Consider the following 230686-nt stretch of genomic DNA (forward strand, 5'->3'; position numbering starts at 1 on the left):
TGCTGCTGGACGAATTCCAGGACACCTCGCACGCCCAGCTCGTGCTGTTCTCCCGCCTTTTCGGCGACGGCCACGCCGTCACCGCTGTGGGCGACCCCAACCAGTCCATCTACGGCTTCCGCGGCGCATCCGCGGGCCAGCTCTTCCACTTTGTCCGCGAGTTCCCGGTCCGGGTGGACCCGGTCGACGGCGGCGACGCCGGCGGGGGCCCGCCGAAGTTCGCCGTCGCGCCGACGTCGTACCTGACCACGGCCTGGCGCAACGGCCGGAACATCCTCGACGCCGCCAACGTGATTTCCGCCCCGCTCAGCAAGGCGGCAGCCCACGCGGGCGCCGCCGGCGCCCGGGACAGCGCGGAGTCCGTGGCGGTCCCGCCGCTGCAGCCCAGCCCCGCCGCGGTCCAAGGCCGCGTAGTGATGGGCCGCTTCGGCACGGACGAGGACGAGGCGGCGGCCGTCGCCGCGGACGTGCTGAAGTTCCGCCGGACCGACTTCGACGCCGGAAAGGCGGAGGACCCCGAACCGCCGGCGATGGCTGTGCTGTGCCGCCGCCGTGCCCAGATGGAGTGCATCCGCCGCGAATTCGAAGTCCGCGGCATTTCCTACGAGATCGTGGGCCTCGGGGGCCTGCTGGACACCCCCGAAATCGTCGACCTCGTGGCCACCCTCCGGGTGCTGGCGGACCCGGGCCGCTCGGACTCCCTGATGCGGCTGCTCGCCGGCGCCCGCTGGCGGATCGGCCCTGCCGACCTGATGGCCTTCCGTGACTGGTCGAGCTTCCTGGCGCGGCGCCGCGGCCGCCCCGGAGGCGGCGACGCCGACACCGGCGCCGGCGCTGACATCGACGTCGAGAGTGACACCGCCGAAACCGTCATCGAGGGCGACCTCACGGACGCAGCGAGCCTCGTCGAGGCGCTGGACTGGCTGCCTCGGCCCGACTGGACCTCGGCGCACGGCCGCCGGCTGAGCCCCGAAGCCCATCACCGGCTGCAACAGCTCTCGGCCGAGCTCCGGCATCTGCGCACCTTTATGGGTGATGACCTCAGCACCCTCCTCGGCGAGGTGGAACGCGCCATGCTGCTGGACATCGAGGTCGCCGCCCGGCCCGGCATCAGCATCCACCAGGCCCGGCGCAACCTCGATGCCTTCCAGGACGCCGCCGCGGGGTTCCTGCACACCTCCCAGCGGGTGGACGTGCTGGCGTTCCTGGCCTGGCTGGAGGCCGCCGCCGCGGAGGAAAACGGACTCGACGCCGCCGCCCCGGAGGTTAACCACGAAGCCGTCCAGCTGCTGACCGTGCACGCCTCCAAGGGGCTGGAATGGGACGTGGTGTTCGTCCCGGGCCTCAACGCCGGGGCCTTCCCCAGCAGCCGGGATTCCCGCTGGAGCAGCGGCTCGGCAGCGCTGCCCTGGCCGCTGCGCGGGGACCGCGCCGACCTTCCGCAGTGGGACCTGGAGCACCCGGACCAGAAAGGCTGGCTCGACGCCGAGAAGGATTTCAAGTCCGCAGTCCAGGCCCACGGCGAGGCCGAGGAACGGCGCCTGGCCTATGTGGCGTACACCCGCGCAAAGCATGTGCTCTGGGTCTCCAGTGCGGCCTGGGTCGGTTCCCGGGCCGGGCTGGCGGAGATGTCGCCGTTCCTGGCTGAACTCGAGGCCCTGACCGCGGCCGGCGCGGCGGAGATCCACCCGCTTTCCGTCGCCGAGGATGCGCTCCCGGAGGAGAGCCCGCTGACGTCCGAGCTCGAGCTGGCACTGTGGCCCTACGATCCGCTGGAAGGCCCGGTCCACCCGCGGACCGGGGCGCGGCTCCGGCTGGTTCCGGGCCGCAGGGCCGCCATGGAGGCCGCCGCCGCACGGGTGCTGGAGCGGCTGGACCGGCCCGACGCCGGCGAGCTGCCTGCACCGGCGGCTGCCGGGGCGCGGCAGCTCCGCGGGCCGTCCGGCGGCTGGGCGCAGGAGGCGGCCACCCTGCTGGACCGGCGCTCCCGGCGGACCGCCGGCCAGGACGTGCACCTGCCCGGCCACATTTCCGCCTCCACCCTGGTGGACCTCGACGACGACGCGGCTTCCGTGGTGGCGAGGCTACGGCGGCCCGTGCCGCGCGAACCCGGGATGTCGGCCCGCAAGGGTACGGCCTTCCATGCCTGGGTCGAGGAGTACTTCGGCACCTCAGGGATGCTGGACTTGGGGGAGGCCGCCGGCTCGGATGACCACATTGACGAGGCGTACGGTCTGGACGCCATGGTGGAAACCTTCCGCCGGTCCGAGTGGGCCCATCGGGCGCCCGCGCACGTCGAGGTGCCGGTGGAGACCCGGATCGGCGAGGTGGTGGTCCGCGGGCGCATCGACGCGGTCTTCCGGGACGCCGACGGCGGCTGGGACCTTGTGGACTGGAAGACCGGACGCCGGCCCTCAGCCGGTGAGCTGAAAACCAAAGCCGTGCAGCTGGCCGTCTACCGGCTGGCCTGGTCCCGTCTCAAAGGCGTCCCGCTCGACGACGTCCGCGCAGCGTTCTACTACGTGGCCGATAACCAGGTGGTCCGCCCGCACGATCTGGGGTCGGCGGAACGGCTGGAAGAAATCGTCGCCGCGGCCCTCGGGCGGACCGCAACACCCTGACGGCGTGCCTTAGTCCTGCTTCGCCGGAACCACCGTGAGGGCCGTCGTCGAGGTGTCACCCGCCGCGGCCGGCGTGGCGGGGAGCGGGCTGGCGGCCGGGACGTCCCCGGCGTCGGGCGCCGCGGTACCGGGCGTCGCGGCACCGGCTTCTGTGCCGTCGTCGGCTTGGCTGATGCCGGCTGTGCCGGAGTCCTCGTCACGGGGGATCGGCGTGACGTGGACGGCTGCTACTGCACCGCCGGCACGCAACGAGTCCGGGCCGAACGCCGAGTCCTCGGCGTCCGGGCCGATCGGCTGAACGGTCACGGCCGGCTGGGGCAGCGGTTCGACGCTGATGGGCTGCCCGCCGTGCTCGGCGACGTCCTCGGCCAGCACCGCAAGCATGGATTCCGCTTCGTCCGTCATGTCCTGGTTTCCGGCCGCGAGCCCCTTGACCAGGTACTGCGCGAGGGCGAACTCCGCGGACAGCGCGGCGCGGCGCAGCAGGTGGGCGTCGGGCGCCTCCCGGCGGCTGGAGGAGTAGTGCGAGATCACCGTGTCCACAAAGTCCTGGTCATTGGACGCGACCAGCCAGGCCATGTCGTCGGCCGGGTCCCCGATGCGCAGGTCCGTCCAGCCGGTCACAGCGGTGACCCGTTCGCCGTCGACCAGGAGGTTGTCCTCGTGGAGGTCGCCGTGCACCACGCTGGGGTTGAAGCGCCACAGCGATACGTCCTCCAGCGCGTGTTCCCAGCGGCGCAGCAGCAGAGGCGGGATCTTGCCCGTCGTGGCGGCCTGGTCGAGTTCGTTGAGCCGGCGCTGGCGGAACTCGTTGGGCGTGTAGCTGGGCAGGTCGGCGTTGCTGACCAGCGAGTGCGGCAGGTCGTGGATGGCCGCGAGGGCGGCACCGACTTCCTTGGCCAGCGCCGCGGAGCCGTCGCTGAGGTCTTCCACGGAGCGGGTGGCCCCGGAAAGGTGGGAGTAGACGAAAGTGCTGAGTGTTCCCTGCCGGACGGTGCCGGCCACGGTGGGCATCAGGAACGGGAGTTCGGCACGGATGCCGGGAGTGAAGGCACGCAGCACCAGGAACTCGGTTTCCAGGCGTGCACTCGCCTCGGCATGCCGGGGTGAACGCACCCGCCAGCGTTTGCCTTCGGTGTCCTGGAGAAGGGCGGAATCGAAGTCTGCCGGATCGTCGGGCGCGGAGCTCACGGCAGTCGGAGTCAGGCCGGGGACTGCCGCCGTTGCTACCGCTGCCAGTTCGATTGGTTTTCTTCTCACGCTTCCACGGTAGAGTGAGCCGCGCCCAAGACCGCGATGCATCACGGCGAGTCTGAAAGATCGGCCCGAATTAGCGCCGGGCGGTCAGTGCCGACGGCGGTCAACGGCCTAGTCTGACGAGCGGTGAAGGACAAAGATGCCGCCGTAGGCAGGCTGCTCCGATCGCTGCCGGTCGCTGGCGGTGTATTCGTTCAGCACGGCGTGGATGCGCGTGAGGAGGTCTTCGGCGTCGGCCTCGGAGAGGTGCAGCGCGAAGCGGGAAAGGCTGGCCAGTGCGTCCGGCCCTGCCTCCGCCAGCTCTTCCCGGAACGCCTCCACCGGGGCCAGCGGACCGTCCGGTCCAGCCTCACCCAGGGCGGTGTCCAGATGCCAGGACCGCCCGGTGGAACGGTACGGCTTCTCCAGCGCACCGCTTTCTCCCGTGCGGACCGCTGCGGCTTCAAGGAATCCGGTGGCGAGCAACTGCCGCACGTGATAGAGCATGGTTCCCGGATCCTGGCCCAGCCGGTCGGCGAGCTGCTTGTTGGTCAGCTCGTGCAGCCCGCACAGGCGCAGGATCCGCAAGCGCAGCGGATGGGCCAGCGCCTTAACTTCCCGGGCGCTCGCGGCAGGCCTCACTTCGTCCGCGCTCGTCTGCTCTTCCATGCACTCATCCTACAAACTGATGTACTGGACTCAAATCCCCTTGAATTTTCTCAATCAATGCGGAATGGTTCAGCTATGACCGATCAAACCGCGCGGGTGTTGGAACGGAACCGTGCGCCCCTGGGCACGTCCTACTGGAAACTCTGGACCTCCTCCGGTCTGTCGAACCTCGCGGACGGCGTTTTCAAGATCGTCCTGCCGCTGCTGGCCATTCAGCTCACCCAGTCACCCACGCTGATTGCCGGGCTGAGCGTGGCCGCCACCCTTCCCTGGCTTCTCTTCGCGCTCACGGCCGGGGCGCTGGCCGACCGGTTGGACCGGCGCAAGCTTATGCTCTGGGCCAACATCGGCCGGGGACTGCTGCCGGCTGTCCTGGTGGCCGTCATCCTGCTGGATTTCGGCTCCATCTGGGCTCTGTATGTCGTCGCCTTAATGGTGGGCGTGGCCGAAACGCTGTACGACACCTCCGCGCAGTCGATCCTGCCGCAGGTGGTGCACCGGGATCAGCTTACGCGTGCCAACGGCCGGCTCTACGCGGTCGAACTCACCGCCAACCAGTTCGTTGGCCCTCCGCTGGGCGGACTGCTGGTGGCCGTTGGCGTCGTTGCGGGACTTGCCGTGCCGGCGGCCCTGTGGCTTGCCGCCGTCGGTTGCCTGTTCCTGGTCCAGGGGGCTTTCCGCATGGAGCGGGAGCAAAAGACAACACTGCGCTTTGACATCGGTGAGGGTTTGCGGTTCCTGTGGCACCAGAAGATCCTCCGCACGCTTGCGGTCATGACGGGAGTGTTCAACTTCGCGTCCAGCGCGGCATTTGCGGTCCTGGTGCTGTTTGCCGTGGGGCCGGCCTCAGAGATGAAACTGTCAGAGGTGGGGTTCGGCGTTCTCTTGACGGCTTCCGCCCTCGGTGCCTTCGTTGGCTCTTTCACCTCCGAGTGGGCCGAAGCCAGGCTGGGCCGGTCCAAGTCCCTGATGCTCACGATCTTCGGGAGTGCGCTGATCGTGGGTGCGCCCGCCCTGACCAGCAACCCGTACGTCCTTGGCCCCATTCTTTTTGTGGGCGGGATGCTGGTCATGCTGTGGAATATCATCACCGTTTCCCTGCGCCAGCGCATTGTTCCAAACCACCTGCTGGGCCGACTCAACAGCGCGTACCGCCTGCTCGCCTGGGGCACCATGCCGCTCGGTGCGGCAGCGGGCGGCCTGCTGGCCCAGTGGCTGGGGCTTCAGGTCATGTTCGGCATCATGGGGGTGCTTACCCTCGCGCTGCTCGCGATGATGCCCGTCCTCACAGACAAGGCCATAGCCGACGCCGACGTCGAATCCTGAGTTGGTACAGTGGCGGGTCTTACGGCCGGTGGATCCTCGCTTCTTACCGGGCTTGGAAGACTCCGGTCTCCCGGTACCGCTGGTAGAGCTTGATCACTTCAAGCGTCGGCTGATGAATTGGCAGGGGTGGTTGAGACAAAGGGAAGAACGCGATCTCGCTGACCTCGGAAGGCTCCGGCACCACATTCCCCTTCCAGCTTTCCAGGACAAAGCACAGCGCAAAAGCATGGACCTTGTCGCCATTCGGGTACTCCAGCTGATGCAATTCCGGCTCGGAAAGGCTGGCGAACGCGACCAGGTCTGCTGGATCAGCTTCGATTCCGGTTTCCTCAAACAGTTCGGCGACGGCGGTACGCGTAAAACTCTGCCCGGGCTCGCAGGCGCCGGCGGGAAGTTCCCAGACCCCGTTGTCGACTCGGCGCTGGAAAAGTGCTGTGCCGTCGGAGCGCATCACCAGGACCTGCGCTCCCGGCAGAAGCAGCTGGCGGGAGCCAACCTTCTGGCGCAGTTCCCAGACATATGATCCAACGTGTCCCATTGACCCTCCAATTGGCCTACGCCAAGCAATGTCGGCCGGTTAGTGGCCAGTATGATCCTTGCATGCGGCGCTGGCCCGTCAATGTGGTCGTCGGGAGACCAGATTTCCTGTGTTCCTCTGAAGGAGGACGTGCAGGCGGCCCCGCCGGCCACGGCAAATGTCAATTGTCGGCGGGGGTCGGTACGGTGGGTACATGAGTCTTGCGGAGTCACCAGAGTCCGGTACCGGGCCAAATACTGGAGCGACTGATCCTGCTGCGGCGCACGCGCCGGCGCCGGCCGACAGCCCGCCCGCCAACCGGCTGCGGGACACCGTCCTTCCGGTACGCCCCGCGCTGATCGACCGCGGTTCCGCGGCCAGGCTGCAACCGGACATGCTGGCGGACCTGCTGCGCTGCGGCGGGGTGCAGGCCATGCTCCTCTCGCGGCGCCAGGCGCTGGTCAGCGGTGAAGGCCTCGTCTTCCTGGACGCGGCCGGCCTCGCCGCGCGGCTGAAGGGAACCGCGTACGCCCCGGAACAGGTGATCTACCTGGGCTCGGCCCTTCCCGGGGCTTCCGCGGCCGCGGGAACCCAGTACGTGCTGTTCATCCTGCCCGAGCAGTTCGAGGTCCGCGCCGAGCCCTTCGAGCAGCACGTCGAGGGCATCCCGGCCGGGGCCCAGTGGGCCGGATTCCGCGAGGTAGCGGCCCAGCTGGACGCTACCGACACCGCCCTGTTCATCGAGGCCAGCGCCATCGCCAACTGGCACGCCACCCACACCCACTGCCCGCGCTGTGGCGCCGCAACCGTGCCGGAGGCCGGGGGCTGGGTCCGGCGCTGCCCCGCGGACAACTCCGAGCACTACCCCCGCACGGACCCAGCCATCATCGTCACCGTCGTCGGCCCGGACGACCGGCTGCTGCTGGGCGGCGGAGGCCCGCTGGATTCCCGGACCTACTCCACCCTGGCCGGCTTCGTCGAACCCGGCGAATCGCTCGAGCAGGCCGTCATCCGCGAAATCGGCGAAGAAGTGGGGGTGCGGGTCACCGCGTCACAGTACCTTGGCTCCCAGTCCTGGCCGTTTCCGGCGTCGCTGATGCTCGGTTTCACCGCGACGACGGCGGACACCGAGGCCACGCCCGACGGCGTCGAGGTCACCCGGGCCCGCTGGTTCAGCCGCGCCGAGCTGCAGGAAGCGGTGCTCAGCGGCGAAATCGTGATCTCCAGCAGGCTCTCGATCGCCCGCGCCCTGATCGAGCACTGGTACGGGGGCGTCATCCAGGACCGCGCGGACCAGGCATGAGGTCCCCGTGACACCCCGCCGCGGCACCGTCGCGCCCGCCCGTTCCACCCTGCGGCCCTTCCGCCGCGCACCCTTCAACGACTAAGCAGCAGACGTGAACACAGATATCTTCCAGTCCCGCGCCTTCCCGGCCGGACATTCCGACGCCGGGGTACCGGCCCCTGAGCCGGCGGCGCAGGACAACCGCTCCCTTGAGGAGCGGATCCTGGGCGGCCTTGACGCCGAACAGCGCGAGGTCGCCAGCACCCTGAACGGGCCCATGTGCGTGCTCGCGGGCGCCGGCACCGGCAAGACCCGTGCCATCACGCACCGCATCGCCTACGGGGTGCACTCCGGCGTGTACAGCCCGCAGCGGCTGCTTGCCGTCACCTTCACGGCACGGGCCGCCGCGGAGATGCGCAGCCGGCTCCGCGACCTGGGCGTCGGCAGCGTGCAGGCCCGCACCTTCCACGCCGCGGCGCTGCGCCAGCTGCAGTTCTTCTGGCCCCAGGCCGTCGGCGGCGCACTGCCGAACCTGCTCGACCACAAGGCCCAGATGATCGCCGAGGCCGCCCGCCGGCTGCGGCTCAGCACCGACCGCGCCTCCATCCGGGACCTCGCCTCCGAAATCGAGTGGGCCAAGGTCTCCATGCTCACCCCGGCCAACTACCTGGAAAAGGCCCAGGGCCGCGGCACCCCGGGCGGCTTCGACCTGACCGCCGTCGCCCGGGTGTTCCAGTCGTACGAGGACGTCAAAACGGACCGGAACGTCATTGATTTCGAGGACGTGCTGCTGATCACCGTCGGCATCCTGCAGGAGGACCCCAAGGTCGCAGCCACGGTCCGGGAGCAGTACCGGCACTTCGTGGTGGACGAATACCAGGACGTGTCGCCGCTGCAGCAGCGACTCTTGGAACTGTGGCTGGGCGGCCGGGACGATCTCTGCGTGGTCGGTGACGCCAGCCAGACCATTTACTCCTTCACCGGTGCCTCTCCCAAGCACCTGCTCGGCTTCAAGGGCCAGTACCCGGACGCCACGGTGGTCAAGCTGATCCGCGACTATCGGTCCACGCCGCAGGTGGTGAAGCTGGCCAACGAGCTGCTGGCCGGCCGGCGCAGCGGTGGTCCCGTGGCGGACGCCGCCTGGGCCGCGCCCCTGCAGCTTGTGGCGCAGCGGGCCGCCGGGCCGGTGCCGCAGTTCACCGAATGTTCCGACGACGAGGCCGAGGCCGCCACCGTGGCCGTGAAGATCCGGGCGCTGCTCGACGCGGGCACGCCCGCGAGCCAGATCGCCGTGCTGTTCCGCACCAACGGCCAGTCGGAGGCCTATGAGCAGGCGCTCGCCTCGGCCGGCATCGGCTATCAGCTCCGCGGCGGCGAGCGGTTCTTCGCCCGGAAGGAGGTCCGCGACGCGATCCTGCAGCTCAGGGCCGCCACCCGCGCGGTCGCCGAAACTGCGGCGCCGGAGCCCCTCCGCCAGCTGGTCCGCGACATCGTGTCCTCCCTCGGCTACACGGACGCGGCCCCGCACAGCGGCGGCGCCCTCCGGGAACGCTGGGAATCCCTGGCCGCCCTGGTGGCCCTCGCCGACGAACTGGTGGTCAGCAGGGGAGCGGAGTTCAGCCTTGCGGACTTCGTGAACGAACTGCAGGAGCGCTCGCTCGCGCAGCACGCCCCGACCGTGCAGGGCGTGACCCTGGCGTCGCTGCACGCAGCCAAGGGCCTCGAATGGGAGGCTGTGTTCCTCGTCGGCCTGAGCGAGGGCCTGATGCCGATCTCCTTCGCTGACACCCCCGAGGCGGTGGATGAGGAACGCCGCCTGCTCTATGTCGGCGTCACCCGCGCCAAGGAGCACCTCTATCTGTCCTGGTCCACCGCCAGGACCCCCGGCGGCCGGGCGAACCGCAAACCCTCGCGCTTCCTGGACGGGCTGCGGCCCGACTCGGTGGCCAGCTCCTCCGTCCGCGGCAAAGGCGCGGCGCCGCGCCGCAAGGCGGCCGTTCCGGCGTCGTGCCGGGTCTGCGGCAGCATGCTCTCCTCCGGCGCCGAACGCAAGGTGGGCCGGTGCAGCCAGTGCCCGCCGAGCTACGAGGAACAGACCTTCGACGCGCTGCGGCAGTGGCGGAAGGAAACCGCTCTTGAAGCCGACGTCCCCGCCTTCGTGGTCTTCACCGACGCGACCCTGACCGCGATCGCCGAGGCGAGGCCCGAGTCCCTGGAACAGCTCGCCACGCTGCCCGGGGTGGGCGCCTCGAAGCTGGAAAAATACGGCGAAACCGTGCTGGCGGTCCTGGCTGAAAGCTCAGCGCACTGATGGCCGGCGCCGGGAATCGCAGCGGCACGCCGCTGACCACCGCCGACGGCGCGCCGGTGGAGGTGCGCCGCTCGGCGCGCCGGCGCCGCACCGTGGCCGCGTTCTGGGAGAACGGCACGGCCGTCGTCGCCATCCCCGCCCACTTCAGCGGCGCCCAGGAGCGCGAATGGGTGCAGCGGATGCTGGAGAAGCTCCGGGCGCAGGGAACCCGGGGACGCAAGGCCGCCGGCAAGCGCCGTGCCGGCAGCGACGCTGAGCTGGCGGCGCACGCGTCAGTCCTCTCGGCCAAGTACCTCGGCGGCCGGGCCGTCCCGACCTCGGTCCGTTGGGTGACAAACCAGAACTCGCGCTGGGGCTCGGCGACGCCGTCGGAGGGCACCATCAGGCTCTCCCACAAGCTGCAACCGATGCCGCAGTGGGTCATTGACTATGTGCTGTTGCACGAACTGGCGCACCTGCTGGTGGCAGCCCACAATGCGGCGTTCTGGCGGCTGTTGGCGGCCTACCCGGAAACCGAACGAGCCAAGGCCTTCCTGGAAGGTGTTTCGTTCGCCACCGCACGCGGCCTTCCGGCCGGGGCCGACGACGCCGGGACCACCGCTGACGACGTCGACGACGCCAGCGAGCTCGAGGGCGCCGTCCGCTAAGGGGTCAGGCCTTCGGGCTGCCGCCCTCGTCGTCGGCGCCGGGCTTGCCGTCGGAGCCGCCGCCCTCGGCGCCGGGTTCATCGCCATCCTCGTCCGCAGCCGGCGGGGCAGTGTCGAACCCGCCGCTTAGCAGCTTCTGCAGGGCGTCGTCAACCTCGGTGTCACTGGCCTCGGCCAGCTTGCGGCGTTCGCTGAAGCCCTTCGGGTCGTCCAGGTCCTCCGCGGTGGGCAGCAGATCGGGGTGCTGCCAGATGGCGTCCCGGCCTTCCACGCCGCGTTCTTCCTTGAGCTGGGCCCACAGCGTGGCGGCCTCGCGCAGCCGGCGGGGCCGGAGTTCGAGGCCGACGAGGGACGAAAACGCATGCTCGGCCGGGCCGCCGGTGGCGCGCCGGCGCCGGACGGTCTCGCGCAGCGCCGCGGCAGAGGGCAGCAGCTTCTCGGTGGCGGCGGCCGTGAGTTCGTCGACCCAGCCCTCCACGAGGGCGAGGGCGGTCTCCAGCTTTTCCAGCGCCTGGTCCTGGGCGGGGGTCCGCTGGGGCATAAACACGCCCTGTGACAGGGCTTCCTGGATGCCCTCGGGGTTGCTGGGATCCAGCTCGCGGGCCAGCTCTTCGATCTTCGAGGTGTCGATGTGGATGCCGCGGGCGTAGGCCTCGATCGCGCCGAGCAGGTGCCCGCGCAGCCACGGCACCTGGACGAAGAGCCGGGCGTGGGCGGCTTCGCGGACCGCGAGGAAGAGGCGGATGTCGTTTTCCGGCAGGCTGAGGCCCTCGCCAAACTTCGCCACGTTGGCCGGCAGTAGCGCCATTTCCAGGTCGGCCAGGGGCACACCGATGTCGGTGGAGCTGACCACCTCGGCGGAGAGGGCGCCGATCGCCTGTCCCAGCTGCATGCCGAAGATCGCCCCGCCCATGTTCTGCAGCATCGAGGAGGCGCCGCCCATCATGGACTTCATTTCCTCGGGCATCTGCTCGGTCATCGCCGAAGACAGGGCGTTGGCGATGCTGTTGGCGACCGGTTCCGTCAGCCGCTTCCAGGTGCCCAGGGTTTCTTCCACCCATTCGGCTCGGGACCAGGCCCGGCCGATCAGCCCGGTGGCGGGCAGCTCGGTCACCTGGTCCAGCCACAGCTCGGCGAGCCGGAGGGCTTCGTCGACCTCACGGGACTGTGCGGCGGTGACGGACGGGTCGGAGCCGCTGGCGGCGACCCGGCGGGCGTTCTCGTGGGCCAGTTGCCAGTTCACGGGCCCGTCCGAGGAGGCGCTCATCATGGCCTGGACCTGGGAGAACATCTGGGCCAGCAGGTTCGGGTCGTCCGGCAGCCCGGCGGCCTTGGCGAGCTCCGCCGGATCGATGTCCCCCATGCCCTTGCCGCCCATCAGGTTCTGCAGCATTTCTGCCAGCGGATCCTTGGGTTCGTCGTCCCCGTTGGACGGATTGAGTGGGTTAGAGGTCATGATCCCGCCGATCGTCGGTGTGACTGGTGCTCAAGTTCACGCTACCCCTCAGCGTGAGCGGCTGTCTCCCGAAACCCGGCCCCGTTCGCTGTCGGCAAAGAGTCCCGGCGGCCCCCGAGCGCGTAGTGTTAGAGGCTGGAATATTTGCAGGCTGTCGAGCCGGTTTCGGCCGCAGCCGCAGCGCCAGATTCCGGTCCCGGCAGGGGCCCAGGCGCCGGCACGGAGAGGTCCTTCATTGACGTTTACCCAGGGCGGACGGCCCCCCGGCGAACCCGCGCCCCTCGACGGCGAAGCTGCGCCCCTCGGCGGCGGCATTAAGGCCCGGCAAGCCGGCAAATCCCGGGGAGGGGACCACCGCTCCTCCACCATGCTCGTCTCCGGCCTGCTGGCGCTGGGACTCGGCCTGGCGGCGATGACGCTTCCCGTCCCGTACGTGGTCGAATCGCCCGGCCCGACGTTCAACACACTCGCCACGGACAACGGCAAACCGGTAATCACCGTGTCCGGCCACGAGACGTTTCCGGCCAAGGGCAGCCTGGACCTCACCACCGTGTACGTCGACGGCGGCCCCAACGGGCCGGTGACCGTGTTCGAGGCCCTCAACGCCTGGCTCAGTCCCTCCAAGGCGGTCTACCCGGAGGAACTTATCTTCCCCAGCGGCGTCACCAAGGAACAGTCCCAGCAGGAAAGCGCCGTCGCCATGACGACATCGCAGGAGAACGCCGTCGCCGCGGCCCTGAAGGACCTCGACATCCCGTTCGAGCAGAAGCTGCAGGTGGCCGGCGTTCCGGACGGCTCGGCGTCCAAGGGCAAAATCCTGGAGGGCGACGTCCTGGTCTCGATCAACAGCAAACCGATCACGGCCCTGAGCATTGTCCAGGGCGAGCTCGCTGCTGGAAACGGCAAGCCGGTCACGGTCGTCGTCGACCGCAACGGCAGCCAGCAGCCGCTGACGGTCACCCCGAGCAAGTCCCAGTCGGGGCGGTACCTGCTCGGCGTTGCGCTGCAGTACAAGTTCAAGTTCCCGTTCGACGTCAAAATTTCCCTCGACAAGGTCGGCGGCCCCAGCGCCGGCATGATGTTCGCGCTCGGCATCGTGGACACCGTGACGCCCGGTGACCTGACCGGCGGCAAACACATCGCCGGCACCGGAACCATCACGCCCGACGGCGCCGTTGGGGCCATCGGCGGAATCGGTCAGAAGATGGTCGGGGCCAGGGCGGGCGGGGCCACTATGTTCCTTGCCCCGGCGGCGAACTGCGACGACGTCGTGGGCCACATTCCGGCGGGCCTGCAGGTCGTCAAGGTGGAGAACCTGGCCGAGGCGCGGCGCGCAGTTGAACTGTCCGCGGCCGACGGCGACACATCGGGACTCCCCACCTGCACCAGCAACTAGACTGACCCCGGAACTAAGCTCCACTGCCACTCGTGGCACTAATAACTCAATCCAGCACTGACGACCAGCTATGAGGTACCGAGTTTGTCCCGTCCCAGCACCGTCCCGCCCGGCAGACCGCAGCAACGGCGGGGCGCCCTGACGCCCACCCTGATCGTTGTCGCCCTCATCGTGGTCGGGTTCATCTTCTTCGCCAATGTCTGGACGGACGTCCTCTGGTACCAGCAGCTGGGCTTCTTCGAAGTCTTTATGACAGAGAACCTCGCGCGTATCGCCATCTTCCTGGCCGGCTTCGCCGTTATGTTCGCCGCGATGTACTTCGCGATCCGGATCGCCTACACGTCCCGTCCGGTCTACGCGCCCGACTCGGACGTCCGGGACAACCTCAACCGCTACCAGGCCCAGCTTGAGCCGATCCGCCGGGTGGTCATGATCGGCCTGCCGGTACTGTTCGGCCTCTTCGCCGGCAGCGCGGCCGCCAGCCAGTGGCAGAAAGTGTTGCTGTTCCTGAACCAGCAGCCCTTCGGCCAGAACGATCCGCAGTTCAACCTGGACATCAGCTTCTACCTCATGACGCTGCCGTTCCTTGGCTTCGTTACCGGCTTCCTGATCAGCGTCGCCGTCGTGGCCGGCATCGCCGGGATCCTCACGCACTACCTTTACGGCAGCATCCGGCTGATGGAGCGCGGCGTCTTCACCAGCCGCGCCGCCCAGATCCACCTGGCGGTCACGGGCGCGGCCTTCTTGCTGCTGCTCGGCACTAACTTCTGGCTGGACCGCTACTCCGCTGTGCTCAACAGCGGCGGCCGCTGGGCCGGAGCGCTCTACACCGACGTCAACGCGGTCATTCCCACCAAGGCCATACTCGCCGTCGCCGCCGCCCTCGTGGCCGTGCTGTTCATCGTCGCTGCCGTCATCGGCAAGTGGCGGCTGCCGGTCATCGGCACCGCCATGCTGGTCATCACCTCGATCCTGGCCGGCGGCGTCTACCCCTGGGTGATCCAGCAGTTCCAGGTCCGCCCCTCGGAGCAGACCCTGGAGAACGAATACATCAAGCGGAACATCGCCATGACCCGTGCCGCCTACGGCCTGGACAAGATTCAGGAGAAGCGCTACGAGGCCACTACCAACGCCACCACCGGCGCCTTGGCCCCGGACGCGCAGACCACCGCCAATATCCGGCTGCTGGACCCGAACCTGATCTCGGACGCCTTCTCGCAGCTTGAGCAGTACCGGCCGTACTACCAGTTCCCAAGCACCCTGAACGTGGACCGCTACGAGGTCAACGGCAAAATTCAGGACACCGTGATCGCGGTGCGCGAGCTGAACCCGGGCGGACTCGCCACCAACCAGCAGTCCTGGCTGAACCGGCATGTGGTCTACACCCACGGCTACGGTGTGGTCGCGGCGAAGGGCAACAAGTTCACCGCGGACGGCAAGCCCGAATTCCTGCAGTCCGGCATCCCGTCCACCGGCGTGCTGGGCACCGACACCAGCTACCAGCCGCGGATCTACTTCGGCGAAAACTCGCCGGACTACTCGATTGTCGGCGCCCCGGACGGCGCCGCGCACCGCGAGCAGGACCGCCCGGCGGCCAAGGAAGGCGACGCCGGAACGCAGTACACCTTCACCGGCAACGGCGGCCCGAACGTCGGCAGCTTCCTCAACAAGATCCTCTATGCGATCAAGTTCCAGTCCTCGGACCTGCTGCTCTCCGACGGCGTCAACGCCGAATCGCAGATCCTCTACGACCGGAACCCGAAGGACCGCGTCGAAAAGGTTGCGCCGTACCTGACCGTGGATGGCAACGCCTACCCCGCCGTCGTCGACGGCAGGGTGAAGTGGATTGTCGACGGCTACACCACGAGCCCGTACTTCCCGTACTCGCAGCAGGAACAGCTTTCCGACGCCACGAGGGATTCGCAGACCTCGGCGGGCCGAACCGCCGCGTTGCCGAGCAACTCCGTCAACTACATCCGCAACTCGGTCAAGGCCACGGTCGACGCCTACGACGGCTCGGTCACGCTCTACGCCTGGGATGACCAGGATCCGGTCCTGAAAGCCTGGCAGAAGGTGTTCCCGACGTCGCTGAAGCCCTTCTCGGAGATGTCCGGCGCCCTGATGAGCCATGTCCGCTACCCGGAGGACCTGTTCAAGGTCCAGCGTGAACTCCTGGGCCGCTACCACGTGACCAACGCGGACAACTTCTTCACCAACAACGACGCCTGGAGCGTGCCGAACGACCCGACCGTCAAGGAAGAAGGGGTCAAGCAGCCGCCGTTCTACATGTCGCTGCAGATGCCCGACCAGGACAAGCCTGCCTTCCAGCTGACCTCATCGTTCATCCCGCAGGTGGTCAATGGCAATGCGCGCAACGTCCTCTACGGATTCCTGGCCGCGGACTCGGACGCAGGCAACCAGAAGGGCGTGAAAGCGGACAGCTACGGCCAGTTGCGGCTGCTGCAGATCCCGCCGGAGGCCAACGTACCCGGGCCCGGCCAGGCGCAGAACAAGTTCAACTCCGATCCCACCGTGTCCCAGGCGCTGAACCTGCTGCGGCAGGGCGCATCGGCGGTGCTCAACGGCAACCTGCTGACGCTGCCGGTCGGCGGCGGCCTGCTCTACGTCCAGCCGGTCTACCTGAAATCGACGGGGGAGACCTCCTACCCGACACTGCAGCGGGTCCTGGTGGCGTTCGGTGACAAGATCGGATTTAAACCGACCCTGGATGAGGCGTTGAACGAGCTGTTCGGCGGCAAATCCGGGGCGACCGCCGGCGACGCCGCCAACAACGGCCAGACGCCGGCCAGCCCGTCACCGGGCACCACGCCGCCGGCCACCGGCGGCAGCACGGACGCCAAGGCCGAGCTGAAGGCGGCCCTGGACGAGGCCAACGGCGCGATCAAGGCCGGGCAGGAGGCCCTGGCCAAGGGTGACTTCGCCGCCTATGGCGATCAGCAGAAGAAGCTCTCCGCGGCCCTGCAGCGGGCCATCGACGCGGAAGCCAAGATCGCCACGACGACGCCGGCGCCCGCGCCGTCGGCCACACCGTCACCGAGCGGCAGCGCTTCGCCGTCGGCCACGCCGTCGCCGTCGCCGAGCAAGTAGGCGCGGACGGCGGCAGGCACAGCAGGCCGGATTCCCCGTTCCGTTGGAGCGGGGAATCCGGCCTTCGCCTTTCCCGGCGTCGCCCGGGCCGGCGGGCTTCAAAGCCGATGGGATGCACATCACGCCGCCCCGATTTGGCCTCCCGTTCACCGGCAGGTAAAGTTGTTCTTGCGACGCGGGGTGGAGCAGTTCGGTAGCTCGCTGGGCTCATAACCCAGAGGTCACAGGTTCAAATCCTGTCCCCGCAACTGAGAAGAAGTCCGGAACACGGCAATGTGTTCCGGACTTCTTGTTTTAACCGCCGGCCCCTCGCCGGAACCAGGGGAGTGGTCGGGGCGGCTGCCAAAGTAGGGTAGTGTTGATCAGGCGACGCGGGGTGGAGCAGTTCGGTAGCTCGCTGGGCTCATAACCCAGAGGTCACAGGTTCAAATCCTGTCCCCGCAACGAATAGCAGTAAAGCGAAGGCCCGGATCATGCGATCCGGGCCTTCATTGTTTCCTAGCCGTCCTTGAGCCGCTGGTAGGTCTCCAGCGCCCGGGCCCGGGACTCCGGGAGGCCAACGATCGGCTCCGGGTAGCCGCCGGCCGCCCCGTCGGCCTTCCATGGCTCGTGCACGGCCTTGTCGTCCAGCTCCGCCAGTTCCGGGAGGAACGCCCGCAGGTAACGGCCGGCGGCGTCGAACTTCTTGCTCTGGGTGACCGGATTGAAGATCCGGAAATAAGGCGAGGCGTCCGCCCCCGAGCCGGCCACCCACTGCCAGTTGGCCGGGTTGCTCGCGGCGTCCGCATCCACGAGGGTGTCCCAGAACCACGCCTCGCCGACCCGCCAGTCGGCCAGCAGGTTCTTGACCAGGAACGACGCCGCCGCCATCCGCACGCGGTTGTGCATCCAGCCGGTCTGCCACAGCTGGCGCATCCCGGCGTCCACCAGCGGATAGCCGGTGCGGCCCTGCTGCCAGGCCTCCAGTTCGGCGTCCGACGGCGTCTGCCAGGCGAAGTCGTCAAATTCCGGGCGGTAGTTGCGGGTGGCCAGCTGCGGGTTCTCGTAGAGCAGCTGCCAGCAGAATTCCCGCCAGCCGAGTTCGGAACGGAAGACCCCGACGTCGGCGGGGGCGCCGTGCGGGAAGCGTTCCCGGAGCCCGTGCCAGACCCGGAACGGGCTGATTTCGCCGAAACGCAGGTGCGGGGAGAGCCGGGACGTGCCCTCGACGCCGGGCACGTCCCTGCCGGTGCCATACTCGGACGCAGGCCCGTCCAGGAAGTCCTCCAGCCGGCGGCGGGCGCCTGCCTCGCCTGGCGTCCATTCCGCGGCAAGCCCGCCGCTCCAGTCCGGGCGGTGGGGGAGCAGAGCCCAGTCCTCCAGCGCCTCGCCGGCCGGCAGTTCACCTGAGCTGTTCCGTGCCGGCGCCGAAAGCTGGTCCGGAGCATCCAAAGGCTGCCGGGGCTCCGGCGCCTCGAGGCAGGCCTTCCAGAACGGGGTGAAGACCTTGTACGGCCCACCCGCGCCGGTGCGGACCGTCCAGGGCTCGAACATGAGGCTGGCCTGGAAGCTTGAGGCGGTGATGTCCTGCCCGGCGGCCCATTCCTTGAGGCCGGCGTCCACGGCGCGTTCCGGGCCGCCGTAGCGGCGGTTCCAGAACACGCGGCTGGCCCCCGTTTCCTCGGCCAGTGCCCGGACCACGCGGTCCGCCGGGCCGCGGCGCAGGAGCAGGCGCGAACCGGCTGCTTCGAGGTCGGCGGCGAGTGCCTCGAGTGAATGGTGCAGCCACCACTTCACCGCCCCGCCCAGGGGCCGTACACCGGGAGATTCTTCGTCCAGGACATAGACCACGGTGAGGGGGTCGCCCGCCGTGGCGGCTTCCACCAGCGCGGGATTGTCGTCAAGGCGGAGGTCGTCGCGAAGCCAAACGAGAGTCGAGGACATGGCTCCACGCTACTGGATCGGCGTCGGCCCCGGACGCGGCCCGGGCACAGCAAGGGCCGGGCACCCCGCGGCGCCCGGCCCTGCCCTACGGGTTAGAGCTTGTCGAAGTCGGCTTCGTCCACCGTGCTGCCCGCGGTCGAGCCGTTGCCGGCGCCGAGGGCCTGGGTGCGGCCACCGGACTTGAGCGCGGCGAGGCGCGCCTCGATTTCGGTCTGTTCGCCGAGGTCCTCCAGGGAGTTGAACTGGGCGTCCAGGCTGGAGGCGGCGAGTTCCTGCTGGCCGCGGACCTTGGCCTCTTCGCGGCGGATCTTCTCTTCGAAGCGGCCCACCTCGGAGGTCGGATCCATGATGTCGATGCTCTTGAGGGCGTCGTGCACCTGGGTCTGCGCGGCGGCGGTCTTGGACCGGGCGACGAGTTCGTTGCGCTTGCTGGTGAGCTCGTTGAGCTTGCCCTTCATCTGGTCCAGGCCGTGCTTTAGCTTGTCGACGACCTCGGACTGGGAGGCGATGCTCGGCTCGGCCGACTTCGCCTCGTTTTCCGCCGTCATCTGGCGCTGCAGGGCCACCTTGGCGAGGTTGTCGAACTTCTCGGCGTCCACCGTGTCGCCGTTGGCACGGTACTCGTCAGCCTTGCGCGAGGCGGCCAGGGCCTTGTTGCCCCAGTCCTGGGCGTTCTTGACGTCCTCGTTGTAGTCGTCCTGGAGCATACGCAGGTTGCCGATGGTCTGCGCGACGGCGGATTCGGCTTCGGCAATGTTGTTCGTGTAGTCGCGGACCATCTGGTCCAGCATCTTTTGCGGATCTTCTGCCTGGTCCAGCAGGGAATTGATGTTCGCCTTTGCCAGCTGCGCCATACGGCCGAAAATGGACTGCTTAACCATGGTGTTGCCTTTCGTCCTATCCAGTGGTGGCCACTGGATTCGGTGAACAGTGAATGTACCGCTTCTACCCGCCGGCCGGAACGAGTCCGCCGGCGCCTAGTCTGTAACCGGCCGGCTAGAAACTCCCCGAGTCCCCGCCGCCGAAATCGCCGCCGCCGCCAAAGTCGCCGCCGCCTCCGCCGCCCCAGCCGCCACCGGAATCGCCGCCACCCCAGCCGCCTCCGCCGCCCCAGCCGCCGCCTCCGCCGCCGTGGAGGATGGAGTTGATCAGGATGCCGCCAAGGATGGCGCCGCCAAGGCCGCCGCCTCCGCCGCCGCCGAACATCCCGCCGCGGCCGTAGCCCTGGTTGGCGAAGCCGCCGAACTGGTCCACGTCGGCCTGCGCCTGCTGGGCTGCCTGGGCCGCGAGGGAGTGCGCCTGCTGGGCGTACTGCAGGGCCGTCACCGGGTCGGTGCGGGAGATGGACAGCGCGTAGTCGAGGTTGCGCTGCGCCTCGGCGAGCCGGGTGCGTGCCTCGGTGCCCACGCCGCCGCGGCGGGCAGTGATGTAGTCCGAGGTGGCGCTGATCTGCGCCTGGGCGGACATGAGGCTCTGCTGCAGCGAGGCCTCCGCCCGGCGGGTTTGTTCCTGCTGGTCGCGGATGCCCGTGAGGGCGGCATCCAGGGACTGGTGGGCGTTCTCCACGCGCGCCAGGGTGGCGATGGGGTCGATCTTGCCGCCCTGGATCTCGGCCTTGACCTGGGCCAGTGCGGCCTCCACGCCGGCCACCGGTCCGGCCAGCTCCGGGTGCGCACCGGACTGGATCATGGCCCGGGCCTGGGCCAGGTCCTGGGAGGTGTCGACGACGGCTGACTCGAGCCCGCTGCGGGCCTCGTCCAGGTTGGCCGCCACCTTGGTGATGGCGCCGAGCAGCACGTTGGTCTGGTGCAGGCTCTCCTCCGCGGCCCGGACGGCGACGGCGGCGAGGCTCCCCTCACCGGCGCTGAGCTTCTCCTGGGCCGTGGCCGAGGCGTTCTGCACAAAGGCCAGCCGTTCCTTGGCCTGGCTGATGTTGTCCGCCACCTGCGTGAGCGCGCTGTCCGCGTATTTCGCCCGGAGGCCGGTCAGCGACTCCTCGGCCGCAACGATTTTGGTCTCGGCTTCGGCGGCGCCGGCCCCGACGTCGGCGAGTGCCCGCGGGGCGTTCTTCTCCAGCTCCCGCAGGGAGTCGAAGTCCGCCTTTTGCTCCTGGAGGGAGGCCAGCGCCGCCTCGGACCGGCGGATAATCTCGCCCAGCCAGGTCCGCTGCTGCTCCTCGGTGTCCGGGATGTGGTCGTCGAGCTGCTGCTGCAGCTTGAACGACTCGGTCATGTGGGCCTTGGCGTCCTGGAGCGCCTTCGTGAAGTTCCCGACGGCGGCTTCGCCGTACTGCGCCTGGGCGAAGCCAAGCTCCTGCTCGCTGGACTTGATGGCGTCGTCCGCCTCGATTAGCAGCGAGCTGCTCTTGCGGCGCAGTTCCTCGACGCTCAGTCCGGCCAGCGGGTCCAGATCGGCACCCTGCGGTCCGTAGGCGGTGCCGCCACCCACGGCGGCTTTCTTCCGGCGGTTGCGGAGGTAAAGGTAGGTCCCCACGCCGCCGGCGGCCACCACGCCGACCCCAACGAGGACCCCGTTGCCGGCGTCGGCGCCAGAGGAGACAGATCCGCTGCCGCCCCCGGCAGCGTCGCCGACAGCTTTCGCGGTGTCGATGGCGGCCTGGGCGAAGTCACGCTTCCCGCCGGCCAGGTTGGCGACGATCGCGTTCTGGCTGATCGTGCTGGTCTTGGAGTAGATGGCGCTGGCTGAATTCGGCGAGAAGTAGTACTTGCCGTCGTCGGACATGGCGAGGATGACGTCGGCCCGGCCCATGCCCTTCTTCGTGGCGACGGCCTGGGCCCAGGACTTCGGGTCAGCAGGATTCTCGAAAGTCTTCACGGTGACCACGTACAGGTTGTATTTGTGGTCCTTCAGGAGCTTCTGGATCGCGTCCTGGACCTCGGCCTTGCGGCCGCCCAGAACGTTGCCGCTGTCCACGATGTTTTGTCCGGAAGGGATGGTCACCGGGTCTTCGGCGAGCGCGGGAGCGGCGGGGAGGGCCAGCAGTCCGGCGACGCCGAGGACGGCGAGGAATCGTTTCATCATTGACCGCATCGGTAACCCTTCAGCACTTCTGTGACCGGATCAAGCCGAACCGGTCGTCTCAGAACGCAGCAGCGCCCCCACGCAGGTGTAAAGCCGCAGGTCGCTGTGGCAATTCCATTTGATTCTATGGTGCACCCCGGAGGCCGTCCACCGCCGGGAATATGCCACCAGCGAAACGCGCTGCACCCACCGGGACGGCATTTCACAAGGCCTCCCACATAGGGGTCGGCGTTCAGGAACCTCCCAGCAAATGTTCGCTTTTGCACCAGTCTGGGCGAGCATACTTATCTGCAGACGAGGATGAAAGGAAGTCCCATGACTGAGAACCCAATGCAGGGCGCGTCACCGGATCCATCGACCAAGAACCGGGACCCGCTTGGGCCGGGCGAGAGTGCTCCCGCGGCTCCGCACGCCGCCCCCGCTGAGGACTCAGCCCAGGAGAACCCTACGATGAGGCTGGACCGGCCGGCGGACGACGCCCCGCATCCCGTATATCCGCAGCGCCCGCCCGCTTACGGCCAGCACCCGGACACCGACACGCAGCAGTTCGGCGCACCGGCTGCCCAGACCCAGTACGCCCACACCCCCGGCCCCTACGGCGGCTACGGCAATCAGCCGCCGGCTGGGCCTCCGGCACACAACTCGTTCAGCCAGCCCGGCAACGCACCGAAGCGCAAGGCGGCCTTCGGCGTTCCCACGCTCGTCGCCAGCATCCTCGCCGCCGGGCTCGTGGGCGGCGGCGTCGTGGCCGGCAGCAGCGCACTGATGGGGAACCGCCCGGTGGCTTCCACCGGCAGCGCCGGCCAGCCCGGCACCGTGATCGTCAACAACAAGGACGACGTCAATGCCATCACCGCCGCCGCCCAGAAGGCCTCGCCCAGCGTTGTGACCATCAAGGCCACGAGCGGCAGCGACGGCGGGACCGGCTCCGGCATCATCCTCGACGGCGACGGGCACGTGCTCACCAATACCCACGTCGTCACCCTGGACGGTAAGACCGCCAAGGCCGCTGTTGAAGTCCGCACCAGCGACGGCAAGGTCTTCGGCGCAAAGATCGTCGGCACCGACCCGCTCTCCGACCTCGCGGTGATCAAGATCGACAACCCGAGCGGGCTGGTCCCGGCCACCCTCGGCGACTCGGGCAAGCTCAACGTGGGCGACACCGCCGTCGCGATCGGTTCCCCACTGGGGCTGACCGGCACCGTCACCGACGGCATCGTCTCGACCCTCAACCGCACCATCAGCGTGGCGTCCTCGGCGGCACCCAAGGACGGCGCAGACAACTCCCAGGGCGGCGACCAGGGCTTCCAGTTCGCCCCTCCCGGCGGCGGGCAGGCGCCGAGCACCGCCAACCAGGGCAGCATCTCCATCAACGTCATCCAGACGGACGCGGCGATCAACCCGGGCAACTCCGGCGGCGCGCTGGTCAACAGCAAGGGTGAAATCATCGGCGTCAACGTCGCGATCGCGTCCGCCGGCGGGGATGCCAGCGGCAGCAGCAGCGGCAACATCGGGGTCGGCTTCAGCATCCCGATCAACCACGCCAAGCGGGTGGCCCAGGAGATCATCAGCAACGGCAAGGCCAGCCACGGCCAGCTCGGGGTCAGCGTCAAGTCCAAGGCGGCCGGCAGCTCATCCTCCGGCTTCTCGGTCGGCGCCGATGTGGCCACAGTCGAGCCGGGCTCGGCGGCGGACAAAGCCGGGATCAAGGTCGGCGACGTCGTCACGAAGTTCCAGGACCGCTCCGTCAGCGATCCCAACCAGCTCACGGCGGCCGTGCGGGAGCAGGCCGCGGGCGCCACGGTGAAGGTGACCGTCCTGCGCGGCGGCCAGGCGAAGGAACTCGACGTGACCCTCGGGGCCGCAGCCGAACAGTAACCGTCGGGTGCAGCGGCACCACCGAATGCGAGGCCGGCCGGCACCTTGGGGGTGCTGGCCGGCACTGTTTTTTACGGCCCCTTAGCCCGCGGCCCGCAGGGACGGGCGCCCCCGCCGCCGCGTCTCGCCGGCCGGCCCTGACACAGGCGTTAACCCGGGCCGCACCAGGCCCGCGCTATATGGTTAGCTAGGAGAAACCGCGGCGCCCCCGGGCGCCCCCTGGCCACGGCCCACCCGGCCGGCCGCCCCCCCGCATGGAAGGCTGCTGTAGAGACAGTGGAAGAGACCCTGAAGATCATCGTGCTGGTCAAGCACGTACCGGACGCGCAGTTCGACCGCCACCTCACCGGCGGAGACAACACCACGGACCGCTCCGAAAGCATCCTGTCGGAGCTGGACGAATACGCCCTCGAAGCCGCGCTGCAGCTGATCGAGGCCCGCGGCGGCGAGGCCGCCGGCAACAAGGTCATCGCCCTGAGCATGGGCCCGGCCGGTGCCGTCAACGCCGTCAAGAAGTCGCTCCAGATCGGCGCCACCGAAGGCGTCCACCTCAGCGACGACGCGCTCGCCGGCTCGGACGCGGCGGCCACCTCCCTGGCCCTGGCGGCCGCGATCCGGCACCTCGGCGCCGACCTCCCCGCAGACCTGGTCCTGACCGGCATGGCGTCCACCGACGGCGAGACCTCCCTGGTTCCGGCCCAGCTGGCCGAGCGCCTTGGCCTGCCGCAGGTCACCTTCGCGTCCTCGCTCGAACTCGACGGCGGCACGCTCACCGCCCGCCGCGACGGGGACTCGCACGCGGACACGGTGGAGGCCACCCTCCCGGCGCTCGTGTCCGTGACGGACCAGATCAACGACCCCCGCTACCCGAATTTCAAGGGCATCATGGCGGCCAAGAAGAAGACCATCACCACCCTGACGCTGGCCGACATCGGCGTCGACCCCGCCTCGGTGGGGCTGGCCGGCTCCTGGACCGCCGTCGAGACCGCCGAGGTCCGCCCGCCGCGGACGGCCGGCACCATCATCACCGACGAGGGCGACGCCGGCATCAAGCTGGTCGAGTTCCTGGCCGCGCAGAAGCTGCTCTAAGGGGAAAACCGGACATGGCAAAAGTACTTGTATTCATTGACACCCCCGGGCCCGCGCTGAAGAAGTCCAGCCTGGAGCTCCTTACCATCGCCCGCTCCCTGGGCGAGCCGGCGGTGGCCTTCAACGGCGAGCTGCACGACGCAGTCGCCGTGGACCTCGCCGCGTACGGCGCCGCGGATCTCTACGTCCCCGCCGCGGCGGACCTCAACGACTACCTCGTCGGGCCGAAGGCGGCGTTCCTGGCCGCCGCCGCGCAGACCTCCGGGGCGACCGTCGTGCTGGCCGAGAACTCGGCCGAGGGCAAGGAGATTGCGGCGCGGCTGGGCATCAAGCTCGGCGCCGGCGTGATCACCGACGTCGTCGCCGTGGACCCGGACGGCACGGCGCACAAGTCGGTGCTCGCCGGCTCGTACACCACCACGGCGAAGGCCACCACCCCCGTGGCCGTCCTGACCGTCAAGTCCAACAGCGTTGAGCCGGAGCCGGCCGCCGCGGCGACCGCCCCGCAGCCGGTCACCGTGGAACTGCCGGCCGATGCCACGGCCGGGGCCGCACGCGTCACCGCCCGGAACGACAAGGCCGCGAGCGGCCGCCCCGACCTGTCCGAGGCCCGGATCGTAGTGGCCGGCGGCCGCGGCGTGGACGGCAACTTCGGGCCCGTCGAGGAACTGGCAGACGCCCTGGGCGCGGCCATCGGCGCCTCGCGCGCGGCCACGGACGCCGGCTGGATCGGCCACGACGCCCAGATCGGCCAGACCGGCAAGACGGTCTCGCCGCAGCTTTACATCTCGGCCGGCATCTCCGGCGCCATCCAGCAGAAGGCCGGCATGCAGACCGCCAAGGTGATTGTGGCCGTCAACAAGGACGCCGAATCGCCGGTCTTCGAGATCGCCGACTTCGGCATCGTCGGCGACCTCTTCCAGGTGCTCCCGCAGGCGACCGAGGAAATCAAGAAGCGCAAGGCCGGCCAGTGAGCACCAACGCCCCCGCGGCACAAAGCCCGTTCGATCCGGAGCACCACCGGATCGAGCGGGTGCTTTGTTTCACCGCCCACCCGGACGACGTCGATTTCGGCGCCGCGGGCACCATCGCCGCGTGGACCGCCGCCGGGGTCCAGGTCAGCTACTGCATCATGACCGACGGCGACGCCGGCGGTTTCGACCCGGCGCAACGTGACGAAATCGTGCGGTTGCGGACCGAAGAGCAGCAGCGCGCCGCCGCCCTCGTGGGCGTCACCGACATCCATTACCTCCACCAGCGCGACGGCTATCTCGAGGCCTCGCACGAGGTCATGCGCGAGGTGGTGCGCCTGATTCGCCAACTCCGCCCCGACGTCGTGCTGGCCATGCATCCCGAGCGCAACTGGAACCGCATCCAGAAGAGCCACCCGGACCACCTGGCGGTGGGGGAGGCGGTGACGCGGGCGGTCTACCCGGCGCTGGAGAACCCCTTCGCGTACCCGGAGCTGGCCGAGGCCGGCCTGGCGGCCTACAAGCTGCCTTGGCTCTGGCTGTTCGCCGGGCCGGAGGAACGCGAAAACCACTTCGTCGATGTCAGCGGGCACGTCGAGGCCAAACTGGCCGCCATCCACATCCACGTCAGCCAGCACCCGGATGTCGAGGCCATGGAACGCACCGTCCGCGCCCTGATGCTGGCCACCGCGCAACGCGGCGGGCTGGCCGAGGGCCGCAGCGCCGAGGCGTTCCACGTCGTAGCCGTCAACGGCCCCGGCACCATCGCCGGTTTCTAGTGTTGCCCGCGGGGGACCGCTGCCATATGCTTGCCATTGTTTAAATCATATTTATTGATGGAAGGCAGACTTTAATGGCGAAGACTGCGCAGCACCCCGTACTGGTCATCATGGGCGTCTCCGGCTCGGGCAAATCCACCGTGGCCGGCCTGCTGGCCGGCCGGCTCGGCTGGGACCTGGCCGAAGGCGACGACCTGCATCCGGCCTCCAACGTGGCCAAAATGCACGCGGGCCAGCCGCTGACGGACGAAGACCGCTGGCCGTGGCTGGACAGCATCGCCGACTGGATCCGGGCGCACACGGCGGCCGGGACACCCGGCGTCGTGACCTGCTCCGCCCTGAAGAAGCGGTACCGAGACGTGCTGCGCGGGGAGGGTGTTGTCTTCGTTTTCCTCGAAGGCAGCAAGGACAGGATCTCGGACCGGCTCGCCTCCCGGCACGGCCACTTTATGCCGCCGGCCCTGCTGGAATCCCAGTTCGAAGCCCTTGAAGCCCCCACCGAGGACGAAAACTCCATCACCCTGTGCGTCGGCGCCACCCCGGCCGAAGAGGCCCAGGAAATCATCGACCGGCTCCAACTCGACGCCGCCGGCGCCGGCACGCACTGACCGCGCGCCCGACACACCCTTCATTCCCAGCTAGGAACACGTTTTGAATTCTCTTGCAGCACTGCAGCTTCCGGCTGCCGTCGAGGCCTGGACCGGCCACGACACCCGACTCCTGGTAGTCGCCGCCGTCGGCATCGCACTGATCGTGGTGCTGATCGCCAAGTTCAAGCTCCACCCCTTCCTCGCCCTGGTGCTCGGCTCGGCCTTCGTCGGCCTGGCCTCCGGGGTGGAACTGGCGAAGATCATCACCAACTTCGAGGACGGGGTCGGCGGCGTCCTGAAGGAAGTCGGCCTGCTGATCGCCCTCGGCGCCATGCTGGGCAAGCTCCTGGCGGACTCCGGCGGCGCCAACCGGGTGGTGGACACACTCCTCGCCAAGGCCAGCGGCAACCGCGTGGTCTGGTCCATCACGCTTGTCGCGGTGATCATCGGCCTGCCGATGTTCTTCGAAATCGGCCTGGTGCTGCTGCTGCCGGTGATCGTCCTGGTCACCCAGCGCTCCCGGATGCCGCTGATGCGCATCGCCATCCCCGCCCTGGCCGGGCTGTCGGTGCTGCACGGCCTGGTGCCGCCGCACCCGGGACCGCTGATCGCGATCAGCGCGGTCAAGGCCGAACTCGGCACCACGCTCGCGCTCGGACTCCTGGTCGCCATCCCCACGGTCATCATCTGCGGGCCGCTGTTTTCCCGGCTCGCCGCCCGATGGGTTCCGGTGGGCGCCCCCGCCGTCGCGGGCGGAATCGACACCGAGCACGGGGCCGACCTGGAGGGCATCAAGCGGCAGCCCAGCTTCCTGGTGACGCTGCTGACCATCATCTTTCCGGTGGTGCTGATGCTGCTCAAGGCCGTCGTGGACATGATCTGGCCGGACGCCAAGACGGCACCGTGGATCCGGGTCTTCTTCGACTTCGTCGGCCAGCCGCTGGTGGCCATGACGCTCGCCGTGCTCCTGGCAATCGGTACCTTCGGCTACGCCGTCGGCTTCACCGGCAACAAGATCACCGCCAAGATCGGCGCGAGCCTCGGCCCGATTGCCGCGATCCTGCTGATTGTCGGGGCCGGCGGCGGCTTCAAACAGACCCTGATCGGCGCCGGCGTCGGCGACGCGGTCAAGAAGTGGGCCGAGGGCGCCAACATGTCCGTGCTGGTGCTCGGCTTCCTCGTGGCGGTCGCGCTGCGCCTGGCCACCGGCTCCGCCACCGTGGCCACCGTAACGGCGGCCGGCATCGTCGCCCCGCTGGCCAGCTCGCTCTCACCGACCCATGCCGCCCTGCTGGCCCTCGCGATCGGCGCCGGGTCGCTCTTCCTCTCGCACGTCAACGACGCCGGCTTCTGGCTGGTGAAGGAACTGTTCGGCCTCAGCGTCGGCCAGACCTTCAAGACCTGGTCCGTGATGGAAACGCTGATCTCCGTGGTGGGCTTCGGCTTCGTGATGCTGCTCTCGCTGGTCATCTGAGCGTCCGGACAACACCCAACCGGCACAACTAAGCCGCGCCGGCCCCAAGAAACCAAGCGGGGCGCTGCGCGGCTTTGTTGTTTGGTCCTAGGCGCCCAGCGGGGCCGAGGCTACGGTCGGCAAGGTGGGCGACTTCGAGCCGCCCGCGGGCTCCACCGTGATGCCCAGAGCGGCGGCGGAACCGATGCCCGTGACGACGGCCGGCTTGGACAGTGCTTCCGCGTCCATCAGGCCCTTGGAAACCGGGGCCGAGCCGTCCTTGGGGATCAGCCACATCTGGTAGACCTTCCCCGCCGGCGGGGCCGGAACGCCGTTCATCTTCACCACGGCGGCATCCTTCGAGGAGGACAGGGTCAGCGAGGCCGTACCGCCGCCGATCACCTCGACCGTCGCCTTGCGCACATCGCCGGCCTGCATCACCTGGTTGAGCGGATCGTTCTGGTTGGCGACATACGCCCCCACCCCGACGCCGCCGATGGCGATGGCGGCCGCAGCGGCGACACCGATCAGCCAGGCGCGGGTGCCCTGCGGCCGACGCCGCTCGTCCCGGCGCTTGCGGGCGGCACCGAGTTCATCGGTGACCGGAAGCTCGGCGTTCTCCCGGACCGGCCGGGCCACCACCGGGGATGAGGCGTCGGGGGACGGCACAGCGGCGGCCGGTCCGGCATTTTGTGCCGGAAGGGCGGCGACGATGCGGTCGAAGAGTCCGGCAGGCGGTTCCTCCTCGGCGCTGAAGCTCCGGGCCAGGGTCTCGCGGGCCTGCCGGACGCGCTGTTCGAATTCGGAGCGCTCGGCTGGCGGTGCGTCGGCAAGGTGGCGGTCGACGGCGTCGCGTTCGGCGTCGTCGAGGGCGTGGAGCGCGTACACCTCGGCGAGGTCCACGGCGCGGCCGGAGCTGAGGTCGCCGGCGATGTCGGGGGAGAAGCTGCCGGGCGTGCGGTCGCTGTCCTCTGGATTCATGTCGTTCATCTCAACTCACCCCCAAACAGGTCTTCAGGCGGATTAGTCCATCGCGGATGCGGGACTTGATGGTGGGAACGGCCGCGTTGAGCTTCTCGGCGACTTCCCGGTAGGTCAGCCCGCCGTAGTAGGCGAGCCGGACGGATTCCTGCTGCGTGTCGGTCAGCGTGTCCAGGCAGCGGACCACGGCCTCGGCCTCAAGCCGGCTGCCGACCTCATCGGAGACGGAGTCGTGGTCGATCTCCTGGCTGCTGGCGCCGTACCTGGACTCCCGGTCGGTGGACGACTGCGAGGACCGGACCTTGTCCACGGCCCGGCGGTGCGAAATTGTCATCAGCCACGCGAGCGGGCTGCCGGCGTCGGCGTTGAACTTCGCGGCGTTCTGCCAGACCTGCAGGAAGACCTCCTGGGTGGTGTCCTCGCTGAGCTCCGGGTCGATCAGTACGCGGCGCGCCATGCCAAAAACACGGCGCGAGGTGAGCCGGTAGAACTCGGCGAAAGCAGCCTGATCCCCGTCGGCGATCTGTCCGAGCAGTGCTGCCAGCCGGCGGTTTACGTCGGCTGGGGCGCTGGGGGGAGCAGCGGCCTCGGGATTCGGGGCATTCGGAGTGTCCATCACCTTCAAGCATAAGGTGCCGGCCGCCGATCGGGGGCCAGGACGGGCTTGGACGGCGCCGTGGTTGCCCGCAGCCCGAAAGGCCGGGCGTCTATCCACCTGCATTGTGCTCACCTGCCGCTCCTCGCTCCCTTCGACGTCCAGCGTGGATGGTCTCTCAGAAGGCATTCGGAGCGGCGGCAGGCCCGGATGGGACGGACTTCGGGAATCCGTGGCGGAATCCGTGGCGGGATGCTGCTAGAGCGTGGCGCCCGCGAAGCCGTGCTGGCGCCACGCCTCGTAGACGGCGATCGAGGCCGCGTTGGCCAGGTTCAGCGAGCGCAGCGCCGGCAGCATCGGCAGCCGGACGCGGGACGTCACATGCGGGTCGTTTTTCAGTTCCTCGGACAGGCCCACGGATTCCCGGCCGAACATCAGGACGTCGCCGGGAAGGTAGCCGATATCCGTGTAGGAGGTTTCGCCGTCGGACGTGAACGCAAACACCCGCTCCGGCGCCAGCGCCTCCCATGCGGCGTTGATGTCCCGGTGCACGGTGACGACGGCGAGGTCATGGTAGTCCAGCCCGGCGCGGCGGAGTTTGGCGTCGGAAAAATCAAAGCCCAGCGGCTCCACGAGGTGAAGCTCGGCCCCCGTGATGGCGGCGAGCCGGATGGCGTTGCCGGTATTGCCGGGAATTTCGGGGCTGTGGAAGAGGATGCGGAACATGCTTCCATCCTAGCGATCGGTCCGGGCGGTCCGGGACGCTAGTGCATTCCGCGCAGCAGCCGGGCGAGCACCGGAACGTTGACCGTGTTCGGGGCCGGCCCGGAACTGAGGAACTGCTTGAGGCCCCGGGCCAGGCCGGCGGCGTTGACCACCTGCACGGTCTCGAGGCTGTCCTCCCGGCCCCGGGAGCGTCCGTGCCGGTCGATCACGGGTTCGTGCAGGTTGCCGTCGGTACTGTGGACCACCGTCCAGCCGGTGACGTTCAGTTCCGGGAAGATGTCCTGCATCCGGCGCACCACGTGGGCCAGCTGCGGCGGGGCGATGGAGCGGCCGCCGTGGTTCAGGGTGCTGCCGTTCCAGGCGTAGGCGCCCGGCGGCAGGAGCATGGAACCGATGATGGCCAGCCGGTAGCCGGTGAGCAGCGCATGGTCGATGTGGCTGTTGTCCGCCGGGGACTGCAGGCCGTTGACCAGGCGGGCAGCGGGAATCTCGGGCAGGACCTGCCGGGTGATCAGCTGCACTGTGCGCATCTCGCGCTGGATGCGGGCCTCCGCGCCGAAGAGCCCGCGCTTGCGGGGCATGCCGTGGACCTGCTGTCGGGCCACGGACTCCGGGATCAGCGGCACCTCGCCGGCCGCGGCCACCTCCTCGAAGGACGGCACGTACACCGGGTCGTCCGCGGCGGTGTTCCGCGGTGTGTTGGGCCTGCGGACATGCGCTGAGGCCCGGCTGCCGGCGGCGGGCGCGTCGAAGTGCGCCCCTTCCTCGGCCGGGGCCGTCCGGCTGGAGAATGCGGTGCCGCTGCCGTACGAGCGGTCGTAGTCGGCGCGGCGCTTGGCGTCGATGAGCGTCTCGTAGGCGAGGGTGACGCGGCGGAAGGTGGCGGCGTCGCCGCCGTGGTCGGGGTGCGCCGTGCGGGCAGCCTTCCGGTAGGCCACCTTGATGTCCTTGTCCGTTGCCGTGACAGGGATGCGGAGGACCTGGTAGTGCGAGCTGCTGCCCTGCGTCAAGCAAAATTCCTTTGCGTCGGTGGATCGGGTCCGGCCGGGACCTCCGGCGTGGCCAGTTTAACCGGCTGGGGGAATAACGAGCGCGTGGCCGCGGATGGTTCCCGGCGGCTGGCATAATTCAGCCCATGAAGATTGCCCTCGCCGTCAACCCGCGCGCCTCCTTCGGCCGCGGACGGCATGCCGGCCAGCAAGCGGCGGACTGCTTCCGCGCGGCCGGGGTGCAGGTGCACTTGCTCTGCGAGGACAGCTACGAGCTGCTGTCCCGGGCCGTGGACAAGGCGCTGGCCGACGGGGTGGACGCACTGGTCGTGGCCGGCGGCGACGGGATGGTGCACCTCGGCGTCAACGCGCTCGCCGGGTCGGGCGCCGCCTACGGCTCGACGCCGCTGGGCATCATTCCGAGCGGCACCGGCAATGACATGGCCCGGGCGCTCGGACTGCCGCGGCACAACATCCCCGCTGCCGCCGCCCGGGTCCTGGCGGCCCTGTCCGCCGGCGGGCGGCTGATCGACGCCGGACGGGTGCGCTCCGGGGACCGGACGTACTGGTTTGCCGGCGTCGTCTCGGCCGGCTTCGACGCCGCGGTCAACGAACGCGCCAATGCCTGGCGCTGGCCAAAGGGCCGCTCCCGGTACAACTTGGCCATGCTGCGCGAACTGGCCACCTTCCGCGCCATCGAGTACACCGTGACGGCCGACGGCGAGCGCTGGCAGCAGGGGGCCATGCTGATCTCGGTGGCCAACGGGCAGTCAATCGGCGGCGGCATGAACGTGGTGCCCGACGCCGTGCTCGACGACGGGTACCTTGACCTGTTTATCGTCCGGCCGCTGTCCCGCGCGGGATTCCTGGCCGTGTTCCCCAAGGTATTTTCGGGCCGGCACGTGGGCCACCCGGCGGTGGAGATCCGCCGGGTCCGGGACGTTCAACTGGAAGCCGCCGGCGTCATCGCCTACGCGGACGGCGAACGGATCGGGCCGCTGCCGCTGGCCATCGACGTCGTCCCCGGTGCCCTTCGGGTGCTGGCGTAGGCCAGCGTCGGCGCGGGTCGCGCTCGCGGCGGCCCGCGCCGACGCCGGCAGCGGCCGCTACCGGGCCCTGGCCGGCGAGAGCCGGTTCAGGGCAAGGGCCCCGACCAGCAGGCCGAAATCGCGCAGCGCCACGTCAAAGAAGCTGCCCAGTACCAGCAGGTTGATGATGATGCCGAGCAGCCAGACGGCGACCAGCAGAGAACCGAAGCGGGGCCGGAACGCTACCGCCAGGCCCGCAACGATCTCCACCACGCCGACGATGTACATAAAAGTCTGCGCCGGCAAGGGGACCACCGACGTCGCCACGGGGGCGAGATACATCGTCCAGTGGGTCAGTAGGTTGGTGAACTTGTCCAGGCCGAAAATGATCGGCGCCACGGTGAAAACCGTGCGCAGCAACAGGAAGGCCTGCCGCTGGGCAGCGGGGGCGACCGTCGGGGCGGGGGCTGCCAGGGTTGTTGATGATTTCATCATGCACTCCTTCTAAAAATAGATATCTTAATTTTAGAATGGTAGCGAAGGTTAAGCAATGGATCTTGTTTTTAGAGTTAGGCTGGATTCATGAACCCGTTTTCGTGGAGCCGGAGGCTGGCCGCGGTTGCCTCCCTGGGCGATGAGAACCGGCGCCGCCTCTTCGGCTTCGTCGCCGCCGCGGAGCGCGCGGTCAGCCGCGACGAGGCGGCCGGGTCGCTGGGGCTGGCCCGCAGCACGGCGTCCTTCCAGCTGGACCGTCTGGTCCACGACGGCCTCCTGGCGGTGGAGTTTCGCAAGATCGGCGGCAAGGAGGGCCCGGGTTCGGGCCGTCCTGCCAAGCTCTACCGTGCCGCCGTTCAGGAGGTCTCGGCGTCGGTCCCGGAGCGCAGCTACGACCTGGCCGCCGAACTGCTGGTCACGGCCATTGAACAATCCGCGGCCGACGGCGGATCCGCCCGGGAGGCGCTGTTGCGGGCGGCCAGGGCGCGCGGCGGGACAGCGGCGGAGTCCGCCGGCGGCGACTTTGGCGCCGTGCTCGCCGGCGAGGGTTACCTGCCCGCGGACGACGGCGAGGGCGGTCTAGTGTTGCTCAACTGCCCCTTCCACCGAGTGGCCCAGGGCCATCCCGGCGTGGTCTGCGCCATGAACGGGGCGTTCCTGGCCGGCGCCGCGTCAGGCTGCGGCCTGGCCCCGGAGCGGGTGGAGGCCCTCGACATTGCGGAGCTCAGGGCGCGGGACGACGCCACGGCAGCCCAGTGCTGCGCCCGGATCAGGCCGGCCTGAGCCTGGCCTGCCCCTTGAGGCCGGTCAGCAGGACGCCGGCGACCACCATAATCCCGCCGACGACCTGGACCAGCGTCAACGGCGTGCCCAGCGCCACCGTAATGATCGCCGTGAACACCACCATCAGGTTCAGGTAGTTCCCCGCGGTTCCCGGCGGGGTGGTCTTCAGCGCCAGGTTCCAGAACAGGTAGGCGCCGAGGGAGGGGAAAACGGCGATGTAGGCCAGCGACCAGCCTTCAGCCGGGGTCTCCGGCAAGCGGACGTTCAGGGCGAGGGCGAAGGGTGCCAGCGTCACGGTGGCGATTGCCACCTGCACCGCCGTGGCGGTGATGGCGGGAATCTCCAGCCGGCGGGCGATGATCGTGTAGCTGCCCCAGACCACGATGGCGCCGATCATCATCAGCTCGCCGGTATTGATCGAGAGGCTGAACACCCGCTGCAGTTCCCCGCGGGTCAGGACCAGCAGCACCCCCAGCAGCCCCAGGCCGATGCCGAGCCAGCCGAGCCGGGTGGTCTTCTCCCCGAGCAGGACGATCGCCATCACCACAATCAGGGCCGGGTTGGCCGCCGTGATCAGGGAGGCGTTCATGGCCGAGGTGTAGCCCAGGGCGCCGTACAGCAGCAGGGTGTAGCCGCTCATCCCGAGCACGCTCAGCAGCAGCAGTACCGGCCAGCGGCGCAGCACCGCCTGCCAGTCCGGCTTTTCGACAAAGTGGGCCAGTGCCAGCAGGGGCATCGCCGCCAGGGTCCAGCGCCAGAAGGTCAGGTCCAGCGGGGTCATCGAGGCGACCGCGGCCTGGCCGACGACGAAATTTCCGGACCAGAACAGGGTGGCCAGGACGAGGTACAGGGACGCCTTCACCGCTCGAATGTACACCAGCACGCGACGGTAGAATTGGGCTGTGCCCGTTTACCTAGACCACGCCGCCACCACGCCGCTCGCCGCCGAGGCGCTCGCCGCCCTGACGCGTGAGCTGGCGCGCACCGGCAACCCCTCCTCGCTGCACGGTTCCGGCCGCCGCGCCCGCCGGGCCGTCGAGGATGCCCGCGAGGCGCTGGCCGCCGCGGCCGGGGCGCACCCCTCGGAAGTCATCTTCACCTCCGGCGGCACGGAGGCCGACAATCTCGCCGTCAAGGGCCTCTACTGGGCCCGCCAAGCCGAGGACCCCCGCCGCACACGCATCCTGTGCTCCACCATCGAACACCACGCCGTGCTGGACACCGTCGAATGGCTGGAACGGCAGGAGGGCGCCGACGTGCGCTGGCTGCCGGTCGACGCCGAGGGCGTGCTGGACCTGGCGGCGCTGGAGGCCGAGCTGGCCGACGACCCCGCCTCGATCGCCCTGGTCACCGTGATGTGGGCCAACAACGAGGTGGGCAGCATCCAGCCCGTCGCCGACATTGTGCGCCTGGCACACGCCGCCGGAGTGCCGGTGCATTCCGACGCCGTGCAGGCCCTCGGCTCGGTGCCGGTCGATTTCCGCGGGACCGGCCTGGACGCAATGTCCGTCTCCGGGCACAAGATCGGCGGTCCGGTCGGCGTCGGCGCCCTGCTCCTGGGCCGTGCCGTCAAGCTGACCCCGGTCCAGCACGGTGGGGGACAGGAGCGCGACGTGCGGTCCGGCACCCTGGACACCGCCTCGATCGCGGCCTTCGCGGCGGCGGCGGAGGCGGCGGCTGCACGCCTGGCCGGGGAGTCCGCGCGGATCGCCGGGCTCCGGGACCGCCTGATCGAGGGCGTGCGTGACGCCGTGCCGGAGGCCGTGCTGCGCGGCGCCCCGGGGCCAGGCCGGCTGCCGGGCAACGCGCACTTCACCTTCCCCGGCTGCGAGGGAGACTCCCTGCTGTTCCTGCTGGACCTCGCCGGCGTGGAGTCCTCCACCGGATCCGCCTGCACCGCCGGCGTCCCGCGGCCCTCCCATGTGCTGCTCGCGATGGGGCTCGACGAGGACACCGCCCGCGGCGCCCAGCGCTTCACCCTGGGCCACACCTCCACGGACGCCGACGTCGACGCCCTGCTGGCCGCCCTGCCGGGGGCGTATGCCCGCGCCCGCCAGGCCGGCATGGCCGGGCACGAATCCAGCATCCAGACCGCCGGAACCATCGCCCGCCACTCCGCCGCCGGCTAGCCTTCCGGCAGCAGCTGCTCCAGCGGGACGTCCTGGTCCGCCAGCACCGCAGGGCTCACCTGGGCCCGCGCGGCGATCAGCGCCTTGATGGCCTTCTGCGGCTTGGCGGACCGGGGCCAGTTGACGTTCATGCCCGCCACCACACGGCCGCCGCGCTGCCAGAACGCCAGGAACTCCCTGGCCTCCAGCGAGCCCCGGATTACGGGCGGGCCGTCGATGAGCGTCGGGAAACCGGAATACTCCATGCTGACGTCGTACTGGTCCGTGTAGAAGTACGGGATGGTGTCCAGCACGGCGTCCCGGCCCAGCATCGCCCGTCCGGCGACCTTGCCGCCGTTGAGCGCGTTGGACCAGTGCTCGCTGCGGTGGTGCTCCCCGGTGAACGGGTGCAGGGCATTGGCTACATCTCCGGCGGCAAAGACCCCGGGGGCGGAGGTCCGCAGCGAGGCGTCGGTGAGGATCCCGTTGTCCAGCTCGATGCCGGCCGCCGCGGCGAGCGAGGTTTCGGGCACGACGCCGACGGCGATCACCACCAGGTCGGCGGCCAGGACTTCGCCTGCGTCGGTGCGGACGCCGGTGACCCGGCCGGCGTCGCCCGTGATCGCGGCGGCCGACGCCGGCAGCCGGAACCGCACGCCGCGCGATTCGTGCAGCGAGCGGAAAAAGCCGCCCAGCTCGGGGCCGATCGCCGCCGCCAGCGGCACCTGTTCCAGCCCCAGCAGCGTGACGGTGTTGCCGTAGGAATTCGCGGCTGCGGCCAGTTCCATCCCGATCCAGCCCGAGCCGACCAGCACCACGTTCCGGCCGCCGCCGGCCAAGGCATCCCGGAGCCGGCGGCTGTCCTCGACCGTCCGGAACGTCATCACGCCCTCGAGGCCGCTGCCGGGCAGCGGAATCGAGCGCGGCCGTGCGCCGGTGGCGAGCAGGAGCGCCGCATAGCGGAGCCGCGCGCCGTCGGCGAGGTCCACCGTGCGGGCACCCGTGTCCAGGGAGGTGGCGGGAGCGCCAAGGCGCAGCTCGACGTCGTTGTCCGCGTACCAGCCGGCCGGCACCACCGGGAGCGCCTCCTCGCCGTCCTTGCCGAGGAGATACTCCTTGGACAGCGGCGGCCGCAGATAGGGGGCCTGCGGCTCCTCGGCGAGCAGGGTCACCGGACCTTCGTAGCCCTCGGCCCGCAGGGTCTTCGCGGCGGTGGCTCCGGCCAGTCCGCCGCCCACGATCACGATGTTGTCCTCAGTCATCTCTGTGCGTCCCGTCTGCGCTGGTGCCAGGGGTTGCTAGGCCGAATTTCTAAAACGGTTAACTTTGACGCTAGAAGAACCGGGCCGGGGCGTCAAGGCTTTTTGGGGGAGCAATCGGCGTGGCGATAGAATAGGCGGGCGGACGTTGTGTTAGCTCCACGCCTTGGGGCGACCGCCCGTGACCCCCCTGCTTCCCACAGAAAGCCAGCATGCGAGTTCTTGCAGCCATGAGCGGCGGCGTCGATTCCGCTGTCGCCGCAGCCCGCGCCGTCGAGGCCGGCCACGACGTCGTCGGGGTCCACCTTGCCCTCTCCCGCATGCCGGGAACACTGCGCACCGGCAGCCGAGGCTGCTGCACCATCGAGGACTCGCGCGACGCCTGGCGGGCCTGCGACGTGCTCGGCATCCCGTACTACGTCTGGGACTTCTCCGAGCGCTTCAAGGAAGACGTCGTCCAGGACTTCATTGACGAGTACGCCGCCGGACGCACCCCCAACCCCTGCATGCGCTGCAACGAGCGGATCAAGTTCGCCGCCCTGCTGGAGAAGGCGATTGCCCTGGGCTTCGACGCCGTCTGCACCGGCCACTACGCCAAGGTCATCACCGACGCCGAGGGCAATCCGGAACTGCACCGCGCCGCGGACTGGGCGAAGGACCAGAGCTACGTGCTGGGCGTCCTGACCCACGAACAGCTCCGGCACTCGATGTTTCCGCTCGCCGACACACCGTCCAAGGCGGAGGTCCGCGCCGAGGCGGAGCGCCGCGGGCTGTCGGTGGCGAACAAGCCCGACAGCCACGACATCTGCTTCATCCCCGACGGCGACACCGCCGGCTGGCTGGCCGAGAAAATCGAGATGACCACCGGCGACATCGTGGACGAATCCGGCGCCAAGGTCGGCGAGCACCCCGGCGCTAACGCCTTCACCGTTGGCCAGCGCCGCGGCCTGAAGCTGGGCACCCCGGCCGCCGACGGCAAGCCGCGCTTTGTGCTGGAGATCCGGCCCAAGGAAAACAAGGTGGTGGTGGGTCCCGAGGCCCTGCTGGCCATCGATGAGATCCGGGGGATCAAGGTTTCCTGGGCCGGGTTGCCGATCGCCGAAATCGCCACCGGCGCGGAGTTCGACTGCCACGCCCAGGTCCGGGCCCACGGGGACCCCGTCCCGGCGACCGCCCGGATGGAGCACACGGACGGGACCGGCAACCTGGTGGTCACCCTGGCCGAGCCGCTGCGCGGTGTTGCCCCCGGCCAGACCGTGGTGCTGTACCAGGGCAGCCGGGTCCTCGGCCAGGCCACGATCGACGCCGCCCGGTCGCGGCAGCGCGCGGCCCTCTAGCGCCCGTCCCAGTTTTCGACGTCCCGCGCCGGACGGACATGTCCATTCTTCGCGGCCACGAGTGGGCATATGGGGTTTATGTCCATTCCCCGGTCTGCGCACAGGGCATGTCCGCCCGTCAGGATCTCTGCTGAGGGCATGTCCATTGGCCGACGGGTGCACGGGGCATGTCCGCGCGCGCGTGCCTGGGACCCAGGGGCATGTCCATTCTCCGCGGTCACGAGTGGGCATATGGGGTTTATGTCCGTTCCCCGGTCTGCGCACAGGGCATGTCCGCGCGTCAGGATCTCTGCGGAGGGGCATGTCCATTGGCCGACGGTGGACCAGTCCAACGGGTGCACAGGGCAAGTCCACCCGCGCGAGCCTGGGACCTACGGGCATGTCCATTCTTCGCGGCCACGAGTGGGCATATGGGGTTTATGTCCATTCCCCGGCCCAGGCACAGGGCATGTCCACCCGCAGATCGCCGCCGCCGAAGGTGCCGAAGATCCGGGGCATATCCTGCAGAAAACGATGAGTTCCTTCGAATCGTGTAAATTTTGTGTCTCAACTCACAAGATTTGGCGATGCACCCCACGGTCTTCTGGTTGAATCTAGGAATCAGGACAGTGAGCTGCCCCACGAGTCAAGCTACCCCGGGCAGCGGACTAGTACTCATCGAACAGAAAGTTCACAGATGGCAATGAACAAAAAAGCCCTCCAGAGCGCCATCGCGCTCGCCGGGGTTTCCGCCTTTGCATTGACGGCCTGCACCGGCCCTTCCGGCGGCGGAACATCCTCAGGCAGCGCCGCAGGCGGAGGCACCATTACGTACGGCACCACTGACAAGGTGGTCACCCTCGATCCGGCCGGCTCATACGACGCCGGCTCCTTTATGGTGATGAACCAGATCTACCCGTTCCTGATGAACTCGAAGCCCGGAACGGCCGATTCCAGCCCGGACATCGCCGAGTCCGCTTCCTTCACGGCCCCGACCGAGTACACCGTCAAGCTCAAGTCCGGCCTGAAGTTCGCCAACGGCCACGCGCTGACGTCCTCCGACGTGAAGTTCTCGATCGACCGCGTCGTGAAGATCAACGACGACAACGGCCCGGCCTCCCTGCTCGGCAACCTCGCCTCGGTGGAAGTCAAAGACGACTCCACCGTCGTGTTCAAGCTCAAGGAAGGCAACGACCAGGTCTTCCCGGGCGTCCTCGCAGCCAACGCCGGCCCGATCGTCGACGAAGAGGTCTTCCCCGCAGACAAGCTGATGAGCGACGACGAGATCGTCAAGGGCAAGCCCTTCGCCGGCCAGTACACGATCGAGAGCTACAAGAAGAACGAGCTCATCAGCCTCAAGGCCAACGCGGACTACAAGGGCATGCTCGGCAAGCCGGCGAACGACAGCGCCACGATCAAGTACTACGCCGACTCCAACAACCTCAAGCTCGATGTCCAGCAGGGCAACATCGACGTCGCCGGCCGCAGCCTGACCGCGACCGACGCCGCCGACCTCGAGAAGGATTCCAAGGTCAAGGTCCACAAGGGCCCCGGTGGCGAACTGCGTTACATCGTGTTCAACTTCGACACCATGCCGTTCGGCGCCAAGACCCCCGAGGCCGACCCGGCCAAGGCCCTGGCCGTCCGCCAGGCGATGGCCAGCGTCGTCGACCGCGACGCGATCGCCAGCCAGGTCTACAAGGGCACCTACCTGCCGGCCTACTCCGTGGTTCCCGACGGCTTCGTCGGCGCCATCAAGCCGCTCAAGGACATGTACGGCGACGGCAACGGCAAGCCCAGCCTCGACAAGGCCAAGAAGGCCTTCAGCGACGCCGGCGTCACCGCCCCGGTCACCCTGAAGCTGCAGTACAACCCGGACCACTACGGCAAGTCCTCCGGCGACGAGTACGCCATGATCAAGGAACAGCTGGAAAAGTCGGGCCTGTTCAAGGTCGACCTGCAGTCCACCGAGTGGGTCACCTACTCCAAGGACCGCACCAAGGACGTCTACCCCGTCTACCAGCTCGGCTGGTTCCCGGACTACTCGGACGCCGACAACTACCTGACCCCGTTCTTCATCCCGGGCAACTTCCTCAAGAACCACTACGAGAACGCCTCCGTGACGGACCTGATCAAGAAGCAGCTCACCACCGTTGACAAGAGCGCACGCGAAAAGGTGCTTGGTGACGCCCAGACGGCCGTCGCCAAGGACCTCTCCACGCTGCCGCTGCTGCAGGGCGCCCAGCTGATGGTCGCCGGCAAGGACGTCCAGGGGGTCGACAAGACCCTCGACGCTTCCTTCAAGACCCGTCTTGGAGTAATTTCCAAGTAGGTCCATTCCCCATCCGGTCCTGACCAGCCATGGAGGCGGGGCGCCTGCGCGGCGTCCCGCCTCTCTTGCTGAGGGCAGGACAACCGATTCCGGAAGCCCACGAAGCCGACGGAAACACAAATTTAGGTACCAATGACAACACTTATTGAGGCGCCGCCCAGCGACGCCGACGGCCTATTGCCGACAAAGAAAAAGGCGTCCGGTGGGGGACTGGGCCAATACATCCTGATCAGGTTCCTGCTGATCTTCCCGACCATCTTCATCCTGGTCACGCTCGTGTTCTTCCTGATGCGGATCACGGGCGACCCGATCACGGCCGCCCTCGGCGGCCGGCTCCCGCCGGAGCAACTGGCCGAACGCATCCACTCGGCCGGCTACGACCGGCCCATCTTCGTGCAGTACTTCGAATACCTCGGCCGCCTCATCACCGGCAACTTCGGCACCACACTCTCGGACAACCGGCAGGTCTCCGAAATGCTGACCACCTACGGGTCGGCGACCCTCGAGCTGTCCATCAACGCGCTGCTCGTGGCCCTGGTTGTGGGCATCCCGCTGGGCATGATTGCCGCGCACCGCCGCGACAAGGCGCCCGACGCCGTCCTGCGCATCTTCGCCATCCTCTGCTACGCCACGCCGGTGTTCTTCGCCGGCATGCTGCTCAAGCTGACCTTCTCGGTCTGGCTCGGCTGGCTTCCGGTGGCCGGGCGGGCCAAGACCTCGACGGAACTGGCCCTCACCGCGCTGCAGGCGCCCACCGGCATCTACTGGCTCGACGCCGTCCGCAGCGGCAACATGGCCGCGCTGGGCGATGTCACCGCGCACGCCGTGCTGCCCGCCGTCGCCCTGGGCCTGCTGACCGCCGGTATCTTCCTGCGTCTGGTCCGCACCAACGTGATCGGCACCCTCGGCAAGGACTACGTGGAGGCCGGACGCTCACGCGGCGTCAGCGAATTCCGCTTGGTCACCAAACACGCCTACAAGCCGGCGCTGATCCCCATCATCACCGTGATGGGCCTGCAGATTGCGGTCATGCTCGGCGGCGCCGTGCTGACCGAGACCACCTTTGAATGGAAAGGCCTGGGCTTCCAGCTCGCCACCTACCTGACGGCCCGCGACTTCGTGGCCGTGCAGGGCATTGTGGTGCTGCTCGCCGTGATCGTGGCCGTGACCAACTTCATCGTGGACATCGTCGCCGCGCTGATCGACCCCCGCGTGAGGTACTGACATGAGCATCGAACCAACCATCGCCGCAGAAAACCGCCGGGAACCCTGGTTCAAGCGGCTGCCGGTCGTTTCCCACTTCAACAAGAGCGTCGGCCTGCAACGGGGCATGCTCGTCACCGGGCTCGTCCTCACCGCGCTGTTCCTGCTGACCGCGATCTTCGCCCCGCTGATCGCCCCGTTCGGCTTCTCGCAGATCTCCGACGCCGAGGGCAGCTTCCCCGCGCAGCAGGCCCCCGGCGGCCGGCACCTGCTCGGAACCACCGTCGGCGGCTACGACGTGTTCTCCCGGGTCGTCTGGGGCGCACAGACCGCCGTCCTGGTGATCGTCGTCGCCGTGATCATGTCCATCTTCATCGGCGTGATCCTCGGCCTGGTCAGCGGCTACATCGGCGGCTGGCTGGACCGGATCCTCGTTGTGATCGCCGACGCCGTGTACGCCTTCCCGTCCCTGCTGGTGGCGATCGTCATGGCGATCGTGATCAGCGGCGGGCGCTCCAGCCTGTGGGGCGGAATCCTGGCCGCGGCGATCTCCATCACCGTGGTCTTCATCCCGCAGTACTTCCGCGTCATCCGCGCCGAAACCATCCGGCTCAAGGCCGAACCCTTCGTCGAATCCGCCAAGGTGGTGGGCGCCTCCAACATCCGGATCATGACCCGCCACATCTACAAGAACGCCACCCGCACGCTGCCGCTGATCTTCACGCTGAACGCCTCCGAAGCCATCCTCACCCTCGCGGGCCTGGGCTTCCTCGGCTTCGGCATCGAACCGACGTCGGCAGCGGAATGGGGATTCGACCTCAACAAGGCACTGGCGGACACCACCTCCGGCATCTGGTGGACGGGCGTCTTCCCGGGCCTGGCCATTGTCCTCACCGTGGTGGGGCTGACCCTGGTCGGCGAAAGCATCAACGACCTCAACGACCCGCGCCTGCGCGGACGCAAGAAGGCTGCCTCCGGCAAAGGCGGCCCTGATTCCGCCGGCGCCCAGACAGCAAACTCAGCAGAAGTGAGCAGTTCATGAGCACCAATATCGGCTCCATTTCAGACCAGCACACCCGAGGCTCCGGGCCCGTGCTGGACATCAACAACCTCAAAGTCACCTTCGCCACGGACGCCGGGGACGTCTATGCCGTGAAGGATGTCAGCCTCGAGGTCAACCCGGGCGAGGTCGTCGCCATCGTGGGCGAATCCGGCTCCGGCAAGACCGTCACCGCCAAAACCATCCTGGGGCTGCTGCCGGAGACGGCCATCAGCTCCGGCGCCGTGCTGATCAACGGCAACAACGTGATCAGTGTCAGCGCCGCGAAGCTGCGGGAAATCCGCGGCCGAGACGTGGCCATGGTGTTCCAGGAGCCCTCCACCGCGCTGAACCCGGTCTTCACCGTGGGCTGGCAGATCGCCGAGGGCATCCGGGCCCACGCCGCCCATGGCGGGGGCGGCCGGGTCAGCGCCAAGGACGCCAAGGCGCGTGCCATCGACGCCCTGCGAAAGGTCGGCATTCCGGACCCGGAAACCCGGGTCAACTACTACCCGCACCAGTTCTCCGGCGGGCAGAAGCAGCGCGTGGTCATTGCCGCCGCGCTGGCGCTCAACCCGGGGCTGATCGTGGCCGACGAACCGACCACGGCGCTCGATGTCACCGTGCAGGCGGAGATCCTGGAACTCCTGCGCGAGCTCCGGGACCAATACGGCACCTCGATCGTGCTCATCACCCACAACATGGGCGTCGTCGCCGACCTCGCCGACCGCGTCGTCGTGATGTACCAGGGCGACGTCGTCGAAGAGGCCAGCTCGCGGGTGCTCTTCGCGGAACCGAAGCAGGACTACACGAAGAAGCTCCTGGCGGCCGTCCCGCACCTCGGCCGGAACTCCGCCTCGGCGGGCATGACCGAACGCGCGCACCAGGGCGGCAAGGTCCTGGTCGAGGCGAAGAACCTGACCATCGAGTACCCGGGCCGGCTGGGCAGCCCCGCGTTCAAGGCCGTGGACGGCGTGAACTTCACGCTCTCCGAGGGCGAGGTCTTCGGCCTCGTCGGGGAGTCCGGTTCCGGCAAGACCACCATCGGCCGCGCCATCGCGGGCCTGAACAAGACCACGGGCGGCAGCCTGAAAGTCCTCGACTACGAGATGCTCAATCTCAAGGAGCGCACCTTCAAGCCGCTGCGCAAGCAGATCGGGTTTGTGTTCCAGGACCCGGCGGCGTCGTTCAACCCGCAGCTGACCATCGGTGAGTGCATCGCGGAGCCGCTGGTCATCCACAGCAAGCCGACGCCGGCGCAGGCCCGCCAGCGGACCCGGGAGTTGCTCGAATCGGTGCAGTTGCCGGCGTCGTACGCCGACCGCTACCCGCACGAGCTCTCCGGCGGCCAGCGCCAGCGCGCGTCACTGGCGCGGGCGCTGATCCTGAACCCGAAGCTGCTGATCGCCGACGAGCCGACGTCGGCGCTGGATGTTTCGGTGCAGGCGAAGGTGCTGGAGCTGTTCAAGGAGATCCAGGCCGAATTCGGATTCGCCTGCCTGTTCATCAGCCACGACCTCGCCGTGGTGGACATACTCTCGCACTGGGTCGGTGTCCTCTACAAGGGCAAGATGGTGGAACAGGGCCTCGGAAACCAGGTCATGGGCCACCCGCAGCACGAGTACACGAAGAAGCTCATCGCGTCACTGCCCGTTCCGGATCCGGACGAGCAAGCACGGCGCCGCGAGGAGTTCCGCGCGGTGCTCGGCGCCTGAGCCGGACCGTTCCGGCAGCACCTAAAGGGCATGCCCGCCGTTCACTGCGAACGGCGGGCATGCCCTTTTCGGCACGGGTGGCCTGCGCTTAACACCCGAGGGGATTTCCGCCCGGCCCCCTAGACTGGGTCAATGACCGAGCAGAACCAGAACCTCCACCACGACGCCGACGCCGATGCCTACGACCCCGCCGCCAGCTCCCTGGCCGGGCACGTGGATCCCGCGGTGATGGCGGAACTGCTCTCCATCCGCTCCAGCATCGACAACATCGACGCCACCTTGGTGTTCCTCCTGGCCGAGCGGTTCAAGGCCACCCAGAAGGTCGGCTTCCTCAAGGCCGCGCACAAACTTCCCGCCGGGGACCCGGGCCGCGAGACGGCACAGATCGCCCGGCTGCGCCGGCTCGCCGCCGAAGCCCACCTGGACCCGGCGTTCGCCGAGAAATTCCTGAACTTCATCATCGGCGAGGTGATCCGCCACCACGAGGCCATCGCCGAGGACCACCAGGCCGCCGCGCATGAGGCCGCCGCCGGGCGCGCACCGGCCGGCCCGGCCGTCTCCGCCGAGGCGTAGCCGTGCCCGTACCCGCTGCCCCGGTACCCGCTGCCCCGGTGCCCGCTGCCCCGGTGCCCGCTGCCCCGGTGCCCGCTGCCGCACAGGTCACGGCCACAGCCCTGGGCCCGTGGCCGGGGGAGGACCCCGTCGAGGCCGCCCGGATCATCCGCGGCGAGCTCGGCAGCCCGCACCTTCCCTTCCTCGCCGAGCTCCCCGACCGCGGCGTCGGCTCGGACGCGCTGGGCCGCACCGCCTCGCTGCTGGAGGGTCTCGCCGTCGACGTCCAGCCGTTCGGCTGGCGGCTCGTCGACCGGCCCGGCAAGGACCTGATGCGTGCCCGCTCGGCGCTGTCCACCGACATCAACGTCCTCGCCGACGTCGTCGGAGCCGAAGAGACCCCCGCGGCCGAGCTGAAGATCCAGCTGCGCGGCCCGCTGAGCCTGGCCGCCGGCCTGCACCTGCACAACGGCGAACGGGCCCTCATCGACCATGGTGCGCGGCGGGATCTCGCGGCCTCGCTCGCGGCCGGCGTGGGCGCCTACCTGCGCCGGGCCGCCGCCGCCGTGCCCGGCGCTGCCCTGGTGGTGCAGCTCGACGAACCGGACATCGCGGCCGTGATGGCCGGCACCATCCCCACCTCCAGCGGCTACCGCACCCTGCGCGCCGTGCCGGGTTCCGAAGTTACCGAATCCTGGCGGATTGTCATTGACGCCCTGCGCGCGGCCGGGGCGGCCGAAATCGTGGTCTCCGTGCCCGAAGTCGAGGCACCCTTCGACCGGATCCTCGCCGCCGGCGCCGACGGGATCGCGGTGCCGCTGCGGGCGCTGACCTCCCGCCAGTGGGAGCAGCTCGCCGGCGCGGTCGAGTCCGGCAAACGCCTGTGGGCCGGCGCGCTGGGCGTCGAGGACCCCGCAGCGGCGCTGCCCCGCGTGCCGCAGGCGGTCGAGACGCTGTGGCGCCCGTGGCGCCAGCTCGGGCTCCCGGCGGGGGCCCTGGGCTCGGTGCGGGTCACGCCGTCCGGCGGCCTCGCCGGGCATACCCCCGCGTCCGCGACGGCGGTGCTGACCCGGCTGACGCAGCTCGCCGACGGGTTGAACCAGCTCGCCCTCGGCTAGGACCTAGATGCGGCGTTCCCAGCGGTCGGGCCGGACCCGCGCGGGGAGACGGCCGGGGCCCGACGCGCCGGCGGGGTAGGGCTCAAGCCGGTAGTCGAAGCGGCCGGCGTAGACCAGCACCAGCCCGATCTGCGGCTGGATCACCTTGACCTGGATCCGGTGCCGTCCCTCGTCCGCGTCCCACCACTGCTCGGCATAGGCCTTGGCGTCCAGGGCCGCCGGCAGCGGGATCCGCAGCGGGCCCAGGAACAGCCGGGAGGCCTCGGAGATGCCGCGCAGCCGTCCCTCGGGGGTGACGCTGAGGTTGAGGTCGGTGACGAGTCGGCGGTAGCGGCCCACATAGTCCACCAGCCGCGGGGCGCCGGTGGAGGTGTCCAGGCTGGTGGTGTCGTGGAAGATCCTGGTGGTCTGCGGGAAGAAAATGTCCCGCCGGGCGGTCAGGCTGGGGCGGCCGAACGGGTCCAGATGGGCGTGGTTCTCGATCCGGAACCTGATCCCCTCGCCGTACTCCGGGAAAAACGCCTGCTCACCGGTGGCGAGCCGCAGCAGCGGCCGCAGCCACGCCTGCCGGCAGCCGACGACGTCGAAGACGCCCTCGCCGACACCGTAGCGGCCGGAGCCCGGCACGAGGGAGAAGTACTCCTGCAGTTCGGGCTGCAGCTTGGCAAAGTCCGGTCCGAGGCCGAGCCGGTAGATCGGTTCATCGCCGTTCACGGCATCCTCCTAGGGGTCACAGCCGTCCCGCGGCCTTCAGACGAATGTACGCGTCCGCGAGGGCCGGCGGCAGCTGCGCGGGTTCGGCGTCGACGACTTCGACGCCGGCCTGGCGCAGCTGGGCGCTGACCGCGTCGCGTTCCAACAGGGCCCGCTCGGCTGCCGCGGCGCGGAACACACCGGTGGCGCTGGAGCGCTCCCGCTGCATCTCACCGAGCATGGGGTCGCGGACGGAGGCCACCACCACCACATGTTGCTGGGCGAGCTGGGCGGCCACGGGCAGGAGCCCCTCTTCGGGCGCGCCGCCGTCGAGCGCGGTCAGCAGCACCACGAGGGAGCGGTGGGCGGACACGGAGCGGACCTGGGCGGTGATCTGGCTCCAGTCGAGTTCGATCAGTTCGGCCGCCAGCGGTGCCATCGCCTGGACCAGCTGGCCCAGCAGGTTGCCTTTGGCCGCGGACCCCGCCCGTGCCCGGAGCATACGGTCGAAGGCGAGGAAGTCCACCCGGTCCCCGCCGCGTTCGGCGAGGACGGCCAGCAGCAGCGCCGCCTCGATGCCGGTGTCCAGCCGGGGCTCGTCGGCGATCCGGGCGGCGGCGGTGCGGGAGGTGTCGAGCAGGATGACCACGCGGCGGTCCCGTTCCGGCCGCCAGGTGCGGACCACCACGGCGGAACGGCGGGCCGTGGCGCGCCAGTCGATGGATCTCACGTCGTCGCCGCGCACGTAGTCGCGGAGGGAATCGAATTCGGTGCCGGCGCCGCGGATCTGGACCGCCGCCTTGCCGTCGAGTTCGCGCAGCTGGCGCAGTTTGGAGGGCAGGTGCCGCCGCGCATTGAACGGCGGCAGCACCTTCAGCACTCCGGGGCAGGGCAGGGTGCGCTGCCGGGCGGCGAGCCCCATTGGGCCAAAGGCGCGGACGGTGACGTGTCCGGCCGCCAGCTCCCCGCGACGGGTGGGCGTCAGCGTGACGGTCATCCGGCGGCGCTCGCCGGCCGGGACCAGCAGGCGCTGGCGCGGGTTCTGCGCCCCCGCCGAAGGCTGCCACGCGTCCCGGAGCAGGCCGCGGAGGGCGCGGCGGCCGGCGTTCGCGACCGTGAGGACGGACTCTGCAGACCCGCCCAGGGCGACGCTGCCAGGGTCGCTGCGCTGCACCGAGACGTGCCGCAGCGGCACTGCAAGGCCCAGGTCCAGCAGCGCCGCGGCCGCCAGCAGCAGGAGCACCGCCGTCGCCGACTCCCACCCGGGCAGGAGCACCGCCGGGACCAGGCCCAGCAGCGCCAGCAGCACAAAGCGTCCGGAAATCGCCATGGCTCAGCGCGGGACAGGGACGGAGGCGAGGATGCTGCCCAGCACGCCGTCCACCTGTACACCGTCCATCTGCGCCTCGGGCCGCAGGGCCACCCGGTGCCGCAGGCAGGGCAGGGCGAGGGCCTTGACGTCGTCGGGGGTGACGAAACCCCGGCCGGAAAGCCAGGCCCAGGCGCGGGAGCCGTTGAGCAGGGCGGCGGCCCCGCGCGGCGAGACGCCGAGCTGGAACGACGGCGCCGCCCGGGTGGCGCGGACGATGTCGACGATGTAGCCAAGGACCTCGGGCCCGATCTCGACGGCGGCCACCGCCTGCCGCGCCCGCTCCAGTTCGGCCGGGCCGGCGACGGGGCGGATGCCGGCCGCGGCCAGCTGGCGGGGGTCGAAGCCGGCGGCGTGCCGGCGGATCACCTCGATCTCGTCCTGCCGTCCGGGCAACGGCATGGTGAGTTTGAGCAGGAAGCGGTCCAGCTGGGCCTCCGGCAGGGGATAGGTGCCCTCGTACTCCACCGGGTTCTGCGTCGCCGCCACGATGAAGGGTGCGGGCAGCTCGCGCGAGACGCCGTCCACGGAGACCTGCCGCTCCTCCATGGCCTCCAGGAGTGATGCCTGGGTTTTGGGCGGGGTCCGGTTGATCTCGTCCGCGAGCAGGATGTTGGTGAAGACCGGGCCCTCCCGGAAGCTGAACTCGGAGGTGTGTGAATCGTAGATCAGCGAACCGGTGACGTCGCCGGGCATCAGGTCCGGGGTGAACTGGATCCGCTTGGTGTCCAGGCTGAGGGCGGCGGACAAGCTGCGCACCAGCAGGGTCTTGGCCACCCCGGGGACGCCCTCGATCAGCACATGGCCGCGGGACAGCAGGGCGATCAGCAGCCCGGTGACGGTGGCGTCCTGCCCGACGACGGCCTTGGCGACCTCGTGGCGGACGTCCAGCAGGGCCTGGCGCACGGGATCGGCGCCGGCGGGCTCCCGGGGGGCGGCGGCGTCGTCCGCCGGTCCCGGAGCGGGACGGGGCGCCGGCCAGGCTGCGGTGGTCTGGTCGTTCATCGGCTGTGTACCTCTTTCTCTAGTCTGTCCAGTTCCTGGGCCCAGCGCACCAGCTCCGCTTCGGCGCGGGGTGTGGCATTGAGGACGTGGCCGATTTCCTCGGGCGTCCGGCCCAGGTGCCGGCCCGCGGCGTCGATGATGGCGGCAGCCCCGGCGTCGGGCCCCAGCCGCAGGGTCCGGGCAAGCCGGACCAGCGTGCCGGCGCGGAGCACCTCGGTGGCCCGGTCCACGGCGCGCGCGTCGTGGTAGAGGCGGGCCCGGCCCTCGGCCGTCTCCACCGCCTTGACCACCACCGGGAGCGGCTCGAACACCAGCGGGCCGAGCCTCCGGCCGCGCCAGAACATGGCCAACAGCGCCACGAACGCCAGCCAGGGCCCGAGGACGTGGGTCCACGGGGCGGCGAGTTCATCGAGGGTCACCGGCTCCTTCGCGGCGGGGACGTCGGAGAGGCCGGGCAGGTACCAGACGAGGTGCTGTTCCGCGCCGAGGCTCCGCAGCACCAGGGCAGCGTTTCCCTCCTCGGCCAGGGCGCCGTTGCTCAGGATCTCGGTGCTGCCCAGGACCACTGTCCGGCCGTCCTCGCTGCCGGCGTAGAGACCGCCCTGGCCGCCGGGTGGTGTGTAGCACTCCACCTCGCCGTCATACAGGTAGCCGTTCCTGGCCGTGACGGTGCCGGCGGCGGCGGGATCCGGGAGGACACAGTCCGGGGCGAGGACCACGGTGCGCTCCTGCACCACCCCGGCCTGCACGATTCCGCCGGTGAGTCCCTGCAGCGTGTTCAGCCGCGGGGTGAGAACCACCAGCCGGTCCGTGGCGCCGCCCAGGTACTGCAGCTGGTCCCGGCCCAGGTAGCCGGCGCGGTCATAGAGCAGGACGGTGGTGCCTTCGCCGGCGTGCCGGGCGGCATCGAGCGCCCGGACGGTGGCGTCCAGGGAGTCCTGCTGTTCCACGGTGACGCCGTGGCGGCCGAGGATTTCCGCGGCGGCGCGTGCCCCGTCCGGGGCGGGATTCCGGATGGACAGCGGGGTGCGGTCGCCGCGGGGCTGCAGCTGGAGCACGGCCGTCAGGACCAGGGCGGCGATGAACACGGCGCCGAGGATGGCCCAGGTGCGGTGCCGGCGGAGCAGCGCCGTCGTCCCGCTCACAGCGGCCTGACCAGAGTGTCCGTGCCGGCGTCGCGGTAGTCCGGGGCGGTACCGGCCAGGGCCGCGTCGAGCCGGGCCAGCGCCTCGTGCTCGCGGGGCCCGCCGTCCGCCCCGCCGTAGCGGACGGCGTCGAAGGTCAGCGCCGCCTCGTCCAGTTCCCGGGCATGGACGGGGAACGCACGGCCCAGCCGTGCAGCGACCTCGCCGGCGGTCCGGCCCGGTTGCGGATCCAGCACGGCGCGGTCTTCCGCCGCCCGGGCGAGGGCACGGAACTGCTCGACAATGGCCGTGGCCCAATCCCCGCGGGCAGCCGCCGCCGCGGCCCTTCCGCGGTGTGCGTCCGGGCTCAGGGGCGCGCCGGCGTCGAAAACCTTCCCGTCGGCGGACCGCCTGGCATTGAGCCGGGGCCGCACCACCAGGACGGCAACCACAATAACGACGGCGGCGATGACCAGCAGCAGCGGGACGGCATAGCCAGCGTCGCCGGCCGGGGCGCCGTCGCCGGAGAACGAGCGCAGCCAGCGGCTGAACTCCGCCAACGCGTCGTCCAGCCAGCTTGGCGCGGCGTCGCGGTACGGGGCCTTCGCGAGTTCCTCCGCCGCCCAGCGGCCGGCCTCCCCGCGGTCCGGAAGCACCGGAGGTTCCGCCTGCAAACGCGCGGCCAGGACGGACACGGCATGCCCTGCGTGGACGGCGGCGGCCGTCATCACCGGACCGGGGGAGGGCCGTAGGGCGGGCGCTGCCACACCGCGGGCGCCCCGAGGATGGCGGCCGGAGCCCTTCCCGGGACACCGTCCGGGTCGCTTCCGGTCTCCAGTTGCCGCATCAGCGACAGGTCCAGCCCGTCCTTGCGCATCCGCAGGTCCAGGTAGACCAGCGCCATGGTCGAGGTCTGGAAGGCGAAGCCCACGGCAGCGACCAGCGCCGTGACGACGGTGCTGACCAGGGCGACGGCGATGCCGACGGTGTGGTCAGCGCCGTCGCCGCCCTGGCTGAAGACGGTAAATCCGAGGGCGTTGCCAAGGAGCTTCACGGGAAGCAGGACGATCTGGCTGAGCACCCCGACGAGCAGGCCGACCACCAGTGAGATTCCCAGCAGGCGCCACCAATTGCCGCCGGTCAGCTGCCAGGAGCGGCGCAGCCCGGCGAACGGGCCCAACTCCTCAACCACGATCGCCGCCGGTGCGACGAGGAACCGGACGGCAAGCCAGACCAGCACCACCACCAGGCCGAAAAACAGGAGCACCAGCGCGACCGGCGCGGAGCGGCCCAGGGCGGCTACCAGCGCCATCGTTACCAGCACAGAGAGGGCCACGACGGCGGCGACGCCGAGGATCAGCAGGCCGGCAAGCCCCAGCAGGGCGCCCATCCGGGAGCGGGACAACGACCACATCTGGCGGAAGCCCGTCCGCCGGTTCAGCAGCGAGCGGGCCACGGGAACCGCCATGGCCCCTTGCACGATGACCGAGATGAGGACCGAGAGGAGCATCAGCACGAAGCCGACCCCGGCGATGCCCAGGCCGAGAGCCACCGCCTGCGAGGGGCTGATTCCCTCCAGCCACCCGGAGGGCGACCACCCGGAGACGACCCCGGTCTGGGCCAGGGCGGAGACGACGGAGCCCAGCGCCTGCGCGATCACCCCGGCCCCGAGCATGGCTGCGGGATTGCGCCGGACGGTCTGGAAGGCGCCGTCCAGGATCTCGCCCAGCATCAGGGGCCGCAGCGGAACGATGCCTGGTTTCGGCGGGGCGACATAGCGCGGCTGTCCGTAGGGGGCCTGCGGGTGCCCGGGCTGGCCGGGGATCCGGGGACCCCACTGCGTCTGCTGACCCCATTGCGGCTGCTGGTCCCACCGCGGCTGCTGGTCCGGCAGCGGAGGTACTCCCCATTGCGGCGGCGGGGCCGGTCGCCGCTGGTTCCCCCACTGCGGCTGTTCGCCCCACTGCGGAGGCGGGGCCGGTTGCTGCTGGTTTCCCCAGGGGTGCTGCTGGCCCCACTGGGGGCGGCCGCCCCACTGCTGCGGCCCGGTAGGTTCCTGCTCAGACAAGCCTTTCCTCCCCAAGAAAATTGCCCACCGGATGCCCGCGGCCCGGGGCGCGATGCCCGGCAGCCCGCGGTCCCCGGCGTCAGTCCGGGCCAGGCTTGCCCCCAGCCTATAGTTTCGTGCGCCGGCCGCAAGCACCCCGGGCCTGTTCGGGCGTCCGGCCAGGTGCGCACCGGCCGGCGAAAACGGCCGTTGCCCGGCCCAGCGTGCGGCCGCCCGCGCCATGCCGGGGACGGCAGGAATACGACAAAGCCAATTCAATAGGGGAATATGTAAGGTATGAAGGCACGGATTTTGGTAGTGGACGATGACGAGGCGCTGGCCGAGATGATCGGTATTGTGCTGCGCAACGACGGCTTCGACCCCGTCTTTTGCGCGGACGGCGGGCAGGCCCTGGAGGTCTTCCGCTCCTCCAAGCCGGACCTCGTGCTGCTGGACCTGATGCTCCCCGGCATCGACGGCATTGAAGTGTGCCGCCAGATCCGTTCCGAATCCGATGTCCCGATCGTCATGCTGACGGCAAAGGCGGACACCTCCGACGTGGTGCGCGGCCTCGAATCCGGTGCCGACGACTACGTTCCCAAGCCGTTCAAGCCCGCCGAACTCGTGGCCCGGGTTCGGGCGCGCCTGCGCCCGGGCGATCAGAAGGCCCCCGAGACGCTTCGCATCGCGGACGTCACGATCGACGTCGCCGGCCACGTCGTGAGCCGCAACAGCGAGCGGATTTCGCTGACCCCGCTGGAATTCGACCTGCTCGTCGCTCTGGCCCGCAAACCCTGGCAGGTCTTCACCCGTGAACTGCTGCTGGAACAGGTCTGGGGCTACCGGCACGCGGCGGACACCCGCCTGGTCAACGTCCACGTCCAGCGGCTCCGCTCGAAGATCGAACGCGATCCCGAAGCCCCCGAAGTTGTATTGACGGTCCGTGGTGTCGGCTACAAAGCAGGTTCCTGAGCCGGAAGAAAGCCCGGACCAGCCGCCGCCCCACGGCCAGTCGCCGCTGTTCCGTGCCCGCATTTGGGCCCGCCGCGCCCGGATCGTCACCGCCCGGGTGGCGCGCCTGGTGCGCACCGGAGCATCCAAGGTCCTCCCCGGGACCCGGTACCTGCTGCGCGCCCTGCACCGGCGCTGGCGGCGGTCCCTGCAGTTCCGCACCGTGCTGACCACCCTCCTGCTGGCGGTCGGCTCGTTCGCCGTCGTCGGCGCCTACCTCTCCAACCAGATCGCCAACAACCTCTTCCAGGAACGGCTGGCGCAGGCGGAGTCCGAGACCCGCTACAACGTCAAACAGGTCCAGGACACGTTCGACGGCGCGCAGGTCACCGACCAGTCCAGCGTCATCACACTGGTCTACGACACGCTGAACGCCGTCGAAGGCCGCGGGTCCGTGATCCAGCGCCGCTACGTCTTTGAGGCGATGCCCGAACAGACCAAACCGCGCAACCGCTGGGTCGAATCGCGGGCCTCCGACCAACTCACCATCAGCGTGATCCCCACCGAACTGCGCAAGGCAGTGCAGGACTCGGGCAAGGACCAGTTCTGGGCCTCAACGGAGTTTCCCGTGGGCACCGAGGACCGCCCGGGCATCGCCGTCGGGAACAAGGTGACGTTCAACGGCACGGTCTACGAGCTCTACCTCATCTACGACCTCAACACCGCGCAGAAGACGCTCGACGAGATCCAGAACGTGCTCCTCGCCGGCGCCGCCGCCCTGGCGCTGATGGTCGGCGCCGTCGCCTGGTACGTCACCCGCAACGTCGTCAGTCCCGTCAGCCATGCCGCCCTCGTCTCCGAGAAGCTCGCCGCCGGTCAGCTGCAGGAACGCATGGTGGTCAAGGGCGAGGACGAGGTGGCCCGCCTGGGCGCCTCCTTCAACCACATGGCCGCCAGCCTGCAGGAACAGATCACCCAGCTGGCCACCCTCTCCCAGATGCAGCAGAGGTTCGTCTCGGACGTCTCGCACGAGCTCCGGACCCCGCTCACCACGGTGCGGATGGCCGCCGAGGTGCTCTACGACGCGCGGGACGAGTTCGACCCGGTCAACAAGCGCTCCGCCGAGCTGCTCTACCACCAGGTGGAGCGCTTCCAGTCCCTGCTGGCCGACCTGCTGGAGATTTCCCGGTTCGACGCCGGCGTGGCCATGCTCGACGCCGAACCAACCGACATCGTCCAGCTCATCTCGCACGTGATGGAGGGGGTAGCGCCGGTGGCCGCCGAATACGGTTCCGAAGTCACCCTGAATGCCCCCGAGGGCAGCATCGTGGTGGAAATGGATGACCGGCGGATCGACCGCATCCTGCGCAACCTGGTCCTGAACGCGCTCGAGCACGGCGAGGGCAAGCCGGTGAACATCTCCGTGGCGGCCAACGACACGGCGGTGGCCGTGGCGGTCCGGGACCACGGAATCGGCATGACCTCCGCGGAAGCCGCCCGCGTGTTCGACCGCTTCTGGCGGGCCGACCCGGCCCGCGCCCGCACCACCGGCGGCAGCGGCCTGGGCCTCTCCATCGCGACCGAGGACACCAAGCTGCACAACGGCTGGCTGCAGGCCTGGGGCAAGAAGGGGAGCGGTTCCAACTTCCGGCTCACCCTGCCGCTGCGCCAAGGCGAAGCGATCGCCAAATCCCCGCTCCAGCTGGAACCCGCCGACGTCGGGATTACGGGGGGTCCCGGCAAGCAGATGATGCTGCTGCTGGAGACAGCCGCCACCGTGCCCCGCCCGGCAGCCGGCGGACCACGCGGACCAGCCGGATTCACCGGAACGGGCTTCACTGCGCCCCGCTTCAACGGAACAGAGGACCAGCCATGAGAGGCGCCAGCAAGCTCACCAGCCTCGCCGCGGCCCTGCTGGCCCTGGTCCTCGTGCTGCTCACCTCCTGCGCGCAGATCCCGCGCTCCGGGCCGGTGGGCAAGAGCACCGATGAGAGCGCCGGAAAACCAAACAACGCCCCCGTCTTCTTCCCCGTGGCCCCGCGGTCCGGTGCCGGGCCCGAGTCGGTGATCGAGGACTTCTACCTCGCGGGCAGCGGCTACGAGGACGACTACGCGGTGGCGCGGCAGTACCTGACCCAGGCCTCCTCGGTGAAGTGGAAGCCGGACCAGCGGGTGCTGGTCTTCCGCTCCGCCCGGGTGGTGGGCACCGCCGTCGAAAACGTCTTCAACTACGAACTGGACCTGGCCTACACGGTCGACGCCGACGGCATCGCCACGCAGCTGCCGGAAGGCACCAAGGAGAACATTCCCGCGACCCTGACAAAGGTCGACGGCGAGTGGCGGATCGCCCAAATTCCGGACGGCACCGCAATCCCCGAGGAGACGTTCAAAGTGATCTACGGCTCCTACCCGATTTACTTCTACGACCCCACCTTCACCTACGCCGTCCCGGATGTGCGCTGGTTCATCAAAAAGAAGACCGTCAAGGCCATGACCAGCGCCCTGCTCGGAGGCCCCGCCCCCTACCTGAAGGGCGCCGTCGTCAGCGCCTTCCCCTCGGGCATGAAGCTGGCCCGCGAATCCGTCCCCGTGGTCTCCGGAGCGGCGCAGGTGGACCTGTCCGCCAAGGACCTCGTGGAGGCCTCCAACGAGGACCGGCTGCGGATGCAGACCCAGCTGGCCCTGACCTTCCGCAGCCAGCCGGACGTCATCAACGTCGAACTGCGGGCGAACCAGGACCTGGTGCGGGTGGAGGACAACGGGTCCGTACTGCCGCCGGTGCGGGACAAGGACGTGCCCGCACGCCAGATCGCCGTCAGCAACAACGACTTGGTACGGCTCGAGAACAACAAGCTCAGCCCGCTCCCGGACATCAAGTCCGTGAGCGCCCTTTCGCCGCGGCTGCCGGCCGAGTCCCCGGTCTCGCAGACCGCGGCCTTCCTCAACGCCGGCCGGACCACGCTGTACTCGATCGTCCCCGGCCAGCCCGCCCGCGCCCTCACCACCCGGGCCGGCCTGTCCAGGCCGTCGTTCGGACGCTACGACTGGGTCTGGACCGCCGGGCCTGGCGCCAACGGGGCCACCGAGGTCCTGGCCTACCGGCCGGCCGGGATCGCCGAGGGCGCCAACGTGCCCGGCGTGACCCTCACCCCGTCCTGGCTGGCCGGACGGAAGGTCAAGGAGTTCCGGGTTTCCCGCGAAGGGACCCGGGCCCTGGTCATCTCGGAGCTGAACGGCAAGACCAGCGTCCAGGTCACCGGCATCATCCGCACCGGCGACGGCACCCCGCGGGACCTCACCGTGCCGATCACCCTCCAGACGGCCCACGAGCCGGACCAGGGCGTCTGGGTCAACGACACCACCGTGGCCGTGATGAAGGGCTCCGCGAGCGAGAACGTCACGCCGGAACTGGTCTCGCTGACCTCGGCGGCGCCCCAGGCGCTGGCGCCCTGGCCGGGCCTCACCGCGCTCAGCGCCGGTAACGGACCGGCGGAGATTTATGGCCAGTCCGCCGAGGGCATCTTCCAGCGGCTCGGCAACGGCTGGTCGCCCCAGCTCAAGGGCGCCGTGGATCCGTCCTTCGCGGGCTGAGCCGGGCAGACCGCCGGCCACGTAGCGGCTGGCCACGCGCCGGCTGTCCACATAGCGGCGCGGAGGGCTTCCGGACCGGCGCCGCGGCGCCCAGCCTTGAGGGGTGAACACACCACCGCGCCGGGCCCGCGCCCGGGGGCCCGACCCCGACCTCGATCCCGACCCCGATCCGCCGGCGGCGGGGCACCGCGGCGGCTACCGCCGCTGGCCGGCGCGGACCGCGGACCGGGCAGCCGCGGCCGCGGCGGAACTGCTGGCCCTCGCCGCCCCGGTGGAGTGCGTCTGCTGCGGCGCGGAGGACCGGGCCCTGTGTGCCGTCTGCACCCGCAGGCTCCGGCGGCTCACCCGCCGGCCGTTCCGGGCCGAGGGAAGGGCGCCGGCGCTGGTGGACATGGACGGCTCGGTCCTGCTCCCGGTCGTTGCCGCCGGCGTGTACCGGAGCGAGCTGGCCCAGACCGTGCTGTCCTTCAAACGGCACGGCCAGGGACAGCTGGCCGAGGAACTGGGCAGGGCGCTGGCCCGTGCCGTCGGCGCAGCCATCGCCCCGGCCGACCCGGTCCTGCTGGTCCCGGTCCCCACCAGCGGCGCCGCCTTTCGACGCCGGGGGTTCAGTCCCGTCCACCTGCTGCTCGTCCGGGCCCGGCGGAGCCCGGTCCTGGAAGGCGCCAGCGTCGCCGACGTGCTCCGCAAGACCCGTCCCGCACCGTCCGGTATCCGCGCCGCACTCCGGGCGGCCGCGACGCCGCCGGTTCGGCCGGGCGGTCAGAAGGGTCTGGGCCGCGCGGACCGGGCGGGGCGGGTGCGCGGCTCCATGCGGGTCAGGACCGGATTCTGTCCGCCGGAGCTGGCCGGGCGGCCCGTTGTGGTGGTGGACGACGTGCTCACCACGGGGGCCACGCTGGCCGAAGCCGCCCGCGCCCTGCGCGCCGCGGGGGCCGTGGTCCGGGGCGCGGTGGTGCTCGCGGCGACACGCCCGCCGACCCGGCAGGACTTTGCCGCGGCAATCCCCGCACTGGCGCGGGACACCGGCGCACAGGAAAAAAATAAACCAAAAAAGGATGAATAACAGGGGCCCATGAACTAACGTCGAAGATGGGTACCAAGAACAGATGTACCTGTCGATAGCGGCTCGGAAAGGGGCTCGACTGTCAATCAGATCAGCCCCCGGAAGTGCCGCCGTCGTGTCACCGAAGTCATTTGGAGGGCACCATGGAGTTCATGATCAGCGGTCGTAATTTGACGGTCTCGGACCGGTTCCGCGAATACGCCGACGAAAAGATCTCAAAGATCGCGTCACTGGGGGACAAGGTCCAGAGGGTGGACGCAAAGGTTTCCAAGGAGACCAAAGCCCGTCAGACCGCAGAACTGCTCACAGTCGAGCTGACCGTTCTGGGCAGGGGCCCGGTGATCCGTGCCGAAGCCAGCGCGGCAGACAAATTCGCCGCCTTCGATCTGGCCTACAACAAGCTTCTTGAACGGCTGCGCCGGGCCAAGGACCGCAAGAAGGTCCACCACGGCCGGCACACCCCGAAGTCCGTCACCGAGGCGACGGCCACCCTTGAACCCGCCAGCACCCGGGAACCCATCTACGAGGAAGCGAGCCATCCGCCGCAGCCCCTGACCGAGGAGAAATCGCCCTACGAGGTGGAGAACGACATCCCGGCCGGAGACTCCCCGGTGTTGATCCGGCGCAAGGTCTTCCCCGCGTCCTCCCTCTCGCTCGACGACGCCGTCGACAACATGGAACTCGTGGGCCACGACTTCTACCTGTTCGTGGACAAGGACACGAAGGCTCCTTCGGTCGTTTACCGCCGTGAAGGCTGGACCTACGGGGTGATCAGCCTGGACCAGACCTGCGAGCCGGGCGAGGCTCCGCTGGAGGAGAAGATCATCGCTTATCGTTCAGAGGATGAGCCCGCCAGCGCCTAATGCCGGCGACCATCCCACGAAGGGAATGACGTGCACGCATCGCTGAGCCTCAAGCAGGCGCGGCGGATCGCACTGGCAGCCCAGGGATTGGATAAGGTCCGGCCCGCCGCACCCGTGAGCGCACGGGCGGTGGGCCGCACCTTTGCCCGCCTCCACCTGGTCCAGATCGATTCCGTCAACGTGCTCTCGCGGAGCCACTACCTGCCGTTCTTCTCCAGGCTCGGGAACTATGACCGGTCCATCCTGCAGCGCATGGCCGGGACCCACCCCCGCCGGATGATGGAGTACTGGGCCCACGAGGCCAGTTTCATCCGGCCCGAGCACTTCCCCGACCTCCTCCAGTGGCAAAGCCGCAAATGGGTCGGCGCGCACGCCATGGATCCGGAACTCCGCAGCGGGGTGGCGCAGCGGGTGCTGACCGCCCTGAGTACGGGCCGGGCGCTGACCGCCGCCGAACTGACGGCCAGGCTGGGCCATATCGAGGACCGGTCCACGGACAACTGGGGGTGGAACTGGAACGCGGTCAAACGGGTCCTCGAGCACCTTTTCGAGGAAGGCCTCGTCTCCGCCGCATCCCGGACGGACTCCTTTGAACGCCGCTACACGCTGACCGCCAGGGTCCACGCCGCAGCGGCAGCGCAGACGCACTCCGACACTCGGCAGGAACCGGACGCCGCGGCGGCCATGGTCCGGCTGATCGACGCGGCGGCGCAGGCCCACGGGATCGGCACCCTGCGGTGCTTCGCGGATTACTTTCGGTCCCCGCAGCGCGCGGCCGCCGTGGCCGTGGATCAGCTTGTCGACGCCGGACGGCTGGAGCCGGTCACCGTGGCCGGCTGGAACCGGCCGCTGTACCGCCACACCGACGCCGTGCTGCCGCGGGCCGCCACCGGCCGCGCGCTGCTGAGCCCGTTCGATTCCCTGGTCTTCGAACGCCGCCGGCTGGAGGAACTCTTCGGCTTCCACTACCGGCTCGAGATCTACACCCCCGAAGCCAAACGCCGCTACGGCTACTACGTGCTGCCCTTCCTGCTGCGCGACGGGATTGTGGCCCGCGTCGACCTGAAGGCGGACCGCGCCACCGGGAGCCTGCTCGCCCGGGCCAGCCACGCCGAGCCCGGCGCGCCGGCCGACACCGCCGTCGAACTCGCCGAAGAACTCCAGCTCATGGCAGAGTGGTTGGAGCTGGACCGGATCGTAGTCGCCCCCGTGGGGGACCTGGCGGCCGCCCTCGGGCAGGCCGTGGCCGGCCTGCATCCGCTCTGAGGGAACAGGCGCGTTCCGCCCTGCGTCTCTCCCGTAGACTAAACACGCCGGAATTCGGCAGCTTGAGACTGGGAGCAATTTCACGTGGCATCACTTATCGAAAAACTTCTCCGTACGGGTGACAAAAAGACCCTGCGGCAACTGCGGAACTATGCCGATTCCATCAATGCCCTGGAAAGCTCCTTCCAGACCTTCACCGACGCCGAACTGCGTGAAGAAACGGACCGGCTGCGGGCCCGCCACGTCGACGGCGAAAAGCTGGACGACCTGCTGCCCGAGGCGTTCGCCGCGGTCCGCGAAGCCTCCTCGCGCACCCTCGGGATGCGCCATTTCGACGTCCAGCTGATGGGCGGCGCCGCCCTGCACCTGGGCAACATCGCCGAAATGAAGACCGGTGAAGGCAAGACCCTGGTGGCCACGGCTCCGGCCTACCTCAATGCGCTCGCAGGCAAGGGCGTTCACGTCATCACCGTCAACGACTACCTCGCCGAATACCAGTCGGACCTGATGGGCCGCGTCTACCGCTTCCTGGGCCTGACCAGCGGCTGCATCCTGTCCAACCAGGACCCCGCGGTGCGCCGCGAACAGTACGCCTCGGACATCACCTACGGCACCAACAACGAATTCGGCTTCGACTACCTGCGCGACAACATGGCGTGGGACAAGTCCGAGCTGGTCCAGCGCGGCCACCACTTCGCCGTCGTCGACGAAGTGGACTCCATCCTCATCGATGAGGCCCGCACCCCGCTCATCATTTCCGGCCCGGCCCAGGGCGACACCAACCGCTGGTACAGCGAATTCGCCAAGGTGGTGCTGCGGCTGCAGCCCGAAACCGACTACGAAGTCGATGAGAAGAAGCGCACCGTCGGTGTCCTCGAGGCCGGCATTGAAAAGGTCGAGGACTACCTCGGCATCCACAACCTCTACGAGTCCGCCAACACCCCGCTGATCGGCTTCCTGAACAACGCCATCAAGGCCAAGGAACTCTTCAAGCGGGACAAGGACTACGTCATCCTCGACGGCGAAGTCCTGATCGTGGACGAGCACACCGGCCGCATCCTCGCCGGCCGGCGCTACAACGAGGGCATGCACCAGGCGATCGAAGCCAAAGAAGGCGTCGAAATCAAGGCCGAGAACCAGACCCTCGCGACCGTCACCCTGCAGAACTACTTCCGTATGTACGACAAGCTCGCCGGCATGACGGGTACCGCGGAAACCGAAGCCGCCGAATTCATGAGCACCTACAAGCTCGGCGTCGTCGCAATCCCCACCAACCGGGACATGCAGCGCATCGACCAGGCGGACCTGGTCTACAAGAACGAGACCGTTAAGTTCGACGCCGTGGTCAAGGACATCGCCGAGCGGCACGAGAAGGGCCAGCCGGTCCTGGTCGGCACCACCAGCGTGGAAAAGAGCGAGTACCTCTCCCGGCTGCTGGCCAAGGAAGGCATCCGCCACGAGGTCCTGAACGCCAAGAACCACGCCCGTGAAGCGTCCATCGTGGCGCAGGCCGGCCGCAAGGGAGCCGTGACCGTCGCGACCAACATGGCCGGCCGCGGTACGGACATCATGCTCGGCGGCAACGCCGAGTTCACCGCCGTCGCCGAACTGGCCACCCGTGGCCTCGACCCCGAGGAAAACTCCGAGGAATACGAAGCCGCGTGGCCCGCCGCGTTCGAGGCGGCCAAGCAGTCCGTCAAGGACGAGCACGAGGAAGTCCTGAACCTCGGCGGCCTGTACGTGCTCGGCACCGAACGGCACGAGTCCCGCCGCATCGACAACCAGCTCCGCGGCCGCTCCGGCCGCCAGGGCGACCCCGGCGAGTCCCGTTTTTACCTGTCGCTGACCGATGACCTGATGCGGCTCTTCAACTCCGGCGCGGCCGAGCGGCTCATGAACAGCTCGGTGCCGGACGACGTCGCCCTCGAATCAAAGCTCGTCTCGCGGGCCATCGCCTCGGCCCAGGGCCAGGTGGAAGGCCGCAACGCCGAACAGCGCAAGAACGTCCTGAAGTACGACGACGTCCTGAACCGCCAGCGCGAGGCCATCTACGGCGACCGCCGCCGCATCCTCGAAGGCGACGACCTGCACGAAAAGGTCCAGTACTTCCTCGAGGACACGATCACCGCGTTCATCGACGAGGCCACGGCCGAAGGCACCGGCGACGACTGGGACTTCAACCTGCTGTGGTCCAACCTGAAGACCCTCTACCCGGTCAGCTTCACCCCCCGCGACGTGATCGACGAGGCCGGCGGCAAGTCGCGGATCACCGTCGAGTTCCTCAAGGAAGAGATCCTCTCCGATGCCCGCCTGGTGTACCAGGCCCGCGAGGAGCTGATCGGCTCCGAGAGCATGCGCGAACTCGAACGGCGCGTGGTCCTCTCCGTGATCGGCCGCAAGTGGCAGGAACACCTCTACGAGATGGACTACCTCAAGGAGGGCATCGGCCTGCGGGCGATGGCCCAGCGCGATCCCCTGGTGGAGTACCAGCGCGAAGGCTTCATCATGTTCCAGGCCATGATGGAGGCGATCCGCGAGGAGAGCGTCGGCTTCCTGTTCAACCTCGACGTCGAAGTGACCCCGGCTCAGGACGTTGTGGTGGCCGACGCCGAGGGCCAGCACACCGAACACCGCGAACTGGAGATCCACGCGGCCGGACTGGAGGCGCCGGAGAAGCCGGCCCAGCTGCAGTACACAGCCCCCGGCGAGGACGGCGCGGCCCAGACCCGGGTCGAGGCGAAGTCCTCCGGACGCTCCGGGAACCCTGCAAAGGCTGCCCAGGAATCCCCGCGCCGCGCCAACAAGAAGAAGCGCCGCTAGGACACAGCGGCAGGGGCCGCACCAGAAGGCAGGGCCGGAACGGGAGTTCCGGCCCTGCCTGTCTTTGCGCCCTCCTCCTTTCCCGAAATTTCCCGGCGGGATGCTCAGCCGATTTCGAGCACGGTGACCCGCCACACCAGCCTGCTGCGCTCCAGCCGCAGCGCGACGGCACGGACGCGCAGCTCATCCGAGACGACGGCGCTGGCCTCGTACACATCCTCGGACACCCGGCAGGCGCGGACCGAGCGCACAGCCGGGTTCCGGTGCAGCCGGCCCGCCGTCGGGGACGTGCCCGAAGCGACCCTGCGGGTCAGTGCCGCCCGGTGCTGCAGCGCGGCCAGGCAGCGCTCGTCAAGCCGGCGGGCAAGCTGCTGGGCGGGCCGGGTGCCGGCGAGGACTTCAATGGCCGCCTGCACGGTGGAACGGGAAATGGCGCACACCTCGCGGTGCTGGTCCACCGGCCGCAGCACCGGCGCCGGGCCGTGCGGCGCTGGACGGAGCGCAGCGGCGCGGTGATCGGGCGGCTCCGGCGGGCGGGGGACAGCGGTGACTGCGCGGATGCCGGTCAGGGGGCTCATGGGTGTTCCTTTGCTGTCGCTGGGTTGGTGTGCGGATGGTGCTGTTTTATAGATCGAGGGGCATCCTGAGGACCTGCCCCGGAAGCAAGAGGCCGGGGTCGCCGCCGATGACGCCGCGGTTGGCCTGATAGAGCCGCGGCCACGCCAGGGCAATGTCGACGTCGGAGGCCAGCGGTCCCAGCTCCGCCGCGCAGATGCTCCACAGCGAGTCCCCGGCCCGGACCGTCACCTCCGCCGTGCCCGCCCCGGTCGCCGTCGCCGTCGCCGTCTCCTGCGCCGGCCCCGGCGCGGGGTCCGCTGGCCGCAGGTGCCTGGCCGCGAGCGTGTGCGGATCCACCGGCGCGGGCGCCGGCGTCCAGTGCGGATCGGGTCCCGGAGTCCGGTGGCCGGGGGAGGGCGCACCGGAATCCGCGGCTGAAGCACCGGTGGGGACCCAGGCCGCGGCCGCGGCGGGAGGGGAGTCCGTGCCCGGGCCGGTGTCACCGGCGTGGGCGAGTGGCGCTGCCGCGAGCTGCAGCCCAAGGACGGCCAGCGCCAGCCGGCGCATAAAGGCGGGGCTGAACTTTCCCGCCGCTGCGGCTGCCCGGCGGCTGCCGCAGCGTTCCAGCAGCGCGGCGGCGAGGGCGATGAGGAAGGACAGCAGCCACCACGCGACCACGATCAGGCCGATGGTGTTGGCGGCGACGCCGATATGGTCCTCGAAGGAGGGGGACTGGCGCCGGGCCGCCGAGGCGCTCAGGCGCTGCGCGAGCCGGGCACCCGTACCGGCCAGGAAGGCTCCCAGCAGCAGGATGACGGCCGCCATGGCCGCGTCGGCGCCCAGCCGGCGCCGGCGGCGGGGGCCGGAAAACTCCCTGATTGCCACAATCGCCTCCCTCGCGGGCCATGCCCGCCGGATCCGAAGAACACAACTCCAATACCATTTTGATGCCGTTTGATGTTGTTTGTATCTCTTAGACAGAGTTTGAACTCCCGCGATGCGTTTTGTCTAGGGCTTTCGGCTGGGTTGTGGATTGACCGTCGCCGAGGGCCCGCCTACGCTGACGCCATGCGTTGGGACGCCCTGTTTTCAGATCTGGAGGCCCAGCTTGCCGCGGGTGAGCGTTTGGACCTGGACGTCGAGATTAACGAGCGGGCGCGGGTGGATGCGGCCGCGGTCGAACTGGCGGACCGGTTGCGCGGCTCGGTGGGGCTCCGGATCGGCGTCCACCTGGGTTCCGGAACGGTGTATGAAGGGATTCTGAGTCATGCCGGCGGCGAATGGCTGGTCCTCGACGAGGAACGGCACCAGGTCCTGATTCCGCACTCCTCTGCCGTGCGATATGCGGGGCTAGCCAGGCTGGCGGTGGGCGCGGGGCCGGCGGTCCGGCAGCGGCTGGGGCTGGCCAGTGCCCTGCGCGGGCTGGCCCGCGACCGCGCCAGCCTCACGGTGCTGGTGTCGCGGGGCACGGCGGGGGAGTCCGGGCTGCACGGAGTGATCGATAGGGTGGGGCGCGATTTTCTTGACCTGGCCATCACAGAGCCCGGCGAGGATCGCCGCCCGGCCAACGTCAGCGGCGTGGCCACCATTCCTTTTGCCGCCCTGGCCGGACTCAGGTCGGTCCGGGTCGCAGGCCAGCCGGGCTAGTACAGCTGGCGCACACGGGCGAACTGGCGCAGACGGTCGGGTAAGCCGTCCGGTGCCTACTCAGCTGCCCTTGGCCCTGGCTTCCTCGATCATGCGGCTTGCCTCGGCGTAGCGTTCCTGGATGTACTGCTCGAGCATGGTCTCCTCAACGCGCCACTGGCCGCGGCCGCCCACTTGGATGGCTTTCAGCTGGCCGCTGCGGACCAGGGCGTAGGCCGCCGGCGAGTTGATCTGGAGCTGCTCGGCAACATCCGCGAGGGTCAGGAATCGGGGCATGGCACCATTTTGCCACCAGCGGGGCCGTTTGGGCCCGTTATCCACAGTTTGCTGCCGTTTAGCTCGGGATCTTCCCGCCGGGGCCCCAATTCGTGAGAATAAGGGTGTCCGGCGCCCGCAGCCCGGGCTGCGACTACGGGGGGAGCAGGACTCGCATGAGTGGGACCACGGTGGCCGGCGGCGCCCGGCTGAAGAAACCTTCCTGGAAGGATCCCCGCCTCCTGGTCGGTATCCTGCTGGTTCTGGCTTCCGTCGTTGGCGTCGTCTCGCTGGTCGCCGCGGTGGACCAGACGACGGAGGCCTATGCGGCCAGCGCTCCGATCGCGGTCGGAGAGAAGCTCACCACCGACAAGCTGCACCTGGTCAAGGTCCGCCTGGGCGACGTGGAGCAGCATTACCTCACCCCGGAGTCCGGCGTGCCCGACGGCCTGGTCGCCGTCCAGCGGATCGGCAAGGACCAGCTCCTCCCGCGCGAAAGCCTGGGCCGGCTGGACGGCCTGGACCGCAAGCCGGTCGCCGTCACGATCGAGGAGGCCCTGCCCCCGCAGGCGGTGGCAGGCTCGCGGGTGGATGTCTGGGTGGCGCTGCCGGACGCCCGCAACGGTTTCAGTGAGCCCACCCTCCTGCTGCCGGGCGCCGAGATCGCCCAGCTCACTCCCGGCAGCACGGCGCTGGGGGCACAGCGCTCCACCGTGGTGATGGTCCTCGTCCCGGACGCCTCGATGCCGAAACTGCTGGGGGCCCAGGCCAACAAGGCGAAGATCTCCGTGGTCTGGAATCCCGGCGGAGCACCCTAATGGGCATTCCGGTGGTCACCGTCGGCCGGACCCGCGAGGACCTGGTTGGCGGGCTGGAGAGACTGCACGGCCCGGTGTCGGTCGTCCGGCGCTGCGGTGAACTCGCCGAGCTGCTGGCAGCGTGCCAGACGGGGCTGGCGCGGGCCGCAGTCGTCGCGGACGGCAGCGCGGAGCTGACCGCCTCCCTCGTGGACCGCCTCTCTGCCGTGGGCGTCGCCGTCGTGGCCCTGACCGACAGCCCGGACGAAGCGGCCAGGCTGCGGGGGATCGGGGTGACCGTGGAGGCCCCCGCCGTGGAGGCGGATGCACTCGCTGTCCTGATCGCCGGTGCCGTCGACCGGCTTTCGACGCCGGGACCCGGCATGGCCGCAAGCGCCTACGCGGACCACACCGCGGCGCTCCATCGGCCAGACGGCAGGCAGAGCGGCAGGCGGAGCGGCCCGCAGGACGGAGTGCTGGACCACCCGCAGGGCCCGGCGGGCGACGGACAGCCGGCAACGGGCCGGATCATCGCCGTCTGGGGCCCCGCCGGCGCGCCCGGCCGGACCCTGGTGGCCGCCAATATCGCCGGGGAACTGGCTGCTGAGGGCAAGTCGGTGTTGCTGGTCGACGCCGACAGCTACGGCGCCAGCGTGGCCGCCGTGCTGGGGTTGCTGGACGAGGCGGCCGGCCTCGCGCAGGCGTGCCGGCTGGCGGACCAGGGCGTGCTGGACGGAGCAGCGCTGCTGCGGATCGCCGCCCCGGTGGCAACCCGTGCCGGTTCGTTCCGGGTCCTTACCGGTATCACCCGCGCCGACCGCTGGACCGAACTCCGCGCCGCGGCCCTCTCGCTCGTCTACCAGCGGGCCCGGGAGGTCGCCGAGGTGACGGTCATCGACACGGGCTTCTGCCTTGAGGCGGACGAGGAGCTCAGCTTCGACTCGATGGCGCCGCGCCGGAACGCCGCCACGCTGCGGAGCCTGGAAGTCGCCGACACCGTCTATGCCATCGGCGCCGCAGACCCCGTCGGCGTGCCGCGGCTGGTCCGGGCCCTGGCCGAGCTGGAGTCAGCGGTCCCGCAGGCATCGCCCCGCGTGGTGCTCAACAAGGTGCGGGCCTCCGCCGTCGGACGACTGCCGGAGCGCCAGCTCCGCGATGCCTGGGCGCGCTACGGCCCATCGTCGCCGCTGGAAGCCTTCCTGCCGGCGGATCCGGCGGCCTGCGACGCCGCACTGCTGGCCGGTTCGCTGCTGCTCGAGTGCGCCCCCGACTCGGGCCTCCGACAGGCCCTCACCTCACTCGTTTGTGCACCCGTCCAGCGAAATCGCAAATCCTCTGTCCTTTCTCCCACAGCAAAGCGGCTGTCAAAAGACTAGGCTCGCCATGAGGGCCGCAACGGTGCGGCCATGAACTTTTTTGATGGAGGCGTTTGTCGATGTCGTCTGGGTCCAGCGTGGAGGATCAGCCCGTTTCGATCGGTGCAGGTGTTGGGTACTTCGCGGACTACTACGAACACCTCGCCGAGGAGGACGCCCGCGCCTACGGGGAGGACGTCCTTACCGCGCGGTCGCAGGCACACCTGGCGACGGCCGCCACCCGGCAGCCCGGCGTCGCGAACATCGCGATCGCCGATGAGGCCGAGTCCAGCGTCGTCTACATCGTCACCGACGACATGCCGTTCCTGGTGGACTCCGTCAACGCCGAACTCGTCCGGCAGAAGTCCCCGATCCGCCTCGTGATCCACCCGCTCTTTGTCGTCACCCGCAACCGCGCCAGCGGCGCCCTGGTCAAGGTCTCGCGGGTTCCCTCGCACCTGGGTATCTCCAGCGGCGACACTGCGGCGATGCCGAACCTCTCGCACCTGATCGCCGAGGGCGACAACGCCTCGCACATGGAGTCGTGGATCGCGGTCGAAATCGACAGGGTCGACGACACCAAGCGCCAGCAGCTGATCGAGGGCCTCACCAGGGTCCTCGGCGACGTCCGCGCCGCCGTCGAGGACTGGCCGAAGATGCGCCACAAGGCCCACGAGATTTCCGATGGCCTCGACCACGTGGCCAACGCCGCCCCGATCGCAGAAATCCGCCAGGCCCAGGACCTGCTCCGCTGGCTGGATGACGGGAACTTCACCTTCCTCGGGTACCGCGAATACGACCTGCGGAACGACTCCGGCGAGGACGTGCTGGAACTGCGGGAGGACAGCGGCCTCGGCCTGCTGCGCGACGCCGGCGACAGCCGCCACCAGATCCAGCACCTGACCGAGACGGGCCGCAAGAAGGCGCGCGAGAAGAGTGCCCTGGTGATCACCAAGGCCAACTCCCGTTCCACGGTGCACCGCTCGGCGTACCTGGACTACATCGGCGTCAAGAGCTTCGATGCCGCCGGCAACGTCAACGGCGAGCGGCGCTTCATCGGCCTGTTCGCCACCACGGCCTACGCCGCCTCGGTCCGGGACATCCCGGTGGTGCGTGAGAAGGTCGACGCCGTGCTGCGGGACGCCGGCTTCCCGCCGGACTCGCACTCCGGCAAGGACCTGCTGGGCATCCTTGAAACCTACCCGCGCGACGAGCTCTTCCAGATCGAAGTCCCCGACCTGGCCGCCATTGCCACCGGCATCCAGCGGCTGCAGGAACGCCGCCGGACCCGGCTGTTCCTCCGCCCGGACATTTACGGCCGCTTTATGTCCGCCCTCGTCTACCTGCCCCGTGACCGGTACACCACCAACGTGCGGCTGCGGATCGAGCAGGAACTGCGGGAGACCTTCGACGCCGTCTCGATCGACTACGAGGCGCGGATGACGGAATCCGCCCTCGCCCGGCTCTTCTTCCGGATCCGGCTGCCCAAGGACGCCGACGTCAGCCACGTCAACAGCGACGAGCTGGAGAAGCGCCTGGTGCGGGCCGCCCGCTCCTGGAGCGAAGGCATCGCCGAGGTGCTCCGCGCGCGGGCCGGCGCCGACGGCGAGAACGGCGCCAAGGAACTCGCCGCCGAGTGGGCCGAGGCCTTCCCCGCCAGCTACCGGGTGGACTACGAAGTCGAGGACGCCCTCGAGGACATCGCCCGCTTTGAGAAGTACGGCGCCGCCGCCGAGCGCGCCGGCGAGCCAGCCGGCGGGACCCGCGAGGAGCGGCCCGGCGTGCACGTCTACCTGCCCGACGGCGCCGGGGCCACCCTTGAGGAGGACGCCCGCGTCAAGCTGTACATGCTCGAGCCCAAGAGCCTGAGCCAGATCCTGCCGTACTTCCACAACCTCGGCCTCGAGGTCCTGGACGAACGGCCCTTCGAGATCGAGACGGCCGGCCACCGCGACTTTTTCCTCTACGACCTTGGCCTGAAGTACCCGGCCGGGGTGGACCCGCTGGGCACCGGCTCCCTGCTCGGCGAGTCGTTCGGCGCGGCCGTCTCCGGCGCCGTGGAATCGGACAGCTTCGACCGGCTGGTGCTGCGTGAAGGCATGGCCTGGCGCCAGGTGGTCGTGCTGCGCGCCTACGCCAAGTACATGCGCCAGATGGGCAACACCAACTCCTTCGAATTCATGGCGGACACGCTGCTGGCCAACCCGGACGTGACCCGCGGGCTGACCGCCCTCTTCGCCGCCCGCTTCGACCCCGCCCTGCCCGCCGCGGAACGCGCAGAGCGCCAGGACAGCGTCCGCACCAGCCTGGACGCCGCGATCGAGCAGGTCGCCACGCTCGACGCCGACCGGGTGCTGCGCACCTTCAAGAACCTGATCCAGGCCACGCTCCGGACCAACTTCTACCAGGACAAGACGCACCTCAGCTTCAAACTGGACCCCTCCGGCATTGACGGCCTGCCCTTCCCGCGGCCGATGTTCGAGATCTGGGTCTACTCGCCCCGGGTCGAGGGCGTGCACCTGCGCTTCGGCAAGGTGGCCCGCGGCGGGCTGCGCTGGTCGGACCGGCGCGAAGACTTCCGCACCGAAATCCTCGGCCTGGTCAAGGCGCAGACCGTGAAAAACGCCGTGATCGTGCCCACCGGCGCCAAGGGCGGCTTCTACGCCAAGCAGCTTCCGGATCCCGCGGCGGACCGCGGCGCCTGGATGGCCGAGGGCGTGGAGAGCTACAAGACCTTCATCCGCGGCCTGCTCGACATCACCGACAACCTCGTCACCACGCCGGAGGGCGAGACGCGGGTGCCGCCCGCCGACGTCGTCCGGCACGACGACGACGATTCCTACCTCGTGGTCGCTGCAGACAAGGGAACGGCCTCGTTCTCCGACATCGCCAACGGCCTCGCCGCCGAATACGGCTTCTGGCTCGGCGACGCGTTCGCCTCCGGCGGCTCCGTGGGCTATGACCACAAGGCCATGGGCATCACCGCCCGTGGCGCCTGGGAATCGGTCAAACGCCACTTCAGCGAGCTGGACCTGGACACCCAGGCCGAGCCGTTCACCGTCGTCGGCGTCGGCGACATGTCCGGGGACGTCTTCGGCAACGGCATGCTGCTCTCGAAGCACATCCGGCTGCTCGCGGCCTTCGACCACCGCCACATCTTCCTCGATCCGAACCCGGACGAGGCCGCGTCCTTCACGGAACGGCAGCGGCTCTTCGAGCTGCCCCGCTCCTCCTGGGACGACTACGACAAGTCGCTGATCAGCGAGGGCGGCGGCGTGTTCGCCCGCCAGGCCAAGTCCATCCCGGTGTCCACGCAGGTCCAGGCCGCGCTCGGGCTGCCGGAAGGCACCACCCAGCTCAGCCCGCCGGAACTGCTCCGCGCGATCCTGCTGGCCCCGGCCGACCTGCTCTACAACGGCGGCATCGGCACCTACGTCAAGGCCTCCACCGAGACCAACGCCGCGGTCGGCGACAAGGCCAACGACGCCATCCGCGTCGACGGCCGCGAACTGCGGGTGAAGGTGGTCGGCGAAGGCGGAAACCTGGGCATGACCCAGCGCGGGCGGATCGAGGCCGCGCTGCAGGGCGTCATCCTCAACACCGACGCCATCGACAACTCGGCCGGCGTGGACTGCTCCGACCACGAGGTCAACATCAAGATCTTCGTGGACCGCATGGTGGCCGCCGGCAAACTCGATCCGGCCGAACGGGCCGGGTTCCTCTCCTCGATGACCGAGGAAGTGGGCCGCCTGGTGCTCGAGGACAACATCGACCAGAACATCCTGCTGCTCAACGACCGGATGCGGGTTTCCGAATGGAGCCCCAGCTACGAGCGGCTGATGGACTGGCTGGAGAAGTCCGCCGACCTCAAGCGCGAGCTGGAAGCCCTGCCCACCACCGAGACGCTGCGTGAGCGGCTCGAACAGGGCCAGGGGCTGACCTCGCCGGAGCTCTCCGTGCTGGCCGCCTACGCCAAGATCGAACTGGCCTCGGCGCTGCGCGACAGCAATCTCGCGGAGGACCCGTGGTTCCGCGAGACGCTCCGCGCCTACTTCCCGAAGCAGTTGCGGGAACGGTTCGACGCCGAACTGGACAGCCACCCGCTGCGCCGGGAAATCATTGCTACGGTGGTCGCGAATGACATGATCAACATGGGCGGCATCACTTTCGCGTTCCGGGCCATGGAGGAGACCTCGGCCACCGAGGCCGCCGTCGCGAAGGCGTTTGTGGCCCTTCGCGAGGTCTACGAACTCGACATCATGGTCGCCGAGCTCAACGAGCTGCCGGCGTCGTTCCCGACCGAGCACTGGAGCACTGTCCACTTGGACATCCGCCGGCTCCTGGACCGTGCCGTGCGGTGGGTCCTCAGCCAGGGCAACGCCGCGCGCCCGATCGCCGAGATCGTGGCCGAGTTCAAGCCGCTGATGGACCCGATGCGGGCGCGGCTGCTGGAGTACCTGCGCGGCGATGACCGCGAGCGGGTGGCGCAGTGGCTGGAGAAGGCCCGGAGCTGGGAGCTGCCCGAGGACCTGGCGCACCGCTGGGCGGAGCTGTTCGAGAGCTTTGTGCTCCTGGACATCGCCAAGATCGTGCACGTCAGCCCCGAGCCGGTGGAGAACATCGCGCACGTCTACTACACGGTCTTCAACCGCTTCCACGCCGATTCCCTGCTTGAGCGCATCACCAAGCTGCCGAGGAAGGACCGCTGGCAGGCGCTGGCCCGCGCGGCCCTGCGCGATGACCTGTACTCGACCGTCTCGGATATGACGACGGCGGTGCTGGAGGCAACGCCGTCGGACCTGCCGGCGGAGGAACGCCTGGTGGCCTGGGAAAGCCAGAACGTCGAGCAGCTGGGGCGGGCCAAGAGCATGTTTGACGAGGTGAACGCGCTCGAGGCCGATGACATGCCCTCACTCTCGGTAGCATTGAGGCTCTTGAGGTCAATCGTCCGACGCTAGGGCCTGCCGGCCCCGGCGTCGCAAATGGAGGTGCAGTGGCAATCTTTACGGACCCTATCAGGGAGCATGCTGATTTCGGGCCGGGGGATGCCGAGTGGCTGCACCTGCTCGTGGGGGACTGGCAGATGGTCGCCGACCTCGCGTTTGCCGACCTCGCCTTGTGGTTCCCGCACCCCGAGCTCGGCTATGTGGCACTGGCGCACGTCCGCCCCTCCACCACGCACACGGTGTTCCACGCCGACTTTGTGGGGGAGGGGATCCGCTCGGATTTGAAGCGCCTCGTCGACAAGGCCTGGGAGAGCCGCACGATCGAACGCTCCAACGAGACCAACTGGAGCAGCGACACGGCCATGCGGGTCGAGGCCGTGCCGATGGTGCGCAACGGGCGGACGCTGGCGATCGTGACCTCGCACATGGACCTCTCCAGCTCCCGGATGCCGTCCCGGCTGGAACTGACGTACCGGCAGTGCGCCTACGATCTGCTGCGGATGGGGACGCTGGGCCTCTGGCCGGACTTTGCCTCACCCACCGGATCGCGCCGCGGCGCGCCGCGCGTCGGGGACGGCCTGATCCGGCTCGACGCCGAGGGCATCGTGCAATACGCGAGCCCCAACGGCGTGTCCGCGTTCCGCCGGCTCGGCGACGGCGAGTCCCTCGAGGGCCGGTCGCTGGCCGAGGTCACCGCGGGCCTGCTGCGGGACCGGCGGATGGTGGACGAGACCCTGCCGCTCGTGGTCACCGGGCGCATGCCGTGGCGCAGCGAGATCGAGTCCCGCGGGGTGAGCCTGTCCCTGCGGGCGATCCCGCTGCGGGACGAACAGCAACGTTTCGGGGCGCTCGTGCTGTGCCGCGACGTCTCGGAACTGCGCCGCCGCGAGATGGAACTCGTCACGAAGGATGCGACCATCCGGGAGATCCACCACCGGGTCAAAAACAACCTGCAGACCGTCGCCGCGCTGTTGCGCATGCAGTCCCGCCGGATGGTCAGCGACGAGGCCAAGCAGGGGCTCGAACAAGCCATGCGCCGGGTCGCCACGATTGCCCTGGTCCACGAGACCCTCTCGCAGGGCCTGACCCAGAGCGTCGATTTCGACGAGCTGATCGGGCGCCAGTTCCGCCTGTCAGCGGAGGTCGCCTCGCCCTCGCAGCAGGTGCGGACCCAGCGGTCCGGCCTGTTCGGGGAACTGCCAAGCGACTTCGCCACCCCGCTGGCCCTGGTGATCAACGAACTCGTGACCAACGCCGTCGAACACGGGCTCGAAGGCAGGGCCGGAACCGTCTGGCTGCTCGCCGACCGCTCCGAAAGCGAGGACGGGGACGAATTGCTGACCGTCACCGTCGCGGACGACGGCGTCGGACTTCCAGCCGGGTCCTATACGGAAGGCCTGGGGCTGCAGATCGTGCGGACCCTTGTCACCAGCGAACTCGGCGGAAGCATCCAGTGGAAACCGCGGGACGGCGGCGGCACCGCGGTGCAGGTCGTCCTGAGCCTCGCCCCGCGTTAGGACGCGGCCGTTCTGCCGTGCGGGCGGAGCCCAACGCACGGCTTAACGCGCGATGGCCCCGGACCGGTGGGTCCGAGGCCATCGTGTGCCGGTCGCCCGGCGTAAAAATCAGGAGGTGCGGCGGGCGCGGGCTGCGCGGCGCTTCAGGGCACGGCGTTCGTCCTCGCTCATGCCGCCCCAGACGCCGGCGTCCTGGCCGGACTCGAGGGCCCACTGGAGGCAGGTGTCCACTACGGGGCAGCGCCGGCAGACGCTCTTGGCTTCCTCGATCTGCAGGAGGGCAGGGCCGGTGTTTCCGACGGGGAAGAACAGCTCCGGGTCCTTGTCAAGGCACGCTGCGCGGTTACGCCAATCCATGCTGATCAGTAACTCCATTCCTGGGAATTCGTTAAATGCCTCTTGTGAAATTATTCACTTGAGGCCTCATAAGAAAAGGGCCCTGTGGGCCCCCTCGGTCATCTGGATTAAGCGTGTCATGTTAACGCTGTGTAAACAAGGGGTATTTGCGGTACAAATGCCGCCAAATTGTGAGCGATGCATCACATTGACTGGCGGAGCCCCCACTTCTGTTCGACTATGTCCGGTAGTGTGCCAGTGTGTCAAGACCCCCTGAGAACCCCGCTGATCCCGCTGAGAACCAGGCCGGCGGACCCGGGCCCGGCCCGGCGGCCAGACCCGCCGGAATCACTGTCATCGCCGTCGTCGCCGCCCTGGAGGCCACAGCGCTGCTGGTGGCCGCCGGCTGGTACGGATTCCAGCTGCTCACCGGGGCGCCCGTGCTGTCCTTTTGGGGTGCGGTCTTTACCCTGGGCCTGCTCCTGGCTTTCTCGGCCTGGCTCTTCGCCGTGGGCCATTTCTTGTTCCGCGGGTACCGCTGGCCGCGCGCCGGGGCCCTGGTGGCTCAGCTCTTTATGCTCACCATCGGCTTTCCCACCCTGACCGGAGGCTACCCCCTGGCAGGCCTGGCGATGCTGCTGCCGGCCGCCGTCGCCATTGTGCTGCTGTTCGACAAGCGCGTCATCGCCTTTGCGTCCAGGGCCGGCGGAGCGCCACCGGCCTTGTAGGGAAGGCATTGCCTGGATGGGTGCAGGGCGGCCGCCAGGCCGCTGCCAGGCCGCTGCATGGCCGCTGGTCACGGCGGCCGCCCCGGATCCACCGCCAACTGCACGGCAGCGGCCCGTCCTCCCGTGATCACCACAGCGCGCCCGGCCGGCGGATGGAGCTCCGTTTCGAAGCGGACGCCGAAGAGGTCCCCGTCCATCAGGCTCCGGGGGCAGAGCAGGATCCCGGTGCCGTGGGTTCGGGCCTGGAACGCCAGCGGCACACGCTGCTGCAGCGCGGGGCCGAATCCGGCGGTGAAGACCACCGTCCAACCCCGGCCGCAGAGCTCGAACAGCACGGCATTCGTCTCCGGGCCACCGAGGTCCGCGTCATCGGCGAGGATGATCGCGGCGCGGTCGAGCCCGCCGGCGTCGGCCCGGGCCTGGATGCCGGGCCAGTAGCCTTCCCGCCCGGATCCGGCCGCGGGCCGCAGCCAGGTCCGGGACGGGTTCAGCCGGGGCAGGGCGCTCAGCAGGGTGCTTTTGCCCGACCCGGGGCCGCCGAGGACGGCGACGACACTGCCGGGCGGGACCGGCACCCCGACGGGTTGTAACTCATCACCACCCACTCCGATCCAGAGCAGTGCATCCGCGTCCCGCGCTGGACCGAGCCGGGACATGACCTCTTCCGCTGTCACCACGGCCGGAAGCGCCTCCACTCGGAAGGGCTGGGTCCGCACGCTGCGGCCCGGGTTGCGGCGTGGCTGCGCAGCGCCGGGGTCCTCCGCGGGCCGCGCATAGAGCTGTGCCGCCCGGGGCACCTGCACGGCGGCTCCGCCCGGCCGCCCGCCGTCGTCGACGATTTCCCCCGAGACGACCACCCGGCCCGGGACGGCCGGCAGCCGCGGAAGCCGCGGCCAGGCCAGCCTGCCCTCCTCCGTAGAACCGGCCGGAAAGTAGATCCGGTTGGGGACCGCCGCGAAGAACCGTGCGGTCACGAGCTCGCGCTCGCCGGAAAGGAGCACGGTGATGCCCGCCTTGGAACCGTCCCGGACGAGGTCCGCGGCGAGGTCCTCGGCCCACGCCACCGGACCGGAACGGAACGCTGAAACCCACGACCCCCAGTTGTGCAGCACCAGCACCAGCGGGGGAGGCTTCAGCGAGCGCGGCGCAGCAAGCCGCGCGGTCATGTCCTCCGCGACCCGGGCCAGCACCCGGGCCGCCCGGCGCGGCTCCTGCGGGCCGGCCCAGGCGCCCACCCGGGGAAAGCCGGCCGCGCCGGCCAGGGCGCCGTCCCCGTCGAGCAGGTAGAGATGCGACTCGGCATCGGAGTCCGCCAGCTGGTCCAGGGCCAGCAGCAACACCTCGGCGCCCCCGTTGTGCGCCCCGCCCTGCGTTCCACCGACCAGGGCAAGATGGCCGTGGAGGTCGGGACTCCAGCCGAACCGGCGGACCTCCTGCTGTTCAGGCAGGTCCACCAGGCCCAGCAGGACCGCGCGGCCTGCACGGTTGCCGGCGTCGGTGTCCGGGCCTGCCTCGGCGCGTGCAGCAGGGCAGGGGAGCGCCGGGGCCGGCGGAAGCGGATCCGCGACCGGCCTCCGTGCCGGGGTGCCGCCCTGACGGTGCCACAACGTCGCCAGGCGTGCCGCGAAACTCTCGGCGGCCTCTGACGGCCCCGCCCCCGGGCCGGGGCCGGCCGGCAGCTCCCCGGTCAGTGGCAGCTCATCCGGCATCCGGTCGAGCAACGCCTCGGCCGGATGCGCGGTCACGGTGACGTCCGGCGGCACCGACGGCACCGCGGCGAGGGTCGCCGTCTGGAACTCTTCCGCCACCCCGCCGCCGCGCACCAGATAGGCGCGCCCGGGGTTCCCGATCGGGATGGCGGCGGCGAGCCCGGAGTTGATGATGTCGGCGGATTCGAGCTCGGACTGGACCCGCAGCACGACGCTACTGGTGACATTGGCCCGGATATCCGCGGTAAGTGCCCCCTGCGGCCGCTGGGTCGCCATGACCAGGTGGATGCCGAGGGATCGGCCGATCACCGCGATGCGCATCAATTCCCTCAGCGCCTCCGGGGCATCCTCCACCAGCATCCGGAATTCATCTATCACCAGGACCAGGCGGGGGAGCGCCGGGAACTCCGGGGCGGGCGCCGGGTAAGACGAAAGGTCGGGGACGCCGGCGGCCGCCAGCAATTCCTCGCGGCGGCGGACTTCGGCCCGAAGGGAGGCCAGCGTCCGGTCCACCTCGTAGCCGTCCAGGTCGGTGAGGAGCCCGACGCATTGCGGCAGTCCGGTCAGGGGTCCCAGGCTTGAGCCGCCCTTGAAGTCCACAAACAGCAGGTTGACCCGGTCCGGCGGGTAGCACGCGGCGAGCGCGGTCACGAGGCTGCGCAGGAACTCCGATTTGCCGGCCCCGGTTGTACCGGCCACCAGCAGATGCGGGCCGTCGGCAAGCAGATCGATCCGCGCAGTCCCGGCCGCACCACGGCCGACCGGGACGGACAGTCCCGGCTGCCGCCCTTGGGGTTCGCGGTCCGCTGCCCAGCGGCGCGCCACCTGCGCGTCTGACAGCCCCAGGAGCTGCTCCAGCGAACAGGACAACGGCACGGAGGACGGCCCCGGCGCCGCTCCGCCGATGCCCCCGAGCTGGCGGCAGAAACGGTCAAAAACCCGCTCCGGCACCAGATCGGGCACGAAGTCGGTACCGTCGGTGCCGTGCGTGAGCCGGCCGGTGCCTCCGCCGAGGGCGACAGCCTGGCCCGGACCGGGGTCGGCGGCCTCGGAACCAACAATCACCTGCCAGCCGAGCCGCTGCGCTTCGGCCGCGGCCGCCTCCGCGGCCTTGGTTCCGGCGCCGGGCAGCACGATCAGCACGCCCCTGTCGCAGCCCGCGCCGGGACCGGCCGTGACCAGCGCGGCGGTGACCGCCGCGTTGGACGAGAGTGAAACCCGCGGCAGGAAGCGCGCGGCGAGCGGGAGCGACCGGGCCGGCCCATGAAGGTGAACCCGGGTGCGGCAGGCGCGGGGGTAGCCGGCGAGCTGCATAACGAAGTATCGGACCAGTCCGGCCACGGCCGGCGCGGGCCCGGAGAGCCGGGTGGGCGCTGAGGGGTCCAGGACCAGCGGCAGGGGACCGGCGGGCGGGGCACGGAAACCGGGCTGGGCCGGTTCGAGACGGATGTTCGCGGCCTGTGCGGCCAGCCCGAGCCGCAGCCACACCGGACCGTCCTCGGTGCCAGCGGATCCCGACCGGGCTCCGGCCTCCGCCGGGCCCGGGTGTGCCGCGCGGAGCACCAGATCGGCCGCGGACGGGGCGGCCCGCCGCCGTCGTTCACCGTCCTGGACGACCGCTGCCGCCACAGCGGCGTCCAACTCGCGGCGTTGCCGGCGGCCGGCCAGAACTGGCAGCAGGACCGGGACGGCCGAGACCGCGGTGAACGCCAGGAACATCCACATCCCGGTAGCGACGGCCAGGGCGACTCCCGCGGCGAGGGGCAGGAGGGCGGCCAGCAGCAGGAGCGTCCGGGGGCCGGCGAAGCCCGGGGCCGGAACGCTCAGCGGCTCCGTCGTGTCCTCGCCCGCGCGAGCCAGCCCCGGCGCGCCCGGACCGGACAACCCCGGACCGGACAACCCCGGACCGGACCCGCGGAAGAGGACGGCCAGCGTCGAGTTCCCGCAGCCGATGACGCTGTCGGTGGACACCGGCGCGGAGCGCACCTCCAGGCCGCCGATCCAGGTCCCGTTGGCGCTGCCCAGGTCGGTCACGGTGATCCCCGCGTCCGAAACGTCCAACCGCGCGTGTTCCCGGGATAGGTCTGCGTCCGGAATGGCCACTTCCGTTGCGCTCCGGCCGATCCGGTAGCGGCCGCGGCGCAGCGGCAGCACGGTCCCGGCGCCCGGCCCGCTTAGGACGGCCAGCAGCAGCGGCGCACGGGGCTGCTCGAGGGACCTTCCCCGGGGCGGCACCGCCGGCCGCGGACCCCCGGGCCAGCCGTCAACGAGCACCGCCCCGTTCACCAGCGGGGCCGTGCCTGCCGTGAGGGCGGCCAGCGGGCGTCCCGCGACGCTCAGCCGGTCCGTGCCGAACCTTTGGGAGATCACGTCCTGGAGGACGGCGCCGGGGCAGCCAAGGGGAGCCGCGACGGAGAGCTCCACCGGCTCCGCCACGACCGAGCCCGGCTGCCCGACAAGAGTGCAGTGCAGGAGCATCGCCTGGGGTCCTTTCTCGCGGGCGATGCAGTCAACGCTAGGCCGCGCAATCCGGACCTGGCCTGCGGGAATCCCGCCATGTGGACAACTTTGGCGGGCCTGGGCGGCGTGCTGCGGCGGCCCCCGATTCGCCGGTTCACACTGTGTCTCGGGTAGGCTAGAGCAGCAGACAATGCACAACGTTGCGCTGCCCACATTCGAACCAGGAGAGTTTGTGACCGCTGACCTCGTTATCGTAGGGTCGGGCTTTTTCGGCCTGACAATCGCAGAACAGGCCGCCACCGAGCTGGGCTTGAAGGTCGTCGTCATCGACCGCCGCCACCACATCGGCGGCAATGCCTACAGCGAAAAGGAGGCGCAGACCGGGATCGAAGTCCACCGGTACGGCGCGCACCTTTTCCACACCTCGAACGACCGCGTGTGGGAGTACGTCAACCGCTTCACGACGTTCACCAACTACGTGCACAAGGTCTACGGCGTCCACAAGGGCGAGGTCTACTCCCTGCCTATTAACCTGGCCACCATCAACCAGTTCTTCCGCGCGAACCTGACCCCCGGCCAGGCCCAGGAGCTGATCAAGGAACAGGCCGGCGAACTGGCGGGCACCGATCCGCAGAACCTCAACGACAAGGGCATCCAGCTCATCGGCCGGCCGCTCTACGAGGCGTTCATCAAGCACTACACCGGCAAGCAGTGGCAGACGGATCCCAAGGACCTGCCCGCCGGCATCATCTCCCGGCTCCCGGTGCGCTACAACTACGACAACCGCTACTTCAACGACAAGTACGAGGGCCTGCCGACCAACGGCTACACCGCGTGGATCGAGAAGATGGCCGAGCACCCGAACATCGAGGTCCGGCTCAACACCGACTTCTTCGACGAGTCGCACGAGTACAGCAAGAACAAGGTCGTCGGCACCATCCCCGTCGTCTACACCGGACCGGTGGACCGCTACTTCGACTACGCCGAGGGTGACCTCTCCTGGCGCACCATCGACTTCGAGGAAGAAGTGCTCGACGTCGGGGACTTCCAGGGCACCTCGGTGGTGAACTACAACGACGACGACGTCGCCTACACCCGGATCATCGAGCCGCGCCACTTCCACCCCGAGCGCGACTACCAGACGGAAAAGACCGTCATCATGCGCGAGTTCTCGCGCGCGGCCGAGAAGGGCGACGAGCCCTACTACCCGATCAACACCCCCGCGGACCGCGAACGCCTGCTCAAGTACCGCGACCTCGCGGCCGCCGAGCGCGACGTCCTCTTCGGCGGACGCCTCGGCACCTACAAGTACCTGGACATGCATATGGCCATCGGATCCGCCCTGACCATGTTTGAGAACAAGATCCGCCCGCACTTCGAAAGCGGCGCCACGATTGAAAGCGGGGGAGTGGACGCATGAACGGCGCCGACGTAACGACCGAGTGGGCCCGGATTCAGCGGGTCATCCTGCCCCCGGACGATCAGACTGACACGATCCCGTTGTACGTGGATGCGGGGCCGGCCAGCGGCATCCGCCTGCGGGAGAACGACGAGCTTGCCCGTTCGCCCAAACTGCCCGAGGACAAGCTGCAGATGTTCAGCTCCGGCGGCGGCGAGGCGCACTTCGAGGACATACTCAGCCGGCATTCCATGCGGGTGCGTTCCGGCGAGCAGCTCTCCTTTGGCACGTATTTCAATGCCTTCCCGGCCAGCTACTGGCGGCGGTGGACCTCCGTCCGCGATATCCGCCTCGTAATCCGGACCACCGGCACAGGTGCCGTGACGGTCTACAAGTCCAACGCCCGGGGTTCCGTGCAGCGCGTCGACGGCCGGCACGTCGACGGCGAAACGACATCGGTTTTTGAGCTGACCCTCAAGCCGTTCGGCGACGGCGGGTGGTACTGGTTCGACCTGTCCGCCAGCTCAACCGACCTGGTACTGGAATCCGCCCAGTGGGAAACACAGGAGCGCGTCGGGGGCCGCGGCGAGGTGACACTGGAAATCACCACGATGAACAAGCCGGATTTCTGCCTCAACAACGCACGGATCCTCTCCGAAAACCTTGACGTCCTCACCGACGTCAAGGAGATCCTGATTGTGGACCAGGGGACACAGAAGGTCGAGGACCAGGACGGGTTTGCGGATGTCAGGGACGCGCTGGGCGGCAAGCTGCGCGTCATCAACCAGGCCAACCTCGGCGGATCCGGCGGCTTCGCCCGCGGCATGTATGAGGCCGTCGAGAACGGCAGCGACTACGTACTCCTGCTCGACGACGACATCGTCGTCGAGCCCGAAAGCATCGTCCGTCTGCTGACCTTCGCCGATTACTGCCGCAAGCCCACCATCATTGGCGGGCACATGTTCGACCTATACAGCCGCAGTGTCCTGCACACTTTCGGCGAGGTCGTGGACCCGTACCGGTTCGTGCCGGCGCAGCCTCACGCGGACATGGAGCTCCGCCACGACTTCAGCGTCGCCAACCTCCGGCAGACTGCGTGGCTGCACCGCCGCGTGGACGTCGACTACAACGGCTGGTGGATGTGCCTCGTCCCCACAAAGGTGATCAAGGAAATTGGGCTGTCCCTGCCGCTGTTCATCAAGTGGGACGACGCCGAATACGGCCTCCGCGCCCGGGAAGCGGGCTTCGCCACCGTGTCGCTGCCCGGCGCCGCCGTGTGGCACGTCTCGTGGGCGGACAAGGACGACATGGTCGGCTGGCAGTCCTACTTCCACGAACGGAACAGGCTCATCACGACCCTCATTCACAGCCCGTATCCCAAGGGCGGCCGTGTCTTGCGGGAATCTGTCCAGGCCGACGTCAAGCACCTGGTCTCCATGCAGTACTTCACCGAGCACGGACGCATCGAGGCCATGAAAGACCTCCTCAAGGGACCCGGTGATCTGCACGAGGTGCTGGCAACGCGGCTTCCGGAGATCAACGCGCTCAAGTCCCAGTACACGGACGCGCAACTCAAGGACGACGTCGATGACTTCCCGGCGCCCAAGCTTGGCCGGGGCCCCATGGGAGGCGCCCCGATCGGCATGCCGCGCAAGAAGGACCTCGTGCCCTGGGGCATCAAGACCGTGGCGCGCCAGCTCGTCAAGGCGCCCGCACCGGAGAGCGCGGAACGCCCCCAAGGCTTCTTGGCCCACCGTGACAACCGCTGGTTCAGGCTTGCCCACTACGACAGTGTCGTAGTTTCCAACGCCGAGGGCACGGGGGCGTCCTGGTACCGCCGCGACCCCCAGAAGCTCAAATCGATGCTATCGGAAGCCTCCCGGCTGCACCTGCGCCTCTTCCGTGAATGGGACAAACTGGCCGAGCAGTACCGTGCCGCCGTCCCGGACATCACGTCGATGGCCGCGTGGAAGAAAACGTTCGATGCCGACGCCAGGGACGGCCGCTAGATGGCCGGTCAGAACGACCAGCTGGTAAAGCCCGGCAGCGGGCGTGGACTGCTTGATGTCTATGGCGACCGCTTCCTCCTGAAGCTGCTGGTGCGCAAGGAAATCAAGATCCGCTATCGCGGTTCGGTGCTGGGGCTGCTGTGGTCGTACGTGAAGCCGCTGATGCAGTTCCTGATTTACTTCATCGCACTGGGCATCTTCCTGAACCTTGAGCACGGCACGCCCAATTACGCGATCTACCTCTTCGCGGGCATTGTGCTGGTGAACTTCTTCACGGAGTCGTTGTCCAACTCCACCCGGTCCATCGTCGACAACCGCGATCTGATCCGGAAGATCTATCTGCCCCGTGAGCTTTTTCCCGTGGCAACGGTGTGGGTCTCGGCGGCGCACTTCCTGCCGCAGTTGGTGGTGCTGATCGCGGCCTGCCTGCTGGTCGGATGGACTCCCTCGGTCCTGCAGTTGGCCGCGGTGGTGCTGATCTTCCTCATGGTTTCCGTGCTCGCCACGGGCCTGGGGCTCATGTTCGGTGCCGTCAACGTGTACTTCCGCGATTCGGAGAACATCGTCGACATGATCGTTATGGTGGTCACCTGGGCGTCGCCGGTGCTGTACGTCTGGTCGATGGTCGAGCGCGTTATGGGCCCCTGGTACTGGCTGTACCAGCTGAACCCGATGACGACCGCGGTCGAGGTTTTCCACTGGGCTTTCTGGGAACCGACCCTGAAGGCGGACCAGATGGTTTCCGGCACCCTGCCTCCCGACCTGTTCACGCTCTGGCTTCCGGTTTCACTGCTCACCACCCTCGCGGTGCTTTTCCTCGGACAGCTGACGTTCCGCCGACTTTCAATCCACTTTGCCCAGGAGCTTTGAGATGACCCCGCACGGGCACGTCGCCATCAGCTGCATCGACGTCCGGAAACAGTTTGTGCTGCGCCACACCCGCTCGCTGAAAGAAGCCCTGGTCTGGCTGGTGAAAGGCCGCAAAGGCGACCTGTCCAAGAAATTCCTGGCCTTGAACGAAGTGTCGCTTGAGGTCAAGCAGGGTGAAACCGTCGCACTCCTGGGCCTGAACGGTTCCGGCAAGTCGACGCTGTTGAAATTGATTTCCGGGGTGCTGCAGCCCGACGGCGGCACGGTACGGACCCGCGGGCGCGTTGCCGGCCTCATCGAGGTCGGCGCAGGGTTCCACCACGATCTCAGCGGCCGGGACAATGTCTACCTCAATGGCGCCATCCTCGGCATGTCCGAGAAGCAGATTGATGAGATGTTCGATTCCATCGTCGAGTTTTCGGAGATCGGGGAATTCATCGACACCGAGGTGAAGTTCTACTCCTCGGGAATGTACCTGCGGCTGGCGTTCTCCATTGCCGTCCACACCGACCCCGAAGTCTTCCTGATCGACGAGATCCTGGCTGTGGGCGACGAGCCCTTCCAGCGAAAGTGCATCGCCAAGATCAAGGAGTTGGCGGACAAGGGCAAGACCCTTTTTGTGGTCAGCCACGACCTCGATCTGGTGGCGACAGTGTGCGAGCGGGGAGTGCTGCTCGAACACGGCAAAATCGTGATGGACGCGGAAGTGCACGACGTCGTCGACGAGCTCCGTCGCAGATCGGCAGTCGCATAGCGGCGTGTGAAATGCAGCAGCGGGCGGCCATCGCATAGGATGGGCCCGAAACGGGGGCTGTGCCCCGTACCGGGGGATGCGGGAGCAGAATCTATGACTACGTTGGTGCCAAAAAAGCCGATGGGCCGAAGGGCAGGGGGTCGGCGCCACACCGCAGGAACCGGCATCGGCAGAAGCATTGCCGTGGCGCTGAGCGCCGGACTCTGCCTCGTCACCCTGGTCCAGGGGCCGGCCGCGGCCGACACCGCGATGGAAGCGCTGCCCGTTGCGCCCACGTCCAGCCCGTCGCCAACGGCAACAGTAACTGCACCCGTGGCTACGGCTACGGCTACGGCTACGGCTACGGCCACGGCCACTGCGCCCGCGCCGACCCCGTCGCCTGACGCCTCGCAGGCGGGGCCGTCGGTCTCGGCGGCTCCCACTGCACCGGCGCCGGCAGCACCGAGCCCGGAAGCGTCCCAGCCGGTCGGGGCGGCGGCTGCCGCGTTCGCCGTTCCGGGCGCCATCGGCGTCGAGCATGTGCGCCTGGGCGGCGACCTCGGGGCCGTTGGTCCCGCCACCGCGGATCAACTGTGCGGCTTGGCAGCCGGCGGATGCCTTCAGACGTTCGCGCATGGCACCATCGCCTGGAGTCCGGGCACCGGCGCGCATCTGATGGCCGGGCCCATCGAGGCGGCCTGGAATAAGTACGGCGGCGTCCAGGGGAACCTGTCCTACCCCAGCGAGGACCAGAAATGTGGCCTGTCGGCCAACAGTTGCCGGCAGCAGTTCCGCGGCGGTTCCCTCCACGATGTTCCCGGCGTGGGAACCTACCCCGTCTGGGGCGGCGTCAGCATGCGCTACGAGGGGCTTGGCGGAGTCGGCGGATACCTCGGTTACCCGCTCGAGGCAGAGGTATGCGGCGTTCCGGCGGGTCACTGCGTCCAGCACTTCCAGCGTGGACTGATCTACTTCGGACCCGGCGGCACGTGGCCAATCTGGGGCGGCATCAGCATGCTGTACGAGAACCTGGGCGGCTCATCCGGCTATCTCGGCTACCCGGCAGCGCCCGAGCAATGCGGCCTGCCTGGCGGCGCATGCCTGCAGAGGTTCCAGCGGGGAACCATCTACTTCGTCCCCGGAGCCGGAACGTTCCCGGTGTGGGGCGGCATCCAGGGGCGCTACGACGCTATGGGAGGCAGCGCAGGTTACATCGGCTACCCGGTGGGCAGCGAGCGGTGCGGCCTGCGCGACGGCGGTTGTTCCCAGGCCTTCCAGCGGGGCACCATCTACTTTGCGATCGGCGCAGGGACCGAGGCAGTGTGGGGTGGTCTGGGCATGTTCTACACCTCGCGGTACGCCCAGGACGGCGTCCTGGGTTATCCCACCACCGGTGAGATGTGTGATGCTGCAGGCAACTGCAGGCAACTGTTCCAGTACGGCGAACTCCAGTGGATCGCAGGCTACGGCGTGAAGTTCAAACCGGCCACGTCCGGATACTGCCCGGCCCTCAATGCCGGGACCGTGAAGTACGCCACCGGGGGCGCGTCCCGGGTCTCCTTCGCGATCGCCGAGGACTACCGGGCGACCCGCGCCAATTTCATCACCTGCGTCCGGCAGTCCAACGGCCAATATGCCACCGAGTGGGGAGCCTTGGGCTCGGTCGGTGAATCGGGCTTTGCCGGGCCCGGATATGCCACGGGTCCGACCTGGCAGAAGTACTCGCCCACAGGAAGCTTCACGGTGACCGAAGCTTTCGGCCTCGGCAACCCCGGTACCAGCCTTGCCTACCGGACCCTGAACCCCTACTCCCGCTGGGGCGGCCAGCTCAACGGCAACTACAACAAGTACTTTGAGTCCAGCGGCGACGTCTTCCCTGATGAAAACATGTGGTACTACGCGACCAGGCCGTCGCGGGACTACCGCCAGGGCGTCGTGATCAACTACAACCGGCCGCCGGACTCGCCTATCGTGATGAATGCCGGGTTCGCCATCTTCCTGCACGGGAACAACGTTCCCACCTGGGGATGCATTTCACTGAACGACGGCGATCTGCTGCAGTTCATGCGGACGGCAAACCCGGGCGACCGGATTGTCATGGGGGTTGGATATGACATTTTCAATTAGCAGCAACCACAACGGAACGAGCTGGCGGTTCCTGCTGCTCGTGGCGGGCAGCCTGGTGCTGTCCGCCTGCACCGGCGCCCCGGGCGCGGGGCAGTCGGCCGCCTCCGGTGGAGCCGGCAGCCCCCCGCCGTCGCCGACCGGCACTTCCGCCGTCGGTCCCGGCACCGAACCCACCACCCATGACGGGCGCACGGTGCTGCCGGTACGACCCGAGGATTGCAGTTCGCCCGGAGCTGCGGGGATCAAGGGGGTTCTGGGTCCGGTTGCCGATCAGCTGCAGGCGCCCTCGGGCCAGTCCGCAACGAAGGACGGCCTCGTCGACGTCAGCTGCACGTTCGGGCTGGCGCCAATACCAGCCGGCCAGGCAGCGGATCCGGGCAATGCCTTGCTGATTACGACCACTGCCGGTGACGAATCGGCCCTCAAGAGGCTGCAGCTCCCCAGGCTCATGATGGCGCCGGAACAGGTGTCAGGGGTGGGAAGCCGTGCATGGTATTCGCTGAACCGGCTCAGCGGTTCGACAGAATACGTGCTCGAGGTGGTGGACGGGGCAAAGGTCACGCGCATCTCGCTCGCCGTTCCGTCCGCCGCGGCGCCGATTGACGGTATCCGGCAGAAGCTGATCGCTATCGCCACGCTGCCCTAACGAAAGCCGGCGGCGTTCCCGCCCGGTTGCGGGGACGCCGCTTAGCTGCCGGGGCAGGCGGTCAATTCGTAGAGGCGGGCGTCGCCCTGCTCGAGGACGAGCCTCACAGCGCTGGAGTGCTCGAGATCTTCGAGGCCAGGAAAGCGGTGGTTGCCGCCGTGGACTTCCTTGACGCCGAAGTCCAGCACATAGTGCACGTGCGTGGCCCGGGCGGCGTCGCAGACGGCCGGGACGGTGTCAGCGTTGCGGAGCTGGGCGTTGAGGATTTCCACGGCGGGGGAGTTGGCCGTGAGGACATGCTTGGCTGTCGTGTCCCGATCCGCCAGGGCGTAGGCCAGGGCGGCCCCGGTCCAAGGGTTCACGGCGATCGCCGAGCCTTCCGGCACCACGCCGGGGAGGCGTTCGATGACCGCCAGCTCATCTGTGGACACCAGGGGCGAGTCAGGCGACTCTGCGTAGTTGGCTCGGGCGGAGCGGATGGCTGCAGCTGTCGAGGGCAGCTGGGACGCCACAGCTGCGGCGGCCAGCACAGCGCACCCGGCCAGCACGAACACCCTCCTGCGCTGTCGGGCAGCGCCGCGGGCGGAAGCCGGCGCTGCGGCTACCGCGTCGCCGGACCAGAACCCGCGCAGCCAGGAGATCGCCGCGTCAGCACCCAGGGCCGCAAAGGGAACGGCGGTCAGCGGCAGGAGCGCGGCCAGCCGATAGCTGTCGTTGTACCAGACCCCCGTGACCCGCATTCGGAAGTCGCTGATCGGCGTCGCCGAGACGATCAGAAACAGCACGGCGGTAATTCCGAAGCCGGCCAGAAGCCAGAAATGACGCCGGTAACGCACTGAGAGCAGCAGGCCGAGGATCATCAGGACACTGATGGCCGGGGCGACGGGCCGGTTCATGGGGGAATTGGCAACGACCTCCAGGACGGCGCCCAGGGGTGACTGTATGGGTCCCCAGAAAGCGGCGTCCCGCGGAGGACGAATGTATTTCCAGAGGACGATGAACAGGGCTGCAAAAGCAGCCAGTCCGACGGTGGCCAGGGTCCGGGCGCGGGACCGGGCCAGTGGGCGGTGTGGCCCGAAGTAGCTCTGCCAGTAGGACTGGGCGAGGATCGGCAGCGATAGGACCAGCAGGGACATGAAGCCATTGGGATGGGCCAGGGCTACGCCCGGAATTAGCAGCAGGGGCAGACCGAACCGTGCCCATGGTGTAACTCCGAGGTCCTTCCCAAGTCCGAAGAACAGGGCCACGGAGCCGAGGGCGGCGGGCAGCATGCAGACGGAGAGGAAATTCGGGTACAGCACTCCGAAGTCAAGCAACAGGATCGGGAAGGCTGAGAAGACCCCGGATAGGATTGCCGCAGACGCGACCGCCACCGGCTTGTTGCCGGCGATAACGCGGGTCAGCAGCATGCTGCCCAGCGGCCACATCACGGCGGCGACGGCCATATTAAGGATGTTGACTCCGACCGGCAGCGGGGCGCCCGTCAGTTGGATCAGAGCGGCGGCGAGGCCGTGCCAGGCCGCAGGATAGAAATAGGGGGCCGCGCCTCCACTGGCCATCGAAGACATCGTCAGGGACGAGGCACTGCCCGTGTCCAGGATGTAGCGCACGCCATTGAGATGAAAGACGTTGTCAAAGGTCTGGGAAAAACTTGCCGGAGTGCCGAACGCGACGGCCAGTTGCACCAGGATGAGGCCGGCTCCGACCACAAAAGAGGCCGCCAGCCAGCCGGACTGCCGGCCGAACCGGGGCACTAAGGCCAACTGCTGGGCCAGGGTGGGGTCCCGGAAAAGCCGGCGCACGCCGGCAAGAACCAAACCGAGCGCAACGCCGCCCAGCAGGATCGCGGCCGAGGACCAGGCAATGCCGGCAAAGGGCAGCGCCACCGCGAGCACCGCTGAGATTGCGACCGTAAGCGGCGCCGCTGCGCCGACGGCCGGCAGACCCCGGAGGCCAAGTCCCACGGCCGCCAGGCCGCCCGGCAGGAGGAGGAAGACGACGCCGACCAGGATGAGCGGGGCTGTTTCAACCCAGCTCACAAGGACGACCGCAACTCAACGTATTCGCTATAGAGGACCCCCGGGCTCATCTCAGATGGACTCGTCCAGCAATCCGAGCAGGTAGCTTCCGTACCCGCTCTTGATGAGCGGCTCCGCCCGCTCTCGCAGTTCGTCGTCGGTCAGGAATCCATTGCGCCAGGCGATCTCTTCCGGTGCGCCGATCTTCAGGCCCTGGCGGTTCTCGACCGTCCGGATGAAGTTCGACGCGTCGCTCAGATCATTGAAGGTTCCGGTGTCCAGCCAGGCCGTTCCGCGCGGAAGGATTTCCACCTGCAGCTTGCCTCGCTCGAGGTAAGTCCGGTTGACGTCGGTGATTTCAAGCTCGCCCCGGGGGGACGGCCGAAGGTTCTTGGCAATGTCGATGACGTCATTGTCGTAGAAGTAGAGGCCGGGCACAGCGTAGTGGCTGCGCGGCTTGGCAGGCTTCTCCTCGAGCGACAAAGCCTTGCCCGCGTCGTCGAACTCCACAACGCCATAGGCCTTGGGGTCCTTGACCCAGTAACCGAAGACGGCGCCGCCGTCGATGTTTGCGTGCCGGCGGAGCTGTGAGCCCATACCCTGTCCGTAAAAAATGTTGTCACCCAGAACAAGGGCAACCGTGTCGTTGCCGATGTGATCGGCCCCAAGGATGAACGCCTGGGCCAGACCGTCCGGCGACGGCTGCTGCACGTAGCTCAGGTTGACGCCGAATTGCGAGCCATCGCCCAGCAGACGCTGGAACTGCTCCGCGTCGTGGGGGGTGGTGATGATCAGGATGTCCCGGATTCCAGCGAGAATGAGGGTAGACAAGGGGTAGTAGATCATTGGCTTGTCATAGACCGGCACGAGCTGTTTGCTGATGCCGTGGGTGATCGGGTGCAGCCGGGAGCCGGTCCCGCCGGCCAGGATTATTCCACGCATGGTTTCAATCCTCCCGTAATGGCGGCGCCACGGCAAACCAGGGCCCTGGGCTTTGCCGCGCCGGCGCGCCCGCTGCGAAGCGATAAGAGGCCGCCATGTAGAATTAAGCGCCCGCACATATGACGAAGGAAGCCCGGACTTGAGCATCGTTGCACTGAAACCCCACGCGATTCCGGCTCCAGCCATCGGGAAGCGGCTTGACCCCCGCGGCAACAGCCTCAACCTTATTCGACTGGTTTTGGCGTTGTTGGTCCTGTTCGCGCACAGCTGGCACATCGTGGGTGCTGGTGGGGGGCCTGGCTTCAGGGGCGAGAACCTGGGCGGGTGGGCGGTCGCAGGGTTCTTCGGAATCAGTGGCTACCTCATCACGGCCAGCCGCTTCAGCAATCGCATCGGGACGTACCTCGTCCACCGGGCGGCCCGAATTTTCCCCGGCTTCATCGTGTGCCTGGCCGTGATGGCTTTCGTTTTCGCCCCGATCGCCTACTCCATTCAGCACGGCAGCCTCCGGGGTTTTCTTTCGACGCCTACAACGCCGCTAAATTCCATCCTGGGCAATCTCCCGCTGAGAATTGCCAGCTACGACATTGCAGGTACGCCGGCGGGTGTGCCGTACCCGGGTGCGTGGAATGGTTCGCTGTGGACCCTGTACTTCGAGTTCCTGTGCTACTTGCTGATTGCCATGCTGGGCTTCATCCCGCTCGTGAAGAAGACGCCCTGGCCGATTATCGCCGCGTTCCTCGTCAGCGTGGCGCTCTGGGCTAACGTCGCCGCGATCAGGCCGTTCGCGGACATCGAGATGCTGGTGCGGCTCTTCCCGTACTTCCTAGGCGGGGCGGTAGTGCAAGTGCTGAGCTCGCGAATCGGAATCCACCGCGTAGGCGGGCCGGTCGCGCTGGTCGTCGCGGCACTTCTGATCTATTTCGTTCCCGGCTATGGCGCCCAGCTCGCTGCGCCGTTCTTCACCTATGGCCTGCTGTGGATCTCCACGTGGCTGCCCCAGCCGTCCATCATCGGCCGCCATGACATCTCCTATGGCGCTTACATCTATGCGTTTCCGGTGCAGCAATTGCTGGCAGTCTTCGGCGCCTACCACTGGGGCGTATGGTGGTTCACCCTGGCGGCGACCCTCTGTACGATCCCCTTTGCCGCCGCCAGCTGGGTGTTTGTCGAGCGGCCGGTCATGCGGCGGGCGAGAAATTCGCACTAGTTCCCAGGCAGTGCCACCTGAAGCGGTTGTCTAGGCAATTCCGCTGTGCAACCGGAGGTCCTCCGCTTGAGCGACGGCGCCGTCAGACTGCCATGCGCGGGTTGACTGCCGCAGCCGGGCCATCCAGACCGGCCGGGAACGGCACACGTCAGGACCGGCCCACCGCGCTCATACCGTCTAGGCCAGCCGGATAAGCCGGCCCTCGAGGCCCAAAGTGCTCAGGTGGGCGTGCACGGGGGTGTAAAGCTCCGCGTCGACAATGACTGACATGTCCGGATTTTCGTTGAGGATCCGGGCGATGACCTCGGGCGCCCGCGCATAGTCCTTGGTGATCTCGTAGACCAACCAGCCGAGGTTGGTTGTTGTCGAGGAGGACTTCGCACGCATCCCCCACTGCCAGCGGGCGGCCAGGACCGGGTCCATGGTTCCGGGGGCGGGAACGTAGAGAGTGGACTCAGGTTGTTGCTGGGTGGCGCTCCTCAACAGCCGGGGAACGTAGCCCGGGACAGAAGCCAGCAGGGCCTTCTGGACGGTCATTTCGCCGACAGGCCGGACGGTGGCAGGCAGGCCGGCCTTGTCCAGGTCCGGCAGGGAAAAACCAAAAGCCTGGGTCGCCGCAACGGCCACGATGCTCAGCCCGGCAGCCAAGCCGATGTTCCGGCGGCGGGCAGGGCCCACCGCGGGCGGCGGAATGAGGGCTGCGGCGGCGGCAACGGCGAGGGGCCACGCCAGGAGCAGAACGGCGATGAGGTACTTGTAGAAGTAGTAGGTAAGGGAAGCGTGCTGCATGCTTTGGGTGACAGCGAGGTAGACGCCGACGGCCACGGGGACCAAGAGGCCGAGGGAGGCCTTGGCCACGTCCAGCCGCTCGGCGCGCAGGAACCGGGACCCGGTGCGGGCACTGGCGCTGAGGTTCGCAAACCCCAGGACCACCACGAGGGTGAGTACCAGTAACGCCTGGCCCAGGTCGGGCACGACGATCCCGCCGAGTGCTTCCAGAATCCCCTGGCTGCTGCGAATCAGTGGAATCAGCTGGACGAGGGGGAGTGCGATACCAATCAGCGTGACGATGCCGCAGCCGGCCGCGAGAAGCCACCAGGACAGCCCGTAAGCGCCGGGATTGCGCGCGACGCCCCACAATTTCGTGATGATAATGACCATGACCAGCGACACGAGCAGAAGCCAGTTGTTGCAGATGCCAACCAGTCCCGCACCCACGACGGCGACGGCGATGACCGGCAGCCTCCGTTGGACGGTCAGTAGTGCCAGGACCGTGGCTGTGGCCATGCCGCAGGCCATGTAGAAGTTGCCGAAGCCGCCGTAGACCGGGATCGCCCCGGGTCCATAGATCCAGGCCGCGGCGGCAACAGCGATCCCGGGGGCCGCGATGGTGGCCCGGCGCCTGACCGCAGGCAGGGCGCACAGACCCGCCACCACCAGGAGGACCGTCAGGGAGCAGACTGCGGCCTGCAAGACGATATAGGAGATCACTTCACTGTCCACTCCCGCCTCCCCCGGACGGTAGAGATTCGACAAAGTGGCGATCAGTGCATGGAAACCCTGCGGATACTCCGCGAAGCCCCACAGCTCCCCGACTGCGCCCGGCGGAATTGTTGGGATCACTTCACCGTGGCTGCGAATCATGTGGTAAATGCTGAAGTGGGACTGGTAGTCCCAGCGGGAGGTCATGATGGCGAGGGCCTCGAGCGGCGACCGAACGGACAGCATCACGCCCAGCGACGAGGCGGAGAGAATCCCGGCCAGGAACGGGAGGGAGTCAATGGCTCGGACGCGGGGAAGCAGGCGGAGGGCCCGCCGGCGGGGGGATTTGCCGGCGGCGATCCACCCTGCGGTAAGGCCGGCGACGGCGGCGAGCAGCAAGGTCCCGTGGTCGACGCCGAGGAACCGCTCCGGTACCCACCACGTCAGCGGCACCGCCCCGAGGGTGATGAGTCCGTTGTAGAGGAGCCGCTGGGACAGGTTTCTGGCCGACGGGACCGTAAGAACGAGGAGGACCGCGAGTGCCAGGGCGGGTAGTCCCTGCAGCAGCCCGTGGGTGCGCAGCACGACGAGCACCGACGCCACCACCGCAAGCGCCACCAGCCCGCGGATGTGGCGGTTCACAGTCGGCCCGGGTACCTTCGCCGGTGCTCGCAAGGATGCCCGGGTGGCCGGCGGGCGCGGAGCCGTGGATGTTGTGCTCACTGAATGTTCCCCCAAATAGTTTTCTACGATGACACTTCCCGCGAGTGCCGGCGGGCTGCGCATGCCAAACGCCCGCGGGCCCGCCCCGCGGGCCTGGTGCTGCCCTTGCAGATTGGAACGCTTAGGAGTGCGGGCGCCTGCCAGACACTCCCCGCAGCCCGTCCGCTACGCCAGCGGCCGCGTTCTTCAGACGCGTGAGCCGGCCGGGTGCCAGCAAGGACACAATGGCCAGGTGGCGGTAGTCGGAGAGTAGACCCTTCAACGCCCACAGCGGGTACTTTCGACCATACTGCCTCGCCACGAGGACGCGGTTCCGAAAGATGTAATAGTACCGCCAGGCCGCCGCCGTCCGAACCTGCAGCGGACGGCCGCCGATGGCCACCGTTCTACCCAGAACGCGGGCGGCCGTCTGGGTTCCGAGTGCGTGGTCCAGGGAGGCGCCGGCCGCGAGCACCGTACTCAGGCCGTGGCTGCGGCATCGCAGGAAGTATTCGCTGTCAACGCCGTCAATGAAGAGGCTGTCTTTGAACAGACCAATTTGTTCGATCACGGGAACAGGGACGAGCAGCCCGGACTGAATCGGCTCGCCGCCGAGTTGGACACCATGCAGCACTGGCCCGCGACGGACCGGCAGTCCGCGAATCGAACCAGGCGCAACCATGCCGACCCGGACTCCGGAGACCCGGGCGGCCGCCGCCGCGTCCACCAGAGCCTGGACATACCCATCCTGCAGCAGCGAATCCTGGTCCATGGTGAGGATGAAATCCGGCTTGGGAGTCGCTGCCAGCGCTTCGCAGATACCGGCATTGAGCGCGGCCGCGATGCCGGAATTCTCATTCAGCCGCACAGCGGTGCAGCCCATGGCCTCAAGTTCCGCCAGAATCCGTGTCGGGGCCTGGGTACTGCCGTCGTCGACGACAACAACCCTGTCCACCTGGGCAAGCAGGGTTGCGGCGTTGTCCAGAACCCCCTCGGTGGGGTTGAACAGCGAGACGACGGCGGTGGTCGCAGGCACGAGAATTCCGTTCAGTGAAGAGGCTGGGCGTCAGGCAGGCTGGACGCCGGGCTGGGTGTCGATCCAGGTAGCGAGGCGTTCGATTCCCTGCGCGAGATTGTAGCGCGGTTCCCAGCCGAGAACCTCCTTCGCGGCGGCAACGTCAGCCCAGGCGTGGCGCACATCGCCCTGGCGGTACTGGCCGGTGACGTGGGGCTCCGGGGCCCCGTAGTGCGCTGCGATCAGCTGCGCTGCGGTGCCGATCGTCTGGAACTCGCCGGACCCGATATCCATCGGTTCGCCCTGAACGGTGGGGGAGACGGCACCGGCCACGATCGCCGAGGCGACATCGTCGATGAGGATGAAATCACGCCGGACCTCACCGTCTTCGTACAGGGGAATCGACTTCCCGCCCATGGCCATCCGGCAGAAGAGGCTCATGATGCCGGTGTAGGGGTTGATCAGCGACTGCCCGGGGCCGTAAACGTTCTGGAGCCGGAGAATGACAGTCTCGACACCGTACGACTTGGACCAGGCCTGGAGAATGTTTTCCTGGGCCAGTTTCGTAGCCCCGTACACGCTGACGGGGGCCGGGAAGGTTTCGGAGGCCTTCATGGCGACCGGGGTGGCGCCGGGAAAGTCCCACTGGCCCTGGTCCAATGTCGCGCTCGTTCGCTGGCCCGGGTAGAAAGTCTTGCCGGCGGCGTCTTTCCACGCGCCTTCGCCATAAACAGCACGGCTCGATGAAAGGACGATGCGGCGCGGGAGCTTCTTGTGCCTGTTCAGGCCGTCAAGCATCTGCGAGGTACCCACCACGTTGACGTGGGTGTGCCGGGTGGATTCCTCGAGGGACTGGCCGGTGCCGGTTTCCGCGGCCAGGTGGATGATGACATCGGGGGTCACGTCCCGGAGCACCAGGTCCCAGGTGCCGCTCTCAGCGACGTCGGCGACAACCAGTTCAGCCCGCTGGTCAAGCTCGGCCGGCCGCTCCCCGGACTCGTGGATCTGCGGGTGGAGATTATCCACGACGACGACGCGGTCGAAGGCCTCCGCCAGTGCGGGGGAGATGGCGCAGCCGATGAATCCGGCTCCGCCGGTCACGAGAACGGTGCCGCCGGGGCGTGCGGACGTTGCGGGAGAAGTCACTGGAGACCTTTCGTTGCGGGCAGGTTATTTGCCGAAAGCATGTCGGGCGAGGGCCCGCATGGCTGAAGAATTTCGGGTGGCCACGGCTTTGGGGAGGAGCCAGACAGCGTGGGCGCGGGAGGTGGTCCGGAGCCGTGCCGAGCGTGCCGCCCGATACCAGCCGAGTTCTTCGGCCTGGGCGGCGGCGACCTCGAAGTACTCACGCTCGCCCGCGAACCGGGATCCGTCCACCAGCTTCGTTGAAGACGCACTGTTGGAGTGCCTGCGGTAACGGAAGCACAGCGTCGGTTCGATCAGGAGTTGATCACCCTGGAAAATCATGTCCATGACCAAGGCGAGATCCTGAATGATGGGGAACCCCTCGCGGAACTCAACTTCCCGGATCTTTTCGGTCCGGAACGCCAGCGACGGCCAATACAGCCAGTCGCCGTGCATCAGGTTCCTGGCGATTGCTTCGCCGGAGACAAGTTTGCAGCCCTTGGCCCGTGGTTTGACGAGTTTCTGCTTGACGGTGTCGGCCAGGGTGGTGACGACCCGGCTGTCCTCATCGATGACTTCGACTCCGGGCTGGATGACGGCGGCGATGGGGAAGCGCTTGTGGGCCTTCAGGATGACGTCGACGTAGTTGGGAAGGAGGACGTCGTCGCAGCCCAGAATGACCATGACTTCTTCAGTTGCGAGGCCAACGCACGTCCGGTAATTCTCCGTGATTCCCTCGTTCTGTTCCTTGCGGACGTACTTGACCCGGGGATCGTCAATGGTTGCCATGTAGTCCCTGATTTCCAGGGTGGGGTAGGCATCATCGACAACGGTGAGCAGCCAGTCCGGATTTTCCTGGGCCAGAACGCTTTCCACGGTCTCGATCATGTACGCGGGCTCGCCCCAGTAGGGGATGAAGATGTCCAGTGGCATTTAGGAATCGGCGCTTTCGATCGACGGTTCACCGGTCAAAACCGGCGAAATGCTGGCCTGGCCATGCACGCCGTTTGCCCGGGCCGCGGCGTGGGGTGTCTGTGTTGCGGACAGGGACTCAACCTGGGCACGGAGAATTGCGACTTCCTCCGCCAGTGTGCGGGTTTCATCCTCCACTACGGAGATTTCCCAGGACAGGTGGAGGCACACGCCCAGCAGCATGAGGATGCTCATGGTGAAGAGGAGGTTGGAGGGAAGCTGCACTCCAACGAATTCCGCGACGATGTTCAGGAGTCTCGGGAAGGCGGCCAGCACGAGGGTGGCGACACCCACCACAAGCCACAGGACGGCGTACTTTTCCCGGAGTTTCTTGCGCCGAAGCATCTCGACGACCAGTGCGACGATGGCGAGTGCCAAGAGGAAGGCGGCTACGTTGCCCAAAGCTATTTTCCTTTCACAGCGTGCGTCGGCACGGTTACGTGGGAGCGCTTACGTGTCAATGCGAAGAGCAGGGCAAAAATAGACCGGCCGAGGTAGACCGCAGCTTTGGTGGGGTTATGGCTGGGCTTACCGCCCTGGCGGGCACGCATTTCGACAGGGACCTGTGTGACGCGGCACCCGGAACGGACGGCGACGACCAGGGAGTCGATCGTGTCGCCCAAATATTCGGCCGGATAGTGATCGAGGTATTGACTGATTGCGCGTTCGTTGCCGGCGCGGAACCCGCTGGTGACGTCCGTCAGCCGGGTCTTGGCGAGGGCGGAGATGACGCGCGCCAGAAAGACCATAGCCCACTTGCGGGGACCGCTGACCGTGTAATTTCCCCGGTCCGCGAAACGGGCCCCGATCGAAATGTCGGCGTGCTCCAAGCCGGCCAGCACTTCTTCGATGTTCCTGGGATCATGCTGCCCATCCGAATCAACCTGGATGACCTGCTGATAACCAAAGCGCCGCGCGTATTTGAATCCTGCCCGCATGGCACCCCCCACACCCAGGTTGAAGGGGAGATGGAGAACAGCCGCGCCAGCAGCTGCGGCCTCGTCTGCGGTGTTGTCCGTGGAACCGTCGTTGACGACGACGACGTCGTAGCGATTGCTGGTGGCCAAGACCTCTCGAACGGTTTGGCCGATGGCCTCGGCTTCATTCCAAGCGGGCATGATGACCAGAACGCGTGGGGGGACAGTGGGTTGCATGGTCTCCAAACTATATCAATGTCGGGCGAACTCTTTAGTCGGGATGTGCCTGCGGCGGGGCGGACGGCGCCGGGCGATTCAGCGGATCCGGCGCTCCAAATCCGCCGGAATGCGGCCGGTAACGCCTCTCGCGCCGTCGAGGAATCCGTGGCCCGCGGCTCGCAGGAGTGTGATTCGGCCCGGGCTGAAGGCGAACCTGAGCAGGTGCGCTTTGAGCTCTTCAAGGAGCCTGCGGGCCACCCACCGTGGCGCCTTAAGAGCGTAGCGCCGCGTGAGGATAGTGCCGTTGCGGCAGATGTAGTACACCCGGCTGGGCGAGTGATAGTTGTACGAGAGCGCCACGCCCCCGACGCGCACCGGGCGTCCCAGCAGGGTGCCTTCGCGGCGTTGGCCAAGATCGTGTTCAATGTCACAGCCGCGTCCAACGATCACGGCCAGTTTCGCGGAACGGGCACGGATGGTGAACTCGGAATCCACGCCGTCGATGAAGAGGCCCTCGTCAAAGGGGCCGATCCGGGCCAGCGTCGTGGCCGGGACCATAAAGCCTGACTGCATGGGGTCGAAGGCGTGCAGGAAGCCGTCCTGGCTGGGAATGGTGGGGACGGGGTGGCCGCTGTACGAGGCGGCACAGACGAACGCGACATCCAGTCCGGCCGCCAGGGCGTCGGCGTAGGTGCGATGGGCCAGTTCCACGTAATGCTCGTTGACCAGAGAGTCCTGGTCGAGTGTGAGGAAGAAGTCCGGAGACCACTTCTCCGTGGCCGTCCGGATGCCCGCGTTCAGGGCTGCGGCGATTCCCTGGTTGGTCCCCTGGTGGACCACGGTGGCCCCCGCCTCGGCGAGCCGGGCGAACACCGGCGCGGAGTCCGCCGGGGAGCCGTCGTCCACGACGACAATATGGCCGAGCTGGTGGCCGAGCTGCCGCACGGCCTCAACCAGCGCGTCCGGGGGTGAGTACGCGGCGATCACTGCCGCCGTGCGGCCGGGCTGGTTATTTAGCGACATGCTCCGATGCCCTTTCTTCACGTAGGAGTTTGAGGCCTGGAATCAATAGGGCCACGAACAGAACGGCTTCACTCAGGGCCATGCCGAGGGCGATTCCGGGTGCGTTTCCCGTGGCGCCTGCCCAGACCATGGATGCGACACCAACAAGTGCGGAGATCAGCGTCCAGCGCAGGACTTGGGACTGGCGCCCCGCCGGAATCAGCAGGTTGCGGATGAACGGTGTACTCGCACTGAGGAACACGAAGGCGAGTCCGTAGTAGGCGCACAGCTCGGTACTGGCCTGCATCTTGCCGGCGAAGAGCAGGCTGCTGGCCAGCGGTCCGGCCACGGTCAGGACCAGCGCACCCCCAACACCGAGCCCGGCGTGCGCCCAGATGGCCGTGAGGTGCCGGCGGACAGGATTGGCGGCGTCCCTCTCGATGGTCCAGCTCTGGAAGGCATTGCCCAGGGCCACCACGGTGAAGAGCCCAAACCGATAGAGCGTATCCGCGGTCGCAAGGCTGCCCGAGGCCTGCGGCGCCGTGGTGGCGGTGGCGATCGGCGCCGGGGTGGACGCGTACGCGTTTCCTGCCAGGCTGATGCCCGCGGTTTTGGCCTGCCCTTTGAGTCCGCGCAGGGATTCGCGCACGTCCACCGGCAGCCACTGGCCGCCGGGGGAGTAGCGCCGGTGGAAGTCGATCAGGGCCAGAACAGTCGCAACGGCGAGAAGCGCGGTGTAGTGCCAGAGCTGGTGGCCCAGCAAAAGCACGGGAGCCGCCGCCGCGGTCGCAAGGAAACGCGGCACGGTGTCGTAAACGGCCAGTAGCCGGGGCTGCCCTACGCCAATGCAGAACCAGGCCGGCGAAAGCCCGGTCAGCCCCACGGCCCAGGACATTGCGATTGCCTCGGCCCTGAAGCCCGGAACGGCGACCAGAGCCGCGACCAGCCCCGAAAGCGGCAGGACGGCGACCATCAGCAACAGTCGCGTGCGGACACTGCGCAGATAGATGGCGCCGCGTTCGTGGGAATCGGCGGCGCGGGCAATCGCGACCGGGCCGTCAACATTCCAGCCCCAAAGCAGAACGGTGGCAGCGAAAGTCCCGATGGCCTGTCCGGAGATGACGCTCGAAATTCCCTCGGCGCCGACGATACTGGCGATGACCGGAAGCAGGAGCAGGGGCGTAATCAGGGACAGCAGGGGGAGGACCGCGAACCCGGTAAGGCGCAGCAGTACGGTCTTCATGCGAGGCGGGTCCTTGTCGGTCTGGAAGTCAGGGTCAATCCTACGCGAACGGCATGCACGAACCGGCAGCGGCGGTGCCGGGTCGCTTAGGATGAAGGGACGCCGTGGCCGCTGTTGCCCGTCGCCGTCAAGACGTTCCCGAGCAAAGCGAGTCCATGAGTTCTGTCCAGCCCGTCGGTCCTGCCACGACCCGTGCCAGCGTGTGCATGGCCAGCTACAACGGCTCCGCGTACATCGGCGAGCAGCTTGCTTCCATCCTGGCCCAGCTCGGGCCGGCGGACGAGTTGGTCATTGTCGACGACGCGTCGACGGACGGAACAGTCGACGCTGTGCGGGGCATCAGCGACGACCGGATCCGCCTTTACGAGGCACCGTCCAACCAGGGATACGTGAAATCGTTCGAGCAGGCTGTCCGGGCCAGCCGGGGTTCCATAATCTTCCTGTCCGACCAGGACGATGTATGGATCGAGGGCCGGCTGGAGCGGATGATTCAGGCACTGGAAGACCACGCGGTGGTCGCCAGCAATTTCGACGTGCTCGGCGGAGGCCCGCGGCCCTCGATTCCGCGGCTGCGAAGCGGTGACTCCAACAGGCGGGCATCCAATCTGGCCGGCATCCTGGTCGGCTACCGGGCCTACTACGGTTGCGGTATGGCGTTCCGCAGGGAAGTGCTGGACCTCTTTGTGCCGGTGCCGCCGTACCTTCGCGAGTCCCATGACCTGTGGCTGGCGATTTGTGGCAACATCCTCGGCTCGATTGCCCACCTGGATGAGTCGACGCTGCTGCGACGGATCCACGGTGAGAATGCGACGCCGTCGGGCTGGCGGTCCCTTCGGGTGATCCTGTCCGCCCGGGTCGTTCTGCTGAGGCTCCTTGGGGAAGCCTGGCGGCGCAAGGCGGCGCAGCGGCGCCTCCGGACCGCGCGCACCCCCTGATCGCCGGATATTTTCGGTTGCCGGTAAGCTGGCTGAATGCAAAAACTCCTTGTCACCGGCGGTGCCGGCTTCATTGGTTCGAATTTTGTCCACTACGTACTTGAGAACACCGGGGACCACGTCACGGTCTTGGACAAGCTCACCTACGCCGGCAACAGGGAATCCCTGAAGGGCCTCCCCGAGGAGCGTTTCGAGTTCGTCCAGGGCGACATTTGCGATGCCGCCCTGGTGGAGCGGCTGGTCGCCGACTGCGACGTCGTCGTGCACTATGCCGCTGAGTCGCACAATGACAACTCGCTGCACGATCCGCGCCCGTTCCTGGACACGAACATCATTGGGACCTACACCCTGATCGAGGCCGCACGGAAGCACAACAAGCGCTTCCACCACATCTCCACGGACGAGGTCTACGGCGACCTCGAGCTCGACGATCCGGAGCGGTTCACCGAGAGCACCCCGTACAACCCCTCCAGCCCGTATTCCTCCACCAAGGCGGGCTCGGACCTGTTGGTGCGCGCCTGGGTGCGGTCCTTCGGCCTGCAGGCCACTATCAGCAACTGCTCCAACAATTACGGCCCGTACCAGCACGTGGAAAAGTTCATCCCGCGCCAGATCACCAACGTCATCGATGGCATCCGCCCCAAGCTGTACGGCAAGGGCGAGAACGTCCGTGACTGGATCCACGCCAACGACCACTCCTCCGCCGTCCTGGCCATCATCGCCAAGGGAAGGGTCGGGGAGACCTACCTGATCGGCGCCGACGGCGAGAAGAACAACAAGGACGTCGTCGAGCTGATCCTCAAGCACATGGGCCAGGCGCCGGACGCCTACGACCACGTGGTGGACCGCCCGGGCCACGACCTCCGCTACGCCATCGACTCGTCCAAACTGCGCGACGAACTCGGCTGGGAGCCGAAGTTCTCCAACTTCGAGGCCGGCATCGAAGACACCATTGCCTGGTACCGGAACAACGAGGACTGGTGGCGTCCGCAGAAGGCCGCCACCGAAGCCAAGTACAAGGAACAGGGCCAGTAGACCATGTCGATCGAGTTCTCGAAGAAGCTCACCGCACACGAAACCCCGATTCCCGGCGTCGTCGTCTACGACCTTCCGGTCCACGGCGACAACCGCGGCTGGTTCAAGGAGAACTGGCAGCGCGAAAAAATGGTGGCTCTCGGCCTGCCGGACTTCCGGCCGGTGCAGAACAACATCTCGTTCAACGAGACGGCCGGCACCACCCGAGGCATCCATGCCGAGCCGTGGGACAAATTCATCTCCATTGCGACGGGCAGGATTTTCGGCGCGTGGGTCGACCTGCGGGAAGGCCCCACCTTCGGCGCAGTGTTCACCGCCGAATTGGACCCCAGCCAGGCCATCTTCATTCCGCGCGGGGTGGGTAACGCCTTCCAGACGCTGGAGGACAACACCGCCTACACCTACCTCGTCAATGACCACTGGTCCGCCGATGCGCAGGGCCAGTACACATTCCTGAACCTCGCCGATGAAACCGCCGCGATCGCCTGGCCCATTCCCCTGGACCAGGCGGAGCTCTCCGACAAGGACAAAGCCCACCCGCGACTGGCGGATGTTGCACCTATGCCGGCCAAAAAGACGCTCGTTGTGGGCGCCGACGGCCAGCTCGGAAAGGCGCTTCGCAAACTCTACGACGGCGACGCTTCCGTCGAGTTCGCCGGGCGGGCCGAGTTTGACCTGGGCAGTGCGGACTCGTTCGCGGCCCGGCACTGGAAGAACTACTCAACCATCATCAACGCGGCCGCATACACCGCCGTCGACGACGCTGAAACGCCGGAGGGCAGGGCTGCCGCCTGGGCCATCAACGTCGCCGCCGTCGCGCGGCTGGCCCGGACCGCCGTCGAACACGATCTGCTGCTTGTCCATGTTTCCTCGGACTACGTTTTTGACGGCAGCCGGGACGTCCACGTTGAGGATGAGCCGTTGTCCCCGCTGGGGGTCTACGGGCAGTCCAAGGCGGCGGGCGACGCCGTGGTCAGCGTCGTCCCGCGTCACTACATCGTGCGCACCAGCTGGGTGATCGGCGAGGGCAATAACTTCGTGCGAACCATGGCCTCCCTCGCAGGGCGGGGAATCGAGCCCTCGGTCGTGAACGACCAGGTCGGCCGCCTGAGCTTCACCGAGGACATCGCTGCCGGAATCCGGCACCTGATCGAGACGGGCGCCCCGTTCGGAACCTATAACCTCAGCAACGAGGGTGCCCCGCAGTCCTGGGCAGACATCGCCGCTGACGTCTACGAACTGACGGGCGCTTCCCGCGGCGCTGTCAGCGGAGTCAGCACCGAAGACTACTTCCGTGGCAAATCGGTCTCGCCGCGGCCCGCGAACAGCGTTCTGGACCTGGCCAAGATTGAGGCCACGGGCTTCGTCCCGGCCACCGCCGGGGAACGCCTGCAGGACTACCTGGCGAGGCGCTAGCCGTCCGTGCCGGAAGCGGCCGGGACCAGCCCTGGTGCAACGGGCCGGACCCGGCCGCTTTCGTGTCGGAATTGGGCGGGAAGTAGCTGTGCCGTAAAGTTTCCTTCGGACCGGCGGCCCACTGTGGCTGCGTTATTCGAACCAGCCGCAGGTAGTCATGTCATTTAGATCCGCTTTTGACCCCAGATCCAATTCACTGAACGCGGTCAGGCTTGTCCTGGCCCTTTCGGTTGTCGTGTCCCATTCCTGGGCCCTGGCCGGTGCCGGCCCGGAGCCGGAGCTGGGGGAAGCCAACCTCGGCGTGTGGGCGGTGTTCGGGTTCTTCGGAATCTCTGGTTACTTGATCAGCCGAAGCAGGCTCTCCCGCCATTCCGTGCGGCAGTTCTACCGCGCGCGCTTCCTTCGCCTGTTTCCAGGATTCGTCGTCTGTCTGCTCGCAGTGGCATTTGTCTTCGCGCCGCTGTCATTGTTGTGGGCGCCGGCGGCCAGTTTCTCCATCCTTGACCAAATTGGCTACGTCCTGAGGAACCTGCTGCTCTACCCGCCGGTCCTGGGCCAGTACGACATCGGATCCACGCTCTCGGCGGTGCCCTTCGTCGATGTGTGGAACGGGCCGCTGTGGACACTCTTCTGGGAAGCAAGCTGCTATGTGCTGGTCGGTGTCGCAGCCAGTCTTATGCCGCGCCGCCTGCTCGGGCCGTTCATGATTGCCACCCTGATCGCTGCGTCCGCGGCCACCCTGGTTGCCGAGCACAGCCCTGCGGTTCCCCTCCTGATCACCAGGACGCTGCCGATGCTGGCTGCCTTTGCCGGCGGCGCCGTGCTGTTCCTCTACGACGAGAAGTTCATCCGCAGGTGGGCGGTCCCTGCCGCCGTGACGCTGATCCTGGTCTCCGTGGCAACTGGCACCGCCACCGTCCTCGCGCCCCTGCCGTTTACGTATCTCCTGTTTGTCCTGAGCGCGATCATCCCGCTGAGGCAGGTCGGCTCCCGCTTCGACATCTCGTACGGTGTCTACATTTATGGCTGGCCCGTGCAGCAGATGGTGGCTCTGATTGCCGGGGACAGCCTTCCCGTATGGCTGTTTATTGCCATAAGTGTGGCCGGAACCCTGCCGCTTGCGTACCTGAGCTGCCGCTACGTCGAGCAGCCCGCGCTGGCTTTCAAGACCCCCCGGGTCCCGGCCGCTGTCGGGGCAGACGCCAGCTAAACCCCGCCCCCGCCTGGTGGGGGCGGGGTGCCCCGATCAGGCGTCCTTGGAGGGCGCCCGATGGGGCACCGCCGCGGCGGGCACCGCATCCTTGGTCCGCGGTGTCGTGGTTCCGCCGGGTGCCGTGGTTCCGCCGGAGACGGGAACTGCCGGCTTCTCGTGCTGCGGTGCAGTGACCCAGCGGTGCAGGAGTACCGCGCCCGCAACCAGGACGGCCAGGTAGAGGACGGCCAGGGTGATCCAGCCGAACGGAGGCTGCCACTGCGGTGCGATCAGCATGTCGCGCCAGTTGGAGCTGTCCTGGAGCCCAATGACGTAGCGGCGGAGGCCGTAGATAAAGCTGTAGAAGTGACCAAACACGGCGAGGGAGAGCACGATGACGCTGGCGCGGCGGCCGACGTCGGGCCGTTCGATTGAGAACGACCTCATGGCGACGCCGCAGGCCGTGACCAGGACCACCACGAGGGCCAGAATGTAGCGGCCCTGCCAGATGAGTCCCACGTCCTTTGCCAGCGGGATCTGCAGGAGCGGTGGCAGGAAGATGACCGCAGCCGTGAGGAAGGCCACGGTCAGGCGTCCCGCCCGGTCGGCCACGGATAGGGAGACGGCAATCGCCCCGATGATGAGGGCTGCCCAAACGGCCAGGGTCCCCGGCGGGCCGGGTGTGTCCAGCCAGCCCAGGAAGGACACATAGCCGACCGCGAATTCGAAGGTCCTGTCCAGCATGATGGTCACGATCTGCGTCGGCGTCGCATCGATGCCTTGGCCCATGAGGTTCTGGAGGCTGTTGGCCATCCGGAGCCATAGAAGTGACAGTGCGCAGCCGACGGCGACGACTCCGACCATGATCCAGCCGAACCTCTGTTTCAGCACCGACAGCAGCGGCCGGTAGCCGAAGAGCAGCAGTGAGGCGATGACGGCAAGCCCGAGCCACAGCAGCGACGCGGCCCGCGTATTGGCCAGCACGACGGCGGATACGGCCGCAGCTGCCAGCGGACCCTTCCAGGCGTTGCCCGCGTCGATTCTGTCCCACGTCAGGCAGAGGGCTGCGAAGAGGGACATGGAGGTCGCGATCTCCAGCGAATTCGGATTCACCGCGCCGGAGAGGAAAAAGACCATGGGAGTCAGGGCTAGGGAGCCAACGAACACCGGCAGCCGCCAACGGCGCAGCCCGGCAAGACAGACCAGGGCGAGGGCCACAAAGGCAGCGCTGAGCAGTCCGCTGACGATGCGCATGGCGTAGATAGCCTTGGCTCCCGTCAGAAAGAGGCTCGGAAGGCCCGTGACTTCGTAGTACATGGGGTTGTAGTTGCCCGCGCTGGTGGGCGCCTTCACCATTGTGGTGCCGGATGACAGCGGCGGGCTGCAGCTGGCCGGGATGAGCTGCTTCCAAGCGAAGCACGATGGAAGACCGTCGGTTGACGCAATGAACAGCGGAACCTCAACTTGTGAGCGTTCGCCCTGGGCGGTGCCCGACTCGCCTTGCAGCTGACCCCTGACCACTGAGGCGGCCTTGATGACGTGTGCTTGTTCGTCCGGAACGGAGATGAGCGGGCTGGCCAGGGACCACAGGGTCGTCAGCAGGCCGAGGATTGCAAAGGCTGCGAAGAAACGCAGCAGGCCTGTCGGGATTTTACCGGTTGGCAGCGAAGGCAGTGAAGGCATGGTTCTCTCTGGGGCGGCGTCAGGGGTTCTAGCTCACTCTACAAGCTACGAGACGTCCGGCGGATGCGATCGGCAACTCGATCCACCGCCGGATTTTGCCGTCATGCTGACCGTGCGCGCCGTCGAGATGGACTTTGCAGGGTACTGGTCTAGACTGTCTTGGTGTCACTGAGCCAGGACGGTGCGGACAAATCAACGAGTACGGGCGGTATTTTCACATCATGAGGGATAGTTCCATGAGTCTGGTCCGCCGCATCCAACACTTCGTCCGTAATGGTCACCTCGTAAAATTTCTTGCGGTGGGCGCCGCGTCCTTTGCTATCGACCTGGGTCTGCTCGCTTTGCTCCACGAGGGCGCCGGCGTCGACTTGTGGATCGCTACGCCGATCGCGTTCCTGAGCAGCCTGGTCTTCAACTTCCTGGTCCAGCGAAAATTCACCTTCCAGTCGGATGAGCGGGCCCACGTCAGCTTCCTTAAATACGGCGCGCTGGTGGTGTTCAATGTGGTCGCAACCGACGTGATCGTCAATATGATTGCAGGCACCGGACAGTCCTACGCCATCGGCAAGGTGATTGCGACCGTTGCCACCACCGGCTGGAACTTCCTGTTGTACAAGCACTGGATCTTCAAGTCCGCCCCCGTGGCCGACGAGCATGTTGATGTAACGGCCGTGGGCACCCCCAGCGCCGGTCACCGCGGTGATGAATAAGCGGCGGTGATCCGGGCTTCTCGGCAAGCCCCTCAAGGCGTCTCCCGGAGCGCGCACAAGGCGTCTCCCGGGGCGCGCACACCCCAGCGGCCAAGGTCGGGGCGGACCCTGCTCTGCCTGTGAATCGCCAACAACTCATGAACGGTTGAGCCCCCCAGCGCCAGGCGCTGGGGGGCTCAGTGGTTCAGGCGTGCCGGGAGGGTTTCTCGGGCACGTCCCCAGGCTCGTCCCGGGGTGGGCTGTCCACCGTCGGGCGGCGGATCCGTCCCGCGAAGTTGGGTAACCGGGCGAGGGAGTAACCCGGGAAGAAGTAGGCGTAGGCCGCTGAGGCCCCGAGATAGATCAGAATGGCGTACACCACGGCCAGCAAGATCCAGCCGAACGGCGGCTGCCAATCGGGGCGCGTGAGCATGACCTGCCAGTTCCCGGAATCCTTCAGGCCGACCACAAAACGGCGGAGTACGTACACAAAGGTGTAGATATGCGCGACGGCGGCGGCGGCCACCAGCACCCGTGCGACGCCCCTGAAACTCGGCGCCGGGTCGAAGCGGCGGAATCGCACGGCCATGCCCGCGGAGATCATCGCGATCATGAACAGCGGCAGGTTGTAGCGCCCCTGCCAGATATACCCCACGGAGCCAATCAGGCCGGCCTGCACCACGGCCGGGACTATTGCAAGGGCGCCGGCGGCGATCCAGAACCCCACCGCATTCCGCCGGGGCCGCGCCGTGAACGGAACCAGCAGCGCCAGCATCAGGAGCATGCTCCAGAACTGGATGACGGCCTGCGGGGCCGGGACCTCGAGCCAGCCCATGACGCCGATGTACTGGGGCACGAAATCAAAGGCGCGGTCGATCATGGTGAGGAACGCCTGGTGGGGCCGCACACCGGCAACGAGGTTTGTGATGCCCTCCGGAGCTGCGGCTGTTGAACCCGGCGCAAAGAGCATCAGGACAATCCAGAGAAGCCCGAGTCCCACCCCCACCAGCATGACGCCGGCGGTGATCAGCACCGTGCGGTTGTGGAACAACTTGCCGAGGCTGCGGAATCCGTAGAAAGCGACCGCAACGACAAACGCGATCAAAAGCCACACGAGTGAAACGTTCCGGGTGTTCGCCAGCACCACAACGGAGATACCCACGGTGGCAATCGCCGGCTTCACCTGTCCTAGCCGGCTCGAACTCTCCAAACACACCAGGAGCCCGCAAAACGCCGCCATGGTGGCTGCCACTTCCAGCGAATTCGGATTGATGCCCGAGGACAGAAACAGCACCATTGGGGTGATGGCGACGGCGGCGGCGGCAAGCGGCCATTTGGGGTTCCTGAGCTTCGTCAGGGCGGTCATTCCGGCGGCCAGGAACGCGGTGCACAGGAGCGCGCTGGCGATTCGCATGCCGATAATGGCGGGGGCACCGGTCAGGAAGAGGCTGGGGAGACCGACAAGCCAGTAGTACATGGGATTGTAAAGGCCGGCCGACGTGACGCCGATGGTGAGGTAGTTGTCGTCCATGGGCACGGCCGGGGCGCAGGCTGCCGTGACGTCGCGCTTGAAGGCCGTGCAGGTCTGGGCCGAGAGGTTCGCAATGTAGGAGGGAACCTGAACGTGCACGCCGTGCCCGAAGGACTGGCCCTCCTGTACCGTGAACTGCCCGCGGGCCACGGCGGCCGCCTTGATGGTGTGCGAGGGCTCGTCGGGGTAAGCCATCAGCGGGGTGGCCAGCGACCAGAGGGAGGCGAGCAACCACAGCAGCGCAAAGGTGCGGAAGAACGGCCTGAGGGGATGCCTTTCACGCCCCGGGGCGGGACGCCTGAGCCAACGGTGCGGTCTGGACTCGGTCCTATCGGTGGTCATCATGCTCCGCTTTGATTGTTCCAACTGCTGCTCGGGACCGCTCCAGGGCCGCAACGCTCGGCGAGCCGACCTGGGCGAAATACGTCGAATTGGCCTGGCCGCCCTCGCCGGTGACGTATTCGGCCCATGACCTGACCAAACGTGCGAGGGCAGGATTTTTGTAATCATGGCAAAACGCCTGGTAGCCGACGAATCCCAGGGAATAGCCCGGGGCCCGGCCGGCCTGCAGGGCCAGTTGGACGCCGCCGCCGGGAGCTTCGCTGACGATGCCGTGGTCCACCGCGACTGCCAGTGCGTCGTCGGTGACCTTGATGAACTCGTCCCCGAACTTCAGCGTCGCGGTCGAGAACCGCGTGCCAATCGATGCACGGTCCATAAACGCGATTGCGCCGGCGGTGTTGTCCACCTTGGTGGCCACGTCGGAGTACCTCTCGACCGACTGGCCTGCAGTGGTGTCGGGCCACCGCCGCGTCACCGGGGGATACGCCGCCGCTTCCGGGTCCGATTTGAAGTACTCGCCGACCGCTTGGGTCAGCCCGGACTCCGCTTTGGCCCAGATCGGCACTATGTCCTTGGCCGGCAGATCGGTGCCCGGGTTCAGCTCCTTGATTCGGCGGTCATCCCAGCGGGTGATCCTGCCCTGGAAAATCGCGGCCAACAGGGACTGGTCCAGGCGGACGTTACGCAGCCCGGAAACGTTGTAGGCGACACCTACGGCTGTCACCGATGTGGGTACTGCAAACGCACCCTCGGGCCCGCAGCTTGCCTTGGACAGTTCCCAGTCACCGGCCGTCAGTTGTGAGTCCAGGCTGGCAAAGTGAGCCATGCCTCGAAACAAGGCGTCCCGGCCGCTCGCGTCGCCGTCCGGAGAGAACCGCAGGGAGGTCTGGGGATTATCTTTCGACCAGCCTTGCTGCCACGCGGAAATCGGGGAGAGCTGACTGACGCTGCCGATCGCGGTGAGGGACCCTGTGACTCCGGAGCCGTATTGGGCAGCACTGCATGAGGTGAGTCCCACGGTGCTCAGCAAGGCCAGCAGGACAAGGGCGTGCCTGCGAGGCTTACAGCGCATCCCGTCGTTCTCCTTCGTCTAGAACCGCGACGCCGACAGTTCGGCCCGTCTCAACCTTAGCCGCAGTCGTCGTCGCCCCCTCAGCCCGGGCGACGGCAGGCGCGCGGACCGGCTGCTGAGGTGAGAGCGCCGTCGTGGGCATTCCTGGCCCAGACCCCACCGTCCGGAAGAGCGCTCGATAGATGAGAACGGCGCCGGCGGTAAGCGTGATGAGATAGGCGGCTGACAGTGTCGGCCAGCCGAGGGGCGGCTGCCACGCCGCGTCCCACATCTCGCTCCAGTTGGTGTGCTCGGCGAAGATCCCCACCGTATACCTTCGGAGGGTGTGGATAAACGCGTAGAACTGGGCAGCGACCACGGCGCCCAAGGCCCAGCGGGCAGCGGTCCTGCTGATGACTGAAACAGGGAAAGCACGGTCGCGCAGCGCGACGGCAGAGGCGATGACCAGCAAGGCAAGGAGCGCCAGCAGGTAGCGTCCCTGCCAGATGTAGCCAATTTCCTGGATGACCTGCGCTTGGAGGATCGCGGGGAGGAAGACAATCGAGACCACGATCAGCCCCAGCGCCCAGCGGCTGCGCCGCGACCGGGCCGTGAGTCCGGCGAGGAACACGGCTGCAATGGCGAAATGCCACAACATCTGCACACCCTTTGGAGCCGGCGTGTCCAGCCAGCCCATCAGCCCGATGTATCCCTCGGTATAACTGAAAGTGCGGTCCAGCATGGTGACGAAGGCTTGGTCGGGCGTGACTGCTGACGGGATGCCGCCGAGGCTTTTGAAGCTGTCTGCCACCAGGAGCCATCCGAGTCCGAGCGCACAACCCAGCCCGGCCAGCGCCGTCATGGCCAGGCCCAGCCTGGTCTTCACGGCGGACCAGAGCGGCCGCCATCCAAACATCATGACGGCGACGAGGACAGCGAGCGCGAGCCAGAGCAGGGACAGTGCACGCGTATTGGCCAGTGCGGCGGCGGATAGGCCAACAGCCCAAAGCGGACCCCGGACTTTGGAGAGATTGTGGGTGTTTTCCAGAACGACGGAAAGGCTTAGGAAGAGTGAAGCCGTCGTGGCGATTTCGAGCGAATTCGGATTGATCGAACCGGAGAGGAAGAGCACCATCGGTGTGAGGGCAACCACGCATCCGATGAGGGGCCACTGGGGATTCTTCATCCTCCGCGCTGCTGCGAAAGCCATGGTGAGGAAGACTGCCGAGATGAGCCCGCTGACTATCCGCATGGCATATAGCGCGGGTGCGCCGGACAGAATCCGTGACGGGGCCCCGACGGCGAGATAGTAGACCGGGTTGTAGTTGCCCGCCGAGGTCAGCGCCGGTGTCGGTGTCCGGTGGTCGGCGTTGACCTCCGGCGCACAATCGGCTGTCTTTCCCGGGTTGAAGCCGTAGCAGACCTGCAGCCCTAATTCGGCGAAGTACTGTGGCACCTGCACGAGGGCTGGATCCCCTTGCTTGCCGCTGGGTTGTCCCTGCAACTGTCCGCGAACCACCGCTGCGGCCTTGATGGCATGGGCGGGTTCATCGGGAACAGCCATGATTGGGGACGCCAGTGACCACAGGGTGGTGAGCGCGGCCAGGACAAGGAAGATTGAGACCACTGGCATCAGCGATGCCCGGGCCGGAATCAGACGGGGCAACCGGCCCGGAATCGTTGAGTGCATGATGATCCAAGCTATCACTTTCGGCGTCCGCGCCCGGACATGTCCGGCCGCGGGTTGACCGCAGTCGGGGCGTTACAAGCTGCCAGCAAAAGCCCTTCCCAGGTACCCCTGGCTGGGTTTCATTCCTGTGCCGGAGTAGCTCCAGAGTGAACCGTCGGGACGGCGCGCCACCAGGTCCGGAGCCGGATCGCCGTCGAGGTTCCAGCCGGCCACAACACGGTCGAAAATGTTCCAGCCGGTCCCGATCCGGCGGGACGGCGATAGCTTGCCTGTTCCGTCTCCGGCGTAGAACCACAGGGTCCCGTCGGGACGCCGGGCCAGGATGTCGTTATTGCCGTCGCTGTTGAAGTCGCCGACGCCGAAGAGTGCGTCGAAAACGTCCCAGCCGAACGCGCCTATCTTTACGCCGGGCAGGTAGCCGCCGCTACTGGCATTGACGACGCCCGTGCCGCGGTAGAGCCACAGTGAGCCGTCCTTGCCGCGGGCCAGAAGGTCGTTCTTACCGTCGCGGTCAAGGTCACCGGTCCCCATGATGATATTGAAGGCGTCCCAGCCGAACATGCCAATCTGGACTGCCGGAAGGTAACCGTTGCTGCCGGCATCCACACGGCCTGTCCCTGCGTAGAGCCACAGGCTGCCGTCGGGCTTGCGGGCCACAAGGTCGTTCTTGCCGTCGCCGTTGAAGTCGCCAACGGCCACGAGGGCATCGAAACCGTCCCAGCCGAAGTTGCCGATCTTACGGGCAGCGCCGTAGGCTCCCGTGCCCGTTCCGGGGTAGAACCAGAGGCTGCCGTCCCGCATGCGGGCGAGCAGGTCGGCCTTGCCGTCGCCGTTGAAGTCTTTGGTCCCCACGAGCATATCGAAGGCGTCCCAGCCGAAGTTTCCGATCTTCTGGGGGCTTTGATACCCCTGGTCCCGCATGGCGGTTCCGGCGTAGAAGTAGATGGAACCGTCGGGCTGGGTGCCAACGAAGTCGGCGAGGCCGTCGCCGTTGCCGTCGCCGGTGCCCACAATTTGATCGTAAATTCCCCAGCCGGTGCCGATCTGCTGAGGATTGATGAGGGTGGTATTCCCGGAGTTCGCGTAGAACCAGAGGGTACCGTCCGGTTTGCGCCCCACGAGGTCGCTGGTGCCGTTTCCGTCGAAGTCCTGAATGGCAGTCAGCTGGTCGAAGACCTCCCAGCCGAAGTCGATTTTCCGGCCGCTGCCGGTCTGTCCGTTGCCTTGGCCGGAGTAGAGGTACAGGCTCCCGTCGGCCGTCCGGGTGAGGAGGTCAGCCTTGCCGTCGCCATCGAAATCGCGGACGCCGAGGATGCTGGTGAAGGCATCCCAGCCAAAGTTCCCGATCTTGACGGCGCCACGGTAGCCCTCGCTCGATGCGGAAACGACTCCGGTGCCGGCGTAGAACCACAGGGAGCCGTCCAGCTTGCGGGCCACGATGTCGTTCCGGCCGTCGCCGTTGTAGTCGCCGACTCCCACCAGGCTGTCGTAAATCTCCCACCCGGTGCCGATTCTCCGGCTAACCGGGTAGCCCCCGGAACCGTCTCCGGAATGAAGCCAGAGCTCGCCGTTCGCCCTGCGCTGGATAAGGTCCGAGATTCCGTCGCCGTCGAAATCTCCGGGCGAAAAGACTTTCCGGGTGGGGTCGGTGCGCGGCGTTCCGGTGGCGAAACGCTGCAGGCCCGCGTAATCCCCGGCCCAGACGTTCTGGTCCCCGGCGAACTTTCCGGAGTCGGCGTACTGCCAGATGCTGTAGGTGGACCAGCTTGCCGGGATGGGTCCGGCATTGTCCGAGGGTGCGCTGGGGTAGGAAGCCAGCCACAGCGGGTTGTCGCCGAAGCCCAGGGGGTTTCCGACGCAGTCCTTCCACCAGTAGTTACCGGTGTAGATAACGGGCAGCCGGCCGGTCAGCGAGAGCATCGTGTTGCTGAAGTCCCTGGCCCAGGCGGTGAGCGCATCCGGAGACATGTCATAACAGATGTTGCCCTGATAGAAGCCGTTGATGGTCCGGCCTGCGTACGGGTTGCCCTCGAAATCCAGCACCGGCGGCATCGTGTAACCGTCCCCGGACCATCCACCGCCGCTCTGCACAAAGATTCGCGCCTGGTCGGCACCGGAAGACGCCGCAGGGTTGGCGTAGTGGTACGCGCCGCGGATGAGGCCTGCGGCCTGCGCCCCGGAGTATTGAGAGGCGAAGACGGGATTGGTGTAGTAGTTGCCTTCGGTCGCTTTGATGTAGGCGAACCGTGCTCCCAGGTTCCATTGCTGCCCCCAGTCGACGGAGGGCTGGTGTTCGCTGACGTCCAAGCCCGGGACGCCGAACGTTGGCTGCCATGTTCCCTGTGTTGTCAAGGTCCTGGCTGCGGTTCCCGTTGTGGCAGCGAGGCCCTGACCCATTTCCGCTCCGCCTCCGGCGGTTGCCTGGGCCATGGCCGTGCGGTAGTCCGGTGCGGCAGGGGTCGAGGTTGGCGCGGCGGTAGCCGGCGCCGCAGTGCCCTGGGGCGCAGCGGTGGTGGGCGCCGGTGCCGGTGTCGCGGTCTGCGTGGGCGTCGGTGCGGGCGGGGCGGCTGGCGTAGCTGTCACGGCGGCCGTTGGGGCCGGGGAAGGCTCGAGCGCCACAACCGGCGCCGGCACGGCAAATCCCGTCAGTACGGCGGCTGCCAGCAGCACGGCGCCGGCTTGCCGCACGTGATGGGGCTTGTAGTTGGCTTGGGTCCGCTTCATTTCCACTCCGGAACAGCGACGCACTCTGCAGCAGCGTCATAGGGGTCTCAGGTCACGGTCGGACTGCTGGTTGCCTGCCCGGCTGAGAGAACGTCTGACTTATCGCGCCCACCGTAGCACCGGCGCAAGAGTGAAACTAGAGTTTCGGATGTTACGGATGTGAACATTGTTATAACGGATTTTCCGGCTTTTCCACATGTGGCGCCACATACCCTTGTCGGGCGCGCCGGACGCGCTTAGTTTTAACCCCAGTTGCACTGCCCCAGGGGGAGGGGTAGCGGTCATGTTGGGGGCACCGTGGAAGCTGTGCGCATCGTCGAGGACGAGGTCCGCGAACTGATCCGCCGCCGCGGCCTGGATCCCCTTCGGCAGGCCGGCGAAGTCCGGCGCCTGGTGGAGGAGGCGATCAGCGACTACGACGAACGGGCCCTGCTGGCGCCGCTGCCTCCCATCGGATCCCTCGAAACGGCCCGCCGGTTTGTCTTCGACGCCGTCGCTGGCTTCGGACCGCTGCAGCCGCTGCTGGACGACCCCGCGATCGAGGAGGTCTGGCTAAACGCGCCCGACGAGATTTTTGTCGCCCGCAACGGTGAGTCGGAACTGACGTCCATCGCCCTGACCGAGCAGCAAGTCCGCGACCTCGTGGAGCGGATGCTCAAGAGCTCGGGCCGCCGGCTGGACATGTCCTCCCCGTTCGTCGACGCGGCGCTGCCCGACGGATCCCGCCTGCACGTTGTGATCCCCGACGTCACCCGGCGGCACTGGGCCATCAACATCCGTAAGTTCGTGGTCAAGGCCAGCCGGCTCGAGCACCTCGTGGAACTGGGGACGCTCACCCCGCAGTCGGCCCGGTTCCTCGGCGCTGCGGTGGCCAGCGGGCTGAACATCCTCGTTTCCGGGGCGACCCAGGCAGGCAAGACCACCATGCTGAACTGCCTCGCCGCCAGCATCGGCACCCGCGAGCGGGTGGTCACGGTGGAGGAGATCTTCGAACTGCAGTTCCCGCTCCGCGACGTCGTCGGGTTGCAGTGCCGGCAGCCGAACCTCGAGGGGGAGGGTGAAATCCCGTTGCGCCGCCTCGTGAAGGAGGCCCTGCGGATGCGGCCGGACCGGCTGGTCGTCGGCGAAGTGCGGGAGGCCGAGAGCCTGGACATGCTGATCGCCCTGAATTCCGGAATGCCGGGGATGTGCACGGTGCATGCGAACTCGGCCCACGATGGGGCGCGTAAGAAAAAGCGTGTACCAAGGGCCCTCGTCAGAAGTGGCCAAAGTGGTGTGGGAAAGGCGCTAGGGCGTCCAGAACCTTGACGTGACAGTTAGGCCGTTGCCGGAAGACAGCACTTGAACCGGAGTTGTGGCTACATGCCAACCGATAGGCGGGCTCTCTTGGCATTGCGAGATTGGCTGAAGCGCATCCAAACGGCGGCGTCCAGTAGCCGGATCGTGGAGATCGAGGACGAAATATCAGAGGGTCGGAGCAACTCGATGGCTCTACGTCGTGATGGCTGTGTCAGAGCCGCACGCAGCGACATTGCCGGACTAGAACCAAGTGGCAGGCCTCTTCGAATGACGCTGTCGATGACCGGAAAGAGACGTGGTCGTTTGCGCGCAAGGAGTTTGCTTGCCTTCGTTTCGCCGACGCCGACGAAGGAATCCAGGGCTTGAAAGAGCGCATCCGCTGCACGGAGATCTCTGTCGTCCGCGTCCCACAAATCGACGTTCGGCGGAATGTCTGACAAGAGCTCAGATAGTTGAGTGGAGTCCCGTTCCAAGAGGGCACGGACGGCGCGCGGTTCGAATCGGACATCGAGAAGGCTTACCGCCACGACGTCAGCCGGCCCAATGACGTTTACTGGGTTCTCCCCAATTTCATCGAATGTCGACCCTGCAAAAGGGCCGTCCTTGTCAAAAAAATGACGAAGAAGCCGGTCCGCAGGTGCACCGATAACGTCGTCTATCTGGTCCGTCAATGTCATGAAGCGAGCCTAGCCGACACGGATAACCATTCACTCGGCCACGGCAGAACGACGGCCCGGGTGGTGACGACGATGCCGCTTGAGAAATGGAGAAGACCAAGATGCCGCTCCTAGGAATGCACCTCGAACTTGCGGTAACCGGCGCGCGTCCGGGGCGCCGAATCGTGGCCGCCCGGGCGGGGTGGCCGGGCTGCTTGGCCGAGCCGGTTTGGTCCATGAAACGCAAAGCCCTCGCGCCGCGGGCCACCACCGAATGGGCAGAACTGCCGATCGTCAAAGCCTGCTGACGACCGGGAGCTACAGGATGCCGGGATTCTCGACGACGTAGACGATGCCCAGGCCGTTGCGGTAGTAGTTTCCGATGCGCACCTCGTACGGCTCCAGGCTCAGCGTGCTGTAGAGCGGCACGTTTTCCATGAGTGCGAAGAAGCGCCGGGCCTTGTCTAGGGTCTCGGCCTCGGTGATCGACTCGAACCTGAACCGGTGGTAGTAGCCCGTGTCGGTGGTCGGCGTACCGCCGAGGAACGTTGGATTGGCGTTCAGGATCGCATCGGTTGGGGCAGGAGCTCGCCTTCGGGGGTGTAGTTGGTGAGTTTGAGGCGTCCCACGCTCATCTCCTCCGGTTGTTGGCGGCCAGCGCTGTGGTGCGGTCAGCGTGATAGGGCGTGGTTCCCGATCTGTTGTTGGGGGCAGACTGAGGTTCCCACACCGGGTACCCCAGTACCGATGTGCGGCTTCGGAGTAGAGTCTGTCCAGCCCGACGGGCGATGTCGGCATGGCTACAGGCCGAGGTCTTTCTCGGCGGTCACCCAGTTAGCCGCGATCGCCGCGCGCCCGGGGTGCAGGCCGGGTCCGGAGGGTGCAGGCCGGCTGCAGCGTCGATCGCGCGCGCCTTGCACTGGCCGGGGCCAAAGACACGTCCACGGCCACCTGGTCGAAGTGCAGAGACTTCACGCCTGGTGCGGCGCCGCTTGCCGCCAGCTGAAGGGCGCCCTCGCTGACCGTCGCTCTGCCAACTGAACCAGAGCCCCGCGCACGGCTCCCGGCCCCCGAACAGGGCCGCTCACCGCCAACCGCTTACCGTTCTTATCCCCAGCTCGGCAACTGGCTGCTTCATTCACGAACTACCCCTCAATGCGGGCGTTCAGCCGGGCGGAAGCACCCGTCTGTCCCTGTTCGGCGGTTCTTACGAGCGTCATTTGTGCGGTGGCCCGGAGAGTGTCACCGCCGGCGAAAGACCTTGGACATCGAGACGAACAGGTCTCTCCACGGGAAGTGGCCCGGCCGCGATTCGACGACATGTCTCATTCTGCGGCCCTTGTCGCCACCCAGCTCCCTTGGCGCAAATTCGATCTTCGTTAGGGCCCGGAGCGCGTTATCGCGTCCGCCGTGTAGCTTGATGTAACGGTCTGCTTCGGCGATTTCTTCAGGTGCTGGATCCGGTTTGATTTCCGCTCTTCGAAACGGGGTCATGGTGGGCCTTTCGTGAGTCCTTCTGCCATTAGGCACAGACAACAAAGTTGACTTTCAAGCCCGGCCACCGGAACCGTCGGGGTGACGCGACGCGGACGCGCGGCCGCCTAGTCCCAAACCAGGCGCTCTCGCCAAGCTGAGCTGCACCCCGTCGCGCACTGCAGCAGTAGCCGGGACGTGCCACCCCGCCCTGTTAGGGTGTGGTCAACAAACCCAACCCTAAGGAGCGCCATGCCTGCCCCGTCCCCCGCACACGTCCCCGTCCTGAAGAAAATGTCCGAGGAGATCCTAAAGGTATCGCCGAAGGCGTCCTTCTTTGTGTGCCATGTTTTGGACGGACAGGAACGCGCCATGGGAGGGAGCACCACGCCGCAGGTCTACATCACCGCGGTGCACGACGCAGCCGGCAACTGGATCAGCGGCGAGTCGCTGGACACTCCCGAGAACCGAGTCGTGTCCAAATATCAGGACGAACTCGGCTGGACCGGCCGCGAAGACGGCCTGGCGTTCGCGTTCTCTGTCGCGGACGCGAAGGAGATCACGGACGAAGACACCGGGGCTCTTGACCCCGAGTTCGAGGGCCGTCCCGGGCTGGAAATCTTCTACTGAGCCCCCAACAGGGTTCGAACCGACGACCTACGCTTTACAAGAACGTCGCTGCTACCAGCCGAGCTATAGAGGCATGGCACCCGTGGAGCCGCCGAGGTCAGCCGATAACTGGCTGCGACCTCCTGCGGCAACTTCGGTGCTCCGTGCTTGCACAGGGACTTGAACCCCGGGCCTCCCGCGCGTCGGGCGGGCGCTCTGACCAACTGAGCTATACAAGCGTGCGAAAGGGAGCGACCAGGACTGACCGCTCCCTTTCCGCCGTATCGTGGCGTCCCCGTCCGCGCTTTCACACCCGTTGCCGGGTGCCGTGGTGGCGGAATCCGTGCCTGCACAGGGACTCGAACCCCGGACACCCTGCATGTGAAACAGGAGCTCTAACCGACTGAGCTATACAGGCGCAAGCCTATGCTTCACCCCGCAGACGTTGCCCGGCCGGACCGGCTGCAGAGCGTGGATTGCCAGGCCCGTGGTGGGCTCTCCGGTCGCGTATAGGCCAACGCGACGGCATCCAACATCTTCCATGTGTGCGGCGACCCGGCCACATCTCCCCGACCCCATTCCGGTTGGTGCCCGACCCCGGACTCGAACCGGGAACACCGACGGTTTGAATGTCGCGCCTCTACCATTTGGACCAGGCGGGCCTGTGGTGCCTTATCGTTATCGTTTGTACTGAACGATGGGGGACACATTGAACACATCACGAGCGAAGGTGCTTGCTGCACTGGCCGTTATCGCCGCCCTGGCTGCCGGCTGCTCCGAGCCCAAAGAGCCGATGCGGATCAACGAGGAGATCCCATCAGGTGCCAAGGCACGTGATGCCTGGGCTGCCAAGGTCGCCAACGACAACGGAGTCAAGGCCGACACAGGAGCGGCCGCGGTGGCCCGTGTCGCCTGCAGCGACGTCCTGCCGAAGCACAACGACCTCTCGGAGGCAGGACTGGAGCTCGCCAGATGGAAGAGCGTGAGGGCCTGGGATGCGTCCGTCCTCCTGGCTATAGCTATCTACGGCTACTGCCCGCAGTACAAGCCTCTCTGGGAGAACGACCAGGCATTCAAGACCACCAAGGTCAAGGGCGTCACCCAGGTCGTTAAGTAATTGGCGTACCGATAGCTGGACTTGAACCAGCGACCTAAGTAGGCGATAGACGCGCCAATTACATCCCTCTGAGGCTTTCCGTACCGTGCAGCGGTTGGCAAGGGTGGCCGGGGTTGATGGAAAGATCACCCCCCACTCCCTCCGGCACACGTTCGCCACTATCGCGCTGGACGCTGGCACTGCCCTGCATGACCTCCAGGACAGCATGGGACATGCCGACCCCCGCACCACACGCCGATACGACAGGGCACGGCACACGCTGGAAAAGGCGGCGGGGTATGACGTGGCGCGGGCGCTGGCCTAAACGGACCAGCACCTCAGAAGGCTGACCGCTCTTACCGTTGTGCCGCTTGCACCTTGTAGCCCCAGAACCGAATCGATAATTCGGCAAGGAGTTCCTCGTCGGTCAACCGGGACGCCGGGCTGACATGCGGTGTGTCGGTTTCCGTCGGTAGCAGGTGCACGTCGGCCTCGCGCTCCATCTCAGCGAGAGTAACCGCATCGGGACCTATGTCTGCGCGGCGTTCCCAGATGTCCTCTATGGAACCCTTGCGCCAGCCGAGGGCCTGCTCGATGCGGCGTTGGGAGTTCGGGTGCGCCACCTTTTCGCCCCCCTCCGCGGACATGACCGTTTTGACGTCGATCCCGGCGGCGAATGCGAGCTGCCGGCGGGACGGGTACTTGTCTTTGCGGGCAGCGGCAATGAGCTTGCCGATTGCCTCGAGTGTTTCCTGATCTTCCATGGGATTAAGTTCCCTCGAAAAGGAACTGATGTCAATCCATATTGGATCAAAATCCCTTATTGATATGGCAGATCGCGGTCCTGACTGGTACAAGCGTTGCCATGCAGGGGTCTAAACGGCCCGTCCCGGAGCGCATACAGGGCTATCAAGGCAGGGGTGTCACTGAAGCCCACAGGAGGGCTTCGAGGCCCTCCTAGGTGCTACCGGCGGGGTAATCGACGCCGCCACCACGGAAGGCACGGGCCATGCTGGCCGCAGCGCGGGCTGCATGGCCCGTGCTCCCGCGCTCTGGTGAGCTTGCTCCTGTTCACAGGGATCCGGTTGAGTGAGGCGCTGAACGCCAGCACGGCAGACTACGGCCACGACACCGCAAGGGCGGTAAGGATGCCAAGGTGGCCGTGCCGGCCCCTGCTGCGGAAATCGGTGATTTCCTGTGAGAGCGAGGCCTAGTTGGCGGCTTCCGCCACGTACGAAACGCCAAGTATCCGCGATTGGGAACATCCTCGGAGCTGACACCAGCCCGGACCTAGTTGGCGAACGAGAGGGAGACCGTGCTGACTCGGCCGCTCACGCCTTTGGAACACGCTGGTACATCCACGACGAAGCTTGGCGGCTTATGCACCTGGCGCTTTTGCCGTTGAGAACACCAAGAGTCTCACGGTCCTCGGTTCACAACGGCGAACTCGTCGTTTGCTGTCGAGGGTCCAGCAGGACATTATGGTGAGCGCACCAGCAGCCTTCACGATCGCCTGCCGAGGAGACCAAATCCGATGCCACATACCTGCAAGCCATTTTCATCCTGCATTTCAGCGTTTGACAGGCGGACTACATGACTCGCAGGAATTTTGACGGCACCCAGCCTGGCTCGCGGACAATCTCTCGTTCGATCCGAAAAGCGCCGCTAGATGTTCTTCGCCGAATGGGGCAAAGTGACCGCCCCGATCAGTGGTCGCGTGACGCGAACGAATGGTATTGGGTAAATAAGTTCGGCCACTCGCTCGTCGATGACTACAGCTTTGGGCTCATTGGTCAGACCTCCTACTATGCGGGACCCCTGACAGAAGAGGAGATCGGTCGCCTGACACCGGACGACCTGGCAGTGCTCGCTTGCTCCACAAGTGTGAAGGCGCGCACGACAGCAGCATGGAAGGCTGCAACTCCTTCGAGGTCGCTCGAAAGGCTAGCCTTCGACTCCGAGCGAGACGTCCGCAGGGCAGCGGGTCACAACCCCGCGACCCCCGTAGCGGTGATTCTGCGCATGGCTGGCCGAAACTCAGATGGCAAGCAAAATGGTGAGGTCAGCGAGCATCGTCTTGAGTTTCTATGGGCCGAACTCGAGTCTGTCCCAGTCGATCGAGAACTCGCTCTAAGAGTCGCAGGCGGCCGCTACGAGGATTTGTATCGCGTTGCTCTTGCCCGAAAGAAGTCAGTTTCTGTGGATGTTCTTACGAGGCTTGCTGCCTCTTACCGTTTGCCTCCAGGAGCGGCACTAGAACTGGCTGAGAACAATCACATACAAGTTCGCAGCTCATTGGCGGCGAATAGGTCGGCTACGATTCCAACGGAAGTTCTCGTGGGTCTTGCTGAAGATGCCGCGCCCGAAGTACGGGCAGCCGCCGCGACAAACTACAACCTGCCGGACGACGTGCTCCTGCGCCTGCTCGATGACGAAAGCGCGGAGGTCCGTCGTGCGGTGATTGTTCACGGTCATTTGAGCGACGACGTTCTGCACGGCTTGGACGGCAAGGATGAATCGCGTCGGAGTCTTCAAGAGCGTCTGCGGTCACACAAATGGTTCGGGGGTGGGTACCCGGATGATGGGGAGGAGTCTTCTCATGCAGCTCTCCTGCGCAAACTAGCTGGATCACCGTACGCGCTAACGCGTGCTGCAGTGGCCCAGAATCCTCAAACACCTATCGACGTTCTCGAAGAACTCGCAGGCGACACCGAAGAAGAAGTCATTAGTGCCATTTCGTATGGGCTCGGATACGACACAGCCAACCGCTTCGTCACTGGGGGCCACAATTTCACCACGATTTGGTGGTACCGCCGGCTGTTGAGCAGTACAGAGCATTCAAGTCTTCTGAACTCTCCGGTTGCCCTCCTCCGAGCGCTGGGAATCGCTCGACATGATGTCACCATCCACGATGATCCCGAGGCACTGTCCAGACTGACACGAGACGCAGCTCCCGTTGACCGGGCTGCGGCGGCGACAAACCCTTTTACTTCGTTTCTGGACGTCGTCGAGTTGGCGAGTGACGCGGACGAAACCGTGCAGCGGGTTGCTTCGTCAACTATCATTGACTGGCTTAGATGGCAACAGGAGCCGTATGTCCCTCGTGATAAGAGAGAAGACTTCGTAGACAACTGGCTTAACCGAATGGAGTCGGTTCCAGATGGAGTTCCTGAGATTCTTGGTAAGCCGAATTGGACGAGATTATCCGTAGGTCGATTTCCCGCAGGCGGGCGCTGGTTTGTAGGAGACGAAGGACTTGAGCTTCTGGCGAAGTCCGGAAGCACCGCCGTACGTGCGGCGGTTGCTTCCTACAATGGACCTCACGAGTCAAGGCATAGTCGGGTGCGCCTGACTCCGGAGGTGCTTGCTCTCCTGGTGAGGGACCAAGACAGCACAGTTCGCGAGCGGGCGCTCCGCAACACCGGCGCGGCTGCTGTCAGCCTTGCTGCCTCCAGCGAAGCGCCAGCGGAGGCGCTGGTTCACTATGCGCGTTCGAGCAACCCTGACTTGCGCCGCGCAGTCGCGGCAAACCCGCTGACCTCGGGACCCATTTTGGCGAACATCGTGCGCGACACAGAGGTCTCCGTCCGTGCGGCCGTTGCCGCAAACCTCGCTACACCGGGCGAAGCCCTCGTAGTCCTCGCAGGTGACCAGAGCGAGGAAGTTCTACTTGGGCTGCTGGCAAACGAGAATACTCCTCAGGCAATCCTTGAGCAGCTAGCCAACCGCCCGGCAGACTTCGGGGAAGATGAGCGGCATAGAAGGCTCGCAAGAAACACGAGTTCGCCCGCGCACATCCTTGCCAGGATTGCATACAGTTGGTCGGGCGAAATTCGTGAACTAGTCGCGATGAACCCGAACACGGCCGTGGATACTCTGGCGATCCTGGCGTTCGATGAGCACCCGCGCGTGCGTGCGGCTGCGGAGCGTCGCCTCCAAAGAGATTGAAGGTGTTTGAAACGTGGTCAATGCCATGCGGCTTACTTGCTTCATTCGCGGACCCGTGCCAAGTAACCGGCGAAGCGCAGCGACCGATCAGGAGCATGGAATGCTATCGGTCATCCTCGAGCGGGTTCACGACGCTCCCAATAAGCTCAGGTTGTGCCCGTGAAGGCCATACCTGCTTGTAAGAACCCTTGTCTGCGGTGTCCAAAGGCTCGATTGACGGGCGCCTCGTACCCGCGCAGGCTCGACCTCGATGAGTGTCAAGCGTGCGTGCATGGTCAGATGACACGAACCTGTTCAACCAGCTAGTGCTCCGCGGAGGGTGCCGCTGCATGGCCCCCATTGGGAAACTCGGATCTAGCGTCCCGCGCCTGAAATTCGGTGCCGACTCCAGGGTGGCCACGACCACTTCCTCGACCTGGTCCGCCGGAATGGGCGGTCGCGGTCCATTGGCTGGCGGACGGGACGCCGGCAGTGACGCGCGGCTGTTCGGTCATCGTGTTGCCTCTGCTTCCTTCGCCCAGCGGGCCGAATCGTTGTGGCGGGCATCCGGGTGCTTGGCGGCCTCGGTTAGGATGCCGGTGAAGACGCTCCTCGCGTGGGCGTGGAAGTCACCGTTGTCCGGTTCGCTGTGCAGGCCCTCGAAGACGGCGGCGAGCTCCAGGTCCGCCGCCAGGCCTTCCAGCTTGGTGTCGTCGCGGTAGACGGTGACGGCACCGGAGCTGAGGTCGCAGGTGATGGTCGTGAACATGCCGTCGTCGTTGCTCGCGGTCAGCTCGGCAACGACGGCGTCGTCCGGGTCGAGGGCGTCTTCGCCGATGGTGACTTCGCGGAGCTCGTAGAAGTCCCCGGAGTGGAGCCCGTCGTAGGCCGCGTCGGCGACGGCCAGGTCCCAGAGGGCGCCTTTCACGGTCCAGGCGCAGTCGGCCGGCTTCGCGTTGTGCGGGTCGATGCTGACGGAGAACGTGTCTTCGTCGTGCGGGTCATCGAACATGACCGTGAAACCCTCGGTGGGGGAGTCGGAGACGATGAGCTCGCGGCCCGACTCGGAGGTGCAGAGCAGCGGGTTCTCCCCGGCGTCCGGGTTAGTCCCGGTGTAGGCCTCCAGCTTGCCGGTGAGGCCGCCTTCGGCGAGCTTGTCCGCCAGGTGGCCCTGGGCGGCCTCGGAGATCATCAACGGCTGCAGCCCGTGGTTGAAGACCTGGTCGATGTTCTTGATCGCGTCGGCGCTGGTGCCGTTCGAGGCCGCGAGGGTCGCGGCGTTCTCCTCGTGCTCCGGCTCGGGGCTCTTGGCCATCAGCTCGGCGACATGCTTCGCGGACGTCCATTCGAGGCCGGCCCGGGAAGCGGCAAGCTGCTCGTACCGGATAGCGCGGTCCTCGGCCGTCGGCACCGGCATCCGGAAGCCCGGCAACGGGGCGACGTTGTCGTCGTGTTCGGTGGTGGCAAATTCTCCGCCGGTCGGGACGCCGGCTTTCACGCGGTTCTGGTTGGTCATGCCTGTCTGTGTGCGGCCGGCCCCGAAAAGCGCGCTTCAGGGGCCAAAAACGAGCGACCCACACCAACCGACCAGTGGACACGACGCGGGCAACGCTACTTCCCAGTGCTGGCGCGGGTTTTGGGCATGTGGACACGAAACCGACCACGGGGAAGTATCCCTATAGGAGAGAAAGAGTAAACAACGGGGAACTACCGAGGGCCCTTATGTAGTAGTAGTTAACTGATCGGTTTGGTCGGTTCTATATATATAAGGGCCCTCCTTCCCTTTATTGGCGCGGATCTTGGTGGCCACCAAATGGTCGCCACCTGGTCGGTTTGGGTCGGTCAAAACCGGTGAAAACACCACAAAAGTGCCGTTTCGTCGAAAACCGCGGTTTCCGGCGCCGGCCGGCGCGCAGGCCCGGAACACAAAAACACCCCGGAAACGGGGCCCGGGGTGCTTTCGCGCGCCGGCTCGAACGGCGTTTTGGGCGTTAGTCGCCGTTCACGGCGGGTGCCGGCGGGCAGTCCGCGGGGTCTCCCGGCCAGGAGGAAGACCTGTCGAAGACCCTGATGTCGGTCTCCAGGTTCGTCACCGCGGCCAGGTCCGGGGCCGCGTTGGAGTGCAGCCGGGACGCCCAGGCGCGCATCAGGGCGGTGCTCCGGGCGATCTCGTCACGGCTCCGCTGGACCCTGTCCCCGGCTGCCGCGGCAGCCTTTTCCAGCCGGGTGTGCTCGGCGGCGACCAGGGCCGTGGCGGCGGCGGGAGCCCGCGTTCCAGCTCGGCGTAGAGGGACACGATGTCGTCGTTCGGCCAGAGAGGGTAGGCGCAGATCCGCAGGCAGTGATCCTGACATGACTGTACGATTTGCCCGGCGGACCACGCATCCTACGGCCTGACGGTTCGCCGGCACCTCGCACTTCAACCAGACCGCGGCGTCGTTCCCGTCCGCGGCCGTGAAGCTGCCGGCGCCGACGGCGGACCCGGTCATCCTGACCCGGGTCGCCACCATCGCCCTGGCCGACCGGATCGTCGACGGCGTCCCGTACGCGCGGGCCGGGGTGATCCTGACGGACCTGTCGCCGGCCGGCGCCGCCCCGCAACTGCCGGCGTTCGCCACCGCCCACGAGGAGAAGCACATCGGGTCCCTGCTCGGGGACGTCCTGGACCGCTTCGGGTCAGGATCGATCGGCCTCGGCGTCGCCGGGCTCGTGGCCGAACCGGACTGGTCCATGAAACGCAAAGCGCCGTCGCCGCGGTACACCACCGAATGGGCGGAGCTGCCGGTCGTCAAGGCGTGCTGACGCGCCGGCAGCCCCGCGCCTAACTCTTCGGCGCGGGGCAGGTGGCCCAGATACCGTTCTTCTGGGCCACGGCGATCTTGCCCAGCTCCGCGGTCGGGACGAAGCGCTTCGGAACGGTCTTGCCCTCGGGGTACCACGCGGCGGCGTAGCCTTCCCTGACCATCCGATGGCCGATGTCCTGGGGGACGGAGCCGATTGTGATGACGTATGCGAGGATGTTTCCGTCCTTGTCGACGTCGGTATCCAGGGCCGGTTCGTAGGTGATGGTCAGGAAGGTGTCCCGGCCGAGCAGTGACGTGAGCTTTTGGGTGGCTTCCGCGCCGCCGCAGGCGGTGGCCTCGGGGGCGGTGACGCCCAGCATGTGCACCTTGACGTTGGCCTCGCCGGTTGGCTGGCCATTCTTTTCGCTGGCCGGCTGCACCTCGATGGTGTCGCCGTCGATGACCTTGACGAACCGGGAGACCAGAGGCTTCTTGGCCTCGGCGCTGGGTGTTGCAGAGTCGGTTGCCGTGGCGGGCACCGGAGCGCCGTCCTTAACTGCAACGGTGTTCGCTGTGGGGCTGCCGGCGCAGCCCGCGAGGGTCAACGCGAGGCCGGCCAGGACGGCGGCGGAAGGCTTGAGAAATGACATGGTTCCCGATCTGTTGTTGGGGGCAGACAGGGGTTCCCACACCGGGTACCCCCAGTACCGATGTGTGCGGAGTCAGAACAAAGTGTAACCAGCCCGACGGGCGATGCCGGCGTGGCGTGCAGGATTAAAGGCCGAGGTCTTTCTCGGCGGTGACCCAGTTGGCGGCGATCGCCTTCTGCGCCGCGGCCAGGGTGACCTTGTGGGCGCACACGGCCTTGTTCAGCTTCGTCTCGACGGCGTCTTTCGGGTTGGTGGTGCCCGGGGCGCCTTCCCGGTTCGGTTCCGGCCACAGGTTGGAGACGGCATTGGTGCCGCCGAGCTGGAGGGAGATCAGGTGGTCGTACTCGGTGGAGGAGGCCCGGGTCTGGCCGTACTGGGCCAGGCTCAGGGCCTTGGTCTTGGCGGTATCCGAGGCGGGGGCGCGGACCGTGGCCGTGTAGCCGGACTTGCAGATCCTCGAGGCCAGGTTCTCCTGCGTGACGGCCGGGTCGACAGCGCCCGGGGTGCAGGCCGGGTCCGGCAGGAAGTTGCCCTTGGCGGCGTCGACTGTGCGGACCTTGCACTGGCCGGCGGCCAGCGTCATGTCCCGGGCTACCTTGTCGGGGGAGTGGACGGATTTCAGCTCCGGCGCCGGGCCGGACATGGACCCTGCCGGGACAGCGGAGATCGACGGGGGTGTGCTGTCCGCCGGTGCCTCGTCCGCCGAAGCGTCGTCATCGTCTTCGGCCGAAGCGGCCGGGGTGCTGGCGGCCGGGGCGGGTGCCGAGGCTGCGTGGGATTTCTGCGAGCTGGTGTAGAGGATGCCGACGACGGCCAGGGCGGCCAGGAGCAGGACGATGAGCAGGGCGAGGCGTTTACGGGAGAAGGTCATGGCTTCCCATGTGGGCGGCGGGTCAGCCCTCGGTTCCCGGTGGACAGCAAGAGGGAGGAAGCCGAGGCCTCCTCCCTCTGTGCCGGGCGTGATTCCTAGCCGACGTGGATGCCGGGCCGGCGCGCCTTGTCGTGTTCGACTTCGCGCAGGATTTCGCGCACCAGCGGCGCCGTTTCGCCTTCGCCCAGGAAGAGGTACCGCATCAGGTGGCTCACCGGGTTCCCCTCGGACCACTCGAAGTGGCACTGGGGCTTGGTGCCGGTCGAGTCGCGCATGGCGAGCAGCACCGCGGCGATCGCGTTCGGCACCGCCGGGGACTTCACCCGCAGCACCCGGTAGCCGTCCACCTCGACGCCCTCGACCCGGAGCGTGTGGCTGAACGCCGACGGGTCGGAGATTTCCACCTCCAGGAAGATGACGTCCGCCGGGCCCGGGACGGGGTTCAGGCCGCGCTGTTCGTATTCCTTGTCGGCGTACTCGGCCTTGTCGCCGGCCTGGCGCTTGTTGGCGATGACATTCAGTTGCCCGTCGAAGGCGATCGAGTCGGTGATGAACTGCCGCGCCGCGTCGTCGAACTCGATGGTTTCGAGCCGCAGTTCGGTGGTGCGCTTTACCCGGGAGACCAGCGAGACGACGATGATGCCGCCGATGAAGAACGCGGAGATTGCGATGCCGTCGGGCTTTTCGATGACGTTGGCGCCCAGGGCGTAGAGCAGCACCAGGGTCAGTGCGCCGAAGCCGACCGTTCCGGCGCGGCTGCGCCGGCGGGCCGCCGAAACGGTCACGGCGACCGCACCGGAAACCATCATGGCGAGGATGCCGGTGGCGTAGGCGCCGGCCTGGGCGTTGACGTCGGCGTTGAAGGCGATGGTGATGCCGATGCTGAGGACCGTGTAGACGATCACGACGGGGCGGACGGCCCGGCCCCATTCCGGTGCCATGCCGTAGGCGGGCAGGTAGCGGGGCACGATGTTGATGAGTCCGGCCATCGCGGAGGCCCCGGCGAACCAGAGGATCAGGGCGCTCGAGATGTCGTACACGGTCCCGAACCCGGCGCCGAACAGTTCGTGCGCGAGGTAGGCGAGGGCGCGGCCGTTGGCCTGCCCGCCGTCCTGGAATTCCTTGGCCGGGATCATGACGGTGGTGAGGAAGCTGGTGGACATCAGGTAGACGCTCATGATGGCCGCCGCGGTGGTGAGCAGCTTGCGGGTGTTCTTCACCCGGGAGGCCGCGAGCTCCTCCGGGGTGGTCCCGTCCGCCTTGATCAGCGGCATCATGGACACTCCGGTCTCAAACCCGGAGAGCCCGAGGACCAGCAGCGGGAAGGCGATGACGGCCGGGCCGATCAGGTCCATCGGTCCGCCGCCGGCGTTGGCGAGCAGCCGGTCGGTCCAGCCCGCGACTAGGGACGGGACGGAGACGAGGTGCATGAATCCGGCGGCAACGACGGCGGCGTTCAACAGCAGGTAGACGGCCACCAGCGGGATGGCGACCCCGACTGCCTCGTTGAAGCCGAGCAGGAACACTCCGCCCAGGATGAGCAGCAGAATCACCGTGATGATGACGGCGCTGCCCTTGAGGGCTTCGGGGATCATCGGGTTCTCCAGCAGGTGCACGGTGGCGTCCGCGCCGGAGAGGGTGATGGTGATGATCCAGGACGTCGCCACGAACCCGAGCAGCAGCAGCACGAAGAACTTGCCGCGCCAGAACGGCAGCAGTTTCTCCAGCATGGCCACGGAGCCTTGCCCGTGCGGGCTTTCCTGGGCGACGCGGCGGTACATGGGCAGCATGCCCAGCAGCGTCAGGGCCACGATCAGCAGGGTGGCCAGCGGCGACAGGGCGCCGGCGGCGAGGGCGGCGATGCCGGGCAGGTAGGAGAGGGTGGAGAAGTAGTCAACGCCGGTCAGGCACATGACCTTCCACCAGGCGTTGGGGGTGTGGTCTTCCTCGGCTTCGGGGCCGGAGGGGGCGACCTGGTTGGCGAGCAGCCAGCGGACCAGCGGCTTGCGGTCCGGGGCGGGGGCCTGCTTCAGGTCAACCTGGGCCGGAACGGCGTGGTCGGAAGTGGTCGTCATGATGTCTTTCTGTCGATGGCCAGGCGTCAGCCGGGCCGGAGCGAAGGGACCGACCTATTGTAGTAGCGGTCCCTGCGGCGGGCGGTCAGGCTCAGGCAGCGTCCAGCTCGGCGAGGAGGGTGCCGTCGGCGATGTGGAAGGCGGTGCACCAGGGGCGTCCCAGCGGGTCGGTGCCGGCCGGGACGGCGACGGAATCCAGGACGTGCTGACCGTTCAGGTACCGGGTCAGCACGATCCCGATGCGTCCGTCGTCCATCGCCTTCGCGGACTGGAAGTTGCCGGAGACGAGCCGGCCGCTGATGTCGGTGGAGCTGGTCTGGATGTGCAGGCCGTCCAGCCGGGCGGCCAGGGAAACGATGTCGTCATTGGGGATGTTGCGGATCTGAACCATGGACCCCATGTGTGCGGAGGGGCGCGCCGCGGTCATCGGTGCGGGTGGCGGTACGATGAGCCAGCAGGGTGCGTCTGCGCCGGCTGAACTTCTGTGGGGGAGAACGTGAATACACGCATACTGGCCGCCGCCGCGGCCGCGGCACTGCTGGCCTTGACCGGGTGTTCGGCGCCGATGAGCGCCAAAGACTCCTGCGCGCAGTACAAGGACCTGATGGCGTCGTTCTCGGTCCCTGGCGCTGCCGTGAGTATGGACCGGGCCAAGGTCGCCGGCCAGTTCGCCGAGCTGGCCTCCAAGGCCCCTGATTCGCTGAAGAGTGACATGACGACGGTAGCCGCCTGGCTCAAGGTGTCGATTGCGGATCAGAACCAGGCCGAGGCGGACCGCCTCAACCCCGAGTACCGGAAAGCCGAGCGGCGGGTCCGTGACACCTGCAATAAGTCCGCGTAGCGGCACGGACGACTGGTGAGGGGTCAGCATACCGCTGGCCCGGGCAGGTCATCCCGGATTCCGAGTAGGTAGTCGTGCCGGACGGCTTCGTTCTCGAGCTCGGCGACACGGTCCTACTTCGCCTGGAGACATTGCCAGCGGCGTCCAGGGCGAGGCCGGTCATGTCGGGGGAGGCCCAGAAGTTGTCTCCGGCGCCGATCCGGTTGGCGACCAGTCGGTTGATTCCGGCGATGTCGCGTATTTCCGCTTCGCCGCCCAGCCGTCGGCGATGATCGCCCGGTTTGCCATGTCGGCGGCAGCCCGCAACCTGAAGAACTTGGTGGTGGAGCCGACGGGGACGGTGCCGCCGGACTTGTCCAGATAGCCGGGCAGGTCGGTCGCGTACTGACGGACCTCGGCGCAGTAGGGGCGCTCGATGTTCGGGTTCGGTTCCATGACCCATGTGTGAGGCAATACGGCGAAACCATACCGGCCCGCGACATGGACCGGTGACGATGGACCCATTGTTGACGGGAGGCCCAGTCGCTAGGATCACTCCAGCCGTGAAGTACCGCGGCCGTCAGCCGCAGCCTGGGGGAGACCATGACGATGCCCGAAATGCCCGACAGGGCGCCCGCTCAGCCTGCCGCCCCCATGCCCGGCTACGCACAGCCAGCCTTGTCCCGTAAACCCTCGAGAAAGACAATGCTGGCCGCTGCCGCCGGCCTCGCAGCCGGCATCATCCTCGGAACCGCCGGAACCCTCATTGCCGGCTCCGCCGGGGGCAGTAAAGCGCCGGCGGCTGCAGCTGCCACGCCGGCCGGGGTGACAGCATCCGCTGTCGCGGCATCAACGGGTGTCTTGAAGGGCGCCGTCTCCGCTTGCTCGCTGAAGGACCACCCGGATGCCAGGCTCGGGGACAACGGCACCAGCCTCACCATCAACGGGGCCGGGGAGGAGGACATCGCCACCTTGGAGGGACTGCCGGACAGTTTGGTGGACTGCCTTCTGGACACCGCCAAGACACCCGATTACGTGCGTGCGCAGATGAGCAAGACCCGCGCTCTGGACGGAACGCAGCACGGAACCTGGGGGAGCATCAGCGCAAGCTGGACCTTCCACCCGGACAGCGGGCTGGACGTTGTGCTGAGCGAGTCCCCGGCGGGCAAGTAGCCGCATTTCCTCTGCGGGCCGGCTGGAACCTTCGCCCTGGCCGTCGGGCGGGAGCGCGGACCGGCGGCAACCCACGTCTTGGAGGCGTGGTCGAACTCGATCCGCACCCGTCCCGGGAGCTCGCGCAGGTCGCTCCAGGGTTCGGTCCTGTCGGCACGGGCGCCGTCACTCTCGCGGTAGAGGAGCGTCACCGACCCGTCGGGGCTGGTCCTGCTGCCGGGGTCCAGGAAGTGCGGGAACCCGATAACGACGACGCCGGCCGAGTCGCCCCGGAGGACCTCATAGCGGCGGGCCAGCTGGGGCTTGGCCGCCATTACTATTCCCCGTAGCCGATCGTCTTGTGCAGTTCGAGCAGGCCGCCGTTCTGGAGCTTGTCGATCGCCCAGGCCATTTCCGGGAAAACGGTGGCGAGCTTCGCCTCGGTGTCCGGGTCGGCGATCAGCCAGAGATTCAGCAGCCGACGGGTCACCTCGCGCGGCTCCACACCGACAAGCATCTTCTGGTGGCCGAGCAGCTCACGGATGGCATGCTGGAGGACGGCGTCATCAAGCGAAGGTGCGACCGGGGTGAAGCCGGTGATGTAAGCCGAGAGAGGCGTCGTGCCGTACTTGGTGCCATGCATCGTATCGACGGCCGTGAACGACATGACTGCTGCCAGTGGGAGCCCCGCGGCGACTGCTGCCTCGACGGCTTCGTCGAGAGTCCGGAACGGCTCCGGGCGATCAAGCTCCTGCACCGTAAAGCGGCACCAGCCGTAAGTCAGGATGGTGACCTCCGCGACCACCTTGTCTGCCGGGAGGTCGACACGGGCTTCAGCGAGGCTGCCGAACACCGGCCTGCCTCCACGGTTGAGCTCATGAGTGTGGGCGCCGGGGGTGTGGTGGGCGTAAGCGGTAAGGGTCGTCATGGACCCCATGTGTACGGCGGCCGGCGCTCCTCTGTCCGCCGACTAGCTGCACATAATGTGGTCGCCGATCTGGGTGCAGCCGTGGCCGCCGCCTTGCCCGGGTGGGGGCGGGGTCCACCCGCCGGTCGGCGGCTTGACCGGCGCCGGGGCAGGAGCCGGAGCGGGTGCCGGGAGAGGAACCTGGCGGGCAGGGGCTGGAACGCCAGCGGGCGCCGGAGCCATCTGCACGGGTGCAGCCGGGATCGCTGCGGCCTGGGCCGCCGCCTCTGCTGCAGCGGCGGCTTCTGCGGCCTGCTTGGCTGCTGCCTCGTCCTCGGCCTTCTTCTTGGCCGCGGCTGCCTCCTCTGCAGCCTTTTTCTCGGTGATGCGTTTGGTCTCCGCGGCACGGAACGCCTCGACGTGCTCGCTGAGCTTCGCTGCGGCGGTGTCCAGTGTGGCGGCCTTGGACGCCACGGCTTCCGTGGTGGCAGCCAGGGAGGCTGCCTGCTCGCGGGTGGAGCACCCTGCCGCGGGCGGGGTCCCGAGGTCCGAGCTCGCCGAGTCAACGCCGGAGAGCAGCGCGGCCGATCCGTCGGCCTTGGCGTAGCCCGCAGCGTCCCCGGCCAGGGCACGCGCCTTAGCAGCCTTGTCCTGCGCCGCGGCCGCGGTGGCCGCTGACTGGCCGGCCGCAGCAACCGCGTCTGCGCAGCGGTGGCTGGTCTCGTCGTTGAAGCCCTGGACGCCGAACGCGGCGCCGGCGGAGAGCAGCAGCGCGGCGGTGGCCCCGCCGATGCCGAACATGGTCTTCCTGGTGATTCTCAAAATTCCCCCAATAGTGGTGCAGTCACAGGTCACTGTCGGCCGGTGCCGCGGTTTGTAAAGCGGAACGGGCGGCCAAATATGGGTGGGGTAGAGATGTGCGCTGAAGGACCCGGTGAGGTTATGGCCGTCCTTGGCCACCGCATCCAATCCACCATCCTGGCTGAAATGCTGGTGTCGTCGACGACGAACCAAACCTATTCAGCCTCAGGACCGACGCGAGCAGCTGGATATGGTTCATGTGGCATGGCACTTCTTGATGTGATCCCGTACACCCTCGCACCCTGCATTGACCGCTCGTCCCGGGGCGGCACCGTAGTGACGCCCGTGCCGCTGGCGCGGGCGAGGCGGTAAATGAGCTTCTCCATGCCCCTGAACATGCGCAGATTTCCGGGTGGTGGCCCCACGAACCCCAGATGGGCGATTCGGGGCGGCGGGCAGCGCGGAAAACGCTGGGAAAACGGCGCTTAACACCGGAAAGCCGGTTTTAGGCGCCGCACCCTCTTCTCCCCTCGTCACAGGATGGGTTTCGGGTCGTCATTTTGCAGGCTTCAACGTCTCTAGCCTGTCCATCCTTCCTGTGTGCGGCTGGATTCCAAAACGCGCAGCATCCCGGGAAGTTGTTACCAATGTGATTGGTGTGACTGTGGTGGCGCCTGCGGCGGGCCTTCACTGCCTGCCGGCAGCTGTCCCGGGGTGGAGACGAGCGCTGTCGGGTCCCGGCGGGTGTGCGCCTGCGGCGGGCCTTCACTGCCTTCGGCGGACACTGCGTACATGTCACCAACGCTGGGCTGCTTTTCCCTGCCGGGGGCGGTCTGCGGGTGGCCGGGTGATCCCGCTGGTTCACCGGCCTGCGTCAAGGGTGGAGGCGCTGCGCGCCAGGAAGCTGGTGCGTGGGTTGTGTCGGTTGTGGTGCGTCCAGGGCAGGCGCTTCGCGCCGGAAAGCATGCAGCCAGCTCAGCGTCCTGGCTCACCGCCAGCACACCATGAAGGTCACCGATACGCCAGCGCGCCGGTGGACGAAGAGGATCCCGGACCGGGCAGCCCCCTGCGGCGAAGCCGCTCGTCTGCGAACCGGCAGCAAGAAGCACGAGCAGCCAGTCAGCTCCCTTAGGGCGAAGCCCTGTTCAGCCATCCGAGACGCCAGCGAGACTGACCACACGACGCCACCGGGACGGTCCCCGCCCGCCGCCTGCGCCACCGCCGTCAAGACAAGACACCGCCGGTGAGGCCCCCGCACCCCGCGGCGTAGCCGCGTGTCACCGGAACGAGTGAACGATCAGCCAGCGGGAAGGGAACGGGACGGTGGAGGACGCGCAGCGTCCGAGTCAACGGGACCGCGGCCAAGACCAACGCGCCCAGGCCAACCACGCCGGCGTCCGCGCGCAGCGCGCAGCGCCCGCGCCAGCGGGTGCCCGCGGCGCAGCCGCGAGGAAACATGAAGTCTTTCATCCCGCAGGACACAGGAAGCCATTCGTCACGGGAGACGGACCGGGAGTGAAGGGGCGAGGGGCGAAGCCCCGAGTCCTCTTAATATGCCCACACCCGGCTCGGCCGGCAGGCAACCGGACCGGCCTCACGGCTATCGCCGGCGACGCACCACCTTTGGTGGAACGGGGGAAGAGCGCGAGTGGGGATGGCACGATCGAGTCCATAGTGCTCGTGCGGCGGTCCCGAGAAGAGTTCGCAGTCGGTCGCCTGGATGGCGCGGGAGCCGTCGAAATATCCGCCCCGTGACAGCCTGCAGCGTCGTGCATGGCATCCGCACGACCCTTCCGAGGCTCGCCGCGTGTAGCCCTACGGCGGCGATCACCTAACGATCAACGCGAGTTTGGTCCGTCTGCGAAGGTGAGTGAACTCTGGTTTTGAGAAGACTGAGTGAAAACGGCTCCGGCGCTATGGTCGGAAACGGAGCAATTCTTCGTGATCGAAGACCGCATGCAGGATTTCGACCACTTCGGATCGAAAAATGGGTCAGTGACCCACACCGACCGACCAGTGGACACGACGCGGGCAAGGCTACATCCCAGTGCTGGCGCGGATTTTGGGCATGTGGACACCAAACCGACCAGTGGGAGGTATGCCTATAGGAGAGTAAGAGCAGACATAAGGGAATGCAGAGGGCCTCCTATGTAGTAGTAGTTAACTGGTCGGTTTGGTCGGTTATATATATATAAGGGCCCTCCTTCCCAGTGTTGGCGCGGATCTTGCGACCCACACAGTGGTCGGTTCTGGGTCGGTCCTGGTCGGTCCGCACTGTATTCGCCTCTGATTCTCTGGCTGCCTCCACACTTCGGGGACGCTTGTTTCCGAAGCTTGGCTGCATAGCGGCCCTGTTCCGGCAGGATGCGTTCCATGGAACTCCCCGGGCAGCGGAACTCGCGGTGTTTGCGGGACTTGCGATGCTTCCGTCTAGCAGGTAGTTTCATTTTTTAGAAAGGCTTCAGGTTCCGGCAACAGAAATCGCTGGGCTGAAGCGGGACCGCCAGCATTTTCGGTAAGGACCCATAGCCAGGGCAGTGACACTTCTGGCGACAAAGCGATTTGCGCGCGGTCACATGTGACGATAGCGTCTCCCGCGTAGGGCTGGAACACCGTTTGAAGCGGGGCAGCCTGGTGGTTGGACGCGGGCTGGAACACCGTTTGAAGCGGGGCAGCCTGGTGGTTGGACGCGGGCTGGAACACCGTTTGAAGCGGGGCAGCCTGGTGGTTGGACGCGGGCTGGAACACCGTTTGAAGCGGGGCAGCCTGGTGGTTGGACGCGGGCTGGAACACCGTTTGAAGCGGGGCAGCCTGGTGGTCGGACGCGGGCTGGAACACCGTTTGAAGCGGGGCAGCCTGGTGGTCGGACGCGGGCTGGAACACCGTTTGAAGCGGGGCAGCCTGGTGGTCGGACGCGGGCTGGAACACCGTTTGAAGCGGGGCAGCCTGGTGGTCGGACGCGGGCTGGAACACCGTTTGAAGCGGGGCAGCCTGGTGGTCGGACGCATGCCGAGACACCATTGGAATGGTTAGCGAGCAACCTTGGGTCAAAGAGCCCGCCCTCGCCGACGAGGTTCCCGGTCTTCATGTGGTCGGCGCACGCCACGAGGCATATTCCATGCTCGGCCGCCGTCGCCCCAGCGCTGGAAAGCAGGGCCCTCGCAGACACACATTTTGTCCTATAACCCAACGTGACGGCCTCGACGAGGAAGAGACCTCCATCCTGGACCTGGCCGCGATCACCCGCGACTTCGGGAACACCGACTCCACCGTGATCGACCACGACTGCCGGGTCACCCCCAGCGGCCACGCCGAATCCGGAATGCAACCGGCGCGGGACTTCCTGGAACGAGTCGGCGCGCCCGGCCGGCACGCGGAGAAAATCCTGCCGCTGATCGACCGGCACATGTGCCACAACCCGGGCGGGGACGTGGAGATCAGCGACTCCGCCGTGCGCAGGCTGCTGCGCCGCCTGGACCACGCCGGGGGCTGCAGACCTGGGCCTGGCTCGTGGAGGCGGACAAGGCCGGCCGCGGCCCCGGTGCCAAGAAAGGCCGCGATTACGTCCCGGACTGGCTGGCCGTCGCTGAGAAGTTCGGCAACGAAACGGCCCTTGCCACGAGCTTGCTCAAAGGGCCGTACCTGGCCGATGCCGAGGATTCGGCGCGGGCAACTGTGGGCGCATCACCGCGATGAGCCTCCAGGCCAGGATGACGGCGTGTTCACCGACGCCGAGGCGCAGGCGAAGTGGCTTCAGGAAGAAGCCGAGAAGGCCACGGCGCAGAAAGCGCGCCAAAAAGCCGAGAAGGTCCGGGCGGCCGGTCTTACTCGGGCTTCTCCTGGGAGAGCGCGACGATCCAGTCCTCGGTTTCGACGCCGAGGCGCCGGTCCAAAGTGACCCTGGCCTTGGCGGCTGCTATCTGGACTTTCCGCTCATCGGGGGTGACGGACGCGGGGCGGTGCGAGGGCACTACGGTGTGCCCCTCCTGGCCCGGCCGACGCCGGGTACTCGGGTGTGCCATTTCCATCGTCGACCCCTGCCCGTCTGTGTCGTCATCGATGTCGCCTCAATTGTCACCCGGGTTGCCGCCGCAGTCCACCGTGTTGTCATCGCGGCGATCGAAGAGCTCATCACGGAACGCCCCTGGGACTGGAATGAACGCGTCCCACCGGACGTGATCTTCTACTCCGAAATCGATGATGTTGTGCCGTCCTCTCCTTGACGTTCCACGGGACGACATTCGACGTCGTCGATGAACTCCTCGATGAACGCCGGCTTCGCCGGACGGCTGCAAGTCCCGGGGCTCCCCTGGCTGATCCGTCAGGCGTGCAGCGAGATCCGCAGCCGTTCGACGCCCGGGCCGCCTTCGGGCAGGAGACCCAGGAGGCGCGGCTCAGCGGCCAGCCGGCCCAGCATATTGCCCAGATGCTCCTTGTCGGCTTTTCCATAGGTGGCGCCGCGCAGATCAGAGGCGCGCAGGACACTGGCAAGGGTCAGGAAGTCAGTGACGTGGCGCTCCCACAGCGGATCGTCCATGATGCACAGTGCGGCGGCCTTGCCGACCAGGCACCCCAGGAGGGACGGGCGGTTCACTTTCCCGGTGGCAACGCCGGCGGTGACTTCAACGGTTTCCATCCGGTCCAGGGCCTGCTGGGCGCCGGGGGCGGCGATGGCCGTGCCTCCGGTGATCCCGGGACGCTGTGCGGCCCGTTCGCCGAGGTGCCGGGGGATCAGGACGTCGACGACCGCAGGGCCTGTCTCCCAGCGGTGCTGGTGGCCTTCCGGGGACTGGCCCTTCGATTTGAAGCCCAGCCCGACCAGGACTTCCGTGAAATCCGCCAGCATGGTCGGGAACGCCCTGATGTCCAGGGCGACATCAGCGTCCAGGGTGGGCCGGACCAACACAGCCTGCCGCTCGACGGCGTGCAGGTAGACCGCCTGGCCGCCGACCAGCACCCATCCCTCGGGCACCGCGGCATGGATGTCGAATACGGACTTCCAGGCGGCGCGCTGGTTTGCCGGCATCGCGGGAAGGTCAATGGCCATGACTCATGACGAGCTTCCTCGCAGCGTCCTGCTCCCTGGCTCCGCCGCGCTCGGCCAGGTCCAGGGCGGCCACCAGCAGCGGGATCTCGTCTGGCACCTCGTCGGCGGCGTGCAGCACCACGTTGGCGCGGTTGCCGGAGGCAGGGACGAGCAGGAAGTCTCTGACGAGGCTGCCCAGTTCTTTCCGCCGGACGTAAGCTTCGACTTCGGCCCCGGCCAGCAGCCCCGATTCGGGGTGGGACACCCCGGAGAGCCTCAGCCGCGGGTCGGCCTTCAAATCCTCCAGGTCGGCCGGGTCAGCCGAGAACTTCGACCGGTCGGCCCGGCAGGCCAGCAGCGACAAGGCGAGGTCCAGGGGTTCATCGGAGGCCTTGAATTTTTCGATACGGGCAGCGAGCCGGTGTTGCGCCACGGCATCCAGAAGCAGGGGGCTGGCCCAGTCTTTCTCGCTGTCCTCGAAGTAGTCGAGGGCCTGGATGAAGATCCAGGCGTTGTGTTCTTTCAGCGGTCGGCCGGCGGCCGGCGGCCGATAGGCGGCGGCGTCTGATTCTTCGATAACCCAGCGGCCACCGACGCGTTGGCCGGGGATCCGGCCGGAAGACACGAGGAACCGGGCGCGGCTTTCCGCGACACCCAGTCGTGCTGCAAGTTCGGGAACACTCAATGCCATTTCATAATGGTAGCGATTGCGCCACCATTATGTAACCCGGGTTAGGTTCAGCGCCAGAACGGCCCGGCGGGGAAACGATCACGGCCGAGCTGCTGGACGAACACGGCGCCCCGGAAAGCCACGAGCTCCCCGGTCTCGGCGTCGCGGGGGTAGGTGCCTTTCCGGTCCGGGCCCGTCCCGGTTTCGATCCGGAAGAACAGGACGTCCTCATCGGTGGCCATCCGGGTGGCACGGAACCGTGCGGCGCCCCGGGAGAAGATGCCCAGGGAGGAGATGCCGGCGAAGCCGGGGTCTGCGGCGGAGGCGAGCAGGCGCCCGATGTAGTCGGCGTCGTCGATGTCTTCGGCCAGCGCCTGGCGGCCCTCGATCGTGGCGATGCTCACCGGGTCATCCGTCCGGTGCGCGGATCGAAGGACGGGACGCCGGGGAGGTGGAAGCCGGGACGTGGACGCAGCGGCATCCCGAGGTGCTCCCGGGCGGCGTTGGCGATGAAGTCGAGCCGGTCCTCGGCGAGCAGCCGCAGCGTGTCCTCGTCCAGGGACGGGTTCTTCGCGGCGTTGAACCGGGCCATCGAGTCGTCGGCGTCGGTGGCGAGCTCACGCAGCGTCTCCGGGGCGGCGCTCGGGTTGGCGGCGACGTACTCGCGGCACCAGCCGGCGTCCTCGTCGCAGTGGCCGCGGTCCCCGGACAGGTGGATGAGTTCGTGGAGGCGTTCCGGCGCGGTGGCCGGGTCCCGGGCTTCCTGGCGAAGTGTCATGGACCTGATGTGTGCGGCTGCCGCCGCTTCCCTCACCCGGCGGCGGGGTCAGTCGTGCAGCTGGGTCGTCCAGTAGTCGTTGAGCGCCTGGACCGCGTCGGCCTTGCTCATCCCGGCTACCGTCTCCTCGGAGAGGCCGGCGGTCCTGGTCAGCTGGATGACGAGCGGGAGGGGGAGTGCCTCTGCCGGCACCTCGGGTGCGCCGCGGTCCGGGAGGGTGCCGTCTTTGACGCACGCCCAGAAAACGTCCGCGGTCACTTCCAGCTGGTCGCGGAGGATGGCGCCCCATAGGGACGGCCCGTACGTGGTCCGGTCCACCGGGCGGGAGATGCGGGTCCGCAGGATCCGGCCGTCGTGGAGGGCCAGCTCGTAGGTGGGGTGGTGGCGGACTTTCTTCCCGCGGGCGTTCTTCACCGGGGCCCATTTCTCGGTGGTGCAGAACGTCTGGTGGTCATCCCGTGTCCCCGGCGGGTGCTTGATGCTCAAGAGTGGCTCTCGGTCAGCCACCGGGCCAGCTGCTCGTCCGTGGAGGCGTCGACAATCTGCACCAGCGCCCAGTTCCCGGTGTGGTTCGGAGTAGCGTGGAGATGGTCTTCCCAGTCCTCGGCGTACTCACGGAGGGCTTCAATGAGGTCAGCGGTGGCCTCGCCCAGGGTGGTCCCCTCGGCGGCGACCGGCAGGCCGGGCATAAACATGGCCCAGGCGCCGTCCTCGTTCACGACCTGGACGTTCGCCGGGGTGTTCCAGACAAGATACTGCAGGAACCGCGTCGTGTTCACCACGGAAGCAGACCCGGTGCCCCGCTGCACAACGGTCAGCCCGCCCCGGTCGGCGGTGTCCAGGATGTCCTTGAAGGAGCTGCGCGCCTCGGTGAAACCCAGCGCGCGCCGGTCCGGCGTCGGGGTTGCGGTGTTCATGCGTCCAGTATGTCAGGTACGTCAAGTACGCCGCGTACTGCTGGCCTGCCGGGCTGCCCCTCGGTAGTGTGTGGCCCAGCGGCCCGCGCGGCCGGCAGATCAAACGAAGGAGCACCCATGGCAGGCAAGTTCGAGGTCTACAAGGACAAGTCCGGCGGCTACCGGTTCCGGCTCAAGGCCGGCAACGGCGAAACGATCGCCTCCTCGGAGTCCTACAAGACGAAGGCCAGCGCGATGAACGGGGTCGAATCCGTGAAGAAGAACGCCTCCGGCGACGTCGTGGACCTCACCGCGGAGGCCTGACCGTCCCGCTTCTGGCATGACGAAGCCCGGCCGCCCCGCGTGGGGTGGCCGGGCTTCGGTGTTGCTCGGGCTATTTGCCGAAGGCGGCGGTGTACTGGTCGTTCACGCTCGGGTTGAGCTTGCCGCTGACGCGTAGCAGGGTGGCGCCGTCCAGGTGGTGCCATTCGGTGCCGAACGCAGGGCCCATCTTGGCCAGCGCGCCCTGGATGTAGTCGGACCGGGTCTTGGCGTCTGCCGGGGTGGCGAACACTTCGACGACGGCTCCGCCGTCGACGCCCGTTGCGCCGGCGGTGGCGCCCGAATCGGTGATCCATGCGGCCGACGTGTACTGGCCGGGACGGCCCAGGAGCTTGTTGGTGTCGTTCGCTTCGGTCAGCGGGGTGACGGCCGTGATGGTGGCGACCTTGGCTTTCAGCGCGGTGGCCACCGAGGTGGCGTCGGCTGCCTTCGTCGGTGTGGGAGTAGGCGTCGGGGTCGGCGTCGCACTGGGCGTCGACGCGCTGGCGGCAGCGGCGGGAGCGGAAGAGGCAGCGGGGGTGGCCTGGGCCGAGCAGCCGGTCAGGAGGAGGGCCGCAACCCCAAGGGCCGCAAGGTGTTTACGCATTGATTATTTCCTATGATTCGAAGATGGCAGCGCGCCAAGGCGGCACGTGCCGTGGACGGGTTTAGCGGTCGGCTGACCGGGCCACGATCCGTACTGCGGCAGTGCGGGCGGGCCGGATGAGCCAGGCCAGGGCGACGGCGAGCAGGGCACCGCCAAGGACGAGGACCGGGGCCGGGTTGAACGGCTCGGCGCTGGAGGCCCGCTCGGCGGACACCGGGGTCGGCGACGGCGTTGCGGAGCCTCCGCTCGACCCGCCGGTACCGGCGCCGTTGTCGTAGCAATATTGCGCCCCGCTGGGTGCGGTGCCGCAGACGGTCGCGGCCTGGGCCGGGACGGGTGCAAGCAGCAGGCCGGGCACGACGAGCAGGACCGCGGCGATATTGCGTGAAATCTTCAATGTTCCCCCAGTGACGGGACGCCCGTCGGAGGCCCTGCTCCGAATCCTAGCCGATCCCGGCACGACTCAGCGGCACAGCAGTTCCGCCGTGGCCGTGTTCACGGTCATCGCCAGGCTGAAGGTCCGGTTTCGTGATGCGTCAATGTTTTCGTCCACCGCTTCACGTGCCGCTGCGTCTCGGTTCACACATCGACCGCAGGAAAGACGCACCGCTGCTCGCTGCGAATCTGGCGCCTTGCCAAGCTGGTTTCGCGCGGTGTTCGCAGACGCCTGTATCCGGCAACTGCAAACGGGCTCAGGCTTAGGAATGTCGTTCTTCACCGGATTCACGCGCCACCGGTATTTGGGTGGCAGCACGGGGTTTGGCATCGGCCGGCACGGCTTTGCTGGACGCTCGGAAGCACTCCAAACTCGCGGCCGCCTTTGCACGCTCGAAGTCGGTCCCGGGGGAGATAGACGCCGCGGTTCGGTTCTCTCGAAGTTTCCGGTAAGACCGGCCTGGTCCTTCTTTCGTCATCGGGGCAAACCCTTTGCTGGTCCTAGCGGCCGTGAGCCCGGTGGGTCCGTCTGTCCCCGGCCCCGCACCGCTTCCGCTCGGTTAGACTGACCGGAGCCGGTGAGGACCGGCGGTATTGGGGGAACAATGCGCACACTTCTCAGGGCAGCCCTGGGCTGCACCATCATGGCCGGGGCACTTCTGGCCGCCGCACCCGCCCACGCCGCGATCGTCTGCACGACCGCACCAAACGGCGCCCAGGTCTGCTACGACAACGGTGCCGGCGGAACCGCCCCCGGGTCCGGGGGAGTCGGCGGCGGCGGGTCCAACGACATCGCCCTGCCACCACCGGCGCCGGCCGCCCCGGCGCCCGCGCCGTACGCGCCGCCGGTCAACGTCCCGCCGCCTGCCGCGCCCATGCCGGCACCCTACGTTGCGCCCCAGGCACCCGCCCCGCAGGCCCCGGCGTACGCCCCGGCCCAGGTTCCGGTCCCCGGCGTACAGCCCGGTACGGTGATCGTCCCGGCAGCGCCCGTCGAGGCTCCGGCCGCAGCCGTCCCGGGGGAGGCCCCGGGCCCGGCACCCGTGGAGGCATCACCCTCAGCGGCGGCCGCAACCATCACGGCAACGCCGTCCCCGTCGGCTTCTGCCACGCCGACACTGTCGCCGTCCGCGACACCGTCACCCGCGGCCGCGCTGACCTACAACCAGTCGGCCAGCACCGAGCACAGTGATCCGTGGCCGTACGCCCTGGCCGGGCTCCTCATCGCGGCTCTTGCCGCCGTGCTGGTCGCCCGGGCGCGCACCAGCCGCCGCACCCCCGAAGCCGGACCGGCCGGGTCCATGGAAGCAGGAAGCACCGATGCGTAAAACGATCCCCGCCCTGGCCGCCGTGACGACCGCCGCGGCCCTCACCTTCGGCGCCGCTGCACCGGCACAGGCCATCACCTGCGCACCCGGCTACGTCGCCGTCACTGCACCTAACGGCGCCGAATACTGCTCGCCGACCGGCGACGGCGGGGTGGGCGGCGGCGGAACCGGCACCATCGGCAACGGTGGATCCACCGTGCCTGGTGGTGCCATGCCGGTCGCCCCCGGCGGAGGCGGAGCACCCGTGGCCCCACCTGCAGCCCCAGCCCCCTACGTGGCACCGATCCAGGCTCCGGCTCCCGTGAACGTTCCCGCCCCGGTGAACGCACCGGCAGCGCCCTACCAGGGCAATGCTGTCCCGCAGGCACCCCAGGCCCCGCAAGGGTACGGTCCCGCCGTCGGCGCACCCGCCGACGCCCCGGCCCAGGCGGAGGCTCCCGCCCAGGCGCCGGCCGAACCTGCAGCGATCCCGAGCGCCGCGGCCACCGCCACGGCAACGGCGAAGCCGGTGGCGGCTCCCACGCCGACGACCAGCGCCAGCCCTTCCCCGACGGCGGAACCGGTCAAGGCCGAACAGTCCTCCGACACCACCCCGGCCTCGCCGGCGCCGTTCATCCTTGCCGCCCTCGGCGCGCTCCTGGTGACGGCTGCCTCGGCATGGCATTGGCGCAAGCGCCCTGGCGGGAAACGCCCGGCCGCCTGACCCGGGCGGGGAGACGTGTCGCCATATCCGCACACATGCGACATCCATGGAAGAGAATTCGAAGACCGCTTTCCGGATCGAAACCTGATCGCAAGTCTGGTAACAGGAACCAGGAACCCCCGGAGCCGGTTGGCGCCGGGACGGTTTTGCCGGAGCCAGGGCCGCCGGTCAGAGAAGGTGGCCGTCCGTGTCAGGCTGGAGAAATGCTGAATCATCGACCTACACGGCGATTCGCAGTCGTCCGGGTCGACGTAAGGCATATGGGCCCAGGGAAAAAGTGTAATCCGTCGGTGCCTCGCCCAAAGGGTGGCACTTCCTCGTCGCGGAGGAGTCGGGTGCGCCGCTGCCTAGCGAAAGGGAGGCCTTCGCTTGGAAGAGGAAATTCGGCAGCGTTCCTCCTGCCGGTGCCACAGGCGTAACACGGTGCAGGAGTTGGACGGGGGTGCCAGACAGTGCGGCAACGTCGACCGCGCCAGGGCACGGAATGGTCGTCCTCGACAATCGATTGGGCACGGGCACCGATGTTTTTCTCCCGCGGCTGGCGGCCGAACGAGACGAGCCTTATCTCTGCGAGACCTCAGGAGCGGTGGGTGGAGGTACCCTCGAGCCATGGGGAACACTCCGTTTGTCGTGGCAGGGGATCTTCACGGTGATACCGGATGGGCCCTGCGACTGGTTCGCTCAGCGGCGGCGGTGGGAGCGAGCCGCATCTTCCAGGTCGGAGACCTGGCCGTTTGCTGGCCTGGCCGAGACAAATACAAATTCGACCGTAGGCTCGACCGCGCGCTCTCCGATCGTCTAATGGATCTGGTCTTCATTGACGGCAACCACGACGCGCACCCAGAACTGCGCCGACAAACCGTCGAGGGTGATGGTCTGGCACGTGTGCGTCAGAACATCTTGTACCTGCCAAGGGGCGGCCGTATCGAGTACTCAGGCTTACGTTTTGGCGGGGTCGGGGGCGGCTATTCCGTGGACCAGCAGTACCGCACTGAGGGCAAGGATTGGTGGGCGGAGGAGGAGGTCACCCAAGAGGACATCAACCGCCTCGTAGCGGGTGGCCCGGTGGACATCCTCCTTACTCACGACGTTCCTATGGGGTTCCGGGGGCTCAAGAGTGGCTTTCAGGATCTGCCGCGCGCCATAGCAGAGCGCGCCGATGTTAGTCGGTACCTTCTTCAGGACGCTGTTGACAGTCTTAAACCGGCGCAAGTCTTCGCAGGACACTGGCATCAGCGGCGAATCGATGTTCTGGACCACCCGGACGGCTCGATCACGCGGGTGGATGTCCTCGACATGAACGGAAGCGCCGCCGGTAACGCTGTGATCGTCTGGCCGGGCGTCCCTCTAGAAATCGAGCCACTCGTTGTCAAGGGATAGTCGCGAGCGATGGACTATCGCCAGAATGGTGCCATGAAGGGAAGCGAACCGGAGCTGGAAGCCGCCCTAGTCTGCATTCTGGAGCATGACCGTGAACTCCTCAAGCGGCTAGCAGAATACGATTCCGATCGCGCTGCCGGAGAATACCCGGAGCCCCCTTCCTAAACCGGGGCTTCCACGTACCGGGTTTCATTTTTGAGTCGGATGATAGAAACTACTGGCGTGGTGTCCCGTGGCGACATTGCCCCAAATATCGGCGGGATGCCTTCCCTTGCTGACGTTCCACGCGGTGCCGCGTCGGTGGCTTGCTTGCGTCTAGGGGCTTGTTGGCGACGTCGATGTCATTGTGCGGGTCTTTGTCTTTGCGCGTTGCGGTTACCCAGTCGATGCCGCAGATTATCCTTATTCGTTGACGTTCCGAATGAGCGGCACCAGACAGAGCCCTACCGTCGAACAAGCGTCGGGTGGACTCGCCCGTCCGATGAGCTCTGGTGCATCGCCCTGCCCCTCACTTGGGAGACGGGAGAAGCAAGGCTACTGATCCTCTAGAGGATTCGTCTCTTCGGGCGGGAGCGGTTTTGGCAACCTTTTAAGTAGCGGGTGGTTTGGATCGAGTAACCGGAGGGCATCCTCCAGTGCCGAAATTCTCGCTTTGAAGGCCTGCCGACCAAACATCTCGGCGGTGTTTTCTAGATGGGTCGCCAGTGCCAGGTGTTGAGGGTTTATGCACAGGCGCCGTCCGCATTTGTGATGGACTGTGAGAGAGCCCAGCTCCTCAGTGAACGAGCGCGCGGCTTCGTAGGCGACCCTGTGGGCGAGCCGGTTAGTGGGTCCCCGACCGATGAAGCCGTACCCCGACCGTTTAGCCCCTACCCAGATCCAGCATCCGCCAAGATTCTCTGGGTCGATCTCACAGCGGGACTTCAGAATCTCCAAGACGGCGGGGCCATCGCATCGAATTATGGCTTGTCCCAATGGCCCGAGACGGCTGAACCAGCCCGCGGTCCCTGACTGTGTGTAGTAGGCATAGAATTCTTCCGCTGTGGTCACGGTGTAGCTACTCCGCTCTCGTTGGATGGGCAAGTGGGAAGATCTCAACAACGCGGCTTGTGCGTCGCAAAGTGAGGACGCCAGGTTCGTCGATACGAACCTGCAGCAGGAAGGCCGCCGGGAGGCCCACCGCCAAGCGTATGAGCTTGTAGAGGTGAAGCGTCTCGCCATCGCGCCTCAAGACACTCGTCCCCACGTCCAGGTGGTCGACGCTGGGCTCAACTGCCGCCGCAAAACGGGTGAGCCGCCTGGCTTCGAGCTCGAGGAGATACAGCGACCCTGTTGCTGTCCGGACCCGGAAGGAGCCGGCTTCAGAGTCAAGAACAACGTCTGCCATGCAGCCAGGCTAGATGAGAGCCCTGACATTCAACCTTTCGATCGTCCTTCAAGTGAGGCATTGCGACCTTCGCCGGCTCTGGCCTTCGTGCAAGTGACGTACCGTTCGCGAATGCGCTATGCCAGCGTCAGGGGCCAAGACGCGCCGGTCGGTAGTCTACGTGTCGCCGATTAGGACAGTCATTTAGCGGACCTTCCGGGTGAGGCATGCAGTCGTATTGCATCCAGACTCCGCTGGTGCCGCGAATGATTGAAGGCATTGCCACCAGTCGGGGCCGTGTTACTTTCGCCGGATGGGTGGCCGGTACGACTGGGCCATCCGGTTCAGACCACTTTCCGGCCGGAAGAGGCGGGGGCCCTGCGGCTTGCCACCGGGAGAGACTGATGGGAACACAGGAACAGATCATCTTGAGAACATCTCGTCATTAGCGATCGTCCGGGACTGGATGAAGGCGCGTAGGGCCTTAGGTTCGAAGGTGATGCCACGCTGGGTTGCCCAGCCGATGTTCAAGCCGTTGACATCGTCGTGGATGGACACACGGGCCAAAGCCACGTCAGGGGAGTAGTAGGCGTACGCGTCCTTCAGTGCGTCGTAGATGGCCCGCTGCTTCCACCGTGAAGACCCCAGCTCCCCAAAGACGCCCTCATCGTCCGAGCCACCAAACATCCTGTCCGATGATTCGGAGGCCCACTTCCCTCCGTGCCTCCCGGCCCGAAGGCAGATGTCTTCAAACGAGAGGGCGTAGCCGCTGTAGGCCTCGGACCATGGCAGGCGCGAGTACCAAGGTGCCGCGAGCACGAGCGTCCTGTAGCGGTTGAAATGCAGGTCTTCATCAAACTCGATCAACACGTTGTCTGCCTGCATGTCCCAGGCTTGCGGTGTCAGCTCGGCCGGGCCGGCTACACCTCCCAGCTCCCGAAAGATGGACATGAGGGCGCCAACCACCTCGTCGGGAAGAGCGCCTGCAGTCGCCCAGGGCACCGCAGACTTCCTCGGCTTCCACACAACGCTGTAGCCGGCCGCCTCCAAAGATGACTTGAAGGATCTGGCGCGTCGTTCCGTATTGCCCATGCTGCATCCTAGCCACGCCCGGTCACGGTCGGCGACGTGCGCTGTGCTTCCGCCGGGGATGGTTTCGCCTTCCGGCGGCTAGCGGGAACTGCCCGATCGACGAGGGGGCACGAACGGCAGCCGCAAGTCGCAACCGTTTCCGTGGTCCTCAGGCTGCCGGCGCTGCGGAGCCCGAGTCAGTTTCGTCCTTCACCAGGGCAAGATGCGGCCGGGTTTCAGTATCTGACGGCTCACCTTCGGCCGCATCCGTTTGTTTGTCGGCTCCGCGAGGTCTAAACGCCGCGCTCCACTTAGCCTTGACGGCCGGAATCACCTTCTCGTCCAATCCCCGCTTCATGTCCGGGCCCTTGACGACGACAAAGGTCAGCACGGCGCCTATCGCAATGGCTATAGCGTCGCGAAGTGCCCTATCGGGATCCGAATCGTCTGAGTCTGATTGGGGCTCCGGATCCCTCAGCTCTGCAGGACCCAAGTTATTGCCCGTCTCGCGTTCGAACAGAAGGGCACGTTCAGCGCCAGGAGTCTCGCGCGATGACGCCAGATACGCTCCCTCTGGGATACGGACATCTTTGTTGACCCATTCTTCGTTACTCATATCGCACCTTTGGTTGAACGCCCTTGGCTTGAGCATACATGCCCTGATCCGGTGCCTGCCTCCGAGGATTTCGGAGATCTTGTCGCCCGGATCGGGCACGGAAGCACCTCTTTTGCAAGGGCTTTGGTCTTCGCCGGTGTCGCCCGTCAGAGGCGCTCGTCGAAGGTCACGCGCAACCATGCCGCGGCCGCCTGAACTCGATGCTGGGAGCCCGTGGGCGCGCTGTGCGTGATAACCCTGATGCGACGATTGACGCCGGCCGCCTTGGGCTCCGTCGGGTGCTTATTCATGGTCGTCCTGCTTCGCTTCCGATTCCGTTGGTCTGGTGTCGCCCATGTTCGATCCGGAGTCTACGGCCCCGCCGTCAATGAGCGAGGCCCGCCTTCGCACTCCTCGAGCCCTCCATTTCTCGGCCCTCGTAGAAACCCGGACGGCTCCCGGCCCGCTTTGGGCACTGTGGAACGCCCGACACCTAGCGCCCGAGCGCCCGCGAAAGTGTTCGGTAGCTACGGCCGACAGGTGTGAAAGCAAGCCGTCGATAAGGGGAGTCACACTCAAGCGCGTCGCCGGCAGTCGGGTCGGCTGCAGGCAGGGATTCCCCGGGCGCTAGGCTGGCGGCATGACGTCGGGGGACACGGACACAGCGCGGGTGAGTGAGATCCCTTGCCGGTGCACCTCCCCGTGGTCCAGCTGGCAGGGCGCGGTATGAGGCCAGCGGCCGCGGAGCTCCTGGTCCTGGGCGTGGCCGTGCTCTGGGTGGTGAACTTCGGACTGCGCCTCGCCCGCCAACGGCTCTACTGGTTTACATTCTGGACGCTGGTTACCGGGTTGCCCGTCATGGCCATTTATTGGTTCTCCACGCCCCGGCGTATGGAGCCCGGTTCAATCTTCGGCGCGGGGATACCGGAGGAGTACTACCTCGGCGCCATCGCGCTGGCTTTGTGGGCCATCGTGCTGGTCCTCGAGATCGGTGTCTTCATCGTCCTGAAGCTCCGGGACAGCCCGACGGCTGTACTGCCCGAAGCGGATGCGGGCGAGTCTCACAAACTCTAGCTTGATGGGAAACTTCCCCGAGCCGCTGTTTTGAGCCCTGAAAGGACCAGAAGTGTCTCACCGAGTCTGTCTCACTGGGGGAGTCTCACGAGCCCTCGAGGCAAAATGACACACCCCCGATCTAGGGTTTGCGGCATGGGACTTCTCTTGGGGTACGTCAGGGTTTCCACCACCGACCAGCACGGCGAGATGCAATTCGCTGCGCTCGCCGAAGCCGGCGTGCCGGAAGAACACATCTACTTCGACCAGCTCTCGGGTGCCAAGGCCGCACGGGAGCGGCCCGGGCTGACCGCGCTGCTGTCCTACGCAAGGAGGGAGGACACCGTGCTGGTTTATCGCATCGACAGGCTAGGAAGATCCCTGATGGATGTCCTCAACACGGTTGCCGAGATGCAGGAACGCGGGATCGGGCTGCGGTCCCTGGTCGACGGCATCGACCCTTCTACGGCGTCGGGCCGGCTCCAGCTGGGCCTGTTTGCCACCCTGGCCGAGTACGAGCGCGAGCTCATCAACGAGAGGGTCCGCGCCGGGGTCATGGCTGCCAAGGCCAGGGGCGTGAAATTCGGCCAGAAGCCGGTCAAGCAGGAAACAGTGGAGGCCAAGCTCGAGGTCGCCCGCCAGCTCCTGTCCCAAGGCAAGACGGCCACCCGCGCCGCCGAGACTGTCGGCTGGTCCAGGGCCACGCTCTACCGGTACCTGAAGCAGCGTGGCGCCGAGCAGCCGGTGCAGCCAGAGCGTCCTGTGGTTCTCGGCCGCGGACGCTCCCAGTACGCCCACAGCAAGCCGCTGCCGGCCCGGGACTGACCGCTGAGTCCGAGAAGCCGGTCACCAGCTGAGGCGTCCGCGGCCGACCGTCTACGCATGGTCCTGTGCTCTTGCACTATCTTGAAGGACCAAAGTGGACCCAATTGCAGACCAATGACCTGACAACGCCCAGGAGTGATCCCGTTTGCTTGCTTGGCTAGGCGGAACCATGTTGTAGCAAATGCCGGCGACGAGAGTGTGATTCATGATCGCTCAGCGATCTTCACGAATATAGGTGACTCCGAAAGCGCGGACCTGCCGGAACTCCTGGCGACTCGTACCGAAGTCGAACCAGCCTCCGTCGGACCTCTGGAAAATGTCGAGGCCGCGGCCGAGGTTGATTCGCCAGCCGGTATCGGTTCTGATCCAGCGGTCGTGGCCGCCAGGATCCTTCGCCACATTGACCTTGATGCCTTGCTGAGCGGATCCCTGAACGATGTCGTTGAGCATGCGGAGTTGCTTAGTCTGATACTCGGGGTCGTCGTCGAGTACCGTGAACAAATTCACCGTGACCTCGTCTGCCGGGTCCTTTGCCGCGGCAATGAGTGCGAGCAGCTCGACGAGATTGCGGCCTTGGTGATTCATCCGGATGTACGGATCGTGCAGCTCGATCTCCGTTGCCTCTCGCAGGTAAGGCATGAGCAGCGACTCGTAGGAGATACCCCGTTGGTTTTCAACGAAGTCCCGTTGTCCCTGGATCAGTTCCGCCTGAACGGGGCCGGGCGCCGACTCTGGAACGGACGTTGACGCCGCAGTGGCTACCGGCACTTCGGTGTCGGCCGATGTCTCTCCGGAGGTTGCTGGCGGTCTCCGTCGATGGTAGTGCGTCGGGTATTCGTCTTCCTCAAGCGTCGATACATCTGACCAGCCACCGGCGAGTGAGTCGTAGCCGAATTTTACTGCGGCCATGGTGGCGTCGATCCGGAGGATCTGGTCCTTGACACGCTTTCGCCCCTCGATCGCTAGGCGCAGGATCTCTTCGATCTCCTCGGGTGTCGCCTGATCGTGCGGATAAATTAGCTTCATCAGTCCCGAGAAGGTCTTGTGGATGCCATCGCGGTCACGTGTCGAGATGTCGGATCCGAGCGTGAAGTAATGCTGGTACCGGTCAGAGTAGTCAAAGTCACGCATCGACCTGAGGACTTCGGCAATGTAGTCGACGACGAACCCGTATCCCACGGAGAACATCTCGCTGCGGATCGTGTCTACTTCCCAGCCGGGGATATAAAAGTGCAACCGGTCAAGGTAGGCGGGGTCGTGGTAGCTCTCGGGCAGTTCGTCGAAGAGGTCGGAGTGCTTGAGCATGTACGGCACGGTGTGCGAGGTATTGCCGACGAAAACCATTGATGCCCCGGCGCCAAGTGTCTCGACACCGCGGGAGAACGACTTGTTCGCCATGTAGTTCTTCATGATGTCCACCAGCGCCTTATCAGTACGCTTCTTCTTGCCGGCAAACTCATCGAAAGCGACGACATCCCAGTACCCGACGAGGCCGATGCGACCGTTCGCGTTGTTTACGAACAGCTTTGGTACGGTCACCTCTCCACCCGAGATGAGCATGCCGTGCGGCGAGAATTCCGAGTAGATGTGGGACTTTCCGGTGCCCTTGGGGCCCAGCTCCACGAGGTTGTAGTTGCGCTCGACGAACGGGATCAGGCGCACCAATTGCAGCAGTTTGCCGCGGCGCCCGAACTTATCTGGGTCAAATCCGATCGATTGGATCAGCAGGTCGATCCACTCGTCGGTGGTGAACTTCGCGCGGGCCTCGAGATACCCGTCGTAGTCGAAGTTCGACATCTGAATTGGTTTGAGGGAGCCTAGGATCCACGGCGAGACACGCGCGTCGTCAGCGTGGAAGTACTCGACGTCGCACAGGCACCACACGCCTCCTACAAGCAGCTTCTGGTGGGCGTTCACCGTGGCCGAATCTACGACCACGCTGCTGATTCCAAGGTTCGCGAACGCGGCATGATAGACGTCGTCCTTCTCGTTGAGAGTGACGCTGACCTTGTCGATGATCCGGTAACGCCCGCGCTCTTTGATCTTCGACTTCACGAGCTCGGACTCGTTACGGTGCACGTAATGCTGAGCGAGAATGTCGCGTACCTTGTCGATTCCTGCCTGGATCGTGGCCTCGTTGTCGGAGGCCGCGTAGAGGCCGAGCAGATACTCCAGCACGTATGAGGGCACGATCGCATTGCCCTTGACCGCCTTGACGAGGTCCTTCCGGACCACGGCCCCTGCGAAGTGTTCGTTGATCTTTCGATCCAACTCGCTCAGCGCTCCACCCTCGGAGGTTTCGTCGGTGCCAAAGGTGCCCTCAATGGGCGCCACCAGGGTCAGGTCGATATTCTCGCTCAAGGGTGCTCCTTAGAAGTCGAAGTCCGTGGTGAAGGAGCGCTTGAGCGTGAAGGGCACGCTCTTGTACTTCTTCCACTCGCCGGTTTCACCGATTGGTTCGGAGAGCCGGAACTCCACGCTGTGATTGTTCGCCACATCAGCATCCTTGCTCAGCAGCAGGCGGACACTCTGGAACCGATCACGCCCCTCTGCGCTTTCGGCATCGAAGAGCAGCTCAGGTTCGTTGGAGATCAGCTGATCACCGAAGTAGAGACCCGAACGCAGCCTCCGCGCTGTGCGCTGATCGGTGACCGGGCTCTGCTGATAGAGCTTCACCACGATTTGACCAGTGGTGATCTTGTCGGACTCCGGGTGGATGTCGACGTTCACAGGCTCGACGGTGTCGGAACGTCCCTTGTTGATCGAGATGACCGGCACAACGATCTCCTGAAGTGACGCACCCCCGTGGACGAACTGGAACCCGGCACCCGGCTTGACGATCCGGCAGATCGAGTTTGGGATCTGCACTTCCAGACCGCTCACCAACCCGAGCTGCTCGGGCAGGAACCGACGGAATGCATCGTCTTCCTTCAATCCGCGTCCGAGAACATAACGGCGGTTCTCGACCACGACCTTATCGCCCTGCGGCTTCACGGTCAGATTGAACTGCGGCGCCAGCTTCGACTCCTGATACAGGAAGCCGTGATCCGCGGTGACGAAGATATTCGTCGCGTTCGCACTCGCCAACTTCTTGACGACATCGACGAGTTCATCGATCGCATCAGCCGCAGCCTTGAACGTGCGGTGCTCCGACGCCGCCTTGTCGCCGGTCGCGTCAATAGTGTCGTGATAGACGTACAGCACCTGATTCGCCGCGTAGAGATCACGCCGCTCCGCAGGCTTCATCTTAAGGAAATCTGTCGCCTGGATTGCCGTGCCACCGACGGAGCAAAGGATCTTCGAGCGGTTCGCCGTGCCGTTGGACGGCTGGCCGTCGACAAGCACAGGGTCGCCGCTCTCGGAATGCGCGAGCGTTTTGTGCGGGAGCAGCGATGCCATCCCTAGCTGGGTGTAGCTAGGCAGTACGCCGAGCATGGCCTCAATTTTGGCGTCGTACTTGTTCTCGCCGCGGATTTTGGAAGTCAGTTCGTCGCCGACTTCGTAGCGCAGCGCGTCAGAGATGACGACGACGGCCTTCTTGCGTCCACCTCGGACCAGCGGAGCAATGTAGTGGTCATAGAAGGAACTCTGCGAAGTGAACGAGAGCGTCTTCCACTGCTCGACCTGGTCCACCTGCTGTTGCCAGCTGATCCCGAGCTTGGAGAGAAAGTCGGTGACATAGACATTCTCAACCTGCTCCTTCAGCTCCTCCAACGGCTGCGTGAACTCGGCGGTCTGCGACGCCAGCGTGAACTGCCGGTAAAGCTGGTCAATGCGGAAGAGATCATCTCGGTAACGGCTGAAGCCATCATCGAAACTCGCCACGTCGATCCGTGCCGAACGGATGGCCGGGATCAGCTCGGCCGCCGCGCCGAGCGCGGCATAAAGAGTCGCGTAGTCGTCAAACCAAATGCTGTCACGGCGACGGGTGCGGATCGTGTCGGCAATATCTCGCGACGGGATCGTCTGGGAGGCAATGCCGTCGATTAGACGCCGGATGATCTCCCTTTCGCTCGCGTCGAAGAGGTCTGTGGCCACGAGTTCAGCAAGCAACGCGTCCTTCGCCTGCTCGACGTAGTCCAAGTCAGTTTCGGCCTGACGCGCGAGCTTCTTCAGCGCGAGCAGGCTCTGGCGGTCATTGCGGAAGCTACGGAAGTCGATTTCAATGTTGCGTGCCGCGTTCGAGGTCGTGGCTGCGAACCCGCCTTTGGCTTGCTTGAACATCCACAACACGAACCCCGCCACGCTCGGAGTCTCGGAATCGTAGCCGTAGATCTTCGCAGCCCCGGACCAATGGAAGTCCACAAGCCCCTGCGTTACGAGAGCCTCGTAGCCGGCGCTGTCGCCCGAGGCGTACTGCACCAGCAATGTCCGAGTCAGCTCAGAGAAGCTGTGCTCCTTCTGCCCGAGCACGACCGCGCACATCTTCGCCTGGACCTTGGCGAGATCATCGTCGGCACTCAACAATGCCGTGAGCTTCGAAACCAGCTTCGCATCGCCGAAGAACGTCTCATGGCCGGCAATCAGTTCGTCGGATCCGGGCGCATTGAGGCCGACGTCTGCCTTTATGAGCGCGCGGCGATCTGCGGTGAAGACGCCGCAGGCGAGTTCGAGATCGAGCAGCCAGTTGCCCGTTCCCTCAGCAACAGGACCGCTGCGATAGATCAGAAACTTTGTGCTTGGCTCGTCGCGCAGCACGCGGTGCTTGACCCCGAACTCGTCGTTCTGGACACGTAGCACCACCACGCCGTTCGGAGCCTGAGCGTCGACGTCGGTGGTGTAACTGCCTTCGGGATCGTGCCACACCACAAGACGGTGCTGCTCGAAGCGTGCCGCGAGGTGGTCTGAGATCGAAGATGCCATGCTCACTCGGTCGCCTCCAGCCCGGCGATCTTCTTCAGCGCCGGGTGGAACTTGGGGTAGTTGGCTTTCACACCGTCGTCAAGGTCGATCGTGAGTTGCTGGGTTGCCAACGGGTAGAGCACGTCGTGTTCGTAGTCACGAAGCTCAGCGAGCACCTTCCGCAGCCGGTCGGCTTCCTTCTGGTCCTTCGTGGAGCCCGCGGCAGCAGCCTGCTCCGCATTAAGGAGCGCGACTTCCAACTTGGCCCGGTACTCGCGCAGGTACTCATTAAGCACTGTCGAGACCGTCGACGGGTTGTAACGGTGCATGTAGATCAGCGCGTTGAAAGAGCCCTTCGGACTGGAAAACATCCAGTAAATCGGGCGCTTCTTGTAGCGCTGCACGTGGTCGTCATAGAATGCCGACTTGCCCGACCTCGTAATGAAGTAGTCGCGCAGTGTCTTCACACCCAGCGACTCCTTTACGAAGCGGAGATTCTCCTCGAAGTGCTCAGCTCCGAAGGCCACCCGCAGGAACTGACGGAACCGCTCAACAATGTCATCCTCAAACCAACCATCATCGACGAAAGGGATTACATTGTCAGCATCAGGCCGAAACGTCGGAACTGGGACCTTCGCGAAGTAGTCCCGGAACGTAGCGCCCTCGTCAGCGAGGATGAGTCCTGGCATGTCAAGACTGTAGCGGCCGAACATACAGCCGACGGCGTAGGAGACCAAGTCAACGACCGCCGCGGCGATCGCGGCTTCCCGAGCTGAAGCAGGGTCAGCGGTTCCAAAACGACACAGGTAGTTCGCGTTCAACGCGACGCTCTGTACCGAAATCTGCGGACTCAGGAGATCCCTCAGTCCGTAGACGTCAATGAAACGCTTGTTTACGTCCTCCTCAATGTCCCGGGCAACTGCTGTGACCTTCTCGCCCTGATCGATTACGTTGCTGATCGCCAGGCGGACCCTTGCTTCCGGTCCGCCTACGAACGCTGGCTTCTTGAATCCCCACGACCGCTCGTCGAGTTCCCAATCAGATCGGTAGATGTCAATCAGACTCGTTGCACAAGCTTCGATCTCCGCCGAAGAAAGCACGCGGATTGGCAACTCCGCGATTGTTCCGACCTCCAAGTTCATCGATGTCGAGGACGCGCGAAGCATTTCGCGGGCAACCACAGAGTTCCCGAATGCGAGAACGCAGAGCAGAGTGGAGTGATCGTGCGCAAAGACGGACGTGCCAGCGACGTCGAACAGGAAGCCGCATGGGAAGTAGCGAAAGGCGGGTTCAGCGGTGCCGACCTTCGACCAGGAGGCGGATTCCTGGAAGTAGTACTGCGGGCTTCGGATGACCGACTTCGGTCGCTCAGCCATCAGCTCACGACCGTCATCCTCCCAGTTCACTACATGCTCCTGGTTGCCGTACCATCGCCGAAACGAACCACCCTTGTTGTAGGGGAACCACCTACGGCCAGTTGCCCTGGCCGTAGGCCGGTCCGGGAGATTCAAGCCGAGTTTCTTTGCGGATACCTCAGTCCAAAAACGCAGAAACCGGCCGTTGTCAGCTGTTGCCATACCTTGCCGGGGCTCAGCTATGTCAGCCAGCCGATGACCCCCGCTGAACGCTGAGAGCAGGACGGGACTCATCCAGTAGCTCATAGTCCAACCCGGGATTTGTGCGACCTGGCTCGCACTCAGTGGGAACCGGGCGACACTGTCGGACTGCGCGGCTGCGTCAAGAAGAACGGCCTTCTTTGCCATCTCGTTGGGGAAGTCATCCAACTTGATGAATATTCCAGGCGTTGAATGATCCGCCCGTGCCTCGATTACGAACGCACACGTGGAGACAACCGCACCTGGGATAGACTCGAAGGCCCCAGTCCCTAGGTGAGCCACCGTGCACACAGTGGAGTCCCGAAGCGTTTTCTTCCGGAGATCTTCAAAACTGGAGAGGAACATCCATGACTGCATGGTGATCATCGCTACGTACCCGCAAGGCACGACGAGCTCCCGATTGCGCTCGATGAACATTGCGAAGAGATCGCTCTTCGACTCAGGGAATTGCTCTCTCGCAAAGGACGACAACGCAGGCGCCATGTTCTTTCCACCCATGTACGGCGGGTTGGCAATTACCACGGCGTAGCGCGGCACGAGGTACTCCGCCTGCTCGATCACTTGGTGCGCCCAGTCGATCACATCGGCTTTGAGCAGGTCTCCGCCGTCGTCGAGCTTGTCCAGATGCCTTGCGAGCCGATCCGTCAAATCTTGGCTGGGCCGGATCAACGAGCCGAATGTGTCCGCCTCCTCGAATTGATTCCAAAAGGCGATCTCCTCGTGAGAGTGGCCTCCGCGCGTGACCAGTAAGTCAAGCTGATCCGTCTTAAACGAAATCGGGTCAAGCACACAGATGTTCGGCTGCACCTGCTTGTTGAAGAACGTGCGCTGCTTGGCACGAGCCTTCATGGTCAGCGCGAAGGCCGCGAGCGATCCGGCGCGTGGGTCGATCTCTGTACCGTGAAGGTTGTTGGTGAGGATCAGGCTCGGAATCTCCGACGGGGCATACCCCTCCTCCTCGTAGATTGCGTATAGCAGGTCGAAAGCGTAGGTGAGCATGTGGCCTGAGCCGCAAGCCGGGTCGATCACCGTCAGTTCATTTGGGCCAGCGATCTTAAGGAAGTCGGTCAACCCATCCACCGGGGAGACGTAATAGTCCATCCGATCGACGAGGCGTGAGGTCGGCCGGTTAAGCATCCACAGGCGCCCGAGGGAGTTTTCGACAAGATAGCGGACGATCCAGTGCGGGGTGAAGAGCTGAGTGGCAGCGGGGATCTCGTCGGCCCCGGCCTTCTTGTTCTTCTGAAATCCAGCGAAGACCTCGGCTTTCCGCTCTGAGATATAAAACTGATAGAGCCAGCCGATCACTTCGACGTCGTCGCAGACCTCAGCGGTGAGCACACCGCGTGCCCGGGACATGATCGCTCCGTCAGCGAGCAACCCGGTGGGTACAAGCAGTTCGGTGTAGTCGCCCTCACGTTCGAACATGAACGGCATCGACTTATGCCAGTAGCGACAGTACTCGGTCAACAGAAGCGCGTAAGCTTCGCCTTCGGCATCGGTGCTGCGGCGTGTGCCGTCTAGCAGCCCGATGATCGCCTCAGCCGTGTTCTTGTTGATCACAACGTTGGTATTGAGATTGCCGCGCTTCGCGTCCGCGAGGATCTCTGGCTGGCCATGCGCCTGGCCCTGAGCGGGTGAAACGACACCAGCGTCGGTGTAGCCGCAGGCGTCCATGAAGCGCAGAGCGATGATGCGGTTGAACCAGGTGTAGGCGACCTTGTCGATCACGTGGGCGCGGCCATGCGCAGTGATCTCGGCTTCGAGTTTCTTCACCACTTCGCCGCGCTCGGTGCGCGCAACGGATTCTGTCGCGAGCACGACGGTAGCCTGCGCATCGACGGCTGCTAGGAGTTCTTGGCGTGCCAGCGTGGCGAAGCGCTCAAGAGGTTTCGTGTCCATATCGTTCCCGTCCTAGAGCGTAATGCGCTTGTTGTCGTGGATGGTCGCGAGCAGCGTCATGCGGAGCTGGTCGAGGTAGCCGTCGACGTCGGCCTCAGTTTCGAGCACCTGACCAGCAGCGGGCAGCGCCAGTTTCTTGATCGAGACGCTCTGTTTGACCGGGGCGGGCACCGGTGTCGGCTTGGAACCTGTGTCGGAGCTGCCGGAGATCGGCAGCTCCGACACCGGGGAAACTCCTGCCGCGTCCAGCTCATCGAGAATTTGCGGGTAGATCGAGTCCGCGAACTGGGAGGCGAGGTTCTTGATCGCGGGGACCTGTGTTTCGCGCTCTACTCGGTCGAGCACGCCCTGGGCGGTGCGTGTAACCGACTGCTGTGCGGCCTCGGTCGCGTCACTATAGGCCTTGCTGGCGGGCACCTGATCCCAGCGGGCCTTGATGTCCGCCGTGGCGGCAGCGCGCTCCGCCACGATCACGTCGCCCAGCTGGTCCTGCAGGGCCTTGACCGCAGCCCCCAATTGGGTGGTCTTGCTGCCCCGGAAGATTTGCGGGTCGTCGAGAGCGAACGCAACCGTGTCGGTGGCGCTGGCGGGCAGGTAGGCAATGTTGGATTGATTCGCCCTCATAAACTCCGCGGCGCTGTCGTAGATGCCGCGCTGGGCACCGTGCAGGAACGCCTTGATCGGATCGATCACGTTGTCCTTCGCGTCGAGCAGGTCGTTGGCGTCGGCAAAGTCGGTCACGAACCACTCGGCCTTGTTCACGCACAGTTCGGTGAGCCTCCGGATCGGCTCGTCGAGCTGGTCGATGAACGGGTACCGGGACCCGGCGCGCAGAGCTTTCAGTTCTGCAAGTTTCGCCTCAAGATGCTCCTTGCCGGCGCGTGCAAGCTCCAACGGATCCTTGGTGATCGCGCCGTCGTCGGTGAACTCGATGACGAACTTCCGGAATGCACTCACCACCTTCGCGTCGAACACCCGCTGGAGGGCGATGACCATGCTCGGGTAGCTCTGCGTGTTGCGCAGCGCCGCGGTGATCTCGGTTCGCGCGAGCACCTTGCCGTTGAGCTGGATCTCGACCTTCGACTCACCCGCGAGGTAGCCGACCACGGCCGCGATCGACCACTGATCCCAGCCGTACGGTCTGGTCGTGTACTTCTCGGTGAGGTGCTTCATCGTCACCTGCACGTGGCGCTTACCACTCATCTCCAGGTGAGCGAGGACATCATCACCGGGTACTGTCAGGATGCTGGTGATCTCCTTGAACAGGCCACCCTCAGGCGGGTTGACGAACGTGGACAGCTGCTGCTCAGTGAAGCTCTTGCCACCCAGGAGGGTGAGATTCGTGTATGTCGCCGCGATGACCTTCTGGAAACCGTCGTTGATCCGAGTCACCGCGTCAGCCGAGGTGACATCAAGAATGCTTGCGTTATGAATTAGGGTCGAGTGGCCGACCGCGTTGCGGAGGCGTTCGACGATTTCTTTTTCCCTCTCGGCGTTCTGGGTGCCCTTGGTTTGCAGGATCGTCTGCTCGAGCGGGGTACGGCTGGCTCCCTGGGCGCGCTTGACGTACTTCTCGGTCTTCAGAAGGAGCCGCAGGTCGGCTAGGATCCGGTCGGTCTCGGGCGGCAGCACAACGCGAAGTTCATCGAGACCGGCACTGTGGGCTTTGATCTGCTCCATGTTGAACTCGGTCTCGGGGCTGGTGAAGTGCAGTGCGAGCTCGTGCTGCTTGCTCATCGCCTGCCCGTCGAGTTTGAACCCGACCGGGAAGTTCTGGCTGTTCTTGCCGTAGACGACCTTGGTCGCCTTGATGACCGATCCGGTGAGCAGGTCGGAGAGCTTCTTGGTGACCTCGGAACTGTCGATGTCGACGTTCTTGATCTCCTGCTCGATTTTCTGCTCCTCGTTGGTGAGGTAGTCGTAGATGTCGCCGTTGCGCTGGATGTAGGTCTGCGCCTCCAGCGCAGCGAGGGCCTCGTTTACGTCCTTGCCGAGCTGCGTGAGGTCAGTGCCGAAACGATCGTGGACCAGCACGGTGAGGTTGCGAGGAGTCGCTTTGAAGGTATCCACGTACTTGACCAGGAAGAGGGCCTTGAGGAGGCGAATCGCAAGCGGCGGCAGCGACGGGCTGCGTTCCGCGTCGTTGATCGCACGCTGGTTCGCTGACTTCAGCGAGGCACGGATACCTTCAAACATCTGGTCGAACGAGGCGAGCTGGCCGAGGGGTTTGTCGGCCAGTGTGCGGGCGACCTCCTGGACGACACCGAGCATGGAACGCTCGCCGACCGAGCTGTTGCGCCCCTCGAAGATATTGTGGTCGCTGATGCCCTCGATCGCGGACTGGAACAATGGGAACTGATAGCTCACGAACGGGTACGTGCCGACGAAGTGGGTCTCGTCCCGGTAGTTTGGGTAGTGGCGGCCCTCGACGAAGTCGAAGAGGGTCTTGAAGTTCGCATGCTCAGTCGCATAGATCGCCGCCACATCGGTTTTCGCAGAATCCGTCTTGTCGAGCAGACGCTTACGGATGACCTCTTCAACGTCCTGGCTGGTGAGCTTGAGCCGGTTCGTGAAACGGGCTTGGATCTTGGAAAAATCGTTGGCCTGCGACTTCGTGCGGTCACCACCGACCTTCTCCATGTCTTCCTGTGAGGTGACGAAGATCCATGCCCTCCCCTTGCACTTGGTTGCCAGGGATTCGGCAATCGTCTGAAGGTTCAGCATCAGCTGGGTGTTCGTGCCGATGAACTGGCCGACCTCGTCGACGAAAAAGTTCAGGCGGAACCCGTCAGATTGCTGGCCCAGCCAGACTGCGACCTCGTCGGCGAAGTCCTCGATCGAAACCGAATAGCTGGTGCTGTATTGACGGATAATGCCGGGACTCTCGGTGCCGTTGACCTCGGCGAAGGCCTGGTCGATATGCCCGGCTTCGAGCGCAGCCTGCTCGCGTCCCTGGTTCCAGGGGATGCCGGCGATGCGCTCGAATGCGGTCTTGAAATCGTTGTACTGCCCGCGGCTGTCGAGGTCGCGTTCGAATCGGGCAATGTGGCCCTGGTTTCCGTAGTATCCGCGGGATTCGTCGAAGATCTTCACGAATACCTTGAGGAGGGCGTCGTTCTGATCCTTCGAGATCAGCGTGGCCTTCTGGTCGATGTTGAACAGCAGGCTTTTCGCGGCGATGCGGTCAGCCTTTTCGATCAGCGCGGGCAGGAAAGCGTCGTCTGCCTTGCCACGGAAGTACCCAGAGACCTTGGCGCGTGGGTAATCGTGGCCATCGATGTCGCCGAGCAGGTGCGCGAGCATCTTCAGCAAGTGTGACTTACCGGAGCCGAAGAAGCCCGAGATCCAGACGCCGTTGGCGTTCGTGTAGTTCGTGTAGGCTTCCAGCACGTGTTCGAGACCCTTGGCTGCTTCGTTCGTGAGGACGTACTCCTCGACCTCCGTGGCGAGGTGGGAGGTGTCATCGGCCTTGATGACTCCCTCAATGGCCCGACTGATCGGCTTGGCAAAAATTTCGTTGATCGTGGTCATCGCTTATGCTTCCTGTTCCAGAATGTCCTTGGCGCGGTAGTAGCTGTCGCTTGCGCTGAGGTTCAGTGCCCGCAGCTGGTGACCACTGGCCTGGGTGAATTCGTACGTCCCCGGGAACCACGCCAGCATCGGGCGACCAGTCACGACGCTCTGCAGGTTCTCCAACACAGTGTGAGTGCGAATGAAGGGAAACACCTCGCCGATGCCTGCGAGGAAGACCATGTCGCTGGGCTCAGCGTCGAGACGGGTGCGGATCGCGGGTGCGAGGTGATCGTGTGGGTCAAGCATGCCCTGCAATGTCTCGCGGAACTCGGCCTTGTCCATGTCCGGTTCCAGCGCCAAGACGCGATCCCAAACCCCACGTTCCCTGAGTAGCTGCACGGCAAGGTCGTAGAGGTTGATCTCCACGACGTTCAATCCGTCGTCGCTGCGGAGCTTCGTAATAACGCGGTCCCGGAGGCCCTCGACGTCACGCGCCCACGCGGGCGGGTAGTGATAGATGAAGAACGGCACCTCCTTGGAGAGGCCCTCCATCTTCAAAAACCGCGTACTGCGCAGTACCTCGTAGACGTGTTTCTCATCGGTCGCGAGGCTTCGATTGGTCGCGCTCATCGCGTCGCCTCCATGGGCAGAGTGGTGGGGAAGAATCGGATGTCGCTTGGGCCGCGTGCAGCAAGGGCTTCGTGGACTCGCTCTGAGAGCACCGCCGGAAGGATGGCGCCTTCCTCGCTGCGGAGGCCAGCTTCATGCAGCATCCGGAAGACGCACTGCCGGAGCTTGACCCGCGTTGAGGGCTTCAACTCATCAAGCTCTGGGTGCCACAAGCTCTTGTTCCTCATGAACCGCTCAAAGTCCTCGGTTCCGAGCGTCGGGGTCATCAGGAGGAACCGTTCGCGAACGACCTCTTCCGCGAAGCCCCCGATCAGCTCGTATCGCCGGCACGCAGCGGCCCACATCAGGTGACAGCGCTCGGTGAGACTCGACTCGGCGACGAGTTCAAGTTCCGAATCATCGAAGACAGCCAAACGCTGGATAGCCTCCCGCGTCACGCGAACACTCGACGAAGTCGTGCGTGCCTGCAGCAGATTTCGCTCCACGACGGCCTGACGTACCCACACCCAGTCGCGCGAGCGTAGATACTCGGCGACGACCACGTCTGCCTCGCGCACCAGGAGCCCCCCGCTGGTGAAAGAAAGTGCATAACGATCGTGCGAGTGGTTGCTTGCGGTCAACGAGGCCTCCTTTCGGGAATTGGCAGTGTGTCAGGATGCGGGCTGACCGGCATTAACGTCGAGTCAATCGGAACCGAGTCCCGCCGCATCGGCGCCACCACCACGGACCCAGCCGTCGATCTCGCTAGCTTGGAATTTCCAAAGGCGCCCGATCTTGTGGGCAGGCATGCCCTTGTCGGCTATCCACGAATAGACGGTGTCCTTCGTGACGCCAAGATGAACAGCGATGTCGTCAGCAGAGAGCCAAGGCTCGCGCATGAGGTTCCTCTCAGTACTCTTGAGGCCCCAGGGACCCGCGCCCCTGATACTACCTGAGAGCCCCCTTTTAACCCGGTTTGACCGGGCGTGGCCGGGTAGCGGCTATCCCTAAGGATGATTAGGGCTTGATGCTGTCACTTTCGAAACAGGACCAGAGGGTAAGCCGCTAACCAGAGGCTTAGGGGGCGAACTGACGCTCTGCTTCGGGCCGGCCGGCGCGCACCCCGTGGCCAGTTCGTACCGGCGCAGCGATGCTGGCCATCTGCGCCCGCGATACGAACAAGGGGAGCGAAGATGACCACCGGAGCAAAACACAAGCGCTTGATCGAAGTTGCCGTCGCCGCAGTTGGCGACGAAGAGCGGCGCTACTTCGCGCCCTGCCGCTGCACCATCGGTGTGGATCACGACGCCTCGGAAATCACTATCAGCCAGTTCGATCCCGACGAGGATGAAGACAGCCAAGACGGCGAGTCGCTCAGCGTCTACGAGGCTGCTGACATCTGGCGCTCGCATGGCGAGGATGGGCGCTCACCTTTGGGGAATGCGACGACGAGCTCCGCCGAGCCGCTGACGGGGACTGAACATTTCCACCAGCAGGGTCTCGTGAGGCGGATCAGTTGAGGTAGCGCCTGACGGTTCGCGGTTGGTGAGCAGCCGTGAGGTCATCGGTGTCGTTCGTGACCAGCTGCTCCAGCCGATCTTGAACCTCGCCAGCCTGTTCCTTTCGGTGGCGACCGGCATGGCGCTGCATACGGGCGCGTCAGCCAATCCCTGGCCCCGGGCCTTTTGGAGGGTCCCATGTGCCAGGAGAAATTGGGTCAGCCGCCACAACGTCGGCCACGCAGTCCTGGTATCTTTGCCAAGCCTCCCACTTGCAGTTGTCCTGATCGTCTCCGGAATCGCATCTCTTGAGATCCTGGGCGTATTTCGTAACGCAGGCTAGTACCGCCGGCGGAAGCGGCGACGGCGCGGTGCTATCTGCGCCCGATACCGGACCAACTGCGAAATCCGGCGCATCGAAGAACCAGTCAAGTGGCGTCGACCCCGGTCTGAACCAGTCCGGCTTAGCGGAGTAGACAGCGGCCCCTAGAGCTAAGTAGCGCGCTTTGCCCTTCTGCAACTCTTGTTTTAGAGCAGTATTTTCCTCTTCCGGTGACCGTTCGTTGGTCATGGCGACGCCTTTCTCTGGATGGGTGATGGCCACAAGGGTTTTCGCCGGAATTGCAGTTGTGCGACTTATCGACTCACGGCACGTTGCCCTGAGTGCCGGTTCCGCTGGCTTTGATGGTCCGCGTGTGGCCGCGCGCATTGGTCGTCAAGACAAGGTCTCCCGATGTGGGTCCCGTCCCCGTCGGGCTGAAAGTCACGTTTACCACCACGGACTGGCACGGTTGGATCCTTCCCGCAAAGCCTGGCCAACTGATCTGCCCCTCGTTAGCGGGCAAATCGACATCGATCGGAAGGCTGCCGGCATTCCGGAGCGTAAAGTTCCGGAAGCGAGAGTCTCCAACGACAACGCGGCCGAAAGAAATGCTGGAAGGAAGAGGACTGATTCGCCGGGTTTCATCAGCAGTGATGAAACCCGGCAGCGTCTCTTCAATCCGCTGGTCCCGTTCAGAGTAAACGACACCGAGGGATGTGTGATCCAGCATCGATCTTGGCGTCACTGCTCCAGCCATTGGCTCGTCGATGGGAACGAACGTGCCTTCGCTTCCGCTCTCTGTGACCCTATTTTCGAGGGTGTACTGCACTGCCCCGGGGTGGTTGCGTTGCCACATAGACCACAGCCGGTCCACGTTTGCATGGTGCAGGTAGAACAGCGGATCGCCAGGAGATTTTGTAGGATCGGCCATCGAACCACCAACCCAACTATGGACTTCGCCATGGTGGAAGCCCTCAATCGCACGGAACCCAAGGAAGTCCGGAGCGTCTAAGTCATCAGCGACGGCGCCAACCGTCGGAAGGTAGTGAGGGTCGCCTGAGGGGGCCCGCGTGATGCACCAATGGTCGAATAGTCCGCCCCTGTTCTCGCGACCTCCGAAAAATGACTTCCACGGTTCGGCTGTCAGGTCGTTCGTGAGCTCGATTTCCTGGGCGGGAGTGCCTGAGCTCTGATCAGCTGGGATGTATGTTCTGGCCCAGTCCCAGTAGGGCAGTCTCACCTGCGGATCGACGCTTCGCAGCTCCGTTTCGAACCGCAGAATGAAGTATCTGTGCCACGGCAGGAAGGCGGGGCCGCCGTGAATCTGGGAGGCGGAGTCACGGTGTTCACGCACGAACTCGGCGACAGTTCCGTTGTCATAAAGAGTGTTCAGGGCTTCAGCGAGCCGGTAGCGGGCTTCGAGGCTCAGCGAGACGAAATTCAATCGGCCGCACGGCATCAGCCGTGAGTCTCCGCCGCCGTGTTCGAGCGGTGCTAGGCGATCGAATATCGGCGCATCGGGCACTTCGATCCGCAGGGCCGTCGCGACTGCACCCAGGAGGGAAGGCGCAGCTGGCGAGAACCCGGATCTGTCCAGTACAAAGCCCGCATGGGTGACGCGGTACGGTTCCGTTTTGCCGTCGATGGACAACGACTCGTGGCCGGCCACTGTCCGCACCCTGACCACGTGCCCGTTCACCTTGTAAGCCCGGGTTCTAATGTCGTTCAGATGCAGCACTGGCTCCAGCATTTCCGGATGCTGGTCGGTCTCCGCCGCCAGCCAGGGCGTCCCGGGCCTCGTAACTTCTTCGCCTGTAGCAGCGGCTCCAAAATCGTCCATGGTGCCCCATCTCCTCATCGGTTGGTGCCGCCCCCAGCGCCGATGCATGTATCCCGGGTCTACCCTCCATTTGATGGGATCGTCAAGCACCTGTTCCCCGACTTCTCGGGGATCGGGCGGTGCGTGTCCGGCGGCGGGCGGGTCGTGCTGAACTCTGCGACGACGCGTTGATGCCAGTGCCCGCTGAAGACATGGTGGGGAACGAGACGGTCCACCGTTTCGCGCAGTAGGACCCGGGTGCGGTCGGCTTGGACGAGGATCTCCGGGGGAAGGTCCAGGCCGGGCTTCAGCGGCACTCCTGCCGGGACATCGTGCGTGATGAGCACGTCCAGCTCCCCGCCGGCTATCAGCCGCGCTGCCTCCTCGGAGGTAGGTTTCTCATCGGCCCCCCAATCTTTACCTTCCCGGCGACGAGCCTTGTCCACTAAGAACGCGCCGCCCAATCCACCGACCCGAAGCCCATCAATGACTGTCCGGCCGCCTTGGGCAGCACTTTGATGTTGCTACGCCAGGTTATGAGACCGTCGTCTTGTACTTTGAGTAGATTTATTTCGGAGAGATTGTCGTGGTTTCCGGGGGAGACCACCAGCGTCATCCCGCGTTCTGCGGCGGGGAGTGCATCAGCTCCCTCTCTGGGGCCTGAAGACCAACACCATGCGAATGGGTCCTGGACCGACTCGAGAACGGCATCAAGCGGCATGGCTCTACCGCTTCAACGCCGGCGACGCCTTAGCCCAGGCCCGGGTATGGCCAGGCGCGCGTCAGCCCGTGTCAGGCACTTCAGGACTGTCTCCCGCACGAGGGCACCGCCTGCCAGTGAGGCTCTGTCCGCACCTCGCAAGAATCGGCTGGCAACTATTGGCAGTGCCTGGCGGCGCCGCTGGCGCTCATTGGACCCTGAACTAGGGTTCCCGCGGCTGAGGCGTCGGATGGGAGCCGGCGGCTCGGCAAAAGCGGCATGGTAAGCCGAGAATTACAACGTTTTTGAGGTCCTGCTAGGAGATCCGGGCGGGATCCGGGTGTGAAGTGGGGCTTCATCGTCTTGTAGCATGCGGCGGGAGACGTTGCTCGCAGGGACGAAAACGACAACAGAACGGGGCGTCCGCGCCCAAGAACGACGATTCCTTTGGCCGATGGCATGCCTTTAGGGCAACTTAGGCAGAATTAGCACTCTTCAAACAAAAGTTTTGGGTTTGTAGAGTCTTTAGATGGCAGCCCCATCCGTATGCTGAACTTGGTGACCGTGGTACCAATTTTGCCGAGATTGCCTTCTCCGATTTTCCCTTACCTTAAACCCCAGATGCTGCCGCCGTTGCGCAATGCATCCCGCGAGGAAGCGGAGCAAGCGGCAGGGCCAGAAATACAGGGGAGACCTAGCCATTTTCGGGCGGTCGTCCTGCTGAACCCGTGCTCAGTGGGCCGCTCGGCTAAGTCTAGGTTCGATGTAACTCTCAATGACGCCGAGCTGTTCCTCGATCAAGACGTAGTGCCGGCCGGTCTGACGGGCCGCGACCGCGGTCGTCCCTGACCCTCCAAAAGGATCGAGCACGCGGTCGCCCTCGTTCGTAGTGAGCTCCACGATTCGTTTTATGAGGCCGACCGGCTTCGCATAGGCGAACGTTTGCAGTCCAGCGTGTCGTTGTTCCTTGTACGCGTCCTCGTTGGTCGGGATACTGTCATCCATGCGCCACGACCACAGATTGGATGCGGCCTTGGGCTTTCCCCCCGGGGCCAGATACGACGGACGGAACGGGCGGCGAGGTACCAGGAAGCGTGCGCCGTCTTCAGCCATCCGTTGCAGTGTCGCTTGGCTGTAGCGGCTGGGGAGCCGCAGTTTGAGGGGCGACGCGTTTTTGCCTTCGCGAACGACCACATCCTCGAGCAACTCAGCTTGTATCCCTGCCGAAGAGTGGTCCCCGGCGAGATACACACCGTCGGGGCAGTTGAATCGCACTGAGTGCGCAGGGAATTCCAGCTGCGTGAGTGCATTCCCGCGGTGCGTGACCGGCACCCTTTTGCCCGCCTCGGTGACTCCGTCGGTGAAGGGCTTCAGCTTCTTTGGATCCTTCGCATAGATGAGAAGGAAGTCTGTTGTGCTGGCAAGAGGCCGACCGGGGAGATAGCTGGGGCGTCGCGTTCGCTCCCAAACGATAGTGCCCACAAATCGCTGCCTGCCTATGGCCGCGTCGCAGGCGGCCTGCGCCGCGCCCAGTTGCCTGTCATTGACATGCAACCAAAAGCTCCCATCGTCGGTCAGCAGGGGCAGGATCCCTGCTGCCACATCAGCGATAAGAGACGCCCATTCCGGATCGGACCGTTCGTCTAGAAAGGGCCCTCGGTCCGACCGGCGTGTGTTGAAGGGCGGGTCAGCGTAGGCCAGATTGAAGGTTCCATGGAGGCCAGCTGCAGCCAGCTCAGGGAGTAACAGGCGGGCGTCCCCATGGAGGATGCGGTCGGTAAGCACGTCCCATTATTTCCCCCCGGGGAGACTTCTCCGAATTGCCGCACACATAGATTCCGACGCTGAAATAACGGTGAGAACGGATGCCAGTGAGGGCCTTCTCATGAGATTCACGGGACATACACCCCAACCGGGGGAGCTTGTTCCGCGATCGAAATTCCGGGCACAGCGTCAGTAAAAAGAGGAACCCGCAGCATTCCTGTGCTTACGAAAGGCCACACTTGACCCCCGAGGAGCTCCCCACGATCGAAGAGCGGCGTGCCGACGCCGAGCGGTTCTATCGTGAGCTGTTCACACGTACGCCGCGCCTTGGGCCAGCGTTCATCGCCAGAACCTGCGGTCGGCGAAGGACCCTAAGAATCATCCAGCAGCGTGCGCGCTCAATCCCGGCCTCGTGCGCTCCCAGCGCCACGTCCTGAGGGCCGAACCGGGCAACATCCTGGTCGGCTTCGACCTCTCACCTGTAGAGCCATCGCTGCTTGCGGTGGCGACGGGCGATCCGGGCCTGATACGCGCCGTCGGTCGGGACAAGGACATCTATGTTGAAATCGTGGCCAAGGTGTGGGGCGGCTCGGCACGCGACGTGGACGAGCAGGGCAAACGCACTCCGGCCGCACAAAAGCACCGCTCCGCCGCAAAGGTGGACCTCCTCAGCCTTATGTACGGGAAGGGTGACAAGATGCTGGCCAACGACCTGCGTTTGCCGATCAAAGATGCTGCCAAGCTCAAACGCCAGATCCTGGACTCGTACCTGACCATGAAGAAGTGGATCGAGCGTCAGAAAAAGTTGGTCGAGTGGGGCGGTACGCCCCAGACGCTGTCCGGCCGTCGCCTTTTCGGGGACACCGGAAAACCGTACACGGCCGTCAATTACATCATTCAAGGGACGGCTTCGGATGTGTTCAAAGACTTTTGCCTCGCCGTCGGAGACCGTCTGCCCGAGGGCGCCCGCCCGTTCCTGCCCGTCCACGACGAAATCGTGATCGAGCGCCGTCCCGATCAGGCGGACGCCGTTATGACGATCCTTGCTAAAGAGATGTATGTACAAGTGGACGGGGTCGAAATTTGGGGTGAACCGGCGCTGCTCGGCGAGCACTGGGGAAAGGCCTGACGAACTGAGCGCCCATCCGTCAGTTGCCTTCAGTGTCTTCGCCGGGGCAGCGCCAGAGGCCGGCTGGGGTCAACCAACGGCATACACATCCCTCCTAGCTCCCGTCTGCGTCCGATCGTCCCCGAATGCCGTCGGCCGTTTCGGCGGGGCGTCCGGAGGAACGGGTCCCGGCACCGGGCTCGGGGGAGCAGTCCGGCTCATTCATTGCAGCCGAGCCTTTGGGTGTACCTACTGGGGTTCCCCAGGCCTACGGAGAGAGTGATCAGGTGCGCCGCACACATGGACGCCCATGAGCCAAAACGTACAAGTAATCGAATGGGTCCGCTCCACAAGGACCTCCCAAGGCATTCCCCCGGTCATTGAAGAAAGGCAGTCCGCTGCGCGGGTGCTCGCCGCTATTGATCAGGCCCGTGACAGAGCGGCTGCCTAGTGCCGCCATTCCGGCGCAAGCCGCCCTGGGTCGAAGACCTTGGCGCCGGAAACGATACGGCGGGGGAGAACAGTTATCTTTACGAAGGCGTCCTCTAGCAAAGCTCGTTTGGTCGCTGGGGAAAGCTGCGGCCATGTGGCCCGCAATTCGTCGCCCGTAACTCGGGTGTGCTGAGGCCTTATGCGCGGTTCGGGCAAAGCGGCTAGGTCTTTCTTCACGGCGCCCGAAGCCACGATCCACTCCTTAACGTCCATTGCGCCGGCGCCGACAAGTTCGGCCAGCTTGTCTTTCCGGGCTTCCAGCTCTGCACGCTTCTGTGCCCAGCCGGCCATGGCGTCGTCGCCTGCATCGACCTGCTCGGCGGGCCGGTCGTGGGCCACGAAGAGAGCCTCAGCTACGAATTCCTCAGTGGATTTGAAGTTGATGCTGATGCTCCCGCAGGCAGCTGCCCCTTCGTTCTTCGGGCAGCGATAGTTTGGGACTTTGGTCTTTCCTGCAAGCCCTCGCACGAGCCCCGACCCGCATTTGCCGCACCGCAGCAGGCCAGTCAGTAGATGCTTCCGGGGGCCCCCGCGGACACTGGCCGATCTTCCAGGGGCCAGTTTGGAGCGAAGTAGCATGCTTGTTTCATCATCAATAATCGAAGCCCAGGCGTCGCGCGCTGAGATGACGCCGTGGTGCTCCCGGTGCCCCGCAATCCGGGCCGACCGCGCTATCCCGATGATGGAGCTGGCACGCCACTGCCCCCCTTGGAGAGTCGGGATGCCCCGATTGTTCAAATCCCTGGCGATGTCGTTGAATCCCTCGCCATCCAGGATCCGCTGACACATTTCCTTCACGATGAGCGATTCTGCTTCGACCACAGTGGCATCTGCAAGGTAACCGTAAACCCGTCGCCCGGGCCAAGCGCCCTTCTTGGCAAGTTCCAAATGCTTGCGCTTAATTCTCTCCTGCCCCTTTTCCCTTTCGTGGGCGGCCACGGCGCCTACGATGTTTGCTTTGAACCGTCCCGAGGAGGTGGCCAGATCTACCTCTCCGCCGTCTGTGATTGAGGAAATCAGGACGTTGGTTGCCAGGGAGATGGCAATGTATTCCTGAAGCTCCGCCATATTTCGATGTAGACGGTCCATGGAGTAAACGAGGACTAAATCGACAGCCTGGTCCTCCATGAGCCGCCTCAGCTGTATATAGGACGGTCTTTTTTTGAGCCCGCTCGCCGAGATGTCGTTGTCTTCGAGCTCAGCCACAATTTCGTAGCCACGATCTTTAGCGTATGCCCGGCAATCAGCCAGCTGCGTCGCTACATTCAGGCCTAGATGCTGTAGGTCCTTCGATATTCGGGTGTAGATGGCGGCGCGAATCTTCATGATGAAAGCCTAGGCGCACGTCCTCAACGCGCCGCCGCTACACGCCGGTCCGCGTGAGCCTCGGCGCTGACCGTCAGATTGCCTTCGCCTTCCTTTGGCTACAAGGCATCTCAGCTTCGAGGGGTTCCCGTAGTCGCCAAGCAAGGTACCCATTGATTCGCGTCCGTTGGCGGACCCAGGGCGTGGCCGCACGAAAGGGGGTCGTCAGAGCAAACCTGAGAGGTTGGCACGCTTCGTGCTGCGCGCCGGCCTCGACTAGGAGTATTCCTTGGCAGATTAACCATTCGATGACGAGGTGCTCTGAGGCGGAGGGTCCGTCCGCTGACCGACTATATATGGACTGGGTACATGCTTTTTCATACGTGTGCCTGACGCCGTCACGAAGATCTGCACCCTACCGTTGCTCGCGGGCGAGAACATTTCCAGTGCCTTCGTGGTTCCCACGGTGGCCTCCTGCATCGACCTGGTGGTCCACTGCAGCCGCCTGCCGAACGGGCGGCGGCAGGTCACGGAGATTCTCTCGCTGGGCCGCCGGGTGGAAAACGGCATCATCGAATCGTCCATGGTCTTCGACCTCTCCGACGGCCGGCTGCGGCCCCGTGCCAGCTCGATGCCGGCGGCGGAGAAATTTGCCCGCTCCGGGTACGACGTCGCGGCGCTGCTGGAGCCGCGCTGATGGCGCCGCTGCTGGGGGTGCTCGGGGGTGCCGGGCTGCTGCTGATCTGGTGGTCCGCCTGGGAACAGCCGCGGCCGGTCCGACGCAGGGAAAGAACCAGTCGGCTGGAGGACCTGCTGCAGGCGGCCGGCATTGAAAAAGTCAGCCGGCTAGGCCTGCTGGCGACATGCCTCGGCGTGGGTGCCTTCGTCACCTGCGTGTTCTTCGCGGCCACCCGGTCCTGGCCGATCTCCTGCTGCTTCGGCCTGTTCGGCGGCTGGCTGCCGCTGGGCCTCGTCAAGTGGCGGGCCCGAAAACGCTCGGCCGTGCTTCGTGAGTTGTGGCCCGACGTCGTCGACCACCTCCGCTCGGCGATCCGGGCGGGCCTGTCGCTGCCGGAGGCGCTGATCCAGCTGGGGGAGAAGGGGCCATCCGAGCTGCGCCCGCTGTTCCGCGACTTTGGCGCCGACTACCGCTCCTCCGGCCAGTTCGACCCGGCCCTGAGCCGGCTGAGGGAACGGCTGGCGGATCCGGTGGCCGACCGCATCGTCGAGGCGCTCCGGCTGACCCGGGAGGTGGGCGGATCAGACCTCGGCCGATTGCTGGGCACCCTCGCGGAGTTCCTGCGCGAGAACGCGCGCACCCGGAGCGAACTGGAGGCCCGGCAGTCGTGGACTGTCAACGCCGCACGGCTCGCCGTCGCCGCGCCGTGGATCGTCCTGGTGCTCCTGGCCAGCCGGCCCGAAGCGGTGGCAGCCTACAACTCGCCCGTTGGGGCCGCGGTGTTGCTCGGCGGACTCCTGGTGTCCGTGGTTTCCTATGCCGTTATGCTCCGGATCGGCGCCCTGCCGCAGGACGAACGGGTCCTTCGGTGAGCGGCCTGATGGCGGGCGCGGTGGCCTGCGGCGTCGTCCTGGGCGGCGGACTCTGGCTGTTTCTGGTGCGGCTGCCGTTCCTGCGGCCCGTCAGCTTCGCTGAGCGCATCGGACCGCAGCTCAGGTCCCACAACGTGGAATCGCGGCTGCTGCGTCCGGCACCGGGCAATGTGACGCCTTTCGGCCCGCTGGAAAGGATCCTCCGCCCGGTCATCCGTGACGGGATCCGTGCCCTAAGCAGGCTGAACCCTGGCTCGTCGGCGCTGAACCGCAGGCTTGCCCGGGCCGGAAGCAGCAAGTCCTCAGTTGATTTCCGCGCGGAGCAGCTGCTCTGGGCGGCCGGCGGATTTGTGGCGGCCGCGGCGATGGTGCTGCTGGTCGGAGCGGCCGGCCGCTTCAACCCCCTGTTCGCGGTGCTGATTGTCGTCGGTACCGGCCTCGCCGGGTTCCTGCTCCGCGACTACGTCCTGGGCGGCCAGGTCAGGAAGCGCGAAGCCCGCATGATGGCGGAGTTCCCCAGCGTGGCCGAGCTGATGGCCCTGGCCGTCAGCGCGGGGGAGAGCGCCACAGGCGCCCTGGACCGGGTCTGCCGCAGAACGCAGGGGGAGCTGTCGAAGGAGTTTTCCCGCGTACTCGCCGATACCAGGGCCGGCAAGCCGCTGGCGGAGGCCCTGCAGGAGTTCTCGTCCCGCACCGAGCTGGGGCCGCTGGTCCGCTTTGTTGACGGGCTGATCGTGGCAGTCGAACGCGGGACACCGCTGGCGGACGTCCTCCGCGCCCAGGCCCAGGACGTGCGGGACACGGCCAAGCGCGAGCTGATGGAGTCCGCCGGCCGTAAGGAAATCGGCATGATGGTGCCGCTAGTCTTCGGCGTGCTGCCGCTGACGGTGGTGTTCGCCGTCTTCCCGGGCCTGGCGGCCGTCAGCCTGGGGCTTTGAGCCGGGCGCAGTGATCAAAGTAGAGACAAAGGGGTAGCTATGAAGACGATGGGTATTCGCACGCTGTTGTTGGTCCGCCTGGCGGGCGTGCTGTTGTGGCGCCCCGGCGCCGCCGGGACGCCTGGCCGGCCGCACCCTGCCAGAGCGCGGAGCGTGGACCCGCGCGAGCGAGGGGACGTGCCCGGCTGGGTGATGATCACCCTGATGTCTGCCGTGCTCGTCGCCGCGCTGCTGGCGCTCGCCGGCCCGGCGCTGGAGGGGCTCTTCAACCAGGCGATGCAAAAAGTCGGGCAGTAGGCGGTGGAGGCAGGTGGCCAACGCGGCTCGGCGGTGGTGGACTTCGTCCTGGTCGGGGCCCTGCTCACGCTGTTCTTCCTCGCGATCGTGCAGCTTGCCCTCGTGCTCCACGTCCGGAACACGCTGATCGACGCCGCCGCCTCGGGGGCCCGGTACGGCACCCTGGCCGACCGCACAGCGGTCGACGCACGGGACCGCACCACCGAGCTGATCGGCGTCGCCCTCACCCCGGAGTTTGCCCGGGATGTCAGCACCGCGGAGACCAGTTACGCCGGCATCCGCACCCTGGAGGTGACCATCCGGGCCCCGCTGCCCGTGATCGGCCTGATCGGCCCCCGCGAGCTGCTGGAGGTGAAGGGCCATGCCGCCATCCAGCCCTGACGGCGGCGACCCCGAGCGGGGGAGCGCCGTCATCGAATTCACCTTCCTCTGCCTCCTGCTGATGGTGCCGGTGGTCTACTTCATCATCACAGTGGGCCAGCTCCAGGGCGGCTCCTTCGCCGTGGTGGGCGCCGCGGACCAGGCGGCGAAGGTCTTTGTCGCCCAGCCCGACGCGGCGAGCGGCCGGGCCGCCGCCGAGCAGGCCGTGCAGTTGGCGCTCGCCGACTATGGCCACCCGGCCGAAAATGCCAGCCTGGAAACCAGCTGCGACCCGGCCGGCTGCACGGCACCCGGGTCCGCGGTCACCGTCACCGTCCGCCTCACCGTGCGGCTGCCCTTCGTGCCGTTCAGCGATGTGCTCAAGCTCGACGCCGGGCAGCTGAGCGCCTCGGCAACCCAGCTCGTCGGGCGGTTCCGGTGACCCCGCCGCCGGCCCGGGTCAGCGGGGACCTCCGCCGCGGCGAGGACGGCCAGCTGATGGTGCTGATCATCGGTTACGTGCTGCTGGCCCTGCTCGTCACCTCCGCGGTCGCGGGGGCCTCCAGCGTCTATATCGAACACAAGAAACTGCTGTCCCTCGCGGATGGGGCGTCCGTGGCCGCCGCGGACAGCTTCACCCTGGGCCAGCTGGAAAGCTCCACCGGCAGCCCCACCGCTGTCCTCAGCGCCGCCAGGGTCCGCAGCACCGCCGCCGACTACCTGAACCGTACCGGAGCCTTCGGCCGGTTCAGCGGCCTCGAAGTCGGCCCGGCCACAGGCAGCCCGGACGGGTCCACCGCCGTCGTGGTCCTCAGCGCCGCCGTGCACCCGCCGATCGTCAACTTCCTGGTCCCGGACGGGGTCCGGATCGAGGCGACGTCGACGGCGCGATCCCGGCTGACGCGCTGACGCGCAACCGGGGTAGGCTTGAAAAACCATGGCAAACATTGATTTTCCCGCAGAAATCCGCGCGCTCCGCGCCACCTACGCCTCCATCGAGAACGTTTCGAATGTCGAGGCGCTGAAGGAAGACATCGCTGAACTGAGCGAGCGCGCCGGCGAACCGAACCTCTGGGACGACCCCGCGGCCGCGCAGGTCATCACCTCCAAGCTCTCGCACAAACAGTCGGAACTGGAACGGCTGAACAAACTGGCCGCCCGGATCGATGACCTGGAAGTCCTCGTGGAACTCGGCCAGGACGAAGACGACGCCGACTCGATGGGCGAGGCTGCCGCGGAACTGGAATCCATCCGCAAGGCGTTGAAGGAGCTTGAGGTCGTTACGCTGCTCTCCGGCGAGTTCGACGAGCGCGAAGCGGTGGTTACCATCCGCGCGGGCGCCGGCGGCGTGGACGCGGCGGACTTCGCCGAGATGTTGCTGCGCATGTACCTGCGCTGGGCCGAACGCCACGGTTACCCGACCACCATCATGGACACCTCCTACGCCGAAGAGGCCGGCCTGAAGTCCGCCACCTTCGAGGTCAAGGCCCCCTACGCCTTCGGCACGCTCAGCGTCGAGGCCGGCACGCACCGGCTGGTCCGGATCAGCCCTTTCGACAACCAGGGCCGCCGCCAGACCTCGTTCGCCGCCGTCGAGGTCATCCCGCTGATCGAGCAGACCGACTCCGTTGAGATCCCGGACAACGAAATCCGCGTCGACGTCTTCCGCTCCTCCGGCCCGGGCGGGCAGTCGGTCAACACCACCGACTCCGCCGTGCGCCTGACCCACCTGCCCACCGGAACGGTGGTGTCGATGCAGAACGAAAAGTCCCAGCTGCAGAACCGCGCGGCGGCCATGCGCGTGCTGCAGTCCCGCCTGCTGCTGCTCAAGAAAGAGCAGGAGGATGCCGAGAAGAAGGCGTTCGCCGGCGACGTCAAAGCGTCCTGGGGCGACCAGATGCGCTCCTACGTGCTCAACCCGTACCAGATGGTCAAGGACCTCCGCACCGAACACGAGGTGGGCAACACCTCCGCCGTGTTCGACGGCGAGATCGACGACTTCATCGATGCGGGCATCCGCTGGCGGACCGACAACCGCAACGCCGAGAAGTAGCCCGCACAGCGCAGCCAAAATCCCGCGACACACCCCCGCGTTCCGGCCCCGGCGCCGTTACCCGTGCGTATAGTCGAGGGGCCGGTGCCCTACTTCCCCCAAAAGAAAGCCCGCGCCCCGGCAGCAGAACTGGTCTGAAAAACGCCCGGCTCCTGCAGGGTACTTAGGGCCATGATCCGTTTCGAAAATGTCACCAAGGTCTATGACCAGAAGGCGCGACCGGCGCTGGGTTCGATCAACCTTGAGATTGACCGCGGCGAATTCGCCTTCCTCGTGGGAGCCTCCGGCTCCGGCAAGTCGACCTTCCTGCGCCTCGTGCTCAAGGAGGACCGCGCCTCCTCGGGCGCCGTCTACGTTGCCGGCCAGAACGTCGCCAAGATTTCCAGCTGGCGGGTGCCGCGGCTGCGCCGGGGGATCGGCGTCGTGTTCCAGGACTTCCGCCTGCTGCCGCAGAAAACCGTGTTCGCCAACGTCGCCTTCGCCATGCAGGTGATCGGCCGGAGCCGCAGCGTCATCCGCGAGACCGTCCCCGAAGTCCTCAAGACCGTGGGCCTGGAAGGCAAGGAGAACCGGCTGCCGCACGAGCTCTCCGGCGGCGAGCAGCAGCGCGTGGCGATCGCCCGCGCCGTCGTCAACCGTCCCGGCATCCTGCTTGCCGACGAGCCCACCGGCAACCTGGACCCCACCACCTCGATGGGCATCATGGGTGTCCTCGACAAGATCAACCAGAACGGCACCACCGTGGTGATGGCCACGCACGACGACGACATCGTCAACGAGATGCGCAAGCGCGTGGTGGAACTGCGCAACGGCGTGGTGATCCGTGACGAGGCCCGGGCCCTGTACACGTCGATGGTGCCGGTGGTCGGCTCGTCCCGCCGCCTGCGGGACGCCAGCGGGGAGGACCGGCTGTGAGGCTCGCCTTCGTCCTCGCCGAGATCGGCAGCGGCCTGCGCCGCAACTTGTCCATGGTGGTCTCCGTCATCCTGGTCACTTTCGTTTCCCTGACCTTCGTGGGCGCGGCCGGCATGCTGCAACTGCAGATCAACCAGATGAAGGGCTACTGGTACGACAAGGTCCAGGTCGCCGTCTTCCTGTGCAGCGACGGTTCGACGGCGCCCGGCTGCGCCACCGGCCCGGCGACCCCGGAGCAGCAGGACACCCTGCGCAAGCTGCTGCAGTCCCCGTCCGTGGCCCAGTACGTCAACGATTTCCAGTACGAGTCCAAAGACGACGCCTACCGTCACTTCAAGGAGCAGTTCTCCAACTCGCCGATCGTGGACTCGGTCACCCCTGACCAGCTCCCCGCCTCCTTCCGGATCAACCTGAAGGACCCGGAAAAGTACCAGGTGATCAGCGAAAACTTCTCCTCCCAGCCGGGTGTGGAGTCGGTCATCGACCAGCGCCAGCTGCTCGAGCGGCTCTTCTCCGCGATGAACGCCGCCTCCCTCGTGGCGGTCAGCGTGGCCGGGGTGATGATCGTCTGTGCCATCCTGCTGATCGCAACCACCATCCGGCTCTCCGCGTTCAGCCGCCGCCGGGAAACCGGGATCATGCGGCTGGTGGGCGCGTCCAAGACCGTGATCCAGCTGCCCTTCATCCTGGAGGGCGTGATCGCGGCCGTGATCGGCGCCGCCCTCGCGTCCGGCACACTCTGGGCGGTGGCCCACTTCTTCCTGGGCGAGTTCCTGTCCAAGCAGTATCCGGACACCGCATTCATCTCCCCAGCCCAGACCCTGATCCTGGCTCCGGCCCTGATCGGCCTGGGCGTCCTGCTTGCCGGGATATCATCACTCCTGACCCTCCGCCGCTACTTGAAGGTTTAGCCTTGCGCAACGAAGAGGAACGCTCATGACACCGATGGCCCGACGTACCGTCCCGGCCCGCCTCGCTGTCCGCCGCAGCCGCCTGATCAGTGCCGCAGTGGTGCTGGTCCTGGCCGCCAACCTGGGCGCCTCGACCCCGGTGGCCTTTGCCGACACCCTTGAGGACCAGCAGGCTGCCCTCAACGCCGAGGCCGCGCGCGTCCAGCAGTCGCTCGAATTCGTGGATGCGCGGATCGCCAAGGCCGCCGGCGACCTGGTGGTCTACCAAGGCCAGCTGCCGGGCGCCCAGCAGTCGCTGCTCGAGGCCCAGGGCCGGGTGGCCGGCGCCGTCAAGGAGGTGGAGGCCCTCGCCGCGCGCGTGGACCTCGCCCAGCAGAACAAAGCCAAGATCACCCAGCAGCTCGAGAACGACAAGCAGAAGATTGCCGACACCAGGAAAATGATCGGGCAGATCGCCACCCAGGCCTACAAGTCCGGCGGTGTGCCGTCCAACCTCTCGCTCTTCTTCGGCTCGAACAAGAGCGGAAGCCTGACCGACACCATCGACCTGGCGGACCAGGCGCTGCGCAGCCAGAACTCCGCGATGGACAAGCTCACCCAGCAGAACGCCACCAACGTAAACTCGCAGGCCCGGCTGCAGGCCGTCGAAGCCGAGATCAAGGACCTCAAGGCCAAGGCCGACGCTGCCCTGGCCCGCGAGAAGGCGGCCCGCGACGAGGCCGAAACCAAAAAGGCCGAGGTGGACAAGCTGATCGCCGACACCACACGCCTCAACGGCGAACTGCAGGCGGCCAAGCCTGGCATCCAGAGCCAGCTCGCCCAGGTCAAGGCCCAGCAGGACGCCGTCGCAGCCGAAATCGTCGAACGCGACCGGAAGCTGCGCGAGGCGTGGGAAGCCGAGCAGCGGCGCATTGCGGAGGCGGCCGCCGCGGCCGCCCGTGCGCAGGGGCAGGCCACCCAGCCCTACGTTCCCGCGCCCCCCGGGCCGCTGTCCGCCTTCGGCCTCCGCAGCCCGTTCAACGGCGTCCCGATCACCTCGGGCTTCGGCTGGCGCGCGACGCCGCCGGGCACCATCGACTTCTACGGCCAGGGCGGCTACATGCACACCGGGATCGACTTCGGTGCCGCCTGCGGCACCCCGGTCTTCGCGCCGGCGGCGGGCACCGTCTACTCGGCGGGCTGGGGGAACGACGGCGGCGGCAACCACGTGAAGATCTCCCACGGCGTGGTGCAGGGCAACTCGCTGACCACGATTTTCTACCACAACACCTCAGTGGTGGTCTCCTCCGGCCAGCAGGTCAGCCAGGGACAGCTGATCGCCTACTCCGGAACCACCGGCAACTCCACCGGCTGCCACTCGCACTTCGAGACCTGGGTCAACGGCCGGGCCGTCGACCCAATGGGCCTGCTCTAAACTGGAAGTAACCCGTCCCAACGACTGAGGAGTTTTACCGTGCCTAAAGAAAGTGGCCGGAAGGTAGTGGCCACCAACCGCAAGGCCCGGCACGACTACCACATTATGGACACCTATGAGGCCGGCATCGCGCTCATGGGCACCGAAGTAAAATCCCTGCGCGAGGGCCACGCCTCCATGGTGGACGGGTTCTGCACCTTCTACAACGACGAGCTGTGGATGGAGGGCATCCACATCCCCGAATACCACCAGGGGAGCTGGACCAACCATGCCGCCCGCCGGCGTCGGAAGCTGCTCCTGCACCGCGACGAGCTGACCAAAATCTCGCACAAAATCCGCGAATCGGGCTTCACAATCGTGCCGCTGCAGCTGTACTTTGTGGACGGCCGGGCGAAGGTGGAGATCGGCGTCGCGCGCGGTAAGAAGGAATACGACAAGCGCCAGACGCTGCGCGAGCAGCAGGACAAGCGCGAGGCCCTCCGTGTTATGCGGGAGCGTAACCGGGCCTGACACCGTGGTCCGGCCAAGAGCGGCGCCGGGAATGAAACCGGCGGACGTTGCGTTATGATGGGTAGTCCGGGAAGGATCCGCAGGGATCGCAACCGGATTGAAGAAGATAGTTTGATAACAAAATACGGGGATGATCGGTTTCGACGATGTTAGTCGCGACAGGTGAAGCGGGCCGAGGATGCAGAATTATCTCGTAAACGCTGTCTGCAAACCAATAAGTGCCGAATCAAAACGCACTGACTTCGCTCTCGCTGCCTAAGCAGTAAGACAGTCCGTCAGCCCGAGGTTGCTATTGCCCCGGATCCTGGCGTCATTTAGATAGCCACTGCTGTTTACCTCCGTCATCGGGGTGAACGGGACTCTTTGATGACTGGGCCCGGATCAGCCAGCTGTTTGCAGCATGGCTGGGGCCGAGAAAATCCGACGCAAACTGCGCCCGGAGAAGCCCTGACAACACGACATCGGACGGGGGTTCAATTCCCCCCATCTCCACAGCAGGAGCTCCGGCAACGGAGCTCCACCCCGTAGCAAAAGGCCGGAAGCATCAGCTTCCGGCCTTTTTGTTGAGCTGGACGGCATCGTCCGTAGTCGCGGGACGGCCGCGGTCAGCGCTTCTTGATGTGCGCCACCGGGTCGGTGTGCTCGTCCACGATGTGCTTGGCCTTCTTCTCGGCCCGTTTTTCCTTGATGGTTTTGACCGGCTTTTTGGTGAGGTGCCGGTGCGGCGACTTGTCAGGCATTTTGCGCGCTCCCTAAAAGGTGGGGGCCCGGGATGAGCCCGTGCTTTTAAGGCTACGCCTCCGGTACGGCGACGTCCACGATGCCGATGAACCGGCTCCCGACGCCTTCGTACTCGCTGCGGACCAGGCCGGCCTCGAGCGGGGGCAGTTCGTAGGGCGCGTGATCTGCGCAGCAGACGTAGCTGAAGTCCGGCCACCACTTCTTTGGCCGGGCCGTTTCGGCGAACCCGCAGACGGCGCAGGTCAGCTGGACCCAGACGGGCCGCTTGCCGGTCCGGTTGGCACGGGACTGGAGCAGCCACGCCGGCGGGCTGTCCAGCAGTTCGCCGAGTTCGGCCTCGGACAGCCGGGACGGGATGCCGTGACGGTTGGCCATTTCCAGCGGAATATCAAGGGCCTGGGCAGCTTCACGTCTCGTAACCATCATGCAATTTTACCGGATCCGGGGGCTCCGGCCGTCTCCGGGCAGCCGGTGCTAGGCTCATGGCAAACCCGGTGTCCGCTCTAAGGCGGACAGTGAGGAAGGCAGCAGCCATGTCCGGCACCCCCGCCGCAGCCACGTCCGGCGTCGAGAAGCGCGTGCTGTACGTGGCAATCGTCGCGTCCTTTATCGCCTTTCTGGACGGCTCGGTGGTCAACCTTGCCCTGCCGGCCATCGGGCGCGAGCTTGGCGGCGGTCTGGTGGTCCAGCAGTGGGTTGTGGATGCCTACCTGCTGACCCTGGGCGCGCTGATCCTGGTGGCCGGGTCCCTCTCGGACCAGTTCGGCCGGGTACGGGTCCTGCAGTGGGGCCTCGCGGGTTTCACCGCCACCTCGGTGCTGTGCGGCCTGGCCTGGAGCGGGGAGTCGCTCATTGTGGCCCGCGGCCTGCAGGGTGTCGCCGGAGCCCTGCTGGTGCCCAGTTCGCTGGCCCTGATCGTGACCGTGTTCAGCGGCCCGGCGCAGTCCGCGGCGATCGGCAAGTGGTCCGCCTGGACGTCCGGCGCCATCGTCGCCGCCCCGCTGCTCGGGGGCATCTCCGTGGACGTGTTCACCTGGCGGCTGATCTTCTTCCTCAACATCGTTCCCGCGGTGGCGGTCTGGCCGGCGCTCCGCCGGCTGCGCGAACTGGACCTGGGCCGTCCGCCCGGCAGCACCATCGACGTCAGGGGGACCGTGCTGGCGGTGATCGGCCTCGGCGGCATCGTGTACGCCTTCATCGAACGCGGCAGCCTCGGCTGGGGCGCCCCGCAGGTCTGGCTGCCGCTGGTCGTCGGCCTCGCCGGCCTCGCCGGGTTCCTGCTGCACGAACGGAGCACCCCGGCGCCGATGATGCCGCTGCGGCTCTTCGCCATCCGCAACTTCGGCTGGGGCAACATCGCCACCACGGTGATCTACGGTGCGCTGAACCTGGGCTTCTTCGTCCTGGGGCTCTTCCTGCAGCAGGTCGCCGGGCTTGGTGCCACCGCCGCCGGGTTCGCCCTGCTGCCCTCCACCCTGATCCTGCTCCTGCTCTCCGCCCGGGCCGGGGCGCTGTCCGGCCGGTTCGGCCCGCGCTGGTTCATGACGGCGGGGCCGCTGCTGTGCGCCGCGGGCTTTGTGATGCTGCTGGGCGTCGGCCTGCCGCTGGACTATTTTGGCCAGGTCTTCCCGGGGATGGTGGTGTTCGGGATCGGCCTGGCCGTGACCGTGGCGCCGCTGACCGCGGCGATCCTGGGCGCGGTGGATCCGGAGGAGGCCGGGATCGGCTCGGCCGTGAACAACGCCGTGGCCCGCATCGCGGGCCTGGTCACCATCGCGTTCGCCGGCTTGATCACGGGGCCGGTGATCACGACGTCGGGCCTGCACGGCACGGCGATGGTGACCGCCGGTCTCTTCATCGCCGGCGCCGCGGCGTCCGCCGTCGGGATCCGGAACCCGCCACGGGAAGCCGTGGACAGCGCCGGCGCCGACCCGGCCTAAGCGGCCAGGACGACGCCGAGGGCGGCAGCGGCGAGCCCGGCGGCCAGGTTGGTGCCCACGTTGAGCACGGCCGCCCGGTACCGGGCCTCGCTGACCAGCCGGATCGTGGCGGTGGTCCAGGAGCTGAACGTGGTCAGGCCGCCGGCCAGGCCGCTGGCGAGGGCTGCCTGCCACTCGGGGCCGAGGCCCAGCCGCGGCGTCACGCCGAGGGAGAGCCCGATGATGAAGGATCCGGCGACGTTTACCGTCAGGGTCGCCCAGGGCCAGTGTGGATGCGGGCCGGGCCGGTGGGCAAACCAGGAGTCGACGGCGAACCTCAGCAGGGCCCCGGCCACCCCGAAGGCCCCGACGAGCAGTGCGGCGGTCACTGTGCCCCGCCGCTCAGGTCCGCCAGCGCCTTGCCGGCTTTCCAGCCGGCCGCGGCCGCACCCAGTCCGAGGACCAGCGACAGCGCGAGATAAGCCAGCCACACGGCGTGGAAGCCGCCGCGGATCAGCTGGTCCACGGCGAGGGCAAGCGCCGAGAAAGTCGTGAAGGAACCGAGCAGGCCCGGGCCGAGGCCAGCCCTGAGCCAGAACGCCGTCCGGGGCCGTGCGATCCAGAGGGTGGTCAGGGCGGCGAGGACGAAGCTCCCGGCGACGTTGATCGCCAGGGTGGTCCAGGGCACTGCGCCGGCAGTCTCGGGGAAGGCCAGGCCAGCGCCGTAGCGCAGCTCGGTGCCGATCAGGCCGCCGACCGCAACTGCCGCCCACGCCCGCCAGCCGGGGAGCGCGGCGGCGGCGACCGGCCGTTCCCCGGGAAGCGCCCTCACGCAGCGCCCATTCAGCGTCCCGCCATGCTGCAACCGGCGTGGGCCGCGTCGCTGTGCACCCAGAGCGCCGCAGCCACCTCGTCGGCGAGGTCGATTTCGCGGGCCTCGCCACGCCCGCCGATCCTGACCACGAGGGGGCCGCCGAAGGGCTTCCGGCCGCGAACCTCCACCTCGGCGTCAAGGTCGATTTGTTCGGCGGCGAGGTAGCGCAGCAGCTCGGGGTTCTCGTCGCTGATCCGGGTGATGCGACCGGTGTGGCCGTCGTCAAGCTCGCTCATCCGGTGCGCCGGCGGCATCAGGACCGAGCCGTCCGAGGCCGGAATCGGATCCCCGTGCGGATCCCGGACCGGGTTCCCCAGCTTGGCCGCCATCCGCTCGATGAAGGTGTCCGAGACGGCATGTTCCAGGAGTTCAGCCTCATCGTGCACCTCGTCCCAGCGGTAGCCGAGCTCCTGGACGAGGAAAGTCTCGATCAGCCGGTGCCTTCGGACCATCGAGAGGGCCAGGCGGACGCCGTCCCCGGTCAGGGTGACGGCACTGTAGGGCTTGTGGTCCACCAGGCCCTGGTCCTTGAGTTTGCGGACCATCTCGGAAACCGAGGAATTCGCGACGCCGAGGCGCTGGGCCAGCTGCGTGGAGGTGATGGGCTTGTCCTGCCACTCCGTAAAGGAGTAGATGACCTTGACGTAATCCTCGATCGAGGAGGAGGGCGGACTGGTCTTCACAGCCCCAAGCCTACCGTCCGGCGGCGCCGCTGAAGGTGAGCCACAGCAGCACCAAGTTCAGCACCACCACCAGGACCACACTGACGATCGCGGCCACGCGCAGCGCCATCCCGTCCGCGAACTGTCCCATCAGCCTCTTGCTGCTGGTCAGCACAACGAGCGGGACCAAGACGAACGGGATCCCGAAGCTGAGTACCACCTGGCTCAGCACCAGGCCCCAGGTGGGGTCAAAGCCGACACTCAGCAGCACAACAGCCGGGATCAGGGTCAGCACCCGGCGTGTCATCAACGGGATCCGGATCTTGAGTAGTCCCTGCATGATGGAACCGCCGGCGTAGCAGCCCACCGAGGTGGAGGCCAGGCCGGAGGCGAGCAGGCCGATGGCGAAGACCACCCCGACCACGGGTCCGAGGTTGGTGGTGATCGCGGCGTGCGCGCCCTCGATGGTGTCCGTTCCCTCCTCGCCGCCGAGGGTCGAGGCGGCCAGCAGGAGCATGCCGATATTGACGATGCCGGCGACGGCCAGCGCCGCGACGACGTCCCACCGGGTGGCTTTGACCAGCCGCGCGACGGCGTGGGGCGGGACGTGGAGGTGCGGGTTGGGGCGGTGCCGGTCGCGGGAGAGCGCCGAGTGCACATAGATGGCGTGCGGCATCACGGTGGCGCCGAGCATGCTGGCGGCCAACAGCACGGTGTCGGGCCCCTCGAAGCGGGGCACCAGCCCGGCCACCACGCCTCCGGCGTCAGGCGGGCTAATGACGAGGCCGGCCAGGAATCCCACGGTGATGATGCCGAGGAGGAAGATGATCACGAATTCAAAGGGCCGCTGCTGGTTGCGGCTCTGCACGGCGAGCAGGGCCATCGAAATGACGCCGACAATCACCGCGCCGAGGGGGAGCGGGAGGCCAAAGAGCAGGTACAGGGCGATGGCCCCGCCCACCACTTCGGCGAGGTCGGTGGCGGCCGCCACGATTTCGGCCTGGACCCAGAAAGCGCGGCGCCAGAGCGGCCGGAGCCGTTCGCCCAGGACTTCCGGCAGGCTCTTGCCCGTGACGATGCCAAGCTTGGCGGATTGGTACTGCACCAGCACCGCCATAACGTTGGCGACGACGAGGACCCAGACCAGGAGGTAGCCGTACTGCGCGCCGGCAGTGAGGTTGGCGGCCACGTTGCCGGGATCGACATAGGCGATGGCCGCCACGAAAGCCGGTCCCAGCAGCCCGAGCAGGGCGCGGCGCCCGCCGCGGCCCTTGCCGGCGGGCGGCGGACCCCCGGCCTGGGGTTTGGGTCCGGTGACGTCCAGCACTGCGTTCTCCCTTGAAGTTCCGCTTCACGAAGTTCTTGGTGCCTGCACTTAAAAGTTAGGCACACCGAAATCATAGGCGGGGCGGGCGTGCGGTGCAATGCGGCGTCAGGCCTTGGTGGCGCGCCAGCTTTGGGTCAGATACGGGAGCGGCAGGACCTCGCCGTCGTTGTGCCCGAGGTGTTCGTGGAGGTACCAGTCGAGGTTGCCGAGCACCTTGGCCCGCGTGGCCTCGCCGGCCCGCAGGTAGTAGCTGCGGGACTTGGCCAGTTCCATGATGTCCTGCGTTCCCACAGGATCCTCCCAGCGGGTGAGGTGGCTCTCCAGGCCTGTGAATTCAGGCCCCAGCGGCGGTGTGAAATGGGGCTTGTGGACGTCCCCGGCGTGCATGATCCGGGAGAGCCGGTGCACCCAGGGCACCGAGGTGTCCAGCTGGTTCCAGATCAGCCCCACCACCCCGTGCGGGCGCAGGATCCGCGCCACCTCGGTGCTGGCCAGCAGCGGATCGCACCAGTGCCAGGCCTGCGCCACCGTGACCAGGTCGAAGGACTCCGGTGCCAGGGACGTGCGTTCGGCGGTCCCCTCGACGGCGGCTACGCCCGGCAGGGCCCGGCGCAGCTGTTCGAGCATGTCCGGGGACGGATCCACGGCCACGGTCCGCAGCCCCCGTTCGACCAGCAGCGCGGTGAACTTTCCGGTGCCGGCGCCCAGGTCCGCCGCGTCGCGGGCTCCGGCGGGGATCAACCAGTCGGCGGAGTCCGCCGGGTAACCGGGCCGCACCCGGTCATAGTGCTCGCCGCCGTCCTGGAAGCTCTCCCCGAGCTCCCGCCGGCGGTCATGCTGCAGTTTGGGTCCCCCGTGCAGGTTGGGGCCGCCGCGTGCCACGTGCGATCTCCTTCGGCAGCTTTTGGTGCGTACCTACAGAATTTACCGCACGGGGCCGCGGCGGGCCGCCCGGCCGGCCCTCGATGACGAACCGGACGCTAGTCCAGGGTGCAGGGGGCGGCGCCGGCGGTGCCCGGCGTGTTGGGCGCCCAGTGCGGATAGCTGCGGGTGTCGTTGGCCGGGACCCAGCGGCCGGCGTCCACAACGTAGTCCCAGCCCAGGCCGTTGCGCCGCAGCGCTTCGAGTCCGGCCAGCAGCCGCTGCGCGTCGTCGAGCCGGGAGCCGAGGCCGAAGCTGGCGCGGAGGGAGCCGGCGGGCAGGCCGAGGCGCTTGAGCAGCGGGTGCGCGCAGAACCGGCCGTCGCGCAGGCCGATGCCGTGCTCGGCGGACAGGTACGCGGCGACCAGGCCGGCGTCGTAGCCCGCAACCGAGAAGTTCACAACGCCGATCGTGCCCGGGTTCCCCGCGTGGCCGGTGTCCTCGAAAATGTGGTGGACGCTCACGCCGTCGATTCGCTCCAGTCCCTCGACGAGGAAGGACCGGATGGCGTCCTCGTGGGCATGCCACTGCTGCTCGTCGAGGGCGGCAATGACTTCGGTGGCGCGGGCCAGCGCGGCGGCGCCCAGGACGTTGGGGGAGCCGCCCTCGTGGCGGGCCGGTCCGGTGGTCCAGCTGACGGCGTCGAGCCGGGCGTCCCGCACGGCGCCGCCCCCGGCGAGGTGGGGTGTGCCGGCGTCGAGCCAGTCCGGGCGGCCGACCAGTACGCCGGCACCGAACGGGGCGTAGAGCTTGTGCCCGGAGAAGGCGAGGTAGTCGACGTCGTCCGCGGTGATGTCGATGCGGCGGTGCGGGGCCAGTTGGGCGGCGTCGACGGCGATCCGGGCCCCGTATTCGTGCGCCAGCGCGGCGAGTTCACGGATCGGCAGGATTTCTCCGGTGACGTTGGAGGCGCCGGTGACGGCGAGCAGGCTCACGCCGCCGTGGGCAAGTTCCTCCCGCAGCCGCGCCAGCGTGCCGGCCAGGGTGCCGGCGGCGACGACGCTGCGGTGCGGGACGTTCTGCCAGGGCAGCAGGTTGGCGTGGTGCTCGATGTCGAGGTACAGCACCTCGCCGGTGTGCCGGCCCCCGGCGACGGGCAGGCAGCCGGCCAGCAGGTTCAGCGAGTCGGTCGTGTTCCGGGTGAAGATCACCGAGTCGTCCGGACGGCCGCCGACGAAGCCGCGGACGATGTTCCGGGCGTTCTCGTAAACCGAGGTGCTGAGCTGGGAGGCGTAGCCGGCGCCGCGGTGGACGCTGGCGTAGTACGGCAGGATCTCGTTCAGGTAGGCGGAAACCACAGACAGTGCCGGGGCGGAGGCGCCGTAGTCCAGGTTGGCGTAGCGGACATGGCCGCCCTGGATCAGCGGGGCCTGGATTTCGGCGCCGGAGACCGCGGACAGCGGGCGGCTGGCGGCGTCGAACCGGGCATCGGGGTGCGCCGGTGCGCCGGCGGAGGGGTGGCTGGGGATGGTGGCAGTCGTCATGGGACCTCGCTCGGAAAGGACCCCGCTCACAGGGGATCCGCGCTTGCCGGGTCCGCTCCGGACCGGCCAGGTCGTCACCCGGGGCACCCCGCCGCGAATGGAGGGTTGCCGGCCAGCAAACCGGGGTTTCGCGCTGGCACTCGTGACCTGCTTCGAGCCTAGGACATGGCACTCCGCACGGAAAAGGAAGGCCCGAATATGAAGCCCAGTGTTACGGCCGGCCTGGAGCGGGACCGCCTAGAGCAGGTCGTCGAGGTCCGGGTTGAGGCGCTTGAGGACTTCCGAGTGCAGGATCGAGTTGGTGGCCAGGGCGTTGCCGCCGAAGGGGCCGTCCTCACCCTCGAGGGAGGTGAAGCGGCCGCCGGCTTCGGTGACAATCGGGACCAGTGCGGCCATGTCGTAGAGGTTGAGTTCCGGCTCGCAGGCGATGTCGACGGCGCCCTCGGCCACGAGGCAGTAGGACCAGAAGTCGCCGTAGGCGCGGGTGCGCCAGACTTCCTCGGTGAGCCCGAGGAACTCGTCCAGGTTGCCGCGCTGCTTCCAGCCGCCCAGGGAAGAGTACGACAGCGAAGCGTCCGAGAGCTGGGAAACGTTGGAGACCTTCAGCCGGGTGGCCGCGGCCAGCGACCGGCCCATGTAGGCCCCGGCGCCCTTGGCCGCCCACCAGCGCTTGCCCAGGGCGGGGGCACTGACGACGCCGACCACGGGTTCGCCCTCGTCGACGAGGGCGATCAGGGTGGCCCAGACGGGGACGCCGCGGACGAAGTTCTTGGTGCCATCGATCGGGTCGATGATCCAGCGGCGCGAGCCGTGGCCGGAGCTGCCGAATTCCTCGCCGAGGACAGCGTCGCGCGGGCGCGAGCGGGACAGCTGCCCGCGGATGGATTCCTCGGCGGCCTTGTCGGCGTCGGTGACGGGGGTCAGGTCCGGCTTCGTCTCGATCCGAAGGTCGAGCGCCTTGAAGCGGCTCATGGTCTGGGAATCTACGGAATCTGCCAGTACATGGGCAAGGCGCAGGTCATCGTTGTAGCTCGAAGCGGGTTGGCTCATGGTTCCAAGCTACCGTCAAAACCCGCCGCAGACCGGGAGGCGACCGCTAGGAGACGCTGCCGAGTTCCTTGGTTTCCTGCGCCTCAAGCCGGGGGTCCGTGCCGAGCAGCCGGCGCAGCGACGCGAGCCGGGCCGGGCCGGACGGGCCTGCGTGGCCGCCCTGCACCCAGGCGTCCACCCCGCAGTTCACGGCGGCGGCGTCGTGTTTGCAGCCGCGGTCGCAGTCCTCGGTGCCGGGGGCCAGGTCCGGGAAGGACCGCAGGATCCGGTCCGGGTCCACGTGGGCCAGGCCGAAGGACCGGATCCCGGGGGTGTCGATGATCCAGCTGCCGGCGGGCGCGTCGTTGACCTTCAGCGCCAGCGCGGAGGACGAGGTGTGGCGGCCGCGCCCGGTGACGGCGTTCACCCCGCCGGTGGCGCGCTCCGCCCCGGTCAGGGCGTTGACCATGGTGGATTTTCCGACGCCGGAATGGCCGAGCATCACGGTGACTTTGCCGTCGAGGTGGGCCCGCAGTTCGGAGACGGCGGCCTTGTCCAGCCGGGCGGAGAGCCCGTCATCGGACCGGGCGTCGATGCCGGAGGCTGCCGAATCCGCGGTCTTGGAGATGATCACCGGGAAGTCGAGGTGCTGGTAGTTGGCGAGGAGCTCGGCGGGATCCTTGACGTCGGCCTTGGTGACGAGCAGGAGCGGCTCAATGCCGGCGTCGTACGCGGCCACGAGCGCGCGGTCGATGAACCCGGTGCGCGGTTCCGGGTTGGCGGCGGCCACCACGACGACGAGCTGGTCGGCGTTGGCGACGACGGCCCGTTCGATCGGGTCGGTGTCGTCCGCGCTGCGGCGAAGCAGCGTCCGCCGGTCCTGGATCTTGACCAGCCGGGCCAGGGTGTCGGGTTCGCCGCTGACGTTGCCGACCAGGGAGACGAAGTCGCCGGCCACCACGGGATTACGGCGCAGTTCCCGGGCCCGCGCCGCGATGATCTTGCGTTCGTCCGCGGTGCCTTCGCCGACGACGGCGGTGTACCGCCCGCGGTCGACGGTGATGATCCGCCCGGTGACGGCGTCGTCGTGGCTGGGCCGGTCCTTGGTGCGGGGCCGGGTGCCCTTTTTGTTGGGGCGGATCCGGACGTCGGACTCGTCCCAGGAGTCAGTGCTGCGTGCCACCGTCGGCGTCCTTTTCTGCTGCGGTTCCCTGCGCCAGCATGGCTTCCCAGAGCTGCGGGAAGTCGGGCATGGTCTTGGCCGTGGTGTCGATGTCCTCGACCTCCACGCCGGGCACGGCCAGGCCCAGGATGGCTCCCGCGGTGGCCATCCGGTGGTCCGCGTAGCTGTGCACCACGCCGCCGTGCAGGGCGGCGGGGCGGATGATGAGGCCGTCGGCGGTCTCTTCGGCGTCGCCGCCGAGCCGGGTGATTTCGGCGACGAGGGCAGCGAGCCGGTCCGTTTCGTGGCCGCGGAGGTGGGCGATGCCGCTCAGCCGGGACGGGCCGGTGGCCAGGGCGCAAAGCGCCGCCACGGTGGGGGCGAGCTCGCTGGTCTCGTCGAAGTCGCCGCCCTTGATCTCCGGGCCGCCGCTGACGGTCAGGGTGCCGCCGTCCAGCGTCACGGTCGCGCCCATGGCGGTCAGGATGCCCCGCCAGAGGTCACCGACCTGGGTGGTTTCCGCGGGCCAGTTCGGGATCCGCACGGTTCCGCGGGTGGCCAGGGCCGCCGCCAGGAACGGCCCGGCATTCGAGAGGTCCTGCTCGATCCGCTGGTCAAAGGCGCGGATCGGGCCGGGGGCGACCACCCAGTGGTTCGGCACCGAGTCATCGACCGCCACGCCCACGCCGCGCAGCACGGCCACGGTCATGTTGATGTGGTCCAGGCTCGGTACGGGCTTACCGACGTGTTCGAGATGGAGGCCCTCGGTGAAGCGGGCGCCGGCCAGCAGCAGGGCGGAGACGAACTGGGACGATTCGCTGGCGTCGATGATGAGGTGGCCGCCGCGTACTTGGCCGGTGCCGCGGACGGTGAAGGGCAATGACGCCGCCGGACCGCCGTCGGGCGCGTTGACTGCCACACCCAAAGCGGCCAGGGCCTCGATGATGGTGCCCATCGGGCGTTTGCGGGCGTGCGGGTCGCCGTCGAAACGCGATTCGCCGTGCCGCAGAGCGGCCAGCGGCGGCACAAATCGCATGACCGTTCCGGCCAGGCCGCAGTCAATTGCGGCGTCTGTTGCCACGGCGCCGCCGGCGATCGGGCTGATCTCCAGATCCGGGCCGAAGGCGCCGTCGCCGGGCACCTCGGTGATGGTGGCCCCGAGTTGCCGCAGGGCCTCGACCATCAGGGCGGAGTCCCGCGAGTGCAACGGGGCCCGCAGCCGGGAGGGGCCGTCCGCGAGGGCGGCCAGGACCAGGTACCGGTTGGTCAGGGACTTGGAGCCCGGCACGGTGACGGTCGCGTCAACGGGGCGCTCCGCAAAGGGCGCACGCCAGTGCGGACCGCCGACGGCCGGAAGGGATGAGGCTGCCGCGGTGGGGGTGGTGCCAGTCATTGACGCTCTAGGCTCCGACGGTGTGGTCGACGGCCTTACGGACCGCCTTGTCGGCCTTCTGCAGCTTCTTGCCGGTGGTCTTCCGGGCGTCCGCGGCGAGATGGGCGGTCGTCTTGCGCGCGTCGGCGGCGAGGTGCTCGGCGCGCCAGGCCAGGCTCGGCTTGCCGGCGGTGTCCACGGAAGCGAGCAGCACTCCGCCGGTCAGTGTGACGTTCTTCAGCAGCTGCTTGCGCCGGGCGTCGCGGGCCTCCTTGGAGGAGATGTCCGCACTGCGCCATTCCACGTACGCGTTGAGCGCCGAGATGGCGGCCAGCACGGTCGCGGCGAGGCGGGCGGACTTGCCGAGGGCGAAGAGGACACCGGCGCCCACCTGGGTGCCGCCGATCACGCGGGCCAGGACCTTTTCATTGGTCTGGAACGGCAGCGACTCGGCCGCGCGGCGCAGCAGGGGGGAGAGCTGCGTCGCAGTGTCATCCGCATTCCGTAGCTTGTCCATGCCTGCGAGCACGAAACTGGAGGCGAGCATGGGGCGGGCAAGAAAGCGGACAAAGGACATGAATTTCCTCCTGGATGGACGAACCGCGGACGCTGTGCGGGAGAACCGGTTCTAGTCTTGCACTTTTGCGGAATATTTGCCCGTTGTGCGGGGTTGTGCAAAGAGTCCAAAGGCGAGTCGAGGAAGGCGGAATTTTGGTCCTGGTAAAGGAATCCGGGCTGCTGGAAGCAGCCTACGCGGACCCGTGGGCGCTGGCCCTGTCGGGGGCCATCAGCACGCCCCGGAAGGTGACAGTAGACTTGAACGCAATGAGCACCATGGATCCGGCCGTTGCGGCCATGCACGAGGTTGCCGGAAACGACGACACCCAGCCCGCCAAAACTTCTCCCGCCAAAACTTCTGCGGACGGGACAACTGCCGCCCGTGCGGCAGCGGAGTCCGCAGCCGCGGAAGCCGCCGCCGTGGAAACCGTCGCGGCGGACGGCAGCGGCCAGCCGCTGGACACCGCGGCCGAGACCGACGACGAGCGGCGCGTCCGCTTCGAACGCGATGCCATGCAGTACGTGGACCAGCTGTATTCCGCGGCAATGCGGATGGCGCGGAATCCGGCGGACGCCGAAGACCTCGTCCAGGAGGCCTACACGAAGGCGTTCTCGGCCTTCCACCAGTACAAGCCGGGGACAAACCTGAAGGCATGGCTGTACAGGATCCTCACCAACACCTATATCAACCTTTACCGCAAGCGCCAGCGCGAACCGCTGCAGTCCAACTCGGACACCATCGAGGACTGGCAGCTGGCACGGGCCGAGTCGCATACCTCCACCGGGCTGCGTTCGGCCGAGGCGGAGGCACTGGACCATCTGCCGGATTCCGACGTCAAGCGGGCCCTGCAGGCGATCCCGGAAGAGTTCCGGCTGGCCGTCTACTTCGCCGACGTCGAGGGCTTCGCGTACAAGGAAATTTCAGACATTATGAACACCCCGATCGGGACCGTCATGTCCCGGCTGCACCGCGGCCGGCGCATGCTGCGGGACATGCTGGCCGACTACGCGGCCGAGCGGGGATTCAGGGCCGCGGGCGATCCCGCCGCGGCGGCCGAAAGCAAGAATCAGGAGAACGGGAAATGAGCGACTGCCAGGGACTGGGCGACTGCGACGACACCAGGATGCAGCGCATCTACGAGTACCTCGACGGTGCCCTGACACACGAGGACATCGCCGAGATCAAGGAGCACCTGGACGAGTGCCCGGAGTGCCACGAGCAGTACGACCTTGAATGTGTCATCCGGGTCATGGTGAAACGTTCCTGCACCGAGGCCGCGCCGGAGAACCTCAAGAACTCCATCCTGGACAGGATCCACTCGATCCGCCCGGTTGAGGCCGACGCCGGGGCCTGAGCGCCGCCGCCGCGCCGAAACAGCGAACGCCCAGCACAGCGAAAGACCCCGGGAACCGTGAGGTTTCCGGGGTCTTTTGCTTAAAGCTTCAAATCCAAGCCGTGGCTTAGGTGTTGGGGCGCTTACCGTGGTTCGCGCCGCCACGCTTACGGTCACGACGTTTACGTGCACGCTTGCTCATAGCTGGCCTCCTTAGTCTTGGTACTCAAAAGAGCTGCCCTCAAGTCTCCCACATCAGCGGACCCGCCGCGAACCGGAGCCGGCCCGGCGGGGCCTCAGCCGTCCAGCGAGTTCCTGATCGAGATCCGGGCCTGGTCCAGGACCGTCTTGACCGTTTCGAGCGTGACCGGAGTGACGGGGCTGGATCCGGCGTGCCGGCGCAGCTCCACCCGGATGTCGTCCCGGAAGGACTGCACCAGCATCTCGGCTTCGCGGAGCCTGCGGTCGCCTTCCTTGGAGTAGCGGGCCCCCGCCGGGGAGGCGGCGCTGCGGGCCGTGGAGCGGGCTGCCTCGGCCGTGGCGGCCAGGTCGGCGCGGAGCCCCTGCATGTTCACCCGGATGTCCTGGCGCAGCTGGTCCGCCAGCCGCCGGACCGAGGCGGAGATGTCGTTTTCGACCCCGGCCAGTTCCTCGCGGCGCCGGTTGAGCTCCACGAGTCCTGCCGGGGTGATGCTGTAGTTGGTCCGCCGGCCCTCCGTGTGGGTGGCCACCAGCCCTTCCTCCTCCAGCTTGGCCAGCCGCGGATAGATTGTTCCGGCGCTGGGGGAGTAGGTCCCGCCGAAGCGCTCGCTCAGGGCCTTGATGAGCTCGTAGCCGTGCTTGGGTCCGGGCTCCAGCAGTGCCAGCAGGTACAGCCGCAGGGCGCCGTGGGCAAAGACCGGCGGCATTACAGCCCCGCTTCGGTGTCCGTGCCGGGCACGCGGTGGAAGATCGAGGTCTTCCCCGATACTGAGTTGGTCCGGACCAGCATGAGCTTGGCGTCCGGGCCGGCGATGGTCTGGACGGACCCGCCGGGCTGGGCGTACTTCAGTTCGTCGATCACCACAGCGCCGCTGGCCGACTTGGCGATGATGTCCACGCCGACGTCGTGCGGCAGCCGGATGGTGACGTCGCCGGAGACCGAGTTGGCGCCGAAGTCCTGGGTGAAGCCGTGCAGGTCGAAGCTCAGGTCGCCGCTGACCGTGTTGGCGCGGATGTTGCTGAATTCGCCGGAGGCGGTGACCTCCCCGGAGACGCTCTTGGCGGTCAGGACGCCGTGGTGGTTGCGGGCAATCACCTCGCCGCTGACGGTGCTGACGGCCAGCTCGCCGGCGGTGCCGTCGGCCAGGACCGAGCCGGAGACGGTGTTCAGCCGGGTGTGGCCGGTGAGGCCGGAGACCATGCCGTCGCCGCTGACGGTGCCGGCCTCCACGTCCACGCCGGCGGGCAGGGCGATGCTGATGACCACACTGTTGCTGGAGTTGTTGTTGACCGTGCCCATGAGGTTCTTGAACCAGCCTTGCGGGCCGTGCAGCTGGTGCCGCACTTCGAGGCGGCCCTCGGTCAGGCTGACCGCGAGCGGATCGCCGTCGACCTCGGAGACCTCGATCCGGGCCACGGACTCATCGTGTGTGACGATGTCGAAGCGGCCGCGGACAATGCCGAGCTTGAGCGAGCGGACGCCGTCGACGTCGATCGTCTGGGGACCGGTAACGGTCCACGAGTTCTGTTCCATGCTTCCTCCGGGTGCGGACGGGTGCGATCAGGCGAGCTTCCGTGCTTGCGATATATCGCGACTATGGAAACACGATATATCGCGCCTTCGGAGCGGTCAAGATATATCGCGAAAGAACTTTTCCCGCGCCCGGCCGGGACGGGAGGGCTACTCCGGGGCGTCCATGCCCAGCCACTGGAACCAGCCGCGGTGCAGGACCAGCCAGGCCATCAGTCCGTAGCCGGCCTGGCCCGGCGTCCCGCCGTTGGCTGCGAGGTCCTGGCGCCACTGCTCGTGGTTCAGCAGCGGGGAAAAGGTGTCCACATAGAGGTGCTTGCGGCGGGTGGTGACATCGGCGAAGGCGGTGTTGAGCTCGCCGAGCCGGCGGTTCTGCGCCGGATCCAGCGTCGGCGGCGGTCCGACCACGAACACCTCGATCTTGTTCTGCGACGCGGAATCGAGGATGTTGGCGAGGTTGAGCCGGCTGCGGGCGGTGGAAAGCCCGAATTCGATATCGCGGCCGGACAAGCCGATCACGAGGCGGTTCTCGTGCTGCGGGCCGAAGCGCCGGCCGGCCTCCTCGAGCCAGCGTTCGGCGAGGCCCTCGGTGCCTTCCTGCGGGCACGGCAGGGAGTAGCTTTCAAGGCTCAGGCCGTCCTGCGGCGTGCGGGCAAGCACCCGTCCCAGCCAGCCGAGGGCCCGGGGGTCGCCCAGGCCGGCCAGCAGCTCATCTCCAACGGCCGCGATCCGCAGCTTCCGATCTTCCACGACTACCTCTTCATTCCCAATGCCGGTTCCGGTCCGTGTGCCGGCGGTGCCCGGTGCGCCCGATGGATGCGTTAAACGAAGCTGCCCGGCCGGAGTCGTGGTGGTCCACTTCCGGCCGGGCAGCCTGGCCCTACTTACGTGCGAAAGCCTGCTTGAGCAGGGTATCCTGCTCGGCTGCGTGGCGCTTCATCGACCCGGCCGCGGTGGAGGCCGAGGCGGGGCGGGAGACGAGGCGCACGCGGCGGTCCAGCGCCTCCGGCAGGTTCAGCCCGATGAACGGCCACGGGCCCTGGTTGGCAGGCTCGTCCTGCGCCCAGACCACGTCGGCGTTCGGGTACTTGGCCAGCTCGGCGGCAATCTCCTCGGCGGGCAGCGGGTAAAGCTGCTCGACGCGGACGATCGCGGTCGTGGTGTCGCCGGTCTTCTGGCGGGTGGACAGCAGGTCGTAGTACAGCCGGCCGGAGACCAGCAGTACGCGTTCGACGGCGTCGGCCTGCAGCTGCTCGTGCTCGGGGATGACCGGGCGGAAGGTGCCGGTGGTGAAGTCCTCCACTGAGGACGCGGCGGCCTTGAGGCGCAGGAGCTGCTTCGGGGTGAAGATGATCAGCGGCTTGCGCGGCCGGCTATACGCCTGGCGGCGGAGCAGGTGGAAGTGCGACGCCGGCGTCGTGGGGTTGGCCACGATCATGTTTTCCTCGGCGCACAGCTGCAGGAAGCGCTCGATGCGTGCCGAGGAGTGGTCCGGGCCCTGGCCCTCGTAGCCGTGCGGCAGCATCAGTACCAGCGAGGAACGCTGGCCCCACTTCTGCTCGGCGGAGGAGATGAACTCGTCAATGATGGTCTGCGCGCCGTTGACGAAGTCGCCGAACTGCGCCTCCCAGAGCACCAGGGCGTCCGGACGCTCCACCGAGTAGCCGTATTCGAAGCCCATGGCAGCGTATTCGGAGAGCAGCGAGTCGTAGATCCAGAGCTTGGCCTGGTCCTCGGAGAGGTTGCCCAGCGGCATCCACTCGTCGCCGTTGGCGCGGTCGTGGAACACGGCGTGGCGCTGCACGAAGGTGCCGCGGCGCGAGTCCTGGCCGGCGAGCCGGACCGGGACGCCCTCCATGGTGAGCGAGCCAAAGGCCGCGAGTTCGCCGAAGCCCCAGTCGATGCCGCCTTCGCGGGACATCAGTTCACGCTTCTCCAGCAGCTGCTTGAGCTTGGCGTGGACCGTGAAGCCGTCGGGGAACTCGACGTGCGCCTTGCCGATCCGGGCCAGCATCTCGGCGGAAATCGCGGTGGATTCCGGGGCGCTGACGCCCGAGTCGGACTGCTGGGCGGATGGCCGCTCGAGATCGGACACGGCGGCGGAATCGGCGGTGACGATCGGGATCGGCGAGGTCTGCGCGGCGTGGGTCTCGGCGAAGACGCGCTCGAGGCGTTCCTGGTAGTCGCGGAGCAACTGCTCGGCTTCTTCCTCGGTGATGTCCCCGCGGCCGATCAGCGACTCGGTGTAGAGCTTGCGGACCGACCGCTTGGCCTCGATCAGGTTGTACATCAGCGGCTGCGTCATCGAGGGGTCATCGCCCTCGTTGTGGCCGCGGCGGCGGTAGCAGACCATGTCGATGACAACGTCCTTGTGGAACCGCTGGCGGAACTCGTAGGCGAGCTGGCCGATGCGGACCACGGCTTCCGGGTCATCGCCGTTGACGTGGAACACCGGCGCCTGGATCATCTTGGCGACGTCCGTGGAGTAGGTGGAGGAACGCGAGGACGACGGCGCCGTGGTGAAGCCGACCTGGTTGTTGACCACCACGTGGATGGTGCCGCCGGTGCGGTAGCCGCGCAGCTGAGAGAGGTTCAGGGTTTCCGCGACAACGCCCTGGCCGGCGAAGGCCGCGTCGCCGTGGACCATGATCGGGAGCACGGGGAAGGACTCGCCCTGGTCGAGGCGGTCCTGCTTGGCGCGGACGATGCCCTCGAGCACGGAGTCCACGGCCTCGAGGTGCGAGGGGTTGGCGGCGAGGTAGACCTTGGTCTCCTTGCCGTTGTCGGAGGTGAAGGTGCCCTCGGTGCCGAGGTGGTACTTCACGTCGCCGGAGCCCTGGACGGAGCGTGGATCCTGGGTGCCCTCAAATTCGCGGAAGACCTGCGCGTAGGTCTTGCCGGCGATGTTGGTGAGCACGTTCAGCCGGCCGCGGTGGGCCATGCCGATGGCCACCTCGTCGAGTCCGTCGTCGGCCGCGTCGGAGATGATGGCGTCCAGCAACGGGATCAGCGACTCGCCGCCCTCGAGCGAGAAGCGCTTCTGGCCGACGAACTTTGTCTGCAGGAACGTTTCGAAGGCCTCGGCAGCGTTGAGCTTGGAGACAATCCGGAGCTGCTCGTCGCGGCTCGGCTTGGAGTAGGGGTGCTCGAGCTGGTCCTGGAACCACTTACGCTCGGCCGGGTCCTGGATGTGCATGTATTCGATGCCGGTGGTGCGGCAGTAGGCATCACGCAGGACGCCGAGGATGTCGCGGAACTTCAGCATCGGCTTGCCGCCGAAGCCGCCGGTGGGCCATTCGCGGTCCAGGTCCCACAGCGTCAGGCCATAGGTCAGGACGTCCAGGTCCGGGTGCTTGCGCTGGACGTACTCGAGCGGATCGGTGTCCGCCATAAGGTGGCCGCGGACGCGGTAGGAGTGGATCAGCTGCTGGATCCGGGCGACCTTGTTGATCTCGTCCGCCGGGTCCACCTGCAGGTCCGGGCTCCAGCGCACGGGCTCGTACGGGATGCGCAGGGACTCGAAGATCTCGTCGTAGAAGTTCTGCGCGCCGAGCAGGAGCTGGTGCACAAGCTTGAGGAACTCGCCGCTGCCGGCACCCTGGATGACGCGGTGGTCGTAGGTGGAGGTCAACGTGAGGACCTTGCTGATGGCGTTGTGCGCGATGATCTTCTCGCTGGCGCCCTGGAACTCGGCCGGGTAGTCGAGCGCGCCGACGCCGATGATGGCGGCCTGGCCCTTGGACAGGCGAGGGACCGAGTGCACGGTGCCGATGCCGCCGGGGTTGGTCAGCGAGACTGTGGTGCCGGAGTGGTCGTCGGCGGTCAGCTTGCCGTTGCGGGCGCGCTTGATCAGGTCCTCGTAGGTGTGCCAGAACTCGGAGAAGTTGAGGGTCTCCGCCTTCTTGATGTTCGGGACCATCAGCAGGCGGGTGCCGTCCGGCTTGGGCATGTCGATGGCGATGCCGAAGTTCACGTGGGCGGGCTGGACGGCGACGGGCTTGCCGTCGACCTCGTCGTAGTACACGTTCATCGAGGGGAACTGGGCCAGTGCCCGGATCACGGCGTAGCCGATCAGGTGCGTGAAGGAGACCTTGCCGCCGCGGGCGCGGGCCAGGTTGGAGTTGATGACCACGCGGTTGTCGATCAGCAGCTTTGCCGGGATGGCCCGGACGCTCGTCGCGGTGGGCACCTCCAGGCTGGTCACCATGTTGGCGGCAATGGCCTTCGCCGGTCCGCGCAGCACGGAGACGACGTCTTCCTCCGGGGCGGTGGGGGCCTTGATGTTCTTGGGCAGCTGGGCCGGGATGGGCGCGGTGCCGGCGCCGGTGTCGGCGGACCTGGCGCCGTCGCGGGCAACGGTGGCCGGGGCCTTTTGGGCGGCGGCGGGGGCCGCGGGAGCCGCAGCAGTAGCGGCCGGAGCGGGTGCTGCCGGTGCGGCAGCAGCGGGCGCAGCTGCCTTTGCGGCGGCCGGGGCTACCACCGGAATCTCACGGGTGGACGGGTTCGCGACGGCCGTTGCCGAGGCGCCGTTGGTCGAAGAACCGTCACTGGCATCGAAGGATTCGAAGAGCGGCCACCACTTGGCATCCACCGTGTTCTTATCCTGCTGGTACCGCTCGTACAGTTCGTCAACGAGCCACTCGTTTCCGCCAAATTCCTCGGGTAGACGGTGGCTTGGCTGCTCTGGCACTTGAAATACGCCTCTTCCATGAGTTTGATTCCCGCTGGTTTCCACGGTGCCGCAGCACGTCAATCGAACCAGTTCTCCGCGTCCAGTGAACCCAGACCCATGCCAGTCTAGTGACGATTCCGGCCAAACCGCCAATAAGGGTGACTCAAATCATCCGGCAGTCGCGAAGCTGTCCGGCCGGCCCGCCGGAGCCGCTGCCGGGCCGCAACCGGGCTCGCCTAGAATCACAACAGAGAACCCCTTTTCAGCGAGGAGCAAACGTGCGTTTCCTGAGTGAGCCGACCACCGACCTGACCTATTCCGACCTGTTCCTGGTGCCGTCCCGCTCGGACGTCACCTCGCGGCTCGATGTGGACCTGGCGGCGGACGACGGCACCGGCTCCACCATCCCGCTGGTCGTGGCGAACATGACGGCGGTGACCGGCAAGCGGATGGCCGAGACGATGGCGCGCCGCGGCGGCCTGGCCGTGCTGCCCCAGGACGTGCCGCTGGACGTGCTCCGGAGCGTGACCGCCTGGGTCAAGGCACGCCACGCCGTGTTCGAAACGCCGGTCAGCCTGCGCGCCTCGAACACCGTGATAGACGCCCTCCACCTGATGGGCAAGCGGCCGCACGGGGCGGTGGTGGTGGTCGACGACGCCGGCGCCGTCGCCGGTGTGGTCCGGGCCGCCGACTTCGACGGCCAGGACCGCTTCGCGTCGCTGGGCTCCGTGATGCGCCACCAGCCGCTGGTGCTGGATGCCGCGGAGTTCGACGCCGCCGCAGGCCCCGGTGCTGCCGCGCCGGCCCTGCGCCGGGCGTTTGACGCCATGGATGCCGCCGGAACCGACTTCGTTCCGGTGCAGCAGGACGGGGCCCTGGCCGGCGTCCTGACGCGCAAGGGTGCCCTGCGTTCCACCCTGTACCGGCCGTCCCTGGACGGCGACGGCGCGCTCAAGGTGGCCGCCGCCGTCGGGATCAACGGCGACGTCGCCGGCCGCGCCGCCGAACTGCTCGCTGCCGGCGTCAACGTACTGGTGCTGGACACCGCCCACGGCCACCAGCAGAAGATGTTCGATGCCCTGGCCGCGGTCCGGAGCCTGGACCCGGGCGTCCCGGTGGTGGCAGGCAACGTCGTCACGGCGGAGGCCACGCGGGAGCTGATCCAGGCGGGCGCGGACATTGTTAAGGTCGGCGTCGGGCCCGGCGCCATGTGCACCACCCGGATGATGACGGCCGTGGGCCGGCCCCAGTTCTCCGCGGTGCTGGAATGTTCGGCGGCTGCGCGCGCGGCCGGCGGCCGGGTCTGGGCCGACGGCGGGGTCCGGTACCCCCGCGATGTGGCGTTGGCGCTCGCCGCCGGCGCGAGCCAGGTCATGATCGGCTCCTGGTTCGCCGGGACGCATGAGAGCCCGGGGGACCTGCAGCTCGACGCTGGCGGCCGCCAGTACAAGGAGAGCTTCGGGATGGCCTCGGCGCGGGCCGTGCAGAACCGCAACCAGCGCGAGGGCGCGTTCGAAAAAGACCGCAAAGCCCTCTTCGAAGAGGGTATCTCCACCTCCCGGATGTACCTCGACGCGGCCCGCCCGGGCGTGGAGGACCTGCTGGACATGATCACCGCGGGACTGCGCAGCTCCATGAGCTACGCCGGCGCGGCCGATCTGGCCGCGTTCCGGGAGCGCGCCGTGGCCGGCATTCAGTCCGCGGCCGGCTACGAGGAAGGGCGCCCGGTCCCGCAGAGCTGGTGACCCGCAGGCTGTAGACTGAAATTCTTATGGACAGTAAATCTAGGTGCCGGCCTGGGGGCTGTCAGCGCGGAACGGAATCCGTTCCCGCCCAGTCCACCCGCAGAGCCGGCAAACCCCGTTCACGTGCCCATCATTCCGCTGCCGGACACCGGACTATGTCCGGACGCAGCGCCTTACCGGAAACAGGGTCGGCCGCAGCCGACCATCCTCCGCCGGGACGTTTCCCCCGGCCCACACTCCGGCCCTTCGAAGCGGGCCGCTAAATGGAGTGGCTACTTCTCGGAGCGGGAGTGCTCCTTATCCTCGGCACCGGCTTCTTCGTCGCCGTCGAATTCTCCCTGGTCGCGCTCGACCAGGCCACCGTGCAGCGGGCCGTCGACAACGGCGACACCGGCGCCGCCCCGCTGCTCAAATGCCTCAAATCCCTCTCCACCCAGCTCTCCAGCTGCCAGCTCGGGATCACCCTGACCACGCTGCTCACCGGCTACGTGATGGAACCGTCGGTGGGGAAGCTGCTGGAAGGCCCGCTGACCGCCCTCGGCCTGCCGGAAGCGGGCGCCACGTCGGTCTCGCTGGTGCTCGCGATGGTGCTGGCCACGCTGCTGTCCATGCTGATCGGCGAACTGGTCCCGAAGAACATGGCCATCGCGCTCTCGTTCCAGGTCGGCAAGGCCCTGGCCCGGCCCCAGCTGGTGTTCACGGCGATCTTCAAGCCGGCCATCGTGGTGCTCAACGGCTTCTCCAACAAGGTCCTGAACGTCTTTGGCCTCGAAGCCAAGGAGGAGATTTCCGGTGCCCGCACCCCGGCGGAGCTTGCCTCGCTGGTGCGCCGCTCGGCCGCGATGGGAACCCTGGACGAACGGACCGCCAACTTCATCTCCCGGACCCTGAAGTTCTCAGGACGGACGGCGGCGGACGTGATGACCCCCCGGATCCGGGTGGAAACCATCGACAGCCACCAGCCGGTCTCGGACATCGTGGAGGCCGCCAAACGCACCGGCTACTCACGGTTCCCCGTGATCGGTGAATCCTCGGACGACATCCGCGGCGTGGTCCACATTAAGAAGGCCATCGCGGTCCCGGTGGACCGCCGGGCCAACCTGGAAGCCGGCGCCATTATGACCGAGGTGCTGCGTGTGCCCGAGACCATCCACCTGGACGGCCTGCTCGCCGAACTGCGCGAAGGGAACCTGCAGCTCGCGGTGGTGCTCGACGAATACGGCGGAACCGCCGGGATCGCGACGCTGGAGGACCTCGTGGAGGAAATCGTCGGGGAAGTGGCCGACGAACACGACAAGGTCCGCCCCGGCCTGCTGCAGAGCGCCTCGGGGGACTGGTACTTCCCGGGCCTGCTGCGCCCGGACGAACTCTCCGAACAGATTCCGGGCCTGACCGTGCCGGACGAGGCGACCTACGAAACCGTCGGCGGCTACGTGATGAGCCAGCTCGGCCGGATCGCGGCCGTGGGCGACACGGTCGACGTCGGCGGCGGAAAACTGAGCGTGACCCGGATGGACGGGCGCCGGATCGACCGTATTTGTTTCAAGCCGTCTCCGCCCGAGCCCGAGCGGCACTCCGGGCGCAACGGGCGCATTGACGCTGCCGGGAAGGCCGGTGCCGCATGAGCGACTGGCTGGGAATCCTGTGGCTCGCGGTGCTGCTGCTGGGCAATGCCTTCTTCGTTGGGGCCGAATTCGCCGTGATGTCCGCCCGGCGCAGCCAGATTGAGCCTCTCGCCGAGTCCGGGTCCAAACGGGCCCAGACCACGCTGCGGGCGATGGAAAACGTCTCGCTCATGTTGGCCTGCGCCCAGCTGGGCATCACGGTCTGCTCCCTGCTGATCCTGCAGGTGGCAGAGCCGGCCATCCACCACCTGATGGCGGTCCCGCTGGGGGCGGTCGGCGTGCCGACCGAGATGGCCGACGTCGTGGCGTTCGCGATTGCCCTGCTAGCGGTCACGTTCCTGCATGTGACCTTCGGCGAGATGGTGCCGAAGAACATTTCGGTGTCGGTCGCGGACAAGGCGGCCCTGCTGCTCGCGCCGCCGCTGATGTTCATTGCCCGCGCGGTCCGGCCCGTCATCGTGGCCCTGAACTGGTCGGCGAACCACATCCTGAAACTGATGCGGATCGAACCGAAGGACGAGGTCACCTCCTCCTTCACGCTTGAGGAAGTCCAGTCGATCGTGCAGGAGTCGACCCGCCACGGCCTCGTGGACGACGACGCCGGCCTGATCACCGGTGCGCTGGAGTTCTCCGAGCACACGGCTTCCCAGGTCATGGTGCCGCTGGAGAAGCTCGTGATGCTCAAGGCCGCCACGACGCCGGAAGAGTTCGAGAAATCGGTGAGCCGGACCGGGTTCTCCCGGTTCCCGATGCTCGACGACGACGGCATGCTCTCCGGCTACCTCCACATCAAGGACGTGCTCTCGATCCCGGAAGCCGGCTACCAGCACCCGATTGCCGAAAGTCGCATCCGTTCGCTGGCCAACCTGGCCATGGACGATGAGATTGAAAAGGCGATGTCGGTCATGCAGCGCACGGGCTCGCACCTTGCCCGGGTGATCGGCCCGGACGGGCACACCCAGGGCGTGCTGTTCCTCGAGGACGTCATCGAGGAACTGGTCGGCGAGATCCGGGACGCCACCCAGGCCACCGGTTACCGCCGGCTCGGGCAGGAATAGGGGAGCCGGCAACACCGGTCTGACCCTAAATAGGAATGATTCCCATTTAGGGTTAGACTCGTTGTATTGCTAATGCTTCTCAATAACAGATCCGAGGTATCCCCGTGCGCCGTTCCGCCGCCGCAGTTGTCCTAGCCGGCCTCAGCAGCCTTCTGCTGACCGCATGCGGCCCGACGTCGGGCGGCGACCGGCCCGGTGCCGGCGACGGTGTGGTGGAGGTGGTCGCCTCCACGAGTGTGTACGGCGACATTGTCCGCAGCGTCGGCGGCGAAAAAGTCCGGGTGACTTCGATCATCAACCGGACCAGCCAGGATCCGCACTCCTACGAGGCCACCACGCAGGACAAGCTCGCCGTCTCCAAAGCCGAACTGGTCGTGGAGAACGGCGGGGGCTATGACGACTTCCTGCACAAGCTGGCCGAGGACAGCGGGCTGCAGGACAAGAACCTGCTCAACGCCGTGGACGCCTCCGGGCTGGCCTCCGCTGAAGCCTCCTCCAGCCCGGCCTCGCACGACGCCGACGGCCACAGCCATGCCCCCGCGGGATTCAACGAACACGTCTGGTACAGCACGGCCGGGATGAGCAAGGTGGCGGACGCGCTGGCCGAGAAACTGGCCGCGCTGGAGCCATCCTCCGCAGCCGACTTCCGGAACAACGCCACGGCCCTGAAGCAGAAACTCGCTGGCCTGGACACCCGCCTCGCGGACCTCAAGGCCACCTCGGCACACGGCGGGGTCGCCGTCACGGAGCCCGTCCCGCTCTACCTGCTGGAAGCAGCGGGCCTGGAGAACCGGACGCCCCCTGAATTCAGCGCCGCCATTGAGTCCGGCTCGGACGTTCCGCCCACCGTGCTGCGCTCCGCCGTCGACGTCGTGAAGTCCGGCGGGATCCGCCTGCTGGCCTACAACCCGCAGACGGAAGGCCCGCAGACGCTGGCGCTCAAGGACGCGGCCGTGGCCGGGGGCGTTCCGGTAGTGGACTTCGGCGAGACCCTGCCGGAGGGCAAAGGCTACCTGCAGTGGATGTCCGACAATGTGGACGAGCTGGCCAAGGCCCTCGGCCGGGCCTAGCCGGGCCTAAGATAGTCGCAACGGCGTGGCCCTCCGGCCTGCGCAGAAATCGAGGAAAACCCAGTTGACACCCGTAGTAAGCCTGCGCGGAGCCTCCCTGAAGTTCGGCACGAGGACCCTGTGGGAGAACCTGGACCTGGACATCAATCCGGGGGAATTCTTCGCCGTCCTCGGCCCGAACGGCAGCGGCAAGACCACTTTCCTCAAGGTCCTGCTGGGGCTGCAGGAACTGACTTCCGGCACCGCCGTCCTGGCCGGAGCGCCGATCACCCGGGGCAACCCGCGGATCGGCTACATCCCGCAGCAGCAGGAATCCCTTGACCCGGACACGCCCCTGCGTGCCCGGGACCTCGTCGGCCTTGGGGTGGACGGCCACCGCTGGGGGATCCGGCTCGGCGGGGCGAAGGTGAACCGCAAGATCGACGGGCTCCTCGAACAGGTGGGCGCCCTCGACTACGCCAAGGTCCCGGTGGGCCAGCTCTCCGGCGGCGAGCAGCAGCGGCTTCGAGTGGCGCAGGCCCTCGCGACGGACCCCAGCGTCCTGCTCTGCGACGAGCCGCTGCTCTCGCTCGACCTGCAGCACCAGCAGGCGGTCAGTGCGTTGATCAACGAGCAGTGCCACGAGCAAAAGAGTGCCGTGGTGTTTGTGACGCACGAGATCAACCCGATCATGGACTACGTGGACCGGGTCCTCTACCTCGCCGGGGGCCGTTTCAAGGTGGGCACCCCCGGGGAAGTCATGACCACCGAGGTGCTCTCCAAGCTTTACGGCAGCCGCGTGGAAGTGATCCAAGCCAACGGCCGGATGATCGTGGCAGGCATTCCGGACGGCGCCACCCACCACCATGAGGACGCCCACGCGATCGCAGGGGAGGTCGGCTAGATGGACCTGGACAGCCTGCTGCATTCAATTTTCAACTTCGAGAACTACGGCGATCTGCTCGTGCTGGTTCAGAACTCCATCTGGGCCGGCGCGGTGCTCGGCCTGCTCGGCGGCCTGGTGGGCACCTTCGTGATGAAGCGCGACCTGGCCTTCGCGGTGCACGGTATCTCCGAGCTCTCCTTCGCCGGGGCCGCCTTTGCCCTGCTGGTCGGTGCCGACGTGGTGCTCGGTTCCCTCGCCGGGTCCGTGGTGGCGGCGCTGCTGCTGGGCCTAATGGGCGTCCGGGCCCGGGACAAGAACTCGACCATCGGTGTGCTGATGCCCTTCGGCCTGGGCCTGGGCATCCTGTTCCTCTCGCTCTATGAAGGCCGGGCGGCGAACAAGTTCGGCCTGCTGACCGGCCAGATCGTGTCCGTCGGCACGGTGCAGCTGCAGGTGCTCGCCGGCGCCGCCGTCGTCGTGATGCTGGCGCTGGTGGCCATCTGGCGGCCGCTGACTTTCGCGAGCGTGGACCCCGCCGTCGCCGCCGCGCGCGGCGTCCCGGTCCGGGCCCTGGCGCTCGGCTTCATGCTGCTGCTGGGCGTGAGTGTGGCCCTGTCCATCCAGATTGTCGGCGCCCTGCTGGTGCTGGCGCTGCTGATCACCCCGGCCGCCGCGGCCCTGCGGGTGACTTCATCGCCGCGGCTCGTGGTGCTCCTGAGCATCGTCTTTGCCGTGACGGCGACGGTGGGTGGCATCCTGCTGGCCCTCGGGGGAAGACTTCCCATCAGCCCGTACGTGACGACGCTGTCCTTTGTGATCTACGTGGTGTGCCGCGTGATCGGCGGCATCCGGGCGAAGCGCGGTCTCAACGGCCGGGTGGTTCGGCCCGCGCCGGTGCCGGCTTAGTTTCCTTCCGGGCGCCGGTTCCTCGCCCCGGCGTCCGGGGCAAAGTTGCCGGCGGGCAGTAGAGTGCACGCATGGGGAACGAATCGAGGAAATCGCTGCGGCGATTCCTGCGCACCGCGGTGCTCGCGCTACTGCTGTCGACGTCAGTTTCGGCCTGCCTTGCGGAGCCGCGGCCGCCGGACATGACCATCCGTGAAGACTTCGCCCGGAGCGTCATAACGGCGGCGGCGTCCGGTTCCGTGGAGCGCGTTGAGTCCCTGGTCAATCCCGCGTTCATCAACACCCGGCCCGAAGCCCAGCAACTCGTCGACGCCACCCGGGGCTCGGCTCCGGGTTCCTGGCGGTTGGACCTGAGCAACGACTTCCCGGGCACAGCAAATGTCACCGCCTCGCGGGACGGAACGGCCGCGATCGTCCGCTACTCCATCTCTTGGCGCGACGAGCGCTGGAGCCTGGTGCTGGGCGAGTCGAAGAACCTCCCCGGTGGCGCTGCGAGCCCCGGGGCCAAGGCCTTCGGCCCCGGGTCCGACCCCAAGATCCTGCCGGGGGAGACTGTTCCGCCCGGACCGACAAGCAGTCCGACGACGTTGAGCCAGCCGCCGGCGGTATGCCCGGTTGGCGCCGGCAGAGGGGTGGCTCCCGGACCCTGGTATGGCGCCGCCGCGCTCACCTGCCGGACGTTCACCTCGACGTGGGGCTCCGTGCGCGGCCAGAACATGTATTGGCTGACGTCCTCGCCGCTGCACCTGAGCTTCGCCAATGCGAACGGGGCGCTGGCCCTGGTGGTCCGGATGCCGTGCGGCGTCCTGAACGTCCCTGTTTCAGTGGACGATTTCGGCATAGTTCCCGACCCGGCCCGGATGGCCGAGTCCCCGGAGGGCTGTGTCGGCCCGACGGCGGAGTATCGCAGCTGGACGACCGCCTATTTCAGGGAGTCGATGGTCTACCGGCTCGATTCCTCGGAGCTCGTGCTCACCAACGAACTCGGCCAGATCCGGTTCAGGCAGGACTGACGGGCGGGATGACATGACACACGAATTCGCTGTCCGGGAGGCGGTGCCCGGCGACGCCCCGGCCTTCGCCCACTCGCAGATCGAGGCCTGGCGCGTCGCCTATGCCGGCATTCTCGATGCCGCCTACCTCGCGGGCCTCGACGCCGAGCGGCTCACCAAGGGCTGGGCACGGATCCTGGGCGCGTCGGTGCCGAACGTCCGGCAGCTTGCCCTCACTGCGAACGGCACGGCCGTGGGATGGTCAGGCTTTGGCGCTCCCCGGGACGACGTCGACCCCAATACTGGCGAACTACAGGCGCTGAACCCACTGCCAGAGTTCTGGTCCCGCGGCCTCGGTTCCGCGCTGTTCCTGGCATCCGTGGCGGGACTTCGCGCCATGGGCTACGCACGGTCTTATCTGTGGGTCGCGGACGGCAACCACCGCGCCATCAGTTTCTACCAGCGGCACGGCTGGCAAATTGATGGCGGTGCGAAACACGATGCGAGGTTTGCCCCGCCGCTGCTGGAACTCAGGATGTCGGCGTCGCTGGGCTGACTAGCATTTTCGGCGGTCGCGGTGGTGGCGGAGCTCGCTGAGGAATTCATCGGATGAGAGTCCTTCCAGCGTCAATCCAAAGACGCCCCCGCGTGCGACGAAGAGCTTCTGGACGAGGGTTTCATCCGACGGAGATTCGGTGAGGATCCAGCGGGCGAAGTGAGGCGTCAGGTGTTGGAGATGCTTGCATCGTTCATGCATCTCGTCTCCTGCGCTGTACCCGGTGCCGATCACCAGGCCGTGCTGCCGGTGGCGCTGGACCCGCCGGAGGGCCTCCCCGATGAGCAGGACTTCCTCGACCGCCCGCAGCGAATACCCCTCCACGGCAAATTCCGTGAGGCCGACGGGTGCGGTGATGCCGAGTGCCCTGTACGCGTCCAGGATGATTTCGTAGTTGTAGGGCTGGAACGTGAGGAAGTCCCGGATATAGCGCTCACCCGAGAACTTGGATTCGATGTCGCGCACCAGGCTCTCGGTCCTCCCGTGCTTATGCCAGCGGCTCGGATTCGGTGTGCCGTCATGCAGGCTGATCTCCATCGCCGCGGCAAAGGGCCCGTCGGAGCGCAGGTCCCGGTCGAAGGCAATCAGGTTTTCCGTTGAAAACGTGCCGAAAATCTTCAGCCCTTCGGCTATTTGGACCGTTCGACGGCGGCGCTCGCTGTCCCGCAGCCACGCGGAAAACTGCGCGGCTTCGCGGCGGCGCTCCGCCGTCGATCCGCGCGCCAACAGTTGTTCTTCGGAAACAGCGGCCGACCGAGCAACGGAGGCCTCGGCTCAACACGCCGGTCCTCGTCCGCCGTGTTGAGCCGGTACTCCGCCCACACCCGTTCGGCCAACTCCGCCAGGATCCGAATCCGCTCCCCATGCAAATCGTCCATGGACCTGATCCTAGGGGCCAGTTCCCGAATTATGCTCGGAATCGGTGTTTTAGGACCCGCTGGCACAGCCAGGATTCGTTAGCTGCCGGCCCGCAGGGCAGTGCACTCGGGGCACAGCCCAAAGATCTCCACCGTGTGCTCCACCGCGGTGAAGCCGTGCTCGCTGGCGATCCGCGCGGCCCAGGCTTCGACGGCGGGCGCCTCGACTTCGACGGCCTTGCCGCAGTTGCGGCAGAGCAGGTGGTGGTGGTGGCCGGTGACGGCGCACCGACGGTAGACCACCTCGCCGTCGGCGTTCCGCAACACGTCCACCAGGCCGTCGTCGGCGAGGGACTGCAGGATCCGGTAGGACGTGGCGAGGGAGACCGAGGTGCCGCGCTCCTGCAGGATGCGGTGCAGTTCCTGGGTGCTGACGAAGTCGTCCAGTTCGTCCAGCGCTGCGCTGACCGCCAACCGCTGCTTCGTGACGCGCTGCTCCTTGCCCGGTTCCTTGCCGGCGGGCTGTTCCTTGGCTCCGGCCACGGCTGGTGCTTCGGCCGGTGCCTGGCTGCCGCCGGTGGTGGCGCCCTGGGACATGGGGAAACTCGCTTCGCTGGGGTCATGCTGCGGGTAAGAGCAGGGTCCCAGATTACCAGCCGGGCACCGTGGACACCGCTTCGGAGGTCACCATAGGCTGGCCGGATGAAGCTGACGAAATTCACCCACGCCTGTGTCCGGATCGAAAAGGAAGGGCGGGTGCTGGTGGTGGATCCGGGAACCTTCTCCGAAACGGACCAGGCCCTCGACGGCGCGGGCGCCGTGCTGATCACCCATGAACACGCGGACCACATCGACATCGACGCTGTCTCGGGGGCACTGTTGGCCAGCCCGGAACTGCAGCTGTTCGCGCCCGCCGGCGTGGCCGCGGAGCTCAAAGGCAAGGCGCCCGAGGCCGCCGGGCGGATCCACACGGTGGGAGCCGGGGAGTCCTTCGAGGCGGCCGGCTTCGCCGTTCGGAGTTTTGGCGGCCAGCACGCCCTCATCCATCCGCAGATCCCGGTGGTCGCGAACGTCGGCTATCTGGTGGACGCCAACGTCTACCACCCGGGGGATTCCTTCGCCATCCCGGACGGCATCGAGGTACAGACCCTGCTGGTGCCGATCCACGCGCCGTGGAACAAGGTGGGCGAGGTCGTGGACTTCGTCATCGGCGTCCGCGCGCCGCGGGCTTTCCCGATCCACGATGCCCTGCTGAACGACGCCGGACGCGGCCTGATCGAGGGACACGTGACCAGGATCGGCGCCCGGTACGGCACCGAATACCGCCACCTCGCCAGCGGCGAATCCGTGGAGCTTTAGCCCGCCGGCCAGGCCCCGCTGGCGAAAAATTCCCGGATGGTGGCCTCGTGGGGTGCCGGGTCCATGCCCTGGGTCTGCAGCCACCCGGCGCTGTAATAGTTGCCGGTGTAGCGGTCGCCAGCGTCGCACATCAGCGAAACGACGCTCCCGCGGCTGCCTTCGGCGATCATCTGGGCGATGAGCTGCCACACGCCCCAGAGGTTGGTGCCGGTGGACGGGCCGGCGTGCAGGCCCGCGTGTTCGCGCAGGTGGCGCATGGCGGCCACGGAGGCGGCATCCGGCACCTGGATCATGTGGTCGATGACGGCGGGCACAAAGCTCGGCTCCAGCCGCGGGCGTCCGATGCCTTCGATTCGGGAGGGCAGGCCCGCGGCGTCCGAGGCCGCGTCGCCGTCGCGGTCGGCCAGCCAGCCGGGAAAGAACGCGGAATTCTCGGGATCGACGACGGCGAGGCGGGTGTCGTGCCGCTGGTAGCGCAGGTAGCGGCCGATCGTGGCGCTGGTTCCGCCGGTGCCGGCTCCCACGACGATCCATCGGGGGACCGGGTGCTCCTCGAGTGCCAGCTGGCCGAAGATCGACTCGGCGATGTTGTTGTTCCCCCGCCAGTCCGTGGCGCGCTCGGCGTAGGTGAACTGGTCCATGTAGTGGCCGCCGGTGCGGCGGGCCAGGTCCTCGGCGGCCGCGTACACCTCGGAGGCGTGGTCCACTAGGTGGCAGGAGCCGCCGAACTGTTCAATCAGCGCGATCTTTTCGCGACTCGTGGTCCGGGTCATCACCGCGATGAACGGCAGCCCGAGCAGCTGGGCGAAATAAGCCTCGGAGACGGCCGTGCTGCCGCTGGAGGCCTCGACGATGGTGGTGTCTTCGCGGATCCAGCCGTTGACCAGGCCGAACAGGAACAGCGAGCGGGCCAGACGGTGCTTGAGGCTGCCCGTGCGGTGGGTTGATTCGTCCTTGAGATACAGCTGGACGCCCCAGTGCTCGGGCAGCGGCACCGAGTAGAGGTGCGTGTCGGCGGATCTGTTGTTCTCGGCATTGATCCGGCGGATGGCTTCGTCGGCCCATACCCGGTCCTGCTGGCGCACTCTTGTCACCGCACCAGCCTACCCGCGGCGCCGGCCGCCGATCGCCCGGGCGGGTCACGGTTAGAGTGGGCGGATGGACACCCTTATGACTGTGGCCGAGCTCAAGGACCGGCTGGACTCCGGCGCGCGGACGGTGCTGCTGGACGTCCGCTGGGCGCTCGGCGACCCGCACGGCCGGGAACATTATCTTCAAGCGCATCTCCCCGGCGCGGTCTTTGTGGACCTCGCCACCGAGCTGGCGGGCCCCGCCGATCTGAGCCGGGGCCGCCACCCTTTGCCGCCGCTGGAGCAGTTTCAGCAGTCCGCGCGCTCCTGGGGCATCCGGGACGGTGACGTGGTGGTGGCTTACGACGACACCGGCAACCTTGCCGCGGCCAGGGTTTGGTGGATGCTGCGCAACGCAGGCTTCCCGTCCGTGTGCCTGCTCGACGGCGGCCTGGCCGCCTGGCGCGCGAAGGGGCTCGACGTCGAGAGCGGTGAACCCGGCGTGGAGGCCGGCGACGTCGTGCTCTCCGACGGCGCCATGCCGGTGATCGGCGCTGCGGAGGCGGACGGCTGGTCGCGCGAGGGCCTGCTGCTCGATGCCCGTGCCGGTGTGCGGTACCGGGGCGAGATCGAACCCGTGGACCCCCGTGCCGGACACATTCCCGGCGCCGTGAGTGCGCCCACCACCGCGAACCTGGCGGCGGACGGCCGCTTCCTGCCATCTGCCGAGCTGCGCGAACGCTTTGCCGCTTTGGGCGTGCACGCCGGAGAGCCCATCGCCGTGTACTGCGGCTCCGGAGTGACCGCGGCCCACGAGATCGCGGCGCTGGAAATCGCCGGCTTTTCCGCAGCCCTGTATCCGGGATCATTCTCGGAGTGGTCCAACAACCCGTCGAACAGCGTCGTCACCGGCGCTACTCCCGACGGCGACTAGCTCCTGCTGCGCGGCAGAACGGCGCAGGCTACGCCGCCGGCTGCACTACCGGCTGAACTACCCGGTGGGCACGCACCCTTGCTTGCGTCCGGTGCGCGCGCTTTGCCTTATGCCTGAGTTTCCTTGTCCTGAGCGGCCTTGGAGGTTCCGCGGTGTCGCCGTCGTCCGCGGTTCGGCGAGGCCGCTGGGTGGCAGGCGTTCCCGGGAGCGGCGGGGCGGTGGAGTGGTAGCTGTGGCCGGTCGGCGTCGTGAGTTGGAGTGTGTGGCGGGGTCCCAGCCTTGTCTGGGCGCTCCAGCCGGGGGTTTCCTTGGTGTGGTTGCATGCTTCGCAGAGTCCGGCGCCGTTGCCGAGGCTGGTGGTGCCGCCGTTGTGCCAGGGGATGATGTGGTCCAGGTGGCGGATGGGGGCGTCGCAGTAGGGGGTGCGGCAGGTGTGGTCGCGGGCCTGGATGAAGCGGCGCAGTCCGGGCGGGAAGAGCCGGGCGCGGGAGTCCATGGCGACGAGGTCGCCGGTGGCCGGGGCGGCGTAGAGCCGGCGGAGCCAGACCCGCATCGTCTCGTCCTGGGTCTGCTCCAAATCCGGGCGGGCCAGGGCCCGGGCCCATCCGGCGGGGACGATGCCGTAGCCGGGGAGCCGGGCGGGTTCGCTGTCGCCCTGGAAGAGGGTGCGGTCGGTCATAACGAGCTGGATTTCGATGCCGCTGATGCCGCCGGCCTTGCCGGTGGTGCGTTCGACGAGTGCGTCGGCCATCAGCTGGCCGCGGGTGCGTGGGTCGCCGTCGGAGCGTGCGACATCTGCGTGCTGGGTGAGCGCGGCGTGGACGGCGACCCCTGCCGCGACGGGGAGCAGGGCGGTGAGGTAGCACATGGTGTCCGGGGCCGGGCGGAGACTGACGTGGCGTTCGGCCTCGGCGTGTGCGGCACGCTGGGTGACGGAGCGTGGGTCATGCCGGTAGGCGGCGGCACGCTCGGCGGCGATGATCGCGCGGTCCCCGGCGCCGCGGAACGTCCCGGTGTCGGGGGAGAGTTCCTCGTCCACGGCGGCCCGGTCGGCCGCGGACAGGCAAGCGGTCTCACGGACCAGGAGCGTTGCGCGCCATTCGTTGAGCCGGCCGGCTTCCAGCGCGGCGAGGGTGTGCGGCATTTCGGTGACCAGGGCCTTCGCCAGGCCCAGGAGGCGGCCGCCCTTGGTGGGGGATTCGCGCCGGGCGAGGGCGAGCTGCGCGCCCACCCCGGCCCCGAGCTGGTCGGCGGGCAAACCGGCGTCGGCTTGTTCGCGCCGCTGGAGCACATCGAACGCGACGGCTAGACGGGCCTGGCGGGCGGCCAAGGCAGACTTCTGGTCCTCCAGCTTGCGTATTTCCTCGATGAGGCCCGCTGCAGTGGCCCGAGCGGGCCCCGCGGCCAGGATCAAGCTCAGGTCCGTGACTGTCACGCCGCCCGTAGATGGCGGGTCTGCCAGAACCTTGTGGAGCTCCTCTTTGCCTTCCATAGACTCCAGTTTTCCAGCTACCTCTGACAGAAAAGGCTCCCATGGAAGTGGCGCCGGACCCGGTTGCAGAAATCTTATTGAGCCCGGTCGTTACACTTTCGGTGATGCCGGACATTAACGGGGTATGAGCTTGCAAGCAGTCCGGAGGGAACCCGGGAAATTGGAACGGGAAAAGCGCTTTTTGGCGGCGCACGCAGCTGGCCATGACCGCATCTACCGCTATTTTCGACGAAGAACGGCGGACGCGGCCACCGCAGAAGACCTGTGTGCAGAGGTGTTCAGGATCGCGTGGGAAAAGCTGGCCGGCAGCGGCGAATTGTCTGTCATGGTTCTTTTTGGCGTAGCCAAGAATGTCCTGCGGAACCACGAGCGCTCTGCCTCCCGGTCCGCAAACCTCCTTGGCGCGCTCCAGGCTGAACGGCGGGACGAAGCCCTCAACCATGATTCCCCGGTTCGGGATGCCCTGGACCGGCTCAGTCCGGACGACCGGGAAGTCCTGCTCTTGAGCTACTGGGACGGCTTCACGTCCAAGGAGATTTCCGACCTGCTCAACACCAGTGCCACGGCGGTCAGGATGCGCCTGCACAGGGCACGCAAGGCCCTAAGCCACATCATTCACGCACAGCCACCGGCAGAAGGTGCAGAACTATGAACACAAAGACAAGCGCTGACAAGGTTCGACGTCGGTTGGCTTCCGTTGATCCGGCAGCACACGTCACCGAGGATGAATTGAACCGGAGCCGTGAGCGCTCCCTGGCCGCCATGCAGGTCGAAGCGCCTCAAGAGGGCGAAGCGGCCCCGTACCCCGCGGTGACAGAACTCTCCGCCCGGCGTTCGAGCCCTGCGCGCATCTGGCTAACGTCGGCCGCCGCCGCTGCGGTGGTCGCAGCGCTGATCGCGGGAGACGTCGTCGGCCTTGCCGGCTGGCGCGGCGGAGCCACCGCGCAGGCCGCCGAGGTCCTCAACAACGCCGCACAGATGACGATCAAAACGACTGATCCGGTGGTGGGCCCGGGCCAGTACCTGCGGATCAAGAGCACCAACGTCTGGGGCACGAATACCTACGAGCAGGACGGATCCCAGTACCGGTGGCTGGATACGGAAAAATCGGACCTGTACATTCCCGCTGACCGCTCTGCTGAATGGGTGTGGCAACGAGGGGGACGCGTGCCTACGACCTTCTTCGATGCCGAATCCAAGGACTTCGCTCTCAAACAGAACATACAGCCGTCGCCGGAGCTACTGCGCGCGCGCAATGGAGCCTTCTACGGAAGCCCGGGCGGGTGGATGTCCACGGACCTGGCTAGGTTGCCCCGCGATCCCTACCGGCTGCTGAATAGCATCTACAAACAGACCCTGGGGCACGGACAGTCCGTCGACGGTGAAGCGCTGGTGTTTATCGCGGACCTCTTGAGGACCGGCGTTGTCCCTGCCGACCTGAGGGCCGCCCTCTACAAGGCCGCGGCCATGATTCCTGGGGTGACAGTCACCGAAGGGCAAGCCAACTTGGACGGCCGAAAGGGTGTCGCCATCGGACGCCTCGAGGATGGGCCCTCCAAATCACGGCAGGAGATCATCATTGACCCCCAGACCGGACTGATGATCGGAGAACGGTCGGTTCTTATCCAGTCTCAGGAGGGCTTTCCTGCGGGAACCGCAACGACCTGGACCGCCATCGAAACGTCCGTCAGCAATACGGCGCCCTAGCCAGGGCCAGCCGCAGAAGGCGTGGCCTGGACTAGTGGCCCGGCTCCAGCGCGAGCTTCAGCCCGAAACCAACCAGGACCGTTCCCGTGATCCTGTCGATCACCCGGACACTCCGGGCACTCTTGAGCCACTTGGAGGCGAAACCGGTCGCGAAGATCAGCAACGCGAACCAGAGCATGGAGAGGACACAGTGGACGCCGGCCAGCAACATACCCATCAACAAGGGAGCGGACCCGGACGGAATGAACTGGGGGATGGTGGCGATGTAGAACACCCCGACTTTGGGGTTCAGTAGATTGGTGCCCGCGCCCGTGAGCCAACCCCTCCAGAGCTGGCCCCCCTCGACCGCAGGCTCGGACGTTGCGATGGCCGCCGCCGTCCCGTCATCTTTGCGCCAACTCTTCCAAATCAACGAGAGGCCCAGCCAGATCATGTAGGCCGCGCCGGCGAGCGTCAGGAGGCGGTACGCGACCTCCGAGGCCGCCAGCAGGGCCGAAACCCCCACCGCCGCCGCCATGCCCCACGCCATGGCGCCCGTACCGATGCCCAGGGCGGTGGCAAAGGCGAAGCTTCGGGACCGGGAAATTGAAGAGCGCAGCACCAGCGCGGTGTCGATGCCGGGCACCAGGGTCAGCAGTCCGGCGACAACGGCGAATGAGAGTACGGCCTGATAGACGGTCACCATCCTAGGATAGAGCGGCGCACGGCAAGTGCTCGCGAAGTCGTCCGCGCGGGCCTTCGGCGCCGTGGCAGTTCGCCCAACCCCAAAGTGGCACGGAAACCGCTCCCGGGGGTAGCGTCAAACCATGACTCCCGGACGCCCCGTACCGCCGCCCCTCGCCAAGCCGCTTCCCGACCTGAACGACAGCAACGACGCCGACGCCGGCAACGACACCACCCTCGCCGCCGCCTACGGTGCCACGTCCAGTCACAGCGGTCTGGTGCCGCTGACGGTGGCCCGGCGTGCGCCCAAGGAGGACGACGTCGAGATCGCCATCGAGTTCTGCGGACTCTGCCACTCGGACGTGCACGCCACCCGAGGGGAATGGGGCGCCCAGCACTACCCCCTCGTCCCGGGCCACGAAATCGTGGGCCGCGTCAGCTGGGTGGGCTCCTCTGTGGACGACTTCGCCGTCGGTGAGCGCGTCGGCGTCGGCTGCCTGGTTGACTCCTGCCGCGAATGCGACAGCTGCCTCGACGGCCTCGAGCAGTACTGCGAAAACGGCATGACCGGAACCTACGGCGCCAAGGACCGGCGCAACGGCGACGCCATTACCCAGGGCGGCTACTCCACGTCGATCGTGGTGGACCGCAACTACGTGCTGCGGGTCCCGGAGGGCATGGACCCGGCCGCGGCGGCTCCGCTGCTCTGCGCCGGCATCACCACCTATTCGCCGCTGAACCACTTCGAGGTCGAGGAGGGCGACGCCGTCGGCGTCGTCGGACTCGGCGGCCTCGGCCATATGGCCGTCAAGATCGCCAAGGCGATGGGCGCGGAGGTGACCGTCTTCACGACGTCGGAGGCGAAGTTCGCGGCGGCCCGCGAGCTGGGCGCCGACCACGTGGTCCTCTCCACGGATCCGGCCGCGATGGAGGCCGCGGACCGCAGCATCGACGTCATCATCGACACCGTCGCCGCTCCGCACGACCTCAACCCCTACTTCAAGACCCTCCGCGTCGACGGCGCGCTCTTCCAGCTGGGCCTGCCCTCCGAAGCCATGCCGCCGGTCAACCCCGGCGCGCTGATCCGGCGCCGGATCGCCTACGCCGGCTCGCTGATCGGCGGCATCGCCGAGACCCAGGAGATGCTGGACTTCTGCGCCGAACACGGTGTGCTGTCCGAGATCGAGCTGGTCCGAGCGGACCAGCTCAACGAGGCCTACGACCGCATGGTGGCAGGCGACGTGAAGTACCGGTTTGTCCTGGACGCCAGCACCCTGGGGTCCCCGGCAGAAAAGGCGGATGCATGAGCACCCTGTTCACCAAGATCATCAACGGCGAGATCCCGGGCCGTTTCGTCTGGCGCGAGGACGACGTCGTCGCGTTCCTGACCGTGGGCCCGCTGGCCGACGGGCACACACTCGTGGTGCCCGCCCAGGAAGTGGACCGCTGGACGGATGCCCCGCCCGAGGTCCTGGCCCGGGTGATGGAGGTGGCCCGCAAGATCGGCGCCGTCCAGGTGGACGTGTTCGACGCCGCCCGTGCCGGGCTGATCGTCGCCGGCTACGAGATCAACCACCTGCACGTGCACGTGTGGCCCTCCAACTCGATGGCGGACTTCGACTTCGGCTCCGTGGACCAGCACCCGGACCCCGCGCGGCTGGACGCCAACGCCGAGAAGCTGCGCGAGGGCCTGCGCAAAGCCGGCCACGCGGAGCACGTCCCGGAGGTGTAGGCGGGAACTACGCCGGCGCCAGCGCCTTGTTGAGCACGGTGCGGATCCGCTTCTCCGAGACCGAATAAGCGGTGCCGAGCTCGACGGCGAAGAGGCTCACCCGCAGCTCCTCGATCATCCAGCGGACCTGGGTTAACTCGGTCGCCACCCGCCGCCCGGGCAGCAGCGCGGAAACGGCGTCGTCATAGTCGTCCTCGAGGGCCTGGATCACCGCCATGTGCTGCGCATCCCGCTGGACGTTCCCGGGGAGCTTCTCGAGGCGCTTTTCGATGGCCGCGAGGTACCGCGGCAGCTGGCTGAGCTGGGCGTAGCCCGTCCGTGCCACGAACCCGGGATAGATGAGTTGCTCCAGCTGGGCCTTGACGTCATTGAGGGCGCTGATCAGGGCAAGGCTCGTGGTGCCCTTGAGCTGCTTCTCGATCCGCCGGGTGCTGGCGAGGATGCGTTCGACGACGGCGGTCACCGTAAAGACCGTGTCGATCAGCTCGGCCCGGACCTGCTCGTAGAGGGCCTTGAAGGAGGCCTCGTCCCACGGCAGTTCGGCCGGGGTGAGCTTGTCGATCGCGGCCAAGGCGCAGTCCGCGATCAGCGCCGACACCGAGCCGTGCGGGTTCTGGCTGAAGGTCAGCTTTTCGGTGTTATTCAGGTGCTCCAGGACGTAGCGGTCCGGCGGCGGCACTTTCAGGGCGAGCAGCCGGATAACCCCGCCGCGCATGGCCTGCTCCTGCTCGGAGGTGGTCTGGAACAGGCGCAGCGCTACGGAGGTGCTTTCGTCGACCAGGGCCGGGTAGCCGGTGACGGTGTGGCCCTTGACGGTGCCCTGGACCTGGCGCTGCACGGTGCCGAAGGTCCAGTCCTTGAGGCCGGACAGCTCGGTGAAACCGGGCGCTGCCGTCGCAGCCGGCGTAGCGGCGGCGGGTGTCTTCCCGTTCGCCCGTCCGCCAGCCTTGCCGCCAGCCGTACCGCCAGCTTTGGGCGCCGTCGTTGACGGGGTGGTGCCGAGGGACTCGGCGATGGCGCGGCGGGTGGCCGGGGCGAGCCTTTCCTGCAGCGCCGCGAGGTCCTTGCCCTCGTCGAGGACTTTGCCGCGGGGATCGACCACACGGAAACTGACGCGCAGGTGCGACGGGACGGCGTCCCAGTTCCAGGACCCCGGCGGGATGACGTGGCCGCGGATCCGGCGCAGCACGAGTTCCAGCGAGGGCTCCAGCTCGTCCGTGGCGGGATCGAAAGCGGCCTCCAGCGCCGCCACGGCCTGTCGGGCGACTTCGGGTGCGGGAACGAAATTCTTGCGGACCTGCTTCGGCAGCGACTTGATCAGGGCGGTCACCAGTTCCACCCGCTGGCCCGGGATCAGCCAGCGGAACGCGGCGTCGTCGAGCTGGTTCAGGAACAGGACCGGGACCTCGGCGGTGACGCCGTCGGAAGGATTCGGCGGCGAGCCGGGGGCGACCGGGTGGAACTCGTAGCTCAGCGGCAGTTCGAAGCCCTTGTGCTGCCAGGTCTTCGGGTACGCGGAATCGTCCAGTGCGTCGGCGTCCTCGCTGATCAGCAGCGCCTGGTCAAAGTCCAGCAGGGTGGGGTCCTGCTGGCGCGCATCCTTCCACCACTTGTCGAAGTGGCGTTCGGAGACCACGTCCTTGCCGATCCGGGCGTCGTAGAACTCGAACAGGGTTTCGTCGTCGACCAGGATGTCGCGGCGCCGCATCCGGGCCTCGAGCTCCTCGACCTCCTGGAGCAGGGCGCGGTTGCGGTGGAAGAACTTGTGGTGGGTCTGCCAGTCGCCCTCCACCAGCGCGTGCCGGATGAACAGCTCCCGGCAGAGTTCCGGGTCCACCTTGCCGTAATTGATCCGGCGGCTCGGAATAATGGGCACGCCGTACAGCGTGACCTTCTCATGCGCCATCACCGAGCCCATCTTCTTGGACCAGTGCGGCTCGCTGTAGCTGCGCTTGACCAGGTCCGGCGCCACCTGCTCAGCCCAGAGCGGGTCGAACTTGGCGGCCACCCGGGCCCAGAGCCGGCTGGTTTCGACCAGCTCGGCGGCCATCACGAAGGTGGGGGACTTCTTGAACAGGGCCGAGCCGGGGAAGATCGCGAAGCGGCTGCCGCGGGCACCGGCGTACTCGCGCTTGCGTTCGTCCAGGATGCCGATGTGGCTCAGCAGCCCCGAGAGCAGGCTGATGTGGATGCCGTCGTGGTGCCCCACCGGATCCGTGAGCCTTTTGTTGTCCAAGGTGATGCCCAACGGCCGGGCGAGCTGGCGCAGCTGGGCGAAGAGGTCCTGCCACTCCCGGACGCGCAGGTAGTTGATGAACTCATTGCGGCAGAGCCGGCGGAAAGCCGTCGAGGAGAGCTCCTGCTGCTTCTCCTGCAAGTAGTTCCAGAGGTTCAGGTAGCCGGTGAAGTCCGAGTTCTCGTCCCGGAAGCGGGCGTGCTTCTCCGCCGCGAGCTGCTGCTTGTCGGTCGGGCGCTCGCGGGGGTCCTGGATGGTCAACGCTGCCGCCAGGATCATCACCTCACGGACGCAGCCGCGTTTGCCCGATTCGACGATCATCCGGCCAAGCCGGGGATCCACGGGCAGCTGGGCCAGCTGCTGCCCGACGGCGGTGAGTCCGCCGCCGCGGCCGCCGGCAGCGCCGGCCGCGCTGAGGGCACCGAGTTCGCGCAGCAGCGTGACGCCGTCGTTGATGGCACGCGAATCCGGCGGTTCAACGAACGGGAAGTTCTCCACGTCCTTCGGCCCGCGGGCGACGCCCATGGCGGTCATCTGCAGGATGACGGCGGCGAGGTTGGTGCGCAGGATCTCCGGGTCGGTGAACAGCGGCCGGGACTCGAAGTCCTCCTCCGAGTACAGCCTGATCGCGATGCCGTCGGACACGCGCCCGCAGCGGCCGGAGCGCTGGTTGGCCGAGGCCTGGGAGACCCGCTCGATCGGCAGGCGCTGGACCTTGGTCCGGTGCGAGTAGCGCGAGATGCGGGCGGTGCCGGTGTCGATGACGTACTTGATGCCCGGGACGGTGAGCGAGGTTTCGGCGACGTTCGTGGCCAGCACGATCCGGCGTTTGCTGCCGGGGTGGAAGACCTTGTGCTGTTCCTGCAGGCTGAGCCGGGCGAAGAGCGGCAGGACCTCGGTGCCGGCCAGCCGCCGGTTCGTCTGGATCCGCGCGTTGAGCGCCTCGGCGGCGTCGCGGATCTCGCGCTCGCCGGAGAAGAAGATCAGGATGTCGCCGGGGGCCTCGAGAGCGAGTTCGTCGACGGCATCGCAGACCGCGTCCAGCGGGTCGCGGTCCTCTTCGAGTTCGTCGTCGGAGGAGTCGGCTGCATCGTCACCGGCGGCGGGGCCGCCGGCCGGCGCCGAGAGCGGGCGGTAGCGGATCTCCACCGGGTAGGTGCGGCCGGAGACCTCGACGATCGGGGACGGGGCTTCCTCGCTGCCGAAGTGCTTGGCGAAACGCTCCGGGTCGATGGTGGCCGAGGTGATGATGATCTTCAGGTCCGGGCGCGCCGGGAGGATGCGTTTGAGGTAGCCGAGGATGAAGTCGATGTTGAGGCTGCGTTCGTGCGCCTCGTCGATGATGATCGCGTTGTATTTGCGCAGCAGCTTGTCGCGCTGGATCTCGGCCAGCAGGATGCCGTCGGTCATCAGCTTGACCTTGGTGGAGCGGCTGACCTCGCCGGTGAAGCGGACCTGGAAACCCACCTCCTGGCCGATGTCGACGCCGAGTTCCTCCGCGATGCGCTCGGCGACCGTGCGGGCGGCGAGCCGGCGTGGTTGGGTGTGGCCGATCAGGCCGTTCTCGCCCAGGCCAAGCTCCAGGCACATCTTGGGGATCTGGGTGGTCTTACCGGAACCGGTCTCGCCGGCGATGATGGTCACCTGGTTCGCGGCGATGGCGGCCATCAGGTCCTCGCGGCGCTCGGAGACCGGCAGCTCGGCGGGGTAGGAGATATGCAGTGTCATGGCTGCACACAGTCTACTGGCCCGGCTTGCTGTCCCGGCGCCCCCGGCGCCGGACATAGGGTTGCCCGGTCCGTGGGCGGGGCCGGGCAGCGGGTGAAGGGGACTGGTTTAGAAGAACCGCAGCGTGTAGCTGGTGCTGGGGAGGTCGTGGGCCATCCAGTAGTCCTCCGAGCGGACGGGCGGGTTGTGGCCAAGACCGTCTTTCCGGAGGGCTCGGAGGGTGGCGGCGACGGCGGCGAGGATCAGGACGATGAGGGCGATTCCGATGAGTTCCATACCTCCATGGTTCTCTGGTGCGCAGGGTAAAAAAAGTGGCAGAAATGCCCAGAAAGCTCAAATTTCTGCCAGACTGGATTCATGATCAATTCAGTGGCGATGATCGTGGTTCCGCACTTCTCGATCTTCGAGTTCGGGACCGCGTTTGAAGTGTTCGGCGTCGATCGCTCGGACCGCAGCACCGGTGTGCCCGCCTTCGATTTCCGGGTCTGCACGCCGGTGCCGGGGGACATCCCGATGAAGTCCGGGCTGTCGATGCACGTGGGGCTCGGGCTGGAGGCGGCCGCAGATGCCGACCTCGTCATCATGACCCCGTATGGCCGGGACGAGGACGTTCCCGAATCCGTCCTCGAGGCACTGCGGGCGGCGCATGCCCGGGGAGCCTGGGTCATGTCGATCTGTTCCGGGGCCTTCGCGCTGGCACGGGCCGGGTTGCTGGACGGCCGCCGCTGCACCACACACTGGCACTACTCCCAGGAGTTGGCCAGCCGCTATCCGGCCGCGCTCGTGGACGAGAACGTGCTCTACGTCGAGGACGACCGGATCATCACGAGCGCCGGGACCGCCGCCGGCATCGACGCCTGCCTGCACCTGGTCCGGGTGGAGCTGGGCGCGAACGTGGCGGCCAGTATCGCCCGGGACATGGTGGTGCCGCCGCACCGGGACGGGGGCCAGGCCCAGTTCATCGACCGGCCGATGCCGCGGTGCGGTTCGCAGCCGATGGAAGAGCTGCTCCGGTGGATGGTCGTGAACCTGGAGGACGACCACTCGGTCAACGAGCTGGCCGCCCGCGTGCACATGTCGCCGCGGACCTTTGCCCGCCGGTTCCGGGCCGAAACCGGCGCGACCCCGGCGGCCTGGCTCAATTCGCAGCGGGTGCTGCGCGCGCAGGAGCTGCTGGAGACGACCGACCTCAACATCGACGAGATCGCCCGGGAGGCCGGGTTCGGCCACTCGGTCCTGCTGCGCCACCACTTTGCCAAGGTGCTGGACACCAGCCCGCAGTCTTACCGGCGGACGTTCCGCGGGCACCTCGCAGCCGTCTAACCTCGCAGCCGTCTAACCTCGCAGCCGTCTAACCTCGCAGCCGTCTAACCTGGCTGGCCGTCCCGCCCGGGCGCCTCCGCGGCGGCGCGGGCGCACTCGACGAGGGTCCGCCACGGACCCGTCAGCTCGCGCTCCGGCAGGACCGCCCGGCGCTGGCCGGCCCGGATGCTGTACATAAACCGGTCAGGCTGGCCGGCGGTGCCGCTGGCCCCGCCGACGGCGTCCCAGGGGCACGCTTCAATGAGCGGTTGCCACCGGTCGGTGTCCTCCGGCGGCTGGGGACTGACGGTCCACGTCCGCTTCATTCCGGCTACGCCGCCGCTGCGCTGGACAGTTATCTTCATCGGACTCGGATCTCGATTGGACTCGGATCTGCTGGAACTCGGCTAGCGCTTCGCTCCCTGGAGCTTTACCTTCACAGTTTCCCACGCCTGCACAACGGCGTCATGCTCCGGGGAACCGGCGCCGTAGAGCTCCGCGGCGGACGCCGCGGTGGCCTTGGCGAAGGCGCTGAAAGTTGCGGACGCGGGCAGCGTCCCGCCCGTGAGGGTGTCGTACCAGATGCGTCCGGGGGCCTCCCACGCGTTGCCGCCCAGCGTGGTCGCGACCAGGCAGAAGGCCCGGTTGGGGATGCCCGAGTTCAGGTGGACTCCGCCGTTGTCGGCACTGGTGTGCACATAGCCGTCCATCGAGTCCGGCTGCGGGTCCTTGCCCAGCACGTCGTCGTCGTACGCCGTTCCCGGAGCCTTCATGGAGCGCAGCGCCGTGCCCTGCACCTGGTCCGTGAAGAGCCCCTCGCCGATCAGCCAGCTGGCCTGCGCCGCGGACTGCTGTCTCACGTATTGCTCCACGAGGGCGCCGAAAACGTCCGAGAGGGATTCGTTGAGAGCGCCGGCCTGGTTGCGGTAGGCAAGCCCGGCGGAGTGCTGGGTGACGCCGTGGGCGAGCTCGTGGCCGATCACGCTGAGGGAGGCGGTGAAGCGGGTGAAGACCTGGCCGTCGCCGTCGCCGAACACCATCTGTTTCCCGTCCCAGAACGCGTTGTCGTAGAGATGACCGAAGTGCACCGTGGCGTCCAGCGGCAGGCCGTTGCCGTCGATCGAGTTCCGGCCGAACGCCTCCGCATAGAGCCGGTGCGTGTGGCCCAGGCCGTCGTAGGCCTCATCCGCGGCCGGATCGCCGGTGGCTGGTTCGCCTTCCTTGCGCACCAGCACACCGGGCAGGTCCTCGGAGGCTTTCGCGTCGTACACGGTGCGCTGGGGCGGCCCCGGCGTAAGCTGCCGCAACCCCGGCGGCGCGGCGGGCGCCGGAGCCGCACGGGACGCCTGGAAACTCTTGACGTGCTGCAGCGCTTCCTTCGCGGCGCGGGCCGCCATTTGCAGCCGCGGCTCGTGGTGTTGCGCTGCCAGCCGGCGCAACAGGTAGGGCGGGATGATGGAGCAGTACATGTGAGACCCCTTTGCTTCTGCCGATGCCAACAGACTACGAGGGGGCGCCGACATTTGGCAGGGCTTGAGCACCCGGAGCCTGCAGGAGCCCGCCGGTTGGATACGGTAGGCCCATGGCGCAAACGGAGAAGCGGAAAAAGCCCGGCTCGACCCTGCTGACGGTGATCATCGCGTTCGCGGCGAATTTTCTCGTGGCCGCGGCAAAAACGGTGGCTGCGCTCCTGACCGGATCGGCCTCGATGACGGCCGAAGCGGCCCACTCCTGGGCGGACACCGGCAACCAGGTGTTCCTGTTCTTCGCCGAACGCAGGTCCGCCCGGCCGCGGGACAAGAGCCACCCCATGGGCTACGGCCGGGAGGCGTACGTGTGGTCGATGTTTGCGGCGTTCGGCCTCTTCACCGCCGGTGCCGTGGTCTCGATCATGCACGGCATCCAGCAGCTCATCACCCCTGAGCCTGCCGCCGATTTCGCGGTGGCCTACGTGGTCCTGGGCGCGGCTTTTGTCTTCGAGGGAATCTCCTTCACCCAGGCGTTCCGCCAGACCCGGAAGGCGGCGCACCAGCTGGACCGGCATACCCTGGAACAGGTCCTGATCAGCTCCGATCCCACCCTGCGCGCCGTGTTCGCGGAGGACGCCGCGGCCCTGATCGGCCTGGTCGTGGCGTTTGCCGGGGTCTTCCTGCACCAGGTCACCGGTTCGCCGCTGCCGGACGCGGTGGGCTCGATCGTCGTCGGCGTGCTGCTGGCCGTCGTCGCCGTTGTGCTGATCGACCGCAACCGACGCTTCCTGGTGGGCCAGGGCGTCACCCCGGACATCGAACGCTCCATGGCCCGCCGGGTCCTCGAGCACCGGGAGATTGCCCGGCTCACATACCTGCACCTGGAGTTCGTCGGACCGCGCAAGCTCTACCTCGTCGCTGCCGTCGATCTGGAGGGCGACCACCCCGAACACGAAGTGGCAGTGGCGCTGCGCCGGATTGAACGCGAACTCGAGGACCACGCGACGGTCGAGGAAGCCGTACTGACCCTCGCCACCCCGGACGAAGCGGCGCTGGACTTCGACGCTGACCGGAGCCAAGCCGGCGCCTGAGGGCAAAACGCAAAAACCCCGCCGTTTCGTTAAAACGGCGGGGTTTTTCGATGGTGCCCTCGATAGGATTCGAACCTACGACCTTCTGCTCCGGAGGCAGACGCTCTATCCCCTGAGCTACGAGGGCAATCAGGGATCCTGCCGTTACCGGCGGGACGTCCTAGAGCTTAGCAGGAAGGTGGGCTTCAACGGAAAACCGCCCACGGCCGAAGATGAAGGCCGGAAAATTCCGCGGGACTGCGGGCCCCCGGTAGGCTGGAACCGTGACCCCAGAAGAACTCTCCCTCGCCATATCCGCCTGCCTGAAGGACGCCGTCGCCGCCGGTGAAATCGCCCTTGCCGCCGCCGACGTACCGGACGCGGTGCGCGTGGAGCGGCCCAAGAACAGGGAGCACGGCGACTGGGCCACCAACATCGCCCTCCAGCTCGCGAAGCCGGCCGGGACCAACCCGCGCCAGCTCGCCGGACTGCTCAGTGAGCGGCTGGCGGCCATCGAGGGAGTCTTCGCCGTCGACGTCGCCGGACCGGGCTTCCTGAACATCACCGTCGACGCGGCGGCCGCCGGCGCGCTCGCCAAGGCCATCGTCGAGGCGGGCTCCGCCTACGGGACCAACACCGCGCTCGCAGGCCGCACGGTCAACATGGAGTTCGTCTCGGCCAACCCCACCGGCCCGCTGCACATCGGCCACACCCGCTGGGCGGCCCTCGGCGACTCGATCGCGCGCGTGCTCCGGGCCTCCGGCGCGGACGTCACGGCGGAGTACTACATCAACGACGCCGGCTCGCAGATGGACGTCTTCGCGCACTCGGTGCTGTCCCGGCTGCACGGCCGCGGCGTCCCGGAGGGCGGTTACCCGGGCGAATACATCGCCGACCTCGGCCACGAGGTGCTGACCCAGCACCCGGACATCCGCGAACTCACCGACGTCGCGGCGCTGCCGGTGATCCGAGGGGCGGCCTACAAGGCCCAGCTAAAGGACATCCAGCAGACGCTCGCGGAGTTCGGCGTCGAGTTCGACGTCTACTTCTCCGAGCAGGAACTGCACGACGCCGGCGCCATCGCGGACGCCGTCGCCCGGCTCCGGGAACAGGGCCACGTGTACGACGACGGCGGCGCGGTCTGGCTGCGCACCACCGACTTCGGCGACGACAAGGACCGCGTGATGATCCGCGCGAACGGCGAACCGACCTACTTCGCCGCCGACGCGGCCTACTACCTGTCCAAGAAGGACCGCGGCTTCACCGAGAAGATTTACCTGCTCGGCGCCGACCACCACGGCTACATCAACCGGCTCAAGGCGATCGCGGCCGCCGCAGGGGACGACCCGGAGGCCAACATCGAGGTCTTGATCGGCCAGCTCGTCTCCGTCAACGGCGCCAAGCTCTCCAAGCGGGCCGGCAACATCATCGAGCTCAAGGACCTGATCTCCTGGCTGGGCAAGGACGCCGTCCGGTACTCCCTGGCCCGCTTCCCGGCGGACTCGCCGCTGACCCTGGACCCGGAGCTGCTGAAGAAGCACAGCAACGAGAACCCGGTGTTCTACGTCCAGTACGCGCATGCCCGCTCCCGCGGCGCCGCACGCAACGCCGTGGCCGCCGGGGTGGAGCGCAGCGTGGGCGGCGAGGACAGCTTCGACGCCGCGCTGCTGGACCACGCGACCGAAAACGAGCTGCTTTCGCACCTGGGCAGCTACCCCTCGATTGTGGCCAAGGCCGCCGAGCTGCGCGAGCCGCACCGCGTCGCCCGCCACCTGGAGGTCATTGCCGGCGCCTACCACCGCTGGTACGACGCCTGCCGCGTCGCCCCGCTGGGCGAGGAAGCCATCACCGACCTGAACCGCACCCGGCTCTGGCTCAACGATGCCACCAGCCAGGTGCTGGCCAACGGACTGGAACTGCTGGGCGTTTCGGCGCCGGAACGGATGTGACCGCCATGACCGCGAACCCCAACAACTCCTCGACGGCTTCCCCGCTCGCCCCGGACTGGCTGGCCGTGCCGGCGGACCTGAACGCGCTGCACCCGCCGATGTGGGCCGCCGGCGTGGAACGCAACGACGGCGGCGAGCTCGCCATCGATGGCATCCCGGTCAGCGAACTGCAGCGGCAGTTCGGCACCCCGCTGTTCGTGATGGGCGAGACCGACTTCCGCGCCCGCGCCCGGGCCTTCCAGGATGCCTTCAACGAGGCCTTCGCGGACATCTGCGGGGGAGTGGACGTCTACTACGCCGGCAAGTCGTTCCTGTGCACCGCCGTCGTCCGCTGGGTCGAGGAGGAGGGCCTCCGGCTGGACACCGCGTCCGGCGGGGAGCTGGCCGTCGCCGCCGCCGCCGGGATTCCCGGCGCCGCCGTGGCGTTGCACGGCAACAACAAGTCCGACGGCGAGATCCACCGCGCCCTGGACATGGGGCTGGGCCGGATCGTGGTGGACAGCCTCGCCGAGCTGGAGCGGGTCGCCGCGATTGCCGCCAACCGCGGCGAAACGGCGAAGGTCATGCTGCGGCTGACCCCCGGTGTGCACGCGCACACCCACGAATTCATCGCCACCGCGCACGAGGACCAGAAGTTCGGCCTCTCGATGGCCGGCGACTCGACCGAGCAGGCCGGGCTGTCCGCCGCCGAGGAGGCCGTGGCCGCCGCCGCCGCGCACGAGAGCATCGAACTGCTGGGCCTGCACTGCCACATCGGCTCGCAGATCTTCGAACCCGACGGCTTCGCGCTCGCAGCGGAGAAGCTGCTCGACTTCCTCGCAGCGATGCAGGCCAAGTACTCCATCGTGCTGCCCGAACTGGACCTGGGCGGCGGCTACGGCATCGCTTACACCCCGGTGGACACCCCCCGCCCGCCCGCGGAAATCGCGCAGGCGATGGCCGCCGTCGTCCGGGCCAAGGTGGCCGAACTGGGCATCACCGCGCCGCGGATCTCGATCGAACCGGGCCGCGCGATCGTGGGCACCAGCACCTTCACGCTCTACGAGGTGGGCACCTTGAAGACCGTCCGGGTCGATGCCCCGGCCGAAAACGCGGCGGAAAACGTTACGTACCCGCGGCGGTATGTGTCGGTGGACGGCGGCATGAGCGACAACGCCCGCCCGGTGCTGTACGACGCGGATTATTCCGCGATTCTGGCCTCCCGCGCGTCCGGCGCCGCCCCGCAGCTGTCCCGAGTGGTGGGCAAACATTGCGAGAGCGGCGACATAGTTGTTAGAGATGTATATCTGCCCGAGGACGTGGCAGCCGGTGATCTGCTCGCTGTACCGGGGACCGGCGCCTAC

197 protein-coding genes, 7 tRNA genes, 1 other RNA gene, 4 pseudogenes and 1 riboswitch (2 of these 210 cut by a window edge) are annotated in these 230686 nt (G+C 67.1%); of the genes and pseudogenes, 104 read left to right on the plus strand and 105 right to left on the minus strand.

From position 1 onward, the window contains the following. Nucleotides 1–2621 carry the 3' portion of an ATP-dependent helicase gene (locus tag AC6I9V_RS13350; RefSeq protein ID WP_497899770.1) on the plus strand. The gene continues 919 nt to the left of window position 1, outside the view, so 2621 of the gene's 3540 nt are visible here — the last part of the coding sequence; its start codon lies off the left edge, out of view; it ends in the stop codon at nt 2619–2621. Between the two features lie 9 nt (nt 2622–2630). Here the strand turns inward: AC6I9V_RS13350 and AC6I9V_RS13355 are convergent, their stop codons facing one another. Both AC6I9V_RS13355 and AC6I9V_RS13360 read right to left on the minus strand, forming a co-directional pair. Next, complete coding sequence (locus AC6I9V_RS13355; protein ID WP_497899771.1) at nt 2631–3881, minus strand: macrolide 2'-phosphotransferase; 1251 nt, start codon at nt 3879–3881, stop codon at nt 2631–2633. A 108-nt stretch (nt 3882–3989) separates the two neighbouring features. Continuing rightward, the gene (locus AC6I9V_RS13360; protein ID WP_497899772.1) at nt 3990–4526 is read right to left on the minus strand and encodes an ArsR/SmtB family transcription factor; all 537 of its coding nucleotides are present in this window, start codon (nt 4524–4526) and stop codon (nt 3990–3992) included. Between the two features lie 75 nt (nt 4527–4601). Between AC6I9V_RS13360 and AC6I9V_RS13365 the strand changes: the two genes are divergently transcribed. Then, nucleotides 4602–5852: an MFS transporter gene (locus AC6I9V_RS13365; RefSeq protein ID WP_497899773.1), complete on the plus strand. Its 1251-nt coding sequence runs from the start codon at nt 4602–4604 to the stop codon at nt 5850–5852. Between the two features lie 43 nt (nt 5853–5895). On the opposite strand, the gene AC6I9V_RS13370 is transcribed toward AC6I9V_RS13365, so the two are convergent. After that, a complete protein-coding gene (locus AC6I9V_RS13370) occupies nt 5896–6390 on the minus strand; it encodes an NUDIX domain-containing protein (protein WP_497899774.1) in 495 nt (164 codons plus the stop codon). Nucleotides 6391–6583: 193 nt separating this feature from the next. Between AC6I9V_RS13370 and nudC the strand changes: the two genes are divergently transcribed. From nudC to AC6I9V_RS13385, 3 genes are all read left to right on the plus strand, one after another. Next, entirely contained in the window at nt 6584–7672 is a 1089-nt protein-coding gene (gene nudC / locus AC6I9V_RS13375; protein WP_349412027.1) for an NAD(+) diphosphatase, read from the plus strand. Nucleotides 7673–7874: 202 nt separating this feature from the next. Further along, nucleotides 7875–9965 (plus strand): ATP-dependent DNA helicase UvrD2, encoded by a 2091-nt coding sequence (locus AC6I9V_RS13380; RefSeq protein WP_497900315.1) that lies wholly within the window; start codon nt 7875–7877, stop codon nt 9963–9965. Continuing rightward, complete coding sequence (locus tag AC6I9V_RS13385) at nt 9965–10612, plus strand: M48 metallopeptidase family protein (protein WP_497899775.1); 648 nt, start codon at nt 9965–9967, stop codon at nt 10610–10612. The genes AC6I9V_RS13380 and AC6I9V_RS13385 overlap by 1 nt, the downstream gene beginning before the upstream one ends. A 4-nt stretch (nt 10613–10616) precedes the next feature. Here AC6I9V_RS13385 and AC6I9V_RS13390 read toward each other — a convergent pair whose 3' ends face one another. Continuing rightward, nucleotides 10617–12068, minus strand: a complete 1452-nt coding sequence (locus tag AC6I9V_RS13390; protein ID WP_349412029.1) for a zinc-dependent metalloprotease — start codon at nt 12066–12068, stop codon at nt 10617–10619. Between the two features lie 235 nt (nt 12069–12303). On the opposite strand from AC6I9V_RS13390, the gene AC6I9V_RS13395 reads away from it, so the two are divergent. The 4 genes from AC6I9V_RS13395 to AC6I9V_RS13410 all read left to right on the plus strand — a co-directional run bounded on the left by AC6I9V_RS13395 (nt 12304) and on the right by AC6I9V_RS13410 (nt 17016). After that, the gene (locus tag AC6I9V_RS13395) at nt 12304–13464 is read left to right on the plus strand and encodes a YlbL family protein (RefSeq protein WP_497899776.1); all 1161 of its coding nucleotides are present in this window, start codon (nt 12304–12306) and stop codon (nt 13462–13464) included. Between the two features lie 84 nt (nt 13465–13548). Further along, nucleotides 13549–16572: a UPF0182 family membrane protein gene (locus AC6I9V_RS13400; RefSeq protein WP_349412031.1), complete on the plus strand. Its 3024-nt coding sequence runs from the start codon at nt 13549–13551 to the stop codon at nt 16570–16572. 174 nt (nt 16573–16746) lie between these two features. Then, nucleotides 16747–16820 (plus strand) — tRNA-Met (locus tag AC6I9V_RS13405). A 122-nt stretch (nt 16821–16942) separates the two neighbouring features. Continuing rightward, nucleotides 16943–17016: transfer RNA gene (locus AC6I9V_RS13410), tRNA-Met, on the plus strand. A gap of 54 nt (nt 17017–17070) precedes the next feature. Here AC6I9V_RS13410 and AC6I9V_RS13415 read toward each other — a convergent pair. The 3 genes from AC6I9V_RS13415 to AC6I9V_RS13425 form a co-directional block, all read right to left on the minus strand. Next, nucleotides 17071–18495, minus strand: a complete 1425-nt coding sequence (locus tag AC6I9V_RS13415) for a cryptochrome/photolyase family protein (RefSeq protein WP_497899777.1) — start codon at nt 18493–18495, stop codon at nt 17071–17073. 92 nt (nt 18496–18587) lie between these two features. Continuing rightward, nucleotides 18588–19376 (minus strand): PspA/IM30 family protein, encoded by a 789-nt coding sequence (locus tag AC6I9V_RS13420; protein ID WP_497899778.1) that lies wholly within the window; start codon nt 19374–19376, stop codon nt 18588–18590. A 115-nt stretch (nt 19377–19491) separates the two neighbouring features. Beyond that, on the minus strand, nt 19492–21546 hold the full coding sequence (locus AC6I9V_RS13425) for a TPM domain-containing protein (RefSeq protein WP_497899779.1): 2055 nt from the start codon (nt 21544–21546) through the stop codon (nt 19492–19494). 306 nt (nt 21547–21852) lie between these two features. Here AC6I9V_RS13425 and AC6I9V_RS13430 point away from each other — a divergent pair, with 306 nt between their 5' ends. The 6 genes from AC6I9V_RS13430 (at nt 21853) to AC6I9V_RS13455 (ending at nt 28318) form a co-directional block, all read left to right on the plus strand. Beyond that, nucleotides 21853–23415 carry a S1C family serine protease gene (locus tag AC6I9V_RS13430; protein ID WP_497899780.1) on the plus strand — a complete coding sequence of 521 codons (1563 nt, stop codon included), beginning with the start codon at nt 21853–21855 and terminating at the stop codon, nt 23413–23415. Between the two features lie 288 nt (nt 23416–23703). Further along, nucleotides 23704–24504, plus strand: coding sequence for an electron transfer flavoprotein subunit beta/FixA family protein (locus tag AC6I9V_RS13435; RefSeq protein WP_497900316.1), 801 nt, complete (start codon nt 23704–23706; stop codon nt 24502–24504). Nucleotides 24505–24518: 14 nt separating this feature from the next. Beyond that, nucleotides 24519–25478 carry an electron transfer flavoprotein subunit alpha/FixB family protein gene (locus AC6I9V_RS13440; RefSeq protein WP_497899781.1) on the plus strand — a complete coding sequence of 320 codons (960 nt, stop codon included), beginning with the start codon at nt 24519–24521 and terminating at the stop codon, nt 25476–25478. Next, a complete protein-coding gene (locus tag AC6I9V_RS13445; protein WP_497899782.1) occupies nt 25475–26254 on the plus strand; it encodes a PIG-L deacetylase family protein in 780 nt (259 codons plus the stop codon). The genes AC6I9V_RS13440 and AC6I9V_RS13445 overlap by 4 nt, the downstream gene beginning before the upstream one ends. Before the next feature lie 74 nt (nt 26255–26328). Continuing rightward, the gene (locus tag AC6I9V_RS13450) at nt 26329–26862 is read left to right on the plus strand and encodes a gluconokinase (RefSeq protein WP_349412038.1); all 534 of its coding nucleotides are present in this window, start codon (nt 26329–26331) and stop codon (nt 26860–26862) included. Nucleotides 26863–26905: 43 nt separating this feature from the next. After that, nucleotides 26906–28318, plus strand: coding sequence for a GntT/GntP/DsdX family permease (locus AC6I9V_RS13455; RefSeq protein WP_497899783.1), 1413 nt, complete (start codon nt 26906–26908; stop codon nt 28316–28318). Nucleotides 28319–28405: 87 nt separating this feature from the next. Here AC6I9V_RS13455 and AC6I9V_RS13460 read toward each other — a convergent pair whose 3' ends face one another. The 4 genes from AC6I9V_RS13460 to AC6I9V_RS13475 all read right to left on the minus strand — a co-directional run bounded on the left by AC6I9V_RS13460 (nt 28406) and on the right by AC6I9V_RS13475 (nt 31609). Next, nucleotides 28406–29287 (minus strand): anti-sigma factor, encoded by an 882-nt coding sequence (locus AC6I9V_RS13460; protein ID WP_497899784.1) that lies wholly within the window; start codon nt 29285–29287, stop codon nt 28406–28408. 1 nt (nt 29288) lies between these two features. Continuing rightward, nucleotides 29289–29894, minus strand: a complete 606-nt coding sequence (sigK, locus tag AC6I9V_RS13465; protein ID WP_497899785.1) for an ECF RNA polymerase sigma factor SigK — start codon at nt 29892–29894, stop codon at nt 29289–29291. Between the two features lie 237 nt (nt 29895–30131). After that, nucleotides 30132–30599 (minus strand): tRNA (cytidine(34)-2'-O)-methyltransferase, encoded by a 468-nt coding sequence (locus tag AC6I9V_RS13470; RefSeq protein WP_497899786.1) that lies wholly within the window; start codon nt 30597–30599, stop codon nt 30132–30134. 38 nt (nt 30600–30637) lie between these two features. Next, complete coding sequence (locus AC6I9V_RS13475) at nt 30638–31609, minus strand: J domain-containing protein (protein WP_497899787.1); 972 nt, start codon at nt 31607–31609, stop codon at nt 30638–30640. 125 nt (nt 31610–31734) lie between these two features. Between AC6I9V_RS13475 and AC6I9V_RS13480 the strand changes: the two genes are divergently transcribed. After that, a complete protein-coding gene (locus AC6I9V_RS13480; protein ID WP_497899788.1) occupies nt 31735–32637 on the plus strand; it encodes a diacylglycerol/lipid kinase family protein in 903 nt (300 codons plus the stop codon). Between the two features lie 57 nt (nt 32638–32694). On the opposite strand, the gene AC6I9V_RS13485 is transcribed toward AC6I9V_RS13480, so the two are convergent. Next, entirely contained in the window at nt 32695–33108 is a 414-nt protein-coding gene (locus AC6I9V_RS13485) for a hypothetical protein (protein WP_497899789.1), read from the minus strand. A 90-nt stretch (nt 33109–33198) separates the two neighbouring features. Between AC6I9V_RS13485 and AC6I9V_RS13490 the strand changes: the two genes are divergently transcribed. Next, nucleotides 33199–33894, plus strand: a complete 696-nt coding sequence (locus AC6I9V_RS13490; protein WP_497899790.1) for a helix-turn-helix transcriptional regulator — start codon at nt 33199–33201, stop codon at nt 33892–33894. Here the strand turns inward: AC6I9V_RS13490 and AC6I9V_RS13495 are convergent. Beyond that, the gene (locus AC6I9V_RS13495; RefSeq protein WP_497899791.1) at nt 33881–34756 is read right to left on the minus strand and encodes a DMT family transporter; all 876 of its coding nucleotides are present in this window, start codon (nt 34754–34756) and stop codon (nt 33881–33883) included. The genes AC6I9V_RS13490 and AC6I9V_RS13495 overlap by 14 nt on opposite strands. Nucleotides 34757–34796: 40 nt before the next feature. Between AC6I9V_RS13495 and AC6I9V_RS13500 the strand changes: the two genes are divergently transcribed. Then, a complete protein-coding gene (locus tag AC6I9V_RS13500; protein ID WP_497899792.1) occupies nt 34797–36023 on the plus strand; it encodes a cysteine desulfurase family protein in 1227 nt (408 codons plus the stop codon). Here AC6I9V_RS13500 and AC6I9V_RS13505 read toward each other — a convergent pair. Beyond that, nucleotides 36020–37264 (minus strand): NAD(P)/FAD-dependent oxidoreductase, encoded by a 1245-nt coding sequence (locus tag AC6I9V_RS13505; protein ID WP_497899793.1) that lies wholly within the window; start codon nt 37262–37264, stop codon nt 36020–36022. The two genes, AC6I9V_RS13500 and AC6I9V_RS13505, sit on opposite strands and share 4 nt — an antisense overlap. A gap of 209 nt (nt 37265–37473) precedes the next feature. On the opposite strand from AC6I9V_RS13505, the gene mnmA reads away from it, so the two are divergent. The 7 genes from mnmA (at nt 37474) to AC6I9V_RS13540 (ending at nt 46536) form a co-directional block, all read left to right on the plus strand. Continuing rightward, complete coding sequence (gene mnmA / locus AC6I9V_RS13510) at nt 37474–38598, plus strand: tRNA 2-thiouridine(34) synthase MnmA (protein WP_497899794.1); 1125 nt, start codon at nt 37474–37476, stop codon at nt 38596–38598. A gap of 676 nt (nt 38599–39274) precedes the next feature. After that, entirely contained in the window at nt 39275–40909 is a 1635-nt protein-coding gene (locus AC6I9V_RS13515; protein ID WP_497899795.1) for an ABC transporter substrate-binding protein, read from the plus strand. A 132-nt stretch (nt 40910–41041) separates the two neighbouring features. Continuing rightward, nucleotides 41042–42133 (plus strand): ABC transporter permease, encoded by a 1092-nt coding sequence (locus AC6I9V_RS13520; protein ID WP_497899796.1) that lies wholly within the window; start codon nt 41042–41044, stop codon nt 42131–42133. A gap of 1 nt (nt 42134) precedes the next feature. Beyond that, complete coding sequence (locus AC6I9V_RS13525) at nt 42135–43154, plus strand: ABC transporter permease (protein WP_497899797.1); 1020 nt, start codon at nt 42135–42137, stop codon at nt 43152–43154. Further along, nucleotides 43151–44866: an ABC transporter ATP-binding protein gene (locus AC6I9V_RS13530; protein ID WP_497899798.1), complete on the plus strand. Its 1716-nt coding sequence runs from the start codon at nt 43151–43153 to the stop codon at nt 44864–44866. The genes AC6I9V_RS13525 and AC6I9V_RS13530 overlap by 4 nt, the downstream gene beginning before the upstream one ends. Before the next feature lie 132 nt (nt 44867–44998). Further along, nucleotides 44999–45439, plus strand: coding sequence for a chorismate mutase (locus AC6I9V_RS13535; protein WP_497899799.1), 441 nt, complete (start codon nt 44999–45001; stop codon nt 45437–45439). A 68-nt stretch (nt 45440–45507) separates the two neighbouring features. Then, nucleotides 45508–46536 (plus strand): uroporphyrinogen decarboxylase/cobalamine-independent methonine synthase family protein, encoded by a 1029-nt coding sequence (locus AC6I9V_RS13540; protein ID WP_497900317.1) that lies wholly within the window; start codon nt 45508–45510, stop codon nt 46534–46536. A gap of 3 nt (nt 46537–46539) precedes the next feature. Here AC6I9V_RS13540 and AC6I9V_RS13545 read toward each other — a convergent pair whose 3' ends face one another. From AC6I9V_RS13545 to AC6I9V_RS13570, 6 genes are read right to left on the minus strand one after another with little or no spacing between them, the layout of a single operon-like run. Continuing rightward, entirely contained in the window at nt 46540–47250 is a 711-nt protein-coding gene (locus AC6I9V_RS13545) for a DUF4166 domain-containing protein (protein ID WP_497899800.1), read from the minus strand. Nucleotides 47251–47266: 16 nt separating this feature from the next. After that, nucleotides 47267–48559 carry a DUF58 domain-containing protein gene (locus AC6I9V_RS13550; protein WP_497899801.1) on the minus strand — a complete coding sequence of 431 codons (1293 nt, stop codon included), beginning with the start codon at nt 48557–48559 and terminating at the stop codon, nt 47267–47269. A 3-nt stretch (nt 48560–48562) separates the two neighbouring features. Beyond that, complete coding sequence (locus AC6I9V_RS13555; protein ID WP_497899802.1) at nt 48563–49603, minus strand: AAA family ATPase; 1041 nt, start codon at nt 49601–49603, stop codon at nt 48563–48565. Further along, complete coding sequence (locus AC6I9V_RS13560) at nt 49600–50748, minus strand: DUF4350 domain-containing protein (RefSeq protein WP_497899803.1); 1149 nt, start codon at nt 50746–50748, stop codon at nt 49600–49602. The genes AC6I9V_RS13555 and AC6I9V_RS13560 overlap by 4 nt, the downstream gene beginning before the upstream one ends. Further along, nucleotides 50745–51455, minus strand: coding sequence for a DUF4129 domain-containing protein (locus tag AC6I9V_RS13565; protein ID WP_497899804.1), 711 nt, complete (start codon nt 51453–51455; stop codon nt 50745–50747). The genes AC6I9V_RS13560 and AC6I9V_RS13565 overlap by 4 nt, the downstream gene beginning before the upstream one ends. Then, nucleotides 51455–52795: a DUF7847 domain-containing protein gene (locus AC6I9V_RS13570; protein ID WP_497899805.1), complete on the minus strand. Its 1341-nt coding sequence runs from the start codon at nt 52793–52795 to the stop codon at nt 51455–51457. Before AC6I9V_RS13570 ends, AC6I9V_RS13565 begins: the two co-directional genes overlap by 1 nt. A gap of 276 nt (nt 52796–53071) precedes the next feature. Between AC6I9V_RS13570 and mtrA the strand changes: the two genes are divergently transcribed. From mtrA to secA, 7 genes are all read left to right on the plus strand, one after another. Further along, on the plus strand, nt 53072–53746 hold the full coding sequence (gene mtrA, locus AC6I9V_RS13575) for an MtrAB system response regulator MtrA (protein ID WP_349412064.1): 675 nt from the start codon (nt 53072–53074) through the stop codon (nt 53744–53746). A gap of 46 nt (nt 53747–53792) precedes the next feature. Next, nucleotides 53793–55601 carry an MtrAB system histidine kinase MtrB gene (gene mtrB, locus AC6I9V_RS13580; protein ID WP_349412206.1) on the plus strand — a complete coding sequence of 603 codons (1809 nt, stop codon included), beginning with the start codon at nt 53793–53795 and terminating at the stop codon, nt 55599–55601. Beyond that, entirely contained in the window at nt 55598–57316 is a 1719-nt protein-coding gene (locus AC6I9V_RS13585; protein WP_349412065.1) for an LpqB family beta-propeller domain-containing protein, read from the plus strand. Before mtrB ends, AC6I9V_RS13585 begins: the two co-directional genes overlap by 4 nt. A 103-nt stretch (nt 57317–57419) precedes the next feature. Further along, nucleotides 57420–58382 carry a ComF family protein gene (locus tag AC6I9V_RS13590; protein WP_349412066.1) on the plus strand — a complete coding sequence of 321 codons (963 nt, stop codon included), beginning with the start codon at nt 57420–57422 and terminating at the stop codon, nt 58380–58382. Between the two features lie 143 nt (nt 58383–58525). Then, nucleotides 58526–59245, plus strand: a complete 720-nt coding sequence (gene hpf, locus AC6I9V_RS13595) for a ribosome hibernation-promoting factor, HPF/YfiA family (RefSeq protein WP_349412067.1) — start codon at nt 58526–58528, stop codon at nt 59243–59245. A 30-nt stretch (nt 59246–59275) separates the two neighbouring features. After that, on the plus strand, nt 59276–60511 hold the full coding sequence (locus AC6I9V_RS13600; protein ID WP_497899806.1) for a winged helix-turn-helix domain-containing protein: 1236 nt from the start codon (nt 59276–59278) through the stop codon (nt 60509–60511). Nucleotides 60512–60595: 84 nt separating this feature from the next. Next, nucleotides 60596–63331 carry a preprotein translocase subunit SecA gene (gene secA, locus AC6I9V_RS13605; protein ID WP_349412069.1) on the plus strand — a complete coding sequence of 912 codons (2736 nt, stop codon included), beginning with the start codon at nt 60596–60598 and terminating at the stop codon, nt 63329–63331. A gap of 104 nt (nt 63332–63435) precedes the next feature. On the opposite strand, the gene AC6I9V_RS13610 is transcribed toward secA, so the two are convergent. Beyond that, a complete protein-coding gene (locus tag AC6I9V_RS13610; protein WP_349412070.1) occupies nt 63436–63909 on the minus strand; it encodes an Rv3235 family protein in 474 nt (157 codons plus the stop codon). A gap of 46 nt (nt 63910–63955) precedes the next feature. Continuing rightward, nucleotides 63956–64774: a LysM peptidoglycan-binding domain-containing protein gene (locus tag AC6I9V_RS13615; RefSeq protein ID WP_497899807.1), complete on the minus strand. Its 819-nt coding sequence runs from the start codon at nt 64772–64774 to the stop codon at nt 63956–63958. A 183-nt stretch (nt 64775–64957) separates the two neighbouring features. Between AC6I9V_RS13615 and AC6I9V_RS13620 the strand changes: the two genes are divergently transcribed. After that, nucleotides 64958–65536 carry a hypothetical protein gene (locus AC6I9V_RS13620; protein WP_349412072.1) on the plus strand — a complete coding sequence of 193 codons (579 nt, stop codon included), beginning with the start codon at nt 64958–64960 and terminating at the stop codon, nt 65534–65536. A gap of 60 nt (nt 65537–65596) precedes the next feature. Here AC6I9V_RS13620 and AC6I9V_RS13625 read toward each other — a convergent pair whose 3' ends face one another. Continuing rightward, complete coding sequence (locus tag AC6I9V_RS13625; RefSeq protein WP_349412073.1) at nt 65597–65812, minus strand: helix-turn-helix domain-containing protein; 216 nt, start codon at nt 65810–65812, stop codon at nt 65597–65599. A gap of 155 nt (nt 65813–65967) precedes the next feature. Here AC6I9V_RS13625 and AC6I9V_RS13630 point away from each other — a divergent pair, with 155 nt between their 5' ends. Genes AC6I9V_RS13630 through AC6I9V_RS13645 form a run of 4 tightly spaced genes read left to right on the plus strand, consistent with a single transcriptional unit; the run spans nt 65968 to nt 74406 of the window. Continuing rightward, a complete protein-coding gene (locus AC6I9V_RS13630) occupies nt 65968–66609 on the plus strand; it encodes a CpaB family protein (RefSeq protein WP_349412074.1) in 642 nt (213 codons plus the stop codon). Beyond that, the gene (locus AC6I9V_RS13635) at nt 66609–67964 is read left to right on the plus strand and encodes a CpaE/TadZ family protein (protein WP_497899808.1); all 1356 of its coding nucleotides are present in this window, start codon (nt 66609–66611) and stop codon (nt 67962–67964) included. The genes AC6I9V_RS13630 and AC6I9V_RS13635 overlap by 1 nt, the downstream gene beginning before the upstream one ends. Nucleotides 67965–68023: 59 nt before the next feature. Continuing rightward, nucleotides 68024–72901, plus strand: a complete 4878-nt coding sequence (locus AC6I9V_RS13640) for an NAD-glutamate dehydrogenase (protein WP_497899809.1) — start codon at nt 68024–68026, stop codon at nt 72899–72901. A gap of 35 nt (nt 72902–72936) precedes the next feature. After that, nucleotides 72937–74406, plus strand: a complete 1470-nt coding sequence (locus AC6I9V_RS13645; protein ID WP_349412078.1) for a sensor histidine kinase — start codon at nt 72937–72939, stop codon at nt 74404–74406. Nucleotides 74407–74514: 108 nt separating this feature from the next. Here the strand turns inward: AC6I9V_RS13645 and AC6I9V_RS13650 are convergent, their stop codons facing one another. Next, nucleotides 74515–74763, minus strand: a complete 249-nt coding sequence (locus AC6I9V_RS13650; RefSeq protein ID WP_497899810.1) for a WhiB family transcriptional regulator — start codon at nt 74761–74763, stop codon at nt 74515–74517. A 239-nt stretch (nt 74764–75002) separates the two neighbouring features. On the opposite strand from AC6I9V_RS13650, the gene AC6I9V_RS13655 reads away from it, so the two are divergent. Beyond that, nucleotides 75003–75470, plus strand: a complete 468-nt coding sequence (locus tag AC6I9V_RS13655) for a hypothetical protein (protein WP_497899811.1) — start codon at nt 75003–75005, stop codon at nt 75468–75470. A gap of 68 nt (nt 75471–75538) precedes the next feature. Here the strand turns inward: AC6I9V_RS13655 and AC6I9V_RS13660 are convergent, their stop codons facing one another. Further along, complete coding sequence (locus AC6I9V_RS13660) at nt 75539–79657, minus strand: FtsK/SpoIIIE domain-containing protein (protein WP_497899812.1); 4119 nt, start codon at nt 79655–79657, stop codon at nt 75539–75541. 214 nt (nt 79658–79871) lie between these two features. Between AC6I9V_RS13660 and glf the strand changes: the two genes are divergently transcribed. The 6 genes from glf (at nt 79872) to AC6I9V_RS13690 (ending at nt 87423) form a co-directional block, all read left to right on the plus strand. Next, entirely contained in the window at nt 79872–81059 is a 1188-nt protein-coding gene (glf, locus tag AC6I9V_RS13665; protein WP_349412080.1) for a UDP-galactopyranose mutase, read from the plus strand. After that, the gene (locus tag AC6I9V_RS13670; RefSeq protein ID WP_497899813.1) at nt 81056–83047 is read left to right on the plus strand and encodes a glycosyltransferase; all 1992 of its coding nucleotides are present in this window, start codon (nt 81056–81058) and stop codon (nt 83045–83047) included. The genes glf and AC6I9V_RS13670 overlap by 4 nt, the downstream gene beginning before the upstream one ends. After that, nucleotides 83048–83917, plus strand: coding sequence for an ABC transporter permease (locus tag AC6I9V_RS13675; protein WP_349412082.1), 870 nt, complete (start codon nt 83048–83050; stop codon nt 83915–83917). Nucleotide 83918: 1 nt separating this feature from the next. After that, nucleotides 83919–84671, plus strand: coding sequence for an ABC transporter ATP-binding protein (locus tag AC6I9V_RS13680; protein ID WP_349412083.1), 753 nt, complete (start codon nt 83919–83921; stop codon nt 84669–84671). Between the two features lie 183 nt (nt 84672–84854). Further along, nucleotides 84855–86777: a L,D-transpeptidase family protein gene (locus AC6I9V_RS13685; RefSeq protein WP_349412084.1), complete on the plus strand. Its 1923-nt coding sequence runs from the start codon at nt 84855–84857 to the stop codon at nt 86775–86777. Next, on the plus strand, nt 86761–87423 hold the full coding sequence (locus AC6I9V_RS13690; RefSeq protein WP_349412085.1) for a hypothetical protein: 663 nt from the start codon (nt 86761–86763) through the stop codon (nt 87421–87423). Before AC6I9V_RS13685 ends, AC6I9V_RS13690 begins: the two co-directional genes overlap by 17 nt. Before the next feature lie 41 nt (nt 87424–87464). Here the strand turns inward: AC6I9V_RS13690 and AC6I9V_RS13695 are convergent, their stop codons facing one another. Then, nucleotides 87465–89462: a DUF6541 family protein gene (locus AC6I9V_RS13695; protein WP_349412086.1), complete on the minus strand. Its 1998-nt coding sequence runs from the start codon at nt 89460–89462 to the stop codon at nt 87465–87467. 51 nt (nt 89463–89513) lie between these two features. Next, on the minus strand, nt 89514–90383 hold the full coding sequence (rfbA, locus tag AC6I9V_RS13700; RefSeq protein ID WP_349412087.1) for a glucose-1-phosphate thymidylyltransferase RfbA: 870 nt from the start codon (nt 90381–90383) through the stop codon (nt 89514–89516). 139 nt (nt 90384–90522) lie between these two features. Between rfbA and AC6I9V_RS13705 the strand changes: the two genes are divergently transcribed. Next, a complete protein-coding gene (locus tag AC6I9V_RS13705; RefSeq protein ID WP_349412088.1) occupies nt 90523–91593 on the plus strand; it encodes an acyltransferase family protein in 1071 nt (356 codons plus the stop codon). Between the two features lie 177 nt (nt 91594–91770). Here the strand turns inward: AC6I9V_RS13705 and AC6I9V_RS13710 are convergent, their stop codons facing one another. The 8 genes from AC6I9V_RS13710 to AC6I9V_RS13745 form a co-directional block, all read right to left on the minus strand. Then, on the minus strand, nt 91771–93717 hold the full coding sequence (locus tag AC6I9V_RS13710) for a hypothetical protein (RefSeq protein ID WP_497899814.1): 1947 nt from the start codon (nt 93715–93717) through the stop codon (nt 91771–91773). A gap of 202 nt (nt 93718–93919) precedes the next feature. Further along, nucleotides 93920–94813, minus strand: a complete 894-nt coding sequence (locus tag AC6I9V_RS13715; protein WP_349412090.1) for a glycosyltransferase — start codon at nt 94811–94813, stop codon at nt 93920–93922. Nucleotides 94814–94843: 30 nt separating this feature from the next. Then, nucleotides 94844–95938, minus strand: coding sequence for an NAD-dependent epimerase/dehydratase family protein (locus AC6I9V_RS13720; RefSeq protein WP_349412091.1), 1095 nt, complete (start codon nt 95936–95938; stop codon nt 94844–94846). 24 nt (nt 95939–95962) lie between these two features. After that, on the minus strand, nt 95963–96850 hold the full coding sequence (locus tag AC6I9V_RS13725; protein WP_349412092.1) for a glycosyltransferase family 2 protein: 888 nt from the start codon (nt 96848–96850) through the stop codon (nt 95963–95965). Then, the gene (locus AC6I9V_RS13730) at nt 96851–97291 is read right to left on the minus strand and encodes a DUF2304 domain-containing protein (RefSeq protein ID WP_349412093.1); all 441 of its coding nucleotides are present in this window, start codon (nt 97289–97291) and stop codon (nt 96851–96853) included. It lies immediately after the preceding gene. Nucleotides 97292–97293: 2 nt separating this feature from the next. Next, entirely contained in the window at nt 97294–98043 is a 750-nt protein-coding gene (locus AC6I9V_RS13735; RefSeq protein WP_497899815.1) for a glycosyltransferase family 2 protein, read from the minus strand. Between the two features lie 78 nt (nt 98044–98121). Then, on the minus strand, nt 98122–99048 hold the full coding sequence (locus AC6I9V_RS13740) for a glycosyltransferase (protein WP_497899816.1): 927 nt from the start codon (nt 99046–99048) through the stop codon (nt 98122–98124). Further along, the gene (locus AC6I9V_RS13745) at nt 99035–100270 is read right to left on the minus strand and encodes a lipopolysaccharide biosynthesis protein (RefSeq protein ID WP_497899817.1); all 1236 of its coding nucleotides are present in this window, start codon (nt 100268–100270) and stop codon (nt 99035–99037) included. The genes AC6I9V_RS13740 and AC6I9V_RS13745 overlap by 14 nt, the downstream gene beginning before the upstream one ends. 155 nt (nt 100271–100425) lie before the next feature. On the opposite strand from AC6I9V_RS13745, the gene AC6I9V_RS13750 reads away from it, so the two are divergent. The 4 genes from AC6I9V_RS13750 (at nt 100426) to AC6I9V_RS13765 (ending at nt 104866) form a co-directional block, all read left to right on the plus strand. Beyond that, nucleotides 100426–101205: a glycosyltransferase family 2 protein gene (locus AC6I9V_RS13750; protein WP_349412098.1), complete on the plus strand. Its 780-nt coding sequence runs from the start codon at nt 100426–100428 to the stop codon at nt 101203–101205. Between the two features lie 36 nt (nt 101206–101241). Next, nucleotides 101242–102240, plus strand: a complete 999-nt coding sequence (gene rfbB, locus AC6I9V_RS13755; protein WP_349412099.1) for a dTDP-glucose 4,6-dehydratase — start codon at nt 101242–101244, stop codon at nt 102238–102240. Nucleotides 102241–102243: 3 nt separating this feature from the next. Next, nucleotides 102244–103656, plus strand: a complete 1413-nt coding sequence (locus tag AC6I9V_RS13760) for a sugar nucleotide-binding protein (protein ID WP_349412101.1) — start codon at nt 102244–102246, stop codon at nt 103654–103656. A gap of 157 nt (nt 103657–103813) precedes the next feature. Then, nucleotides 103814–104866 carry an acyltransferase family protein gene (locus AC6I9V_RS13765; RefSeq protein ID WP_349412102.1) on the plus strand — a complete coding sequence of 351 codons (1053 nt, stop codon included), beginning with the start codon at nt 103814–103816 and terminating at the stop codon, nt 104864–104866. Between the two features lie 36 nt (nt 104867–104902). Here the strand turns inward: AC6I9V_RS13765 and AC6I9V_RS13770 are convergent, their stop codons facing one another. Further along, the gene (locus AC6I9V_RS13770) at nt 104903–106531 is read right to left on the minus strand and encodes a DUF2142 domain-containing protein (protein ID WP_349412103.1); all 1629 of its coding nucleotides are present in this window, start codon (nt 106529–106531) and stop codon (nt 104903–104905) included. A gap of 236 nt (nt 106532–106767) precedes the next feature. Between AC6I9V_RS13770 and AC6I9V_RS13775 the strand changes: the two genes are divergently transcribed. After that, nucleotides 106768–107241 (plus strand): GtrA family protein, encoded by a 474-nt coding sequence (locus AC6I9V_RS13775; protein WP_349412105.1) that lies wholly within the window; start codon nt 106768–106770, stop codon nt 107239–107241. 184 nt (nt 107242–107425) lie between these two features. On the opposite strand, the gene AC6I9V_RS13780 is transcribed toward AC6I9V_RS13775, so the two are convergent. From AC6I9V_RS13780 to AC6I9V_RS13795, 4 genes are all read right to left on the minus strand, one after another. Further along, the gene (locus AC6I9V_RS13780) at nt 107426–109093 is read right to left on the minus strand and encodes a DUF2142 domain-containing protein (RefSeq protein WP_497899818.1); all 1668 of its coding nucleotides are present in this window, start codon (nt 109091–109093) and stop codon (nt 107426–107428) included. Continuing rightward, entirely contained in the window at nt 109080–110165 is a 1086-nt protein-coding gene (locus AC6I9V_RS13785) for a substrate-binding domain-containing protein (protein WP_349412107.1), read from the minus strand. Before AC6I9V_RS13785 ends, AC6I9V_RS13780 begins: the two co-directional genes overlap by 14 nt. Continuing rightward, nucleotides 110155–111834 carry a DUF2142 domain-containing protein gene (locus tag AC6I9V_RS13790; protein WP_349412108.1) on the minus strand — a complete coding sequence of 560 codons (1680 nt, stop codon included), beginning with the start codon at nt 111832–111834 and terminating at the stop codon, nt 110155–110157. The genes AC6I9V_RS13785 and AC6I9V_RS13790 overlap by 11 nt, the downstream gene beginning before the upstream one ends. Nucleotides 111835–111906: 72 nt before the next feature. Then, entirely contained in the window at nt 111907–114558 is a 2652-nt protein-coding gene (locus tag AC6I9V_RS13795; RefSeq protein ID WP_349412109.1) for a GH25 family lysozyme, read from the minus strand. A 297-nt stretch (nt 114559–114855) separates the two neighbouring features. Between AC6I9V_RS13795 and AC6I9V_RS13800 the strand changes: the two are divergent. Continuing rightward, nucleotides 114856–115803 (plus strand): annotated as a pseudogene (locus AC6I9V_RS13800) (TadA family conjugal transfer-associated ATPase); the annotation flags it as partial. 113 nt (nt 115804–115916) lie between these two features. Here AC6I9V_RS13800 and AC6I9V_RS13805 read toward each other — a convergent pair. Continuing rightward, the gene (locus AC6I9V_RS13805; protein WP_497899819.1) at nt 115917–116534 is read right to left on the minus strand and encodes a DUF6308 family protein; all 618 of its coding nucleotides are present in this window, start codon (nt 116532–116534) and stop codon (nt 115917–115919) included. Nucleotides 116535–116650: 116 nt separating this feature from the next. Between AC6I9V_RS13805 and AC6I9V_RS13810 the strand changes: the two genes are divergently transcribed. Next, nucleotides 116651–116821 (plus strand): DUF4113 domain-containing protein, encoded by a 171-nt coding sequence (locus AC6I9V_RS13810; RefSeq protein ID WP_497900318.1) that lies wholly within the window; start codon nt 116651–116653, stop codon nt 116819–116821. Nucleotides 116822–118083: 1262 nt separating this feature from the next. On the opposite strand, the gene AC6I9V_RS13815 is transcribed toward AC6I9V_RS13810, so the two are convergent. After that, a tRNA-Pro gene (locus tag AC6I9V_RS13815) sits at nt 118084–118158 on the minus strand. An 80-nt stretch (nt 118159–118238) separates the two neighbouring features. On the opposite strand from AC6I9V_RS13815, the gene AC6I9V_RS13820 reads away from it, so the two are divergent. Continuing rightward, complete coding sequence (locus AC6I9V_RS13820) at nt 118239–118616, plus strand: hypothetical protein (protein WP_497899820.1); 378 nt, start codon at nt 118239–118241, stop codon at nt 118614–118616. Nucleotides 118617–118760: 144 nt separating this feature from the next. On the opposite strand, the gene AC6I9V_RS13825 is transcribed toward AC6I9V_RS13820, so the two are convergent. From AC6I9V_RS13825 to AC6I9V_RS13835, 3 genes are all read right to left on the minus strand, one after another. Beyond that, nucleotides 118761–118834, minus strand: a tRNA-Val gene (locus tag AC6I9V_RS13825). Between the two features lie 105 nt (nt 118835–118939). Then, nucleotides 118940–119013 (minus strand) — tRNA-Val (locus AC6I9V_RS13830). Nucleotides 119014–119180: 167 nt separating this feature from the next. Further along, a tRNA-Leu gene (locus AC6I9V_RS13835) sits at nt 119181–119257 on the minus strand. A 47-nt stretch (nt 119258–119304) separates the two neighbouring features. Here AC6I9V_RS13835 and AC6I9V_RS13840 point away from each other — a divergent pair. Together AC6I9V_RS13840 and AC6I9V_RS13845 are read left to right on the plus strand one after the other, a co-directional pair. Next, nucleotides 119305–119712 carry a hypothetical protein gene (locus AC6I9V_RS13840; RefSeq protein ID WP_497899821.1) on the plus strand — a complete coding sequence of 136 codons (408 nt, stop codon included), beginning with the start codon at nt 119305–119307 and terminating at the stop codon, nt 119710–119712. 64 nt (nt 119713–119776) lie between these two features. Then, nucleotides 119777–120016 (plus strand): annotated as a pseudogene (locus tag AC6I9V_RS13845) (tyrosine-type recombinase/integrase); the annotation flags it as partial. A gap of 31 nt (nt 120017–120047) precedes the next feature. Here AC6I9V_RS13845 and AC6I9V_RS13850 read toward each other — a convergent pair. Then, nucleotides 120048–120455, minus strand: a complete 408-nt coding sequence (locus AC6I9V_RS13850) for a helix-turn-helix domain-containing protein (RefSeq protein ID WP_497899822.1) — start codon at nt 120453–120455, stop codon at nt 120048–120050. Nucleotides 120456–121284: 829 nt separating this feature from the next. Here AC6I9V_RS13850 and AC6I9V_RS13855 point away from each other — a divergent pair. Then, a complete protein-coding gene (locus AC6I9V_RS13855; protein ID WP_497899823.1) occupies nt 121285–123639 on the plus strand; it encodes a hypothetical protein in 2355 nt (784 codons plus the stop codon). Nucleotides 123640–124129: 490 nt separating this feature from the next. Here AC6I9V_RS13855 and AC6I9V_RS13860 read toward each other — a convergent pair whose 3' ends face one another. Beyond that, complete coding sequence (locus tag AC6I9V_RS13860) at nt 124130–125134, minus strand: hypothetical protein (RefSeq protein WP_497899824.1); 1005 nt, start codon at nt 125132–125134, stop codon at nt 124130–124132. A 475-nt stretch (nt 125135–125609) separates the two neighbouring features. Further along, complete coding sequence (locus AC6I9V_RS13865; protein WP_497899825.1) at nt 125610–125972, minus strand: hypothetical protein; 363 nt, start codon at nt 125970–125972, stop codon at nt 125610–125612. A 97-nt stretch (nt 125973–126069) separates the two neighbouring features. On the opposite strand from AC6I9V_RS13865, the pseudogene AC6I9V_RS13870 reads away from it, so the two are divergent. Both AC6I9V_RS13870 and AC6I9V_RS13875 read left to right on the plus strand, forming a co-directional pair. Continuing rightward, a pseudogene (locus tag AC6I9V_RS13870) lies at nt 126070–126198 on the plus strand (hypothetical protein); the annotation flags it as partial. Then, nucleotides 126178–126420 carry a DUF4113 domain-containing protein gene (locus AC6I9V_RS13875; protein WP_497900319.1) on the plus strand — a complete coding sequence of 81 codons (243 nt, stop codon included), beginning with the start codon at nt 126178–126180 and terminating at the stop codon, nt 126418–126420. The pseudogene AC6I9V_RS13870 and the gene AC6I9V_RS13875, both read left to right, overlap by 21 nt. Before the next feature lie 19 nt (nt 126421–126439). Here the strand turns inward: AC6I9V_RS13875 and AC6I9V_RS13880 are convergent, their stop codons facing one another. The 4 genes from AC6I9V_RS13880 to AC6I9V_RS13895 form a co-directional block, all read right to left on the minus strand. Beyond that, complete coding sequence (locus AC6I9V_RS13880) at nt 126440–127051, minus strand: thermonuclease family protein (protein WP_497899826.1); 612 nt, start codon at nt 127049–127051, stop codon at nt 126440–126442. 124 nt (nt 127052–127175) lie between these two features. Further along, entirely contained in the window at nt 127176–127922 is a 747-nt protein-coding gene (locus AC6I9V_RS13885) for a hypothetical protein (protein ID WP_497899827.1), read from the minus strand. A gap of 95 nt (nt 127923–128017) precedes the next feature. Then, nucleotides 128018–129997 (minus strand): APC family permease, encoded by a 1980-nt coding sequence (locus AC6I9V_RS13890; protein WP_497899828.1) that lies wholly within the window; start codon nt 129995–129997, stop codon nt 128018–128020. A 91-nt stretch (nt 129998–130088) separates the two neighbouring features. Next, nucleotides 130089–130388 (minus strand): hypothetical protein, encoded by a 300-nt coding sequence (locus AC6I9V_RS13895; RefSeq protein WP_497899829.1) that lies wholly within the window; start codon nt 130386–130388, stop codon nt 130089–130091. A gap of 105 nt (nt 130389–130493) precedes the next feature. On the opposite strand from AC6I9V_RS13895, the gene AC6I9V_RS13900 reads away from it, so the two are divergent. Continuing rightward, nucleotides 130494–130838 carry a hypothetical protein gene (locus AC6I9V_RS13900; protein ID WP_497899830.1) on the plus strand — a complete coding sequence of 115 codons (345 nt, stop codon included), beginning with the start codon at nt 130494–130496 and terminating at the stop codon, nt 130836–130838. A gap of 159 nt (nt 130839–130997) precedes the next feature. Here the strand turns inward: AC6I9V_RS13900 and AC6I9V_RS13905 are convergent, their stop codons facing one another. Further along, a complete protein-coding gene (locus AC6I9V_RS13905) occupies nt 130998–131273 on the minus strand; it encodes a hypothetical protein (RefSeq protein ID WP_497899831.1) in 276 nt (91 codons plus the stop codon). Nucleotides 131274–131522: 249 nt separating this feature from the next. On the opposite strand from AC6I9V_RS13905, the gene AC6I9V_RS13910 reads away from it, so the two are divergent. Beyond that, entirely contained in the window at nt 131523–131990 is a 468-nt protein-coding gene (locus AC6I9V_RS13910) for a hypothetical protein (protein WP_497899832.1), read from the plus strand. Nucleotides 131991–132306: 316 nt separating this feature from the next. Here AC6I9V_RS13910 and AC6I9V_RS13915 read toward each other — a convergent pair whose 3' ends face one another. After that, a complete protein-coding gene (locus tag AC6I9V_RS13915) occupies nt 132307–132897 on the minus strand; it encodes a hypothetical protein (RefSeq protein ID WP_497899833.1) in 591 nt (196 codons plus the stop codon). Nucleotides 132898–132939: 42 nt separating this feature from the next. Further along, a complete protein-coding gene (locus AC6I9V_RS13920; protein WP_497899834.1) occupies nt 132940–133698 on the minus strand; it encodes a hypothetical protein in 759 nt (252 codons plus the stop codon). Between the two features lie 2595 nt (nt 133699–136293). Between AC6I9V_RS13920 and AC6I9V_RS13925 the strand changes: the two genes are divergently transcribed. Together AC6I9V_RS13925 and AC6I9V_RS13930 are read left to right on the plus strand one after the other, a co-directional pair. Then, complete coding sequence (locus AC6I9V_RS13925; RefSeq protein WP_497899835.1) at nt 136294–136710, plus strand: hypothetical protein; 417 nt, start codon at nt 136294–136296, stop codon at nt 136708–136710. Nucleotides 136711–137187: 477 nt separating this feature from the next. Continuing rightward, entirely contained in the window at nt 137188–137373 is a 186-nt protein-coding gene (locus tag AC6I9V_RS13930) for a hypothetical protein (RefSeq protein WP_497899836.1), read from the plus strand. A gap of 128 nt (nt 137374–137501) precedes the next feature. Here AC6I9V_RS13930 and AC6I9V_RS13935 read toward each other — a convergent pair whose 3' ends face one another. The 7 genes from AC6I9V_RS13935 to AC6I9V_RS13965 form a co-directional block, all read right to left on the minus strand. Further along, on the minus strand, nt 137502–137705 hold the full coding sequence (locus AC6I9V_RS13935; RefSeq protein ID WP_497899837.1) for a hypothetical protein: 204 nt from the start codon (nt 137703–137705) through the stop codon (nt 137502–137504). Nucleotides 137706–137998: 293 nt separating this feature from the next. After that, complete coding sequence (locus AC6I9V_RS13940) at nt 137999–138724, minus strand: hypothetical protein (RefSeq protein WP_497899838.1); 726 nt, start codon at nt 138722–138724, stop codon at nt 137999–138001. Further along, a complete protein-coding gene (locus AC6I9V_RS13945; protein ID WP_497899839.1) occupies nt 138714–139394 on the minus strand; it encodes a helix-turn-helix domain-containing protein in 681 nt (226 codons plus the stop codon). Before AC6I9V_RS13945 ends, AC6I9V_RS13940 begins: the two co-directional genes overlap by 11 nt. Nucleotides 139395–139441: 47 nt before the next feature. Continuing rightward, complete coding sequence (locus tag AC6I9V_RS13950) at nt 139442–139777, minus strand: hypothetical protein (protein ID WP_497899840.1); 336 nt, start codon at nt 139775–139777, stop codon at nt 139442–139444. Then, nucleotides 139774–140151 (minus strand): hypothetical protein, encoded by a 378-nt coding sequence (locus tag AC6I9V_RS13955; RefSeq protein WP_497899841.1) that lies wholly within the window; start codon nt 140149–140151, stop codon nt 139774–139776. The genes AC6I9V_RS13950 and AC6I9V_RS13955 overlap by 4 nt, the downstream gene beginning before the upstream one ends. Before the next feature lie 48 nt (nt 140152–140199). Continuing rightward, complete coding sequence (locus AC6I9V_RS13960; RefSeq protein WP_497899842.1) at nt 140200–140637, minus strand: cytotoxic translational repressor of toxin-antitoxin stability system; 438 nt, start codon at nt 140635–140637, stop codon at nt 140200–140202. Next, a complete protein-coding gene (locus AC6I9V_RS13965; protein ID WP_497899843.1) occupies nt 140634–141068 on the minus strand; it encodes a RelB antitoxin-like protein in 435 nt (144 codons plus the stop codon). Before AC6I9V_RS13965 ends, AC6I9V_RS13960 begins: the two co-directional genes overlap by 4 nt. A 117-nt stretch (nt 141069–141185) precedes the next feature. Between AC6I9V_RS13965 and AC6I9V_RS13970 the strand changes: the two genes are divergently transcribed. Beyond that, on the plus strand, nt 141186–141371 hold the full coding sequence (locus AC6I9V_RS13970; RefSeq protein WP_497899844.1) for a YegP family protein: 186 nt from the start codon (nt 141186–141188) through the stop codon (nt 141369–141371). 70 nt (nt 141372–141441) lie between these two features. Here AC6I9V_RS13970 and AC6I9V_RS13975 read toward each other — a convergent pair whose 3' ends face one another. Beyond that, the gene (locus AC6I9V_RS13975) at nt 141442–141975 is read right to left on the minus strand and encodes a hypothetical protein (protein ID WP_497899845.1); all 534 of its coding nucleotides are present in this window, start codon (nt 141973–141975) and stop codon (nt 141442–141444) included. 61 nt (nt 141976–142036) lie between these two features. Continuing rightward, nucleotides 142037–142372, minus strand: a complete 336-nt coding sequence (locus AC6I9V_RS13980) for a hypothetical protein (protein WP_497899846.1) — start codon at nt 142370–142372, stop codon at nt 142037–142039. 643 nt (nt 142373–143015) lie between these two features. Here AC6I9V_RS13980 and AC6I9V_RS13985 point away from each other — a divergent pair. The 3 genes from AC6I9V_RS13985 to AC6I9V_RS13995 all read left to right on the plus strand — a co-directional run bounded on the left by AC6I9V_RS13985 (nt 143016) and on the right by AC6I9V_RS13995 (nt 145821). Continuing rightward, on the plus strand, nt 143016–143738 hold the full coding sequence (locus AC6I9V_RS13985; protein WP_497899847.1) for a hypothetical protein: 723 nt from the start codon (nt 143016–143018) through the stop codon (nt 143736–143738). Beyond that, a complete protein-coding gene (locus AC6I9V_RS13990; protein ID WP_497899848.1) occupies nt 143731–144441 on the plus strand; it encodes a hypothetical protein in 711 nt (236 codons plus the stop codon). Before AC6I9V_RS13985 ends, AC6I9V_RS13990 begins: the two co-directional genes overlap by 8 nt. Nucleotides 144442–145050: 609 nt before the next feature. Next, a complete protein-coding gene (locus tag AC6I9V_RS13995; protein ID WP_497899849.1) occupies nt 145051–145821 on the plus strand; it encodes a metallophosphoesterase in 771 nt (256 codons plus the stop codon). Between the two features lie 534 nt (nt 145822–146355). Here the strand turns inward: AC6I9V_RS13995 and AC6I9V_RS14000 are convergent. The 4 genes from AC6I9V_RS14000 to AC6I9V_RS14015 form a co-directional block, all read right to left on the minus strand. Then, nucleotides 146356–146871 carry an HNH endonuclease signature motif containing protein gene (locus AC6I9V_RS14000; RefSeq protein ID WP_497899850.1) on the minus strand — a complete coding sequence of 172 codons (516 nt, stop codon included), beginning with the start codon at nt 146869–146871 and terminating at the stop codon, nt 146356–146358. 7 nt (nt 146872–146878) lie between these two features. After that, nucleotides 146879–147208: a hypothetical protein gene (locus tag AC6I9V_RS14005; protein WP_497899851.1), complete on the minus strand. Its 330-nt coding sequence runs from the start codon at nt 147206–147208 to the stop codon at nt 146879–146881. 402 nt (nt 147209–147610) lie between these two features. After that, nucleotides 147611–148279 carry a DUF7255 family protein gene (locus AC6I9V_RS14010; RefSeq protein ID WP_497899852.1) on the minus strand — a complete coding sequence of 223 codons (669 nt, stop codon included), beginning with the start codon at nt 148277–148279 and terminating at the stop codon, nt 147611–147613. 148 nt (nt 148280–148427) lie between these two features. Continuing rightward, the gene (locus AC6I9V_RS14015; protein ID WP_497899853.1) at nt 148428–148874 is read right to left on the minus strand and encodes a hypothetical protein; all 447 of its coding nucleotides are present in this window, start codon (nt 148872–148874) and stop codon (nt 148428–148430) included. 705 nt (nt 148875–149579) lie between these two features. On the opposite strand from AC6I9V_RS14015, the gene AC6I9V_RS14020 reads away from it, so the two are divergent. Continuing rightward, nucleotides 149580–149927, plus strand: coding sequence for a hypothetical protein (locus tag AC6I9V_RS14020; protein ID WP_497899854.1), 348 nt, complete (start codon nt 149580–149582; stop codon nt 149925–149927). Between the two features lie 135 nt (nt 149928–150062). Continuing rightward, nucleotides 150063–150731, plus strand: a complete 669-nt coding sequence (locus tag AC6I9V_RS14025; protein WP_497899855.1) for a recombinase family protein — start codon at nt 150063–150065, stop codon at nt 150729–150731. A 213-nt stretch (nt 150732–150944) separates the two neighbouring features. Here the strand turns inward: AC6I9V_RS14025 and brxL are convergent, their stop codons facing one another. The 7 genes from brxL to AC6I9V_RS14060 form a co-directional block, all read right to left on the minus strand. Next, entirely contained in the window at nt 150945–153056 is a 2112-nt protein-coding gene (gene brxL, locus AC6I9V_RS14030) for a BREX system Lon protease-like protein BrxL (RefSeq protein WP_497900320.1), read from the minus strand. A 45-nt stretch (nt 153057–153101) separates the two neighbouring features. Further along, on the minus strand, nt 153102–155594 hold the full coding sequence (gene pglZ / locus AC6I9V_RS14035) for a BREX-1 system phosphatase PglZ type A (protein ID WP_497900321.1): 2493 nt from the start codon (nt 155592–155594) through the stop codon (nt 153102–153104). Nucleotides 155595–155596: 2 nt separating this feature from the next. Beyond that, nucleotides 155597–159091, minus strand: a complete 3495-nt coding sequence (gene pglX / locus AC6I9V_RS14040) for a BREX-1 system adenine-specific DNA-methyltransferase PglX (protein ID WP_497899856.1) — start codon at nt 159089–159091, stop codon at nt 155597–155599. Between the two features lie 12 nt (nt 159092–159103). Further along, nucleotides 159104–162622 (minus strand): BREX system P-loop protein BrxC, encoded by a 3519-nt coding sequence (gene brxC, locus AC6I9V_RS14045; protein ID WP_497899857.1) that lies wholly within the window; start codon nt 162620–162622, stop codon nt 159104–159106. 3 nt (nt 162623–162625) lie between these two features. Then, nucleotides 162626–163234, minus strand: a complete 609-nt coding sequence (locus AC6I9V_RS14050; RefSeq protein WP_497899858.1) for a DUF1788 domain-containing protein — start codon at nt 163232–163234, stop codon at nt 162626–162628. Further along, on the minus strand, nt 163231–163854 hold the full coding sequence (locus tag AC6I9V_RS14055; RefSeq protein ID WP_497899859.1) for a DUF1819 family protein: 624 nt from the start codon (nt 163852–163854) through the stop codon (nt 163231–163233). The genes AC6I9V_RS14050 and AC6I9V_RS14055 overlap by 4 nt, the downstream gene beginning before the upstream one ends. 63 nt (nt 163855–163917) lie before the next feature. Further along, nucleotides 163918–164112 carry a helix-turn-helix domain-containing protein gene (locus AC6I9V_RS14060; RefSeq protein ID WP_497899860.1) on the minus strand — a complete coding sequence of 65 codons (195 nt, stop codon included), beginning with the start codon at nt 164110–164112 and terminating at the stop codon, nt 163918–163920. Between the two features lie 294 nt (nt 164113–164406). Between AC6I9V_RS14060 and AC6I9V_RS14065 the strand changes: the two genes are divergently transcribed. Beyond that, entirely contained in the window at nt 164407–164733 is a 327-nt protein-coding gene (locus AC6I9V_RS14065; RefSeq protein ID WP_497899861.1) for a hypothetical protein, read from the plus strand. 623 nt (nt 164734–165356) lie between these two features. Here the strand turns inward: AC6I9V_RS14065 and AC6I9V_RS14070 are convergent. Beyond that, on the minus strand, nt 165357–166874 hold the full coding sequence (locus AC6I9V_RS14070; RefSeq protein WP_497899862.1) for a tyrosinase family protein: 1518 nt from the start codon (nt 166872–166874) through the stop codon (nt 165357–165359). Between the two features lie 1411 nt (nt 166875–168285). Beyond that, the gene (locus tag AC6I9V_RS14075) at nt 168286–169338 is read right to left on the minus strand and encodes a DNA methyltransferase (RefSeq protein WP_497899863.1); all 1053 of its coding nucleotides are present in this window, start codon (nt 169336–169338) and stop codon (nt 168286–168288) included. 391 nt (nt 169339–169729) lie between these two features. Between AC6I9V_RS14075 and AC6I9V_RS14080 the strand changes: the two genes are divergently transcribed. Beyond that, nucleotides 169730–170446, plus strand: coding sequence for a DNA polymerase (locus AC6I9V_RS14080; RefSeq protein WP_497899864.1), 717 nt, complete (start codon nt 169730–169732; stop codon nt 170444–170446). Nucleotides 170447–170872: 426 nt separating this feature from the next. Here the strand turns inward: AC6I9V_RS14080 and AC6I9V_RS14085 are convergent, their stop codons facing one another. Then, nucleotides 170873–172243, minus strand: coding sequence for a recombinase family protein (locus AC6I9V_RS14085; protein WP_497899865.1), 1371 nt, complete (start codon nt 172241–172243; stop codon nt 170873–170875). Nucleotides 172244–172613: 370 nt separating this feature from the next. On the opposite strand from AC6I9V_RS14085, the pseudogene AC6I9V_RS14090 reads away from it, so the two are divergent. The 13 genes and pseudogenes from AC6I9V_RS14090 to ssrA all read left to right on the plus strand — a co-directional run. Beyond that, nucleotides 172614–172919 (plus strand): annotated as a pseudogene (locus AC6I9V_RS14090) (CpaF family protein); the annotation flags it as partial. Beyond that, nucleotides 172919–173773, plus strand: a complete 855-nt coding sequence (locus AC6I9V_RS14095) for a type II secretion system F family protein (protein ID WP_497899866.1) — start codon at nt 172919–172921, stop codon at nt 173771–173773. The pseudogene AC6I9V_RS14090 and the gene AC6I9V_RS14095, both read left to right, overlap by 1 nt. After that, a complete protein-coding gene (locus AC6I9V_RS14100) occupies nt 173770–174711 on the plus strand; it encodes a type II secretion system F family protein (RefSeq protein ID WP_497899867.1) in 942 nt (313 codons plus the stop codon). The genes AC6I9V_RS14095 and AC6I9V_RS14100 overlap by 4 nt, the downstream gene beginning before the upstream one ends. Nucleotides 174712–174750: 39 nt before the next feature. Then, on the plus strand, nt 174751–175008 hold the full coding sequence (locus AC6I9V_RS14105) for a hypothetical protein (RefSeq protein ID WP_349412122.1): 258 nt from the start codon (nt 174751–174753) through the stop codon (nt 175006–175008). Nucleotides 175009–175011: 3 nt separating this feature from the next. Next, entirely contained in the window at nt 175012–175389 is a 378-nt protein-coding gene (locus tag AC6I9V_RS14110; protein WP_349412123.1) for a TadE family protein, read from the plus strand. Next, entirely contained in the window at nt 175370–175810 is a 441-nt protein-coding gene (locus AC6I9V_RS14115; protein ID WP_349412124.1) for a hypothetical protein, read from the plus strand. The genes AC6I9V_RS14110 and AC6I9V_RS14115 overlap by 20 nt, the downstream gene beginning before the upstream one ends. Then, nucleotides 175807–176277 (plus strand): pilus assembly protein TadG-related protein, encoded by a 471-nt coding sequence (locus AC6I9V_RS14120; RefSeq protein WP_497899868.1) that lies wholly within the window; start codon nt 175807–175809, stop codon nt 176275–176277. The genes AC6I9V_RS14115 and AC6I9V_RS14120 overlap by 4 nt, the downstream gene beginning before the upstream one ends. Nucleotides 176278–176305: 28 nt before the next feature. Beyond that, nucleotides 176306–177421, plus strand: coding sequence for a peptide chain release factor 2 (gene prfB, locus AC6I9V_RS14125; protein ID WP_349412125.1), 1116 nt, complete (start codon nt 176306–176308; stop codon nt 177419–177421). Between the two features lie 171 nt (nt 177422–177592). After that, nucleotides 177593–178336: a cell division ATP-binding protein FtsE gene (gene ftsE, locus AC6I9V_RS14130; protein ID WP_497899869.1), complete on the plus strand. Its 744-nt coding sequence runs from the start codon at nt 177593–177595 to the stop codon at nt 178334–178336. Beyond that, nucleotides 178333–179247 (plus strand): permease-like cell division protein FtsX, encoded by a 915-nt coding sequence (gene ftsX / locus AC6I9V_RS14135; protein ID WP_349412128.1) that lies wholly within the window; start codon nt 178333–178335, stop codon nt 179245–179247. The genes ftsE and ftsX overlap by 4 nt, the downstream gene beginning before the upstream one ends. A 25-nt stretch (nt 179248–179272) precedes the next feature. Further along, the gene (locus AC6I9V_RS14140) at nt 179273–180661 is read left to right on the plus strand and encodes a peptidoglycan DD-metalloendopeptidase family protein (RefSeq protein WP_497899870.1); all 1389 of its coding nucleotides are present in this window, start codon (nt 179273–179275) and stop codon (nt 180659–180661) included. Nucleotides 180662–180700: 39 nt separating this feature from the next. Beyond that, entirely contained in the window at nt 180701–181171 is a 471-nt protein-coding gene (smpB, locus tag AC6I9V_RS14145; RefSeq protein WP_138768848.1) for an SsrA-binding protein SmpB, read from the plus strand. A gap of 126 nt (nt 181172–181297) precedes the next feature. Next, nucleotides 181298–181666: a transfer-messenger RNA gene (gene ssrA, locus AC6I9V_RS14150) on the plus strand. Nucleotides 181667–181776: 110 nt separating this feature from the next. Here the strand turns inward: ssrA and AC6I9V_RS14155 are convergent. Beyond that, a complete protein-coding gene (locus tag AC6I9V_RS14155; protein ID WP_261375082.1) occupies nt 181777–181911 on the minus strand; it encodes a hypothetical protein in 135 nt (44 codons plus the stop codon). A 52-nt stretch (nt 181912–181963) separates the two neighbouring features. Next, entirely contained in the window at nt 181964–182335 is a 372-nt protein-coding gene (locus tag AC6I9V_RS14160) for a hypothetical protein (protein WP_349412130.1), read from the minus strand. A gap of 110 nt (nt 182336–182445) precedes the next feature. Between AC6I9V_RS14160 and AC6I9V_RS14165 the strand changes: the two genes are divergently transcribed. Further along, nucleotides 182446–183852: an MFS transporter gene (locus AC6I9V_RS14165; protein ID WP_497899871.1), complete on the plus strand. Its 1407-nt coding sequence runs from the start codon at nt 182446–182448 to the stop codon at nt 183850–183852. Here the strand turns inward: AC6I9V_RS14165 and AC6I9V_RS14170 are convergent. The 10 genes from AC6I9V_RS14170 to AC6I9V_RS14215 all read right to left on the minus strand — a co-directional run bounded on the left by AC6I9V_RS14170 (nt 183849) and on the right by AC6I9V_RS14215 (nt 193239). Further along, nucleotides 183849–184220, minus strand: coding sequence for a fluoride efflux transporter FluC (locus tag AC6I9V_RS14170; protein WP_497899872.1), 372 nt, complete (start codon nt 184218–184220; stop codon nt 183849–183851). The two genes, AC6I9V_RS14165 and AC6I9V_RS14170, sit on opposite strands and share 4 nt — an antisense overlap. Next, a complete protein-coding gene (locus AC6I9V_RS14175) occupies nt 184217–184663 on the minus strand; it encodes a fluoride efflux transporter FluC (protein WP_497899873.1) in 447 nt (148 codons plus the stop codon). Before AC6I9V_RS14175 ends, AC6I9V_RS14170 begins: the two co-directional genes overlap by 4 nt. 11 nt (nt 184664–184674) lie before the next feature. Then, nucleotides 184675–185388, minus strand: a complete 714-nt coding sequence (locus AC6I9V_RS14180; RefSeq protein ID WP_349412135.1) for a metal-dependent transcriptional regulator — start codon at nt 185386–185388, stop codon at nt 184675–184677. A gap of 10 nt (nt 185389–185398) precedes the next feature. Next, complete coding sequence (locus AC6I9V_RS14185; protein ID WP_497900322.1) at nt 185399–186616, minus strand: Nramp family divalent metal transporter; 1218 nt, start codon at nt 186614–186616, stop codon at nt 185399–185401. Nucleotides 186617–186799: 183 nt separating this feature from the next. Then, nucleotides 186800–187576, minus strand: coding sequence for a class I SAM-dependent methyltransferase (locus AC6I9V_RS14190; protein ID WP_497899874.1), 777 nt, complete (start codon nt 187574–187576; stop codon nt 186800–186802). A gap of 98 nt (nt 187577–187674) precedes the next feature. Then, the gene (locus AC6I9V_RS14195; protein WP_497899875.1) at nt 187675–189099 is read right to left on the minus strand and encodes an aminotransferase class V-fold PLP-dependent enzyme; all 1425 of its coding nucleotides are present in this window, start codon (nt 189097–189099) and stop codon (nt 187675–187677) included. A gap of 34 nt (nt 189100–189133) precedes the next feature. Then, nucleotides 189134–189247, minus strand: a riboswitch (SAM riboswitch). Nucleotides 189248–189336: 89 nt separating this feature from the next. Next, entirely contained in the window at nt 189337–190149 is an 813-nt protein-coding gene (hisN, locus tag AC6I9V_RS14200) for a histidinol-phosphatase (protein WP_349412138.1), read from the minus strand. Nucleotides 190150–190195: 46 nt separating this feature from the next. Beyond that, nucleotides 190196–191311, minus strand: coding sequence for a ribosome small subunit-dependent GTPase A (rsgA, locus tag AC6I9V_RS14205; RefSeq protein ID WP_497899876.1), 1116 nt, complete (start codon nt 191309–191311; stop codon nt 190196–190198). Next, nucleotides 191295–192683 (minus strand): 3-phosphoshikimate 1-carboxyvinyltransferase, encoded by a 1389-nt coding sequence (aroA, locus tag AC6I9V_RS14210; RefSeq protein WP_497899877.1) that lies wholly within the window; start codon nt 192681–192683, stop codon nt 191295–191297. Before aroA ends, rsgA begins: the two co-directional genes overlap by 17 nt. Before the next feature lie 7 nt (nt 192684–192690). Continuing rightward, nucleotides 192691–193239, minus strand: coding sequence for a DoxX family protein (locus AC6I9V_RS14215; protein WP_497899878.1), 549 nt, complete (start codon nt 193237–193239; stop codon nt 192691–192693). 248 nt (nt 193240–193487) lie between these two features. On the opposite strand from AC6I9V_RS14215, the gene AC6I9V_RS14220 reads away from it, so the two are divergent. Then, complete coding sequence (locus tag AC6I9V_RS14220) at nt 193488–194306, plus strand: sigma-70 family RNA polymerase sigma factor (RefSeq protein ID WP_497899879.1); 819 nt, start codon at nt 193488–193490, stop codon at nt 194304–194306. Then, nucleotides 194303–194575: a mycothiol system anti-sigma-R factor gene (gene rsrA / locus AC6I9V_RS14225; RefSeq protein ID WP_146337138.1), complete on the plus strand. Its 273-nt coding sequence runs from the start codon at nt 194303–194305 to the stop codon at nt 194573–194575. Before AC6I9V_RS14220 ends, rsrA begins: the two co-directional genes overlap by 4 nt. A 106-nt stretch (nt 194576–194681) precedes the next feature. On the opposite strand, the gene AC6I9V_RS14230 is transcribed toward rsrA, so the two are convergent. The 5 genes from AC6I9V_RS14230 to AC6I9V_RS14250 form a co-directional block, all read right to left on the minus strand. Further along, the gene (locus tag AC6I9V_RS14230) at nt 194682–194756 is read right to left on the minus strand and encodes a 50S ribosomal protein bL37 (protein ID WP_369299106.1); all 75 of its coding nucleotides are present in this window, start codon (nt 194754–194756) and stop codon (nt 194682–194684) included. A gap of 94 nt (nt 194757–194850) precedes the next feature. Beyond that, the gene (locus tag AC6I9V_RS14235) at nt 194851–195462 is read right to left on the minus strand and encodes a PadR family transcriptional regulator (RefSeq protein ID WP_497899880.1); all 612 of its coding nucleotides are present in this window, start codon (nt 195460–195462) and stop codon (nt 194851–194853) included. Then, nucleotides 195462–196289: a DUF4097 family beta strand repeat-containing protein gene (locus tag AC6I9V_RS14240; RefSeq protein WP_497899881.1), complete on the minus strand. Its 828-nt coding sequence runs from the start codon at nt 196287–196289 to the stop codon at nt 195462–195464. The genes AC6I9V_RS14235 and AC6I9V_RS14240 overlap by 1 nt, the downstream gene beginning before the upstream one ends. A gap of 147 nt (nt 196290–196436) precedes the next feature. Further along, nucleotides 196437–197036, minus strand: a complete 600-nt coding sequence (locus AC6I9V_RS14245; RefSeq protein WP_146337144.1) for a GDSL-type esterase/lipase family protein — start codon at nt 197034–197036, stop codon at nt 196437–196439. A 130-nt stretch (nt 197037–197166) separates the two neighbouring features. Further along, nucleotides 197167–200976 carry a multifunctional oxoglutarate decarboxylase/oxoglutarate dehydrogenase thiamine pyrophosphate-binding subunit/dihydrolipoyllysine-residue succinyltransferase subunit gene (locus AC6I9V_RS14250; protein WP_497899882.1) on the minus strand — a complete coding sequence of 1270 codons (3810 nt, stop codon included), beginning with the start codon at nt 200974–200976 and terminating at the stop codon, nt 197167–197169. A 260-nt stretch (nt 200977–201236) separates the two neighbouring features. Here AC6I9V_RS14250 and AC6I9V_RS14255 point away from each other — a divergent pair, with 260 nt between their 5' ends. The 8 genes from AC6I9V_RS14255 (at nt 201237) to AC6I9V_RS14290 (ending at nt 209775) form a co-directional block, all read left to right on the plus strand. Further along, on the plus strand, nt 201237–202703 hold the full coding sequence (locus tag AC6I9V_RS14255) for a GuaB1 family IMP dehydrogenase-related protein (RefSeq protein WP_497899883.1): 1467 nt from the start codon (nt 201237–201239) through the stop codon (nt 202701–202703). Nucleotides 202704–202966: 263 nt separating this feature from the next. Then, nucleotides 202967–204328 carry a hemolysin family protein gene (locus AC6I9V_RS14260; protein WP_497899884.1) on the plus strand — a complete coding sequence of 454 codons (1362 nt, stop codon included), beginning with the start codon at nt 202967–202969 and terminating at the stop codon, nt 204326–204328. Continuing rightward, nucleotides 204325–205386 (plus strand): hemolysin family protein, encoded by a 1062-nt coding sequence (locus AC6I9V_RS14265; RefSeq protein WP_349412147.1) that lies wholly within the window; start codon nt 204325–204327, stop codon nt 205384–205386. The genes AC6I9V_RS14260 and AC6I9V_RS14265 overlap by 4 nt, the downstream gene beginning before the upstream one ends. 104 nt (nt 205387–205490) lie before the next feature. Then, a complete protein-coding gene (locus tag AC6I9V_RS14270; protein WP_497899885.1) occupies nt 205491–206456 on the plus strand; it encodes a metal ABC transporter solute-binding protein, Zn/Mn family in 966 nt (321 codons plus the stop codon). 64 nt (nt 206457–206520) lie between these two features. Further along, complete coding sequence (locus AC6I9V_RS14275; protein WP_497899886.1) at nt 206521–207339, plus strand: metal ABC transporter ATP-binding protein; 819 nt, start codon at nt 206521–206523, stop codon at nt 207337–207339. Further along, complete coding sequence (locus AC6I9V_RS14280; RefSeq protein WP_497899887.1) at nt 207340–208227, plus strand: metal ABC transporter permease; 888 nt, start codon at nt 207340–207342, stop codon at nt 208225–208227. It abuts the gene before it with no gap. 71 nt (nt 208228–208298) lie between these two features. Continuing rightward, a complete protein-coding gene (locus AC6I9V_RS14285) occupies nt 208299–209240 on the plus strand; it encodes a hypothetical protein (RefSeq protein ID WP_497899888.1) in 942 nt (313 codons plus the stop codon). 13 nt (nt 209241–209253) lie between these two features. Then, entirely contained in the window at nt 209254–209775 is a 522-nt protein-coding gene (locus tag AC6I9V_RS14290; RefSeq protein WP_497899889.1) for a GNAT family N-acetyltransferase, read from the plus strand. On the opposite strand, the gene AC6I9V_RS14295 is transcribed toward AC6I9V_RS14290, so the two are convergent. Together AC6I9V_RS14295 and AC6I9V_RS14300 are read right to left on the minus strand one after the other, a co-directional pair. Continuing rightward, on the minus strand, nt 209776–210501 hold the full coding sequence (locus AC6I9V_RS14295; protein ID WP_497899890.1) for a hypothetical protein: 726 nt from the start codon (nt 210499–210501) through the stop codon (nt 209776–209778). Nucleotides 210502–210731: 230 nt separating this feature from the next. Then, a complete protein-coding gene (locus tag AC6I9V_RS14300; RefSeq protein ID WP_497899891.1) occupies nt 210732–211229 on the minus strand; it encodes a Fur family transcriptional regulator in 498 nt (165 codons plus the stop codon). Between the two features lie 105 nt (nt 211230–211334). Here AC6I9V_RS14300 and AC6I9V_RS14305 point away from each other — a divergent pair, with 105 nt between their 5' ends. Continuing rightward, on the plus strand, nt 211335–211991 hold the full coding sequence (locus AC6I9V_RS14305; RefSeq protein WP_497899892.1) for an MBL fold metallo-hydrolase: 657 nt from the start codon (nt 211335–211337) through the stop codon (nt 211989–211991). Here the strand turns inward: AC6I9V_RS14305 and AC6I9V_RS14310 are convergent. Then, a complete protein-coding gene (locus AC6I9V_RS14310) occupies nt 211988–213085 on the minus strand; it encodes a PLP-dependent cysteine synthase family protein (RefSeq protein WP_497899893.1) in 1098 nt (365 codons plus the stop codon). The two genes, AC6I9V_RS14305 and AC6I9V_RS14310, sit on opposite strands and share 4 nt — an antisense overlap. Before the next feature lie 64 nt (nt 213086–213149). Here AC6I9V_RS14310 and AC6I9V_RS14315 point away from each other — a divergent pair, with 64 nt between their 5' ends. Continuing rightward, nucleotides 213150–213995 carry a sulfurtransferase gene (locus AC6I9V_RS14315; RefSeq protein WP_497899894.1) on the plus strand — a complete coding sequence of 282 codons (846 nt, stop codon included), beginning with the start codon at nt 213150–213152 and terminating at the stop codon, nt 213993–213995. A gap of 28 nt (nt 213996–214023) precedes the next feature. Here AC6I9V_RS14315 and AC6I9V_RS14320 read toward each other — a convergent pair whose 3' ends face one another. Next, nucleotides 214024–215487: an HNH endonuclease gene (locus AC6I9V_RS14320; protein WP_497899895.1), complete on the minus strand. Its 1464-nt coding sequence runs from the start codon at nt 215485–215487 to the stop codon at nt 214024–214026. A gap of 124 nt (nt 215488–215611) precedes the next feature. Here AC6I9V_RS14320 and AC6I9V_RS14325 point away from each other — a divergent pair, with 124 nt between their 5' ends. Beyond that, nucleotides 215612–216139 (plus strand): RNA polymerase sigma factor, encoded by a 528-nt coding sequence (locus AC6I9V_RS14325; RefSeq protein ID WP_497899896.1) that lies wholly within the window; start codon nt 215612–215614, stop codon nt 216137–216139. Beyond that, nucleotides 216136–217194, plus strand: a complete 1059-nt coding sequence (locus tag AC6I9V_RS14330) for a CU044_5270 family protein (RefSeq protein WP_497899897.1) — start codon at nt 216136–216138, stop codon at nt 217192–217194. The genes AC6I9V_RS14325 and AC6I9V_RS14330 overlap by 4 nt, the downstream gene beginning before the upstream one ends. 31 nt (nt 217195–217225) lie before the next feature. On the opposite strand, the gene AC6I9V_RS14335 is transcribed toward AC6I9V_RS14330, so the two are convergent. Beyond that, the gene (locus tag AC6I9V_RS14335; protein ID WP_497899898.1) at nt 217226–217876 is read right to left on the minus strand and encodes a LysE family translocator; all 651 of its coding nucleotides are present in this window, start codon (nt 217874–217876) and stop codon (nt 217226–217228) included. A 124-nt stretch (nt 217877–218000) separates the two neighbouring features. On the opposite strand from AC6I9V_RS14335, the gene AC6I9V_RS14340 reads away from it, so the two are divergent. Beyond that, nucleotides 218001–219164, plus strand: coding sequence for an NAD(P)-dependent alcohol dehydrogenase (locus tag AC6I9V_RS14340; protein WP_497899899.1), 1164 nt, complete (start codon nt 218001–218003; stop codon nt 219162–219164). Next, on the plus strand, nt 219161–219589 hold the full coding sequence (locus AC6I9V_RS14345; RefSeq protein WP_349412162.1) for an HIT family protein: 429 nt from the start codon (nt 219161–219163) through the stop codon (nt 219587–219589). The genes AC6I9V_RS14340 and AC6I9V_RS14345 overlap by 4 nt, the downstream gene beginning before the upstream one ends. A 7-nt stretch (nt 219590–219596) precedes the next feature. Here the strand turns inward: AC6I9V_RS14345 and hrpA are convergent, their stop codons facing one another. Together hrpA and AC6I9V_RS14355 are read right to left on the minus strand one after the other, a co-directional pair. After that, nucleotides 219597–223553 carry an ATP-dependent RNA helicase HrpA gene (gene hrpA, locus AC6I9V_RS14350; RefSeq protein WP_497899900.1) on the minus strand — a complete coding sequence of 1319 codons (3957 nt, stop codon included), beginning with the start codon at nt 223551–223553 and terminating at the stop codon, nt 219597–219599. 108 nt (nt 223554–223661) lie between these two features. Then, a complete protein-coding gene (locus AC6I9V_RS14355; RefSeq protein ID WP_349412165.1) occupies nt 223662–223829 on the minus strand; it encodes a hypothetical protein in 168 nt (55 codons plus the stop codon). 81 nt (nt 223830–223910) lie between these two features. Here AC6I9V_RS14355 and AC6I9V_RS14360 point away from each other — a divergent pair, with 81 nt between their 5' ends. Then, nucleotides 223911–224876: a GlxA family transcriptional regulator gene (locus tag AC6I9V_RS14360; protein ID WP_497899901.1), complete on the plus strand. Its 966-nt coding sequence runs from the start codon at nt 223911–223913 to the stop codon at nt 224874–224876. A 44-nt stretch (nt 224877–224920) separates the two neighbouring features. On the opposite strand, the gene AC6I9V_RS14365 is transcribed toward AC6I9V_RS14360, so the two are convergent. Next, entirely contained in the window at nt 224921–225220 is a 300-nt protein-coding gene (locus AC6I9V_RS14365; RefSeq protein WP_497899902.1) for a protealysin inhibitor emfourin, read from the minus strand. A 42-nt stretch (nt 225221–225262) separates the two neighbouring features. Beyond that, complete coding sequence (locus AC6I9V_RS14370) at nt 225263–226324, minus strand: M4 family metallopeptidase (RefSeq protein WP_497899903.1); 1062 nt, start codon at nt 226322–226324, stop codon at nt 225263–225265. Nucleotides 226325–226437: 113 nt separating this feature from the next. Here AC6I9V_RS14370 and AC6I9V_RS14375 point away from each other — a divergent pair, with 113 nt between their 5' ends. After that, on the plus strand, nt 226438–227415 hold the full coding sequence (locus AC6I9V_RS14375; protein ID WP_497899904.1) for a cation diffusion facilitator family transporter: 978 nt from the start codon (nt 226438–226440) through the stop codon (nt 227413–227415). A gap of 51 nt (nt 227416–227466) precedes the next feature. Here AC6I9V_RS14375 and AC6I9V_RS14380 read toward each other — a convergent pair. Further along, nucleotides 227467–227542 (minus strand) — tRNA-Arg (locus tag AC6I9V_RS14380). A 136-nt stretch (nt 227543–227678) separates the two neighbouring features. Here AC6I9V_RS14380 and argS point away from each other — a divergent pair. Together argS and lysA are read left to right on the plus strand one after the other, a co-directional pair. Then, the gene (argS, locus tag AC6I9V_RS14385; RefSeq protein ID WP_497899905.1) at nt 227679–229343 is read left to right on the plus strand and encodes an arginine--tRNA ligase; all 1665 of its coding nucleotides are present in this window, start codon (nt 227679–227681) and stop codon (nt 229341–229343) included. A 5-nt stretch (nt 229344–229348) separates the two neighbouring features. Further along, a protein-coding gene (lysA, locus tag AC6I9V_RS14390) for a diaminopimelate decarboxylase (protein WP_497899906.1) crosses the window boundary here: on the plus strand, nt 229349–230686 show its 5' portion. The gene runs 132 nt beyond the window's last position; the window shows 1338 of its 1470 coding nt (coding positions 1–1338); the start codon lies at nt 229349–229351; the stop codon falls past the right edge of the window.

It is taken from the genome of Arthrobacter sp. SlRoot2-15 (assembly GCF_059739345.1).

What these genes read in the sequence shown, in the direction of transcription:
- AC6I9V_RS13360 (WP_497899772.1), bottom strand. Translation starts at nt 4,526, where the DNA reads ATGGAAGAGCAGACGAGCGCGGACGAAGTGAGGCCTGCCGCGAGCGCC.
- AC6I9V_RS13365 (WP_497899773.1), top strand. Translation starts at nt 4,602, where the DNA reads ATGACCGATCAAACCGCGCGGGTGTTGGAACGGAACCGTGCGCCCCTG.
- AC6I9V_RS13370 (WP_497899774.1), bottom strand. Translation starts at nt 6,390, where the DNA reads ATGGGACACGTTGGATCATATGTCTGGGAACTGCGCCAGAAGGTTGGC.
- nudC (WP_349412027.1), top strand. Translation starts at nt 6,584, where the DNA reads ATGAGTCTTGCGGAGTCACCAGAGTCCGGTACCGGGCCAAATACTGGA.
- AC6I9V_RS13385 (WP_497899775.1), top strand. Translation starts at nt 9,965, where the DNA reads ATGGCCGGCGCCGGGAATCGCAGCGGCACGCCGCTGACCACCGCCGAC.
- AC6I9V_RS13390 (WP_349412029.1), bottom strand. Translation starts at nt 12,068, where the DNA reads ATGACCTCTAACCCACTCAATCCGTCCAACGGGGACGACGAACCCAAG.
- AC6I9V_RS13415 (WP_497899777.1), bottom strand. Translation starts at nt 18,495, where the DNA reads ATGTCCTCGACTCTCGTTTGGCTTCGCGACGACCTCCGCCTTGACGAC.
- AC6I9V_RS13420 (WP_497899778.1), bottom strand. Translation starts at nt 19,376, where the DNA reads ATGGTTAAGCAGTCCATTTTCGGCCGTATGGCGCAGCTGGCAAAGGCG.
- AC6I9V_RS13425 (WP_497899779.1), bottom strand. Translation starts at nt 21,546, where the DNA reads ATGCGGTCAATGATGAAACGATTCCTCGCCGTCCTCGGCGTCGCCGGA.
- AC6I9V_RS13430 (WP_497899780.1), top strand. Translation starts at nt 21,853, where the DNA reads ATGACTGAGAACCCAATGCAGGGCGCGTCACCGGATCCATCGACCAAG.
- AC6I9V_RS13440 (WP_497899781.1), top strand. Translation starts at nt 24,519, where the DNA reads ATGGCAAAAGTACTTGTATTCATTGACACCCCCGGGCCCGCGCTGAAG.
- AC6I9V_RS13450 (WP_349412038.1), top strand. Translation starts at nt 26,329, where the DNA reads ATGGCGAAGACTGCGCAGCACCCCGTACTGGTCATCATGGGCGTCTCC.
- AC6I9V_RS13460 (WP_497899784.1), bottom strand. Translation starts at nt 29,287, where the DNA reads ATGAACGACATGAATCCAGAGGACAGCGACCGCACGCCCGGCAGCTTC.
- sigK (WP_497899785.1), bottom strand. Translation starts at nt 29,894, where the DNA reads ATGGACACTCCGAATGCCCCGAATCCCGAGGCCGCTGCTCCCCCCAGC.
- AC6I9V_RS13470 (WP_497899786.1), bottom strand. Translation starts at nt 30,599, where the DNA reads ATGTTCCGCATCCTCTTCCACAGCCCCGAAATTCCCGGCAATACCGGC.
- AC6I9V_RS13480 (WP_497899788.1), top strand. Translation starts at nt 31,735, where the DNA reads ATGAAGATTGCCCTCGCCGTCAACCCGCGCGCCTCCTTCGGCCGCGGA.
- AC6I9V_RS13485 (WP_497899789.1), bottom strand. Translation starts at nt 33,108, where the DNA reads ATGAAATCATCAACAACCCTGGCAGCCCCCGCCCCGACGGTCGCCCCC.
- AC6I9V_RS13490 (WP_497899790.1), top strand. Translation starts at nt 33,199, where the DNA reads ATGAACCCGTTTTCGTGGAGCCGGAGGCTGGCCGCGGTTGCCTCCCTG.
- AC6I9V_RS13505 (WP_497899793.1), bottom strand. Translation starts at nt 37,264, where the DNA reads ATGACTGAGGACAACATCGTGATCGTGGGCGGCGGACTGGCCGGAGCC.
- mnmA (WP_497899794.1), top strand. Translation starts at nt 37,474, where the DNA reads ATGCGAGTTCTTGCAGCCATGAGCGGCGGCGTCGATTCCGCTGTCGCC.
- AC6I9V_RS13515 (WP_497899795.1), top strand. Translation starts at nt 39,275, where the DNA reads ATGGCAATGAACAAAAAAGCCCTCCAGAGCGCCATCGCGCTCGCCGGG.
- AC6I9V_RS13520 (WP_497899796.1), top strand. Translation starts at nt 41,042, where the DNA reads ATGACAACACTTATTGAGGCGCCGCCCAGCGACGCCGACGGCCTATTG.
- AC6I9V_RS13525 (WP_497899797.1), top strand. Translation starts at nt 42,135, where the DNA reads ATGAGCATCGAACCAACCATCGCCGCAGAAAACCGCCGGGAACCCTGG.
- AC6I9V_RS13530 (WP_497899798.1), top strand. Translation starts at nt 43,151, where the DNA reads ATGAGCACCAATATCGGCTCCATTTCAGACCAGCACACCCGAGGCTCC.
- AC6I9V_RS13535 (WP_497899799.1), top strand. Translation starts at nt 44,999, where the DNA reads ATGACCGAGCAGAACCAGAACCTCCACCACGACGCCGACGCCGATGCC.
- AC6I9V_RS13550 (WP_497899801.1), bottom strand. Translation starts at nt 48,559, where the DNA reads ATGGCGATTTCCGGACGCTTTGTGCTGCTGGCGCTGCTGGGCCTGGTC.
- AC6I9V_RS13555 (WP_497899802.1), bottom strand. Translation starts at nt 49,603, where the DNA reads ATGAACGACCAGACCACCGCAGCCTGGCCGGCGCCCCGTCCCGCTCCG.
- AC6I9V_RS13565 (WP_497899804.1), bottom strand. Translation starts at nt 51,455, where the DNA reads ATGACGGCCGCCGCCGTCCACGCAGGGCATGCCGTGTCCGTCCTGGCC.
- mtrA (WP_349412064.1), top strand. Translation starts at nt 53,072, where the DNA reads ATGAAGGCACGGATTTTGGTAGTGGACGATGACGAGGCGCTGGCCGAG.
- AC6I9V_RS13585 (WP_349412065.1), top strand. Translation starts at nt 55,598, where the DNA reads ATGAGAGGCGCCAGCAAGCTCACCAGCCTCGCCGCGGCCCTGCTGGCC.
- hpf (WP_349412067.1), top strand. Translation starts at nt 58,526, where the DNA reads ATGGAGTTCATGATCAGCGGTCGTAATTTGACGGTCTCGGACCGGTTC.
- AC6I9V_RS13610 (WP_349412070.1), bottom strand. Translation starts at nt 63,909, where the DNA reads ATGAGCCCCCTGACCGGCATCCGCGCAGTCACCGCTGTCCCCCGCCCG.
- AC6I9V_RS13620 (WP_349412072.1), top strand. Translation starts at nt 64,958, where the DNA reads ATGCGTTGGGACGCCCTGTTTTCAGATCTGGAGGCCCAGCTTGCCGCG.
- AC6I9V_RS13625 (WP_349412073.1), bottom strand. Translation starts at nt 65,812, where the DNA reads ATGCCCCGATTCCTGACCCTCGCGGATGTTGCCGAGCAGCTCCAGATC.
- AC6I9V_RS13630 (WP_349412074.1), top strand. Translation starts at nt 65,968, where the DNA reads ATGAGTGGGACCACGGTGGCCGGCGGCGCCCGGCTGAAGAAACCTTCC.
- AC6I9V_RS13635 (WP_497899808.1), top strand. Translation starts at nt 66,609, where the DNA reads ATGGGCATTCCGGTGGTCACCGTCGGCCGGACCCGCGAGGACCTGGTT.
- AC6I9V_RS13640 (WP_497899809.1), top strand. Translation starts at nt 68,024, where the DNA reads ATGTCGTCTGGGTCCAGCGTGGAGGATCAGCCCGTTTCGATCGGTGCA.
- AC6I9V_RS13650 (WP_497899810.1), bottom strand. Translation starts at nt 74,763, where the DNA reads ATGGATTGGCGTAACCGCGCAGCGTGCCTTGACAAGGACCCGGAGCTG.
- AC6I9V_RS13660 (WP_497899812.1), bottom strand. Translation starts at nt 79,657, where the DNA reads ATGCTCCTGCACTGCACTCTTGTCGGGCAGCCGGGCTCGGTCGTGGCG.
- AC6I9V_RS13670 (WP_497899813.1), top strand. Translation starts at nt 81,056, where the DNA reads ATGAACGGCGCCGACGTAACGACCGAGTGGGCCCGGATTCAGCGGGTC.
- AC6I9V_RS13675 (WP_349412082.1), top strand. Translation starts at nt 83,048, where the DNA reads ATGGCCGGTCAGAACGACCAGCTGGTAAAGCCCGGCAGCGGGCGTGGA.
- AC6I9V_RS13680 (WP_349412083.1), top strand. Translation starts at nt 83,919, where the DNA reads ATGACCCCGCACGGGCACGTCGCCATCAGCTGCATCGACGTCCGGAAA.
- AC6I9V_RS13690 (WP_349412085.1), top strand. Translation starts at nt 86,761, where the DNA reads ATGACATTTTCAATTAGCAGCAACCACAACGGAACGAGCTGGCGGTTC.
- rfbA (WP_349412087.1), bottom strand. Translation starts at nt 90,383, where the DNA reads ATGCGTGGAATAATCCTGGCCGGCGGGACCGGCTCCCGGCTGCACCCG.
- AC6I9V_RS13725 (WP_349412092.1), bottom strand. Translation starts at nt 96,850, where the DNA reads ATGCCACTGGACATCTTCATCCCCTACTGGGGCGAGCCCGCGTACATG.
- AC6I9V_RS13735 (WP_497899815.1), bottom strand. Translation starts at nt 98,043, where the DNA reads ATGCAACCCACTGTCCCCCCACGCGTTCTGGTCATCATGCCCGCTTGG.
- AC6I9V_RS13740 (WP_497899816.1), bottom strand. Translation starts at nt 99,048, where the DNA reads ATGTCGCTAAATAACCAGCCCGGCCGCACGGCGGCAGTGATCGCCGCG.
- AC6I9V_RS13745 (WP_497899817.1), bottom strand. Translation starts at nt 100,270, where the DNA reads ATGAAGACCGTACTGCTGCGCCTTACCGGGTTCGCGGTCCTCCCCCTG.
- AC6I9V_RS13750 (WP_349412098.1), top strand. Translation starts at nt 100,426, where the DNA reads ATGAGTTCTGTCCAGCCCGTCGGTCCTGCCACGACCCGTGCCAGCGTG.
- rfbB (WP_349412099.1), top strand. Translation starts at nt 101,242, where the DNA reads ATGCAAAAACTCCTTGTCACCGGCGGTGCCGGCTTCATTGGTTCGAAT.
- AC6I9V_RS13760 (WP_349412101.1), top strand. Translation starts at nt 102,244, where the DNA reads ATGTCGATCGAGTTCTCGAAGAAGCTCACCGCACACGAAACCCCGATT.
- AC6I9V_RS13765 (WP_349412102.1), top strand. Translation starts at nt 103,814, where the DNA reads ATGTCATTTAGATCCGCTTTTGACCCCAGATCCAATTCACTGAACGCG.
- AC6I9V_RS13770 (WP_349412103.1), bottom strand. Translation starts at nt 106,531, where the DNA reads ATGCCTTCACTGCCTTCGCTGCCAACCGGTAAAATCCCGACAGGCCTG.
- AC6I9V_RS13775 (WP_349412105.1), top strand. Translation starts at nt 106,768, where the DNA reads ATGAGTCTGGTCCGCCGCATCCAACACTTCGTCCGTAATGGTCACCTC.
- AC6I9V_RS13780 (WP_497899818.1), bottom strand. Translation starts at nt 109,093, where the DNA reads ATGACCACCGATAGGACCGAGTCCAGACCGCACCGTTGGCTCAGGCGT.
- AC6I9V_RS13785 (WP_349412107.1), bottom strand. Translation starts at nt 110,165, where the DNA reads ATGCGCTGTAAGCCTCGCAGGCACGCCCTTGTCCTGCTGGCCTTGCTG.
- AC6I9V_RS13790 (WP_349412108.1), bottom strand. Translation starts at nt 111,834, where the DNA reads ATGCACTCAACGATTCCGGGCCGGTTGCCCCGTCTGATTCCGGCCCGG.
- AC6I9V_RS13795 (WP_349412109.1), bottom strand. Translation starts at nt 114,558, where the DNA reads ATGAAGCGGACCCAAGCCAACTACAAGCCCCATCACGTGCGGCAAGCC.
- AC6I9V_RS13805 (WP_497899819.1), bottom strand. Translation starts at nt 116,534, where the DNA reads ATGACATTGACGGACCAGATAGACGACGTTATCGGTGCACCTGCGGAC.
- AC6I9V_RS13810 (WP_497900318.1), top strand. Translation starts at nt 116,651, where the DNA reads ATGCACCTCGAACTTGCGGTAACCGGCGCGCGTCCGGGGCGCCGAATC.
- AC6I9V_RS13820 (WP_497899820.1), top strand. Translation starts at nt 118,239, where the DNA reads ATGCCTGCCCCGTCCCCCGCACACGTCCCCGTCCTGAAGAAAATGTCC.
- AC6I9V_RS13850 (WP_497899822.1), bottom strand. Translation starts at nt 120,455, where the DNA reads ATGGAAGATCAGGAAACACTCGAGGCAATCGGCAAGCTCATTGCCGCT.
- AC6I9V_RS13855 (WP_497899823.1), top strand. Translation starts at nt 121,285, where the DNA reads ATGACTCGCAGGAATTTTGACGGCACCCAGCCTGGCTCGCGGACAATC.
- AC6I9V_RS13860 (WP_497899824.1), bottom strand. Translation starts at nt 125,134, where the DNA reads ATGACCAACCAGAACCGCGTGAAAGCCGGCGTCCCGACCGGCGGAGAA.
- AC6I9V_RS13865 (WP_497899825.1), bottom strand. Translation starts at nt 125,972, where the DNA reads ATGTCAGGATCACTGCCTGCGGATCTGCGCCTACCCTCTCTGGCCGAA.
- AC6I9V_RS13880 (WP_497899826.1), bottom strand. Translation starts at nt 127,051, where the DNA reads ATGTCATTTCTCAAGCCTTCCGCCGCCGTCCTGGCCGGCCTCGCGTTG.
- AC6I9V_RS13885 (WP_497899827.1), bottom strand. Translation starts at nt 127,922, where the DNA reads ATGACCTTCTCCCGTAAACGCCTCGCCCTGCTCATCGTCCTGCTCCTG.
- AC6I9V_RS13890 (WP_497899828.1), bottom strand. Translation starts at nt 129,997, where the DNA reads ATGACGACCACTTCCGACCACGCCGTTCCGGCCCAGGTTGACCTGAAG.
- AC6I9V_RS13895 (WP_497899829.1), bottom strand. Translation starts at nt 130,388, where the DNA reads ATGGTTCAGATCCGCAACATCCCCAATGACGACATCGTTTCCCTGGCC.
- AC6I9V_RS13905 (WP_497899831.1), bottom strand. Translation starts at nt 131,273, where the DNA reads ATGGAACCGAACCCGAACATCGAGCGCCCCTACTGCGCCGAGGTCCGT.
- AC6I9V_RS13910 (WP_497899832.1), top strand. Translation starts at nt 131,523, where the DNA reads ATGCTGGCCGCTGCCGCCGGCCTCGCAGCCGGCATCATCCTCGGAACC.
- AC6I9V_RS13915 (WP_497899833.1), bottom strand. Translation starts at nt 132,897, where the DNA reads ATGACGACCCTTACCGCTTACGCCCACCACACCCCCGGCGCCCACACT.
- AC6I9V_RS13935 (WP_497899837.1), bottom strand. Translation starts at nt 137,705, where the DNA reads ATGGAAATGGCACACCCGAGTACCCGGCGTCGGCCGGGCCAGGAGGGG.
- AC6I9V_RS13940 (WP_497899838.1), bottom strand. Translation starts at nt 138,724, where the DNA reads ATGGCCATTGACCTTCCCGCGATGCCGGCAAACCAGCGCGCCGCCTGG.
- AC6I9V_RS13945 (WP_497899839.1), bottom strand. Translation starts at nt 139,394, where the DNA reads ATGGCATTGAGTGTTCCCGAACTTGCAGCACGACTGGGTGTCGCGGAA.
- AC6I9V_RS13955 (WP_497899841.1), bottom strand. Translation starts at nt 140,151, where the DNA reads ATGACACTTCGCCAGGAAGCCCGGGACCCGGCCACCGCGCCGGAACGC.
- AC6I9V_RS13965 (WP_497899843.1), bottom strand. Translation starts at nt 141,068, where the DNA reads ATGAACACCGCAACCCCGACGCCGGACCGGCGCGCGCTGGGTTTCACC.
- AC6I9V_RS13970 (WP_497899844.1), top strand. Translation starts at nt 141,186, where the DNA reads ATGGCAGGCAAGTTCGAGGTCTACAAGGACAAGTCCGGCGGCTACCGG.
- AC6I9V_RS13975 (WP_497899845.1), bottom strand. Translation starts at nt 141,975, where the DNA reads ATGCGTAAACACCTTGCGGCCCTTGGGGTTGCGGCCCTCCTCCTGACC.
- AC6I9V_RS13985 (WP_497899847.1), top strand. Translation starts at nt 143,016, where the DNA reads ATGCGCACACTTCTCAGGGCAGCCCTGGGCTGCACCATCATGGCCGGG.
- AC6I9V_RS13990 (WP_497899848.1), top strand. Translation starts at nt 143,731, where the DNA reads ATGCGTAAAACGATCCCCGCCCTGGCCGCCGTGACGACCGCCGCGGCC.
- AC6I9V_RS13995 (WP_497899849.1), top strand. Translation starts at nt 145,051, where the DNA reads ATGGGGAACACTCCGTTTGTCGTGGCAGGGGATCTTCACGGTGATACC.
- AC6I9V_RS14005 (WP_497899851.1), bottom strand. Translation starts at nt 147,208, where the DNA reads ATGGCAGACGTTGTTCTTGACTCTGAAGCCGGCTCCTTCCGGGTCCGG.
- AC6I9V_RS14010 (WP_497899852.1), bottom strand. Translation starts at nt 148,279, where the DNA reads ATGGGCAATACGGAACGACGCGCCAGATCCTTCAAGTCATCTTTGGAG.
- AC6I9V_RS14015 (WP_497899853.1), bottom strand. Translation starts at nt 148,874, where the DNA reads ATGAGTAACGAAGAATGGGTCAACAAAGATGTCCGTATCCCAGAGGGA.
- AC6I9V_RS14020 (WP_497899854.1), top strand. Translation starts at nt 149,580, where the DNA reads ATGAGGCCAGCGGCCGCGGAGCTCCTGGTCCTGGGCGTGGCCGTGCTC.
- AC6I9V_RS14025 (WP_497899855.1), top strand. Translation starts at nt 150,063, where the DNA reads ATGGGACTTCTCTTGGGGTACGTCAGGGTTTCCACCACCGACCAGCAC.
- pglZ (WP_497900321.1), bottom strand. Translation starts at nt 155,594, where the DNA reads ATGGCATCTTCGATCTCAGACCACCTCGCGGCACGCTTCGAGCAGCAC.
- pglX (WP_497899856.1), bottom strand. Translation starts at nt 159,091, where the DNA reads ATGGACACGAAACCTCTTGAGCGCTTCGCCACGCTGGCACGCCAAGAA.
- brxC (WP_497899857.1), bottom strand. Translation starts at nt 162,622, where the DNA reads ATGACCACGATCAACGAAATTTTTGCCAAGCCGATCAGTCGGGCCATT.
- AC6I9V_RS14050 (WP_497899858.1), bottom strand. Translation starts at nt 163,234, where the DNA reads ATGAGCGCGACCAATCGAAGCCTCGCGACCGATGAGAAACACGTCTAC.
- AC6I9V_RS14060 (WP_497899860.1), bottom strand. Translation starts at nt 164,112, where the DNA reads ATGCGCGAGCCTTGGCTCTCTGCTGACGACATCGCTGTTCATCTTGGC.
- AC6I9V_RS14065 (WP_497899861.1), top strand. Translation starts at nt 164,407, where the DNA reads ATGACCACCGGAGCAAAACACAAGCGCTTGATCGAAGTTGCCGTCGCC.
- AC6I9V_RS14070 (WP_497899862.1), bottom strand. Translation starts at nt 166,874, where the DNA reads ATGGACGATTTTGGAGCCGCTGCTACAGGCGAAGAAGTTACGAGGCCC.
- AC6I9V_RS14085 (WP_497899865.1), bottom strand. Translation starts at nt 172,243, where the DNA reads ATGAAGATTCGCGCCGCCATCTACACCCGAATATCGAAGGACCTACAG.
- AC6I9V_RS14095 (WP_497899866.1), top strand. Translation starts at nt 172,919, where the DNA reads ATGGCGCCGCTGCTGGGGGTGCTCGGGGGTGCCGGGCTGCTGCTGATC.
- AC6I9V_RS14105 (WP_349412122.1), top strand. Translation starts at nt 174,751, where the DNA reads ATGAAGACGATGGGTATTCGCACGCTGTTGTTGGTCCGCCTGGCGGGC.
- AC6I9V_RS14115 (WP_349412124.1), top strand. Translation starts at nt 175,370, where the DNA reads ATGCCGCCATCCAGCCCTGACGGCGGCGACCCCGAGCGGGGGAGCGCC.
- prfB (WP_349412125.1), top strand. Translation starts at nt 176,306, where the DNA reads ATGGCAAACATTGATTTTCCCGCAGAAATCCGCGCGCTCCGCGCCACC.
- ftsE (WP_497899869.1), top strand. Translation starts at nt 177,593, where the DNA reads ATGATCCGTTTCGAAAATGTCACCAAGGTCTATGACCAGAAGGCGCGA.
- AC6I9V_RS14140 (WP_497899870.1), top strand. Translation starts at nt 179,273, where the DNA reads ATGACACCGATGGCCCGACGTACCGTCCCGGCCCGCCTCGCTGTCCGC.
- AC6I9V_RS14155 (WP_261375082.1), bottom strand. Translation starts at nt 181,911, where the DNA reads ATGCCTGACAAGTCGCCGCACCGGCACCTCACCAAAAAGCCGGTCAAA.
- AC6I9V_RS14160 (WP_349412130.1), bottom strand. Translation starts at nt 182,335, where the DNA reads ATGGTTACGAGACGTGAAGCTGCCCAGGCCCTTGATATTCCGCTGGAA.
- AC6I9V_RS14165 (WP_497899871.1), top strand. Translation starts at nt 182,446, where the DNA reads ATGTCCGGCACCCCCGCCGCAGCCACGTCCGGCGTCGAGAAGCGCGTG.
- AC6I9V_RS14195 (WP_497899875.1), bottom strand. Translation starts at nt 189,099, where the DNA reads ATGACGACTGCCACCATCCCCAGCCACCCCTCCGCCGGCGCACCGGCG.
- hisN (WP_349412138.1), bottom strand. Translation starts at nt 190,149, where the DNA reads ATGAGCCAACCCGCTTCGAGCTACAACGATGACCTGCGCCTTGCCCAT.
- aroA (WP_497899877.1), bottom strand. Translation starts at nt 192,683, where the DNA reads ATGACTGGCACCACCCCCACCGCGGCAGCCTCATCCCTTCCGGCCGTC.
- AC6I9V_RS14215 (WP_497899878.1), bottom strand. Translation starts at nt 193,239, where the DNA reads ATGTCCTTTGTCCGCTTTCTTGCCCGCCCCATGCTCGCCTCCAGTTTC.
- AC6I9V_RS14220 (WP_497899879.1), top strand. Translation starts at nt 193,488, where the DNA reads ATGAGCACCATGGATCCGGCCGTTGCGGCCATGCACGAGGTTGCCGGA.
- rsrA (WP_146337138.1), top strand. Translation starts at nt 194,303, where the DNA reads ATGAGCGACTGCCAGGGACTGGGCGACTGCGACGACACCAGGATGCAG.
- AC6I9V_RS14235 (WP_497899880.1), bottom strand. Translation starts at nt 195,462, where the DNA reads ATGCCGCCGGTCTTTGCCCACGGCGCCCTGCGGCTGTACCTGCTGGCA.
- AC6I9V_RS14240 (WP_497899881.1), bottom strand. Translation starts at nt 196,289, where the DNA reads ATGGAACAGAACTCGTGGACCGTTACCGGTCCCCAGACGATCGACGTC.
- AC6I9V_RS14260 (WP_497899884.1), top strand. Translation starts at nt 202,967, where the DNA reads ATGGAGTGGCTACTTCTCGGAGCGGGAGTGCTCCTTATCCTCGGCACC.
- AC6I9V_RS14265 (WP_349412147.1), top strand. Translation starts at nt 204,325, where the DNA reads ATGAGCGACTGGCTGGGAATCCTGTGGCTCGCGGTGCTGCTGCTGGGC.
- AC6I9V_RS14280 (WP_497899887.1), top strand. Translation starts at nt 207,340, where the DNA reads ATGGACCTGGACAGCCTGCTGCATTCAATTTTCAACTTCGAGAACTAC.
- AC6I9V_RS14285 (WP_497899888.1), top strand. Translation starts at nt 208,299, where the DNA reads ATGGGGAACGAATCGAGGAAATCGCTGCGGCGATTCCTGCGCACCGCG.
- AC6I9V_RS14290 (WP_497899889.1), top strand. Translation starts at nt 209,254, where the DNA reads ATGACACACGAATTCGCTGTCCGGGAGGCGGTGCCCGGCGACGCCCCG.
- AC6I9V_RS14300 (WP_497899891.1), bottom strand. Translation starts at nt 211,229, where the DNA reads ATGTCCCAGGGCGCCACCACCGGCGGCAGCCAGGCACCGGCCGAAGCA.
- AC6I9V_RS14305 (WP_497899892.1), top strand. Translation starts at nt 211,335, where the DNA reads ATGAAGCTGACGAAATTCACCCACGCCTGTGTCCGGATCGAAAAGGAA.
- AC6I9V_RS14315 (WP_497899894.1), top strand. Translation starts at nt 213,150, where the DNA reads ATGGACACCCTTATGACTGTGGCCGAGCTCAAGGACCGGCTGGACTCC.
- AC6I9V_RS14320 (WP_497899895.1), bottom strand. Translation starts at nt 215,487, where the DNA reads ATGGAAGGCAAAGAGGAGCTCCACAAGGTTCTGGCAGACCCGCCATCT.
- AC6I9V_RS14325 (WP_497899896.1), top strand. Translation starts at nt 215,612, where the DNA reads ATGAGCTTGCAAGCAGTCCGGAGGGAACCCGGGAAATTGGAACGGGAA.
- AC6I9V_RS14330 (WP_497899897.1), top strand. Translation starts at nt 216,136, where the DNA reads ATGAACACAAAGACAAGCGCTGACAAGGTTCGACGTCGGTTGGCTTCC.
- AC6I9V_RS14340 (WP_497899899.1), top strand. Translation starts at nt 218,001, where the DNA reads ATGACTCCCGGACGCCCCGTACCGCCGCCCCTCGCCAAGCCGCTTCCC.
- AC6I9V_RS14345 (WP_349412162.1), top strand. Translation starts at nt 219,161, where the DNA reads ATGAGCACCCTGTTCACCAAGATCATCAACGGCGAGATCCCGGGCCGT.
- hrpA (WP_497899900.1), bottom strand. Translation starts at nt 223,553, where the DNA reads ATGACACTGCATATCTCCTACCCCGCCGAGCTGCCGGTCTCCGAGCGC.
- AC6I9V_RS14355 (WP_349412165.1), bottom strand. Translation starts at nt 223,829, where the DNA reads ATGGAACTCATCGGAATCGCCCTCATCGTCCTGATCCTCGCCGCCGTC.
- AC6I9V_RS14360 (WP_497899901.1), top strand. Translation starts at nt 223,911, where the DNA reads ATGATCAATTCAGTGGCGATGATCGTGGTTCCGCACTTCTCGATCTTC.
- AC6I9V_RS14365 (WP_497899902.1), bottom strand. Translation starts at nt 225,220, where the DNA reads ATGAAGATAACTGTCCAGCGCAGCGGCGGCGTAGCCGGAATGAAGCGG.
- AC6I9V_RS14370 (WP_497899903.1), bottom strand. Translation starts at nt 226,324, where the DNA reads ATGTACTGCTCCATCATCCCGCCCTACCTGTTGCGCCGGCTGGCAGCG.
- AC6I9V_RS14375 (WP_497899904.1), top strand. Translation starts at nt 226,438, where the DNA reads ATGGCGCAAACGGAGAAGCGGAAAAAGCCCGGCTCGACCCTGCTGACG.